The 218,051-nt window shown below is 64.9% G+C and carries 237 protein-coding genes and 1 tRNA gene (1 of these 238 only partly in view); 123 read left to right on the plus strand and 115 right to left on the minus strand.

All coding sequences use genetic code 11. From position 1 onward, the window contains the following. The 8 genes from hutU to ald all read right to left on the minus strand — a co-directional run. Positions 1-736 carry the start of a urocanate hydratase gene (gene hutU, locus RIdsm_RS23335; RefSeq protein WP_057813004.1) on the minus strand. Its footprint begins 935 nt before the window's first position, so the window shows 736 of its 1,671 coding nt (coding positions 1-736); its start codon is at positions 734-736; its stop codon lies beyond the left edge, outside the window. Further along, positions 733-1,527 carry an N-formylglutamate deformylase gene (gene hutG, locus RIdsm_RS23340; protein WP_057813002.1) on the minus strand — a complete coding sequence of 265 codons (795 nt, stop codon included), beginning with the start codon at positions 1,525-1,527 and terminating at the stop codon, positions 733-735. The genes hutU and hutG overlap by 4 nt, the downstream gene beginning before the upstream one ends. Beyond that, positions 1,527-3,062 (minus strand): histidine ammonia-lyase, encoded by a 1,536-nt coding sequence (hutH, locus tag RIdsm_RS23345; protein WP_057813000.1) that lies wholly within the window; start codon positions 3,060-3,062, stop codon positions 1,527-1,529. The genes hutG and hutH overlap by 1 nt, the downstream gene beginning before the upstream one ends. Next, positions 3,059-4,249, minus strand: coding sequence for an imidazolonepropionase (gene hutI / locus RIdsm_RS23350; RefSeq protein ID WP_057812998.1), 1,191 nt, complete (start codon positions 4,247-4,249; stop codon positions 3,059-3,061). Before hutI ends, hutH begins: the two co-directional genes overlap by 4 nt. Before the next feature lie 147 nt (positions 4,250-4,396). Then, positions 4,397-6,490, minus strand: a complete 2,094-nt coding sequence (locus RIdsm_RS23355; RefSeq protein ID WP_057812996.1) for a dipeptide ABC transporter ATP-binding protein — start codon at positions 6,488-6,490, stop codon at positions 4,397-4,399. A gap of 28 nt (positions 6,491-6,518) precedes the next feature. After that, positions 6,519-7,712, minus strand: coding sequence for an ABC transporter permease (locus RIdsm_RS23360; protein ID WP_057812994.1), 1,194 nt, complete (start codon positions 7,710-7,712; stop codon positions 6,519-6,521). A gap of 15 nt (positions 7,713-7,727) precedes the next feature. Beyond that, positions 7,728-8,774, minus strand: coding sequence for an ABC transporter permease (locus tag RIdsm_RS23365; RefSeq protein ID WP_057812992.1), 1,047 nt, complete (start codon positions 8,772-8,774; stop codon positions 7,728-7,730). A gap of 296 nt (positions 8,775-9,070) precedes the next feature. Beyond that, positions 9,071-10,189: an alanine dehydrogenase gene (gene ald / locus RIdsm_RS23370; protein WP_057812990.1), complete on the minus strand. Its 1,119-nt coding sequence runs from the start codon at positions 10,187-10,189 to the stop codon at positions 9,071-9,073. Between the two features lie 138 nt (positions 10,190-10,327). Here ald and RIdsm_RS23375 point away from each other — a divergent pair, with 138 nt between their 5' ends. Both RIdsm_RS23375 and RIdsm_RS23380 read left to right on the plus strand, forming a co-directional pair. Beyond that, entirely contained in the window at positions 10,328-10,786 is a 459-nt protein-coding gene (locus RIdsm_RS23375) for an Lrp/AsnC family transcriptional regulator (RefSeq protein ID WP_057812988.1), read from the plus strand. Positions 10,787-10,828: 42 nt separating this feature from the next. After that, a complete protein-coding gene (locus tag RIdsm_RS23380) occupies positions 10,829-12,418 on the plus strand; it encodes a GMC family oxidoreductase (protein ID WP_057813307.1) in 1,590 nt (529 codons plus the stop codon). Positions 12,419-12,483: 65 nt separating this feature from the next. Here RIdsm_RS23380 and pnp read toward each other — a convergent pair whose 3' ends face one another. Then, positions 12,484-14,619 (minus strand): polyribonucleotide nucleotidyltransferase, encoded by a 2,136-nt coding sequence (gene pnp, locus RIdsm_RS23385; protein WP_057812986.1) that lies wholly within the window; start codon positions 14,617-14,619, stop codon positions 12,484-12,486. Positions 14,620-15,015: 396 nt separating this feature from the next. Here pnp and RIdsm_RS23390 point away from each other — a divergent pair, with 396 nt between their 5' ends. Then, positions 15,016-15,279 carry a hypothetical protein gene (locus RIdsm_RS23390; RefSeq protein ID WP_217625278.1) on the plus strand — a complete coding sequence of 88 codons (264 nt, stop codon included), beginning with the start codon at positions 15,016-15,018 and terminating at the stop codon, positions 15,277-15,279. 52 nt (positions 15,280-15,331) lie between these two features. Here RIdsm_RS23390 and RIdsm_RS23395 read toward each other — a convergent pair whose 3' ends face one another. Further along, complete coding sequence (locus RIdsm_RS23395; protein WP_057812983.1) at positions 15,332-15,547, minus strand: hypothetical protein; 216 nt, start codon at positions 15,545-15,547, stop codon at positions 15,332-15,334. Between the two features lie 315 nt (positions 15,548-15,862). Between RIdsm_RS23395 and RIdsm_RS23400 the strand changes: the two genes are divergently transcribed. Together RIdsm_RS23400 and RIdsm_RS30265 are read left to right on the plus strand one after the other, a co-directional pair. Next, positions 15,863-17,452 (plus strand): peptidoglycan-binding domain-containing protein, encoded by a 1,590-nt coding sequence (locus RIdsm_RS23400; protein ID WP_143100386.1) that lies wholly within the window; start codon positions 15,863-15,865, stop codon positions 17,450-17,452. 138 nt (positions 17,453-17,590) lie between these two features. Next, positions 17,591-17,809, plus strand: coding sequence for a hypothetical protein (locus tag RIdsm_RS30265; RefSeq protein WP_057812979.1), 219 nt, complete (start codon positions 17,591-17,593; stop codon positions 17,807-17,809). A gap of 134 nt (positions 17,810-17,943) precedes the next feature. Here RIdsm_RS30265 and RIdsm_RS23410 read toward each other — a convergent pair whose 3' ends face one another. The 3 genes from RIdsm_RS23410 to RIdsm_RS23420 form a co-directional block, all read right to left on the minus strand. Further along, positions 17,944-19,026 carry a Hint domain-containing protein gene (locus tag RIdsm_RS23410; protein ID WP_082647243.1) on the minus strand — a complete coding sequence of 361 codons (1,083 nt, stop codon included), beginning with the start codon at positions 19,024-19,026 and terminating at the stop codon, positions 17,944-17,946. A 495-nt stretch (positions 19,027-19,521) separates the two neighbouring features. Then, the gene (locus RIdsm_RS23415) at positions 19,522-20,412 is read right to left on the minus strand and encodes an endonuclease/exonuclease/phosphatase family protein (RefSeq protein ID WP_057812975.1); all 891 of its coding nucleotides are present in this window, start codon (positions 20,410-20,412) and stop codon (positions 19,522-19,524) included. A 124-nt stretch (positions 20,413-20,536) separates the two neighbouring features. After that, positions 20,537-20,854, minus strand: a complete 318-nt coding sequence (locus RIdsm_RS23420; protein WP_057812973.1) for an HPF/RaiA family ribosome-associated protein — start codon at positions 20,852-20,854, stop codon at positions 20,537-20,539. Between the two features lie 193 nt (positions 20,855-21,047). On the opposite strand from RIdsm_RS23420, the gene RIdsm_RS23425 reads away from it, so the two are divergent. Beyond that, the gene (locus tag RIdsm_RS23425) at positions 21,048-21,716 is read left to right on the plus strand and encodes a hypothetical protein (protein ID WP_057812971.1); all 669 of its coding nucleotides are present in this window, start codon (positions 21,048-21,050) and stop codon (positions 21,714-21,716) included. Between the two features lie 69 nt (positions 21,717-21,785). On the opposite strand, the gene rpsO is transcribed toward RIdsm_RS23425, so the two are convergent. The 4 genes from rpsO to RIdsm_RS23445 all read right to left on the minus strand — a co-directional run bounded on the left by rpsO (position 21,786) and on the right by RIdsm_RS23445 (position 25,656). Then, positions 21,786-22,055, minus strand: coding sequence for a 30S ribosomal protein S15 (gene rpsO / locus RIdsm_RS23430; RefSeq protein ID WP_057812969.1), 270 nt, complete (start codon positions 22,053-22,055; stop codon positions 21,786-21,788). A 141-nt stretch (positions 22,056-22,196) separates the two neighbouring features. Continuing rightward, a complete protein-coding gene (locus RIdsm_RS23435; RefSeq protein ID WP_057812967.1) occupies positions 22,197-23,372 on the minus strand; it encodes a calcium-binding protein in 1,176 nt (391 codons plus the stop codon). Between the two features lie 94 nt (positions 23,373-23,466). After that, positions 23,467-24,414, minus strand: a complete 948-nt coding sequence (locus RIdsm_RS23440; protein WP_057812965.1) for an NAD(P)-dependent oxidoreductase — start codon at positions 24,412-24,414, stop codon at positions 23,467-23,469. A gap of 216 nt (positions 24,415-24,630) precedes the next feature. Continuing rightward, a complete protein-coding gene (locus RIdsm_RS23445; RefSeq protein ID WP_057812964.1) occupies positions 24,631-25,656 on the minus strand; it encodes a LacI family DNA-binding transcriptional regulator in 1,026 nt (341 codons plus the stop codon). Between the two features lie 126 nt (positions 25,657-25,782). Here RIdsm_RS23445 and RIdsm_RS23450 point away from each other — a divergent pair. After that, a tRNA-Arg gene (locus tag RIdsm_RS23450) sits at positions 25,783-25,859 on the plus strand. A 29-nt stretch (positions 25,860-25,888) separates the two neighbouring features. Here RIdsm_RS23450 and RIdsm_RS23455 read toward each other — a convergent pair. From RIdsm_RS23455 to RIdsm_RS23480, 6 genes are all read right to left on the minus strand, one after another. Next, positions 25,889-26,878, minus strand: a complete 990-nt coding sequence (locus RIdsm_RS23455; protein WP_057812963.1) for a tyrosine-type recombinase/integrase — start codon at positions 26,876-26,878, stop codon at positions 25,889-25,891. Positions 26,879-26,958: 80 nt separating this feature from the next. After that, on the minus strand, positions 26,959-27,213 hold the full coding sequence (locus RIdsm_RS23460; RefSeq protein WP_074939994.1) for a helix-turn-helix transcriptional regulator: 255 nt from the start codon (positions 27,211-27,213) through the stop codon (positions 26,959-26,961). A 10-nt stretch (positions 27,214-27,223) separates the two neighbouring features. After that, complete coding sequence (locus RIdsm_RS23465) at positions 27,224-27,424, minus strand: hypothetical protein (protein WP_143100385.1); 201 nt, start codon at positions 27,422-27,424, stop codon at positions 27,224-27,226. Beyond that, positions 27,424-28,122 carry a MerR family transcriptional regulator gene (locus RIdsm_RS23470; protein WP_177228389.1) on the minus strand — a complete coding sequence of 233 codons (699 nt, stop codon included), beginning with the start codon at positions 28,120-28,122 and terminating at the stop codon, positions 27,424-27,426. Before RIdsm_RS23470 ends, RIdsm_RS23465 begins: the two co-directional genes overlap by 1 nt. A gap of 45 nt (positions 28,123-28,167) precedes the next feature. Beyond that, entirely contained in the window at positions 28,168-28,683 is a 516-nt protein-coding gene (locus RIdsm_RS23475) for a hypothetical protein (RefSeq protein WP_143100384.1), read from the minus strand. Positions 28,684-28,779: 96 nt separating this feature from the next. Continuing rightward, entirely contained in the window at positions 28,780-29,226 is a 447-nt protein-coding gene (locus tag RIdsm_RS23480; RefSeq protein ID WP_057812958.1) for a hypothetical protein, read from the minus strand. Between the two features lie 111 nt (positions 29,227-29,337). On the opposite strand from RIdsm_RS23480, the gene RIdsm_RS23485 reads away from it, so the two are divergent. Continuing rightward, a complete protein-coding gene (locus RIdsm_RS23485; protein WP_074939966.1) occupies positions 29,338-29,538 on the plus strand; it encodes a helix-turn-helix domain-containing protein in 201 nt (66 codons plus the stop codon). A gap of 294 nt (positions 29,539-29,832) precedes the next feature. Here the strand turns inward: RIdsm_RS23485 and RIdsm_RS30920 are convergent, their stop codons facing one another. The 21 genes from RIdsm_RS30920 to RIdsm_RS23600 all read right to left on the minus strand — a co-directional run bounded on the left by RIdsm_RS30920 (position 29,833) and on the right by RIdsm_RS23600 (position 46,173). Continuing rightward, complete coding sequence (locus RIdsm_RS30920) at positions 29,833-30,189, minus strand: phage tail assembly chaperone (protein WP_057812954.1); 357 nt, start codon at positions 30,187-30,189, stop codon at positions 29,833-29,835. Next, positions 30,186-30,740 carry a hypothetical protein gene (locus RIdsm_RS23500; RefSeq protein ID WP_057812952.1) on the minus strand — a complete coding sequence of 185 codons (555 nt, stop codon included), beginning with the start codon at positions 30,738-30,740 and terminating at the stop codon, positions 30,186-30,188. Before RIdsm_RS23500 ends, RIdsm_RS30920 begins: the two co-directional genes overlap by 4 nt. Positions 30,741-30,802: 62 nt before the next feature. Further along, positions 30,803-33,136 (minus strand): hypothetical protein, encoded by a 2,334-nt coding sequence (locus tag RIdsm_RS23505; protein WP_074939964.1) that lies wholly within the window; start codon positions 33,134-33,136, stop codon positions 30,803-30,805. Between the two features lie 12 nt (positions 33,137-33,148). Beyond that, complete coding sequence (locus tag RIdsm_RS23510) at positions 33,149-34,756, minus strand: terminase large subunit (RefSeq protein ID WP_057812950.1); 1,608 nt, start codon at positions 34,754-34,756, stop codon at positions 33,149-33,151. Further along, a complete protein-coding gene (locus RIdsm_RS23515) occupies positions 34,756-35,190 on the minus strand; it encodes a phage terminase small subunit P27 family (RefSeq protein WP_057812948.1) in 435 nt (144 codons plus the stop codon). The genes RIdsm_RS23510 and RIdsm_RS23515 overlap by 1 nt, the downstream gene beginning before the upstream one ends. Continuing rightward, positions 35,187-35,504: a phage head closure protein gene (locus tag RIdsm_RS23520; RefSeq protein WP_057812945.1), complete on the minus strand. Its 318-nt coding sequence runs from the start codon at positions 35,502-35,504 to the stop codon at positions 35,187-35,189. The genes RIdsm_RS23515 and RIdsm_RS23520 overlap by 4 nt, the downstream gene beginning before the upstream one ends. Continuing rightward, the gene (locus tag RIdsm_RS23525) at positions 35,501-35,917 is read right to left on the minus strand and encodes a DUF3168 domain-containing protein (protein ID WP_057812943.1); all 417 of its coding nucleotides are present in this window, start codon (positions 35,915-35,917) and stop codon (positions 35,501-35,503) included. The genes RIdsm_RS23520 and RIdsm_RS23525 overlap by 4 nt, the downstream gene beginning before the upstream one ends. After that, positions 35,914-36,324, minus strand: a complete 411-nt coding sequence (locus tag RIdsm_RS23530; protein ID WP_057812941.1) for an HK97-gp10 family putative phage morphogenesis protein — start codon at positions 36,322-36,324, stop codon at positions 35,914-35,916. Before RIdsm_RS23530 ends, RIdsm_RS23525 begins: the two co-directional genes overlap by 4 nt. Next, positions 36,324-36,641: a head-tail connector protein gene (locus RIdsm_RS23535; protein ID WP_057812939.1), complete on the minus strand. Its 318-nt coding sequence runs from the start codon at positions 36,639-36,641 to the stop codon at positions 36,324-36,326. The genes RIdsm_RS23530 and RIdsm_RS23535 overlap by 1 nt, the downstream gene beginning before the upstream one ends. 9 nt (positions 36,642-36,650) lie before the next feature. Then, positions 36,651-37,130: a hypothetical protein gene (locus RIdsm_RS23540; protein WP_057812937.1), complete on the minus strand. Its 480-nt coding sequence runs from the start codon at positions 37,128-37,130 to the stop codon at positions 36,651-36,653. Next, positions 37,127-37,486: an HNH endonuclease signature motif containing protein gene (locus tag RIdsm_RS23545; RefSeq protein WP_074939961.1), complete on the minus strand. Its 360-nt coding sequence runs from the start codon at positions 37,484-37,486 to the stop codon at positions 37,127-37,129. Before RIdsm_RS23545 ends, RIdsm_RS23540 begins: the two co-directional genes overlap by 4 nt. Positions 37,487-37,796: 310 nt before the next feature. Further along, on the minus strand, positions 37,797-38,180 hold the full coding sequence (locus RIdsm_RS23550) for a hypothetical protein (RefSeq protein ID WP_057812935.1): 384 nt from the start codon (positions 38,178-38,180) through the stop codon (positions 37,797-37,799). Positions 38,181-38,192: 12 nt separating this feature from the next. Further along, positions 38,193-39,359, minus strand: a complete 1,167-nt coding sequence (locus RIdsm_RS23555; protein WP_057812933.1) for a phage major capsid protein — start codon at positions 39,357-39,359, stop codon at positions 38,193-38,195. Position 39,360: 1 nt separating this feature from the next. Next, positions 39,361-39,867, minus strand: a complete 507-nt coding sequence (locus tag RIdsm_RS23560) for an HK97 family phage prohead protease (RefSeq protein WP_057812931.1) — start codon at positions 39,865-39,867, stop codon at positions 39,361-39,363. After that, positions 39,867-40,259, minus strand: coding sequence for a hypothetical protein (locus tag RIdsm_RS23565; protein ID WP_057812929.1), 393 nt, complete (start codon positions 40,257-40,259; stop codon positions 39,867-39,869). Before RIdsm_RS23565 ends, RIdsm_RS23560 begins: the two co-directional genes overlap by 1 nt. Continuing rightward, the gene (locus tag RIdsm_RS23570) at positions 40,249-41,463 is read right to left on the minus strand and encodes a phage portal protein (protein ID WP_057812927.1); all 1,215 of its coding nucleotides are present in this window, start codon (positions 41,461-41,463) and stop codon (positions 40,249-40,251) included. The genes RIdsm_RS23565 and RIdsm_RS23570 overlap by 11 nt, the downstream gene beginning before the upstream one ends. 197 nt (positions 41,464-41,660) lie before the next feature. Next, a complete protein-coding gene (locus tag RIdsm_RS23575) occupies positions 41,661-41,966 on the minus strand; it encodes a helix-turn-helix transcriptional regulator (RefSeq protein ID WP_236553167.1) in 306 nt (101 codons plus the stop codon). Beyond that, positions 41,963-42,646 (minus strand): helix-turn-helix domain-containing protein, encoded by a 684-nt coding sequence (locus RIdsm_RS23580; RefSeq protein ID WP_074939959.1) that lies wholly within the window; start codon positions 42,644-42,646, stop codon positions 41,963-41,965. Before RIdsm_RS23580 ends, RIdsm_RS23575 begins: the two co-directional genes overlap by 4 nt. A 720-nt stretch (positions 42,647-43,366) precedes the next feature. Then, entirely contained in the window at positions 43,367-44,977 is a 1,611-nt protein-coding gene (locus tag RIdsm_RS23590) for a BCCT family transporter (protein ID WP_057812923.1), read from the minus strand. A 205-nt stretch (positions 44,978-45,182) separates the two neighbouring features. Further along, complete coding sequence (locus RIdsm_RS23595) at positions 45,183-45,830, minus strand: winged helix-turn-helix domain-containing protein (RefSeq protein WP_057812921.1); 648 nt, start codon at positions 45,828-45,830, stop codon at positions 45,183-45,185. Between the two features lie 100 nt (positions 45,831-45,930). Further along, the gene (locus RIdsm_RS23600) at positions 45,931-46,173 is read right to left on the minus strand and encodes a hypothetical protein (RefSeq protein ID WP_057812919.1); all 243 of its coding nucleotides are present in this window, start codon (positions 46,171-46,173) and stop codon (positions 45,931-45,933) included. 198 nt (positions 46,174-46,371) lie between these two features. Between RIdsm_RS23600 and RIdsm_RS23605 the strand changes: the two genes are divergently transcribed. Further along, positions 46,372-46,707 carry a hypothetical protein gene (locus RIdsm_RS23605; protein WP_057812917.1) on the plus strand — a complete coding sequence of 112 codons (336 nt, stop codon included), beginning with the start codon at positions 46,372-46,374 and terminating at the stop codon, positions 46,705-46,707. Between the two features lie 133 nt (positions 46,708-46,840). Here RIdsm_RS23605 and RIdsm_RS23610 read toward each other — a convergent pair whose 3' ends face one another. Beyond that, positions 46,841-49,018, minus strand: a complete 2,178-nt coding sequence (locus tag RIdsm_RS23610; protein ID WP_057812915.1) for a transglycosylase domain-containing protein — start codon at positions 49,016-49,018, stop codon at positions 46,841-46,843. Between the two features lie 246 nt (positions 49,019-49,264). On the opposite strand from RIdsm_RS23610, the gene RIdsm_RS23615 reads away from it, so the two are divergent. Together RIdsm_RS23615 and RIdsm_RS23620 are read left to right on the plus strand one after the other, a co-directional pair. Next, positions 49,265-49,603 carry a P-II family nitrogen regulator gene (locus RIdsm_RS23615; protein ID WP_057812913.1) on the plus strand — a complete coding sequence of 113 codons (339 nt, stop codon included), beginning with the start codon at positions 49,265-49,267 and terminating at the stop codon, positions 49,601-49,603. A gap of 31 nt (positions 49,604-49,634) precedes the next feature. After that, positions 49,635-50,966, plus strand: coding sequence for an ammonium transporter (locus tag RIdsm_RS23620; RefSeq protein WP_057812911.1), 1,332 nt, complete (start codon positions 49,635-49,637; stop codon positions 50,964-50,966). Positions 50,967-51,095: 129 nt separating this feature from the next. Here the strand turns inward: RIdsm_RS23620 and RIdsm_RS23625 are convergent, their stop codons facing one another. Both RIdsm_RS23625 and RIdsm_RS23630 read right to left on the minus strand, forming a co-directional pair. Next, positions 51,096-51,917, minus strand: a complete 822-nt coding sequence (locus RIdsm_RS23625; RefSeq protein ID WP_201455549.1) for an antibiotic biosynthesis monooxygenase — start codon at positions 51,915-51,917, stop codon at positions 51,096-51,098. 80 nt (positions 51,918-51,997) lie between these two features. Next, positions 51,998-52,726 carry a Crp/Fnr family transcriptional regulator gene (locus RIdsm_RS23630; protein ID WP_201455548.1) on the minus strand — a complete coding sequence of 243 codons (729 nt, stop codon included), beginning with the start codon at positions 52,724-52,726 and terminating at the stop codon, positions 51,998-52,000. 162 nt (positions 52,727-52,888) lie between these two features. On the opposite strand from RIdsm_RS23630, the gene RIdsm_RS23635 reads away from it, so the two are divergent. The 3 genes from RIdsm_RS23635 (at position 52,889) to RIdsm_RS23645 (ending at position 54,852) form a co-directional block, all read left to right on the plus strand. After that, entirely contained in the window at positions 52,889-53,758 is an 870-nt protein-coding gene (locus RIdsm_RS23635) for a 1-(5-phosphoribosyl)-5-[(5-phosphoribosylamino)methylideneamino]imidazole-4-carboxamide isomerase (protein WP_057812910.1), read from the plus strand. A gap of 101 nt (positions 53,759-53,859) precedes the next feature. Beyond that, on the plus strand, positions 53,860-54,132 hold the full coding sequence (locus RIdsm_RS23640) for a hypothetical protein (protein WP_057812908.1): 273 nt from the start codon (positions 53,860-53,862) through the stop codon (positions 54,130-54,132). Between the two features lie 168 nt (positions 54,133-54,300). Beyond that, positions 54,301-54,852: a hypothetical protein gene (locus RIdsm_RS23645; protein WP_057812906.1), complete on the plus strand. Its 552-nt coding sequence runs from the start codon at positions 54,301-54,303 to the stop codon at positions 54,850-54,852. Positions 54,853-55,278: 426 nt separating this feature from the next. On the opposite strand, the gene RIdsm_RS23650 is transcribed toward RIdsm_RS23645, so the two are convergent. Further along, positions 55,279-55,656, minus strand: a complete 378-nt coding sequence (locus tag RIdsm_RS23650) for a rhodanese-like domain-containing protein (protein WP_057812905.1) — start codon at positions 55,654-55,656, stop codon at positions 55,279-55,281. An 18-nt stretch (positions 55,657-55,674) separates the two neighbouring features. Then, positions 55,675-56,571: an MBL fold metallo-hydrolase gene (locus RIdsm_RS23655; protein ID WP_057812902.1), complete on the minus strand. Its 897-nt coding sequence runs from the start codon at positions 56,569-56,571 to the stop codon at positions 55,675-55,677. Positions 56,572-56,716: 145 nt separating this feature from the next. Between RIdsm_RS23655 and mutL the strand changes: the two genes are divergently transcribed. Continuing rightward, positions 56,717-58,579 (plus strand): DNA mismatch repair endonuclease MutL, encoded by a 1,863-nt coding sequence (gene mutL, locus RIdsm_RS23660; RefSeq protein WP_057812900.1) that lies wholly within the window; start codon positions 56,717-56,719, stop codon positions 58,577-58,579. Beyond that, positions 58,576-59,748, plus strand: a complete 1,173-nt coding sequence (locus RIdsm_RS23665; protein WP_057812898.1) for a DNA recombination protein RmuC — start codon at positions 58,576-58,578, stop codon at positions 59,746-59,748. The genes mutL and RIdsm_RS23665 overlap by 4 nt, the downstream gene beginning before the upstream one ends. A 543-nt stretch (positions 59,749-60,291) precedes the next feature. Here the strand turns inward: RIdsm_RS23665 and RIdsm_RS23670 are convergent. The 6 genes from RIdsm_RS23670 to RIdsm_RS23695 all read right to left on the minus strand — a co-directional run bounded on the left by RIdsm_RS23670 (position 60,292) and on the right by RIdsm_RS23695 (position 66,468). Then, positions 60,292-60,783 (minus strand): lytic transglycosylase domain-containing protein, encoded by a 492-nt coding sequence (locus tag RIdsm_RS23670; RefSeq protein WP_177228388.1) that lies wholly within the window; start codon positions 60,781-60,783, stop codon positions 60,292-60,294. 107 nt (positions 60,784-60,890) lie between these two features. After that, complete coding sequence (locus RIdsm_RS23675; RefSeq protein ID WP_057812897.1) at positions 60,891-61,268, minus strand: hypothetical protein; 378 nt, start codon at positions 61,266-61,268, stop codon at positions 60,891-60,893. 11 nt (positions 61,269-61,279) lie between these two features. Beyond that, a complete protein-coding gene (locus RIdsm_RS23680; RefSeq protein ID WP_057812895.1) occupies positions 61,280-62,053 on the minus strand; it encodes a DUF6478 family protein in 774 nt (257 codons plus the stop codon). Positions 62,054-62,110: 57 nt separating this feature from the next. Continuing rightward, positions 62,111-62,830 carry a hypothetical protein gene (locus RIdsm_RS23685; protein ID WP_143100383.1) on the minus strand — a complete coding sequence of 240 codons (720 nt, stop codon included), beginning with the start codon at positions 62,828-62,830 and terminating at the stop codon, positions 62,111-62,113. Next, positions 62,811-64,568, minus strand: coding sequence for a dihydroxy-acid dehydratase (ilvD, locus tag RIdsm_RS23690; protein WP_057812891.1), 1,758 nt, complete (start codon positions 64,566-64,568; stop codon positions 62,811-62,813). The genes RIdsm_RS23685 and ilvD overlap by 20 nt, the downstream gene beginning before the upstream one ends. A 229-nt stretch (positions 64,569-64,797) precedes the next feature. Continuing rightward, positions 64,798-66,468: a tetratricopeptide repeat protein gene (locus RIdsm_RS23695; protein ID WP_057812889.1), complete on the minus strand. Its 1,671-nt coding sequence runs from the start codon at positions 66,466-66,468 to the stop codon at positions 64,798-64,800. A gap of 110 nt (positions 66,469-66,578) precedes the next feature. Between RIdsm_RS23695 and RIdsm_RS23700 the strand changes: the two genes are divergently transcribed. The 3 genes from RIdsm_RS23700 (at position 66,579) to RIdsm_RS23710 (ending at position 69,806) form a co-directional block, all read left to right on the plus strand. Further along, positions 66,579-67,454 (plus strand): CPBP family intramembrane glutamic endopeptidase, encoded by an 876-nt coding sequence (locus RIdsm_RS23700; protein WP_057812886.1) that lies wholly within the window; start codon positions 66,579-66,581, stop codon positions 67,452-67,454. Between the two features lie 88 nt (positions 67,455-67,542). Continuing rightward, positions 67,543-68,535: an acetyl-CoA carboxylase, carboxyltransferase subunit beta gene (gene accD / locus RIdsm_RS23705; protein WP_057813299.1), complete on the plus strand. Its 993-nt coding sequence runs from the start codon at positions 67,543-67,545 to the stop codon at positions 68,533-68,535. After that, entirely contained in the window at positions 68,532-69,806 is a 1,275-nt protein-coding gene (locus RIdsm_RS23710) for a bifunctional folylpolyglutamate synthase/dihydrofolate synthase (RefSeq protein ID WP_057812884.1), read from the plus strand. Before accD ends, RIdsm_RS23710 begins: the two co-directional genes overlap by 4 nt. A gap of 133 nt (positions 69,807-69,939) precedes the next feature. Here RIdsm_RS23710 and RIdsm_RS23715 read toward each other — a convergent pair whose 3' ends face one another. Further along, positions 69,940-70,794 carry an SDR family oxidoreductase gene (locus RIdsm_RS23715; protein WP_057812882.1) on the minus strand — a complete coding sequence of 285 codons (855 nt, stop codon included), beginning with the start codon at positions 70,792-70,794 and terminating at the stop codon, positions 69,940-69,942. 9 nt (positions 70,795-70,803) lie between these two features. Continuing rightward, the gene (locus RIdsm_RS23720; protein WP_057812880.1) at positions 70,804-71,250 is read right to left on the minus strand and encodes a VOC family protein; all 447 of its coding nucleotides are present in this window, start codon (positions 71,248-71,250) and stop codon (positions 70,804-70,806) included. Between the two features lie 101 nt (positions 71,251-71,351). Here RIdsm_RS23720 and RIdsm_RS23725 point away from each other — a divergent pair, with 101 nt between their 5' ends. From RIdsm_RS23725 to RIdsm_RS23735, 3 genes are all read left to right on the plus strand, one after another. Further along, positions 71,352-72,836, plus strand: coding sequence for an AMP nucleosidase (locus RIdsm_RS23725; RefSeq protein WP_057812878.1), 1,485 nt, complete (start codon positions 71,352-71,354; stop codon positions 72,834-72,836). 130 nt (positions 72,837-72,966) lie between these two features. Beyond that, positions 72,967-73,254 carry an HU family DNA-binding protein gene (locus tag RIdsm_RS23730; protein ID WP_057812877.1) on the plus strand — a complete coding sequence of 96 codons (288 nt, stop codon included), beginning with the start codon at positions 72,967-72,969 and terminating at the stop codon, positions 73,252-73,254. Positions 73,255-73,336: 82 nt separating this feature from the next. After that, positions 73,337-74,230, plus strand: a complete 894-nt coding sequence (locus RIdsm_RS23735; RefSeq protein ID WP_057812876.1) for a DMT family transporter — start codon at positions 73,337-73,339, stop codon at positions 74,228-74,230. Between the two features lie 22 nt (positions 74,231-74,252). On the opposite strand, the gene RIdsm_RS23740 is transcribed toward RIdsm_RS23735, so the two are convergent. Together RIdsm_RS23740 and RIdsm_RS23745 are read right to left on the minus strand one after the other, a co-directional pair. After that, positions 74,253-74,591, minus strand: coding sequence for a DUF1330 domain-containing protein (locus RIdsm_RS23740; protein WP_057812874.1), 339 nt, complete (start codon positions 74,589-74,591; stop codon positions 74,253-74,255). A 3-nt stretch (positions 74,592-74,594) separates the two neighbouring features. Then, the gene (locus tag RIdsm_RS23745) at positions 74,595-75,002 is read right to left on the minus strand and encodes a hypothetical protein (protein WP_074939954.1); all 408 of its coding nucleotides are present in this window, start codon (positions 75,000-75,002) and stop codon (positions 74,595-74,597) included. A gap of 116 nt (positions 75,003-75,118) precedes the next feature. Between RIdsm_RS23745 and RIdsm_RS23750 the strand changes: the two genes are divergently transcribed. Continuing rightward, on the plus strand, positions 75,119-75,919 hold the full coding sequence (locus RIdsm_RS23750) for a helix-turn-helix domain-containing protein (RefSeq protein ID WP_057812871.1): 801 nt from the start codon (positions 75,119-75,121) through the stop codon (positions 75,917-75,919). A 6-nt stretch (positions 75,920-75,925) separates the two neighbouring features. On the opposite strand, the gene RIdsm_RS23755 is transcribed toward RIdsm_RS23750, so the two are convergent. Then, positions 75,926-76,867, minus strand: coding sequence for an AEC family transporter (locus RIdsm_RS23755; RefSeq protein WP_057812869.1), 942 nt, complete (start codon positions 76,865-76,867; stop codon positions 75,926-75,928). Then, complete coding sequence (gene aroC / locus RIdsm_RS23760; RefSeq protein WP_057812868.1) at positions 76,864-77,967, minus strand: chorismate synthase; 1,104 nt, start codon at positions 77,965-77,967, stop codon at positions 76,864-76,866. The genes RIdsm_RS23755 and aroC overlap by 4 nt, the downstream gene beginning before the upstream one ends. 106 nt (positions 77,968-78,073) lie before the next feature. On the opposite strand from aroC, the gene RIdsm_RS23765 reads away from it, so the two are divergent. The 3 genes from RIdsm_RS23765 (at position 78,074) to RIdsm_RS23775 (ending at position 82,720) form a co-directional block, all read left to right on the plus strand. Then, positions 78,074-79,294 (plus strand): cytochrome P450, encoded by a 1,221-nt coding sequence (locus RIdsm_RS23765; RefSeq protein WP_074939951.1) that lies wholly within the window; start codon positions 78,074-78,076, stop codon positions 79,292-79,294. Continuing rightward, positions 79,284-80,834, plus strand: coding sequence for a trimethylamine methyltransferase family protein (locus RIdsm_RS23770; protein ID WP_057812864.1), 1,551 nt, complete (start codon positions 79,284-79,286; stop codon positions 80,832-80,834). Before RIdsm_RS23765 ends, RIdsm_RS23770 begins: the two co-directional genes overlap by 11 nt. Positions 80,835-81,073: 239 nt before the next feature. Continuing rightward, entirely contained in the window at positions 81,074-82,720 is a 1,647-nt protein-coding gene (locus tag RIdsm_RS23775; protein ID WP_057812862.1) for an ABC transporter substrate-binding protein, read from the plus strand. Between the two features lie 435 nt (positions 82,721-83,155). Here the strand turns inward: RIdsm_RS23775 and RIdsm_RS23780 are convergent, their stop codons facing one another. From RIdsm_RS23780 to RIdsm_RS23810, 7 genes are all read right to left on the minus strand, one after another. Next, positions 83,156-84,127 (minus strand): sensor domain-containing diguanylate cyclase, encoded by a 972-nt coding sequence (locus tag RIdsm_RS23780; protein ID WP_143100382.1) that lies wholly within the window; start codon positions 84,125-84,127, stop codon positions 83,156-83,158. Continuing rightward, the gene (locus tag RIdsm_RS23785; RefSeq protein ID WP_160325797.1) at positions 84,111-84,647 is read right to left on the minus strand and encodes a methanogen output domain 1-containing protein; all 537 of its coding nucleotides are present in this window, start codon (positions 84,645-84,647) and stop codon (positions 84,111-84,113) included. Before RIdsm_RS23785 ends, RIdsm_RS23780 begins: the two co-directional genes overlap by 17 nt. Before the next feature lie 174 nt (positions 84,648-84,821). After that, positions 84,822-85,382, minus strand: a complete 561-nt coding sequence (locus RIdsm_RS23790) for a F0F1 ATP synthase subunit B (protein WP_057812857.1) — start codon at positions 85,380-85,382, stop codon at positions 84,822-84,824. 5 nt (positions 85,383-85,387) lie between these two features. Then, the gene (locus RIdsm_RS23795) at positions 85,388-85,933 is read right to left on the minus strand and encodes a F0F1 ATP synthase subunit B' (protein WP_057812855.1); all 546 of its coding nucleotides are present in this window, start codon (positions 85,931-85,933) and stop codon (positions 85,388-85,390) included. 88 nt (positions 85,934-86,021) lie between these two features. Continuing rightward, complete coding sequence (locus RIdsm_RS23800) at positions 86,022-86,258, minus strand: F0F1 ATP synthase subunit C (protein WP_057812854.1); 237 nt, start codon at positions 86,256-86,258, stop codon at positions 86,022-86,024. Between the two features lie 48 nt (positions 86,259-86,306). Next, complete coding sequence (locus RIdsm_RS23805; protein ID WP_057812852.1) at positions 86,307-87,104, minus strand: F0F1 ATP synthase subunit A; 798 nt, start codon at positions 87,102-87,104, stop codon at positions 86,307-86,309. Further along, positions 87,094-87,459 carry an AtpZ/AtpI family protein gene (locus RIdsm_RS23810; RefSeq protein ID WP_057812851.1) on the minus strand — a complete coding sequence of 122 codons (366 nt, stop codon included), beginning with the start codon at positions 87,457-87,459 and terminating at the stop codon, positions 87,094-87,096. The genes RIdsm_RS23805 and RIdsm_RS23810 overlap by 11 nt, the downstream gene beginning before the upstream one ends. Positions 87,460-87,732: 273 nt before the next feature. On the opposite strand from RIdsm_RS23810, the gene RIdsm_RS23815 reads away from it, so the two are divergent. Together RIdsm_RS23815 and RIdsm_RS23820 are read left to right on the plus strand one after the other, a co-directional pair. Further along, a complete protein-coding gene (locus RIdsm_RS23815) occupies positions 87,733-88,062 on the plus strand; it encodes an ArsR/SmtB family transcription factor (RefSeq protein WP_057812849.1) in 330 nt (109 codons plus the stop codon). Then, entirely contained in the window at positions 88,052-89,050 is a 999-nt protein-coding gene (locus RIdsm_RS23820; protein WP_057812847.1) for a glycosyltransferase 61 family protein, read from the plus strand. Before RIdsm_RS23815 ends, RIdsm_RS23820 begins: the two co-directional genes overlap by 11 nt. A gap of 121 nt (positions 89,051-89,171) precedes the next feature. On the opposite strand, the gene RIdsm_RS23825 is transcribed toward RIdsm_RS23820, so the two are convergent. From RIdsm_RS23825 to RIdsm_RS23835, 3 genes are read right to left on the minus strand one after another with little or no spacing between them, the layout of a single operon-like run. Beyond that, positions 89,172-90,059, minus strand: a complete 888-nt coding sequence (locus RIdsm_RS23825; protein WP_057812845.1) for a DMT family transporter — start codon at positions 90,057-90,059, stop codon at positions 89,172-89,174. Then, on the minus strand, positions 90,056-90,937 hold the full coding sequence (locus RIdsm_RS23830; RefSeq protein ID WP_057813297.1) for a LysR family transcriptional regulator: 882 nt from the start codon (positions 90,935-90,937) through the stop codon (positions 90,056-90,058). Before RIdsm_RS23830 ends, RIdsm_RS23825 begins: the two co-directional genes overlap by 4 nt. A gap of 9 nt (positions 90,938-90,946) precedes the next feature. After that, on the minus strand, positions 90,947-91,672 hold the full coding sequence (locus tag RIdsm_RS23835) for a class I SAM-dependent methyltransferase (protein ID WP_057812843.1): 726 nt from the start codon (positions 91,670-91,672) through the stop codon (positions 90,947-90,949). A gap of 119 nt (positions 91,673-91,791) precedes the next feature. Between RIdsm_RS23835 and RIdsm_RS23840 the strand changes: the two genes are divergently transcribed. Both RIdsm_RS23840 and RIdsm_RS23845 read left to right on the plus strand, forming a co-directional pair. Then, a complete protein-coding gene (locus RIdsm_RS23840) occupies positions 91,792-92,382 on the plus strand; it encodes an FMN-dependent NADH-azoreductase (protein WP_057812841.1) in 591 nt (196 codons plus the stop codon). Between the two features lie 113 nt (positions 92,383-92,495). Beyond that, positions 92,496-92,996: a hypothetical protein gene (locus RIdsm_RS23845; protein WP_057812839.1), complete on the plus strand. Its 501-nt coding sequence runs from the start codon at positions 92,496-92,498 to the stop codon at positions 92,994-92,996. A gap of 3 nt (positions 92,997-92,999) precedes the next feature. Here the strand turns inward: RIdsm_RS23845 and RIdsm_RS23850 are convergent, their stop codons facing one another. Next, positions 93,000-93,749 carry a putative nucleotide-diphospho-sugar transferase gene (locus RIdsm_RS23850; RefSeq protein WP_057812838.1) on the minus strand — a complete coding sequence of 250 codons (750 nt, stop codon included), beginning with the start codon at positions 93,747-93,749 and terminating at the stop codon, positions 93,000-93,002. Positions 93,750-93,978: 229 nt separating this feature from the next. On the opposite strand from RIdsm_RS23850, the gene ffh reads away from it, so the two are divergent. The 19 genes from ffh to RIdsm_RS23945 all read left to right on the plus strand — a co-directional run bounded on the left by ffh (position 93,979) and on the right by RIdsm_RS23945 (position 105,850). Beyond that, positions 93,979-95,490, plus strand: coding sequence for a signal recognition particle protein (gene ffh / locus RIdsm_RS23855; protein WP_057812836.1), 1,512 nt, complete (start codon positions 93,979-93,981; stop codon positions 95,488-95,490). Beyond that, positions 95,487-95,915, plus strand: a complete 429-nt coding sequence (locus tag RIdsm_RS23860) for a YeeE/YedE family protein (protein ID WP_074939947.1) — start codon at positions 95,487-95,489, stop codon at positions 95,913-95,915. Before ffh ends, RIdsm_RS23860 begins: the two co-directional genes overlap by 4 nt. Further along, entirely contained in the window at positions 95,916-96,350 is a 435-nt protein-coding gene (locus RIdsm_RS23865) for a DUF6691 family protein (protein WP_057812835.1), read from the plus strand. It abuts the gene before it with no gap. Beyond that, positions 96,347-96,874 carry a GNAT family N-acetyltransferase gene (locus RIdsm_RS23870; protein ID WP_057812833.1) on the plus strand — a complete coding sequence of 176 codons (528 nt, stop codon included), beginning with the start codon at positions 96,347-96,349 and terminating at the stop codon, positions 96,872-96,874. Before RIdsm_RS23865 ends, RIdsm_RS23870 begins: the two co-directional genes overlap by 4 nt. After that, positions 96,871-97,440: a GNAT family N-acetyltransferase gene (locus RIdsm_RS23875; RefSeq protein ID WP_057812831.1), complete on the plus strand. Its 570-nt coding sequence runs from the start codon at positions 96,871-96,873 to the stop codon at positions 97,438-97,440. Before RIdsm_RS23870 ends, RIdsm_RS23875 begins: the two co-directional genes overlap by 4 nt. Then, a complete protein-coding gene (locus tag RIdsm_RS23880) occupies positions 97,440-97,961 on the plus strand; it encodes a GNAT family N-acetyltransferase (RefSeq protein WP_057812829.1) in 522 nt (173 codons plus the stop codon). Before RIdsm_RS23875 ends, RIdsm_RS23880 begins: the two co-directional genes overlap by 1 nt. A 1-nt stretch (position 97,962) precedes the next feature. Then, on the plus strand, positions 97,963-98,568 hold the full coding sequence (locus RIdsm_RS23885) for a GNAT family N-acetyltransferase (RefSeq protein ID WP_057812827.1): 606 nt from the start codon (positions 97,963-97,965) through the stop codon (positions 98,566-98,568). Beyond that, positions 98,561-98,857: a chorismate mutase gene (locus RIdsm_RS23890; RefSeq protein ID WP_057812825.1), complete on the plus strand. Its 297-nt coding sequence runs from the start codon at positions 98,561-98,563 to the stop codon at positions 98,855-98,857. Before RIdsm_RS23885 ends, RIdsm_RS23890 begins: the two co-directional genes overlap by 8 nt. Positions 98,858-98,905: 48 nt before the next feature. Further along, entirely contained in the window at positions 98,906-99,322 is a 417-nt protein-coding gene (gene rpsP, locus RIdsm_RS23895) for a 30S ribosomal protein S16 (RefSeq protein WP_057812823.1), read from the plus strand. Between the two features lie 17 nt (positions 99,323-99,339). Further along, complete coding sequence (gene bluB / locus RIdsm_RS23900) at positions 99,340-99,969, plus strand: 5,6-dimethylbenzimidazole synthase (protein WP_057812821.1); 630 nt, start codon at positions 99,340-99,342, stop codon at positions 99,967-99,969. Next, entirely contained in the window at positions 99,969-100,490 is a 522-nt protein-coding gene (gene rimM, locus RIdsm_RS23905; RefSeq protein ID WP_057812819.1) for a ribosome maturation factor RimM, read from the plus strand. The genes bluB and rimM overlap by 1 nt, the downstream gene beginning before the upstream one ends. 95 nt (positions 100,491-100,585) lie before the next feature. Next, positions 100,586-100,744, plus strand: coding sequence for a DUF1328 family protein (locus tag RIdsm_RS23910; RefSeq protein WP_064504601.1), 159 nt, complete (start codon positions 100,586-100,588; stop codon positions 100,742-100,744). Positions 100,745-100,827: 83 nt separating this feature from the next. Beyond that, the gene (trmD, locus tag RIdsm_RS23915; RefSeq protein ID WP_057812818.1) at positions 100,828-101,631 is read left to right on the plus strand and encodes a tRNA (guanosine(37)-N1)-methyltransferase TrmD; all 804 of its coding nucleotides are present in this window, start codon (positions 100,828-100,830) and stop codon (positions 101,629-101,631) included. Positions 101,632-101,700: 69 nt separating this feature from the next. Then, positions 101,701-103,107 carry a multicopper oxidase family protein gene (locus RIdsm_RS23920; RefSeq protein WP_057812816.1) on the plus strand — a complete coding sequence of 469 codons (1,407 nt, stop codon included), beginning with the start codon at positions 101,701-101,703 and terminating at the stop codon, positions 103,105-103,107. Positions 103,108-103,183: 76 nt separating this feature from the next. Continuing rightward, positions 103,184-103,492 carry an EthD family reductase gene (locus tag RIdsm_RS23925; RefSeq protein ID WP_057813293.1) on the plus strand — a complete coding sequence of 103 codons (309 nt, stop codon included), beginning with the start codon at positions 103,184-103,186 and terminating at the stop codon, positions 103,490-103,492. A 308-nt stretch (positions 103,493-103,800) separates the two neighbouring features. Beyond that, positions 103,801-104,205 carry a 50S ribosomal protein L19 gene (gene rplS / locus RIdsm_RS23930; RefSeq protein ID WP_057812814.1) on the plus strand — a complete coding sequence of 135 codons (405 nt, stop codon included), beginning with the start codon at positions 103,801-103,803 and terminating at the stop codon, positions 104,203-104,205. Beyond that, on the plus strand, positions 104,202-104,423 hold the full coding sequence (gene rpmE / locus RIdsm_RS23935) for a 50S ribosomal protein L31 (protein WP_057812812.1): 222 nt from the start codon (positions 104,202-104,204) through the stop codon (positions 104,421-104,423). The genes rplS and rpmE overlap by 4 nt, the downstream gene beginning before the upstream one ends. A 192-nt stretch (positions 104,424-104,615) precedes the next feature. Further along, positions 104,616-105,425, plus strand: a complete 810-nt coding sequence (locus RIdsm_RS23940; RefSeq protein ID WP_057812810.1) for a division plane positioning ATPase MipZ — start codon at positions 104,616-104,618, stop codon at positions 105,423-105,425. Positions 105,426-105,508: 83 nt separating this feature from the next. Continuing rightward, positions 105,509-105,850 carry a lysozyme inhibitor LprI family protein gene (locus RIdsm_RS23945; RefSeq protein ID WP_057812808.1) on the plus strand — a complete coding sequence of 114 codons (342 nt, stop codon included), beginning with the start codon at positions 105,509-105,511 and terminating at the stop codon, positions 105,848-105,850. Here the strand turns inward: RIdsm_RS23945 and RIdsm_RS23950 are convergent. The 3 genes from RIdsm_RS23950 to RIdsm_RS23960 are packed head-to-tail and all read right to left on the minus strand — an operon-like array spanning position 105,843 to position 108,132. Continuing rightward, the gene (locus tag RIdsm_RS23950; RefSeq protein ID WP_338049625.1) at positions 105,843-106,763 is read right to left on the minus strand and encodes an ornithine cyclodeaminase family protein; all 921 of its coding nucleotides are present in this window, start codon (positions 106,761-106,763) and stop codon (positions 105,843-105,845) included. The genes RIdsm_RS23945 and RIdsm_RS23950 overlap by 8 nt on opposite strands. A 2-nt stretch (positions 106,764-106,765) precedes the next feature. Next, on the minus strand, positions 106,766-107,629 hold the full coding sequence (locus RIdsm_RS23955) for a DMT family transporter (RefSeq protein ID WP_057812807.1): 864 nt from the start codon (positions 107,627-107,629) through the stop codon (positions 106,766-106,768). A 56-nt stretch (positions 107,630-107,685) separates the two neighbouring features. Continuing rightward, a complete protein-coding gene (locus RIdsm_RS23960; protein WP_057812805.1) occupies positions 107,686-108,132 on the minus strand; it encodes a MarR family winged helix-turn-helix transcriptional regulator in 447 nt (148 codons plus the stop codon). A gap of 69 nt (positions 108,133-108,201) precedes the next feature. Between RIdsm_RS23960 and hmgA the strand changes: the two genes are divergently transcribed. Genes hmgA through RIdsm_RS23975 form a run of 3 tightly spaced genes read left to right on the plus strand, consistent with a single transcriptional unit; the run spans position 108,202 to position 111,423 of the window. Then, positions 108,202-109,557, plus strand: a complete 1,356-nt coding sequence (gene hmgA / locus RIdsm_RS23965) for a homogentisate 1,2-dioxygenase (RefSeq protein WP_057812803.1) — start codon at positions 108,202-108,204, stop codon at positions 109,555-109,557. A gap of 49 nt (positions 109,558-109,606) precedes the next feature. Further along, complete coding sequence (locus RIdsm_RS23970) at positions 109,607-110,470, plus strand: MBL fold metallo-hydrolase (protein ID WP_057812801.1); 864 nt, start codon at positions 109,607-109,609, stop codon at positions 110,468-110,470. After that, positions 110,467-111,423 carry a fumarylacetoacetate hydrolase family protein gene (locus tag RIdsm_RS23975; RefSeq protein WP_057812799.1) on the plus strand — a complete coding sequence of 319 codons (957 nt, stop codon included), beginning with the start codon at positions 110,467-110,469 and terminating at the stop codon, positions 111,421-111,423. The genes RIdsm_RS23970 and RIdsm_RS23975 overlap by 4 nt, the downstream gene beginning before the upstream one ends. Before the next feature lie 2 nt (positions 111,424-111,425). On the opposite strand, the gene RIdsm_RS23980 is transcribed toward RIdsm_RS23975, so the two are convergent. After that, entirely contained in the window at positions 111,426-111,980 is a 555-nt protein-coding gene (locus tag RIdsm_RS23980) for a DUF2585 family protein (protein WP_057812797.1), read from the minus strand. 55 nt (positions 111,981-112,035) lie between these two features. On the opposite strand from RIdsm_RS23980, the gene RIdsm_RS23985 reads away from it, so the two are divergent. From RIdsm_RS23985 to RIdsm_RS23995, 3 genes are all read left to right on the plus strand, one after another. Continuing rightward, entirely contained in the window at positions 112,036-112,986 is a 951-nt protein-coding gene (locus RIdsm_RS23985; RefSeq protein WP_057812795.1) for an MBL fold metallo-hydrolase, read from the plus strand. 397 nt (positions 112,987-113,383) lie between these two features. Further along, positions 113,384-113,776: a hypothetical protein gene (locus RIdsm_RS30590; protein ID WP_244955846.1), complete on the plus strand. Its 393-nt coding sequence runs from the start codon at positions 113,384-113,386 to the stop codon at positions 113,774-113,776. Further along, entirely contained in the window at positions 113,769-113,978 is a 210-nt protein-coding gene (locus RIdsm_RS23995; protein WP_057812793.1) for a hypothetical protein, read from the plus strand. Before RIdsm_RS30590 ends, RIdsm_RS23995 begins: the two co-directional genes overlap by 8 nt. Positions 113,979-113,998: 20 nt before the next feature. On the opposite strand, the gene RIdsm_RS24000 is transcribed toward RIdsm_RS23995, so the two are convergent. Further along, positions 113,999-114,577: a hypothetical protein gene (locus RIdsm_RS24000; RefSeq protein WP_057812791.1), complete on the minus strand. Its 579-nt coding sequence runs from the start codon at positions 114,575-114,577 to the stop codon at positions 113,999-114,001. A gap of 126 nt (positions 114,578-114,703) precedes the next feature. Between RIdsm_RS24000 and RIdsm_RS24005 the strand changes: the two genes are divergently transcribed. Both RIdsm_RS24005 and RIdsm_RS24010 read left to right on the plus strand, forming a co-directional pair. Further along, positions 114,704-116,296 carry an FAD-dependent oxidoreductase gene (locus tag RIdsm_RS24005; RefSeq protein ID WP_057812788.1) on the plus strand — a complete coding sequence of 531 codons (1,593 nt, stop codon included), beginning with the start codon at positions 114,704-114,706 and terminating at the stop codon, positions 116,294-116,296. After that, the gene (locus RIdsm_RS24010; RefSeq protein ID WP_057812786.1) at positions 116,293-116,484 is read left to right on the plus strand and encodes a DUF2783 domain-containing protein; all 192 of its coding nucleotides are present in this window, start codon (positions 116,293-116,295) and stop codon (positions 116,482-116,484) included. The genes RIdsm_RS24005 and RIdsm_RS24010 overlap by 4 nt, the downstream gene beginning before the upstream one ends. Positions 116,485-116,850: 366 nt before the next feature. On the opposite strand, the gene RIdsm_RS24015 is transcribed toward RIdsm_RS24010, so the two are convergent. The 3 genes from RIdsm_RS24015 to RIdsm_RS24025 are packed head-to-tail and all read right to left on the minus strand — an operon-like array spanning position 116,851 to position 118,026. Next, positions 116,851-117,171 carry a hypothetical protein gene (locus RIdsm_RS24015; protein ID WP_177228386.1) on the minus strand — a complete coding sequence of 107 codons (321 nt, stop codon included), beginning with the start codon at positions 117,169-117,171 and terminating at the stop codon, positions 116,851-116,853. Positions 117,172-117,205: 34 nt separating this feature from the next. Continuing rightward, entirely contained in the window at positions 117,206-117,616 is a 411-nt protein-coding gene (locus RIdsm_RS24020) for a VOC family protein (RefSeq protein ID WP_057812782.1), read from the minus strand. Beyond that, positions 117,613-118,026, minus strand: coding sequence for a VOC family protein (locus tag RIdsm_RS24025; RefSeq protein WP_057812780.1), 414 nt, complete (start codon positions 118,024-118,026; stop codon positions 117,613-117,615). Before RIdsm_RS24025 ends, RIdsm_RS24020 begins: the two co-directional genes overlap by 4 nt. A 93-nt stretch (positions 118,027-118,119) precedes the next feature. Between RIdsm_RS24025 and RIdsm_RS24030 the strand changes: the two genes are divergently transcribed. The 5 genes from RIdsm_RS24030 to RIdsm_RS24050 all read left to right on the plus strand — a co-directional run bounded on the left by RIdsm_RS24030 (position 118,120) and on the right by RIdsm_RS24050 (position 123,017). Next, entirely contained in the window at positions 118,120-118,890 is a 771-nt protein-coding gene (locus RIdsm_RS24030) for an HpcH/HpaI aldolase family protein (protein ID WP_057812778.1), read from the plus strand. Then, a complete protein-coding gene (locus RIdsm_RS24035) occupies positions 118,883-119,824 on the plus strand; it encodes a glucokinase (RefSeq protein ID WP_057812776.1) in 942 nt (313 codons plus the stop codon). The genes RIdsm_RS24030 and RIdsm_RS24035 overlap by 8 nt, the downstream gene beginning before the upstream one ends. 44 nt (positions 119,825-119,868) lie before the next feature. After that, on the plus strand, positions 119,869-120,075 hold the full coding sequence (locus tag RIdsm_RS24040; protein ID WP_057812774.1) for a hypothetical protein: 207 nt from the start codon (positions 119,869-119,871) through the stop codon (positions 120,073-120,075). Between the two features lie 134 nt (positions 120,076-120,209). After that, on the plus strand, positions 120,210-122,168 hold the full coding sequence (gene parE, locus RIdsm_RS24045) for a DNA topoisomerase IV subunit B (protein ID WP_057812772.1): 1,959 nt from the start codon (positions 120,210-120,212) through the stop codon (positions 122,166-122,168). Then, positions 122,169-123,017: a toll/interleukin-1 receptor domain-containing protein gene (locus tag RIdsm_RS24050; protein WP_057812770.1), complete on the plus strand. Its 849-nt coding sequence runs from the start codon at positions 122,169-122,171 to the stop codon at positions 123,015-123,017. Between the two features lie 231 nt (positions 123,018-123,248). Here the strand turns inward: RIdsm_RS24050 and RIdsm_RS30805 are convergent, their stop codons facing one another. Next, the gene (locus RIdsm_RS30805) at positions 123,249-125,867 is read right to left on the minus strand and encodes a Hint domain-containing protein (RefSeq protein ID WP_057812768.1); all 2,619 of its coding nucleotides are present in this window, start codon (positions 125,865-125,867) and stop codon (positions 123,249-123,251) included. Between the two features lie 236 nt (positions 125,868-126,103). Beyond that, entirely contained in the window at positions 126,104-127,033 is a 930-nt protein-coding gene (locus RIdsm_RS24065) for a hydrogen peroxide-inducible genes activator (RefSeq protein ID WP_057812766.1), read from the minus strand. 232 nt (positions 127,034-127,265) lie between these two features. Between RIdsm_RS24065 and katG the strand changes: the two genes are divergently transcribed. Then, a complete protein-coding gene (gene katG / locus RIdsm_RS24070) occupies positions 127,266-129,440 on the plus strand; it encodes a catalase/peroxidase HPI (protein ID WP_201455547.1) in 2,175 nt (724 codons plus the stop codon). Between the two features lie 94 nt (positions 129,441-129,534). On the opposite strand, the gene RIdsm_RS24075 is transcribed toward katG, so the two are convergent. Further along, on the minus strand, positions 129,535-130,203 hold the full coding sequence (locus RIdsm_RS24075; RefSeq protein ID WP_338049634.1) for a thiamine diphosphokinase: 669 nt from the start codon (positions 130,201-130,203) through the stop codon (positions 129,535-129,537). A 155-nt stretch (positions 130,204-130,358) separates the two neighbouring features. Between RIdsm_RS24075 and RIdsm_RS24080 the strand changes: the two genes are divergently transcribed. Further along, on the plus strand, positions 130,359-132,788 hold the full coding sequence (locus RIdsm_RS24080) for a hypothetical protein (RefSeq protein ID WP_420865418.1): 2,430 nt from the start codon (positions 130,359-130,361) through the stop codon (positions 132,786-132,788). Between the two features lie 172 nt (positions 132,789-132,960). On the opposite strand, the gene rlmN is transcribed toward RIdsm_RS24080, so the two are convergent. The 3 genes from rlmN to RIdsm_RS24095 all read right to left on the minus strand — a co-directional run bounded on the left by rlmN (position 132,961) and on the right by RIdsm_RS24095 (position 136,440). Continuing rightward, on the minus strand, positions 132,961-134,142 hold the full coding sequence (gene rlmN / locus RIdsm_RS24085; protein ID WP_057812757.1) for a dual-specificity RNA methyltransferase RlmN: 1,182 nt from the start codon (positions 134,140-134,142) through the stop codon (positions 132,961-132,963). A 109-nt stretch (positions 134,143-134,251) separates the two neighbouring features. Continuing rightward, positions 134,252-135,529 carry a DEAD/DEAH box helicase gene (locus RIdsm_RS24090; RefSeq protein ID WP_057812755.1) on the minus strand — a complete coding sequence of 426 codons (1,278 nt, stop codon included), beginning with the start codon at positions 135,527-135,529 and terminating at the stop codon, positions 134,252-134,254. A 251-nt stretch (positions 135,530-135,780) separates the two neighbouring features. Next, entirely contained in the window at positions 135,781-136,440 is a 660-nt protein-coding gene (locus RIdsm_RS24095) for a winged helix-turn-helix transcriptional regulator (RefSeq protein WP_057812754.1), read from the minus strand. A 99-nt stretch (positions 136,441-136,539) separates the two neighbouring features. Between RIdsm_RS24095 and RIdsm_RS24100 the strand changes: the two genes are divergently transcribed. From RIdsm_RS24100 to RIdsm_RS24110, 3 genes are read left to right on the plus strand one after another with little or no spacing between them, the layout of a single operon-like run. Next, positions 136,540-137,274, plus strand: a complete 735-nt coding sequence (locus RIdsm_RS24100; RefSeq protein WP_057812753.1) for a DUF1428 domain-containing protein — start codon at positions 136,540-136,542, stop codon at positions 137,272-137,274. After that, positions 137,271-137,942 carry a glutathione S-transferase family protein gene (locus tag RIdsm_RS24105; protein WP_057812751.1) on the plus strand — a complete coding sequence of 224 codons (672 nt, stop codon included), beginning with the start codon at positions 137,271-137,273 and terminating at the stop codon, positions 137,940-137,942. Before RIdsm_RS24100 ends, RIdsm_RS24105 begins: the two co-directional genes overlap by 4 nt. A 12-nt stretch (positions 137,943-137,954) precedes the next feature. Further along, positions 137,955-138,437 (plus strand): VOC family protein, encoded by a 483-nt coding sequence (locus RIdsm_RS24110; protein WP_057812749.1) that lies wholly within the window; start codon positions 137,955-137,957, stop codon positions 138,435-138,437. Positions 138,438-138,547: 110 nt separating this feature from the next. Here RIdsm_RS24110 and RIdsm_RS24115 read toward each other — a convergent pair whose 3' ends face one another. Then, complete coding sequence (locus RIdsm_RS24115) at positions 138,548-139,117, minus strand: DNA-3-methyladenine glycosylase I (protein WP_057812747.1); 570 nt, start codon at positions 139,115-139,117, stop codon at positions 138,548-138,550. A gap of 111 nt (positions 139,118-139,228) precedes the next feature. Between RIdsm_RS24115 and RIdsm_RS24120 the strand changes: the two genes are divergently transcribed. The 4 genes from RIdsm_RS24120 (at position 139,229) to phbB (ending at position 143,055) form a co-directional block, all read left to right on the plus strand. Beyond that, a complete protein-coding gene (locus tag RIdsm_RS24120) occupies positions 139,229-140,068 on the plus strand; it encodes an EAL domain-containing protein (protein ID WP_057812746.1) in 840 nt (279 codons plus the stop codon). A gap of 152 nt (positions 140,069-140,220) precedes the next feature. Then, positions 140,221-141,396 carry an acetyl-CoA C-acetyltransferase gene (locus tag RIdsm_RS24125; RefSeq protein ID WP_057812744.1) on the plus strand — a complete coding sequence of 392 codons (1,176 nt, stop codon included), beginning with the start codon at positions 140,221-140,223 and terminating at the stop codon, positions 141,394-141,396. Between the two features lie 36 nt (positions 141,397-141,432). After that, entirely contained in the window at positions 141,433-142,263 is an 831-nt protein-coding gene (locus tag RIdsm_RS24130) for a patatin-like phospholipase family protein (protein WP_057812741.1), read from the plus strand. A gap of 69 nt (positions 142,264-142,332) precedes the next feature. Then, positions 142,333-143,055, plus strand: a complete 723-nt coding sequence (gene phbB, locus RIdsm_RS24135; protein WP_057812739.1) for an acetoacetyl-CoA reductase — start codon at positions 142,333-142,335, stop codon at positions 143,053-143,055. A gap of 203 nt (positions 143,056-143,258) precedes the next feature. Here the strand turns inward: phbB and RIdsm_RS24140 are convergent, their stop codons facing one another. The 3 genes from RIdsm_RS24140 to RIdsm_RS24150 form a co-directional block, all read right to left on the minus strand. Next, positions 143,259-143,429, minus strand: coding sequence for a YdcH family protein (locus RIdsm_RS24140; protein ID WP_064504602.1), 171 nt, complete (start codon positions 143,427-143,429; stop codon positions 143,259-143,261). A gap of 120 nt (positions 143,430-143,549) precedes the next feature. Continuing rightward, positions 143,550-144,323: a tRNA1(Val) (adenine(37)-N6)-methyltransferase gene (locus tag RIdsm_RS24145; protein WP_057812737.1), complete on the minus strand. Its 774-nt coding sequence runs from the start codon at positions 144,321-144,323 to the stop codon at positions 143,550-143,552. Beyond that, positions 144,310-144,531: a putative signal transducing protein gene (locus RIdsm_RS24150; RefSeq protein ID WP_057812736.1), complete on the minus strand. Its 222-nt coding sequence runs from the start codon at positions 144,529-144,531 to the stop codon at positions 144,310-144,312. Before RIdsm_RS24150 ends, RIdsm_RS24145 begins: the two co-directional genes overlap by 14 nt. A gap of 56 nt (positions 144,532-144,587) precedes the next feature. On the opposite strand from RIdsm_RS24150, the gene RIdsm_RS24155 reads away from it, so the two are divergent. Further along, positions 144,588-145,589 carry a polyprenyl synthetase family protein gene (locus RIdsm_RS24155; RefSeq protein WP_057812734.1) on the plus strand — a complete coding sequence of 334 codons (1,002 nt, stop codon included), beginning with the start codon at positions 144,588-144,590 and terminating at the stop codon, positions 145,587-145,589. 4 nt (positions 145,590-145,593) lie between these two features. Here the strand turns inward: RIdsm_RS24155 and RIdsm_RS24160 are convergent, their stop codons facing one another. The 3 genes from RIdsm_RS24160 to RIdsm_RS24170 all read right to left on the minus strand — a co-directional run bounded on the left by RIdsm_RS24160 (position 145,594) and on the right by RIdsm_RS24170 (position 149,906). Continuing rightward, positions 145,594-146,439 carry a 4-(cytidine 5'-diphospho)-2-C-methyl-D-erythritol kinase gene (locus RIdsm_RS24160; RefSeq protein WP_057812732.1) on the minus strand — a complete coding sequence of 282 codons (846 nt, stop codon included), beginning with the start codon at positions 146,437-146,439 and terminating at the stop codon, positions 145,594-145,596. Further along, the gene (locus RIdsm_RS24165) at positions 146,426-148,144 is read right to left on the minus strand and encodes a tetratricopeptide repeat protein (RefSeq protein WP_057812730.1); all 1,719 of its coding nucleotides are present in this window, start codon (positions 148,142-148,144) and stop codon (positions 146,426-146,428) included. Before RIdsm_RS24165 ends, RIdsm_RS24160 begins: the two co-directional genes overlap by 14 nt. 115 nt (positions 148,145-148,259) lie before the next feature. Continuing rightward, complete coding sequence (locus RIdsm_RS24170) at positions 148,260-149,906, minus strand: electron transfer flavoprotein-ubiquinone oxidoreductase (RefSeq protein ID WP_057812728.1); 1,647 nt, start codon at positions 149,904-149,906, stop codon at positions 148,260-148,262. Between the two features lie 268 nt (positions 149,907-150,174). On the opposite strand from RIdsm_RS24170, the gene greA reads away from it, so the two are divergent. From greA to rnr, 16 genes are all read left to right on the plus strand, one after another. Next, on the plus strand, positions 150,175-150,645 hold the full coding sequence (gene greA, locus RIdsm_RS24175) for a transcription elongation factor GreA (protein ID WP_057812726.1): 471 nt from the start codon (positions 150,175-150,177) through the stop codon (positions 150,643-150,645). A gap of 12 nt (positions 150,646-150,657) precedes the next feature. After that, positions 150,658-151,677, plus strand: a complete 1,020-nt coding sequence (locus tag RIdsm_RS24180) for a hypothetical protein (protein ID WP_057812725.1) — start codon at positions 150,658-150,660, stop codon at positions 151,675-151,677. Positions 151,678-151,759: 82 nt separating this feature from the next. Beyond that, positions 151,760-152,215 (plus strand): universal stress protein, encoded by a 456-nt coding sequence (locus tag RIdsm_RS24185; RefSeq protein WP_057812723.1) that lies wholly within the window; start codon positions 151,760-151,762, stop codon positions 152,213-152,215. A 55-nt stretch (positions 152,216-152,270) separates the two neighbouring features. After that, positions 152,271-152,615: a DUF2794 domain-containing protein gene (locus RIdsm_RS24190; protein ID WP_057812721.1), complete on the plus strand. Its 345-nt coding sequence runs from the start codon at positions 152,271-152,273 to the stop codon at positions 152,613-152,615. Between the two features lie 100 nt (positions 152,616-152,715). Then, positions 152,716-153,279 (plus strand): NifU family protein, encoded by a 564-nt coding sequence (locus tag RIdsm_RS24195; RefSeq protein WP_057812719.1) that lies wholly within the window; start codon positions 152,716-152,718, stop codon positions 153,277-153,279. Continuing rightward, the gene (gene tsaB / locus RIdsm_RS24200) at positions 153,269-153,865 is read left to right on the plus strand and encodes a tRNA (adenosine(37)-N6)-threonylcarbamoyltransferase complex dimerization subunit type 1 TsaB (protein WP_057812717.1); all 597 of its coding nucleotides are present in this window, start codon (positions 153,269-153,271) and stop codon (positions 153,863-153,865) included. Before RIdsm_RS24195 ends, tsaB begins: the two co-directional genes overlap by 11 nt. Further along, a complete protein-coding gene (locus RIdsm_RS24205) occupies positions 153,855-154,268 on the plus strand; it encodes a GNAT family N-acetyltransferase (protein ID WP_057812715.1) in 414 nt (137 codons plus the stop codon). Before tsaB ends, RIdsm_RS24205 begins: the two co-directional genes overlap by 11 nt. Before the next feature lie 249 nt (positions 154,269-154,517). After that, a complete protein-coding gene (locus RIdsm_RS24210) occupies positions 154,518-155,507 on the plus strand; it encodes a BMP family lipoprotein (RefSeq protein WP_057812713.1) in 990 nt (329 codons plus the stop codon). A 6-nt stretch (positions 155,508-155,513) separates the two neighbouring features. Beyond that, entirely contained in the window at positions 155,514-157,148 is a 1,635-nt protein-coding gene (locus tag RIdsm_RS24215) for an ABC transporter ATP-binding protein (RefSeq protein ID WP_057812710.1), read from the plus strand. Then, complete coding sequence (locus RIdsm_RS24220; protein ID WP_057812709.1) at positions 157,141-158,238, plus strand: ABC transporter permease; 1,098 nt, start codon at positions 157,141-157,143, stop codon at positions 158,236-158,238. The genes RIdsm_RS24215 and RIdsm_RS24220 overlap by 8 nt, the downstream gene beginning before the upstream one ends. Continuing rightward, positions 158,235-158,870 carry a LysE family translocator gene (locus RIdsm_RS24225; RefSeq protein WP_082647238.1) on the plus strand — a complete coding sequence of 212 codons (636 nt, stop codon included), beginning with the start codon at positions 158,235-158,237 and terminating at the stop codon, positions 158,868-158,870. Before RIdsm_RS24220 ends, RIdsm_RS24225 begins: the two co-directional genes overlap by 4 nt. A 4-nt stretch (positions 158,871-158,874) precedes the next feature. Beyond that, positions 158,875-159,840, plus strand: a complete 966-nt coding sequence (locus tag RIdsm_RS24230; RefSeq protein ID WP_057812707.1) for an ABC transporter permease — start codon at positions 158,875-158,877, stop codon at positions 159,838-159,840. A gap of 107 nt (positions 159,841-159,947) precedes the next feature. Continuing rightward, the gene (locus RIdsm_RS24235) at positions 159,948-160,862 is read left to right on the plus strand and encodes a sulfite exporter TauE/SafE family protein (RefSeq protein WP_057812705.1); all 915 of its coding nucleotides are present in this window, start codon (positions 159,948-159,950) and stop codon (positions 160,860-160,862) included. A 138-nt stretch (positions 160,863-161,000) separates the two neighbouring features. Further along, positions 161,001-161,918, plus strand: coding sequence for a sulfite exporter TauE/SafE family protein (locus RIdsm_RS24240; protein WP_057812703.1), 918 nt, complete (start codon positions 161,001-161,003; stop codon positions 161,916-161,918). Positions 161,919-161,922: 4 nt separating this feature from the next. Beyond that, the gene (locus RIdsm_RS24245; protein ID WP_057812701.1) at positions 161,923-162,681 is read left to right on the plus strand and encodes a TIGR02186 family protein; all 759 of its coding nucleotides are present in this window, start codon (positions 161,923-161,925) and stop codon (positions 162,679-162,681) included. A gap of 83 nt (positions 162,682-162,764) precedes the next feature. After that, positions 162,765-165,032, plus strand: a complete 2,268-nt coding sequence (rnr, locus tag RIdsm_RS24250) for a ribonuclease R (RefSeq protein WP_057812699.1) — start codon at positions 162,765-162,767, stop codon at positions 165,030-165,032. Here the strand turns inward: rnr and RIdsm_RS24255 are convergent. The 3 genes from RIdsm_RS24255 to RIdsm_RS24265 all read right to left on the minus strand — a co-directional run bounded on the left by RIdsm_RS24255 (position 165,029) and on the right by RIdsm_RS24265 (position 167,198). After that, positions 165,029-165,982, minus strand: coding sequence for a calcium/sodium antiporter (locus RIdsm_RS24255; protein WP_057812697.1), 954 nt, complete (start codon positions 165,980-165,982; stop codon positions 165,029-165,031). The genes rnr and RIdsm_RS24255 overlap by 4 nt on opposite strands. A gap of 122 nt (positions 165,983-166,104) precedes the next feature. Continuing rightward, on the minus strand, positions 166,105-166,503 hold the full coding sequence (locus RIdsm_RS24260; protein WP_057812694.1) for a DUF1801 domain-containing protein: 399 nt from the start codon (positions 166,501-166,503) through the stop codon (positions 166,105-166,107). After that, complete coding sequence (locus tag RIdsm_RS24265; protein WP_057812692.1) at positions 166,500-167,198, minus strand: glutathione S-transferase family protein; 699 nt, start codon at positions 167,196-167,198, stop codon at positions 166,500-166,502. Before RIdsm_RS24265 ends, RIdsm_RS24260 begins: the two co-directional genes overlap by 4 nt. An 87-nt stretch (positions 167,199-167,285) precedes the next feature. On the opposite strand from RIdsm_RS24265, the gene RIdsm_RS24270 reads away from it, so the two are divergent. Together RIdsm_RS24270 and RIdsm_RS24275 are read left to right on the plus strand one after the other, a co-directional pair. Then, entirely contained in the window at positions 167,286-167,990 is a 705-nt protein-coding gene (locus tag RIdsm_RS24270; protein WP_057812690.1) for a helix-turn-helix transcriptional regulator, read from the plus strand. Positions 167,991-168,081: 91 nt separating this feature from the next. Beyond that, positions 168,082-169,428 carry a lytic murein transglycosylase gene (locus tag RIdsm_RS24275; RefSeq protein ID WP_057812688.1) on the plus strand — a complete coding sequence of 449 codons (1,347 nt, stop codon included), beginning with the start codon at positions 168,082-168,084 and terminating at the stop codon, positions 169,426-169,428. Positions 169,429-169,437: 9 nt separating this feature from the next. Here RIdsm_RS24275 and RIdsm_RS24280 read toward each other — a convergent pair whose 3' ends face one another. Together RIdsm_RS24280 and RIdsm_RS24285 are read right to left on the minus strand one after the other, a co-directional pair. Beyond that, complete coding sequence (locus RIdsm_RS24280) at positions 169,438-170,100, minus strand: ChrR family anti-sigma-E factor (protein WP_057812686.1); 663 nt, start codon at positions 170,098-170,100, stop codon at positions 169,438-169,440. A gap of 6 nt (positions 170,101-170,106) precedes the next feature. Then, positions 170,107-170,700 carry a sigma-70 family RNA polymerase sigma factor gene (locus RIdsm_RS24285; protein ID WP_420425055.1) on the minus strand — a complete coding sequence of 198 codons (594 nt, stop codon included), beginning with the start codon at positions 170,698-170,700 and terminating at the stop codon, positions 170,107-170,109. A gap of 185 nt (positions 170,701-170,885) precedes the next feature. Here RIdsm_RS24285 and RIdsm_RS24290 point away from each other — a divergent pair, with 185 nt between their 5' ends. The 8 genes from RIdsm_RS24290 to RIdsm_RS24325 all read left to right on the plus strand — a co-directional run bounded on the left by RIdsm_RS24290 (position 170,886) and on the right by RIdsm_RS24325 (position 177,204). Beyond that, on the plus strand, positions 170,886-172,187 hold the full coding sequence (locus tag RIdsm_RS24290) for an NAD(P)/FAD-dependent oxidoreductase (protein ID WP_057812681.1): 1,302 nt from the start codon (positions 170,886-170,888) through the stop codon (positions 172,185-172,187). Beyond that, positions 172,184-172,939, plus strand: a complete 756-nt coding sequence (locus RIdsm_RS24295; protein ID WP_057812679.1) for a DUF1365 domain-containing protein — start codon at positions 172,184-172,186, stop codon at positions 172,937-172,939. Before RIdsm_RS24290 ends, RIdsm_RS24295 begins: the two co-directional genes overlap by 4 nt. Next, positions 172,936-174,162 carry an MFS transporter gene (locus RIdsm_RS24300; protein WP_057812677.1) on the plus strand — a complete coding sequence of 409 codons (1,227 nt, stop codon included), beginning with the start codon at positions 172,936-172,938 and terminating at the stop codon, positions 174,160-174,162. Before RIdsm_RS24295 ends, RIdsm_RS24300 begins: the two co-directional genes overlap by 4 nt. Continuing rightward, positions 174,159-174,722, plus strand: coding sequence for a DUF3833 domain-containing protein (locus tag RIdsm_RS24305; RefSeq protein WP_057812675.1), 564 nt, complete (start codon positions 174,159-174,161; stop codon positions 174,720-174,722). Before RIdsm_RS24300 ends, RIdsm_RS24305 begins: the two co-directional genes overlap by 4 nt. Continuing rightward, positions 174,719-175,450, plus strand: coding sequence for an SDR family NAD(P)-dependent oxidoreductase (locus RIdsm_RS24310; protein ID WP_057812673.1), 732 nt, complete (start codon positions 174,719-174,721; stop codon positions 175,448-175,450). The genes RIdsm_RS24305 and RIdsm_RS24310 overlap by 4 nt, the downstream gene beginning before the upstream one ends. Before the next feature lie 66 nt (positions 175,451-175,516). Then, positions 175,517-175,843 carry a DUF3775 domain-containing protein gene (locus RIdsm_RS24315; protein ID WP_057812671.1) on the plus strand — a complete coding sequence of 109 codons (327 nt, stop codon included), beginning with the start codon at positions 175,517-175,519 and terminating at the stop codon, positions 175,841-175,843. Positions 175,844-175,918: 75 nt separating this feature from the next. Continuing rightward, complete coding sequence (locus tag RIdsm_RS24320) at positions 175,919-176,362, plus strand: GlcG/HbpS family heme-binding protein (RefSeq protein ID WP_057812669.1); 444 nt, start codon at positions 175,919-175,921, stop codon at positions 176,360-176,362. Continuing rightward, positions 176,359-177,204, plus strand: coding sequence for an MBL fold metallo-hydrolase (locus RIdsm_RS24325; protein ID WP_057812667.1), 846 nt, complete (start codon positions 176,359-176,361; stop codon positions 177,202-177,204). Before RIdsm_RS24320 ends, RIdsm_RS24325 begins: the two co-directional genes overlap by 4 nt. Before the next feature lie 6 nt (positions 177,205-177,210). On the opposite strand, the gene RIdsm_RS24330 is transcribed toward RIdsm_RS24325, so the two are convergent. From RIdsm_RS24330 to RIdsm_RS24340, 3 genes are read right to left on the minus strand one after another with little or no spacing between them, the layout of a single operon-like run. After that, a complete protein-coding gene (locus tag RIdsm_RS24330; protein WP_057812665.1) occupies positions 177,211-178,350 on the minus strand; it encodes a saccharopine dehydrogenase family protein in 1,140 nt (379 codons plus the stop codon). A 3-nt stretch (positions 178,351-178,353) separates the two neighbouring features. Then, on the minus strand, positions 178,354-179,409 hold the full coding sequence (locus RIdsm_RS24335) for a saccharopine dehydrogenase (protein WP_057812663.1): 1,056 nt from the start codon (positions 179,407-179,409) through the stop codon (positions 178,354-178,356). Between the two features lie 12 nt (positions 179,410-179,421). Further along, positions 179,422-180,072, minus strand: a complete 651-nt coding sequence (locus RIdsm_RS24340; protein WP_057812661.1) for a histidine phosphatase family protein — start codon at positions 180,070-180,072, stop codon at positions 179,422-179,424. Between the two features lie 333 nt (positions 180,073-180,405). Between RIdsm_RS24340 and fdhF the strand changes: the two genes are divergently transcribed. Beyond that, entirely contained in the window at positions 180,406-183,189 is a 2,784-nt protein-coding gene (fdhF, locus tag RIdsm_RS24345; protein WP_057812659.1) for a formate dehydrogenase subunit alpha, read from the plus strand. Positions 183,190-183,208: 19 nt separating this feature from the next. On the opposite strand, the gene RIdsm_RS24350 is transcribed toward fdhF, so the two are convergent. From RIdsm_RS24350 to RIdsm_RS24360, 3 genes are read right to left on the minus strand one after another with little or no spacing between them, the layout of a single operon-like run. Further along, positions 183,209-183,910, minus strand: coding sequence for a response regulator transcription factor (locus tag RIdsm_RS24350; protein ID WP_057812657.1), 702 nt, complete (start codon positions 183,908-183,910; stop codon positions 183,209-183,211). Further along, positions 183,907-185,811 carry a hybrid sensor histidine kinase/response regulator gene (locus RIdsm_RS24355; protein WP_057812655.1) on the minus strand — a complete coding sequence of 635 codons (1,905 nt, stop codon included), beginning with the start codon at positions 185,809-185,811 and terminating at the stop codon, positions 183,907-183,909. Before RIdsm_RS24355 ends, RIdsm_RS24350 begins: the two co-directional genes overlap by 4 nt. Next, the gene (locus tag RIdsm_RS24360) at positions 185,804-186,403 is read right to left on the minus strand and encodes a 2-hydroxychromene-2-carboxylate isomerase (RefSeq protein WP_057812652.1); all 600 of its coding nucleotides are present in this window, start codon (positions 186,401-186,403) and stop codon (positions 185,804-185,806) included. Before RIdsm_RS24360 ends, RIdsm_RS24355 begins: the two co-directional genes overlap by 8 nt. Before the next feature lie 214 nt (positions 186,404-186,617). On the opposite strand from RIdsm_RS24360, the gene RIdsm_RS24365 reads away from it, so the two are divergent. From RIdsm_RS24365 to RIdsm_RS24400, 8 genes are all read left to right on the plus strand, one after another. Continuing rightward, positions 186,618-188,594 (plus strand): AMP-binding protein, encoded by a 1,977-nt coding sequence (locus RIdsm_RS24365; RefSeq protein ID WP_057812650.1) that lies wholly within the window; start codon positions 186,618-186,620, stop codon positions 188,592-188,594. Positions 188,595-188,627: 33 nt separating this feature from the next. Further along, positions 188,628-189,446 carry an ABC transporter ATP-binding protein gene (locus tag RIdsm_RS24370; RefSeq protein ID WP_057812649.1) on the plus strand — a complete coding sequence of 273 codons (819 nt, stop codon included), beginning with the start codon at positions 188,628-188,630 and terminating at the stop codon, positions 189,444-189,446. A gap of 89 nt (positions 189,447-189,535) precedes the next feature. Beyond that, complete coding sequence (locus RIdsm_RS24375; RefSeq protein WP_057812647.1) at positions 189,536-190,525, plus strand: branched-chain amino acid ABC transporter permease; 990 nt, start codon at positions 189,536-189,538, stop codon at positions 190,523-190,525. Positions 190,526-190,532: 7 nt separating this feature from the next. Further along, positions 190,533-190,922, plus strand: coding sequence for a VOC family protein (locus tag RIdsm_RS24380; protein ID WP_057812645.1), 390 nt, complete (start codon positions 190,533-190,535; stop codon positions 190,920-190,922). After that, positions 190,919-191,161 (plus strand): hypothetical protein, encoded by a 243-nt coding sequence (locus tag RIdsm_RS24385; RefSeq protein WP_057812643.1) that lies wholly within the window; start codon positions 190,919-190,921, stop codon positions 191,159-191,161. Before RIdsm_RS24380 ends, RIdsm_RS24385 begins: the two co-directional genes overlap by 4 nt. A 1-nt stretch (position 191,162) precedes the next feature. Next, the gene (locus tag RIdsm_RS24390; protein ID WP_057812641.1) at positions 191,163-192,239 is read left to right on the plus strand and encodes a branched-chain amino acid ABC transporter permease; all 1,077 of its coding nucleotides are present in this window, start codon (positions 191,163-191,165) and stop codon (positions 192,237-192,239) included. Between the two features lie 77 nt (positions 192,240-192,316). Next, complete coding sequence (locus RIdsm_RS24395) at positions 192,317-193,600, plus strand: ABC transporter substrate-binding protein (RefSeq protein ID WP_057812639.1); 1,284 nt, start codon at positions 192,317-192,319, stop codon at positions 193,598-193,600. A gap of 110 nt (positions 193,601-193,710) precedes the next feature. Beyond that, a complete protein-coding gene (locus tag RIdsm_RS24400) occupies positions 193,711-194,535 on the plus strand; it encodes an ABC transporter ATP-binding protein (RefSeq protein WP_057812637.1) in 825 nt (274 codons plus the stop codon). A gap of 4 nt (positions 194,536-194,539) precedes the next feature. On the opposite strand, the gene RIdsm_RS24405 is transcribed toward RIdsm_RS24400, so the two are convergent. Then, entirely contained in the window at positions 194,540-195,394 is an 855-nt protein-coding gene (locus tag RIdsm_RS24405; protein WP_057812635.1) for a hypothetical protein, read from the minus strand. Positions 195,395-195,525: 131 nt separating this feature from the next. Here RIdsm_RS24405 and RIdsm_RS24410 point away from each other — a divergent pair, with 131 nt between their 5' ends. The 5 genes from RIdsm_RS24410 (at position 195,526) to recR (ending at position 200,652) form a co-directional block, all read left to right on the plus strand. Next, positions 195,526-196,746, plus strand: a complete 1,221-nt coding sequence (locus RIdsm_RS24410; protein WP_057812633.1) for a phenylacetate--CoA ligase family protein — start codon at positions 195,526-195,528, stop codon at positions 196,744-196,746. 24 nt (positions 196,747-196,770) lie between these two features. Further along, positions 196,771-198,405 carry a peptidoglycan-binding domain-containing protein gene (locus RIdsm_RS24415; protein WP_057812630.1) on the plus strand — a complete coding sequence of 545 codons (1,635 nt, stop codon included), beginning with the start codon at positions 196,771-196,773 and terminating at the stop codon, positions 198,403-198,405. A gap of 263 nt (positions 198,406-198,668) precedes the next feature. Continuing rightward, positions 198,669-199,013 (plus strand): YbaB/EbfC family nucleoid-associated protein, encoded by a 345-nt coding sequence (locus tag RIdsm_RS24420; RefSeq protein WP_057812628.1) that lies wholly within the window; start codon positions 198,669-198,671, stop codon positions 199,011-199,013. Positions 199,014-199,018: 5 nt separating this feature from the next. Beyond that, a complete protein-coding gene (locus RIdsm_RS24425; RefSeq protein WP_057812626.1) occupies positions 199,019-200,059 on the plus strand; it encodes a TraB/GumN family protein in 1,041 nt (346 codons plus the stop codon). Further along, a complete protein-coding gene (recR, locus tag RIdsm_RS24430) occupies positions 200,059-200,652 on the plus strand; it encodes a recombination mediator RecR (RefSeq protein WP_057812624.1) in 594 nt (197 codons plus the stop codon). Before RIdsm_RS24425 ends, recR begins: the two co-directional genes overlap by 1 nt. A 6-nt stretch (positions 200,653-200,658) precedes the next feature. Here the strand turns inward: recR and RIdsm_RS24435 are convergent, their stop codons facing one another. After that, entirely contained in the window at positions 200,659-201,537 is an 879-nt protein-coding gene (locus RIdsm_RS24435) for an AraC family transcriptional regulator (protein ID WP_074939992.1), read from the minus strand. Between the two features lie 171 nt (positions 201,538-201,708). Between RIdsm_RS24435 and RIdsm_RS24440 the strand changes: the two genes are divergently transcribed. Further along, a complete protein-coding gene (locus tag RIdsm_RS24440) occupies positions 201,709-202,467 on the plus strand; it encodes an SDR family NAD(P)-dependent oxidoreductase (RefSeq protein ID WP_057812621.1) in 759 nt (252 codons plus the stop codon). Between the two features lie 119 nt (positions 202,468-202,586). On the opposite strand, the gene RIdsm_RS24445 is transcribed toward RIdsm_RS24440, so the two are convergent. Together RIdsm_RS24445 and RIdsm_RS24450 are read right to left on the minus strand one after the other, a co-directional pair. Then, positions 202,587-203,168: a hypothetical protein gene (locus tag RIdsm_RS24445; RefSeq protein ID WP_160325796.1), complete on the minus strand. Its 582-nt coding sequence runs from the start codon at positions 203,166-203,168 to the stop codon at positions 202,587-202,589. After that, positions 203,140-203,913 carry a DUF1013 domain-containing protein gene (locus RIdsm_RS24450; protein WP_057812617.1) on the minus strand — a complete coding sequence of 258 codons (774 nt, stop codon included), beginning with the start codon at positions 203,911-203,913 and terminating at the stop codon, positions 203,140-203,142. The genes RIdsm_RS24445 and RIdsm_RS24450 overlap by 29 nt, the downstream gene beginning before the upstream one ends. A gap of 130 nt (positions 203,914-204,043) precedes the next feature. Here RIdsm_RS24450 and RIdsm_RS24455 point away from each other — a divergent pair, with 130 nt between their 5' ends. Beyond that, positions 204,044-204,673: a ribonuclease T2 family protein gene (locus RIdsm_RS24455; RefSeq protein ID WP_082647237.1), complete on the plus strand. Its 630-nt coding sequence runs from the start codon at positions 204,044-204,046 to the stop codon at positions 204,671-204,673. A 63-nt stretch (positions 204,674-204,736) separates the two neighbouring features. Here the strand turns inward: RIdsm_RS24455 and RIdsm_RS24460 are convergent, their stop codons facing one another. The 4 genes from RIdsm_RS24460 to RIdsm_RS24475 form a co-directional block, all read right to left on the minus strand. Further along, entirely contained in the window at positions 204,737-205,288 is a 552-nt protein-coding gene (locus RIdsm_RS24460; protein ID WP_057812613.1) for a hypothetical protein, read from the minus strand. Beyond that, positions 205,285-206,400, minus strand: a complete 1,116-nt coding sequence (locus RIdsm_RS24465; RefSeq protein WP_057812612.1) for an exo-alpha-sialidase — start codon at positions 206,398-206,400, stop codon at positions 205,285-205,287. The genes RIdsm_RS24460 and RIdsm_RS24465 overlap by 4 nt, the downstream gene beginning before the upstream one ends. A gap of 4 nt (positions 206,401-206,404) precedes the next feature. Next, positions 206,405-207,388: an NAD(P)H-quinone oxidoreductase gene (locus RIdsm_RS24470; protein ID WP_057812610.1), complete on the minus strand. Its 984-nt coding sequence runs from the start codon at positions 207,386-207,388 to the stop codon at positions 206,405-206,407. Positions 207,389-207,472: 84 nt separating this feature from the next. Further along, complete coding sequence (locus RIdsm_RS24475) at positions 207,473-208,165, minus strand: COQ9 family protein (protein ID WP_057812608.1); 693 nt, start codon at positions 208,163-208,165, stop codon at positions 207,473-207,475. A 111-nt stretch (positions 208,166-208,276) separates the two neighbouring features. On the opposite strand from RIdsm_RS24475, the gene rpsU reads away from it, so the two are divergent. The 3 genes from rpsU to RIdsm_RS24490 all read left to right on the plus strand — a co-directional run bounded on the left by rpsU (position 208,277) and on the right by RIdsm_RS24490 (position 210,027). Further along, a complete protein-coding gene (rpsU, locus tag RIdsm_RS24480) occupies positions 208,277-208,483 on the plus strand; it encodes a 30S ribosomal protein S21 (protein ID WP_057812606.1) in 207 nt (68 codons plus the stop codon). Positions 208,484-208,663: 180 nt separating this feature from the next. Continuing rightward, positions 208,664-209,284 (plus strand): dioxygenase family protein, encoded by a 621-nt coding sequence (locus tag RIdsm_RS24485; protein ID WP_057812602.1) that lies wholly within the window; start codon positions 208,664-208,666, stop codon positions 209,282-209,284. 77 nt (positions 209,285-209,361) lie between these two features. Beyond that, positions 209,362-210,027: a hypothetical protein gene (locus tag RIdsm_RS24490; protein ID WP_057812600.1), complete on the plus strand. Its 666-nt coding sequence runs from the start codon at positions 209,362-209,364 to the stop codon at positions 210,025-210,027. A 7-nt stretch (positions 210,028-210,034) separates the two neighbouring features. On the opposite strand, the gene RIdsm_RS24495 is transcribed toward RIdsm_RS24490, so the two are convergent. Then, entirely contained in the window at positions 210,035-211,069 is a 1,035-nt protein-coding gene (locus RIdsm_RS24495; RefSeq protein WP_057812598.1) for a succinylglutamate desuccinylase/aspartoacylase family protein, read from the minus strand. A 253-nt stretch (positions 211,070-211,322) separates the two neighbouring features. Then, the gene (locus tag RIdsm_RS24500) at positions 211,323-211,976 is read right to left on the minus strand and encodes a peroxiredoxin (protein ID WP_057812596.1); all 654 of its coding nucleotides are present in this window, start codon (positions 211,974-211,976) and stop codon (positions 211,323-211,325) included. A 167-nt stretch (positions 211,977-212,143) separates the two neighbouring features. On the opposite strand from RIdsm_RS24500, the gene RIdsm_RS24505 reads away from it, so the two are divergent. From RIdsm_RS24505 to RIdsm_RS24530, 6 genes are all read left to right on the plus strand, one after another. Further along, on the plus strand, positions 212,144-213,586 hold the full coding sequence (locus RIdsm_RS24505; protein WP_057812594.1) for an aldehyde dehydrogenase family protein: 1,443 nt from the start codon (positions 212,144-212,146) through the stop codon (positions 213,584-213,586). Positions 213,587-213,597: 11 nt separating this feature from the next. Further along, positions 213,598-214,353: a glycosyltransferase family 25 protein gene (locus RIdsm_RS24510; protein ID WP_057812592.1), complete on the plus strand. Its 756-nt coding sequence runs from the start codon at positions 213,598-213,600 to the stop codon at positions 214,351-214,353. Continuing rightward, positions 214,350-215,198, plus strand: coding sequence for an alpha-1,2-fucosyltransferase (locus RIdsm_RS24515; protein WP_057812590.1), 849 nt, complete (start codon positions 214,350-214,352; stop codon positions 215,196-215,198). The genes RIdsm_RS24510 and RIdsm_RS24515 overlap by 4 nt, the downstream gene beginning before the upstream one ends. A 104-nt stretch (positions 215,199-215,302) precedes the next feature. Further along, complete coding sequence (locus RIdsm_RS24520) at positions 215,303-216,343, plus strand: serine/threonine protein kinase (protein ID WP_057812588.1); 1,041 nt, start codon at positions 215,303-215,305, stop codon at positions 216,341-216,343. Between the two features lie 27 nt (positions 216,344-216,370). Then, positions 216,371-216,667 (plus strand): hypothetical protein, encoded by a 297-nt coding sequence (locus RIdsm_RS24525; RefSeq protein WP_057812586.1) that lies wholly within the window; start codon positions 216,371-216,373, stop codon positions 216,665-216,667. Between the two features lie 226 nt (positions 216,668-216,893). Beyond that, positions 216,894-217,307 (plus strand): c-type cytochrome, encoded by a 414-nt coding sequence (locus RIdsm_RS24530; protein WP_057812584.1) that lies wholly within the window; start codon positions 216,894-216,896, stop codon positions 217,305-217,307. Between the two features lie 34 nt (positions 217,308-217,341). On the opposite strand, the gene RIdsm_RS24535 is transcribed toward RIdsm_RS24530, so the two are convergent. Continuing rightward, positions 217,342-217,986, minus strand: a complete 645-nt coding sequence (locus tag RIdsm_RS24535) for an RluA family pseudouridine synthase (RefSeq protein ID WP_057812582.1) — start codon at positions 217,984-217,986, stop codon at positions 217,342-217,344. Positions 217,987-218,051 lie beyond the last annotated feature (65 nt).

Raw genomic sequence — 218,051 nt, forward strand, 5'->3', positions numbered from 1 at the left:
CGTCCGCCGCATTGCCGATGAGTGCGACAGACTTGGCGTCGCCCGCCTTGGTCCAGCGGTCGATCATCTCCAGCGCCTCATCCAGCGAATGGGTGATCTCGTCGACATAACGCGTCCGCTTGCGGAACTCGGCACGGGTCTCGTCGCACTCCACGGCAAGGCAACAGGCGCCGGCGAACACCGCCGCCAGCGGTTGCGCCCCGCCCATACCGCCAAGCCCGCCGGTCAGGATCCAGCGGCCCTTCAGGTTGCCGTCGTAATGCTGCCGGCCCGCCTCGGCGAAGGTCTCGTAGGTCCCCTGCACGATGCCCTGCGTGCCGATATAGATCCACGATCCGGCCGTCATCTGGCCGTACATCATCAGGCCTTTCTTATCGAGCTCGCTGAAGTGATCCCAGTTGGCCCAATGCGGCACGAGGTTCGAGTTGGCGATCAGCACGCGCGGCGCGTCCGCGTGGGTCTTGAACACGCCCACCGGCTTGCCCGACTGCACCAGCAGCGTCTCGTCTTCCTCCAGCCCCTTCAGCGTGGCAACGATGCGGTCGAAATCCTCCCACGTGCGGGCCGCGCGGCCGATACCGCCATAGACCACCAGCTCATGCGGGTTCTCGGCCACGTCGGGGTGCAGGTTGTTCATCAGCATCCGCATCGGCGCCTCGGTCACCCAGCTTTTCGCGCTGATCTCGGTGCCGGTGTCGGGATAGATGTCGCGGGTGTTGTGGCGGGGGTTGGTCATGCAAGCTCTCCTTCGCGGGCAAGCTGGTCAATACGGGTCAGTATGGTTTGAAGATGCGGGCGGATCGTTTCGGCCCGATCACGGCGATAGGTCCATGGCGGCATCTCTTCCATGTAGGTCGATTGGGCCAGTTCCATCTGGATGGCGTGACGCCCGGTATCCGGCCGTCCATGGTGCCGGGTCGTCCACCCGCCCTTGAAGCGGCCATTGGTGACCGAGCTGAAACCGTCAGCGGCGTCACAGACCTCTGCCACCGCGCTGGCGATCCTCTCGTCGCAGGTGGTGCCGTTGTTCGTTCCGATATTGAAATCCGGCAACAGCCCCTCGAACAGGAACGGGATACGCGAGCGTATGGAATGGCAGTCATACAGCACCGCCACCCCGTGCGCCGCCTGCACCCTCTGCAACTCCGCCTCCAGCGCCGCATGATACGGCGTGTGGAAGGCGTGCTTGCGCGCGGCGATGTCGGCCTCGGTCGGCGGCGTGTCCCAGATATCCAGCCCGTCGAAATCGGTCATCGGCACAAGGCCGGTGGTGTTCTGCCCCGGGTAAAGAGAGGCGCCCGACGGGTCGCGGTTGGCATCGATCACGTAGCGGTGGATCGTGGCCCGCACCACGGTCACGCCGGGCAGCAGCCCGTCATAGAGATCGTGGATATGCCAGTCGGTATCCGACAATCCGCGCCCGCGCTCGTTCAGGCAACGCCGGATATCCGCGGGCACATAGGTGCCGGTATGCGGCATGCCCAGAACGACGGGGCCATCACCCCGGATCACCTCGACCGGCTCCATCATGCGTCTCCCATATCCAGTGCCAACCCAGCTGCACCGACCAGCGCGCCGTCGCGGATCAACTGAGAGGCGGCTTCGAGGTCGGGCGCGAGATAGCGGTCTTCCTTCAGCGCCGGAACAGCCTTGCGCAGACTTGTCATGGCCCGTTGCAACGGCTCGCTCGTCTTGAGCGGACCGCGAAACTCGATGCCTTGCGCCGCACAGATCGCCTCGACCCCGAGGATCGTGGAAAGATTCGCGTTCATCCGCCCCAGTCGCCGCGCGGCATGGGCGGCCATGCTGACGTGATCCTCCTGGTTGGCCGAGGTCGGCGTCGAGTCGGTCGTGCAGGGGTTTGCGAGGTGCTTATTCTCGCTCATCAGCGCGGCGGTCGTGACCTCGGCGATCATCAGGCCCGAGTTCAGCCCCGGTTCCGGCGTAAGGAAGGGCGGCAGGTCGAAGCTCAGGTTCGGGTCGACCATCAGCGCCACCCGCCGTTGGGCTATGGCGCCCAGTTCGGCGATGGCCATGGCAATCTGGTCGGCGGCAAAGCCCACCGGCTCGGCGTGGAAGTTCCCGCCCGAGACGATCCGGCCCTCCTCGACCAGAACCAGCGGATTGTCGGTGACGGCGTTGGCCTCGATCTCCAGCACTTCGCCCGCACGCCTTAGCAGGTCGATCGCCGCGCCGCTCACCTGTGCCTGGCATCGGATGCAATACGGATCCTGCACGCGGCTGTCGCCCTCGCGGTGGCTTTCGCGGATCTCGCTGCCCTCCATCAGGGCGCTCTGCGCGCGGGCCGCCATGATCTGACCCTTGTGGCCGCGCAGGGTGTGGATGGCGTCGACCAGCGGCGCGGTGGAGCCCATGATCGCATCAGTCGACAGCGACGCCGTGACGATACAACCCTCGGCATTGCGCCACGCCTGCCAGAGACCCACCAGCGCAAGCGCGGTCGAAAACTGCGTACCGTTGATCAGCGCAAGCCCTTCCTTTGGGCCAAGCACGATCGGTGTGATGCCGGCCTTGGCAAGCGCCTCGCCGCCGGGCAGTCTTTGACCGTTGAACGTTGCCTCGCCCTCGCCGATCATCACGGCCGCCATATGCGCCAACGGCGCAAGGTCGCCCGAGGCGCCCACCGACCCCTGGTCAGGCACCACCGGCGTGACGCCCGTCGCAAGCATCCCTTCGATCAGCTCAACCGTCTGCCACTTCACGCCCGACGCGCCCCGGCCAAGCGACATCAACTTGAGCACCATCATCAGACGGGTCGTCGGCTCGTCCAGCGCCTCTCCCACACCGCAGCAATGGCTGAGGATCAGGTTGCGTTGCAGCGTTTCGGTCTGTTCGGACGGGATCTTGACGCTGGCCAGCTTGCCGAAGCCAGTGTTCACGCCGTAAACCGCCTCTTCCCCCTCGGCCGCGCGGCGCACGAGATCGGCGGCGGCCTCGACCCCGGGCTTTGCCGCACGGTCCAGCGTTGCCGCCTGCCCCCCGCGCCACAGCGCCTCGAGCGTCGAAAGCGTGACCGAGCCGGGAACCAGAACCTCGCTCATCCTTCACCTCCGAAGATACGCCGGTTCAACGGGTTGAACCCGATCCGATAGGCCAGCTCGGCCGGCTGGGCCACGTCCCACACCGCAAGGTCGGCCCGGTTGCCGGGGGCGATCACGCCTGTATCGTCTAGGCCAAGCGCCTGTGCCGCGTGGCTTGTGACCCCGGCGAGCGCCTCTTCCGGCGTCATGCGGAACAGGGTGCAGCCCATGTTCATCGTCAGCAGCAGCGATGCCAGAGGCGACGAGCCCGGATTGCAATCGGTCGCCAGCGCCATCGGCACGCCATGCTTGCGGAAGGCCTCGATGGGCGGCAGCTGGGTTTCATGCAGGGTATAGAACGCGCCCGGCAGGATCACCGCCACGCTGCCCGACCCGGCCAGCGCCTGTGCATCGCTCTCGTCGGCGTATTCCACGTGATCGGCCGACAGCGCGCCGTATTTGGCGGCCAGCTTGGTGCCGCCGATATTGCTCAGCTGCTCGGCATGCAGCTTGACGGGCAGGCCAAGTTCCTTGGCCTTCGCGAAGACCGGCTCGATCTCTTCCACGGAAAACGCGATCCCCTCGCAGAACCCGTCGACGGCATCGGCCAGCCCTTCCTCTGCCGCCTGCTCCAGCGCGGGCAGGCAGACCTCGGCGATATAATCGGCGTTGCGGCCCTTGTACTCGGCCGGCACCGCGTGAGCGCCGAGGAACGAGGTTTTCACCCGCACATCGCGCGACGCGGCCACCCGCCGGGCGACGCGCAGCATCTTCAGCTCGGTGTCGACATCCAGCCCGTAGCCCGACTTGATCTCGATCACCGACACGCCCTCGGCGATCAGCGCGTCGGCGCGGGTCAAGGCGTCAGCCAGCAGGTCGTCTTCCGACGTCTCGCGCGTGGCTGTCACGGTCGAGACGATCCCGCCCCCGGCGCGCGCAACTTCCTCGTAGCTCGCCCCGTTCAGGCGCATCTCGAACTCGCCGGCGCGGTCACCGCCGAAGACGATATGGGTGTGACAATCGATCAGCGCAGGCGTGATCAGGCGGCCTTCCATGTCCTCGCCCGTTTCGGCGAACTCGGCGGGCAGGTCACTCTCGGGTCCGACCCAACGGATCTTGCCATCGGCAAAGGAGACCGCACCGGCCTCGATCAGGCCATAGGCCCTGTCTCCGGTCATCGTGGCAATCGTCGCGTTCCGTAAAAGCATGCGCGGTCTTTCCCTGCTGAGTCCCGATATGCACCATTTATTATGTCTGCACATAATAATCGTCAAGGAAAGAATGCCTTCCGCCCGCCAAAAGCAAACCGCCCCACGATGGGGGCGGCCTCTGGCTCATTTCGTGAGCAATGCGCGCTATTCCGCGGCGATCTTGATGACGGGCTCCATCCGCGACAGGATATCGTCGGCCAAGTGGCACTTGACCTGGTGCCCCTCGGCCAGCACGCGGACCGGCGGTACCTCCTTCTCGCACAGCCCTCCCGGCACCTCCGACTTCCAGCGGCAGCGCGTCTGGAAGGGGCAGCCCGGCGGCGGGTTCATGGCCGAGGGCACGTCGCCCTCGAGCACGATATGCTTTTTCTCGACATGGGTGTCGGCAATCGGCACCGCCGACAGCAGCGCCTCGGTATAGGGGTGATAGGGGGGCGAGAAGACCTGTTCGGTGGTGCCAAGCTCGACCACGTGGCCGAGATACATGACCATCACCCTGTCCGACAGGTACCGCACGATCGACAGGTCGTGGGAGATGAACAGCAGCGTCGTCTTCTTCTCGCGCTGGATTTCCATCAGCAGGTCGGTGACCGCCGCCTGTACCGACACGTCGAGCGCCGAGACGGGTTCGTCCGCAACCACGATCCGGGCCCCGCCGGCAAAGGCGCGGGCGATACCGACCCTCTGCTTCTGCCCGCCCGACAATTGCCGCGGCATCCGCTCGGCGAACTCGCGCGGCAGCTTCACCAGGTCGAGCAGGCGCATCATCTCGGTATGCCGCTCCTCGTCGGAATTGCCATGCCCGAAGATTTCCAGCGCCCGCATGATCTGGCGGCCCACCGTCATCGAAGGGTTCAGCGTGTCGAACGGGTTCTGGAAGACCATCTGGATGTCGGCCACGGTCTGGGTGTCGCGGCTTTGAATGGGGATATGTTCGATGTTCTTGTTATCCAGCAGGATCTGACCGTCGGTCGCCGTCTCCAGCCCCATCAGCACCTTGGCGAAGGTCGACTTGCCACAGCCCGACTCGCCCACGATCGCCAGCGTCTCGCTCTCCCGCGCCTCGAAGGTCAGCGTTTCGTTGGCCTTGACCACCTTGGTCGCCCCGCTGGAGCCGAACAGCGCGTTGGCCGCCACCTCGTAGTATTTCTTGAGGTTCTCCATCTTCAGGACGACATCGCCCTTCTTCGTCGCCTCGGTCTGCACGGCGGCCTTGATCGGCGCGTGCCAGTCGATTTCCTTGTACCGCAGACAGCGGGTGAAATGCCGGTCGTCGCCGCCGATCTGCTCCATGGGAATGGCGATATCCTGGTTGCACCGCCCCTCTTCGAAATAATCGCAGCGCGGGCCGAAGTTGCAGCCCGGCGGGCGTTCGTGCGGCAGGGGGAAGTTGCCGGGAATGGCCACCAGCGGGCGCGCGTTCTTGTCGGCGCCGGGCAAAGGGATCGACCGGAACAGCGCCTGAGTGTAGGGGTGCTGCATCTTGTCGAACACGTCCTCGATGCTGCCGGTCTCGACCGCCTCGCCGGAATACATCACGCAGATCCGGTCGCATGTTTCCAGCACCAGCCCGAGGTTGTGGCTGATGAACAGCATCGACGTGCCGTACTTGCGGCCCAGCTCCTTGACCAGCTCGACCACGGCCGCCTCGACCGTCACGTCAAGCGCGGTGGTGGGCTCGTCGAGGATCAGCAGGCTGGGGTTGGCCATCAGCGCCATGGCGATGACGATCCGCTGCTGCTGGCCGCCGGAAAGCTGGTGCGGGAAGGATTTGAGAATGCGCTCGGGGTCGGGCAGTTTCACGTCCTGCACCACTTCCAGGGCGCGCTTATAGGCCTCCTTCTCCGACACCTTCTCGTGGATCATCGGAACTTCCATCAGCTGCTTGCCGATCTTCATCGCCGGGTTCAGGCTTGCCATCGGCTCCTGGTAGATCATCGCGATCTCGTTGCCGCGAATGTCGCGCAGCTCCTCGGCCGACAACTTGCCAAGGTCGCGGCCCTTGAACTTGATCGACCCACCAACGATCCGGCCATTCACGCCCAGGTCCTGCATCACGCCCAGCGCCACGGTCGACTTGCCGCAACCGCTCTCGCCGACAAGGCCCACCGCCTCCCCCGGCTGCACCTCGACTGAGAAATCCATCACCGCCGGGATTTCCCTCAGCCGCGTGAAGAACGAGATCGACAGGCTGTCGATTTCGAGGATCGGGCCGTCATAGTCTGGTTTCTGCGACATCTCGTTGTCCTTTTCCCCGAACGGGCGATTAATCCTTCAGGCTTTCTTCCCGCAGACCGTCGGCGAGGAAGTTCAGCCCCAGCACCAGCGTCAGCAGCGCGATGGCGGGCGGCACCGCGATGTGCAGGATGTTGGCCGACAGAAGGCGGCGCCCGTCGATGATCATCTTGCCCCAGTCGGCGCTTTCCGATTCCAGCCCGAGGCCGAAGAAACCCAGGGTCCCCAGAAGGATGGTGGTGTAGCCGATGCGCAGGCAGAAATCGACCAGAAGCGGCCCCCGCGCATTGGGCAGGATTTCCCACAGCATGATATACCACGGCCCCTCGCCCCGCGTCTGTGCGGCGGCGACATAGTCGCGCGTCTTGATATCCAGCACGAGGCCCCGAACGATCCGGAAGACGGTGGGCGAGTTGACGAAGACCACCGACACGAACACCACCAGGAGGTTGGGCGGGAAGCTGATGATGCCCAGCGGGTCCTTGTCCCAGGCGATGCCGAGATAGACCCAGAGCCCGATCACAAGCGTGATCGCCACGTAGACGTTCCGCTTCTTCGGCTGGGTGTGATAGCGCGAGTTCCACAGGATCACGAGGAACACCAGCGGGAAGACGAACAGCACCCCGGCCATGTAGACGGGTATGCCCGTCTGTACGATCTCGGGCGTCACCAGCAGGTAGAAGAGCAGGATCACCGGGAAGGCCAGGACGAGGTTCGACAGGAACGACAGCACCGTGTCGAACCGCCCGCCGTAATAGCCCGCAGGAAGGCCAAGCGTGATGCCGACCATGAAGGCGAAGATCGTGGCGAAGGGGGCGATCAGGATCACCTTGATCGACCCCGCGATCACCCGGCTGAACACGTCGCGCCCAAGGTTGTCGCCGCCCAGCAGGTAATGCGCCCCGGCATCGGGGTCGGGCGTGCCGATCAGCTTGGAATAGGGCGTGCCCGGCAGCGCCTTCTTCATCATCGCCGACTGGTCGAGCGGGTCATGCGTTGCGACCATGTCGAACACCCCGGCGAAGAAGGCCGTGTAGGTCCAGAACAGAACCAGCGCGAGGCCGATCATGCCCACCGTGCTGTCGAACAGCTTGCCATAGAGGCCAAGCTTGCGCTTGTAGGTCATCGACACCACGAAGGTGATCACCATGAGGATCAGGACGGGTGCGAACTGGATGATCATCTGGCCGAAGATCGCGCCCCAGCTGAGTGCGTCGTTATTCATCTCTGCGGCCCTTCCCTAGCTCACGCTGATCCGCGGATTCAGGTAGACATAGCCGATGTCCGATATCAGCTGCGTCACCAGAACCACGATGACCGATATGACCGAAACCCCCAGCAGAAGCTCGATATCGTTGTTCCCGGCCGCCAGCACCAGGGTCCAGCCGAAGCCCTTGTAGTTGAACAGCGTCTCGACGATCACCACCCCGTTCAGCAGCCACGGAAACTGCAGCATGATCACCGTGAACGGCGCGATCAGCGCGTTCCTGAGCGCGTGTTTCACGACGATGTTGGGAAAGCTGACGCCCTTGAGCCGCGCGGTGCGGATATATTGCGAGGTCATCACTTCGGCCATCGAGGCCCGCGTCATCCGGGCGATATACCCCATGCCATAGGCGGCGATGGTCAGCACCGGCAGGAAGAAATTCTCGAAGGTGACATTGTCCATCGCGCTGGTCGCGGTGCCCTTGAACCATTTCAGGCCCACGGCGGAACTGGCGAAGATGGCGATGAACAAGACCCCCGACACGTATTCCGGCGTCGCCGTCGTGGAAATCGAGAAGGTCGATAGCGACCGGTCGAGGCGTGAACCCTCCCGCATCCCGGCCAGCACGCCCAGTATCAGCGCCGATGGCACCATCAGCAGCATCACCCAGAACATCAGGATGCCGGTCAGGCCCAGCTTTTCAGCGATGATGCCGCCGACATCCTCCTTGATGACGGTGGAAAACCCCCAGTTGCCCTGAAGCACGCCACAGAAACGGGGCGCCTCTTCGATCGGCTGATCTCCTTCGGCGCAACGCGCGCGCACCTTCCCGTCGGTGCCTTCGATCACGTAGCCCGGCAGCACACCCAGCCATTGGCCATACTTGGTGACCATCGGCTGAAGGTATCCCCGGTTGTTGAGATAGGTCGCAACCTCCTCGTCCGACATGCGGAAGTTGCCCTGCGTCTTGGCGAGCTTTTCGAGGTTGGGGTAAAGGTTCGTGAGAAAAAAGACGATAAAGGTCAGGCACAGCGCGGTCAGGATCATGACGCCGACCCGGCGCAGAATGAACTTCCCCATTAAAGGCCCCCTGTTGGCTCTTGTTATTTGCTCAGGAAGATGTCCCGTCCTCCTTAATTGCTAAACAACAAAACCACATCGGTCCAGCCGTTCCGCAATATTCGAACGGTTCTGTCAGGGTTTGCGTAAGTTTGCTGCACATGGACCGGCATGCCGCATACGTATTGCGACACTGGGGTATAGCGGGCGGCAGAACCGCCCGCTGCGACAAAAAAACCGCCACCCGTGGATGCCCGAAAACAAGGCATCCGGGGCGATCATGAGGCGGTGGGCAAACCGGTCTGCCCGGCCCGCTCTCAGCCCTTCACCACCATCTGGGGCGAGATCACGTCGATGCCGAGCGCGCGGCCGACCGCGTAATAGGTCAACTGCCCGGCATGCACGTTGAGCCCGTTCAGCAGGTGCGGATCGTCGGCGCAGGCCTGTTGCCAGCCCTTGTCGGCCAGCGCCAGCATGAAGGGCATGGTGGCGTTGCCCAGCGCGATGGTCGAGGTCCGTGCCACGGCGCCCGGCATGTTGGCCACGCAGTAATGCATGATCCCGTCGACATCGTAGATCGGGTCGGCATGGGTGGTGGCCTTCGAGGTCTCGAAACAGCCGCCCTGGTCGATGGCCACGTCGACCAGCGCCGCGCCGGGTTTCATGGTCGGGAACTGGTCGCGGCGCACCAGCTTGGGCGCCTCGGCCCCGGGGATCAGCACGGCGCCGATCACCATGTCGGCGCGGGTAAGGTGCTCTTCCAGAAGGCCGGTCGAGGAATAGCCCGTCTTGAAGACGCCCGCGAAGGCATCATCCAGATAGCGCAGACGCGGCAGCGAGCGGTCGAGCACGGTGACATCCGCGCCCATGCCCGCCGCGATGCGTGCGGCATGGGTGCCGACGACGCCGCCGCCGATCACCAGCACGTTGGCCGGGCCCACGCCCGGCACGCCGCCCATCAGCACACCGCGCCCGCCATTCGCCTTCTGCAGCGTCCACGCGCCCACCTGCGGCGCCAGCCGCCCGGCCACCTCGGACATCGGCGCCAGCAGGGGCAGACCGCCCCGGTCATCGGTCACCGTTTCATAGGCAATGGCGGTGCAGCCGCTGGCCAGCAGGTCCTTGGTTTGTGCCGGGTCGGGGGCGAGGTGCAGATAGGTAAACAAAAGCTGACCCTCGCGCAGCATCTTGCGCTCGTTCGCCTGCGGCTCCTTAACCTTCACGATCAAGTCTGCGATGGCGAAGATCTCCTCGGCGGTGTCGAGGATATTCGCCCCGGCGGCCGTATAGGCGGCATCGTCAAAGCCGGCGCCCTTGCCGGCGCCGGCCTGGATGATAACCTCGTGACCGTGCGCCACCGCTTCCTGCGCGGCGTTGGGGGTCATGCCGACGCGGAATTCCTGCGGCTTGATCTCGGTCGGGCATCCGATTTTCATGGGTCGATCCTCCTCCTGAATCTTTGTGCCAGAATGTCGCAGATCGCGCGCAATTGGGTTGAAATCTTTGCCACTCCCTTGACCTTGCAGTGAAGGTTCTTCGAATAAACGGCAGGTTAATCGAAAGGCCTTGCGCTAATGTCCCTCGACGCAACAGACCGTCGCCTGCTTGCCGTGCTGCAGCGGCGCGGGCGCATCTCGAATGCCGACCTTGCCGAAGAGGTGAACCTCTCGGCCAGCGCCTGTCACCGGCGCGTCGGGCGGCTGGAGGCAGAGGGGTATATCCGCGGCTATGTCGCCCTGCTGGATGCGCGCAAGCTGGGCATGTCGGCCACGATCTTCGTCGAGATCACCCTTTCGACCCAAGCCGACGACGTGCTCGAGGCGTTCGAGAAGGCCGTGGGGCGCATCCCGGACGTTCTGGAATGCTACCACACGGCGGGCGCCGCGGATTACATCCTCAAGGTCGTCGCCGACAGCACCGAGGATTTCGCCCGCATCCACCGCCAGCACCTGGCCCGCCTGCCCGGCGTGGCGAAGATGCAGTCGAGCTTCACCCTGCGCACCGTGTCGAACACCACCGCCCTGCCCCTCTGACGCGGCTTGCCAAGGCGGCGCGCTTTGACCAATCTGCCGGTCATGGAATTCGATTACATCATCGTCGGCGCCGGCAGCGCCGGTTGCGTTCTGGCCAACCGGCTCAGCCGCGCAGGCCACACCGTTCTCCTGCTCGAAGCGGGCGGGCGCGACAATTACCACTGGGTGCATATCCCGGTGGGCTACCTCTATTGCATCGGCAACCCGCGCACCGACTGGTGCTTTCGCACCGCAGAGGAGCCGGGGCTGAACGGCCGCTCGCTGCTCTACCCGCGCGGCAAGGTGCTGGGCGGGTGCAGCGCGATCAACGGGATGATCTACATGCGCGGCCAGGCCGCCGACTATGACGCCTGGCGGCAGATGGGCAACCCGGGCTGGGGCTGGGATGACGTGCTGCCCTATTTCCTGAAGTCCGAGGATTACGTCGACGGGAAGTCGGAGTACCATGGCGAAGGCGGCGAATGGCGGGTCGAGAACATGCGCCTGCACTGGGACGTGCTCGACCATTGGCGCGACGCGGCGGTCGCGGCCGGCCTGCCCGCGACCGATGACTTCAACCGCGGCAACAACGAGGGCGTGGGGTATTTCAAGGTCAACCAGCGCAACGGCTGGCGGGTCACCACCGCCAAGGCCTTCCTGCGTGCAGGCACCGGCAAGGGGCTGAAGGTCGAGACCGGGGCGCATACGCAAAAGCTCATCGTCGAGGATGGGCGCGCGGTCGGCGTCGAGTATTTGCAGAACAATGAAAGACAGGTCGCGCGGGCAAGGGCCGAGGTGATCCTGTCGGCCGGGGCGATCGGCAGCCCGCAGATATTGCAGCTATCCGGGTTCGGCCCCGGCGACCTGCTGCAGGAACACGGGGTCGAGGTGGCGCGCGACATGCCCGCCATCGGCGGCAATCTGCAAGACCACCTGCAACTGCGCTGCGCCTGGCGGCTTCAGGGGGCCAAGACGCTCAACACCATGGTCGGCACGCTCTGGGGTAAGGCGAAGGTTGCGCTGGAATACGCGCTCAAGCGCACCGGGCCGATGGCCATGGCCCCCAGCCAGCTTGGCGCTTTCGCCAAGTCGCGGCCGGATCTGGCGACACCCGATCTGGAGTATCACGTGCAGCCCCTCTCGCTCGAGGCGTTCGGGGGCGACCTGCATGACTTCCCGGCGATCACCGCCAGCGTCTGCAACCTGCGGCCCGAGTCGCGCGGCACCGTCGCCATCGCCTCGCCAGACCCGCACGCGGCGCCGGTCATCGCGCCCGGCTACCTCTCGACCGAGGGCGACCGGCAGGTCGCGGCGGCCTCGATCCGGCTGACAAGGCGCATCATGGAACAAGCACCGATGGCCCGCTATTCCCCCGAGGAATTCCGGCCGGGGCCAGAGCTGACGTCTGACGAGGAGCTGGCGAAGGCGGCGGGCGATATCGGCACGACGATCTTTCACCCCGTCGGCACGGTCCACATGGGCGCGGGCGAAGATGCCCCGCTCGACCCCGAGCTGCGCCTGCGCGGGGTTCAGGGGCTGCGCGTGGTCGATGCCTCGATCATGCCGACGATCACCAGCGGCAACACCAATTCACCCACGGTCATGATCGCCGAGAAGGCCGCCGACATGATCCTCGGCACCGCAAAAGACTGATCCCCCAAAAGAAAGAGGCCCCGGTGTTTCCACCGGGGCCCTGTTCCTTGGAATGGCAATGAGGATCAGTCCTCTGCCTTTTCCTCTTTCTTGACTTCTTCGCCGGTCTCCTGGTCGACGACCTTCATCGACAGGCGCACCTTGCCGCGGTCGTCGAAGCCCAGCAGCTTGACCCAGACTTCCTGGCCTTCCTTCAGCACATCCGACGGATGGTTCAGGCGGCGGTTCTCGATCTGGCTGACATGCACCAGCCCGTCGCGCTTGCCGAAGAAGTTCACGAAGGCGCCGAAGTCGACGATCTTGACGACCGTGCCCTTGTAGACATGCCCTTCTTCCGGCTCGGCCACGATCGAGTGGATCATGTCATAGGCTTTCTGGATGGCTTCACCGTTCGGCGAGGCGATCTTGATGACACCCTCGTCGTTGATGTCGACCTTGGCGCCAGACACCTCGACGATCTCGCGGATGACCTTGCCGCCCGAGCCGATCACTTCACGGATCTTGTCGGTGGGGATGTTCATCGTCTCGATACGCGGGGCGTGGATCGAGAAATCGCCGGCTTCCGACAGGGCCTTGCCCATTTCGCCGAGGATGTGCAGACGGCCTTCCTTGGCCTGGGCCAGGGCGTTTTTCATGATCTCGGGCGTGATGCCCGCGACCTTGATGTCCATCTGCAGCGAGGTGATGCCCTTTTCGGTGCCCGCGACCTTGAAGTCCATGTCGCCGAGGTGATCCTCGTCGCCAAGGATGTCGGTCAGGATCCCGTAGGAGCCGTCTTCTTCCAGCACGAGGCCCATGGCCACACCGGCCACGGCCGCCTTGAGCGGAACGCCCGCATCCATCATTGACAGCGAGCCGCCGCAGACGGACGCCATCGAGGAAGAGCCGTTCGATTCCGTGATCTCGGAGACCACGCGGATCGTGTAGGGGAAGTCGGTCGCCGCCGGCAGCACCGCCTGAAGCGCGCGCCATGCCAGTTTGCCGTGGCCGATTTCACGACGGCCCGGAGGGCCGACGCGCCCGGCTTCACCGACCGAGTAGGGCGGGAAGTTGTAGTGCAGCAGGAAGTTCGAGCGGAAGTTCCCGTGCAGGGCGTCGATGATCTGTTCGTCATCGCCGGTACCCAGCGTGGTGACCACGAGACCCTGCGTTTCACCGCGGGTGAACAGTGCCGAACCGTGGGTACGGGGCAGGATGCCGGTTTCGGAAACGATCGGGCGCACCTCGTTGAGGGCGCGGCCGTCGATCCGCTTGCCGGATTTCACCACGTCGCCGCGCAGAACGCCGGCTTCGAGCTTCTTCATCGCCGAGCCGAGGTTGGCGTCTTCAAGCTGCTCTTCGGTCAGCTTTTCCTTGATCGCCTCGCGCGCGGCCGCCACGGCGGCGGTGCGCTCCTGCTTGTCGGTGATCGCGAAGGCCGAGCGCATCTGGTCTTCACCGGCTGCTTTCACGGCCTCGTAAAGCTCCGTGTAATCAGGCGGTTGGAAGTCGAACGGCTCTTTCGCCGATTCTTCGGCGAGGTCGATGATCAGGTCGATCACCGGCTGGATCTGCTCATGCGCGAAGGTCACGGCGCCCAGCATTTCCTCTTCGGTCAGCTCGTAGGCTTCCGATTCGACCATCATCACCGCGTCCTTGGTGCCGGCAACGACGAGGTCGAGGCGCTGGTCGGGCTTGTTGCGCAGGTCGTGCATGTCCTCGACATCGGGATTGAGGATGTATTCGCCATCTTCAAAGCCCACGCGGCAGCCGGCGATCGGGCCCATGAAGGGCGCGCCCGAGATCGTCAGCGCGGCCGACGCGGCGATCATCGCCACCATGTCGGGGTCGTTGACGAGGTCGTGCGACAGCACGGTGCACATGACCAGAACTTCGTTCTTGAAGCCCGGGACAAACAGCGGCCGGATCGGCCGGTCGATGAGGCGGGCGGTGAGCGTTTCTTTTTCGGTCGGCCGCGCCTCGCGCTTGAAGAAACCGCCGGGCACCTTGCCCGCGGCATAGTATTTCTCTTGGTAGTGAACGGTCAGGGGGAAGAAATCCTGCCCTTCTTTCGGTTGCTTGGCGAAGGTCACGTTGGCCATGACCGAGGTTTCACCAAGGGTGGCGATGACCGAGCCATCCGCCTGACGGGCAACCTTGCCCGTTTCCAGTGTGAGCGTTTCCTCGCCCCACTGCATCGTCTTCTTCACTTCGTTGAACATCTGTCGTTTTCCTGGTTGGAGGCGCTCTTGGGCGTATCCCAAGTCCTCCGTTTCAATGGCGGCCCCATTGCCGCCGACCCCATCTCTTCTTCATGCGCCCGGGGCCAAGGGCATCACGTCTCAGATGGCGGCGCTATAGAGGAGTTTAAGGAGGAATGAAAGCTTTGATCACGGAGGGGTGATGCGAATCGGGGTTAATGCCAGCAAACACTGGGGTTTGGCACGTCGGTATAACGTCGGTATTTTGTCGGTATCGCGTCGGTGCGACGGTCGGCGCGACCCGGGTTAACGGGGCGGACGTTGCGCGAAAGGACGGTTAATGGCCTGACGAAGATCGCGGCTTCATGTCAGGATGCCGGGGAGGGACGAGCGACGCAGTACACGAGCTTCATGGACATGCCGGTGCGCGAGGTCACGCCGCAGGGCTTCATCGTACACAAAGTTGCGTCCTTCGATTTCAGCAGAAGCAAACCGGTGCTCTTCGCGATCCTGGTCGATGCCGCCGGTGACCGGTCGCTGCAGGCGGATATCGAAGACGGGTTCATCATCGAACCGGAGCGCTACGGCGATCTGCTCGCCTGGACCTATGGCGAACAGCTGGATGATGACGTCTGGCGGGCGGTGATCGACCGGCACCTGAGGCACGAAACGCGGGATTAGACCGGCTCCGCTTCCCAGTTATCCGTTCCTGAATTGACCAGGCGGGTGGCGCTCAGACCGTCTTGAGACACGAGCTGCTGCGCTGTGGCAGCCGCCGCAACAGCGTGCCGTTCCAGCTGACGGGCACGGTATAGAGGCGGATGCGGGTGAGCTGCCCGTTCTCATCGGGCCAGGCCGCTCCAATAGTCTGGCAGGCGTTGCGGGTTATGCCGTCTTCGCCGGCATAGCTGCGGGCCTTGCAAACAACGTTGTGAGTGAGTCGGGGCATGGTGTCCTCCTTCCGGTTGGTCAGGACGGCGCGCCCGGCGCACCGTTTGCCTCCCGGAAAGCACGGCGGTCGCGGCGCTTTCGGCCGAAGGTCCGGCCTGCGCAGCAAAGTCCGCAGTGCATGCACTGGACAGTCCGAGCCGGGCCGCTGTGCCAGGCAAGCAGTCACACAGGTGCGAAAGTGTAGGGCGGGCTCAGAACGGTTCGCGAAGGGCAGTTCCGGGGCTGAACTATGACATTCAAGGGTTGACTTGGGATGTCTCAATGAGAAACGTTTTGATGATTGCGATCGAGCTTCGAGCTTAAGGATTCCTTTATGAAAATGCCGTTTCTATTACTCGCCAAGATCTTGATAATAACTTTAGTCTTTGCCCCTTCAGCGAGAGCCGATGATAAATTTCCATTTAATTATGAGTTCCCGACGGTCTGCAGCGGCGGCAAGGAAAATGTCGGCACCATTAGAATAGATCAAACACCAAGAAGCCTGCGCTCATTGCGACGCCTATTTTGGCAAGAGGCCTCTGCTTCAGGATGTGAAATCCCTGAAAGCTTTGAAGACTTCCTTCGGGATATGGACCGGATGTTCGGTGGGGATATGGAAAAGCTAACAGAAACCCTACGCAATTCACCACCGATGGAAGACCCTTCGCCTCCAAAGCTGGCCGTCCCGACGAAATGCTCGACCGATACGTACCGAGATTTTGAATTGGATGATCGCTGGACAAGGCTTCCTGACGGGCTCGCAATGATGATCTCCGCTCTTAAAAAGCTGGCAGAAACCACTGGCTGCCCCGTCGAGCCGCGAGCGATAGATCTTCTAAAGAGCTACTATGCGATGGCTCAACGAGAAGATATGAAGCTTTCAGGTATTGCGCTGCGGAATTTTAAGGACAATTGGAAAAGCTATTTAGATTATCGAAATTCGTTTCCGAAGGGGCGTGTCGCCAAGGCCAAGTATAAGGTTTTTGGTGACTGCGACGGAAAGTCTGGTCACAGCTTTGTTCTGGAACTTGTTCAACCCTTCGAGAGCCGTAATGATCCAGGAGTTACTTTGGTAAAAACCGTCCAGGAAAGCGGCATGGAAAATTGCACGATATCGCGGCGATCCCAGGATTTCTTTCAAAGCCTCAGTCTTAACGCTGACAGAACAATGAGAAATATAGACGTAGACCCGGAATCTCCATTCCGTAATTTCGACTTAGCTTATTGCGGCGCCTTATCTGCAGACGATTGCGATAGAGGATTTGCAGCACCCAGCGCAACGAAGTCGAAACCAGAATCCATGGATTCCAACAAACCTTTGAATGAAGCCTGGGCACCGCCTCCAGAAGACCGTTTTTCCACTGCTGAGATCCAAGAATTTCTGCTTGCGCTTAGGTATCCTATCGGCAGCCCAGATGGCGTAGCTGGCCCCAAGACACGCGAAGCATTGGCGGGCGTGAAGAGGGAATACGAGGCAGCATTCGGTCGTCAGATTTCGGGCCGGGACGCAGCCATTGAGATTTATATGCGATGCATTGAAAGGGAAGGACCAAAAAAGGAATCGGAAGATTTCTGCAGCCGCCTTGTCAGCGCGCGCCCCGGGACGGCAAAGGTCTCGGATTTTTCTGAAATAGAGAGCTTTCAGGCGATATTCGATTTTGTCGACTGCGGCAGTGGCCGGCTCACTGAAGCTGTTCTGGAGAAACGGTTGGCGGCCAGTTTTCGATTCGAACGTCTAATCTACATGGACTTGTCTTTCTTGAACGGGGCGTTAAAGCGAACCCCAGCGTATCTCACTGAGACCTATCCGAGTGCTTGCTCCGATATGAAGTTTGCTGACCGCCTCATGGAAGCCGTCGTGACTTCAAGTGTTCATGCTCGCATCTTCGCTGACTATTATGCGGTTATCCTTAAAAAGGGCTGACTTGCGCACTCGGCAAAGTCCGAATTAGCGCAACTGGGCAGCGACTGTAGTAGAAGCAAGTTTGCAAACTTCTGGTCACGCCCGCCGCACGGTCTTGGTGCTCACGCGGAAAAGGGCGGCGATTTCGGGCAGGGGCCGGTGTTCCTCGTCACGCATGCGGCGCACCTCGATCTTCTGATCCTCGGTCAGGGCAGGGGGCCTGCCTCCGGTGCGGCCGCGTTTCTTTGCCGCTGCCAGCCCCTCGCGGGTGCGCTCGGCATAGTTGCGCTCCGCACCGGCGGCCGTCAGCGCGCCTGTCTACGCATCGAGGTTCTGGTCGTCAGTCGAGACACGGTCATAGCCAAGGATCATGCCTGAAACGTGACTAATACCTCCCGAAACCGCACAGCTTTTGTCCGGTTTTTGTCCCACGCAAGCCATTCGTTCGCCGTGGGTGGCGAGGAAGGGACAGAAACGACGGTTTTGGCCGTCCTTGTGGTGGCCTTTGCCGATCAGAAGGCGTCAGCCGAGAGCTGAAGGTCGCCGGAGCGGACCAGCAGATCGGCCTCGTACCGGCGGAGGGAGGGGAAGCGGGTCTGGCGTTGGACCGCGCCGCAGCCGGCCAGCTCGGGGAAGATCTCGAGCAGTTCGTTGCGCGAAGCACGCGCCATGCCGGTGAGGGCCACGTCGCCAGGGTGCAGGCTTTCGGTGAGCACCCCGTTCGACCAGACCACCTCGTGATCGTCGAAAAGCATGTGCCAGTATTCGACCGAGGTCGCCCCGGTCTCCTGCACGACGGTGGTGCCGTTGACGATGAACTTGGCGGCCAGCAGGACGGAGGGCGTTTCAAACCAGAGTTGCGCCCAGGAGCTTCGGTGCATCACCCGGTGATTGGGCGAGACCGTCAGATCGCAAAGCGGCTTGCCCGACCCGAAGGCGTCGCGGGCGATGCGGATCGGGGCGAGGTGGCGGTTGGCCTTTCCAAGGACAATGCGCCGGCGGGCGATCCAGCGGATCTTCTGCGGCTTGCCGCCATGCACGCAGACGCGCTTGCCGACCTTCAGCCTCTCGACCGGAACATCGCCCGACGGCGTGCGGATCAGCGTGCCGCGCGCGAAACAGACGGCCGAGGCGTCGGGGTTGGCCTCTTCCAGCGTGTAGGTGTTCATCTCGCCGTCGCCGCCGGGCAGAACGTCTTCCCCCTGCATGTAACTGGCCGTCGAGGTGTCGTCGAACCCGGACAGGTCGACCACGTATTTCGAGCCGCCATACATGCCGAAAATGACGTAATCGTCGCCCGCGCCCGTGTTGTTGTAGGCGTCGGGCGTGGCATAGGTGGCCGGGATCACCGGGGTCGGGCCGGGCACGAGGTTGCCATTGCCGTCATCGACCGCCTCGTAGACCTCGAAATACTGGCCGTTGGTCACCGTGTCCCCGTCGCCCTGTGTCCGGACGAGGAAATAGCGACTGTCGGCATCGCCGAGCGTCTCTACGTTATTCAAATGGAGATTGGACTTGCCGCCGGGAAAGCTTGCGCTCCACGACCCGTAGGTCGCGATCTGGTCGCCCGACAGCAGGTACATTTCGCCTGCCATCTTACTCTTACTGCCTCACGTTGCGCTGTTTCGCGCAGATCAAACGTTAACTGTTTGTTATTGGTCGCAACGTAAGGCGATGGCGTCCGTCTTCCAAGTGTCTGGACTGCATTAATTTTTAGCAATCTAAGAAGATCCGGCGGTTTCCAAGCATTTTACTATATTTTCTTGGCTCTGCCTGCGGCGGAGCGGGCGCTCCGCGCCAATGCGACAGTCTGCCCGAGGCCATTTCTTTTCGGCGCTGTTGCAGCAAAGCCGCATTTTGGCCAGCCACGCTTACCCTGACCGCACGTAAAGATAAGCTGATCCGGTCACCTTGCATGGGGGGCGAGCAGGACGAGCGGGGGTATGTCACCGCCCTGACCCTGCAAAAGACCGGCGGCGGGAGGTCGAGCTGGTGCTCGACTGGACCGGGTTTCGCGGGCTGATCATCAACGAGGTGCCAGCGCCGATGCCGCATGCGGCCGAGATGCAGGTTTCGGAGAACAGCCTGCTCTAGAGACCCGTAAAGTCGGCATGGACCAGCGCGTGATCGCTGGCGTGGGAGAGGGCATCGCTGCCGTCCATGCCGGAGCGGAGGATCTGGGGGTGCAGATCGGGGTACTCCCTTGCCAGCCGGGGCGAGACGAGAAGCCGGTCGGGGCGCGAGAGGAGATCGCGGCCGGGCACCTTGTATGTCCAGTTGGTGCCCTGCGGCAGGCGGTCGAGCAGGTCGGTGGCGAACCCGTCGGTAAGGGGGGCCAGGGCCGAGGTGAGGGGCGCCTCGTTCAGGGCCGGTTCGTTGAAATCGCCCAGGATGATCCAGCGGGCGGTGGCCGGGTCGGGGAAGCGGGCTTCGATGAGTTTACGCACGCCCCGCGCCTCGGCCTTGCGGACGATATGGGCCTTGGCGGCGTCGGGGTACGGCGCCTTGAAATGGCAGATGAAGAGCGTGACCGTGGCGAATTCCAGCTCGAGACAGTCGCGGCGGAAAAGCCGGTTGTCGCGCAGGGCAGGCGGCAGGTCGTCGAGGCCGAGGTCGTGGCCGGTCAGCGCGGCATGGCTGCAGGCGGCGGTGGGTTTCACGCGAGAAAGCGCCGCGACGTTGAGGCCGCGCCCGTCATTGCCGGGGAAGCAGTAGCGGTGAGGATAGGCGGGCGCGCCGGCGGGCTTCAGGAAATGATCGTGGAAATGATCGAGCGTGGCGGGGTCGAACACCTCCTGCAGGGCGACGACGTCGGCCCGGGCGGCGGCGATCACCTGCGCGGTCTTTTCCCGGTCGGCGATGTCGAGGGCGACGGGGCGGGCCGTGCCGGGCTTGTCCTGATCGACGGCGCCGTCGAGCACGGGCTGGCCGCCCCGGCTGCGGAGGCGGAGGTTTTGCAGGTTGAAGGTTGCGATGCGCATGGCCAAGGGCCCCTGCCCCGGAAGAAAGTCGACACGATGCGCTGCACGGGCGGAGGCCGCCTGCACCGGCGCTGACCCGGGGTATACCCGGAAACCGGCGCGGGTGCAGGCGGGCAGTCCGGGCTTACCGGTGCGGATCGAGCTTTTCGAACTCGCTCGACAGCCGCTGGCGCAGCTTCTTCGACGCGCCCTTCAGCGCCGCAGGAATATCGGGGCCGTCGTGGTGGGCGGCCATCGGGCCCATGCCGCGCGGGCGGGCCTCGATGGTGCAGCGGATGTGGTCGGGCCCATGCTTGTCGGCGTTCTGGTCCTTCAGGTGAACCTCGACCCGGGTCAGCCGGTCATCGAGATGGCCAAGATCGGAGGTCACCGCCTCCTCTGCGATTTCAACAAGGCGTTCGTCGCCGTGGATGAAATTGTCGGTGTTCACCTGGATTTGCATGGTTTGATCCTCGCTTATGTGTCCTTCTGATTTATGATCCCGCTGTGGGGGCGACAAGACTACGGCCCCCCGCTACGGCGGCCAAGCGCCCATCGGTGCGGCCGACCCCAAAAGCAGGCCGCGCCCGCTTACACGCTTCCCAGACCTGGAAATGCATATACACTGCAACCGGCGAAGAGAGGGGGGCAAAAGGATGGCATTCAGTGTTTCAACGCAAGGCCATTTCGAAGACGGTTTCGAGATCTACGAATACACTGTCCATACAGAGGGCGCCGGCGAAGAGCACGACATCTTCTTCACCAACACCGATCACGAGACCGACGCCTTTGCCATCGTCGAGGCCGTTACCGGCGAGGTCACCGTTCTGGCCGACGGGTTCGAACCGGATGACCGGCTGACGACCAAGAGAACCTACGGGTTCAGCTACGACGCGGACTCGAATTTCAGGTCGATCGGCTTACGGCTTCAGTTCAGCACCGACGCCACCGTAAGCGTTCTGGTGGCGCGCATCCGGAGAGGATTTCGCAGTGCCGTGGGGAAGGCGAAATGCAAGCTCTGCAAGTCTGCCGTCATGGCGCTCATCCGGGCCGCCCTGGCGTTTGCCGGGATCCCCTTGCCGCTTTCCGGATTCGACCTCTCCAGCGCCCAGGCCAGTTTCGAGGCCGCGGTCGATGCCCTGAAGCAAGGCCAGATGAACAGGGCCCTGGCCTCTTTGGCAGCGCTGCTTCCCTCGTCTGTCTGGGACGCGATCAAACAGGCGATGCATGTCATCAACTGGATCTGGGACAGCGTCGACAAGCGGATCGAATGGGTTTGCATCCGCATCGGGATGTGCCCGGCGCCGTCGCTCAACACACCCTGATCACGGCAAAACGCCCGCCTCTTTCGAGACGGGCGTCGGCAATGTCGGATCTTTGAAAGACCGGTGCGCTTAGCGGCGGATGCCGAGGCGCTTGATGAGGTCGAGGTAACGGCCCTCGTCCTTGCCCTTGAGGTAGTCGAGCAGCTTGCGGCGCTGGGCGACCAGTTTGAGCAGGCCGCGACGGCCGTGGTTGTCTTTCTTGTGGATCTTGAAGTGCTCGGTCAGCGTCGCGATACGCGACGTCAGGATGGCCACTTGCACCTCGGGCGAACCGGTGTCGCCTTCCTTGGTGGCGAAATCCTTGAGAATCTGGTGTTTTTCTTCAACCGTGATCGACATCGGGGTCTCCTTTCGAAGTCTGGGGTTGAGGGCACGAGCCGGGATGTCGTCCAGCAAGGTCCTTTGGAGATGCCGGCGCACCGGCAGATGCGCGCGTATAGCGAGAGTCGGGGCGAAAGAAAAGCCCCGATTTCCAATGCCTCAGAGCGCCCCGCGCGGCACGAGCGCGACATCGGCCATGCCGAACCCGCCCGGGCTGTGAACCAGCGCCACCTCGGTGCCGTCAAGCGTGACGTGGTAGAGGCCGGTATCCTCGGCGTCGGGCTGAACGTCCACCTCGGGCGTGTCGGCACCCGGGACGTACTCGATCAGCAGGCTGTCTTCGCCGGGGGTGAAATCCATGATCTCTGCCGGGCCGTCGGCCGTGTCGCCGCCAAGCCAGACGGTGTCGGCCCCCTCGCCCCCGGTAACCACGTCGCCAGCGCCGGCGGTGATGGCGTCGTCACCGTCGCCGCCGTTGAGGTAATCGGTCTCGCCGTCGTCCTCGCCGTCGGGGCCGAGGCCGGTGATGGCGTCATCGCCCCAGCCGCCGAACAGCGTGTCTTCGCCCGCGCCGCCCTCGAGCGTGTCGTTGCCATGATAGCCATGCAGCGCGTCGTCGCCCTCGCCGCCGTCGAGAGAGTCGTTGCCCATGCCGCCGGTCAGGCTGTCGGCGCCGGCCCCGCCATCGAGCGTGTCGGCGCCGTCGTGACCGTAGAGGTCGTCATCGCCGCTGCCACCCAGAAGCACGTCGTCGCCCGCATCGCCATGCAGCGTGTCGGCGCCGGCGTCGCCATACAGGCTGTCCTGCCCCTCGCCGCCTTCGACCTGGTCGTCGCCGGCACCGCCGGTGACAAGGTCGTCGCCAGCATAGCCCATGAGGAAATCACTGCCGCCCGAGCCGGTGACGGTGTCGCCCGCGTCACCACCGGTGGTGATGGTCCAGTCATCGCCGGGGCTGTGTGCGGGCTCGTCCTCCGCAGGCTCATCCTCTGCCGTCTCGCCCGTGCCGTCGAAGGCATCGGCCCTCTCCTGCGCATCGGCATCCGGGCCGTGCAGCCCCAGCAATGCCATGAAGCCGGCCATGTCGAAGCCCCCCGCGGCGGGGAGATCGGCGGCGCCCGGGTCCGCCTCGGGCGCGTCCTGCGCCTCGACCGCCTGTGGCGTGCCGCCATTCAGGAAGGTCTCGATATCCATCATGGCGCCCTGGTCCGGCGCCTCTTCGGCTTCGGGCGCATCGCCCGTGTCGGCCGCTATTTCGTCAACACCACTCTCCAGCCCGATGAATGCAGCAGCACCCACGGCCAGCATGCCCAGCATGCCCGCAAACAGAAACATCACACATAATCCCAAACACCCCCGCCGGTTTATGGCCGGGCGGAGGGGATCGGGTCAAAGGAATCCGGGGCAAATGGTTAACGCCCGGCGCGGTTCAGCGGCCGCGCGGGACGACCTCGTAACCCGGCTCCTCGGGTTCGTCATCGGTCATTTCCGGCGGGAAACCGGGGGCGGTGATATCGAGCCCGGTGGCTTCTTCCAGCCGCTTGATGATGTTGGGCGACAGCTCGCGCGGGCCGAAACGGGAAATGCCGTCTTCGAAGATCTTGATCATCAGCGGGTTCATCTCCAGCGGCACGCCCGCACGGTCGGCGACCGCCTGGAACAGGCCGATATCCTTCCGCACGAGATCCATCGTGAAGGAGATGTCACGGCTGCCATTCAGGATCACCTGGCTTTCGGTTTCATGCACGAAGGAGGTGCCCGAGCTGATGGCGATGGCCTCGTAGGCGGTGGCAAGATCCATGCCGGCGGCCTTGGCGGTGACCAGCGCCTCGCAGCAGGTCAGCAGGTTGGCGGTGGCGAGGTAGTTGGTGATGACCTTGAGCACCGAGGCGCTGCCGATCTCGCCGGTGTGCAGGATGCGGCGGCCCATGTTCTTGAGAAGCGGCAGGATGCGGTCGAAGGTTGCGCGGTCGCAGCCCGCGAAGATCGAGATGTTGCCGGTATCGGCGCGGTGACAGCCACCCGAAACGGGGCAATCGACCGCCGCGCCGCCCCGGGCGATGACCATCTGCCCGAGGCGCTTGACCTCGTCGGCGTCGGTGGTCGACATCTCCATCCAGATCTTGCCGGTGGTGACCTCGGGCAGCATCTCCTCCATCACCGCGGCCGAGGCGGCGGGCGAGGGCAGGCAGGTGATGACGGCCTCGCAATCGCGCATCATCTCGGCGGGGCTGCCGCCGGGTTTGGCGCCGCGGCTGACGAAGCTGTCGACCATGGCGGCGTTGAGGTCATGAACGGCAAGGTCGATGCCATTGCGCAGCAGCGAGCCGCTGAGCTTGCCGCCGACATTGCCGAGACCGATAAAGCCTACTTTCATTGAAGAATCTCCCTGTTTTGCCGCCCATTTCGACAGGGGAAATCGGTTTGTAAATCGGAATGTTCCGGTGACCCGTTTTCTTCGAAGAAAACGGCCCGGAAAATTGCAATTTTCCGGCGCGGCGGCGCACGGGCGGCGGCGGGGCGGGAATTTTCTGCGCAGAAAATTCCCCGGAAAATGCGGATTTTCCGGGCCCGGAATTCGCGCGAATTCCGTCTACCGGCGCCGGAGCGTGTCGCCGTAGCTGATCTTGGGTTCCAGCACCACGCGCTCGGGCTTGCCCGCGGCGCCTTCCTCGACCCGGCGGGCGATGATCTCGGCCGCGGTGTGGCCGATCTCGTGGCGGCAGGCATCCATCGAGGCCAGTTCGCGCGGCAGGCCCTTCAGCAGGTTCAGCCCGTTGAACCCCGCCAGCCCGAAATCCTGCGGAATCTTCACACCCTGTTCGAGCAGGTAGAGCAGCCCGCCCGCGCCGATCAGGTCGTTGGAATAGTAGATGAAATCGAGATCGGGCGAGCGCTCGAGCACCTCCTTGGTCATCTCGCGCCCCTTCACCAGCGCCGAGCCGCCGGAATAGAACTCGCGGTCCTCGATCTCGACACCGGCCTTGGCCAGCGCCTCGGTGAAGCCCTCGAACCGTTTGCGGGCACGGTGGTCCTGCGCCATCTTGGTGCCCAGAAAGGCGATATGCTCATAGCCGTCCTTCAGGATCGCCTGCGCCATCTGCCGCCCCGCGCGACGGTGCGAGATGCCGACCACCGAATCGACCGGCGTGCCGTCGACATCCATGATCTCGACCACGGGGATGCCGGAGGCGCGCAGCATGGCGCGGCTGGCATCCGAATGCTCGAGGCCGGCGATGATCACGCCCGAGGGCCGCCACGAGAGCATCTCGTAAAGCACCTTCTCCTCTTTCTCGGGCGAATAGCCGGTGACGCCCACGACGGGCTGCAGCCCGGTTTCCTCGAGCGCCTCGCTGATGCCGGTCATCACCTCGGGGAAGACCATGTTCGACATCGACGGGATGATCACGGCGACCAGGTTCACCCTTTGCGAGGCCAGCGCCCCGGCGATCTTGTTGGGCACGTAGCCCAGCTCCTTGGCGGCCTCGAGCACCCTTTGGCGGGTCGCATCGGAGACATCGCCGCGGTTGCGCAGCACGCGGCTGACGGTCATTTCCGAGACGCCCGACGCTTCGGACACGTCACGCAGGGTCAGGGGGCGGTTGTCATTGGCGCTCACGGGCTCGGTTCCTCAATTCGGTCTTTTCAGAATGTTACCGCGAACGGCAATCCTCAAGCAAGCACCACGAAAAGGGCGATTGGGGCGATGACAAGCGCGCCACATGGCGCTAAAGAGGGCCCGCGCGGCCCCGTGGCTCAACAGGATAGAGCAGCCCCCTCCTAAGGGGCAGGTTGCAGGTTCGAATCCTGCCGGGGTCGCCAGCACTAAATTAAGCTGCTGATTTTCCATCCTATTTTGCCTCCTTTTGGAACTTGATCTGAAAAGTTGGAACTTTTTGTTCCTCGTCTGTCCGAGATAGTGCTCGTTTCTTGCTGAAATCGCGGATGTATCGTTCAACCTCTTTCAGGCTTTCATGGCCTGTCCATGCACCGATCTGAGGGGCTGCTGCGCCAGCCTCTGCGAGAGCCTTGGCCCGTGCCTTTCTCAGCCCGTGTGCTGTACGTCCCGCGACGCCTGCGGCGCGGGCTTTCGTTGCGAACCACTGCGATACAGATTTGCTGGACCGTGAAGCACCCTGCCGAGTGTGGAGGAAGGTCATGTGGCGGTCATTGCGCGCGTCAATCGCTTCCTTGAGTGACGCCAGATCACCGACATACACTTCGGCGAATTCCGGCAGTGCGCGGTTGAACGGGATCCACACCTCGCCGCCTGTCTTCTGCTGGCGAAACGTGAGCCACCCGTCCCGGTCAATGTTGCCCGGCCCGAGCCGCACCGCGTCAGACACACGCGCGCCAGTCCAGAAGATCAACTCAAAGGCCAGACGCTCGATCGAGCCTAGCGGCCAGCACGCCCGGAAGCTGTCGATTTCCTCTGCGGACCATGGTGTGTGCCCATGGCTCTTCGCAGTCTTCGCGCGCTTGATTCCGTCGCTTGGGTCTTTTTCGAGCCCGTCATGCTCGACCATCCATGCGCAGAAGCCCCGCCACATCTTCAGCCGGTTGTTCCTGGCATGGCCATTGAAGCGGCTAAGGTCCTTTTCGATGTGTGGCGCTCGCAGGTCAGCACGGTTCGCGTGGCCGTAGCGTTCCGCGGCATCATCAATCATACGCCGCCGTGCATCCCTTGTGCCCGTCGCCAGGGCGGCGAATGCGTCAGATGCCTTATACAGGTCCAAGCCCGCCGCAAGGCTGCCCTCACGCACAGGACGGCGTGGCTGGACGCCTGCCGCCTCTGCATAAGCTGCGAGAAACTGCGGGTGATCCATGGGCAGATCAGGCATGGCAATGCCCTTCCGGCCCTTTGGGCGGTAGTAGTATCTCGGATTGCCACTCGCGAAGGTGCCAGAGGGGTTAAGGTGCCTTAGCTTGAGAGGCCGAACGCCGCGTCGCATGATGTGCCGCTTCCCTCGCTTTGTTTCGGCGCTATATCAAACAGTGCCACGTCGAGCTCTTGCCGCAACCACAGGTTCACGCCCCCCAGGGCTCGCGGCGCGGGCAGAACGCCTTCCTTGACCATCTTGTCAAAATGCCCCGGCGACACGCCACAATGCGCGGCCGCATCCTGCCTTTTCAGGCCAGTCGGCTCGGTCGCGAATTGGTAGCGTCGGCTATTCATCAGCCTTCTCTCATCGCCTATGGGAAAATGGTCGATCTTCCCGGCCACTAAGCCCATCCCTTTTGCCATTGGTCTCATCGATCCAGTTCAGGATCTCGGCACGCGCCTGCCTGTCCGCCAGTTCGACCTGGGCATTCATACGGTCGATTTCCGAGTTCCCTTGATCCACGTGGCGATCACATTTCACCGTGGTGACAGTGGCGACCTTCATCACTCCGCCCCTTCGGCTAAGCGGAACGCGGGGCGTGGCAACCGGTCGATCACAATCTGGGCCAGCGCACCGAGGCAAAAGAGCATGACCGGGCCTTGAACAAACTCATCAAAGACTGTGTTCCCGAAGAAGGTCTCTTCGGATATGTCCTCGTCATAGTAGAATTGGATTTCACCATTCGCCCAAACAATCAGCCAAGTCGGATGCTTCAAGCCTGTGATCCCAGCCAGCTGCTCAGCCGCCTTGATCATGGTTTTTTGGATGTGCACCTCTTCGACCATCTCGATCCGACGCTCATCTCCAATTTCAGCCTTGAGATGGGACAGTTCGTCTTCGGAGACCTTGCCAATCTCAACTTTCGCTTTTTCCCGCACCGGCCCCGAGAACGCTTTCGTACTCCAAATCGTGCTTTGAAAAATGGCGCGGGCCGCATGTCCCGCGAACTCCTTGGCAGCTTCCGGGGTGGTGCCACGTGAAACCAGCATCCCCATGACAAACATCACCAGCATGTCCGCCAGGTTGTAACGTGCATGACCCTCTCGCCGAGGTAGGTGACCCGCTCGCCGCCAGTTGCGAACCGTCGCCTGCTTGACTGACGTTATCTCCTCGGCCTCACTCGGGGTGTATGTTTCCAATTCCAGTTTCATCTGCCACACCTTGTTTTGTGTAGCGTTACGCAAATTGACAATTCGTGTCAAGCAACACATTATGTCAATTGATCTGTCTGACGATCAAAATCGGCATCACTCTGCCCCACCGAGCAAACGAGAGATTTCTTCGTTCGTCCGGTTCACTACGAAGCCGAACGGAAGAGTCGTGGCCGGAAAACTCGGCAACATGCTCGAGAGGTGCGCCAATGCATCGTCGGCGTTTAAAAGTTCGCCGTAGAGGTCAAAGGACTGTACGGAATTCAGGTTGCTTTTGAGCATCGGAAAAGGTGTTTTGATGATCGCCACCAGGTCGTCGCCTAGCCGCTTCATTGGGGCTCCGCCTTCATGCTCCTCAATCCAACCTAGAGCGAAGGCAGCATAGACCGGTGTCCAATTCCGATCAGCTCCGATACGATCCAGCTCCGCAACAATCGAACATGCGATAGCCTCCCCACGCGTATACAGACGCTGTTTTCCGGGTCCGGGAGATTGGTGCTTGTAAAGCGGCAGCGCCGCCTTTGCGTTCCAGTTGTTCACAGTCGAGGCGGGAAGACCGCTTATTGCACAAATACGGCCTCGGCTCAGGGTTGGCTCGTGCAGTCCATACATAGTGGAATTCCTCTTATGGCTTTCGCTGTAAGCTTTAACCGAAAGCCTTCTCGAGATCAACACCTGAATACTGTCATTCCCCATTGCTCGAACTGATCAGGTGATCGGATAACCTTCGAGCCCGGTGCACGCTTTCCAGATCGCGACTATGGTGCGACAATCGCCAGACTGGGCGTGTTCGGCCAGCTCGTCGGCGTCAATGAAGCCAGGATCTACATAGGCCCATGCGAGAGCTGCCAGCCCCGCTATGCCCTCCAGCGACGTGGGTCTGAGGGCCAACATCTGCTTCTCAATCCTAAACTCGCGGGCTTGAGCGGCAATTGACCTTGGATCGTCAAAATCCCCGTTACCGGGAAGCTCTGCAAGCTCGCGCCACTCTTTGCGAGTATCCAACCACTCGCGATAGAGCGACGCCACCGGATCAGGTGAACATGCCGTTCCAGAGGCAGGCAAAGCCAGCGCTGCGCCGGAGACGGGCAGCGCGGTCAAGATGGTACGGCGGGACATAGCGGGGCTGTTCGCGCTAGCGCGTTCATTGGTCATTGTCAGGGTCTCCTGATTAGAGTATTGATAACAACGTTATGTTTATCATACACTGCAACACGCGTCAAGAAAAATAACGAGGTTATAAAAGTGAACGCTATACAGTGCAAAATGGCCAGAGCCGCCCTCGGTATTGGCGTTCGCGATCTCGCCGCACTTGCAAATGTTGCTCAGGCCACGGTGTCTCGCCTAGAGCGCGGAGAAGAATTGAAACCTGCCACGGTAGTTGCTATCCGATCTGCCCTCGAAGCCGCCGGGGTGCAGTTCATCGAGGAAAACGGCGGCGGCGCTGGAGTGAGATTGAGGAAATGAGCATGAGATACTCGGGCAACGGTCAGCTGATCTTTAAGGCCGAAACAATTCCTGTGAAATACGAGGTCCGCGAGATTGTGACAGGAGGCCTTCGCGACCACAGAGGATACGTTGAAGGCGACCCATCGGCATTTGTACGCCTCGCGTGGGGAGAGCCCTCGGCAAAGTTGGAATTTGAAGACGGGAGAATCTTAAACGTGATGTTCCCCCGTCTGACGATGGGCGATTCACGCATCCAAATCGTTGGAAGCGGCGCAATTCAGAGCCCGTAAACGGTTACGCGCCTGCCAGCTCTCAACCCACCGCCAAATCGAACAGCACCGGCGTGATTGCGTGTGCCGATTGCGGCGGCAGGACCTTCGCGCCCTCCGGCACCCGCCCCCTGTCATAGGTGTGCTGCATCCATATCCTGTCCATCTCGAGCAGGATCGCCACGTGGCGTGGCTCCAGCGGCAGGCGCATTAGTCGCATCCAGCATTCGATTTCGGTTGGCTGTATTGGGTTCGGCCCCGCCGGCCCGAGGATCCGGGTGCGCGACAGGCTGGTGAAGACGTTCCAGAGTACCGAACTCCCCTCAGGCAAGCGCAGAGGTTCCCCGTCAAGGTGCGCTTCCAGAGCGCGTGTTAGCTGCCCACGCAGGCGTTCGGTCATGTCGCGAACCCGAGGATCTCGGTGGTGGTTCCAGGCGCGCTGGCCGGAATGTCCGTTGCGACCAGGGCCTCTTGTGCCTCGGTGATGGCCGTAGTGGTCGTGCGCTGAACCCAATACGTGCCGGAGATGGTCAGCAGGGCCGATGCTGGCACCGTTTTGCCGTCGATTCCATAGATGCTGTTTGCATAATCCGCGACGAAGTACGGGGCGCGACACGAATTCTTAGGGATATAACTAGCGAACCAAGGTGCGGCGGGCAGCAACATCATCTTCGCCTGAAGACTGACATATTGCCCTCCCAAAGCACGCACCTGAAACGGAGGGTCTCCCTTCATAATCTTGTACCACCCTGGTTCCTGAGTGAGAGGGTCGCGAAATATGAACGGCTTGACGCCCAAACCAAGCTCCGTCTTGAACCACGCTTTGAAGGTGCCGTATTCCGACAGGGTAAGAGATCTGAACGAAACGTCATAGATCTCCGGTGCTCCAGTCGTTAAGGGGCGTTCGATCGGCGCGCCGACCTGAGGGGTGAACGAAGCCCGGTTATCCATGAATCCGCCAGAGTAGCTGACCAGGGGTTTTTGGGGTAGAGACGTTGGCCAAAAAGCTACATTCATCGCGATTTTACCTTTCTTGATGCGCCGTACCGGCTGCCTAAAGAGCCATCCATTTTGCCGCCTCTTATTGCGGAATTGACTTCGGCAATAAGAACGTCGCGCCCATCTGGGCCGCGCTCTCGACGCTGCTCGACCGACGTGTCATCGCCCCGATTGTTGACCACTCGGAACTCAATATTCGGGCCATCTCCAGTGGCCCGAGCCCCATTCGGAATAACCCGCTCACCTTTTTCGAGAATGGCCGGAACCTCATTCGGCCGTAAGCCCGCAGTCCCGCCGTTGTGGTATCGAGGCGCGCCGGCGAACACCGAAGGCGAAACTGCACGGCCGCGCCGGTAGCCATCCCGTCCGGCAATGCCCCCGTCATGAAGGACGGCCGCCATTACTCCACCACCGCCGCCTCTTGCGCCACCGAATAGGCCACCGCCAATCGATCCGAACAGGCCACCGAAGAGGCCACTGAGAGCCGCTTCCAGTGCTAGGTCCGCGAGCCTTGCGATCAGTCGACTGATGGCTTCCTCGGCGCTTGCGGCGCCGGTGATGAAGTCCGCGAAGGCATCTTGGGCTGCGCTACGGAACTCCTCCTGCAAGTTCTCGGCCTCTTGCATGCTGTCCCTGATGGTATCAACGCTGTTCGCGGCATCGACATATTCCGCGGCGAGGGCTTCGATCTGGGCAACCAACTCCGGCGTGATCTCGATGCCGGCCATCTGGGCTTCGTGGAGCAGCTCCGCCTTCTTCGCGGCGTAGTCCATCGCATCGCCCACGTTCCGTCCGCTCTCGGCCACGGACGCCAGGGCTAGGGCCTCCTGCTCCAGTGCCGCTATATCCGCACGTGTCTCCTGGATTTCTTTCCTGAAACCGTCGAGGGTCTGCGAGCCGCCGCCGGTGGTCGCACCGGGAACGCCGAAGCTGGCATCCACGCTAGGCAGCCGCGGGCGCAGCGAGGTCTTCGGCGCGTAGGGATTCGGCGGTCTGTTGTTCGGCCGGCCGTTCCGAGGCCCGTAGTCGACGGCGGTTTCCGTGTCGCCCTCGGGAAGGTTTTCGCGAAGTGCCGCGGCGTTCTGCGCTGCCGTCCTCAGGGCCTCGGCAATCCCACCGATGGCTCCGATCACGTTGCCGAAACGCTGGGCGTCTACGTCGCTCAGGCCCTGCACGAGTTCTTCGGCTTCCTCCACCAGTTCGGCCACCGCGCCCTCGAAGTCGCCGGCGCTCGTGGCCCCGTTCTGGAAGGCGCGCATTTCCGCTTCGATCTCCTGCAAGATCGCGGCCAACTCGTGCGCCTCGTCGAGATCTGCCACATCCATGAGGCGTATCCCATCCGGCCCGGTGGCCCTGTTGATGGCCCGGTACAGCTCTTCGTAGGTGTCCACGAGATCTTCGACGCCGGCCTTCTGATCTTCGGTCACGGCGGCCGCGTCCTTCAGGGCCCGGTAGTTGGCTTCGCCCATCATCGCGATGGCGCGCTCGGCCGATCCGAATATGTCGTCGACGTCGAAGCTGAAGGCTTCCTCAAGCGCGCCCGCGAGGTTCACCACGATGGTCTTCGAGATTGTTGCCACCCGCGCCTGAACTTCGGCGAACTTGCGATCCAGCTCGGCGGCGCGTTCCACCGCCTCTTCATCAATCACGATGCCCAGCTCGTTGGCTCGCGCCGTGAGCTGCCGGATACCCCGTTCGCCCTGGTCGATCAGCTCCACGAAACGCTCGCCCGCCGTACCGCCGAACACCTCGTCGGCCACGCGAATTTGCGCGGCACTGTCGAGATCCTCCATCCGCCCGATGATATCGGCGAAGAGTTCCTCCGGCTCCTCCAAGCGGCGCTTGAGATCGCTGGCGCCGTAGCCTAGGCGCCGGAACGCCTCGGCCGCCGGACCCTGGCCGGTCACTATGAATTCATCGGCGCGTAGTTGCAGCTCCTTCAGACCGTCGATCAGGGCATCCACCTCGATCCGGTTCTGCTCGCCGACGAACTTCAGTTCCTGGAACGCCGTGACGCTCACTCCAGATCGCTCGGCTTGTCGGCCGAGTTCGGCCAAGCTGCGAACCGCATCGGTCGAAGCTTTCGTGATTGCGGCCATGCCGGCAGCGATCGCCGTCGCCGCAAACGCTTTGCCGAACGAGCCGATGCGCGTCGATGTGGAGGCCAGCGCCTGGTTGATCCGTTTCGTGGAGGTGAGCATGTCGCGCTCCATCGCGCTGGTCGTGACCTTCGATCCGCGGCGCAAGGCGTTATAGGAGTTCGTGCCCCGCTTCTCGGCCTTGATCATGTTCTTCTCGAAATCCCGGATGCGGGCTTCGAGGGCAACAATCAGGCGTTCTTCATCCATTCATCGGCCTCCTCAAGCCATCCACATATCGTCCGAAAACCACGACGCCGAGGTTACAAAACCCTCTTCATCAGCCGCACATCGCGCCACGGCCATCGCCGCCGCCACGGCACCATCGATCTTGTTGCCGCTCTTGCCCTTGTGAAACGATCGGTTCCCGGCCGCGTCGATGTGGAGTTGAATGTTGCCGAAGTTCCAGCGCAGGACGGGGTGCCCGCCGTGGCGGAAGTTGCCGCTCAGGATCGCCCGCTCAAGCTCCTTGACGGCCGGCGCCATGGTCACCCATCCCTGCCGGAACTCGACCACTGGGAGCCCGTCCTCGTTGAGGCTCGACATCATGTGACGCCCATAGGTGGGGTCGAAGGCGATTTCCTTGACGTTAAACCGGGCGCAGAGCTCGCGGATATGGTCCTCCACGGCCTTCAAGTCGACAGTATTGCCGGGCGTCGGGATGATGTACCCATCTTCTGCCCATGACAGGTAGTCGACGCCGTGCAACTCTCCACGGCCGCGCAGGTTGTCCTCAGGGCAGAAGAAGAACGGGATTACCTGGTACCCGTTTTCGCCATCGCGCCAGCAAGCCACAACCACCGTCAGGTCTTCATTCTTCGACAGGTCCACGCCGAGGTAGCATGGCTCCTGGACGATCTCCAACTCCTCCGGATCGACCTCTGATGCGCCTTGGTCGTAGACATGCATCTCCACGAACGGTGACGTCGTCTGATCGAGCCATCTATTGAGATTGAATTGCAGGAAACTGTCGCGCTCAAACGGCGAATGTTCGGCCTTGCGCGCTTTGTCGCGGAAGGCGGAGAGGTCCGGGTAACCGTGCTGCAGACCCGGGTTGACCACATGCCAGAGCGCTTCGTCGCGCCAGTCGTCTTCCGGTTCAGCCATGAAAATGACGGGCAGTGTGGCCGGATCCTCGATCTCGCCCTTCTGCACCTTGATCGCGTACTCCACCTGTTGCCAGGCAAGATTCTCCTGGCCCCGACCGGAGGTGGAGGCAATGATCATCAGGGTTCCGGGCACCTTCACCAGGGCACTGTCGAGTGCCTCCCATTGGCGCAAGCCCGCGCGACCTTCCCATGCGTGCAGTTCGTCAGCGATCACAACATTGGGCGTCTTGCCATGCTGCACCTTCCCGTCCGATGCCACGGCAACATACTTCGTCTGTCGCTTGCGGCAAAATATCTTGGATTGATATTCCCGCAGACTCAGGTGTTTCGCGAGCCGCTTGTCGAAGTGGATAAGCATCGCGGCTTCGTTATAGAGTTCCATGGCCTGTTCATGCGCCGACGCGGCCGAGACCATCAGTCCGCCAGGTTCGCTTTCCGGCCCGATCAGGTGCAACAGCGTTATGGCGGCCGCCAACGAGGTCTTGCGATTGCCTCGAGGCAATAGGAGGACCACCCGCCGCACCAGGCGCGATCCATCTTCGCTTCTCGGTCCATAAATTCGGCGGATCGTGTTCTCCTGCCAGGGATCGAGCTGGAACGGATGCCCGGCTGCCGGGTTCTTCGGATGTTTCAGCTTCCGAAGCCAGTCGACGGCCAGTTGGCCCCGGCCGAGAGGATCCGGGATCTCCTCCGGGGCATCGATCCACGAGGGCACTAGCATCAGGAGGCCCCCTGCCAGCCGAATAGATCGTCGTCATCGTCATCGTCCGCGATCGTCGGACGCGATCGCGAGACAGGTGTGGCGCCGAGCTCGGAGGCGACAAGGCGCGCCTGCGTCATAGCCTCATTGCGGATCGACACGGCCGGGTTTTTCCGGACCGAGACCAGGAATGAGTTTCCGTCCTTGTCGACCTTGTAGACTTTCTGCACGGCGCCGGTGCGCTGGATCTCGCGATCCATGTCGCGCACCGTGCCGATCGACATGCAATACGTCTCGATCATGCCCACGTCCGCCTCGGTGAGGATCTTGCGCTCGGCCAAGAGTGGCACGATCCGACCCCATTCGGCCTTGGCATCTTCGCTCAGGTAATCTGGGGGCGGCCGATCGCGCAGCGGCTCTCGTTCGACCCTAAGGTGCGGTTTCGTACCTCTCATGGCGTCACCTCCAGACAACGAAACTCCAAGCCCTTCCGGCGGCCGATGCGCGTGATCTCCTCGATATCGTACGCCGCTCCATCGAAACTCACGCGGTCCTCATCGGTCACCCCGTCGAGGTGGCGCGTGCGGAACACGACAGTCGTCTCGCTGGTCTCCCCCGCATTGCGGAGGAATTCCTCGGTCGAGCGCTCCACCAGCTCGGCACGCAAGGTCGCAACCTTCGCCCAGGTCGAGGATGGCGTGCCGGCATCGTTCACCGTCACGCTGGCGCGCTGGATCTCGATCACGTGCACCAGCTTGCCGGATCTCATGGCGCCGCCTCTTCAACCAGGCAGTCGATGGTCATCACGCCGTGCGAGCTTTCCCCGTCCGGATCCGACAGCGCGCGCATGTTCGAAACGCGCCAATCGATGCAATGATAACCGGCACCGAGGTCAAGACGGCCTGAGCGAATCGCGGCGCGGATCGCCGCCATGATCTCTTTCACCCCCTCCCGCGAGGGCTCTGTCTTCCAGACGTGCAAGCTGTGATAGACCCGACTACGGGTGCGCGCGATGCTTTGGCCCTCGTCGACCACTTGCGCATCGCCGATGACAATGCCAGGCCGTGGCGCCGGCCGGGCGTTCCGGTCGAGGATAGAGCTTGCAGGCACGAGGTCCGTGACCGCTGGCGTGGCCACGAGACGCGCCCGGATGGCTTTCTGTACCGCGAGGTCAACGCTCATTTCGCCTCCCTGATGGCCTTGGCGAGCGCGCGCTTGATGCGCCGTTCCGCCCGCGGCTTTGCCAGGCGAAAGCCCGGCCAGAAGAACGGCTGCGCCGGGTGATACTTGGTGCCGTACTCCTGCAGGTGCGGGTAGCGCACATCGGCGTTGCCAGCCGTGATGGCCACTTGATTCTCCGGCACAACGTGCGATCCGCCCGGTTGCGAGTAAGGCGGCGTGGCATGTCCAGCGAGGGTCACCGCGATGGAACCGATCAGATCGCCTTCATCCTCTGGCGCCAGGCTCTCCATCGCCTCGGCAATCTCGTAACCACCCTGAGCGAGTGCAGGCTCGGCACCGGCCTTGCCGGCCTGGATCATGGCCCGAATGCGCCTCTGGAACTTGGACAGGCCACCGTCATCCGCCATCAGAAGGTAAACTCCCGATACGCGGTCACCAGCTCTTGCACGCCATATGGAACCTCGGCGACGATCGTGCCGGTCAGGGCCGTCTCCCGTTGTTCGTACCACCATGCCGCAAGCTGCAGCACAGCCTCGATCAGGCCCGGCGGGATCGGTTCCTGGTCTTCACCGCCGAAGCATTCCTCGATCTGGAACCCCAGCATGCGCTCGATGTGGTTGTGAGCCGCGTCGAGCTTCTGCTGCAGAAGGCCATCATCCTCCGCACCGATATCATCGGTGAAGGAAAGTTGGGCCTTCAGGTCATCGAGCTCCGCGATCGCCATCGCCCCACCTTACGCCTCGGCTGCGTCAACGCGCACGACGTTGGAATTCACCCAGAGTGACAGGTTAAGCTTCATCACTGAATTCGCTGTGTCGTAAGCCTCGCTTGCACTGGCCACCTTCGCGATGAAGTATCTTTCGGATGGAGTGCCTCCCTCGGGCGCATCGTTGAACTCCACCTTGAAGGCGTAGTCGTGGATCTCCTTTTCCGCGGCGATGGCGGCGGTCTGACCCGCATCCGAGTAGTCGAGACCGCAAACGAGTTCCATTGGCGGCGAGGCGCGCGAACCCTTGAGCCGCTTCGTCCGGGCCTCGCCGATCGCGGAGAAGGTGATTTCCTCGGCGGCGTCGCCCAGTGAGCCAAGGGCTTCAAGCTCCTTGATCTGTACCCAGGTCTCCGAACTGAAGTCGGATTCCACAAAGTCATCAGATTGCTGGGCCATAACGCCACCGATAAACACCTTGGCCCCGGCGGTTGCATAGATGGTCATTTCAAGTTCCTCGCGGTGTTGCGGCGCTCTTCTCGTTGCTTTGCGCCTGAATGACAGTGGGTGCATAGGGGTTGCCAATTGGCTTGATCCCAGAACAGCGTCTGGTCACCCCTGTGCGGTGTGATGTGATCCACCACGGTGGCCTCCGCCCCGCAGCGGGCGCAGCGCGGCTTGCGCCTGAGAAACGCCTTGCGGGCTTTCTCCCAGGCGCCCGTGTAGCCGCGCTGGCTGGAATTCGGCCTGGTCTTGTCGAACCGGGCTTTTCGTTCCGCGTCCACCTTGCGCTGGCATGGGCACCGCGCCCCGTTCGCGACGCGACGTCCGCAGCCACACAGCCGCGCGGGCTTTGTCGGCATATCTCAGATCCCACCATAAAACGTTCCCCCAGAGATCGCGGTCGGTCGCCGGCCGAAATCAAAGTGGGAGATCGCGAGGAGAATCGCTTGGCTGCGAGCCACGTCTGTGGCCGGCCTGAAGGTAGCTGCGTATACATCCAAGGTTCATTCTCCGGATTTGGTTTCCAGGGGCGGCGCAATGCCGCCCCCAGCCGGTCTTGCTGCCCTTGACCATTAGCCGAATGGAACGCGGGACGAGGCAGGAGGGCAGCTTGCCGTTTTTGGGCTGACCGGATCACCCTCGTAGAGGAGACGCCCCGCGAATTCACTGTCAGGTCACCGGCGCATCGGCGGGGTGGCCCTTCACGATTGTCACCCCGACGGCAATCGAGGTGCCGCTGTTCTTGGTGAGGACCGTGCGGATGTACCGCCGATAACCGATGTACCCGACCTTGACCGTAGCGTTGGCTTCGAGGCTGGCAGGGAAGCTCCCGGACAGGTGTGCCGCGGCAACGTCCGTCCAGCCGGTCGACCCATCCTCGCTCTCCTGCAACTTCGCGGTGAAGTCTCCGGAAGAGACGATGGCCCCGGTGTTGATGACCACTGTCGCCGCGTTGAACCCGATCAGGTCGATCGGGTCAGCGGTGTTGGTGGCGGAGAGGACGGCAGCCGCAACCGCCTGAACCACTCCGATATTTGATGCTTGATCGCGCATTGCTCAGTCTCCTCAGCTCGTGGCCATCTTGAGTTTGCGGAACCGCGCGGCCTGCAGGACGCGACCACCGACACGGCGGGTGGCGTGAATGCGGGTGACGCCTTTGCGGGCCTGCGTGTAGGGATCGGACAGGATCGATATGGCGAGGCGATCCACGATCCGATAGGCGCTGAAATCGCCGTAGAGGATCGGGAATGCATTGGCTTCGAGATCTGGCATGTCCACCGCCTCGACCACCGGACGGCCAAGGATCGTTTCCGGCTGGCCGGCCTGGTAGGACGGTTGCCAAAGGAACCGGCCATCGCCATCCTTCAGGGTGCGCACGATGCCCAGCGTGGTGCCGTTCATCATCCAGGTACCGTTATTCCGGTAAGCGGCCGGCAGGTCGTACATCAGCTTTATCAGCTGATCCGCGGAGAGGTTCGTAGCATGGCCGTTGAGCCATTCCCCAATGCCGGTATGGGTCATCAAACCCTCGGGCTGGCCAGCGCCGGTGCCGTTGACGAAGGCAACGCCCTCCTTCTGGCCGAAGTCCTCGGCCAAGGCCATGCGCACTTCCGCCTCGGCGGTGCCGCCACTGTCGGAGAGAAGCTCGTTGCTGATGTCCACGAACGTGGTCAGCTTGTGCGGCGCCACTTCGAGCTGGCCGAAGGTGACCGTCGATTCTTCGGCTTCCTCAGTCTCACCTTCCCATTGGGCATTCGTGACCCCGGTGCGCTTCGGATACTTCACCGAAGGTCCGGTGATGCCGCGAACGCTGGCAACAGACCGGATCGGCGAGAACTCCACGAGGTCGCGCACGAACTCCGTCGACATCTCGGCCGGGGCCAGGTAGCCCGCCTGCGGATCGTTCGAAACGGTCAGCGCCTTGACCTCTTCATCCGGCGTCTCACGGCCCCGGCGCAAGTAGACCGCGAACGCCTTGCGCTCGATTTCCGCCTGCTCGTCGGGATCATCGTCACCGCCCTTGGCGCGGTTCGACTTCGCCTCGATCTTGTCGAGGCGCTCCTCGATCCTGGTCGTGTCGGTCTTCTTCTCGATCTCCTCGAGCCGCTTGTTCACGGTCTCTGTCAGATCGCCGATGGCCTTCGTGACGATATCGTTCGGATCGTCCTCGCCGCCATCCTTGAGGGTGAGCACCGTGCTGCCCAGCAGCTCGGCCTTTTTCAGATGTCGCATGTCAGTTTCCTTTTGCGAGCTGCGCCGCGGCGCGTTGAAGGGATCCCGCCAGCGTCAGCGCGCGGACGGCGGTTTTTGCAGAGGTCACTCGTGCGCCGGGGTGCATCGGAATCGTGACCAGCGAAGCTTCCATGAGTTCCAGCTCGTTGATCGTCCGGCCGCCGCGGGCGCGGGGCGTGGCCTTCTTCGTCCGGAAGCCGATCGAAATACCTCGTACGGCGCCGGCACGGACCAAGGCACGCACTTCGCGGGCACGCGCTACGTCATCGATGAGCAAGCGGCCCTTCAGGCGCAGCCCCTCGGCGTCGTCTTCAGCGGTGTCCCACGTGCCCACCGGGTCATTCTGGTCATGGCCGAAGAGCATCGGCAGGGGCAGCGAGGTGCCGGAGAATGCACCCTTCTGGATCATGTCGCCGATCCGGTCGGCCTCGGCATACTTCCATGCCAGCCCCTCGATCGTACCGTCATCCGTCGCGTCGAGCTTGGTTTCCAGGTACACACGTTCCATCAGTTGCCGTCCTTCCAGAAATGCACTCGGGAAGAGGCGAAGGCGTCGACTTCGGCCTGAAGCCAGTTCGAAGCCCTGAGGACGCGCACCGCGTTGGCGTGCGTCAGGGGCAGCGGTTCATCACCCTCCGAGATTTCCCAGTCGAGAATGCAGCGGGCGAGACTGTCGAGACGGGCGCGTTCCCGCGCCTCGGCAGACACCCGGCCATCGGCATCGGCCACATCCGACAGGTCGTCGGCGAGGCGGAGGCGGGCACGGTTCTGCGTTTCACTGTCAGGCCCGGCCAGCTTGAAGCGAATACCCGTAGACCGTCCGGTCACTGGGTCGAGAAGATCGAGCCAGGCGCCGCGCTCCTGGTCGGCCGAGAAGGCGCGGATATCGTCAAGCTGCATCAGGTGTCTCCTCGTCCTCAGCGTCTTCGTCGTCGCTCCTGGGAGCGTCTGCGGTGATGTTCGGGTTCATGAACAGGTCGCCGCCCTCGCGCGGCGGCAAGCCCAGCCATTGCCGACCCTCGTTCGGGTTGATCACCTGCGACGAAATCAGCGAGTTGATCACGGTCGAGCGTGTGTCGAGATCGGCCCGGGTGAGGTCATCGCGATCAAACCGGATGACGTACTGGCCGCGTTGTTCGTCGGTAAAGAGCGCCCGGCGCAGCGCGCCCTCGGTGGCCCTCAGCCACGGTTCCAAGGTGTAGCTCAGGAACTCGCGCCCCTGCTGTTCCCCGTTGCTCCACGTCGCGCGCTCAAGGTCGAACAACATCGGCGGAGGCACGCGAAAGCACCGGGCGATTTCGAGGATCTGGAACTTCCGGTTTTCAAGGAACTGCGCGTCTGTCGAGCTGAAGGTGAAGGGCTCGAATTCGGCGCCGTCGTACAGGATGGCCGTCTGCCCTTGAGCATCGTCGCCCTCGTGTGTCGCACGCCATGCCGCGCGGGCTGCCTTCACCGCGGCTTCCCCCATTCCCTTCGGGAACTTCAGAGCACCGGATGGCCGTGCACCACGCCCGAACAGCTTTGCCGCGTGCCGATCGAGAGCAATGGCCGTGCCGATTGCCTCGCGGGCCAGTGACAGCGGCGCACGTCCGAACGGGCTCCGGAGGTGAATCAGGTTCGCGGCGGGCACCGGCCGGGTCTCGATCTTGTAGCTGGGCTCGCCGGTGGTCTGATTGAACTGGACGTCAATGACACCGCGACGGTAGCGAATGATCTCGGCAATGCGACCGTCGCCCAGGCGATTGACGTAGGCCGTGCCGCCCCGGTCGTCGGAGAGCGCGTCAATCACGAGATCCCGAAGGAGCTCAAAGCCGGAGGTCCAGTCATTGGCGCTATCGCGAAGGAAGGCCAGGGCCGGGTGGTTCGGTTCTGAGACCTCGGTGCCATCCTCCTCGATGCGCTTCACGGAGACGTCGAGCGTGGCCACGGCCTCCGAAATGACGCGGATTGCAGAGCCAACCGCCGGCACCCGCAGCGCCGCATCCGGCGTGACAGCCACGTTCCCCGTCGAGGTCGGAGTGATGCCGAAGATCGCAAAGAGGTCATCGCCTGGTTCGGCGAGCCCCTTGGTTTCGGTCTTAGGTTTGCTGGTGAACGGCCACATGGGCTTACAATCCACCAATTGACCGGCGCTTGTCGCCCTGCCAAATCCTACCAAATCCTGTCAAATCCGTTCATCCCCGATCGAAAAAACCCTATTTCGGGCAAATCTCGCGCGCTGTTCCCCGCGCCGGTCCCCAAGAACCACCAAAAGTCTGAGACCACCCCCGGTCATGCGTTCAGCGCTCCCAACGTGGGCCATCAGCTCTTGCCCTTCAGCCAAGCGCAAAGCTCCGAGCGTTGCGCGAAATAGGTTCCAACACCGCGCGGCTTGTAGATCGGGACCTCGGGAGCCACCGCCCAACGGCGCACGGTGGACTCCGAAACGCCGAGCGTGCGAGCGATGGATGCCAAGCCCCAGATCTTCTCAGAGCCGCCTGTCAACGCGTCGAAGCGCCGTGGGTCGAGGGCCTGCGCTTTCCCCAGGCCAGGCGGGGTTGCAGTGTCGCGCCTGATCTTCACGATCTTGCCGCTCGTTTCAGCTCTGTGCGCATTGTTGCGGTTCATTGCTCGTGCCTCTCTGCTCTTTCTCGGTGATGGGTGAAGTGCACGGACAGAGACCGAAGTTGGTCACCCGTCACTAGCTTCATTGCAATCATGGCATCGGCCGTCGCGATTGAGATGGCAGAGCTGGGAACACAGCCACCACCAGTCACCTTCGGAGCCCAGAACTCAGCAGCGTTCACGACAGATTCGCCGAAAGTTTTGATCGCGGTTTCGCGCGCGCACGCCCGCGAAGGTTCTTTTATAGGTTCCCTTACAGGGTTCGTGTCGCAATCTGAGACACGGCTTTGGCGATTTTTGAGACACGGCTTTGGCGATTTCTGAGACACGGGCCGTGTCGCAGTTTGAGACACGGGCCGTGTCACATTTTGAGACACGGCTCGATCAGCATCGAAGGCCTCAAGATCTGTATCGAAGGCCAAAAGATAGAAGGTTCGATCCTGTCGTTTCGTCTTCGGATCGGCTCTCTGAACGCGCCTGATGAGATTTGCCTCCTCAAGCTTATCCAGGTAGCGATTGACGGTCGCCCGGCTGATTTCGCAATCCTCAGCCAATCCTTGCTGAGAAGGGTCGCAGCGGCGCGTATCCTTGTTGTGGCGGTCCGCGAGCTGCCAAAGCAGCAATTTCACTCCGGGTTTGAGCCCGCGTTGTTCGATGGCCCACTTGGTTGCACCGAAACTCATCGAACCACCTCCGGCGACATACTCCTTTGCCCCCTGTTCGGATCCTTCCCTGCGCTGAATGGCACAACATCGCCGCGCGTCGTTCCGGGTACAAGAAACGTGTAACGAACCGTACGATGGCGCGCGGTGGCCATTGCCCTCGATAGCCAGCCCCCGTTGATAAGCTCAGCCATGGCTCGTCTGATGGTCGCATCAGAAACACCGAGGTTATTTGCCAAAGTCGGCCGTGACGGGCTGCACTGGCTGATGCTCTCGTTAGCGCAATCCAGTGCAATTTCAGCACCGACCAACCGTGCCCTCATGGATAGGCTCGGCGCACGGCGCACTGCTCGCGCCCACTCCTGGCGCCATGTACTGGGTTCGCGCACACCTACACCTCGCGATAGTGCGCGATGCGTGCGATCCGGCGATCCACCCAAGCTTCGAAGCTGCCGAAATGCCGAGCATGGTTTTGCGCCCTTGCAACACTCGTGTGTTTCGAGATAAAATTTGGAGGTGAAATATCCAAAAGATCAGCCCCGTTCGACGTTGCCGCGTCGGCGGGGTTTTCTTTTGTCAAAAGATCTTCACGACAGTTGGAACCATGGGCCGTAAGCCATTGATTTCCTATGTCGGGGTCAGTTGGATGTTTGGGTGATAGTGCGTTGATCTGGCGAGATTCCCGGCGTCCTGCCGGGGTCGCCAGTTTCCCTCTTGCCGCCGGCGACCCGTGGCCCGCCCTCAGAACTCCGATAGGCCCGGCCGTTTGCCGATGTTGATGTGGTCGATATCCTCGTTGCGGAAGCCGAGGATGATCGACGGGATCATCATGAACACCAGGCAGAAGATCGGCAGCCCGACCACCGTGATGACCTGTTGCAGGGCCGTCAGGCCGGCATCGCCCGCCAGCACGATCAGCATGGCCGCGACAAGCCCTTCGGACACGCCCCAGAAGACCCGCTGGTGAACCGGGCCGGGGGTCGAGGAGCCGGTGCACAGCATGTCGACCACCAGCGAGGCCGAGTCCGACGAGGTGGCGAAGAAGATCGCCACCACGACCACGGCGATGCCCTGCACGATGGTGGCGAAGGGGAACGCCTCGAAGAAGGCGAACATCGCCAGCGGCACCGACTCGGCCACCGCATCGCTGAGGGCCCCGGCCTGGTCGCCGAGCGCCTCGCGCGCCGCGGCGCCGATGCCGTCGATCTCCATCGCCTGCCAGCCGAAGATGGCGAACCAGATCAGGGTGAAGAGCGACGGCGCCATCAGCACGCCGAACACGAACTCGCGGATCGTGCGCCCGCGCGAGATCCGCGCCACGAAAAGGCCGATGAAGGGCGACCAGGTCACCGTCCAGGCCCAGTAGAACACCGTCCAGCTGCCCTGCCAGCCCCACTCGTCGGTGTCGGGGTTGATATCGGCCAGCATGTCGTTCCAGAACGCCAGGCGCGGCAAGTTGCCGAAGTAGAGCCCGAAGGTTTCGACGATACCGCGCAGCAGGAACAGGGTGGAGCCGCAGATCAGCACGAAGATCATCAGGCCGACCGCCATGCCGATATTGATGTTCGACAAAAGCTTCACGCCCTTGTCGAGCCCGGCCACGATCGAGACCACGGCAACGGCCGTCAGCACCGTCAGGATGACGACCTTGAGGGTCACCGTATCCTCGAGCCCGAAGAGCGAGGTGAGACCGGCGGCGATCTGCGACGACCCGAGGCCGAGCGACACCGCCACGCCGAAAAGCGTGCCCAGCACGGCCGCGATGTCGATCGCCTTGCCCCAGGGGCCGTAGATGCGCTCTTTCAGCAGCGGGTAGAAGACGGAGCTGACGCGCACCGGCAGGTCGTAGCGGTTGATGAAATAGGCAAAGGCGAGGCCCGGCAGCGCGAAGATCGCCCATGTGTGCAGCGCGAGGTGATAGGTCGCGATCGAGATCGCGTCCTTCGCGGCTTCCGTCGAATGGGGCTCGACCCCCGGAAGCGGCGGGGTGGAGAAATGGCTCATCGGTTCGGCCACCCCCCAGAACATCAGGACGGTGCCGATGCCCCCGGCAAACAGCATCGTGAACCATGACAGGTTGGTATAGTCGGGGCGCGAGTCGCGCGGGCCAAGGCGGATATGACCGTGGCGGCTCATGGCGGCCCAGATCAGGAAGCCGAGCCAGACATTCACGCCGAGAATGAAGAACCAGCCGATATGCGACACGATCCACGCCCGGCCTGCCGCGAAGGCGTCGCCGATGGGTTCGGGCGCTATGACGAGGGCTATGACGAAGACGACTGTGCAGATCGCGGAAATGAAAAAAATGGCGGGATCGGTTCGAAGGCCCATCCGGTCTGCCCAGTGCTTCATGAGTCTATCCCCCGTTATAAATTTTGCGCCGGTTGTACGGCTTCGAACAATTTAACGCATAGGGTGCGGCACCGGTTCCGAGGGAATTTTGACGGGATAGTATCGGGGCGCTGTGGAGAGCGGCCGGTCGTTGCCGCATGCTGCCCCCGTCACGGTGGTCGTGACCGAACCAATAAAGGGGCCACGACAGCCCCCCCTGCCCGCCTCAGATCACCCGGATCACGTCCTTGTCGATCGCCAGCATATAGCCGCGGCGGGCGATGTTCTTGACCAGCAGCTCGGAAATCATCTGGTTGCCCAGCGTGTCGCGCAGCCGCTTGATGCGGGTGGCGCCGGCGGCTTCCTCGCAATCCTCCTTGGAGCGGCCGGAGATGACCGACTCGATCTCGGCGCCGGTGAGCACGTCGTCGTCCATCCTTGCCTCGGCCAGCACGGCGAGAGTTTCCATCGCCGCCTCGGTCAGCTTGAAGCCCATGTTGTTGAGGTAGACGGTGTTCTCGTCGCGGCTGATCAGGAGCGAGCTGACCTGGATGCCCGAGCGCTCGATCTGGGCCATGCGGCGGTTGAGCGCCACCAGCATGACGAGGAAGACCAGCGCCGCAATCAAAAGCGCGGTGGCAAAGACCAGCAGCACGAAGATCACGATGCGATAGCTGGTCAGCGTTTCGGAAAAGGCCGTGCCCGACAGGGCGAGGATTTCCAGAAGCTTGATCTCGGCCTCGGCCGTCAGCGCATCGTTCTCGACGAAGATGCGCTCGACCCGGGCGTTGAAGGCGTTGCCGTCGGGCAGGGTGAGAAACAGGAAAACGGCCGTCAGCGACAGGATCAGCACGATGGCGATCACGCCGCCCATGACAACCCGGCTGCCCGAGCGGCGGGCGTCTGCGGCCAATCCTGTGTCGTCTGTCACCACCGGTGTGCTCCCCTCGTCACCTCACCGTATCTCCTTAGCCTCACTGCTGACGCACCGACAGAATCTTCAGAAGCGTCAGCCCCCTTCCGGCAAGGATCGGCCGAAGCTGCGCCTGGGCGGTCGCCGCATTGCAGGGGCCGGGCACGACGGCCACCTCGAAGAACAGCTCGAGCGGGTTGTCGCGCTTGGCCTTGTATTCGACAGTGCAGGCAGCCTGGGCCGATGCGGCGGCAGACAGCGCGAGACCCGCGGCAAGCAGGCATATGGAAAGCATCCGTTTCATGGCGCCAACATGCGCCGAACCTTGCGGCTATTCAATAACCGCCTGCATGAAATGGGCTTTTCACGGTCTGTTATCCGATAACACCGTGGCGATATTGCCTGACAGAGGCGGAAGGGCCCACTCTTTGGATATGCTCGGCGTCGCAGGTATGCGCGGCTGCCGGATGTACTGGTAAAACCTGCCTGAAAGGACCGCCCAATGCCCTTTAGAAATTTCATCACCTCGATCATGGCCGCCGCCGTGGCGCTGACCATGCTGTCGTCGGCTCCGGCCCGTGCAGATAACGACACCGCCAAGATCATCGCCGGCGCCGCCGCGCTGGCCATCATCGGCATGGCGATTGCCGACGCCAATGACAACGACAACTACTACGTGTCGCGTCACGGCTATAACCCCTATCGCGCCCAGCGCCAGCGCCAGCATAACCGCTGGGTCCGCCAGCAGCGCATCCAGCGCCACCAGTATCGCCAGCACCGGCGGCACCATGGCCACGCCCATCACGGGCACCGCCACAACAACCACCGCAACTGGTGATCGGTAACGAGTAATCACGTTGTCCCGTGAGCAGTGGGAAGGGGAGGGCTTCGGTCCTCCTCTTCTTTTTTCGGGGGCCGGCACGGGCGAGGGGTGAGCCCCCTGCCCCGCCATGAACCTCGGGCGGCCGCCCCTACCTGTTGCCGCCGCCCAGCAGGTCCCGCAGGATCCGCTCCACCGCGCTTTCGCCCCGGCCCTGTGTCGGCTGTTGCTGCTGCGGCTGTTCGGGCCGCGGATCGATGTCGCGGTCACTGGCCACGTCCTGACCGCGCAGCATCGGCAGCGGCCGCGCCTCCAGCCCCTCGTGCACCCGGATCATCGTCTCGCGCCAGATCTCGGCCGGCAGCCCGCCGCCCGTGACCCCCTGCAGGGGCGAGTTGTCGTCATACCCCATCCAGACACCCGCCACGTAATCCGCCGAAAAGCCAAGGAACCACGCATCGCGCGCCGCCTGGGTCGTGCCGGTCTTCCCGGCAACCTCGCGGTCGGGCAGCTTCGCCCGCCCGCCGGTGCCGCTCATCACGACCTGGTTCATCATGAAGATCAGCTCTTTCGCCGCTTCCTCGCGGATCACCCGTTCGCCGATCCCGCCGCCTGTGCCCATCAGCGGGGTATCCTCGCCCAGCAGGGTCAGCTCGACCAAGCCATAAGGCGTCACCGACGAGCCGCCATTGAGGATGCCGGCATAGGCCCCCGTCATCTCGAGCAGCGTGCTCTCCGACGCACCCAGCGCCAGCGCCGGCCCGTCGGCGAGACTGCTTTCGATGCCGAAATCCGAGGCGACCTTGCGCACCTTCTCGCGCCCGACCGCCTCCGACACCTTCACCGCCGGCACGTTCAGCGACCGCCGCAGCGCGTCGGTCAGCGTCACCCGGCCGTAATGCTTGCGGGTATAGTTCTCGGGGCACCACCGGCCCGAGCCGGGAATGCTCAGGCAATAGGGTTCATCGACCACGGTCGAGTTGTGGCTGTAGCCCAGCTCCAGCGCGGTCGCGTAAACGAACGGCTTGAAGGCCGAGCCCGTCTGCCGGTTCGCCATGGTCGCCCGGTTGAAGGCGCCCGTCACCTTGGTCTTGCGCCCGCCCACCATGGCGCGCACCGCGCCATCGGCCGACATCACCACGATCGCGGCCTGCGCCTTCGATCCGTCCTTCACCTTCTCCTCGAACACCGTCTTCAGCGCCTCTTCGGCGGCCCGCTGAATGCGCTGATCCAGCGTCGTGCGGATCAGCACGTCCTCGGTCGTGTCGCGGGTAAAGAAGTCGGGGCCCGATTCCATCACCCAGTCGGCGAAATAACCGCCGGTCTGCGCCTCTGCCGCCTCCGACAGGGTTGCCGGGTTGGCCTGCGCCTCCTCCATCTCGGCCTCGCTCAGGTAGCCCTGCTCGCGCATCAGCCGCAGCACCGTGGCCGCCCGATCCTGCGACCGCTCGAGGTTCGAGGTCGGCGCCAGCCGCGTCGGCGCGGTCAGCAGCCCGGCCATCATCGCGGCCTCCTGCGCGGTCACTTCCGCGGCGTGCTTGCCGAAATAACGCTGCGCGGCGGCCTCGGCCCCGAAGGCGCCGCTGCCCATATAGGCCCGGTTCAGGTAGATCGAGAGGATCTCGTTCTTGGTGTACTTGGCTTCCATCGACAGCGAATAGATCGCCTCTTTCGCCTTCCGCCACAGCGTCGTGCGCCGGCAATCCTGCACGTAATCCTGCTCGCTCTCCCAGACATCCGGGTCGAACTGCACGCCCAGGCACAAAAGCTTGGCGGTCTGCTGCGTGATGGTCGAACCGCCATGCCCCGACAGCGGCCCGCGCCCCTCGCTCAGGTTGATGCGGATGGCACTGGCCACACCGCGCGGGCTGATCCCGAAATGCCGGTAGAACCGCCGGTCCTCGGTCGCGACCACTGCATTCTTCAGGTGCGGGCTGACCGTCTCGGCGGTCACCACGCCGCCGAACTGGTCGCCGCGCCAGGCAAAGACCTCGCCATCGCGGTCGCGCAGCGTGACAGACCCGCGCGCACGCCCGTCGAGCACCTCGCGCACGTCCGGCAATGTCGAATAGGTATACAGCACCGCCATGCCGATGATCAGCACGACAACCGCGGTGATCCGCCACGTGGCGGCCCATACCAGGCGGAAAAACCACCCGAAGAGCCCGCCGAACAACCGCACCACCCAGTTCGACGACCGCTTGCGCCGCCGCTTGGGCGCGGCCTTGCGCTTGGTTGCCGTGGTCGTCTTCGCTTTCGGTTTCGCCGTTGTTTTCTTTCGCCGATCGTCCGCGACTAGCCGCGGCTTCTTCCGACCATTGTTACTCATGCTCGCCCCATTCGGATCTTGCCCGATGCACGGATACTAAACCGCCTTACCGACAAAGTTGACCCCTGCTATGGCTTTTTGAATTGCCTATTTTTTGTGCATCCAAAAATGCCCGCTTAATTTTTAATCTAATTGCCCGTTTCCAACGCGCCTGACCATGCGACTCATCTTCCGCACACCCGGACAGACGGTTTTTCTGCGGGTGCAAAACTAACCCTTGCACTGAGAATCCGAAAGGGGTGTCCTGTGAAACTCATTGTAGCAACCATCAAGCCCTTCAAGCTTGAGGATGTTCGCGAAGCGCTGACCGAGATCGGCGTCCGCGGCATGATGGTGACCGAGATTAAGGGCTTCGGCGCTCAATCCGGCCACACCGAAATCTACCGCGGCGCTGAATACGCCGTGAATTTTGTCCCGAAAATCAAGCTCGAGGTCGCCGTCTCCGCATCGATGGCCGACCAGGTGATCGAGACCATCGCCAAGACTGCCCGCACCGGCAAGATCGGCGACGGCAAGATTTTCGTTCTCGACATCGGACAAGCCATGCGCGTGCGCACCGGCGAAACCAACGAAGACGCGCTGTAAATACCGCGTGCAGGGAAAGGAGCTTTATCAAATGAAACGTCTTACCAAATTCGGGCTTGGGGCCGCGGTACTGACCGCGCTGCCGTCACTGGCCCTGGCCCAGGACGCCGCGGCGCCGGGCTTCGACGAAATCGGCCCGTACATCATGACCACGCTGCTGTTCTGCATGGCGGGGTTCCTGGTGTTCTTCATGGCCTGCGGCTTTGCCATGCTCGAGGGCGGGCTTGTCCGCTCGAAGAACGTCACCATGCAGATGACCAAGAACATCGCCCTCTATTCCCTCGCGGCGATCATGTACTGGCTCATCGGCTTCAACCTGATGTACCCCGGCGACGGCTGGATCATGGCCGGCTGGGTCGGTCCGTTCTTCTCGCCGACCGTGCTTGACCCGGTGGGCGTCGCCGCGGCCGACGCGGCCCTCGACTATGCCTCGATCGGCTCGGACTTCTTCTTCCAGCTGGTCTTCGTCGCCGCCACCGCCTCGATCGTGTCGGGCGCGCTGGCCGAGCGTATCAAGCTGTGGCCCTTCCTTGTCTTCACGATCCTGCTGACCGGCGTCATGTACCCGATCTCGGGCTCCTGGCAGTGGGGTGGCGGCTGGCTCTCCGAGATGGGCTTCTCCGACTTCGCGGGTTCGACCGTGGTGCACTCCGTGGGTGGCTGGGCCGCTCTGGCCGGTGCCATCGTCCTCGGCCCCCGTATCGGCAAGTACAGCAAGGACGGCAAGGTCATCCCGATCCCGGGCTCGAACCTCGCACTGGCCACGCTGGGCACGTTCATCCTGTGGCTGGGCTGGTTCGGCTTCAACGGCGGCTCGCAGCTTGCCATGGGCACGGTGGGCGATGTCTCCGACGTGTCGCGCATCTTCGCCAACACCAACATGGCAGCCGCGGCCGGTGCCGTCACCGCGCTCATCATGACCCAGGCCATGTACAAGAAGCCTGACCTCACGATGGTGCTCAACGGTGCCCTCGCCGGCCTCGTGTCGATCACCGCCGAACCCCTCGCACCGAGCCTCTTCGGCGCGCTCTGGATCGGGGCCATCGGTGGCGTGATCGTCGTGCTCACCGTGCCGATGCTCGACAAGATGAAGATCGACGACGTCGTCGGCGCCATCCCGGTCCACCTCTTCGCAGGTATCTGGGGCACCATCGCCGTGGTCTTCTACAACAGCGACGCCAACATCGTGACGCAGATCACCGGCATCATCGCCTACGGCGTGTTCACCTTCGTGGGCAGCCTCGTGCTCTGGTTCATCATCAAGGCCATCCTCGGCCTGCGGGTCAGCGAAGAAGACGAAATCGCCGGCCTCGACATGAGCGAACTGGGCATGGAAGCCTACCCCGAGTTCTCCAACGCTTGATAAAGCGTCTTTCCTGGAGCAACTTCCCCCGGGCTTCGGCCCGGGGTTTTTTTATGCCTTGTCCAGATGCCTCCGCCGGGAACGGCCGGACCGCCACGGCCGGCAGGCGTGATCAACGCCCCTTGCCTCTCAGGGATGCGGGGTCCAGCGGATCGCGGGCGCGCCCTGCGGGTGGGAAATGCCGCCCGGATAGCTCAGCAGCTCGATCAGCGTGCCCCAGGGCGCCCGGCCATAGATGCCGGCATTCCCCTCCTGGTCCTCGTTGTTGGCCAGCGGATGCGGGCCTTTCAGCAGCTCTCCCCCGGCAGCGCTGAACGCGGCACAGGCCGCCTCCATGTCATCGACGTAAAGGCCCAGATGCGTCAGCCCCTCGTCCTGCAGGCGCGCCGGCCCGGCCTGCTCGCCGCCCTCCATCCGGAACAGCTCCAGGCACGGCCCGTTGCCGAGCCGAAGAAGCCGCATGTGAACGATGCGCGTTCCGGCGGTCAGGCCAAGCTCCGCCTCGGGGCCGTCGCCTTCCATGTCGGGGCCATCCTCGGGCAGCACGTCGTACAGCGTCACCGCCCCGAACGCGTCTTGAAAGAAACGGGTGGCGGCGTCGATGTCCGGCACCGTCATCCCGGCATGGTCGATCCCGCGGATGCCCGGCGCCGCCGGCGTGTCGGCGGCGATGGCGCCAAGCTCGGTGACCTCCGACGCGCCACCGGCCGCGACCTCCCCGAGCGCCTCGTTGAATTGCCGCGTATGTGGCTCATCGAGATGCGCCTCGAAGGCCGCGTCGTCGCGATACTCTTCCAGCATCACCACGGCGCCGCCGCTTTCGGCGAAGGCCTCGAACCGGATATTCCCCGGCTCGGCCCGGACATGCCGGGCCAGCTCGTCGACCAGCGTCTTCAGCCGCGCCTCCTGCCCGGGCCCGGGGGTGGCGCGCGCCATCATCGTGCGTGTCATGGGTGCCTCCGTCTCGCGGCGCCGCGATGCGGCCTTCACCGGGCCAACCATGCGCCCCCTTGCGAAGTTCCCGGCCGCCCTCAGATCAGCGGCAACCGGCGGGGCGGGATCACCTCGATCGGCGCGATCTTCTGCATCCCCTCGCTGTCGATGATCCTGAGCCGCCCGGCCCGCCACGCCACCAGCCCGTCGGCGATCAGCGCCTTCAGCGTCCGGTTCGTATGCACCAGCGACAGGCCCAGCGCGTCGGCGATGTGCTGCTGCGTGATCGGCACGTCCACGCTGCCATCCCGGCTGACCAGCCCCAGCCGCTCGGCCTTGCCGAAGATGATCAGCAGCGCCTGCACGATCCGCTCCCTCGCCGTGCAGCGCCCGATGCTCAGAAGGTTCGCATCCATCAGCCGCTCGCCCCGCGCCGCGTGCCACACCACCGTATGCGCCAGCCCGGGCTGGGTGTGAAACAGATTGGCCAGATCGGAGCGCTGGAACACGCACAGCGTCATGCTTGTCAGCGCCTCGACCGAATGATCCATCACGTCGAACATCGCCGCCTGCAGCCCCAGCAGATCCCCCGGCATCACGAAGTTCATGATCTGCCGCCGCCCGTCCTCGAGCGTCTTCTCCCGCAGGCCCCAGCCCGACAGAACGGTGAAGACATGCGGGCTGTTCACCCCCTCGTCCAATATCCGCGTCCGCGGGTCCACCGTCATCTCGCCTGACTTCAGCTGCGTGATGAACTCCAGCTCCTTGCCGCGCGTCTCCTCGAAGACGTCGAGCTTGCGAAGGGGGCAGTCAGAGCATTTAACCATGGATTTCATGCAGTTATGATCGCCCCAAACCGGCCGTTTCGGCAACAGAAATGTTTCATCCCGATACATCATAGGTGAAAGAGCGGATTTCCGGCGCGCGCTATAGTGCGATTCTGCTTTGAAATGTCAGCGCCGCCCGAGGCGCCGGGAGGAGAACCCCTGATGATCATCTACCCAGAGATCGCGATAAAGAACGGCCGATGCGTCACCCTTCGCAAAGGCCAGATGACATTGCCCGAAGAACACGACACCAGCCCGCTCGACCTCGCCCGGCACTACGCGGCTCACGGGGCCGAATGGCTCCACGTCGCCGATCTCGACGCCACCGGGCGCCACAGCCACGACAACACCGCGCTCGTCGAACAGATCATCCGCGAGGTCGACATCCCCGTGCAGGTCTCCGGCGGCATCCACAAGCCGCATCACATCGACTGGTGGATCGACCGCGGCGCCGAAACCGTGGTGATCGGCTCGGCCGCCTATCTCGGGCCCGGCGTTGTACGAAGCTCGGCCGAACGCCACCCGTTCCGCGTGCTCGTCTCGGTCGACATCCGCGATGGCGAGGTCATGGTCGACGGCTGGACCCGCCCCACCGGCACGCCGCCGCTCGACTTCCTGCAGAGCTTCGACAACCTCTGCCTCGCCGGCGTCATCGTCAACGACACCGACTACGACGCCGACCTGCCCGACGGCTCCGTCGCGCTCGTCGCCGACCTCGCCCGCCAGCTCAAGACGCCCGTGATCGCCAGCGGCCTCGCCAAGACGCTCGATCACGTCTCGACCCTCAAGTATCTCGGCAACATCGCCGGCGCGATCGTCGGGCGCGGCCTGCATCACGGCACCTTCACCCTCGAAGAGGCCCAGCGCATCGTCGTCGAACGCGACACCCGCGCGATGATGCTCCGCCGCCTGTCCGAGGGCGCGCCCGTCAAGAAATCCAGGATAACGATCCACCAGGGACCGCCTTCCGAAAAGGGCACCTCTCGTCCCCGGGGTGCCCGGTTTGCCAAGGTCGCGGAATCGCATAGCTGACCTGGCAGGCACCGGCACGGCGCGGCCTCTCCTGTCCCAAGCCCTAGGGGCCGTGCCGTGCCGGTAAACCAATGAAAACCCGCCGAAGGAGGAATGGCGACGTGGCAGACACCAAGAGGCCAGCGGACTGGAACCTGATCTACCGCGAGGTCCTCGCCGGCTGGCACAAGGACACGCTGCGGCCGAAGATGGTCTTCATCCAGAACGACGGCACCCTCGTCGACGGCGCCACCAGCCGCAAACCCGAGCGCGGCAACTCCCCCAGCCACGCCGCGGCGGCCATCTTTCACCTCTCCCACATCCGCGCCTTCCCCATCGCCCAGAGCGACGACGCCTACGACTATTGCGACAGGCTGGCCGACCAGCACCGGTAGGGCGCCACCCACCCGGCCAACGGTCGATGCGCGGCGGGCTCCCCCGTCAAGTCCGCGCGGGGGCTTGGCAGTCAGGATGAGAGTCAGGCCCGCGGGTCCCGTCTGCTTGCCTGTTTACCAAATCCGGCTAAGCTCCGCGTTCTTTCAGCCGTGACCGGGCCAGTCTGAATGGATCACAAAGAATACAACACCTTGTTCGAAGAGGAATTCGCCGACCCCCTGAAGGCGCTGGGGTTTGCCCGCGTCCGCAAGACCAGGTCGCTCAGATACCAGAACGGCACCCGCGACCTGTGGATCAGGCGGGTCAGCAGCAAATGGCCCCATCCGGGCGTGGCGAAGACAGCCATCTGCTTTCGCCACAGCTTTCTGCGTCCGGTGACCTGCGACGATCCCGACAGCGACGACCTTTACATGCTCGACTTCCCCCGGGCGCTGAGGTTCGAGGATTTCGAGGGCTGGCTCAAACCGAGCCCGAGCTATCGCCCCGACATCACGCGGCGCGAGCCGAGCGAATTCCGCTATGGCGACAAGGGCCCCGATGCCGTCAGGAAACACCTTCGCAGGATGAGGCGCCTCGTCGAGAAACGCATACTGCCCTGGGCGAACGGCCTCACCGAAGAAGGCGAGTTGGCCCAAATCATCGCATTCGGCCAGCAACTCTGGTGCGAAAAGCGGTGGATGGAGGATTACCGTCACCGTCTGACCGAGGCACGGGAATAGGGCGCGGGGCGCCTGTGGAAGTGGGTAGATGAGATGAAGCCCGTCTATTCCTGACGCTGAGAAGACGCGCATTGACGGGCCGTGGTGCGCCGTGCCGCCGGTACGGCCCACCGCGCAGTGTATAAAGGTCGGCAGCGCGGGACGAAGCGGTCATTGAGTCCCGACGGTGAGAAGACGCGTATCGACGGGCCGTGGTGCGGCGAACCAACGTAGGTGATGGGCAGTTTATCTCTGCCAAGCACATCCACCGCTCGCGCGTGGCACTTCATTTGCCAAATCGCCGTGCCGTGGGGCGGCCCGTCGATGCGCGGCGGGCTACGCCCTCGATTCCGCGCAGGTGCTCCGTGGATGCGTCAGGATTGGGCTCTAAGCCGCCCTTCGCGGCAACGTCCACGACCGTCAGCCCTGCCCCCAAGCCCCCCAACTTCACCCATTCACCACCTTCGGCGCCCCCGTCGCCATATCCGTGCCCACGTACCGCTTCTTCGCCTCTTTCCACGCGCCAAAGCCGCCCTCCATATGGGCGATCCGGGTCATCCCCGCCTCGATGCATTTTCGCGCCACCTTCTCCGAGCGCACGCCAGAGCCACAGTGGAACACGATCCGCTTGTCCGACTGCCCCGGCAGCTTGCGCGCCTCGAAGAACGGCATCGGCATCAGCAGCGCGCCGACGATATGCTCGAAGGAATATTCCTGCACCGTGCGCACGTCGATCAGCACGATCTCGTCGCGGTCAAAGGCCTGGGCCACTTCCTCGACCGTCCATGTCTCAAGCACGGCGTCGCCCACGTTTTCCGTTTTCATGATCTTTCTCCCAATCTCTCAGAACTTGTTCGCAGGAATCTTGAAGTAGCTGTTCCCGTCCGCCTCGGCCTCCGGAAGCTGCCCGCCGCGCAGGTTCACCTGCAGGGCGTAGAGCATCCGGTCCGGCAGCCCGAGCGTCGCATCCCGCGCATCGCGCAGCTTCACGTAGTCCTCGCGCGATGCACCCCCGCCCACATGCGGGTTCTTCTCCCGATGCTCGGCCACCGTGGCCTCCCACGCCGGGTCTTCGCGGTCCTTCACCGGCGGGTAGTCATGCCCGATGAAGAGCCGCGTCTCATCCGGCAGCTCCAGGATCCGCTGCAGACTGTCATACAGAACGCTCGACGACCCGCCCGGGAAATCCGCCCGCGAGGTGCCCACATCCACATGCATGAACGTGTCATGCACGAAGGCCGCATCCCCCACCACATAGGTGATCGAGCCCAGCGTATGCCCGGGCGACAACATCACCCGCACATCCAGATCGCCGATCCTGAACGTATCGCCATCCGCGAAGAGCCGGCTGAAATCGCTCTCCGGGTCGAACGCGCCCGGCATGTTGTATAAGTCCGCCCAAAGGTGTGCGATCTCCTTCACCTTCTCGCCAATCGCATTCGGCGCGCCGGTCTTTTCCACCAGCCAGCTTGAAGCCATCATGTGGTCGGCATGGGGGTGGGTATCGAGCACCCATTCCACCTCCAGCCCTTCGCGCTTCACGAAATCGAGGATCTCCTGCGCGCTCTCGGTGCCGGTCTTCGCGCTCGCCGGGTCGAAATCCAGCACCACGTCGATCAGCGCCGCCTTCTTCGTGCCGGGGTCGGCCACGACATATTGAATGCTGCCGGTGTCGGGTTCGTAAAAGCCGGTCACCTCCGGCGATCGGGCTCCGGTCGAAGGGCTCTTTCGGGTAAACATGCGGCCTCCTTTTCTCAGATCATATCTAGTTAATTGAATGTGTTTCCATTCCAACCCCCACCGGCCGAAATAGTTTGCTGACCATGGGCAAACCGCCCCGTTCCCGTCTGGCAGAATCGTCCCGACCCATGCTAGGTATAGAGGAATGAACACCATCAGCCCCAATATAAGCCAGGATCGGCCCGTAATTCGCCAGTTGGACGAAGCCGCCGTCAACCGCATCGCCGCCGGCGAAGTTGTCGAGCGTCCGGCCTCCGCGGTCAAGGAACTGGTGGAAAACGCCCTCGACGCCGGCGCCCGTCACATCGACGTGGCCTTCGCCGATGGCGGCAAGACGATGATCCGCGTCGCCGACGACGGCTGCGGCATGTCCCCCGACGACCTGCCCCTCGCGCTGGCCCGCCACGCCACCTCCAAGATCGACGGCACCGACCTGCTGAACATCCACTCCTTCGGCTTCCGGGGCGAGGCGCTCCCCTCCCTCGGCGCCGTCGGCCGCCTCACCATCACCTCCCGCCAACAGGGCGGCGACGGCGCCGAAATCGCCGTCACCGGCGGCAAGCTGGGCCCCGTCAAACCGGCGGCCCTCAACGCCGGCACCATCGTCACCCTGCGCGACCTCTTCCACGCCACCCCCGCCCGCCTCAAGTTCATGCGCTCCGACCGGGCCGAGGCGCAGGCCATCACCGACACCGTCAAGCGCCTCGCCATGGCCGAGCCGTTCACGGGCTTCACCCTCCGCGACACCTCCGGCGGCGGCGAGGGCCGCGTCACCTTCCGCGCCGATGCCGAAACCGGCGACCTGTTCGACGCCCTCCACGGCCGCCTCACCCGCATCATCGGCCGCGAGTTCACCGACAACGCCTTGCCGATCGACGCCAGCCGCGAGGGCCTGCACATGACCGGCTTCGCGGCGCTGCCCACCTACTCCCGCGGCTCGGCCGTCACCCAGTACCTCTTCGTCAACGGCCGCCCGGTGCGCGACAAGATGCTCTACGGCGCCCTCCGCGCAGCCTACCACGATTTCCTCAGCCGCGATCGCCACCCGGCCGCCGCCCTCTTCATCGAATGCGAACCGGTGCTGGTCGACGTCAACGTCCACCCGGCGAAATCCGAGGTCCGCTTCCGCGACCCCGGCCTCGCCCGCGGGCTGATCGTCTCGGGCCTCCGACATGCACTGGCCGAAGCCGGCCACCGCGCCTCCTCCACCGTCGCCGGCGCCACACTCGGCGCCATGCGCCCCGAGCAGCCCGCCCCCCGCGTCTACCAGATGGACCGCCCCTCGCCCGCCGCGCGTCAGGCCGCCTACCAGGCCCAGGCCCCCGGCTTCGCGGAACTGCAAGACAGCTACAGCGCCCGCGTCGAACCCACCCGCGAGGCCGTCACGCCAGAGACGGACGAGCAGCCGCAAGAACCACGCCCGCAATCCCTCCCCCTCGGCGCCGCCCGCGCGCAGGTCCACGAAAACTACATCGTCGCGCAAACCGATGACGGCATGATCCTCGTCGACCAACACGCCGCCCACGAACGCCTCGTCTACGAGAAACTCAAACGCCAGATGGCCGAAAACGGCGTCCGCGCCCAGGCCCTCCTGATTCCCGAGATCGTCGACCTGAGCGAGGCCGACGCCACCCGCCTCCTCGACGAGGCCGAGGAACTGGCCAAACTCGGCCTCACCATCGAACCCTTCGGCCCGGGCTCCATCGCCGTGCGCGAAACCCCGGCCATCCTCGGCCCCTGCAACGCCGGCGCCATGCTCCGCGATATCCTCGACGAGCTCTCCGACCAGGGCGACAGCCTCACGCTGCGCGCCCGCATCGAGGCCATCCTCTCGCGCATCGCCTGCCACGGCTCCATCCGTTCGGGCCGCCGCATGTCCGCCGACGAAATGAACGCGCTGCTCCGAGAAATGGAAGCAACCCCCCATTCCGGCCAGTGCAACCACGGCCGGCCCACCTATGTCGAACTCAAACTCGCCGATATCGAACGGCTCTTCGGGCGCACATGATCCAGATCGGCGACACCATTCTCGACCTCAACGACCCGCTCACCCTCGCCCTCCTCGGCGGCGGTGCGCTGCTCCTCCTCATCGTCATCCTGCTCTTCGCCGCCATCCGCGCGGCTTCCCGCTCGGCAAGGCTCACCGAACCCCTGATCCGCCAGATGGGCGACCTCGGCCAGCGCGTGCAGGGCCTCTCCGACGGTCAGCACCAGCTTTCCGGCGGGCTCACCCACGTGGCCGAGGCGCAGTCGAAGGCCCAGACCAACATGCTCCACCTGATGGAAAAACGCCTGGCGCAGGTGCAGGAGCAGATGAACGAAAACCTCCACGGCTCCGCCCGCCGCACCGCACAGTCGCTGGGCGACCTGCAACAACGCCTCACGGCCATCGACAAGGCGCAGGAGAATATCACCAAGCTCTCCGGCGACGTGCTCACCCTGCAGGACATCCTGTCGAACAAGCAGACCCGCGGCGCCTTTGGCGAGATCCAGCTCCACGACATCGTCTCCAAGGCGCTGCCGTCCGACAGCTATTCCCTGCAATCCACCCTCTCGAACGGCAAACGGGCCGACTGCCTCATCCACCTGCCCAACCCGCCGGGCCCGATCTGCATCGACAGCAAGTTTCCCTTGGAGGCCTACGAGGCCCTCCGCAACGCCACCGACGACCGGCAGGTCCAGGACGCCGCCCGCTTCCTCAAAACCTCCGTCCGCAAGCACATCCGCGATATCGGCGAGAAATACATCCTCGACGGCGAAACCGCTGACGGCGCGCTGATGTTCCTGCCCTCGGAAGCGGTCTATGCCGAGTTGCACGCCAACTTCCCCGAGCTCGTCCGCGAGGGGTTCGAGGCCCGCGTCTGGATCGTCTCGCCCACCACCTGCATGGCCACGCTCAACACCATGCGCGCCATCCTCAAGGATGCCCGCATGCGCGAACAGGCCGGCGCCATCCGCCGCGAACTGGGCCTGCTCTTCGCCGATGTCGACCGGCTGGGAAACCGCGTCGAAAACCTCGACCGCCACTTCCACCAGGCGGCCAAGGACATCTCGGAAATCAAGATCTCCGCCGACAAGGCCGGCCGCCGCGCCAAGCGTCTCGACAATTTCGACTTCGAGGAACTGGCCCCCGAAACCGAGCCCACAATCGTCAAGCTGACCAAGCCCGACGGGTAACCTTACCCCGCGATCCTTACCATTTCCCTACCCCTGGCGCCCGCTCCGGTCACGAACCGGCCTTCGGGCCCCGCCACCGCAAAAAACACCGACAAAATACCGACGTTATACCGACGCGATACCGACATCGGGTTTCTACGGCAATTTCAGTTGGTTAACGCTGCAATCGTGGGTCTCAGGTCACCCTCCGCCTCCCCGCCAATTTCCCCACCCGTAACCGTATCCGTAGGGTGGGTGCCAACCCACCACCCCGCCTGAGAATCGACCACGACCGCAGCGTTCTTCAATCCCCCGGTGCGAAGCCGCGCATCGACGGGCCGTGGCGCGGCGAACCAACGCTCGTGATGGGCAATTTATGCCTGCCAAACCCCTCCGACGATCGAGCGTGGCACTCCGATAGCCAAATCGCCGTGCCGTGGGTACGGCCCGTCGATGCGCGGCGGGCTTTGCCCTTGTTCCGCGCAGCACACCCTCAAACCCACCACTCCCAAAACAAAAAGCCCCGGGAAACCCCGGGGCCTTTCCTTCAATCTGTCCCGAACCCTACCCGCGGCAGTGCTTCGCTATCTCGCGGTTCAGAAGCCCCGTCTCGACCAGCTGGCACCGGTTCTTGGCCTCGTAGTAATAGCCCTTGGCGTACCACATCACGGCCTCGTCCATGTTCCCGTCGGACACCAGCCACGCGCCGCGCAGGTACTTCACCGCCCATTTCAGGTTGGTCTCGGCATCCAGCAGGTCAGAGTTCTGCCCCTTGAACCCGATGCCCCGCGCCGTCGCCGGCAGGATCTGCATCATCCCGTAATAGGGGCCGTTCCGCGCCTGGGGCCGATAGTCGCTCTCGCGCTGCACCACCTTGTGCACCAGCGGCCGCGGCACCTCGTAGGCATCGGCATACTTGTTGATCAACACCCGCAATTCCGGCGTCTCGCCCGGGTAAAGCGTGAGGGCCCGCGTCGAAACTTCGGGCTCCCGCGATGCGCCACAAGCCGCAACCGCGGCCACGCCAAGGCATAGCAGAATATTTCTGAAAATCATTCGGTGTCCTGTCCCAAAACCCCGTGGTGGGGGCAGAAAGGGCCAAAACACCCGAATCAGCAACCCGAAAGCCGAATCGCCGCCCGTTCCGGCAAGAATCTGCCCGCCTACATCGTCTCCAGGCAGTGCCGCCGGAAGGCCCGTTTGAGCATGTCCAGCTCCTCCCGAAGAAGGGTCACCTCGGCCCGGATATCGTAGCTCAGCGCATCCCCCGACATCAGGGCGAAGTCGCCGATCCGCTCGCCCGTCGCGGTGTCGCTGATCAGGAAGGTCTGCACCCCGTCGGCAATCACCTCCGCCGGGATCGGCACCCTGAGAACCCACAGGTTTTCATCCGGTTTTTCAATGACCTCGACCCCCTCCAGCGGGGATTGCAGATGCGTCACCTCGACCTCCGGCCGGGCCTTGCCACCGCCCTCTCGGGTCAGCACGCCCTCCCACACGCCCTCGAACAGCCGCGTCTTGGTGAGTGTCAGATCCGTCATGCCATGCTCCCTCAGAATTCGGCCCGCGGCCGCCGGCTCAGCGTCAGGTCACGCACCGTCACTTGGCTCATCTGCGGGTTCTCGAAAATCAGGTCGATCCAGGCCCGCTCGACCCTTTTTTCATTGATGTTGGAATAGGCGAGGTCGAACTCCGCCATCACCGTATCTTCCCTCAGCGGAAGCTCCCGAACCAGCTGTTCGGTGTTGGGCCCGTGCTTGATATTGAGCCGCACGAATATCTCCAGCGGCTTCTCCAGCTCGGCGATCGTATCGACCCGGATCAGGTGCGACCGGTTCAGCCCCCGCACCGCCCCGTCGGGCAGATCGAGCGCCAGCGACAGGAAAGAACCGTCGAAATTGAACACGTCCATCCGAAGGCCGAACGGCGCGAGATCGGCCTCCCGCAGGTTGCGCACCTGCCGAAGCGTCAGCTCGGAATGCTTGCAGTCATGAAACAGCACGATCTCGTCGCCCAGCCGCGTGTTGCTCTGCGCCGAGGACAGGCCCGGCACCGCCAGCGGGTTGCGCCACAGGGTCGGGCGCCACGCCCAGTCGGTGCCATGCGGTTTCGGAAAGACGGCCGAGCCGATCACCGGCAGCGCCAGCCGGTGGTCGGCCACCGCGATCAGCTCGTTCAGCTCGTGCCTGAGCTTGCGGGCCGCCGCCCGTTCCTTCCGCAAGTCCTTGAAAGAAAAAGACGAAGCCTGCCGCGCCGACATACGCCACCGCCGCAGCACACGCCGCTGCGTGAGCCAGTCGAGCACCGAATTTCTCAACACTGCCATTCCGGGTCCACTCTGTCTGGTCTGCCCTGTCCTGCCGCGGTTAACCCGTTCACATCATTATCCGGAATCCGTTGACATTCCACTCGAATCCGAACCTTCCGGCTTGGGATTCGGCACCGCTCCGGCCGCCGGCGGCGCCACCGGCCGGGCCGGGCTGGCCCGCCGTATCGTGCGCGCCAGGTCGGTCAGAAGCGCCCGGCCGTCCTTGCCGGCCATCGGGCTGCCCTTGCGGGCATAAAGCGCCAGCGCGATCAGGTGACCGTTCAGCGCCATCCCCCCGCGCCAGTGCCGCGCATCGCCGCCCTCAAGAATTCCGTCACCGCCGCTGGCAAAATGCACCAGCGTGACATCCCGGGTCTCATGGGTGGCGATCACTTCGGCCGGCGCCATCAGCGCGGCAATCTCCGCCGCGCTCGGCCGGGCCGCATCCGGCGTGTCGGGCAGAACCGAAATGGTCATCAGCAGCGGCTCCACCCCGTGGCCCCGCAGCCCGCTCAGCGACTCGCAACTGGCCAGCAGCACGAACCCGCCATCCCGTCCGCGGCGCAGCGTGCGCTTGTCGATGCAATAGCCGTTAGGCCCGCGCACGATGACGTCGCCATCGTACATCTCGACCTTGCGCGCCGCGTCGCTCGTGACCGCCTCGCTGCCCGAGGCGAGAAAGCTCAGCGCCCCGCTGTCGGCCCCGAGACAGCCCGCCAGCGGCAGCACCGCCGCCAGTGCCACGGCCCGAAGAAACCCCCGGGCCGTGCGCCTGTCAGATATCCATGTAGACATGCCGTTCGGCCTTGCCCCCGGGATGGGTGACCGCGCCCTTGTAGGTCTCGCCCACAAGCTTGGCGTATTTCCACAGCGCGCCCGAGGCATAGATCGTCTCGCGCGGGCCGCCCCACGCCTCTTTCCGCTTGGCAAGCTCCTCGTCCGACAGGTCGACCGACAGCTCGCCCTCGATAGCGTTGATGGTGATCATGTCGCCATTCTGCAAAAGCGCGATCGGCCCGCCATGCGCGGCCTCCGGGCCCACGTGGCCCACGCAGAAGCCCCGCGTCGCGCCCGAGAAGCGGCCATCGGTGATCAGCGCGACCTTCTTGCCCATGCCCTGGCCCGACAGGGCGGCGGTGGTGGCCAGCATCTCGCGCATGCCGGGGCCGCCGGCGGGGCCCTCGTTGCGGATGACGATCACCTCGCCTTCCTCGTAACCGCGGTTCTGCACGGCGGCAAAAGCGTCTTCCTCGCATTCAAAGACCCGCGCCGGGCCGGTGAACACCTGGTTCTCGGCGGCGATCCCCGCCACCTTCACGATGGCGCCCGCGGGGGCAAGGTTGCCCTTCAGGCCGACGACGCCGCCGGTCTTGGTGATCGGTTTGTCGATCGGGTAGATCACCCGGCCGTCCGCCTCGCGGTCGATCCGGTCAAGCTCCTCGCCGATGCTGCGCCCGCTCGCGGTCACGCAATCCTCGTGGATGAGGCCGGCCTTGCGCAGCTCCTTCATCACCACCGGGATACCGCCCGCGTCGAACAGGTCCTTCGCCACGAATTGCCCGCCCGGCTTGAGGTCGACGAAATACGGCGTGTCCCGGAAAATCTCGCAGACATCATCGAGGTAGAAATCGATCCCCGCCTCGTGCGCAATCGCCGGCAGGTGCAGGCCCGCATTGGTCGACCCGCCGGTGCAGGCCACGACCCGCGCGGCGTTCTCGAGGCTTTTCTGGGTGACCACGTCCCGCGCGCGGATGTTCTTGTCGAGCAGGTGCATCACCGCGTGCCCCGACGCCTCGCCATACTGGTCGCGGCTTTCATAAGGCGCCGGCATGCCCGAGCTGTTCATCAGCGCCAGCCCGATCGCCTCGGACACGCAGGCCATGGTGTTGGCGGTGAACTGCCCGCCACAGGCGCCCGCGCTCGGGCAGGCCACGCGCTCGAGCATTTCCAGCGCCTTGTCGGACAACTCCTTGTTCTGGTGCCGGCCGACGGCCTCGAACATGTCCTGCACCGTCAGGTCGCGGGAACGGAAATCTTCCGGAATTTCATCCACCTGCGGCGCCTTGCCCGGCAGGATCGACCCGCCATAGATGAACACGCTCGGCACGTTCAGCCGGACCATTGCCATCATCATCCCCGGCAGCGACTTGTCGCAGCCAGCCAGCCCCACAAGCGCGTCGTAGCAATGCCCGCGCATGGTCAGCTCGACCGTGTCGGCAATTGCCTCACGGCTCGCCAGAGACGAGCGCATGCCCTCGTGGCCCATGGCGATCCCGTCGGTGACGGTGATGGTGGTGAATTCCCGCGGCGTGCCGTGGGCTTCCTTCACCCCGCCCTTCACCGCCTGCGCCTGGCGGCTCAGCGCGATGTTGCAGGGCGCGGCCTCGTTCCAGCAGGTGGCGACGCCGACCAGAGGCTGGTGAATCTCTTCCTCGGTCATGCCCATGGCATAATAGTAGGACCGGTGTGGCGCGCGGGCGGGGCCCTCGGTCACGTATCGGCTGGGCAGCTTGGTCTTGTCGAATTTCGTCATCTGGGGGCCTCCTCGAACGTCGTCTCAACGGTCTAGGATAGAGCCGCGCGCGGGGCAAGCGGCTTGTCCCCCTCGAACCCTGCGCTCAATTGCCCTGACAGATGCCTCCGGCGGGGATATTTTCACCAAGAAGAAGCCGGTGGTGCACCCCCCTGCTTCTTCTGGCTGGAAATATCCCGGGGGAGACGGTGAAATCCCGTAGGATTTCACCGTTGGGGGCAGCGCCCCCTTATTCCGCCGCTCTCAAGGCCGCCTGAGCACAGAAGCACGATGCCGCCACCGCCTTGTCGGCGCGGGCCTGGGCGAGGTCGAGCCGCTGGCGCACCTGGGCGATCTCCACCGTCTCGGCCCGGGCCTTCAGGCAGTCATGCAGCCCCTTCAGCGCCCAGACATTGTCCGGGTGTACCGTCGCCCGCGACAGCTGTCCGCCGAGGCCGAGATCCTCGCGGAACACCCCCTCGGCCTCGTCGATCCGCCCCTGCTCCAGCAGCAGCGCGCCCATCGCATGGCGGGTGGGCTGCATCCAGCCCCATGGCTCGTCATAGGGCAGGTTGTCGTCAAGCTCGACCGACCGGCGCAAAGCCCCGAAGGCCTCGTCGTGCCGTCCCTCGCGGTAGAGGATCTCGCCGCGCAGCATTTCCGCCCCGATCGCCAGCAGGTCGACCACCTTGTTGTTGTGCACCCGCCGGCTCTCCGGCACCCGCGCCATCGCGGCGTGGTAGAGCGTCTCCTCGGCCAGGGCCTGTTCCACCTCGCCCAGTGCCGCATGCCCCACGCCGCGCGCATAGTGCACATGGGCCGCAAGGGTGCAGTACAGCTCCGTGTCCTCGGGCAGGTCCAGTTCCGTCGCCTCGCGCCAGCGTCCGAACCGCACCAGCACATGTGGCTCGAACCCCAGGTAGGCCTCGAAGTAATCCGCCATCGGCGGGCTCTCCATCCGCAGCATCTCTTCCGGCACCGTCTCGGCCGCGCCGCGCACCGCCCGCAGCGCCGGCTCGATCTGGCCAAGGAACATCGCCCCGTAGATGACGAAATGGTAATTGTGCAGCCGGTAGCCCGAGTAGATGTTGAAAGCGCCCCGCTCGCGCCAGAACCGCACGTCGGCCACGACGGCCGCCTCGTTCCAGTCGACCACGTTCTGGTAATGCCCGCACAGCACGTCGATATGGGTCGGCATATGGATCAGGTGCCCCGCATCCGGCACCAGCCGGCGCAGCGCATCGCCCGCCTTCAGCGCCTTCTCGGGGAAGGGCGACATCTCCATCAGGTGGACATAGAGGTGCAGCAGCCCCGGATGCCCCATGGCGCCCGGAAGCTCCGCCATCGCGGTTTCCAGCACGGCCTGCGCCTCGACGGTCAAGGCGCCGGGGGCGGGCGTGCCGCTGGGCAGGTCCCACATCTTCCAGGGCGTCACGTTGAGCAGCGACTCGGCGAAGACGGTACATATCTCGAGATTGCCGGAATGCGCGCCATAGGCCATGCGCATGGCATCGGCGAAATCGGTGTTCCAGCCCTTCATCACCTCGAGGTCCGCGGGCTCGTCCTGCGGGTACCGTGCCGGCAAAGCGCGGATCAGCGCGGCCTCCCAGGCCGTCACACCGGCGACCCGCTCGAGCGCCGCATGGGCGCAGGCACGCCCCACCGTCAACGCCGCCTCGCGCCCGGCCTTGTCGAACAGATCCCAAGGCATGTTGTAATTCGGGCCCGCGGCATAGCCCTTGCCCCAATGCGCCATGGCACATCCCGGATCGGCGGCAATCGCCCTGTCGAAACAGGCGACCGCCTCTTCGTGATTATAGCCGTAGGTCCACAACAGCCCCCGATCGAACCAGAGCTGCGCCTCGGCCGATGCCGTGCTTACCGGGAAGCTGTGCGCTCCCAGATCGAAATATCCGTCCATCCCAACTCTCCCTGTCTAAGGCCGAACATACCATGAATCGGGGCACAGGATGACTCCTATCGTACCAATCCGCATTGCCCCTGCCCCGCCCTGCACATAGCTTGGCCGTCATGCGCTATGATGCCCACGAAACGCTGACCGCCCCGGCACGGCCCTCGGCGCAGCCCCTGCGGCTGGCGGGCGGGGTGGTTCTGGTGATCCTCCTCTACCTTCCGCTGGCCTACGCATATGCCAGTTTCGCCCCTGGAGCGCTTGGCTATGACGGGTCCACGTCACTGCTCGAGGGGCGGGCGCCGCTTGCGGTTCTCATCCTTCTGTTCGGGTTCACCTTCCTGATCCTTTCGCTGGGTATGACACTGCGGCTGGTGCATCAAAGGGGGCTCGGCAGCCTGATCGGCCCGTCAGGGCCGGCGCTGGCACAGTTCCTCCGCTGCCTGCGCTACCTGTTACCGCTCTACCTGGTGCTGACCCTGATGCCGATGCCGGCGGACTATCAGCTCAGCCCGAACCTCTCGCCGGGCCGCTGGATCCTGTGGCTGCCGCTCGCCCTGCCCTGCGTGCTGATCCAGACCAGCGCCGAAGAGTTGGTCTTCCGCGGGTACCTGCAAAGCCAGCTCGCGGCCCGGTTCCGCAGCCCGGTCATCTGGATCGGCCTGCCCTCGGCCCTCTTCGCGCTGTTCCATGTCAACCCGCAGATGCCGGCCGGCGAAACCTGGGCGGTGATGATCTGGGCGGGTTTCTTCGGTGTCGCCGCCGCCGACCTGACCGCCCGTACCGGCACGCTGGGCCCGGCGCTGGCGCTGCATTTCATCAACAACGTCTTCGCCATCCTCGTGACCGCCCCGGCCGGACAGCTTGACGGGCTGGCGCTCTATACCTTTCCCCTGCCCTTGGGCGAGGCGGGCTTCGCGTGGTACGTGCTGCCGATCGAACTGATCTTCACCCTCTGCGCCTGGCTCACCGCCCGCATCGCGCTCCGGTGCTGAGGCGCGCACGCCCCGAAGGCCGATTGCATTCCGCGCCCCCGGCGCTTATTTCAGGCGCCATATGGCCAAGCCGCAAAAGGGCGACCGGATGAACTGGATCACCAACTACGTCAGACCGCGGATCAACTCGATCTTCTCGCGCCGGGAAATCCCCGAGAACCTGTGGTCGAAATGCGATGACTGCGGCACCATGCTGTTTCACCGCGAGCTGAGCCAGAACCTCAATGTCTGCACCAATTGCGGGCATCACATGCCGATCACCCCGCGCGACCGCTTTGCCGCGCTCTTTGACGGCGGCACCTATGCCGAGGTCGACGTGCCCCTGCCCACGCCCGACCCGCTGCAGTTCCGCGACCAGAAGAAATACCCCGAGCGCATGCGCGCCGCCCAGAAAGCCACGGGCGAGAAAGAGGCGATGCTGGTCGCCCGCGGCGAGATCGGGCGCACGCCCATCGTCGCGGCGGCGCAGGATTTCTCGTTCATGGGCGGCTCGATGGGCATGTATGTGGGCAACGCCATCATCGCCGCGGCCCAGGAAGCGGTGAAGCTCAAGCGCCCGCTGATCCTGTTTTCCGCCGCCGGCGGGGCCCGGATGCAAGAAGGCATCCTGAGCCTCATGCAGATGCCCCGCACCACCGTCGCCGTGCAGATGCTGCGCGAGGCAGGCCTGCCCTATATCGTCGTGCTGACCCATCCGACCACGGGCGGCGTCACCGCCTCCTACGCGATGCTGGGCGACGTGCATATCGCCGAGCCCAACGCGCTCATCTGCTTCGCCGGTCCGCGGGTCATCGAACAGACCATCCGAGAGAAACTGCCCGAGGGCTTCCAGCGGGCCGAGTACCTGCTCGACCACGGGATGCTCGACCGCGTGACCAAGCGCACCGACATGCGCGACGAGCTGATCACCATCACCCGCATGTTGCTCGGCCTGCCGCCCGCGGTGAAGGGCGACCTGCCCGCCCCCACGCCCGAGCCCGAGGCCATCGAGGCGACACCGCCCGCGCCGCCGCCGGTCGAGCCGCCGGAAAACCCCAAGCCGGCGGCCAAGGCCGACAAGAAGAAATCCGGCAAGGAATGAGCGGCGCCACCTCGGATGTCATCCTGCAACGGATGATGTCGCTTCACCCCAAGATCATCGACCTCACGCTCGACCGTGTCTGGCGCCTGCTCGACCAATTGGGCAACCCGCAGGATGCACTGCCGCCGGTCATCCATATCGCCGGCACCAACGGCAAGGGCTCGACGCTGGCGATGATCCGCGCGGGGCTCGAAGGGGCCGGCAAGCGCGTGCACGCCTACACCTCGCCCCATCTCGCCCGGTTTCACGAGCGCATCTACCTCGCCGGGTCGCTGATCTCCGAGTCCGACCTGACGGCGGTGCTCGACGAATGCTACGCCGCCAATGGCGACGAGCCGATCACCTATTTCGAGATCACCACCTGCGCCGCCCTTCTGGCCATGTCGCGCACCCCGGCCGATTACACTTTGCTCGAAGTCGGGCTTGGCGGCCGGCTCGACGCGACCAACGTGATCGCCCAGCCCGCACTGACGGTCATCACGCCGGTGTCGGTCGACCATGAATCCTTCCTCGGCGACACGCTCCCCAAGATCGCCGCCGAGAAGGCCGGCATCATCAAGCGCCGCGTGCCTTGTGTCGTCGGCCCGCAGGCCGAGCCGGCGATGGAGGTGATCGAGGCCACGGCCCAGCGCCTCGGCGCCCCACTTCTGGCGCATAGCCAGCACTGGCACGTCACCACCGAACGCGGGCGGCTGATCTTCCAGGACGAGACAGGCCTGCGCGACCTGCCGCTCCCGAACCTGCCCGGCGCCCACCAGATCGAGAATGCCGGCGCGGCGCTCATGGCCCTGCGCCACCTGAACGCAGGCGATGCCGCGCTCGAGGCGGCGGTCACCCAGGCCCGCTGGCCCGCCCGGATGCAACGGCTCACCCACGGCCCGCTGATCGACGCCGCTCCGCAAGCCGAGCTTTGGCTCGACGGCGGCCACAACCCCGCGGCGGGCGAGGCGCTGGGGCGCTACCTCGCCAGCCTGCCCGACCGGCCGATGCACCTTGTCTGCGGGATGATGAACACCAAGGACGTCAAGGGTTACATGCGTCCGCTCGCGGCCCATGCCGCCAGCCTTACGGCACTGTCGATCCCCGACGAGCCCAACACGCTCTCGGCCGAGGATACCGCCGCCGCCGCCCGCGCGGTGGGGATGGAGGCAGGTGTGGCCGACAGCGCACTGGACGCCATCCGCGCCATCGTCGCCGAAGACCCCCATGCCCGCATCCTGATCTGCGGGTCGCTCTACCTTGCCGGGTCGATCCTGCGCGAAAACGGCTGAGGCCCGCGCCCGGAATTTTAAAAATTCCGGGTAAGAAAATACGCATTTTCTTACCCGTTTTCCGCGCGGAAAACGCCCCCTGGCACCGAAATCTTCAAAAGATTTCGGCCCGCGTTCTTTTAAAGAACGCGCCTCACCCCGCCTCGGCCAACAGCGCCTTCAACCCCGTCCGGTAATCCGGATACTTCAGCTCTACGCCCAGCTCCTCACGTATCCGCCGATTATCCACCTTCTTCGACTCGGCATAGAAGGATCGCGCCATCGGGCTCATCTCGGCCTCTTCGAACGGCACCTCCGGCGGCACCGGCAGGCCCAGCAACTCGGCCGCATAGGCGATGACGTCCTGCGGCGGGGCCGGGTCGTTGTCGCAGACATTATAGGCCGCGCCCGGGTTGGGGCGATTGATCGACGCCTCAAGCACCTGTGCGATATCCTCCACATGCGTCCGGCTGAACACCTGGCCTTCCTTTATGATCCGCCGTGCCGTGCCCTTGCGCACCTTCTCGAACGGCCCGCGACCGGGCCCGTAGATGCCCGCAAGCCGGAAGATGTGCAGCGGCAGCCCGTCGATGTCACGCCATTGCGTCTCGGCCATGACCCGCAGCTTGCCGCGTTTCGTTGCGGGCGTCAGGGGGGCGCTTTCATCCACCCACTCACCCTCGTGATCGCCATAGACGCCGGTGGTCGAGAGATACCCGGCCCACTCCAACCGCGGCGCGATCTCCCGTATCCGCGGCTCAAGCTTGGCCAGAACCGGGTCGCCCTCCTCGTCCGGACCGGCGGACACGAGGATATGCGTCGCCGTGGCGAACGCCTCCGACAGGTCGCCATCCGGCCACATCACCGGGATCACACCCTCATCCCGTAGCGCATCGGCCTTCTCGGCCTTGCGCGTCGTGCCGTAAATCACCCAGCCCTGCGGCAACAGCCGCTTTGCCAGCGCCTGTGCCGAATAGCCGTGTCCGAAGGAAAGTAACGTCTTGCCCATCCGCCCGACCTAGCCGCCCGCCGCCTGCTCTTCAACAGTCAGAACCCGCGAGGCCACCCACGCATAACCGTTTTCGCACAGGATGAAGGTCTCGCGCAGGCCATGCGGCTTGTCGGTCGGCGCCTGCAACACATGCGCGCCCATCGCCTCGGCCTGCTCTGCTGCCTTGTCCGGGTCGCTGTCATAGAGCCGTATCTCGATCCCCGCCCCGCGCGGAGGCGCCTCGGGAAGAAGCCCCAAAAGCGGATTGGCCGAATAAGTATGATCGCCATGCAGCTGAAACACCTGGGACCCGTAGCACATGATCGCGAAATCCCGGCTCACCCGATGGCTTGCCATCCCGAACACCTCTTCGAGAAACCGAACCTCCGCCGCCACGTCGCGTACGAGGATGTTCAGCCCCAGCCCGTTCAGCGACGCACCGAACTCCGCTGGGCTGACCGTTTCGAAATCCATTGTCCCCCTCCGAAGCCGCCGAGACTGTCGGCGCAGGTTGATCCCCCCGCCCCCGCGTGTCAACGTGAGCCGCAAAACTTGAATGTGACAGGAACAATTTGATGGCGCCAACCGATCTGTCCGGCGGGGTGCATTCCCCCGACCTTCCCGCCGCAGAGCAATTCCGCGACACAGGCAAGGCCGTCGACCGGCTGATCGAGCTTTACGACACCGCCTCGGCCTTCCTGTGCGATGCCTTCTCCGATGCGGTCGTCAACGGCGCGCCCAGCCACCGTATCCGCGCCTATTACCCTGAAATCCGCATCACCACGACCAGCTTTGCCCAGATCGACAGCCGCCTCAGCTTTGGCCACGTGGCCGAGCCGGGCACCAACGCCACCACCGTCACCCGGCCCCGGATGTTCCGCCACTACCTGATGCAGCAGCTCAAGCTGGTGATGGACAACCACGACGTTCCCGTCACCATCGGCGTTTCCGACACGCCGATGCCGGTGCATTTCGCCGTGGCCAACGACGCCGGTCTCACCGTGCCCCAGGAAGGCGCGATGGATTTCACCCTGCGCGACTATTTTGACGTGCCGGACCTGTCGACCACCAATGACGACATCGTCAACGGCACGTTCCAGCCTAGGCCCGACGGCGCCGGCGCGCTGGCGCCCTTCACGGCACAGCGGGTCGACTATTCCCTCGCCCGGCTGTCTCATTACACCGCCACGGCGCCCGAGCATTTCCAGAACCACGTGCTGTTCACAAACTACCAGTTCTACGTCTCGGAGTTCGAAGCCTACGCCCGCAAGATGCTGGCCGACCCCGACAGCGGCTACGAAAGCTTCGTGGGCCCCGGCAATGCCACCATCACCGACCCCGACGCACCGCTCGACCTGCCGCTGAAACTGCCGCAAATGCCGACCTATCACCTGACGCGCCCCGGCGCGGCGGGCATCACGCTGGTCAACATCGGCGTCGGCCCCTCGAACGCCAAGACGGCGACCGACCACATCGCCGTGCTGCGCCCGCATGCCTGGGTGATGGTGGGCCATTGCGCGGGCCTCCGGAACACGCAGAGCCTTGGTGATTTCGTTCTCGCCCATGCCTACCTGCGCGAGGATGGCGTGCTCGACGCCGATCTGCCGGCCTGGGTGCCGATCCCGGCCCTGGCCGAGATCCAGATCGCGCTGGAAGAGGCGGTCGCGGTGGAAACCCAGCTCAAGGGCTACGACCTCAAGCGCATCATGCGCACCGGTACCGTGGCCAGTTTCGACAACCGCAACTGGGAACTGCGCGACCAGTCCGGGCCGGTGCAGCGCCTGTCGCAATCCCGCGCCATCGCGCTCGACATGGAAAGCGCCACCATCGCCGCCAACGGTTTCCGCTTCCGGGTGCCCTATGGCACGCTCCTTTGTGTCAGCGACAAGCCGCTGCACGGCGAATTGAAGCTTCCCGGCATGGCCAGCGACTTCTACAAGACCCAGGTCGCGCGGCACCTGATGATCGGAATCCGCGCCATGGAAACCTTGCGCGACATGCCGCTGGAACGTATCCACAGCCGGAAATTGCGCAGTTTCGACGAGACAGCCTTCCTCTGAGGCGGAAAAATCACCCCAAAATCGGCGAAAAACCCTTCTTTTCTTACACTATTCGTTGTGTTCGCCCTCAAGATACAGTTAAATCGCCGCAGGAGGCCCATAGGAACGGGCAGATGAAGGAGACCAGAAAATGGCAAAACCGATGACGAAAACGCAGTTGGTCGCAGCGCTCGCAGACGAGATGGGCGCCGACAAGAAATCCGCAAGCGCGGCCTTGGATGCGGTTGTCAACGTGATCACCCGCGAAGTGTCTGGCGGTGGCGCGGTCACCCTGCCCGGCGTCGGCAAGATCTATTGCCGCGAACGCCCGGCCCGGATGGTGCGCAACCCCGCCACCGGCGAACAGATCCAGAAGCCCGCGGACAAGGTCGTGAAGATGACCATCGCCAAGGCCCTCAAGGACAGTGTGAACGACTGATCTTGTAATCGGCACGAGTTTCGGAAAGGGTCGCCCCCGCAAGGGGGCGGCCCTTTTCACGTGTCGGGAGGCGAGGGACATCATGGATATCAGGGCAATCGTCATGGGGCTGGCCTTTGCCTTCATGTGGTCCAGCGCCTTCACCTCGGCCAAGTTCATCGTCGTCGCCGCCCCGCCCGTTTCTGCGCTGGCGCTGCGTTTCCTGATCTCGGGGCTTCTGGGCGTGCTGATCGCCCGGTTGCTGGGGCAAAGCTGGCGGCTCACCCCGGCCCAATGGCGCGCGACGATCATCTTCGGCATCTGCCAGAACGCGCTCTATCTCGGGCTCAACTTCGTCGCCATGCAGACGGTCGAGGCCTCGCTCGCCGCGATCATCGCCTCGACCATGCCGCTTCTGGTGGGGCTGGCCAGCTGGGCCATCTTCGGAGAGAAGATCGGGCCGCTCGGGGTTTTCGGCCTTGTCGCCGGGGTGATCGGCGTGGCGATCATCATGGGCACCCGCATCCAGGGCGGGGCCGACATGTACGGCGTCACGCTTTGCGTGCTGGGCGTCATCGCGCTCACCTTCGCCACGCTTGCCGTGCGCGGGGCGACATCCGGGGGCAACTTCCTGATGGTGGTGGGCCTGCAGATGCTGGTGGGCAGCGCCGCCCTCGGCATCTTCGGGGCGGCCACGGAAACGTTCGAGGTCACATGGTCGTGGCAGCTGGTCGTCGCCTTCCTCTACACGACGCTGGTGCCCGGCCTTGCCGCCACGCTCGTGTGGTTCCTGCTGGTCAACCGGATCGGCGCGATCAAGGCCGCCACCTTCCACTTCCTCAACCCGTTCCTCGGGGTGGCCATCGCCGCGGTGATCCTCAGTGAAACGCTCGGCGCGTGGGACGTGATCGGCGTTCTTGTCGTAACCGGCGGCATCCTCGCGGTACAGCTCTCGCGGCAGCACCGCAAACCGGCCAGCGCGACGCCCGCAAAGTGACGCCGCGCCGGGCCTGCCGGGCTCAGACCAGAACATCGGTCGCCGCATGCCCCGCCCCGACACCCGGGATCACGATCGCCGGACCCTTCGAATGCGCGGTTCTGAGCGGCAGGATCGCCCGGTAGGCGGGCGAGGTGTACCAGCCGCGCGCCGCCGCTCCATCGGGGAACTCGATCACGATCAGGTCTCCCTGCCATGCCCCCTCAAGCTCGGTCACCTCGCCGCCATGGATGATGAACCGCCCGCCAAAGGGCGCAAGGGTCGCGTCGATCCGCTCGAGATAGGTCACGATCTCGGGGCCCACCTCGACCTCTTGCAGGATCGCGACGGCATATGCCTTCGAGGTTTCATGCTCTGCCATGACTCAGGCCGCCTCCCGTTGCCGCGAACAGGCCGCGCGCAGGGCCAGTTGCTCCAGCCGTGCCAGAACCGCCACAAACGCCGCCTGCCCCAAGACGAAGATCACGCCCAGCACATTCGGCGCGACCAGCCCGAGGAGCAAGGCAACGCTCGCCACAACCCACAGCACATTGCCGAGGATCACCAGCATCACCGCCGGCTGGTTGCCGGGCAGCCACAGCGCCACGATGCCCATGAACAGGGCCACGGGGAACAGGATCATCCCGGCCCAGAACAGCAAGGGCGCCGGCAGGGCCATCACCCCGGCCAGCGTTTCGGCCAGCGCCACCAGCAGCGCGCCCAAGCCAAGACAGGCCGCCGCATCGAAGAGCAAAATGGAGCGAAGGGGAAAAGATGCGTGAGGCGTAGCCATGGGAAACCTCCTTGTCTGGCGTTTAGGTCACGTCACCCAATCTGGCGGGCCCTGGTCGCCCGGTCGATTACGTCACGGGTAATTGGCCCCAGCGCCGGTTCCGGTAAGATCGGCCCATGACAGCGACCCAAGATATCACCTTCGGCCCCATGCTCCGCCTCTGGCGCAATCGCCGCTCGCTCAGCCAATTGGCCCTCTCGGCCGACAGCGAGATTTCCCAGCGCCACCTGAGCTTCATCGAATCCGGCCGCAGCCGCCCCAGCCGCGAGATGGTGCTGCGACTGGCCGAGACGCTGGCCATCCCCCTGCGCGAGCGCAACGCCCTGCTGGTGGCCGCAGGCTTCGCCCCGGCCTATAGAGAGCGCGACCCGGACGACCCCGAAAGCGTGGCGGCGCAGCGAGCGGTGCAAATCATCCTCAAGCATCACGAACCCTTCCCGGCGCTTGCCATCGACCGGCACTGGACCATGCTGCACGCCAATGCCGGCGTCACCGCCCTGCTCGAGGGGATCGACCCCACGCTGCTCGAACCGCCGGTCAACGCCCTGCGCCTGACGCTGCACCCCGGCGGCCTTGCCCCGCGCATCGAGAACTTCCGCGAATGGCGCGCGCATATCTTCCACCGGCTGCGTGAGATCATCGACCAGACAGCCGACCCGGGCCTTGTCGCCCTGCTGGAGGAGTTGAAGACCTACCCCGTGCCCCCCGGCGCCGCGCCTTACCGGCCCGGCGGCCCCGGTCATCCGTCCGGCATCGCCATCCCGTTCCGGCTGTGCACGGAGCACGGCGTTCTGTCCTTCCTCAGCACCACCACCGTGTTCGGTACGGCGCTCGACATCGCGCTGTCGGAACTGGCCATCGAGACCTTCCTGCCCGCCGACGACCATACCGCCGCCCTTCTCATGCCGGGCGGCTGACCCTCGCTAGAGCAGCCACAACACCAGCGAAAGCGTCACGAAGGACGAGATCACCGCGGTCAGCAGAGCGATCGAGGCGATACCATCATGCCCATAGGGCTGGGCCAGGATGATATAGATGCTGAACATCGGAATCGCTGCCGACAGGATCGCCGCCTGACGAAACTCGTCGGGCAGCACCACCACCCCCGCCACCGAATAAATCGCCACCGCCACTGCCGCCATCAGCGGGTGCAGCATCAGCTTGCCCGCCGCGATCCCGCCGGCCAGCGCGCGATCGCCCCGCATCGGAAGGCCGTAAAGCGTGCCGCCGATCACCACCAGCGCCAGCGCACCGGCCGACCCGGCAAGAAGCGACAGGAACCGCTCCACCGGCTCGGGGTAAGGCAGGCCGGTCACCGACACCACCAGCCCCAGCATAAGCCCGATCACGAAAGGCCGGCTGAAGAAGTCTTTCGCGATCCCGCCCAGAACGCCCGTAATCGTCCGCCCTGGCCGGGGCCGGGACAGGTCCAACAGGATCAGCCCCAGCGGGATCAGGATGACGTTCTCGACAAGGAAATTCAGAACCAGCACCTGCCCTGCGATATCCGGCAGCGTCAGCAACAGCGCCGGATACCCGACGAAAGCCGAGTTCGGCACCACCATTCCCATGACCGCCACCGCCCGCCGGGCCGGCCCGGTGCCCGACAGCGTCACGGCAACATACCCGATCAGCATCGTCGCCACACCGGCACTCAGGTACACCAGAAGATATCCGGGGTGCAGCACCTCGCCCAGGTCCCGCCCCGCCACGGCGTTGAACAGCAGCGGCGGCAGCGCGATGTTCAGAACATACCGCCCCAGCACCTTCATGTCGTCGCTACTGAACAACCCGAAAGCAACCGAGCCATAGCCCAGCGCAATCGCCGCAAAGAGCGGGAATGTAATCGAGAGAACCTCTATCACGGGCCGATCTGGCCGCGTACTCCTCCGGTCTGAGCCCTGTCGAGCAGCAGGTGGTCGAGGATCACGCAAGCCACCATTGCCTCGCCCACCGGCACGGCGCGGATACCGACGCAGGGGTCATGCCGCCCCTTTGTCACCACCTCCGTGGGTGAACCGTCCAGCCGGATCGACCGGCGTGGCGTCAGGATCGACGAGGTGGGCTTCACTGCGAAGCGCACCACGATATCCTGACCGGTGGAAATCCCCCCTAGTATGCCGCCGGAATGGTTCGATGAATATTCCGGCCCGTCCTCTCCCATGAAAATCTCGTCGGCATTGGCCGTGCCTGTCAGCCGGGCCGCCGCCATGCCCTCGCCGATCTCAACGCCCTTCACGGCGTTGATCGACATGCAGGCCGCCGCCAGATCGGTGTCGAGCTTGCCGTAGATCGGCGCCCCCAGCCCGGCCGGCACGCCCCGCGCGCAAACCTCGATCTCGGCTCCCACCGAGTTCTGGCCCTTGCGGATCTCCTGCAGGTATTTCTCCCAATCCGGCAGCGCCTCCGCGTCGGGCATCCAGAAATCGTTCTGCGCGATGGTCTCCCAGTCGAACCGCGCGCGGTCGATCTCCATCTCGCCCATACGGGTCATGTAGCCAGTGATCTCTAGCCCCGGCACCAGTTCATTCAAAGCCGCCCGCGCCAGCCCGCCGGCCGCAACCCGCGCCGCCGTTTCCCGCGCCGATGACCGCCCACCGCCGCGGTAATCCCTGATCCCGTATTTCTGGTGGTAGGTGATATCCGCATGGCCGGGCCGGAAGGTCTGAGCAATCTCGCCGTAATCCTTCGAGCGTTGGTCGGTGTTCTCGATCATCAACTGCACCGGCGTGCCCGTGGTCTTGCCCTCGAACACCCCCGACAGGATCTTCACCGCATCCGGTTCTTTCCGCTGGGTGGTGTGCTTGCTCTGACCCGGGCGCCGCTTGTCGAGCCACTGCTGCAGGAATGCCTCGTCTACCGGCACACCCGGCGGACAGCCATCGACCGTGGCGCCAAGCGCGGGCCCGTGGCTTTCACCCCATGTGGTGACCCGAAAGACATGTCCGAACGTGTTGAGGCTCATCGCGCCCTCCTTGCTCTGCCTGAATTAGCCGCGTGCCGCCCGGGCCTCAAGCCCATTCCCCATGCGCCCACTTGGCGCGCCCCGCTTTTCCGGTAATCTGCCCTCCATGATGCATCTCGACTTCAACGCCATGACCTCGCCCACCTTCCGGCAGAACCCCTACCCGGTGCTGGCGGCGTTGCAGGCCAACCCGGGCGTCGTGCATCTATCCCCCGGCCTCGTCGAAAGCTGGCACATCCTGCGCTACGACGACGTGCGACACGTGCTTCTGACGCCAGAGGTCTTTTCCTCCAACCGCGCGCTTCAGGCGCAGGGCGACTTCGCCGACGCCAATCTCGGCTTTCTCTTCAACAACATGATCTCGGCCACCGGCGACCGGCACCGCCGCCTTCGGATGATCGGCAACCGCGTCTTCATGCCGAAATTCATCGAAAGCTTCCGGCCCGCCGTCGAAACCGTCGTGGAAGAACGCATGGAAATGGCCCTTTCCGGCGAAGAGTTCGACCTCGTCGAGGATTTCGCCGCGCGCATCACCGTCGCCATGATCACCGCAATCCTCGGCCTGCCCCTGGCCGACATGGAACAGATCCGCCGCTGGACAGCCGTGCTGGGCGACAATTCCGGTGCCTCGACGTGGCTGTCCGAAATCGACCCCTCGATGGCGCGACGCGGCCGCGAAACCGGCGAGGAACTGACCGCCTATTTCAAGGATCACCTGGAACATCGTCGCAAGCACCCGCGAGAGGGTGACCTGATCTCGGCCTTCTCCTCGGTCGAGGTCGATGGGCAGAAGCTCTCCGAAGGCGAGGTTTTGTCGATGGCCATGCTCCTTCTTCTGGCCGGCAACGAAACCACCACCAACCTCATCACCAATTTTGTTCGCCTGCTCGATGCCTTTCCCGATCAGGCCGCCCGCCTGCGCGCCTATCCCGACATGACCCAAGGCGCGGTCGAGGAAACCATCCGCATGCGCAACTCCATCCGCAACATCGACCGTTTTGCGCTCGAGGAGACCACGCTCTCCGGCGTCACCATCCCCAAGGGCGGGCTGGTGGTGGTCTGGCTCACCGCCGCCAATCGTGACCCCGGACAGTTCGACGCGCCCGACGACTTCCGCCCCGACCGCACGCCAAACCGCCACCTGGGCTTCGGTCAGGGCCTGCATCTTTGCCTTGGCGCTCCGCTCGCCCGGATGGAAACCCAGATCGCCGCCCGTGCGATTCTGGAACGCACCCGCGCCATCGACCTCACCCAACCAGCCGAGCTTGGCATCAACGCCAATTTCGACAACGTCATCCGCCAGATGGTGCGCTTCCATGCCAAATGACCCGACAAGCGCGAAACCGCGCCACAAATCACGCCGCCGGGGCCGCACCTCCGTACCCGAGAGCCCCCAGCGCTCGCTCCGTTACCGCCACCTGAAAAACCCCTTCACGCCCCAGCCGATCTTCTCCGACGACGAGGTTGCCAACATCCACGCCACCGCCCTGCGCGTGCTCGAGGAACTCGGCGTCAAGATCCTGCTCGACGAGGCCCGCGATATCTTCGCCGCCGCCGGCGCCACGGTTCAGGATGACATGGTGTTTATCGGCCGCGACATCGTCGAGGCCGCGCTCGAAACCGCCCCGCGCAGCTTTACCCAGAATGCCTCCAACCCCGACCATGCTGTCACGTTCGAGCCCGGCGCGCTGGTTTTCAAACCCGGCGCCGGCTGCCCCAACGCCTCCGACCGCGTCCGCGGCCGCCGCCCCGGCACGCTCGAGGCGTTCCGCGAAACCGTCAAGCTGTGCCAGAGTTTCGACGTCATCCATGGCTTCTCGCCCTGCGTGGAGCCACAGGACGTGCCGGTGCACCTGCGCCATTACGCCACCATGACCGCCCAGCTCGAACTCGGCGACAAGACGCTCTTCGTCTATTCCCGGGGGCGCGGACAGGTCGAACAGGGGTTCGACATGATCCGCCTCGCCCTGGACCTCTCCGACGAGGAGTTCGACAGCCAGGTCTGGGCTGCCACCAACATCAACACCAACTCGCCGCGCATGCTCGACCGGCCGATGGCGCAGGGCATCATCGACTTCGCCCGCGCCAACCAGATGCTCATCATCACCCCCTTCTGCCTTGCCGGCGCCATGGCCCCCGTCACCGTCGCCGGCGCCCTGACCCTGCAACATGCCGAGGCGCTGATGGGCATCACGCTCGCGCAACTCGCCCGTCCCGGCGCGCCCGTCACCTATGGCGGCTTCAGCTCCAATGTCGACATGCGCTCGGGTTCTCCGGCCTTCGGCACGCCGGAGCATGTCAAGATGCAGCTGGGCTCGGGGCAGCTCGCCCGTCTCCTCGGGTTGCCCTGGCGCTCGGCGGCCGGCTCGGCTTCGGTCACCACCGACATGCAGGGCGCGGGCGAAAACGACATGGGCCTCTGGGGCTGCCTGATGTCGCAGGCCACGATCTGCGTGCACAGCGCCGGCTGGCTCGAGGGCGGCCTCAGCTTCGGCTACGAGAAGTTCATCAACGACCTGGAGGTCGTGCAATCCCTCGCCGAGCTTTGCCAACCCACCGACGGCTCTTCCGACGAGATCGGCTTTGACGCGCTGGCAGAGGTTCAGCCGGGCGGCCACTTCTTCGCCGCCGCCCACACGATGGAACGCTACCGCGATGCGTTCTACCCGCCGCTGGTCGCCAATCTCGACAATTTCGGCACCTGGGAGGCGGCCGGCGCAGCCGATTCGGCCACCCGCGCCACCGCCATCTGGCAAGGCGTGCTCGACACCTTCGAACCGCCTGCAAAAGGGGCAGAACGGGCCGCACGGCTGGCCGATTACATCGACCGTGGCACCGCCGCCGGAGGGGCGCCGCCGCTCGATTGAACAGGGATGTCCAATAAAAGCGACCAGAACACACCCTGATGTCGCAAACGCGTCATATTAAGTCGAAAAAATTACAGGCCCCCGCGGGCCGCGCCCGCATTCTCGGCAAAGCCCGGCCAGCGGTCGCGGCAATCGGGATGCCAAGAAATCACTGGATCACTGCCAACTCTAGGGTAAGCTTGACCCGGGATACGCAACTGAAAACACCTCATGAAAATGAAACACACAGGGAGAACCAAATGACTGAGGACACACAGACGGAAGCAGTACGCCCCGTCGTGCGCCAACTCGCAGACGACGTGAAGGCCGGCAAACTGGATCGGCGCGAGTTTCTCGCGATGGCCACCACCTTCGGCGCCACGTCGGCCGCGGCCTACGGGCTGATCGGCATGGCCGCACCGACCGCGGCCCACGCCCAGGAAGAGCCCAAGAAGGGCGGCGTCCTGCGCGTTGCCAGCCGCGTTCTGGAAATCCAGGATCCGCGCAAATTCGCCTGGACCGAGCCGGGCAACCTCGTCCGCCAGTTCTGCGAACCGCTGGTGCGCTGGGATGTCGACTTCACCTTCAAGCCGATGCTCCTGGAAAGCTGGGAAGTGTCGGATGACGCCACCATGTACACCCTCAACGTCCGCCAGGGCGTGACGTGGAACAACGGCGACACCTTCGACGCCGACGACGTGATCCACAACATCACCCGCTGGTGCGACAAGACGGTCGAGGGCAACTCGATGGCGTCGCGCATGTCGCCGCTGATCGACTCCGAAACCAACAAGGTTGCCGAAGGCGCCATCGAGCGCGTCGACGACTACACCATCAAGCTGCACCTGCCGCGCCCCGACATCTCGCTCATCGCGGGCATGTCCGACTACCCGGCGCTCGTGGTGCACCGCAGCCATGGCGACGACAGCGACCTGTCGAAATCGCCGATCGGCACCGGCCCGTTCGAATTCGTGTCGATGGAAATCGGCACCGGCGCCGAGGTGAAGCGCCGCGAGAACGGTGAATGGTGGGGCGGCGAGGCCTATCTCGACGGCATCAAGTTCATCGACTTCGGCACCGACGGCGCGGCCATCGTGGCGGCCTTCGACGGCGGCGAGATCGACATCAACGACGAAACCACCGCCGACTTCATCGACACGCTCGACGGTCTCGGTCTCGTGAAGCAGTCGAAAGCGACCGCCAACACCATCGTCGCCCGGATGCGGGCGGACACCGAGCCCTACACCAGCAAGGAGCTTCGCAACGCCATTCAGATGGCGGTCGACAACAACATCGCGCTGCAGCTCGGCATCAACGGTGACGGCATCCCGGCCGAGAACCACCATGTTGCGCCCTTCCACCCGGAATATGCCGAGATCGAGAAGAAATCGGCCGATCCGGCCGCGGCCATCGAGATGGCCAAGGCCGCCGGGCATGGCGAGACCGAGCTCGAGCTGATCTCGATCGACGGCGACTGGCGCACGGTGACCACCGACGCCATCGGCGCGATGCTGCGCGAGGCCGGCTTCAACATCAAGCGCACGGTGATCCCCGGGTCGTCCTTCTGGAACGACTGGACGAAATACCCGTTCTCGACCACCAACTGGGGCCCGCGCCCGCTGGGGGTTCAGGTTCTGGCGCTGGCGTACAAATCCGGCGAAGCCTGGAACGAGTCGGCGCACTCCAACCCCGAGTTCGACTCGACGCTGGAAGAGGCGCTGGGCGTCTTCGACGCCGACGAGCGCCGCGAGCTGTCCGCCAAGCTGCAGACCATGCTGCAGGATGACGGCGCGATCGTGCAGCCGTACTGGCGCAACCAGACCAAGCACCACACCGACGCGGTGAAGAACAACTTCGTCCACCAGTTCCGCGAAATGCATTTCGAGGAAACCTGGCTCGACGCCTGATCCGGCCCGTCCGGGTCCGAAGTGAAACAGCCCGGCGGCGCCCCGTGCGCCGCCGGGTTTTTCGTGACCTGCCCGTGCGGTGATCATTGGCACAATAATTCAAATTGATTCGCGAAAAACGAATCACATCCTGTTGACCGATTCGCAGCGATTCGCCTATACCTTGTAAGACAGCAATGCTCGGCAGGCCCAACCCTGCACGACGCACCGAAACGGGGAGCAGGCCGTGCAACTTTCGGCGACGGGACGCACAGCAGACACGCCATGTCATGGCCGGCTGCAAGCTATCCCCGCGACTGCTTTCCCAATCCGACATTCACGCCGCGCGGTCCGCGCCGCCCGGTCGACTTTCGTGCCCGAGATCTGACTGTCAGGTCAAGGCACACCCCTACGAAGTGGCAGGAATGATTGAGGGGCCGGTTCAACGGCCTCCTTTCATTTGACGGGCTGACGCGTCGGTGCGGGACGGTTATCCGCCTTGTTTGCATACATCCGCCTGTCGGCCACGCGCTTCAAGGCTGCGTACCCGGTGGCGTCATCCGGGCAGCACGCGGCGCCGGCCGCGGCCGTCATGCGAATTTCGGTAAGCTCCCCCGAACGACCGATCAACGCGTAGGGCACCGAGACGCGCGCCTGCAACCCTGCCAGCACCTCCGGAACGGCGGCGGCCTCGGTTCCCGGCATCCATAGTGCGAACTCGTCACCGCCGATGCGCGCCGTGGCGACCCAGCTGTGCGGCGGGAAGCTCAGCGCGTGGGCCACGTGTTTGAGCACCTTGTCCCCTGCCTCGTGCCCGTGCGCGTCGTTGACATGCTTGAATTCGTTCAGGTCGAGGAAGATCAGCGCCCCGGGCCGCCCGGGCCGGTCAGCCAGGGCTCGGCGCACCTTCTCCTCGAAGGCCCGCACGTTCAGCAGCCCGGTCAGCGGATCTGTCTCGCTCAGCCGCTTCAGCTGTGCCGCTTCCTGACGCAGGGCGCGCTGGCGCCGGTGGCTGTGATCCATCTGCTGCCGGATCCGGCGGGAGTGGGACTTGAGGTTGAGGAACTTGCCGATCAGCGCGCTGGCATTGTCCGCAACCAGCAGGATCAGCCCGTTGTTGCGCCCGTCATCCCCGCGCAACATCGCGCCATTGAAGATCGTGGGCGGACCATTGGGGAAGGTCAGGCGGACATAGGACGACGCGCTCGAGCGCGCCATCCGCGCCAACCGGGTCAGAAGCTGCTCTTCCTGCGACACGACGATGTCCAGCAGCGAGGCCCCCTCCGCGTCGCCGGTCAGGGCAATTGCCTCGGCATTGGCACAATGAATACGGCCGGAAAGATCGATCACGATTGCCGGGTTCTTCAGGGCGGATACGACCGTTCGTATCCCGGCAAGCATCGACGTATGCTCATCTGAAAAACTCAAACCCGTCTCCCGCGTGGTCGTCGATCAGGCTCACCCGAACACGGCATCCCGGGTGGCCAGTGGCAATCGCCTTGTCGATATTGACCCTGGCATAGCCACGCGCGTCCGAAACGATCCGCCCGAACACGTTGGTGGTCATCATGCAGAGCGAAGGGCGGCCCTTCACCCGGTCGGAGAAGGGGCACGACGTGTTGACCATGATGATCTCGGTCTCACTCACCGACTCGACGTCGAAATCGCCGCCGATGCGGCGTTTTAGGTCGGACAGGATCCCGGCCAACGCATCCGGCTCCACCGGTAGCCCGCCCAGCGCGTCGCCATAACGCCGACTGATCGACGCCCCAAGTTCCTCGCCGACCTGACCGACGAACGAAGACGCCTCGACCAGACCGATCGTATCTTCCAGCTCACCGGCCAGCGTGGTGGCAACGTCGGCAAAAAACTCAGGTCGATTTAGATCGATATTAACAGACATGAAATCGTCTGGTCGTTTCACTGAACCCATCGCAAGCACCTTCACAATCGTAGATGGCGGTGCGTGGTGGCCGCGCCGCCCGTCGTTCCGGCAGCATCAGCACAAAACATTAATATGAGATTAACTATTTGCTAACAGACTCTGAATGCGCCCGAAAAACAACGGGCCGCCCATGGCGGCCCGTCTGCAAATTCCACGATGGGCAAGGCCCGATGCCGCTCAGTGCAGCTTGGCCTCGACATCGGCGATCGAGTCGTCGATCAGCTTGTTGGCCTGGGTCGCGGTGATCTCTTTCGCGACGACCTCCTTGGCCACGGCCACCGCCACCGTCACGGCGCGGTCGCGCACTTCCTTGACGGCGCTCGCCTCGGCCGACGCAATCTGCTCTTCGGCAGCCTTGATCCGGCGTTCGATCGAAACCTTGAGGTCTTCCTTGGCCTTTTCGGCGGCCTCGGCGGCCTCCTGCTTGGCGTGGGCGACGATCCGGTCCGCCTGCCCCTGAACCTCTTTCTGCTTCCGCTCGTAGCTGGCCAGCAGCGTCTGCGCCTCCTCGCGGATGGCGCGCGCCTCGTCCAGCTCAGATTTGATGCCTTCGGCCCGCTTGTCCAGCTGCTTGCCCAGCAGGCCCGGCACCTTCAGATAAACCAGAAGCGCAAGGAACAGCAGGAACGAGATCAGCACCACGAAATTGGTGTTGGTGAGCGAGAAGAACGGGCCTGTCGCCGCCAGAGCGGGACTTCCGGCGGTCAGGGCGGCAAAAGTTGCGATGAGCTTCTTCATGGCGCTTACCCCTTGACCCGCGACTGCACGGCGTCGGCAATGGTCTTGTCGTCTGCCTTGATCCCAAGGACAGCAACCAGTTCCTGTGCCGTGGCTTCCGCCACGTCCTTGACGCTCTCCATCGCCGAAGCGCGGATTTCGCTGATTTTCTTTTCGCCCTCGGCCGCCTTGGCGGCAATCTCGGCGTCGGCCTTGGCGGTGGCGTCGTCCAGCTCGGCCTTGATGTCGGCCTTGGTGGCGGCGATGATGTTCTGGGCTTCCGCCCGCGCATCGGCCAGCGCCTTGTTATACGCTTCCTCGGCCTCGGTGGCTTTCGCCTTGAGATCCTCGGCCGCGGCCAGATCGTTGGTAATCGTCCCCTGACGCTCGGCCAGAACCGCGGCGATGCGCGGCAATGCGAGGCGCGACAGGATGAAGAAGATCACGATCAGCGTGACGACCAGCCAGAAGACCTGGTTGCCCATCCAGTCGGGGCACAACTGCGGCAGGCCGATCGCGCCACCACTACTGTCGACGCAGGCACTTACAGTTTCATGCGTTTCGCTTGCCATGACGTCCTCCTTGGGAACTATTCCGAATAAGTCGGATGGCCGCGCCAATGCGCCGCCACCCGACCGTAAGGATCAGATTCCGTAAGGCTTAGACGGCAAACATCAGCAGAAGCGCGACGAGGAACGAGAAGATCCCCAGCGCTTCCGAGAACGCGATACCGATGAACATGGTCGCGGTCTGACCACCAGCGGCCGACGGGTTGCGCAGGGCGCCCGCGAGGAAGTTACCAACCACGTGGCCGATACCGATTGCGGCCCCGCCCATACCGACGCTAGCCAGACCAGCACCGATGTAAGCACCCATTTGTGCGATGTCGCCTTCCATTTCATGTCTCCTTACGTTGGAATTGGCAAAATAGGGGTGAAGTGATCCTTAGTGGTGCGGATGCAGCGCATCGCGCAGATACACACAGGTCAGGATCGTGAACACGTAGGCCTGGATGAAGGCCACAAGAACCTCGAGCGCGTAGATCGCAGTGATCGCCAGGATCGACAGCGGCGTCACGATGAGGCCAAGACCGATCGAGCCCAGGATCAGCGGCGCGAAGGCCGCGAAAACCTTGATCACGGCGTGGCCGGCCATCATGTTGCCGGCAAGACGGATGGAGTGGCTGACCGGACGCACGAAGTAGGAAATCACCTCGATCAGCGCCAGGATCGGCCGCAGCGGCAGCGGCGCGGAGCTGATCCAGAACAGTTCGAGGAAACCGGCACCGTGCTTGATGAAGCCGATCGCGGTGACCGTCAGGAAGACCGCCATCGCCAGGATGGCCGTCACGGCGATATGCGAGGTGGTGGTGAAGGCCGTCGGGATCAGCCCGAGGAAGTTCGACACCACGATGAACATGAACAGCGTCATGATATAGGGGAAATAGGGCAGCGCATCCTTGCCGGCCACGTCCTCGACCATCTTGCGGATGAAGCCATAGGCCAGCTCGGCAATCGACTGCGTGCGGCCCGGAACCGTCGCCCGGCCCGACGTCGCCAGAACCAGCAGCGCGATGATCGCGAGGATCGTCAGGCCCATCCACAGCGTCACGTTTGTGACGGTGAACATGCCGACCGGCCCGTCGCCGAACAGCGGCTTGACGATGAACTGATCCATCGGGTGGAAGACCAGCCCGCCTGCTTCTTCTGCGTGTTCGGCACCGTTCGCTGCTTCAGTCGCCATCTTTCACCCTCTTCTCGTCCGCCCCGTCGGGCGTCTCGTCATCCGCGGCCTTGTCGGCCTCCGTCAGCTGGATCTCCTTGGCGCTGCGCAGCATCGTCTTGATGCCCGCCACGAACCCCAGCATCGTAAACACCACGAGGAACGCCGGAGTGGTCTCCAGAAGGCTGTCCAGCCCGTACCCCATGCCGAAACCGATCCCCAGACCGGTCACGAGTTCAATCACCATGCGCCACGCCAGCTGTGCCTGGCTGTAGCTTTCGTTCTGGTGGGACGTCTCAGGCTTGTCCTTCGACTTGAACCGGTCGATCCTTGCCTCAAGCTGCGCCATGCGCTCGCGTTGATCGGGATCGGTCACGGTCTGCCCCTCTGGAACGGTTGCGCCTTTGCTATGCGCGGGCGGGCACCGAGTCAAGCGCGCGCGGCAGCGCAGAAACAGCCACCTAAACCACTGACTTTGAACGGTCTTTCAGAACGTCCGACCCGCCGCGCTTGCGCGACGCCGCCCCTGCGGCGCTCAAAACCCCGGATTCCGCATATTCAACCATTCGGTTGAGGTTGCCCGAGCCCGCAGCCGGCCCCTCCATCAAGCCCGTTGACGCCGCCCGCCCAAGCGGGCTTAACAGGCGGCATGTCACACCCGCTCGATGCCGCCTTCTCGGCCCTTGCCGACCCCACGCGCCGCGCCATCCTCACCATGCTGCTCGAGGATGACATGGCCGTCACCGACGTGGCCGAGCCGTTCGACATGTCGCTGGCCGCGATCTCCAAGCATCTCGGCATCCTCAGCCGCGCGGGTCTCATCACGCAGGAACAGCGCGGTCGGGTGAAGTGGTGCAAGCTCGAACCGGATGCCCTGCGCGACGTCTCGATCTGGATGCAGAGCTTCGGACAGTTCGAGGCGGTCAACCTCGACGCCTTCGAACGCTTCCTCGCCGCGGAGCTCTCCGATGACCGATAACAACGTCCCCCTCTCGCCCGACCGTCTGCCCCCCGCTATCGTCGAGCGGCTGCAGATGCCCCTCGTCATGCCGATGGAGGCCGGCCCCGACAGCGCCTGTGGCGTCTTCCGCGCCGATGGCAGTTTCCGGCAGATGTCGCGCACGCTCCTCTCCGGCGCCCGCCTCTCGGGCATCCCGCAGCTGGGCGACACCCCCTTCGCCGAGATCATCCCCGGCCGCTGGCTCTTCGCCGGCATCGGGCGCCACCATTTCGGACATTTCGTCGTCGAGACCCTGATCCGCCTCTGGGCCCTCGGCCCCTACCGGGACGAGCTAGACGGCATCGTCATCGTCCCCAAGGAAGGCATGGATTTCTCCGTCGCCCTCGACCGCCGCTACGGCTCGTTCCTCTCGATGATGTCTGAAGGGTTGCCGGTCCACCTCGCCGAATACCCCACGCGCTATGAAACGCTACTCCTGCCCTCGCCCGGCTTCGGCCCGCTGGGCTGGGTCGCCGGCACCGGGATCTACCGCCGCGAAATCCGCGCCCGCATCGCCCGGCATATCAAGCCCGAGGGGCCGGAAAGGCTCTACATCTCCCGCTCCGCCCTCAAGCAGGAGGAAAAACAGGTCCACGACGAACAGAAGATCGAAGACCTGATGCGCCGCGCCGGCTACGACATCTTCCACCCCCAGGACCACACGATCGAGGAACAGCTCGCCCGCTACATGGCGGCGCGCACCATCGTCGGCGGCGACGGCTCGGCCTTCCACCTGGCGCCCTTCTCGATGCAGCCGGGCAGCCGCGTCGGCCTCATCCAGCGCCGCCACCGCCCCAAGGTGTTCGACGCCTTCACCGCCCAGATCGAGGCCTTCGCCCAGTCCGAGGTCAGCCTGATACGGCCCGTCCTGCCCAAGACCGACGACACGCCCCACCCCAGCGAAGCCGCCACCCCGATCGACTTCGCCGTGGTCGAGGAGGAGCTCGACAGCGCCGGCTTCCTCTAGGCGCCTCCACCGCAATCCGAGGCCTCTCACCAACGCATTTTCTTGGTAAAAATACCCCCGCCGGAGGCACCGGAAAATCCCATTTTCCGGGCAATTTTCCGCCACGGAAAATTCTCCCGCCTCAGCCTGGATGCTCGTCCTTCAGCAAGAGCACCAGCGCCACCACCGTCATGCCGACGCCCAGCAGCACCATCCCCGGCGGCACCCCCTTGCCCAGCGCCGCCTGCCAGCAGGCCACCCATGTGGGCGTGAGATAGGTATAGGCCATCACCTTGGCGCTCGGCAGGCGCAGGCTGGCGAATTGCAGCAGCACCGTGGTCAGGGCGGTCGCCAGCAGCGCCGTGTACCCGATCGTGATCCAGACGATCGGCGGCAGCGTGGCCCAGTCCGTCGTTCTCAGGTCCGGCCACGCGGCCACCGTCAGCAGAAGCGCCGCCCCCACCAGCGCCCCGAAGGAAAACACCACCGGCTTTTCCCCGCGGTTCAGCAGCCGCACCATCGGCGTATAGACCGCATGCGCCACGCAGCCCCAGAAATAGACCATCTCGCCGCGCCCCACGTCGAAGGCAGTGAAATCCTGCCAGCTCGCGTCGAAGATCACCCAGAGCGCGCCCACCGCCCCCACGGTCAGCGCCAGCGCCATGCGCCCCGTCGTCACCTGCCGAAGAAGCAGGTACCCGAACACCCCCGACAGGATCGGCGTCAGTGTGAACACCGCCGCCGCCGACACCGGCTCGGCCGTCTTCAGCCCCTCGAACATCAGCACGAAGTACAGCCCCATCGACCCGCCCAGCAGCAGGTAGCGCCACGGGGCCGCGAAAGCCTTGCACGGAATGCCCGCCACCACATGCGCCGCGATGCCAAGGATCACCGCCGCTGCCAAGAACCGCACCGCGTTGAGAACCGTCGGCGCGATATGGTTCGCCGCCATCGAGCCCAGTGCGAAAGAGCCGGCGATAAGCATCGAGAAGCAGAGCATCGCAAGATGCCCCTTCATCGCTTCCGTCATAGATCCTCCCAGGCCCGGGCCCGGTCTTTCAGGAAGGCAAGGAACGACTGCACCTTCGTCGTCCGGTGCAGGTCCATGTGCGTCACCAGCCACAAGGGCGCCGACCATTCCTCGCGCGGCTCGGTCACCTCGATCAGCCCGCCGATCTCGGCCGCCTGCAGCCTCGACATGAACCCGATCCCGGCGCCTTCCCGGATCGCCCGCCGCATCGCGTGCACGTCGCCGGTGCGGAAGGTGATGCACGATTCCGGCACCGTCTCGCGCAACCACTTGGCGAAGGGCGCCCGCGACTTGGGGTCGTCGGCGCTGACGAAGGAATGCTTGTGGTAGTCGCTCACATCAGACGGAAGCCCGCGCTTTTCGGCATAATCCTCGCTGGCGAACAGGGTGATCCGCTGCTTGTGGAAGGGCTGCACCACGTTGTCCGGCTGATCGGGCGGGCTGCCGGCGCGCACCGCCACATGGGCCTCGCCATATTCCAGCCGAAAAAGCCGCTCGCCGGTCAGGAACCGCACCACGATCTCCGGATGCTCCTTCTGGAAATCCGCCAGCACCGGCACCAGCAGGTGGCTCAGCCCGCCCAGCGTCGTGACCACCAATTCGCCCGACACGTCGTTGCCGCGCCCCTTTATGCGGCCGGCCAGCTGGCTGAACTGGTCATCCGTCGCCTGCGCCACGCGCAACAGATCCTCGCCCGCTTCCGTGGGGGTGTAGCCCCGCGCATGCCGCTGGAACAGCTTCACGCCCAGCCGTTCCTCCAGGGCATCGATATGCCGGATCACGGTGGCATGGTGCACGCCAAGCACTTCGGCCGCGCCGCTTACCGTCCCGATCCGGGCGACGTTATACGCCGTCCGGATTTCATCCCAGTTGTCCATCGGCATCACTCATCCTCCGGGTCTCGCCGCGCGCGCGGCAGGTTTGCGCCATTCCATCATCAGCAGGTAGGGCGCGCGGTTATAGCGCTCGGCCTCTGCCCCGCCCTCTGCCTTCGGCTCGTCGAAATGCACCAGCTCCAGCCCGAGCCCCAGCAGCGTTTGCATGTACCACGCCAGCGGCCTGTGCCAGTTGAGGATCGACATGCCCTTCCACGCGCCGCGAAAGGCATGTTCCTCGAAATACCGGTCGACCACCATGCTGGCCGCGCCCTCGTCGTCGCGAGACCAGCCATCGGCCTTGGTCTGCGCCGCGGTCAGCCAGCCCTGCAGGTTCGCGATCAGCAGGCGCCCGCCGGGGCACAGCACCCGCACCATCTCGGAAAGCCCGGCCCACGCGTCCGGAATGTCGATCAACGTCAGATAGCTCACCACGAGATCGAAAGCCCCATCGTCGAACGGCATGTCCTCGGCCCGGCCTTCGACAAATTCCGCAGCGCCGCGCTCCCGCGCAACGTCCAGCAGCGCCCGCGTCGGGTCGAGACCCGTCACCTCGGGCACCTGCGCCGCCATCATCCGACAGAACCGCCCCTCGCCGCAGCCTACGTCAAGCGCCCGTGTCGCACCACGGGTCCGGGCCAGCATGGGCGCGTCGAGTACATGCGTGCGGCTGAAATCACCGTCCCGGCCCATCAGGGCCAGCCAGGCCCCGGCAGACCGATTCCAGCCCTCATCCATGTCGTCCCTGCCATTCATGTGCGAATATCAACATAGCCTGTCTCGTACCTATCGTTGCGTTCGCAATGGCACAAGCCAATCTTGTCGCCAATCACAACACACGCCAAGGACACCACCCCATGACCAACACCATCCTGCACATCGATTCCTCCGCCCGCCACACCGATTCCGTCAGCCGCGATCTCTCGGCGCGCATCGTCGCCGATCACCCCGGCGCCCGTGTCATCACCCGCGACCTCGCCGAGACGCCCCTGCCGCACGTCACCGAAGACTGGGTCGCGGCCAACTTCACCCCTGCCGACACCCGCACCCCGGCGCAACAGGCCGTGCTCGCCCAATCCGACGCGCTGGTGGCCGAGCTGAAAGAAGCCGACACCGTCGTCATCGGCCTGCCGATCTACAACTTCAGCGTCCCCGCCGCCCTCAAGGCCTGGATCGACCTCGTCGGTCGCGTCGGCCTGACCTTCAAATACACCGAACAAGGCCCCGTCGGCCTGCTCACCGGCAAACGGGTCATCGTCGCGCTGGCCTCCGGCGGAACCGAGGTCGGCTCGGAAATCGATCATGCCACGCCCTACCTGCGCTTCATCCTCGGGTTCATGGGCATCACCGACGTCACCGTGGTCGCCGCCGACCGGCTGGGCATCGACCCCGAGGCCAGCATGTCCAAGGCGCTCGAGCAGGTTGCCGCGCTGCGCGAAGCGGCCTGATCCGCCACTTATTTTGGCAATCCGCCGCCCGTCACGACGCGGGCGGCGGGTTTTCCCGGCATATCTTCCGGTTTTCGCGTATCCTCGGTCACAGGGGCTTGTCGGGGAAACCGATGAAGATACGCAGAAACACGCCAGAACTGCTCGTCGCCGAACGGGTGCCGGTCCTGCTCGCCCTGGGGCTCTTCGCCTTCATCATGGCCTTCGTCACCCCGGGCGTCGTTCTCTTTTTCGCAGGCGAATGGATGGGGCTCGCGTTCGGCACGCTGGGCGGCGGCCTGGGATTCGCGGCAATGTGCGTTTTCGTCGAACGGCTTCAGGTCACCCTCGATGCGGCCCGCCGGACCATCACGATCCGCCGCCGCACCATGCTCAGCCACCGCGAAATCATCCTGCCCCTCGTAGAACTCGTCCGCGCCACCACGGAATGCACCGGCAGCTCTGGCAAATCCCGCCAGCGCCTCTTCCGCCCGGCGCTGGTGCTCGACGACGGCACCGGCGAGGGCGAGATCCTGCACCCGATCACCGATGTCTTCTCTTCGGGCACCGGCGCCGCACGCCTGGTCGCCGCCATCAACGACTGGCTCGGCACCGCCCGGCATCAGCCAGCGTGACCCTCAGCCCGGCCGCCACGGCGTGTCGTCGCCCGCGCGCGTCCACTCCTCGGCCAGCGCCTGCCGCTCCAGCACCCGAAGCGTATCAAGGTCGCGCACCCGCCCGCCCTGATCCCGCAAATGCTGCAACAAACGATGCGAATGCACGATCGTCGGCACCGCATCCATCGGCTCCCACGCATCAAGCTCGGTCACCCGCCGCAGGTTGAACTCCGGCGGCAGCACGTAAAACCGCAAGCCGCTCTCCCATAGCAGGTCTTTCAGGACCACCTGGTCGCGCTCCAGCCCCGCCGCCGCATAGGCCCGCTTCCATTCCCCGAAGAACGTCGCCATCTCCGCATCGTTCCGATACAGCATCACGCCCGAATTGAACTGCGGAAAGGCATAGGGCGTCTCATGCGCATGCCCCGCCCGGATCAGCTCCGACCGGCGCCGCACGTCATGCGCCAGCGACAGCGGAAACCGCTCGGCCAGCTCGAACAGGTCGCCCAGCGCCGAGATCACCAGCACGTCGCAATCGAGAAACAGCACCCGCTCGAACCGCGCCAGCGGCAGGCAGTCGATCTTCACGCGCGGATGCGTCGAGGGCACGGCATGCACCCGGTCAAACATCTCCAGCCCCGGCGCGCCCGGATCATCGGTGAACAGATCCACAGGCAACCCCGGATTGGTCAGGCGCAAACTCTCGGCGGCCTGCACCGCCAGTTCGATATAGCCGGGCCCCGTGGCCACGAAAACAACGCCATCCCGCATCGTCCGTCCCTTTCCCCCAAGGCCAGACCTAGCACGGATCGCTTGACTCCCAACGGCTTTCGGCTTAACCGACCCCAAATTTCCGGAAGTCCCTATCGCTTCCGGTCCCATGGGCCATGCCCGGGATCGCCCCCCACCAGCGAGTTTCGCCCGTGGGGGCGTTTATGATTTGAACCGCCTCTCTTATGTTCAGGGGGCATGACAGAAACCGGCGAAGGAGGCCGCAGGCATGTTTGAAAATCTATCAGAACGCCTATCCGGCGTCCTCGACCGCCTGACGAAACAGGGCGCGCTTTCCGAAGACGACGTCAAGACGGCCCTGCGCGAAGTCCGCGTCGCGCTGCTCGAGGCCGACGTCTCGCTCCCCGTCGCGCGCGACTTCATCAAGAAGGTCCAGGATCAGGCCACCGGCCAGGCCGTGACGAAATCCGTCACCCCCGGTCAGCAGGTCGTCAAGATCGTCCACGACGCGCTGGTCGACACGCTGACCGGCGAAGGCGACCCCGGCGCGCTCAAGATCGACAACGCCCCCGCCCCGATCCTGATGGTCGGCCTGCAGGGCTCCGGTAAAACCACCACCACCGCCAAGCTCGCCAAGCGCCTCAAGGAACGCGACGGCAAGCGCGTGCTCATGGCCTCGCTCGACGTCAACCGCCCGGCCGCCATGGAACAGCTCCAGATCCTCGGCCAGCAGGTCGGCGTCGACACCCTGCCCATCGTCAAGGGCGAAGACCCGGTCACCATCGCCAAGCGCGCCAAGACGCAGGCCTCCCTCGGCGGCTACGACGTCTACATGCTCGACACCGCCGGCCGCCTCCATATCGACGCGGAACTCATCCAGCAGGCGGCAGACGTCCGCGACGTCGCCAACCCGCGCGAAACCCTGCTCGTGGTCGACGGCCTGACCGGTCAGGATGCCGTCAACGTCGCCACCGAATTCGACGACAAGATCGGTGTCTCCGGCGTCGTCCTCACCCGGATGGATGGCGACGGCCGCGGCGGCGCCGCGCTGTCGATGCGCGCCATCACCGGCAAGCCCATCCGCTTCGTCGGCACGGGCGAGAAGATGGACGCCATCGAAACCTTCGAGCCCGAGCGCATCGCCGGCCGCATCCTCGGCATGGGCGACATCGTCAGCCTCGTCGAAAAGGCCCAGCAGACCATCGAGGCCGAACAGGCCGAGCGCATGATGAAGCGCTTCCAGAAGGGTCAGTTCAACATGAACGACCTGAAGATGCAGCTCGAGCAGATGCAGAAGATGGGCGGCATGGAAGGCATGATGGGCATGATGCCCGGCATGGGCAAGATGGCGAAACAGATGGAAGGCGCCGGCATCGACGACAAGATGCTCGCCCACCAGATCGCCCTCATCCAGTCCATGACCAAGAAGGAACGCGCCAATCCCAAGATCCTCCAGGCCTCCCGCAAGAAGCGCATCGCGGCGGGCGCCGGCATGGAAGTCTCCGAGCTCAACAAGCTGCTCAAGATGCAGCGGCAGATGGGCGACATGATGAAGAAGATGGGCAAGATGGGCAAAGGCGGCATGCTGAAACAGGCCATGAAAGGCATGTTCGGCAAGGGCGGCCCCTCGCCCGAAGACATGCAGGGCATGGACCCCAAGGCCATCGAACAGGCGGCCAAGCAGATGGGCTCGGGCCGCGGCATGCCCGGCGGCTTCCCCGGCATGGGCGGCGGCCAGTCCCTGCCCCCGGGCCTCAGCGGATTCGGTAAGAAGAAATGATCCAGCCCGACTGGATATCCGGCCTGATCGGTGGCCTGATGATCGGCAGCGCGGCGGCGCTGTTCCTGCTGGTCAACGGCCGGATCATGGGCGCCAGCGGCCTGATCGGCGGCGTGGTCGATGGCTCCGGCTGGTCGAACCTGATCGAAAGGCTGGCCTTCCTCGCCGGTCTCGTCGGCGTGCCCGCCCTGATCGCCCTGGCCACCACCCGGCCCGACACCCACCTCACCGGCAACCTTCTCATCGTCGCCATCGCCGGCCTCGCCGTCGGCATCGGCACGCGCATGGCCAATGGCTGCACCTCGGGACACGGCGTCTGCGGCATCTCGCGCCTCTCGCCGCGCGGCATCGTCGCCACGCTGGTCTATCTCGGCGTCGGCGCCGCCACCATGCTGATCGCCCGCCACCTGCTGGGGGTGATCTGAATGCGCGCGCTCTTCGCCTTCCTCGCCGGCGGCCTCTTCGGGGCCGGTCTGCTGGTCTCGGGCATGACCGACACCACCAAGGTGCAGGGCTGGCTCGACATCTTCGGCGCGTGGGATCCCACGCTCGCCTTCGTCCTGGGCGGGGCCATCCTCCCGATGGCCATCGCCTGGCGCGTCGCCGCCCATCGCCAGTCGGCCACCCTCGGCACGCCCATCCCGCCTAAACCCGGCGTGAAGCTCGACACGCGCCTCATTACCGGCTCGGCCCTCTTCGGCGTCGGCTGGGCCCTCGCCGGCCTCTGCCCCGGCCCGGCCATGGCGTCGCTCTCCTACGGCGGCACGCAGGGCATCATCTTTCTGCTCTCCATGATCGCCGGCATGATCGTCTGGCGCGCCATCGACATCGCCCTTTCCAACCGGGGGAAAGCGGCATGACCCAGACCGTGCTGATCCCCCGCCTCGAAACCGCCCGCCTGATCCTCCGCGCCCCGCGTGTCGAGGAATTCGAGGCCTATTGCACCCTCGTCGCCAGCGACCGCGCCGCGCACATGTTCCAGCTCGACCGCCCCGCCGCGTGGAAGGAATTCGCCGCCGAGCTGGGCCACTGGCCGCTCTTCGGCTACGGGCCCTGGCATGTCGAGCGCCGCACCGACGGCGCCCTTGTCGGCGCGGTCAGCATCCTCAACCACGACACCTACCCGGAAACCGAGATCGGCTGGCACCTCTACGACGGGCACGAGGGCCACGGCTACGCCTTCGAGGCCGCCACCGCCGCCCGCGACTGGGCCTTCACCGAACGCGGCCTGCCCACGCTGGTCAGCTATATCGACCCGGCCAACACCCGCTCCATCGCGCTGGCCGAACGCCTTGGCGCAACCCTCGACCGCGACGCGCCCGGCGAAGACGCAACCGACCTCGTCTACCGCCATGCCCGCCCGGCGGAAAGAGCCGCGCAATGACCCTGACGCTGCAAATTCCCCGGCTGGAGACCCCCCGCCTGATCCTGCGCGCGCCGGAACCGGCCGATTTCGAGCCGCTCTGCGCCTTCCTCACCGACCCGGTCCGCGCCTGGGGCTTCGGGGTGGAAAAAGACCGCCCGACCGCCTGGCGCTGGTTCGCCGCCAATATCGGCCACTGGGCCCTGCGCGGCTACGGCTATTTCACCATCGAGCTGAAAGAGACCGGCACCCCCTGCGGCATCTCCGGCATATGGGAACCCGAAGGCTGGCCAGAACCGGAAGTCGGCTGGGTCGTCTATGACGGCTACGAAGGCAAGGGCATCGCCTTCGAGGCCGCCACCCGCGCCCGCGACTGGGCCTACACCGACCTCGGCCTCACCACGCTCACCTCGAACATCGTGCCCGGCAACGCCCGCTCGGTCGCGCTGGCCGAACGCATGGGCGCCCATTACGAGCGCACCTACCACAACCCCAACATGGGCGAGGACATGCTCTATCGTCACCCGGGCCCCGCGGAGCTCGGGATCGAAACCGACAATGACGGCAGCCCGGAGGCCTACGCCTGATGTCCCTGCCCGCCTCCGTCCCCGTGATCGAAACCGAAGACCTGATCCTCCGCGGCTATTGCGAGAGGGATTTCGACGCCTTCGCCGACTTTGCCGCCTCCGACCGGTCGCGCTTCGTCGGCGGGCCGCAGCAACGCTATGAAAGCTGGCGTTCCTTCATGGCCGGCATCGGCCACTGGACATTGCGGGGCTACGGCATGTGGATGCTCGAACACCGCAGCACGGGCCAGGCCGCCGGCCGCGTCGGCGTGATCTACAATGACGGCTGGCACGAGCCGGAACTGGGCTGGCACATCTACGACGGCTACGAGGGCAAGGGCTATGCCTACCAGGCCTGCCGCGCCGCCCGCCGCCATGCCGCCGAACATCTCGGCATGAATTCCATCATGTCCTACATCAACCCGTCCAACACCCGCTCGCTGCGCCTGGCCGAACGTCTCGGCTGCTGGCACGAGCGCGATGTCGAACTGCTGGGCCAGCCCTGCCAGCTCTGGCGCCATCCGACAGAGGAGGGCTGCTGACATGGCGACCGCGCACATCCCCGCCCTCGAAACCCGCCGGCTTGTCCTGCGCGGCCCCGAGCCGCAGGACTATCCGAACTTCAAGGCCACTTTCGCCTCGTACCGCTCGCGCTTCATGGGCGGCCCGCTCAACCCGTATGAGACCTGGATGCTCTACGCCGCCGAAATCGGCCACTGGAACATTCGCGGCTACGGCATGTGGATGATCCACGACAAGAAGAACGACCGCACCCTCGGCATGGCCGGCGGCTGGTTCCCCGCCGCCTGGCCCGAACGCGAGCTTGCCTGGATCATCTGGCCCGAAGAGGCCGGCCACGGCTACGCGCTCGAAGCCACGCACCGGGTTCGGAAATACCTCTATGCCGAGCTCGGCTGGGACAACGCGGTCAGCTACATCGACCCCAAGAACCTCGACTCCATCCGCCTCGCCGAACGTCTGGGTGCGGTCAAGGACCCGTCCGCCGCCACCATCGACGGCAACGACGCGGTCTACCGCCACCCCAGCCCCGAGCGGCTGAAATCCGGCCAGATCCTCGACGGGATCGAACTGGAAATCGAGCATTACTGCGACCCGCTCTTCAAACCGAAGGGGATGCCCATTGACTGACGCGACCACACGCGCCGCCACGCTGCTGAAGGAACACCGCGAGAGCATCGACAGGCTCGACGCGATCCTCGTCTACACGCTCGGCGAGCGCTTCAAACACACCCAGGCCGTGGGCAAGCTCAAGGCCGAACATGACCTTCCCCCGTCCGATCCGGCCCGCGAAGAGGCCCAGATCGCACGGCTCGAAGACCTGGCGACCCAGGCCGATCTCGACCCGGATTTCGCCAAGAAGTTCCTGAACTTCATCATCGCCGAGGTGATCCGGCATCACCAGCAACACCAATCGTAGGGTGGGCACGCCCCACCAAACCAACGCCATTCAAAAGGAGAAATCGCAATGGCCATGAAAATCCGCCTGTCCCGTGGTGGCAGCAAGAAACGCCCCTTCTACAGCATCGTGGCTGCCGACAGCCGCATGCCGCGTGACGGCCGCTTCATCGAGAAGCTGGGCACCTACAACCCGCTTCTGCCGAAAGACAGCGAAGACCGCGTCAAGATGAACGTCGAGCGCATCCAGCACTGGATGGATCACGGCGCCCAGCCGTCCGATCGCGTTGCGCGCTTCCTCGAGAACGCCGGCGTGCTCGACAAGAAAGAGCGCTCGAACCCGAAGAAGGGCACCCCGGGCCAGAAAGCCCAGGACCGCGCCGAGGAGAAGGCCGAGAAAGCCAAGGCCGCCGCCGAAGCCGCCAATGCCCCGGCCGAGGAAGCCCCGGCAGAAGAGACCGCTTCCGAAGAGGCGACCGAAGAGTAAGACGGGCACACGCTGGAATGTCGCGGTTCACATCAGACTTCCAGTCCGGCCTGATCGACCTGATGCGGTGGCGGCGCGACGTGCGCCGCTTCCGCACCGATCCGGTGGACGAGGCGCTGCTGCGGCAGTGCCTCGACACCTTTCTTTACGCCCCCTCCGTGGGGCTGTCCGAGCCATGGCGCATCGTCCGGCTCGACAGCGACACCGCACGCGCGGCGGCCCTCGCCAATTTCCGCGAAACCAACGCAAAGGCGCTCGACGGTTATTCCGGTGAGAAGGCGAAGCTCTACAGCACCCTCAAGCTCACCGGCATGCAGGAGGCGCCCGTACAGCTCGCCATCTTCTGCGACACCGCGACCGGAAAGGGCGCCGGTCTCGGCGTGCTTTCCATGCCCGAGATGCGGCAGTATTCCGTGGTCGCCGCCATCACCCAGTTCTGGCTCTATGCAAGGGCACAGGGCCTCGGCGTCGGCTGGGTCTCGATCCTCGACCCCGCCCGCCTCCGCCGCGACCTCGAGGTGCCGGAAGGCTGGAAACTGGTGGCCTATCTCTGTGTCGGCTGGCCCGAGGCCGTCTCCGACACCCCTGAACTCGAACATGCCGGGTGGGAAGACCGCCGCGGCTCGCTCCCTCTGGAGGTGCGCTGATGGAAGACCGTGTCTGCCTCGGGGCCATCGCCGGCGCCTTCGGCGTCAAGGGCGAGGTCCGGCTGAAAAGCTTCACCGCCGAACCGGATGACGTTGCCGCCTATGGCGCGCTCGAAACCGAAGACGGCAAGAAAAGCTTCGAGATCACCCTGACGGGCCAGACCAAGAACGGCCTCACCGCCCGCCTCTCGGGCGTGGCCACCAAGGAACAGGCCGACGACCTGCGCGGCACACGCCTCTATGTCGACCGCACCCGCCTGCCCGAGCCCGAGGAGGACGAGTTCTACCATGCCGACCTGATCGGCCTCGACGCCTACGACACCGGCGGCACGCATCTCGGCACCGTCAAGGCGGTTCACAACCACGGTGCCACCGACCTGCTCGAGCTGCGCCTGCCGAATTCCTCCGCCACGGTCCTGCTGCCATTCACTCTTGAAGCCGTGCCCACGGTCGATCTTGCCTCCGGCCGCATCGTCGCCGACCCGCCCGAGGGGCTTTTCCCCGACGATGCCAAAAGCTGATCGCGTACAAGACACGCGGAACCAGACGCAGCACCTGACGTTGTCCCTCAGACGCCGCCCAATCCCCGCGCGGTCAACTGAAAGGAACGTCCCCAATGCTCGAATGGATTCTCATCCTCCTCGCCATCGCCGCCATCGCCGCCATGCTGGGCTTCGGCCGCCTGTCCGGCATCGCCCTGTCGGGCGCCAAGATCCTCATCATCGTCGCGCTGGTGCTCTTCCTGCTCTTCGCGATCGGCGTCATAGCCCTCTGACGAGGGCCCAAGGCCTTCGGGCCGGGGCCGGTCACGACGAATGCGCTTGACCGCCCCGGCCCGTCCCCCCCAAAAGACAGGCCATGTCTGACCAGCCCCGCTCCCATGGCCGCAAATCCATCACCGCCTCGCTTCAACCGCGCAGCCTGATGGATCACAACCCCCGCCTCGCCGGGGTGTGGACCGCCCATATCATCACGCTGTTCCCCGAAGCCTTCCCCGGCGTGCTGGGCGAAAGCCTGACGGGCCGCGCGTTGAAAGACCGGCTCTGGGCGCTGGAAACCACCCCCCTGCGCGAATTCGGCGAAGGCCGCCACCGCAATGTCGACGACACGCCCGCCGGCGGCGGTGCCGGCATGGTCATGCGCGCCGACGTCATGTCCCGCGCCATTGAGGCCGCCACCGCCGGCGCGCCCCCCGCACGCCCCCTCCTCTACCTCAGCCCCCGCGGCCGCCGCTTCGATCAGGCCATGGCCCAGCACCTCTCCGAAGGCCCCGGCATGACCATGATCTGCGGCCGCTTCGAAGGGCTCGACGAGCGCGTGATAGACCACTACGGCATCACCGAGGTCTCCCTCGGCGACTTCGTCCTCACCGGCGGAGAAATCGCGGCACAGGCCATGATCGACGCCAGCGTCCGCCTCCTGCCCGGCGTGCTCGGGAATGCCGCCTCGACCGAAGAGGAAAGCTTCACCTCCGGCCTTCTGGAACACCCGCAATACACTCGCCCCGCCGAATGGAACGGCCGCGCCATCCCCGAGGTGCTCCTCTCCGGCAACCACGCGAAAATAGCCGAGTGGCGGCAGGCACAGGCCGAGGCCCTCACCCGCGCCCGCCGCCCCGACCTCTGGCAGGCCTACACCGCCAAGCGCGACAAAGGGGCCTAGCACGTCCCTCTCGCCAAGCGGTCCGGCTGCGCCTATCTTGAACGATGCAATCGGCAAGGGAGGGATGGCATGTATCGCAGAACACTACTCAAGGGCGCCCTCGCCGCGGGCTTTCTCCCCGCGCTGCCCCGCCTCGCCACCGCCAACCCCCTCACCCTCACCGCCGCCCCGGGCGAGGCGCCCCTCGTCGTCCCCGACGGCCCGGCCACCAAGGCATGGCTCTACAACGCCACCGCCCCCGGCCCTGTCCTCCGCGCGCGGCAAGGCGACACCCTCAACATCACGGTCCAGAACGACCTGCCCGAACCCACCACCGTCCACTGGCACGGCCTCCGCGTGCCGGTCGCCCAAGACGGCATGCCCTTCCTCAGCCAAGACCCCATCGCCCCCGGCGCCAGCTTCGACTACGAACTTCCCCTCCATGACGCCGGCACCTTCTGGTACCACCCCCACGTCAACAGCTCCGAACAGGTCGGCCGCGGCCTGCACGGCCTGCTGATCGTCGAGGACCCCCCCGAAATCGCCGCCCGCCTCCAGGCCGACCGCGAGATCGCCTGGGCCATCGACGACTGGCGCCTCGACCAGCAGGCCCAGATCGCCCCCTTCGGCAACCGCCACGATCAAAGCCACGGCGGCCGCACCGGCAACGTGCTCACCGTCAACGGCACCTACCTGACACGCACCCCTGTCCGCTCCGGCGAACGTATCCGCCTGCGCATCTGCAACGTGTCGAACGCCCAGAACTTCCACCTCAACTTCGCCCCCTTCGACCCGTGGCTCATCGCCCTCGACGGCCACCCGGTCACGCCACAGAAACTTGGCGACACCGGCGTCTGGCTCGGCGCCGGCCAGCGCGCCGACCTGATCCTCGATATCGACGTGCCCCCCGGCACCCCCGCCCGCGTGATCGACGACGCCTACGGCCCCGACCGCGCCTTCGAGGTGATGACGTGGCAGGTCTCCGAAGACCCGCCCCTCCGCGACACGCCTCTCGGCCCGCCCGAGGCCCTGCCCCCCAACCCGGTCGCCGACCCCGACCTCGCCAATGCCGAAACCCACAAACTCACCTTCGATGGCGGCGCCATGGGCGGCATGGCCGAGGCGATGATGGAGGGCCGCATGCTCTCCATTAAGGAACTGGTCGAAGCCGGCCGCTTCTGGTCGATCAACGGCTCCGTCCCCACCCGCCTCCACGAAACCGAGCCGCTCCTCAAGCTCGCCAAAGGAAAAACCCACCGCATCACGCTGGAGAACCGCACCCGCTGGCCCCACCCCATCCACCTCCACGGTCACAGCTTCCGCTTCACCGATCCCCGCGCCGGCAACATCGCCACCTTCCGCGACACCGCCCTCCTGATGCCGGGTGAGACCACCGAGATCGCCCTCGTCGCCGACAACCCCGGCAAGTGGATGCTCCATTGCCACATCCTCGAACACCAGGCCTCCGGCATGATGGGCGTCGTCGAGGTCGCCTGACGGGCCCCGTCCCACCTGTGCCGCGCAAGGGGAATCGGCTATCCTGCCCCGGTTCATGCACGAGGAGACGCACGCCATGGCCCTGTCCCTTCAGGTCATCTACCCCAACACCCCCGGCACAAGCTTCGACATGGAGTATTACCTCGACACCCACATGTCGCTGGTCGACAAGCATATGGGCCCCCACCTCGCGTCCTCGCTGGTCACCCGTGGCGTCCCCGGCGGCCCCGACACGCCGCCGCCCTTTCACGCCATCGCCACGTTCACCTTCGCCGACAAGGCGGCGATGGAGGCCGCCATGTCCAGCTCCCAGCCGCTCCTTGCGGACATCCCCAATTTCACCGACACGGCGCCGCAGATGCTGATCGGCGAAGTGGTCGCCTGACAGGGCCGCCCCGGCGCCCCAAGGCCCTTTTTTCCTTGAATTTGCGCACCGAACCTGATTTACCGCGCCCATTCCGAGCCAGCGTCGGCGTGCGTGATTCCCGTTTTTCTTCTGATGGGACCGTCCCCGCGCCATTTTCGCTATTTCGGACAAGCCCTTGAGGGCACCGAACAAGACAAGACGACCTGATCTCTGGCGGGCGCCCCCGGCATGACCGGCACGGCGGACCCGGACGAAGACCAAGAGCTCTGAGGACGCGAGACACCTTTGCGGATCAAACCGCAAGCACAATTCAGGAGTTTGAAGCGATGGATATTATCGCTCAGATCGAGGCGGAACAGATCGCCGAACTCGGGAAAGACATTCCCGACTTCAAGGCAGGCGACACCGTCCGCGTCGGTTTCAAGGTTACGGAAGGCACCCGCACCCGGGTGCAGAACTTCGAAGGCGTCTGCATCAGCCGCAAGAACGGCGACGGCATTGCCGGAAGCTTCACCATCCGCAAGATTTCCTTCGGTGAAGGCGTGGAACGGATCTTCCCGCTCTACTCGACCAACATCGACAACATCGCCGTGATCCGTCGCGGCCGCGTTCGCCGCGCCAAGCTGTACTACCTGCGCGCACGCCGGGGCAAATCGGCCCGGATCGCCGAGGATTCGAACTACAAGCCCAAGGACGACGGCAAGAAACCCGTGCAAGGATCGGCGACATGAAAAAAGACATCCACCCCGATTACCACTTCATCGAAGTCAAGATGACCGACGGCACCGTCGTGACCATGCGCTCGACCTACGGCGCCGAGGGTGACAGCCTCTCGCTCGACATCGACCCCTCGGCCCACCCGGCCTGGACGGGCGGTGGCCACCGCCTGACCGACGCAGGCGGCCGCGTGTCGAAGTTCAAAAACAAATACGCAGGTCTCGGCTTCTGATCGACGCCCTGCATTCTGCACCACGAAACGCCGCTCCCCCGGGGCGGCGTTTTCGATTCCGGCCCCACCTGATGCAACCGCGCCAGTACCTTGCGACAACTGCGCGAAGCTCTCTTTCAAATCGCTGGCGCCAACGGTAGGGTGCGCAAAAATTCGCGCATAAAATCAGCGCAGAACGAGGGTTACGGAAACATGGCGCATATCATCGTCGTGGGGAACGAAAAGGGCGGTGCGGGCAAGTCGACCGTCTCGATGCACGTGGCCACGGCGCTGGCCCGGCTGGGCCACAATGTCAGCACGCTCGATCTCGACCTGCGTCAGAAGACGCTTGGCACCTACATCGGCAACCGCGACCGCTTTCTCGAAAAATCCGGGCTCGACCTGCCGTCGCCCGCCTATCGCGAGCTGCCCGAGGTCGACCAGTCCTCGCTCCAGCCGGGCGAGAACATCTATGACCGCCGCCTCTCCGCCGCGGTGGCCGAGCTTGAACCCGACAGCGACTTCATCCTGATCGACTGCCCCGGCTCGCACACCCGCCTCAGCCAGGTCGCCCACTCGCTGGCCGACACCCTGATCACGCCCCTGAACGACAGCTTCATCGATTTCGACCTGCTCGCCCATGTCGATGCCGACGGCATGAAGATCCTCGGCCCCTCGGTCTATTCCGAAATGGTCTGGAACGCCCGTCAGCTGCGCGCCCAGGCCGGGCTCCGGCCGATCGACTGGGTCGTGGTCCGCAACCGCCTCGGCGCGCAACAGATGGTCAACAAGGAAAAGATGGGCGCGGCGCTCGACAACCTCGCCAAGCGCATCGGCTTCCGCACCGCCCCGGGCTTCAACGAGCGCGTCATCTTCCGCGAGCTTTTCCCCCGCGGCCTCACCCTGCTCGACCTCAAGGATATCGGGGTAAAACAGCTCAACATCTCCAACGTCGCCGCACGGCAGGAACTCCGCGACCTGATCAAGGCGCTGAACCTCCCCGGCGTCGAGGTCGATTTCTAGGCGCGACGCCCCGAAATCTTCAAAAGATTTCGGTCCGTTTTCTTTTCAAGAAAACGCCCCCGCGCCCCGCATCGAAAGCCACCATGACACGTTTCACACTTTTCCTCGCCCTCACCTTCGGCCTCGCCACAGCCGCCCCTGCCGACACGATCGAGACCGAAGTCCAGCGGGTCGACGAAATCGTCGCCATGTATCTCGACGCCGCGATGAAATTTGCCCACGAGATCGATACCATCACCGGCGAAACCACCGCCGTCCCCGCGCTCGAAGCCTCGCAAACCGCCTGGCTCGCCTATCGCGACGCCCAGTGCGCCTTCCTTGCCACCACCTTCGCGGGCGACCCCGGCACCGACATGGCCGTCGGCGCCTGCAAGATGAACCTCGGCGAAGATCGCGCCCGCGAACTCGCGAAATTCATCAGGTAGCGCCGCACACCTCCAGGATATGGGCACAGGCCATCAAATCCAGATGCCCGCCCCCGCCATTCTTGAACAGCGTGATCTCCTCATCGCTCTCGCGCCGGAAAATTCCCTTCGGCAGGTCATAGAAGTCGGCCAGCACATCCGCCTCCGAAATCACTCCGCGCGACAGCGGAATGGTGAGCTCGCCGATATTCTCCATCGTGTCGCCGCGGATATCGACGAACACCCGCGCCCGCCGCATCGCCTCATCGTCGGCCTCCCGCATATCCGGCAGGAACGCCCCGATCAGGTCGATGTGCTGCCCTGGCCGCAGCCACTCCCCCTTGATCAACGGCTCTTTCGCCAGTGTCGCACAGCTCACGATATCCGCCCAACGCACCGCCGCCTCCAGGTCGGTCACGACCTCCACACCGGGATACTCGGCCGCCAGCCGCTCCGCCCCCTCGACCGACCGGTTCCAGACGGCAAACTCACACCCCGGAAACCCCGCGCCATAAGCCTCCACCATCGACCGCGCCACCACACCGGCGCCCACGATCAACACGCGCCGGCTCTCCGGCCTTGCCAGCCTCAGCGCCCCCAGCAGACTGTCGGCCGCCGTCTTCCACTTGGTCACCAGGTGGAAATCGAGCACCGCCTTCAGCGCCCCGGTCCGATCGTCGTAGAAATAGACGCCGCCGTTGATGTTCGGCGCGCCATGCTCCGGCGCCCCCGGAAACACATGCGCCGACTTCACCGCCAGCCCCAGCCCGTCGATCCACGCCGAAAGCGTGATCGCGGTATCCTCGCCCCGTGTCAGGTAACTCACTTCGGCCTCGGCCCTTGGCAGGTGATGCCCCGCCTCCAGCGCCTTAGCCATGGCCAGCCACTCAAGCTGACGCTCACCCTCCTCGTAAGAGATGAACGCCGGCCCCACCGTCAGACCACCCGCCGCCGCCTCAGCGCGACCGCGTTCGACACCAGCAGCGCCCCGATCACCACCGCGCCACCGATCATCGCCCAGCGCCCCGGGTCCTCGCCCACGATCGCCCAGACCAGCAAGGGCGCCAGCACCGATTCCAGCAGGATCAGCAGCGACACCTCCGGCGAGCTGATATACCGCGGCCCCAGTGTCAGGAAACAGGTCGCCACGGCAATGAACGCCCCGTGCCCCAGGAACAGGTGCCATTGCTCCGCCACCGGCGGCCCCGGCTCGATGAACGGCCACAACACCAGCGCCGCCCCGATATAGGCCAGCGGAATCGCCGGGATCATCGAGATATCCTTCAGCCCCCGCACGGCGGTCAGCGCGCCGGAATAAGCAATGCACACCGACAGCGCGAACAGGTCGCCCGACCAATGCGCCACCGCGTTCTCGCCCGAGCCATAGGCGATGATCGCCAGCCCCGCCATCACCGCCAGCATGGTCATCACCACCCGCCGGCTGATCGGCTCGCCCAGGAAGACCCGCGCGAAGATCGCCGAGAAGATCGGCATCGACGCAAAGATGAACACCACGTTCGCCACGCTCGTATGCGTCACCGCCAACACGAAGCCCGGCGCCGTGTACCCAATCAGCACCATGTAGAGGATCCCCGGCCAGCCCGAGCGCAGCACCTGCCCGAAGCCCCGCGTGCCCTGCACCGCCAGCAGCCCCAACAGGATGATCCCGCCCGCCGTCATCCCGCGCCAGAACGCGGTGACCATCGGCTCGGCATCGATGAGCCGCACGTAAAGCGAATCCGGCACCACGAACAAGACGCCCAGCGTGGTGATCAGCAGACCTTTGAGATGTTCATTCATGGGGCCTAGCTGAACGGGTTTTTGACCGGAAAGTAAAGACCCGCGCCCGCCCGTGGCTAGCGCCTGCTGGCAAGCCGTTTCAGCATATCCCGCAAGAGCGCCGTCTCTTCCTCGGAAAACCGCGCCGTCAGCCGCTCGTCATACTGCCGCGCCACCTCGTGAAGGTCGCGATACGCGGCCCGCCCCGCCGTGGTCAGCTCGAGGTACTCATACCGCCGGTCGCCCGCATCCCGCTCCCGCGTGATGAACCGCCGTGCCGCCAGCTTCTGCACCGCCCGGCTCACCTTGGTCTTGTGAATCGCGGCCCGTTCGCCGATCTCCTTGGCGGTCAGCCGGCCATAAATGCCAAGATGGAACAGCACCCGCCATTCCGTCCGCAACATGCCATAACGGCCCTTGTAGATCGTCTGGAATTCCTGCCCCGACGCCTCCGCCGCCTGGTTCAGCAGGTAGGGCAGAAAGTCGGACAGGTCGAATGTATCGTCGGTCGTATCGCGCATCATGGGCTTCCATGTAGCCTTGTTAGTTACAAATTCAACTGTTAGCTCCATGGGCCAAGGAGGACCGCTGTCATGAACCGCCAGACCAAGACGCATGGCCTGACCCAGGCCGCCACGCCCGTGGGCACGCATGAAGGCTACATGCCCGGCTTCGCCAACGATTTCGAGACCGAGGCCCTGCCCGGAGCCCTGCCCCAGGGCATGAACTCTCCGCAGAAATGCAATTACGGCCTCTACGGCGAACAGCTCTCCGGCACCGCCTTCACCGCCAACCCGCCAGAGCGCACATGGACCTACCGGATCAGGCCCTCGGTCAAGCATTCGGCGCGCTACAAGAAGGTCGCCCTGCCGCACTGGAAATCGTCCCCCAACGTCGACCCCGACGTCATCTCGCTGGGCCAGTACCGCTGGGATCCCGTCCCCCATTCCGAGCAAAACCTCACCTGGCTGACCGGCATGCACACCATGACCACGGCGGGCGACGTGAACACCCAGGTCGGCATGGCCAGCCACATCTACCTCGTCACCGCCTCGATGGAAGACGCCTATTTCTTCTCCGCCGACAGCGAGCTGCTCGTCGTGCCGCAGGAAGGCCGCCTCCGCTTCTGCACCGAGCTCGGCATCATAGACCTGGAGCCCAAGGAAATCGCCATCCTCCCCCGTGGCCTCGTCTACCGGGTCGAGGTGCTGGAAGGGCCCTGCCGCGGCTTCGTCTGCGAAAATTACGGCCAGAAATTCGAGCTTCCGGGCCGCGGGCCCATCGGCGCCAACTGCCTCGCCAACCCGCGCGACTTCAAGGCGCCGGTCGCGGCGTTCGAAGACCGGGAAACCCCCTCCACCCTCACCATCAAATGGTGCGGCCAGTTCCACGAAACCGAGATCCCGCAAAGCCCGCTCGACGTGGTCGCCTGGCACGGCAACTACGCCCCATACAAGTACGACCTGCGCAATTACTGCCCGGTCGGCGCGATCCTCTTCGACCACCCCGACCCGTCGATCTTCACCGTGCTGACGGCCCCCTCGGGCGTGCCCGGCACCGCGAATATCGACTTCGTCCTCTTCCGCGAACGCTGGATGGTGGCCGAGGATACCTTCCGCCCGCCCTGGTATCACAAGAACATCATGTCCGAGCTGATGGGCAACATCTACGGCCAGTATGACGCCAAGCCGCAGGGCTTCGTCCCCGGCGGCATGTCGCTGCATAACATGATGCTGCCCCACGGCCCCGACCGCGACGCGTTCGAGAAGGCCTCGAACGCCAATCTCGGCCCCGACAAGCTCGACAATACCATGTCCTTCATGTTCGAAACCCGCTTCCCGCAGCACCTCACCGCCTTCGCCGCCAACGAGGCCCCGCTGCAGGACGACTATATCGATTGCTGGGACAGCCTCGAGAAAAAATTCGACGGCACGCCGGGCCGCAAATGACGCGCAGTTGAGTATTTCCGGAACAATGAAAGCCCCGGACAGCGCCCCCATGGACAGCGTGACGATTCTTGGCAGCAAGGGCGGCCCGGCGATCCGGCCGGGCTCGGCCATGCCGACATCCATACTGGTGCGTATGGATGGGAAAACCGTGCTGGTCGACGCAGGCCTCGGGGCCGCTGCGGGCGTCTGCCGTGCCGGCGTCGCGCTGACGGAAATCGACGCGGTGCTCATCACCCACCTCCATTCCGACCACTACCTCGAACTGGGGCCGCTCCTCCACACAGCCTGGACCGCCGGGCTCAAGCGCGAGGTGCCGATCTACGCCCCCTCGGGCCTGCCCACCTACTGGCAGGGCTTCCGCGCCTCGATGGCCTACGACATCGATACCCGCACCGAAGACGAAGGCTGCCCCGATTTCGACAGCCTCTTCCCCATCCACCTGCTCGATGACCACCTCGACCTGACCTTGGGCCGCCTGCACATCACCGCCCTCCCCAACCACCACCCGCCCGTCACCGAAAGCTACGCCCTCCGCTTCGACGCCCCCTCCGGCAGCGCCGTCCTCTCCGGCGACACCGCCCCCATCCCCGCCATGGTCGACTTCGCCAAGGGCGCCGACCTCCTCGTTCACGAGGCCATGCTTACCGACCACATCACCGCCCTCGTCAACCGCATGGGCTATGCCAACGACCGCCTCCTGAAACACATCCTGCGCAGCCACACTGCCGCCCATGACGCGGCCCACCTGGCCGAGCGCGCGGGCGTGTCACAGCTCGCCCTCAACCACCTCATCCCCTCGGGCGACCCGGACGTCACCGAAGACACATGGCGCGCCGAGGCCGCCCCCCACTTCTCCGGCACGCTCCACATCGCCCATGACGGCATGACGATCCCCCTGAAAGCCACGCAATGAAATACGCGACCCTCGACAACGGCACCCCCGACGGCCAGCTCGCCATCCTTTCCGATGACGGCCAGACCTGCCGCCTGCCGCAAGGCGCCACGCTGCAATCCCTCCTCGACGGGGCCGAGCCGTCCCCGAAAGGGGCGGAGAGGCCCTTCGACGAAACAACCTGCCTCTCCCCCCTCCCCCGCGCCTATCAGTTCCTCGACGGGTCGGCCTACGTGAACCATGTCGACCTCGTCCGCCGCGCCCGCGGCGCCGAAATGCCCGACCGCTTCTGGCACGACCCGCTCATGTACCAGGGCGGCTCCGACAGCTTCCTCGCCCCCACAGCCCCCATTCCCGGCGACCCCGCCTGGGGCATCGACTTCGAGGCCGAAGTCGCCGTCATCACCGGCCCCGTCCCCATGGGCGCCACCCGCGATCAGGCCCGCGCCGCCATCCGCCTTGTCCTGCTCTGCAATGACATCTCGCTCCGCGCGCTCATCCCCGACGAGCTCTCCAAGGGCTTCGGTTTCGTCCAGTCGAAACCCGCCTGCGCCTTCTCTCCGCTCGCCATTTCCCCCGAAGACCTGCCGGGCTGGGACGGCGACAAGCTGCACGGCACCATGCATGTCGAACTGAACGGAAACCCCTTCGGCCGCGCCGATGCCGGCGAAGACATGACCTTCGACTTCCCCACCCTCATCGCCCATGCCGCGAAAACCCGCCACCTCGCCGCCGGCACCATCATAGGCTCCGGCACCGTCTCCAACCGAGACCCCGATGGCGGCCCCGGCAAACCCGTTAGCGACGGCGGCCGCGGCTATTCCTGCATCGCCGAACAGCGCATGGTGGAAACCCTGCTGGAAGGCGAGGCGAAAACCCCCTTCCTGCAACCCGGCGACCGCGTCAGGATCTGGATGGAGGACGACGAAGGCCGCTCCCTCTTCGGCACCATCGACCAAACGGTCGCCTCATGACCTCAGCCGCCCTGCCATTCCTTCACCGCCTCCAGCGGCCACAGAAGCATCAGGATGTTGAGCGCCAGCCCGTCGCGGATCACGAGCGCGGTCAGCACCTCGAACCCGATCACCACGGCGACACTCACCCACACCGGCACGAAACGCGCCAGCGCAAACCCCACCCACATCGCCACGACATCCGAGACCGAGTTCAACACGCTGTCGCCCACGTAATCCGCCGACACCGTCGTATCGCGGTATCGCTGGATCATCGCATCGGTGTTCTCCACGATCTCCCAGCCGCATTCCACCACCGTCGCGATCACCAGCCGCCAGCCAATCGCCATCCTTGGCACCGCCAGCCACAACGCGGCATAGAACAGCAACCCGTGCAGCAAATGGCTCGGCGCGTACCAGTCCAGAAATTGCTGGTTCGCCTCCTCCGTGCCGATCGTGCCCCACACGTCGACATAGCCACAGGGGCACACCCCCGCCCGGCCCATCGCCAACAGGGCAACCCCCGTCGCAACGGTGATCAGGAACGTCAGAACATAGGGCAACCGGCTCTGCATCATGGGAAAAACCCAAGCACAGCCCCCCGCCCCTGTCCATCTCAGAAAGGAGCCCCCCATGTCCAAGGCCTTCGCCTCCCAAGGTGATCTCACCGAGAAAACCATCAGCTTCACCGAGGTCGGCCGCGGCCTCTGGGCCTTTACCGCCGAGGGCGACCCCAACTCCGGCGTCATCATCGGCGACGACAGCGTCATGATCGTCGAGGCCCAGGCGACCCCCCGCCTCGCCAATAAAGTCATCGAAAAGGTCCGCGAAGTCACCGACAAGCCGATCACCCACCTCGTGATGACCCACTATCACGCCGTCCGCGTCCTCGGCGCCTCGGCCTATGACGCACCCCAGGTCATCATGTCCGACGTGACGCGCTCCATGGTCGCCGAACGCGGGCAGGAGGATTGGGACAGCGAATTCCAGCGCTTCCCCCGCCTCTTCGAAGGCCACGAATCCATCCCCGGCCTCACCTGGCCCACCACCACCTTCTCCGACACCATGACCGTCTATCTCGGCAACCGCCGCGTCGACCTCATGCACCTGGGCCGCGCTCATACCGCGGGCGACATCGTCATCCACGTGCCCGATGAAAACGTCATGTTCACCGGCGACATCGTCGAATACCACTCCGCCTGCTACTGCGGCGACGGGCATTTCGCCGACTGGGGCGACACGCTCGACGAGATCAAGTGGTTCGACGTCGACGCCATCGCGCCGGGCCGGGGCGACGCGCTGATGGGCCGCGAAATGGTCAACGCCGCCATCGAGAACACCCGCGATTTCGTAGAAAGCACCTACCGCCCCGCCGCCCGCGTCGCCGCCCGCGGCGGCACGCTGAAAGAAGCCTGGGATGCGGTGCGCGAGGCCTGCGATCCGAAATTCTCCGACTACGCCATCTACGAGCACTGCCTGCCCTTCAACGTCGCCCGCGCCTATGACGAGGCCCGCGGCATCGACACCCCCCGCATCTGGACGGCCGAGCGCGATATCGCGATGTGGGAACAGTTGCAGGGTTAATTCGGTGCCAAACGTTGTGGAACAGGACGGTATCCGGATCTTAGCAAACCAACTGCCTGTCAAAGAGATGCTTCGCCTCGTAGCGCTTACTGCGAGGTGGGTCCATGTTGACGTATTCCAAGCGCTACCTGTTTGGTACCCAGAGTTTCACAGAGGCAGCCTAGGCTTCAAGCACGATTGGACCGAGCCACAGATGAATCGGAGCCAAAGCACAGGCGCAACAAGCCAATGGGTGGAATCCAACACCAATGCGAATACAGCTCTAACCTGTGCCCTAGGTACGTCTTCAAAGAAACGTCGCAATTGGTCATGTTGTCATATCTGGGGTACGCCCAAAGCAGCAGGTGAATCAAACGCGGTAATTCGAGATCCAAAATTTTTTTCATGCACGGCAAACATGGTTCTGCTGCCGACGCCACTAAAGGCATTCACCGACGAAATACCAAGCATAAAGAACGCTCTTCGAATTTGTGCATTTCATTACTACCGATGGTTTTGTGACCATCCTGCTTTAGGCAACTGGGAGTATCTCAACGATAATCGCCGTGAGTTGCCCGACGGCTATCCCAACAAATGGCCCAGTTGGGAACATCCAAATCTCATCCCGCCGGGTGTGGTCGATCCCTCCACCCGTGTCTGGAAGGCGATAGAACGTCGCAAGCGCAGAATTGGCCGCGACTTGAGAGAAGCGGGCGAACACTACCCAAGAGACTCTGTCAGAAACGTCTTGTCGTATTGGGAGATTGAAATCGAGGAGCCGACGGGTAACAAGGAAAATACAGTTGAGTAAAACCTTCGGCCCCACACGAGGCGAGCACATCTTCCGCCTCTCCGCCGGCATCGCCGGCCTGGCCCTGCTGGGGGTGACGCTCGCCGTCATGGGCGTCCCGCAGGGCCCCGCACTGGTCGAGCTTTTCGGCTTCGGCGGCCTCTTCTTCGCAGGCTCCGCCGCCTGGAGCGGCTGGAAACTCGCCAAGAGGGATCACCCATGACCCCTCTTGCGCCACATGCTCTACAGGATCAGCCGGGAATGCGGCTTGCACACTTCCTGTTTCAGCTCGATCGCCCGCGGCAGGTTTGCGGGGATCGGCATATGCCAGGACGGGTGGCGGATAACCTCGGCCGAACGGCGGTCTTCGCGGGCAGCCGGCTCGGTTGCCTCCTCCGGAACGTCGGCCTCCACCTCGGCCTCTTCCTCTTCGACCGGTCCGAACAGATAGGTCACGGCCAGCGTCAGGAACGCCCCGAACGTAGTCAGCGTCAGAAGTATCAGCCCGGCCAGCGGGCTGACCAGGAACGAGACCGAAAACGCGATCATCAGGATGCCGCCGATCACACCGGCCCCACGGTGGAACGCGTCGGCCCGCCGCAGCGCGGCACCAAGCCCGAGCATCAGCAGACCGCCACCGAACATCGCCGTCATCGCAAGGTTGACCGGCTCGAAATCGATCGGCCATACGCTCTGTCCGACCACGGGCACCACGGCAACCACCAATCCGGTCAGCACACCAAGCGCGGCAAGCGCAACGAGGCCAAGATTGGCCACCGGCGCGGACCGCACGTTTTCACTCATATACTCGGCAGACGCCATGACACTCCCCTGGTCTTTACATTCTGGCGGCTCAACCCCCGGCCGCCCGGCCTTGTTCCGAGAAATCTCACCCGCAATCCACGCCCGTGGCCCCTCGGCCACAGGCACGCAACGTAAAGCCTGCCCATGACCCGCCTCTTCGAAACCCCGCTCTACCCCTACACCCGGCACGCCGATCAGGACGCGGCAACGCCCGTCCGCCATCCCGTTATCATCGTCGGTGCCGGGCCCGTCGGCCTCGCCGCCGCGCTCGATCTCGGGCAGCAGGGCGTGCCGGTCGTGGTGCTCGACGAGAACGACAAGGTCTCCCACGGCTCGCGCGCCATCTGCTTCTCCAAGCGCACCCTCGAGATCGCCGACCGCCTCGGCTGCGGCGACCCGCTGACCGAGCGCGGCGTGCGCTGGAACCTCGGCAAGGTCTTCTTCGGCGACCGCAAGGTCTACGAGTTCAACCTCCTGCCCGAAGAGGGCCACCGCCGCCCCGCCTTCATCAACCTCCAGCAATACCACCTGGAAAACGACATGGTGACCCGCCTCCGCCAGATGCAGGAAGACGGCGCCCCGATCGACCTGCGCGGCGGCAGCAAGGTCACCGCCATCGACGCGCACGCCGATCACGTCGCCCTCACCGTCGACACGCCCGAAGGCCCCTACGAGATCGAAGCCGAATACCTCGTCGCCTGCGACGGCGCCGGCTCCCCCCTCCGCGACAAGCTCGGTCTCGGCTTCACCGGCCGCGTCTTCGAGGACAACTTCCTCATCGCCGATGTCACCATGCAGGCCGACTTCCCGACCGAGCGATGGTTCTGGTTCGACCCGCCCTTCAACAAGGGCCAGTCGGCGCTCCTCCACAAGCAGCCCGACGGCGTCTGGCGCATCGACCTGCAGCTCGGCTGGGACATCGACCGCGACAAAGAAAAAGACCCCGAGCGCGTGAAGGCTCGCGTCCGCCAGATGCTCGGGCCGGATGTGGAGTTCGAGCTCGAATGGGTCTCGATCTACACTTTCCAGTGCCGCCGCATGGAACGCTTCCGCCACGGCCGCGTCCTCTTCGCCGGCGACGCCGCGCACCAGGTCTCGCCCTTCGGCGCCCGCGGCGCCAATTCCGGCCTGCAGGACACTGACAATCTGTGCTGGAAACTCCGCCTCGTGCTGGCGGGCGAGGCACCCGACAGCCTCCTCGACAGCTACGACACAGAACGCGTCGAGGCCGCGGATGAGAACATCCTCAACTCCTCCCGCTCCACCGATTTCATCACGCCCAAATCCAGCACCAGCCGCCTCTTCCGCGACGCCGTGCTCGACCTCTCCGAACACCACGCCTTCGCCCGCCCGCTGGTGAATTCCGGGCGCCTCTCGGTGCCCTGCATCCACGCGGGCTCTCCCCTCAGCACGCCCGACGCCCTGCCCACCGGCCCGGCCCGCACCCGCCCCGGCGCGCCCTGCCCCGACGCGCCACTCGGCAACGGCTACCTGCTCGACCATCTCGGCAGCACCTTCACTCTGCTCGCCCTCGGCCGCGACGCCCCCGAGATCCCCGGCACCACCCCCCTGAGCCTGCCGGACATCACCGAAGACCTGAAAACCCGCTATCTCGGCGACGCCCAAAGCGCCCTCTACCTCATCCGCCCCGACCAGCACGTCGCCGCCCGTTGGGCCGACGCCACGCCCGACGACATCCAATCCGCCCTCACCCGCGCCAAGGGAGGCCACGCATGACCCTCACCCTCACCCCCAACATCGACGCCCCCGACGACCTCTACGCCGACCTCCTCGCCGCCCACGAGGGGCTCACCGACGATCAAAGCGCCGCCCTCAACGCCCGCCTCATCCTGATCCTCGCCAACCACATCGGCGACCGCGACACCTTCCGCGCCGCCCTAAAGGCCGCCGCCCCGCCAGCCTGACCCGCGACTTTCATTTTTCCAAAAATACTCGCTCCCCCGGCCGCCTCCCACGCCCTGGTGGCGGCCACCCCCGCATTTTCATTGTTCCAGAAATACTCAAATCCTCCCGCCTCAACCCACCGCCCGCTCCCGAGCCGCCCGAACCTCTCCACCGCGACATCGAATTCTTCAAAAGAATTCGACCCGATATCTTTTCAAGATATCGCCCCCACCCGCGTCCCCTTCCAAGAACACCGACGCAATACCGACAAGATACCGACGTCATACCGACCTCCGCTTCCCCGGCAAAACCAACCTCGCGATCGCCCCTAGGATGGGTGCCAACCCACCTCTTTACCCCCTTGCCCGGGCCGGAAGGCTCGATCACTACCAGTAACGAAGATCACCGGCGCGCCACCCAACGGCTTCCATGAAAGAGTCGAAGTAACCGTAGCGGCCATCCCTGACCTTCACGAAAATGAAGTGCGCCCGTTCGAGGAACCTGCGCTCCTCGCCCGGCTCGTAAACCTCCACCGCGGCCGGCCGGTCGAAAAACCTCGTCACCTCGGCAAACCGGCCCTCTTCAAGAACCGCCTCGATTTCCCCGATCGCCGCCGGCAATCTCCCCAGATCCTTGAGGCTCTGGGCCTCCCCGTAAACGATCTCTTCAATCGAGTCGCCATGAATCTCGAGGTCCTCGTGAAACATGTGCGCCAGTTGTTCGATATACTCCATCTTGTGCCTACCCATCCTTCTGATGCACCTCGATCACGTTCCCTTCCGGGTCGTAGAAATAGATCTGGTGCCACCCCGCCACCGCCGAGTCGCCCCAGTCTGCAAAAGGCACCCCCTCCGCCTTCAGATGCGCCTTGAACGCAACCAAATCGTCCGTCCGATACGCCACGTGCCCCTTCATCACCGGGTTCACCAACTGCCCTGTCCGGAACCCCGCCTGCACGTCCTTCCGCGCGATATGCAGATGCATGTGCCCGTCCGATACGAACGCCACATCCCCCGCATACACCCCCTCGTCATTCCGCAGCGCCGGCACATCCTCGTCCGTGGCCTCCAGCCCCAGGACCTCGCGATAGAACGCGTCCATCTCCTCGACCCTCTCGGTCGACAGGTTGATATGATGCAGCCGCGCCTTCATTCGCCTTCCTCCACCTGGTGGACCTCGATCACGTTCCCATCCGGGTCGTAGAAAAAGATCTGGTGCCACCCCGCCACCGCCCGGTCGCCCCAGTCCGAGTACCGCACGCCCTTCTCGTCCAGATGCCGCATGAACGCCTGCAAATCATCCGTCCGAAACGCGATATGCCCCCGCTCCACCGGGTTCACGATCTGCCCCGTGGCAAACCCCGCCCCCAGATCCCGCTGCGCCAGGTGCGTCTGCACCACGCCATCGGTCACGAAGGCCACGTCGCCCGCATAGCCCTTCTGCTTCTCGAGCACCGGCACGCCCGTGTCTTCCCGCCGCTGCCCCATGACCCGGCGGTAAAAGTCGTCCATCTCGCCCACCTTCTGCGTGACCAGATTGATATGATGCAGCCTGAGTGCCATCTGCCGCGCCTCCCCGCGCCGGTTCCTGTGGACCCCCAGTCAACAACAGGCGTAGGGTGGCGGCAAGATAATTGCAGGAAAGGCCCGCGCCCCATGTCAGCCCCCGAAAACACCTTCAAGACCGCCCTCAAACGGGGCGACAAGCTCTACGGCTGCTGGGCCGGCTTCGCCGATCCCTACCCGACCGAGGTGCTCGCCACCGCCGGGTTCGACTGGCTGACACTCGACGCCGAGCATGCCCCCAACGACCTGCGCACCCTCATGGCCCAGCTTCAGGTGCTCGAAGGCAAACCCTGCCAGCCCGTCGTCCGCCTGCCTATGGGCGAGCCGTGGCTCATCAAGCAGGTGCTCGACGCCGGCGCCCAGACCCTTCTCATCCCCATGGTCGACAGCGCCGATGAAGCCCGCGCCCTCGTCCGCGCCATGCGCTATCCGCCGCACGGCATCCGCGGTTCCGGCGCCGCGCTGGCCCGCGCCTCGCAGTTCTCGGCGGTGCCCGACTACATCACCACCGCCAACGACCAGATGTGCCTGCTGGTGCAGATCGAAAGCCGCGCCGCGGTCGCCGCGCTTGACGACATCCTCGCGGTCGAGGGCGTCGACGGCATCTTCATCGGCCCCTCCGACCTCGCCAACGACATGGGATATCTCGGCGACAGCAACGCGCCGGAAGTCCGCGACACCATCAAGGATGTCCTCGCCCGCGCCGCCGCCTCCGACACCGCCGCCTGCATCCTCGCGCTCGATCACGAAACCGCCCTCACCTACCGCGACTGGGGTGCACAAATCATGGCCGTGGGCATCGACGTGCTGATGCTGGCCCAGACGGCCCGCGCCGTCGCGCAGAAATGGCGCGATGGCTGAGAGGCACCTGCTGGCCGACCTCGGCGGCACCAACACCCGCCTCGCGCTGGCGGATGGCACCGGGTGTCTCCCCGCCACCATCCGCCGCTACCTGAACGACGCCTTCGACAGCTTCGAAAGCGTCGTCTCCGCCTATCTCTCCGAAACGGCCCCCGGACCGGTCGCTGCCCTCTGCGCCGGCGTCGCCGGGCCGGTGCTGGGGGAGACGGCCCAGCTCACCAACCACGCTTGGCACATCGACGCCGCCAACCTTCGCCGGATCACCAATACCCCCCATATCCACCTGATCAACGACCTCCAGGCCCAGGGCTACGCCCTCGACGACCTGCCCCCCGGCGCGGTCCAAAACATCTTCCCCGGCCAACCCGCGCCCCCAGACGCCCCGCGCCTCGTCCTCAACCTCGGCACCGGCTCCAACGTCGCCGTCGTCCACCGCCGCCCCGAAGGCCTCTTCGTCCCGGCCGCCGAATCCGGCCACTCCGCCCTGCCCCACGCCACCGGCCTCATCGGCGCGATCTTCGACCACCTCGGCGACCTCCAGTCGCACCGCCCGATGGAAACCGCGATCTCCGGCCCGGGCCTGTCCAACATCCACGCCCACCTCACCGGCGCCCGCCTCTCCTCCACCGACATCGTGAATGCGGCACACCACGACCCCGATGCCCGCAACACCCTCGCCCTCTACTGCGAAATCCTCGGCCTCATCGCCGGCAACTTCGCCCTCCACCACCTGCCCGCCGGCGGCCTCTACCTCACCGGCGGCCTCGCCCAATCCATCGCCCCTTTCCTCCCCGGCTCGGCCTTCCTCGACCGCTTCACCGCCCGCGGCCCCTACACCGCCATCGTCACCGACATCCCCGTCTCCGTCATCACCGACGACAGCTTCCCCTTGCTGGGCTGCGCCCGGTATTTGCGGCAGGTAACGGATCGTTAAGCCCATCCACCCCATACTCGACCACGCAAACCAAAGGGGGCCCTATGCCTCAGACTCCACCCCGCAAGACCTGCGCGCTTGAAGATCTCCGTGACCTCGACACCGTTCTCGACCATTCCGGCGGCGAGCCCGTCGAAATCCTCACCGAGTCGGGCCGCATCGGCCATTTCGTCCCGCAGGAATGGGTAGAGAAACACGGGATCACCAACGGAACCGCACTGATCGAAACGCTCAGGCAGCACATGCCCTGATTACCGCCACCACCACGTCCCAATGGCTCCGCACAAAGTATGGTGAATCCGGCCCCGCCTGACCACAACCTCTTCCCCCGTCCCGCCGGCTCTGTCATAATATCTTCAACCAACAAACCAAAGAGCAGCAGCGCATGGCCGACGATCTTCTCACCCCAGCGGAGTCCTCCGACTACAACGCCGCCTCCATCGAGGTGCTCGAGGGGCTCGAGCCCGTCCGCAAGCGCCCCGGCATGTATATCGGCGGCACCGACGACCGGGCGCTGCACCACCTCGTGGCCGAAATCCTCGACAACTCGATGGACGAGGCCGTCGCCGGCCACGCCTCCCGCATCGAGGTCACGCTGCACGAAGACCATTCCGTCACCATCACCGACAACGGCCGCGGCATGCCGGTCGACGAGCACCCGAAGTTCCCCGGCAAATCCGCGCTCGAGGTGATCCTCTGCACGCTCCACGCCGGCGGCAAGTTTTCCGGCAAGGCCTACCAGACCTCCGGCGGCCTGCACGGCGTCGGCGCTTCCGTGGTCAACGCCCTGTCCGACATCATGATCGTCCAGGTCGCCCGCAACAAGGTGCTCTACGAACAGCGTTTCTCCCGCGGCAAACCCCAGGGCAAGCTCGAACAGGTCGGCCAGGCCCCCAACCGCCGCGGCACCACCGTCACCTTCCACGCCGACGAGGAGATCTTCGGCTCCCACCGGTTCAAGCCGCACCGCCTTTTCCACTCCATCCGCTCCAAGGCCTACCTCTTCTCGGGCGTGGAAATCCGCTGGAAATCCGCCATCCCCGATGGCGACACCCCGATGGAGGCCACCTTCCACTTCCCCGGCGGCCTGTCGGACTTCCTCCGCGAAACCCTCGGCTCCGCCTCCACCTACGCCGAACGCCCCTTCGCCGGCACCGTCGACTTCCAGGAACGCTTCGGCACCCCCGGCAAGGTCGAATGGGCCATCAACTGGACCCCCTCGCGCGACGGCTTCCTGCAATCCTACTGCAACACCGTCCCCACGCCCGAGGGCGGCACCCATGTCGCCGGCTTCTGGGCCGCGATCCTCAAGGGCATCAAGGGCTATGGCGAGCTGGTCAACAACAAGAAGGCCGCCAACATCACCCGCGAAGACCTGATGACGGGCGGCTGCGCCCTCGTCTCCTGCTTCATCCGCGAGCCCGAGTTCGTCGGCCAGACGAAAGACCGCCTTGCCACCACCGAGGCCCAGCGCCTTGTCGAAAACGCCGTCCGCGACCATTTCGACAACTGGCTGGCCTCCGACACGAAATCCGCCGGCGCCATTCTCGATTTCCTCGTCCTGCGGGCCGAGGAACGCCTCCGCCGCAAGCAGGAGAAGGAGACCCAGCGCAAATCGGCCACCAAGAAACTCCGCCTGCCCGGCAAGTTGGTCGACTGCACCTCCAACACCCGCGAAGGCACCGAGCTTTTCATCGTCGAGGGCGACTCGGCCGGCGGCTCCGCCAAGATGGCCCGCTTCCGCCAGACGCAGGCCCTCCTGCCCCTGCGCGGCAAGATCCTCAACGTCCTCGGCGCGGCCAGCTCGAAACTCGGCTCCAACGCCGAGATCAACGACCTCACGCAAGCGCTCGGCGTCGGCCTCGGCTCCCGCTTCCGCATCGACGACCTGCGCTACGACAAGATCATCATCATGACCGACGCCGATGTCGACGGCGCCCACATCGCCTCGCTGCTGATGACCTTCTTCTTCACCCAGATGCGGCCCCTCATCGACAACGGCCACCTCTACCTCGCTTGCCCGCCGCTTTACCGCCTGACCCAGGGCGCCAAACGCGTCTACTGCATCGACGAGGCCGAGCGCGAAGCCTGGCTCGAAAAGGGCCTCGGCGGCAAGGGCAAGATCGACGTCTCCCGCTTCAAGGGCCTCGGCGAAATGGACGCCAAGGATCTCAAGGAAACGACGATGGACCCGGCCACCCGCAAACTCATCCGCGTCACCATCGACGAGGACGAACCCGGCGAAACCGGGGATTTGGTCGAGCGGCTGATGGGCAAGAAGCCGGAACTGCGGTTCCAGTACATCCAGGAGAACGCGCGGTTCGTGGAAGAGTTGGATGTTTGAGTGACAGTCTTTATTAGCTACAGCCACAGAGACAGGGATTTCGTCAGCTCACTCGCTAAAATGCTAGTGCACGCTAGACACAACATTTGGATTGATCAGTGGGAACTGAATGCCGGCGACTCCATAATTGGCAAAGTACAAGAAGCAGTTGGTGAAGCCGACGCTCTTCTTGTTGTACTTTCGCAAGCGTCCGTTGCATCTGAGTGGTGCCAGAAAGAACTTCGAACCGCGCTGGTAAGAGAGCTCGATGAGAAAAGAGTTCTCGTTATACCCTGTTTGATCGAAGACTGCGATATTCCCGTTTTCTTGAAAGAAAAGCTTTACGTTGATTTTCGAGATAACAAGGGCGAAGCATTTGAGCTTCTGGACAGAAGTTTGAGCAAGGTTTCAAACCCGGCTCAATCTCGCATAGAAACAAAAGATTTCCATACAGATTGGTCAGTTGATTGGGGAGACTTTGACGGCGAACCAGTATTTGAATGGCTATACGTAGATCATGGTCCAAGCATTCCCTACTCCGTCGTTACTCGCATCCGCTTGATAGTTGAAGACCTTGACCTCTTAGAATTTCGAGAGATGGCAAAGTCCGGTACGCACATCCGTTTCGGCTGCGATTGTTTAAAAAAGTTCTTAGAGGAGGATAAAGACGGAGAGCTCAGAATTAAGATTGAAGATGAAAACGAGATTTACGAAACTCTACCTTTTGTTTGCCCAGATGGCAGAAACGCGACGATTTTTTGGGGCGTGCGCAGACTTGGCGAAGATAACGGAATGAGCACTTTGTTTTCCGTTGATAACCTAATTCGTATGTCGATTCAGCATAGTGAACGTGTACTCCGGGAACCCTAGAGTTATGAGCACCAACCAAGCTTTTTGAATGCCTCCCGCGCGGAATCAAGCCACGCCAAAGGCGTGGCGCCGCGCGATCGCCAGACCGCCCCCCGGGCTGGCGATTGGCCGACGTAGGCACCCCGCTCGAATGTCGTCCTGACACGGCCCCATAAACTGCCCATCACACCCGTCGGGTCGCCACCCCGCGGTCTGGCCATCACGCGGCGCCCCTCGTCACAAAGGAGGGGGTTACACCACCCCCACCCGGTCCCGCTGCCGGCTGCCATAATCCTGCAGCAACCGCGCCTCGTACTGTTTCAGGCAATGCCGCGCCGTGTCCCCTGCATGCTGCGGGGCCGTCCGCAGTTCCGGGAACAGGTCGAACAGCTCTTCCCGCGCCTCCTCGCAGATCGCGCTCAGGCCGACATCGCCGGCATGGAAGCTTTCCGTCGCGATGCCTTCCGCATAGATCACCTCGTGATGGTCGAACATCAGGTGGATATAGGTGACCTCCGCCATCTCCTTCACCCGCACGTCGACGTCGTCGACCAGGTGCTTGGCCGAGACCAGAACCTCGTCCTGCCCGAACAGAAGCTGCGACTGGTAGCCCGTGAACAGGATCCGGTGCTGCGGCGACACCAGCAGCCCGGTGCGCGAGCCGTCCATCACGCTGGGCGCCACCCAGACCGGGGCGAACCGGCCCCGCCCGGGCACCGTCCGCTTGCCGATCCACCGGATCGGCTGCAGCCCGCTGTCGCGCGTCACCACCCGGTCGCCCGGCTGCAGGCTCTCGATCGGGCGCTCGCCCACCTCGGTCAGGATCATCGTGCCCGGCGTGAAACAGATGATGTTCTCGATCTCCGAGAACTCCACATAGGTGCCGTCCTTCATCTTGAAGTGGCCCGACAGCCCGCCGTTCTCGTCCTCCTTGTTGGTGAAGGTGATGTCGTCACGGCTCACGTCCGAGGTCAGGACCAGCGTATCGCCGCCCTTCTCCTCGCCCTCGCCGCCGACGATCGAGATGGAATCGTTGCCCGTGCCGGTGGTGTCGTCGTCGACCAGCGTGAAGCGGTCGTCGCCGTCCCCGCCAACGACCGTGTCGCCCTGGTCGACCGTGATCGTGTCGTTCCCGGCGCCACCGTCGACAAAGTCCGACCCGGCGCCGCCATCAAGAATGTCACCGCTCGTGTCGTTGTCCGTCACGGCGCCGTTGCCCGTGACCGTGCCGCTGACATTGTCCACCAGCAGGTCGCGGCCGCCATCGTTGACCACCTCGATGGTGATCGGCTCGCCGTTCAGGCTGGCATCGGAGAAACCCTCGCTGCTGACCGAGACGGTCTTCAGCCCGTCGATATCCCCCGTCGAGCCGCTGGTCGTCCCGATCAGGGTCGAGCCGGCATAGATGTTGACCGTGTAATCCACCGACCCGGAATAGGTGGCATCGCCCAGGTCGACCTCGAACTCGTAGGTCTCGCCGGCGGTGTATTCCTGCGACAGCGTCTGGCTCAGCGTGTCGCCCCCGGCACCGAGGAACGCGACGTTCTGCCCCTCGATCTCGCTCTCGTCGGCCTGGCTCGACGTGGGGTTGAAATCCCCCACCTCAGACCCGCTCGTGTCCCAGCCGGGCGTGCCATTCGACCACTTGCCATCGGCATGCGCGGTCTGCTCGAAACTGCTATTGGCGATCTTGATCTCCGACGTGCCACCGCCCAGCGTGTCGTCGCCCCCAAGAATCGTGTCGTCGCCCGCCCCGCCATTGATCACGTCCGACCCGAGGTTGCCGACGAGATAGTCGTTCCCGTCCCCGCCCTCGATCGTGTCGTCGCCGTCGGTCCGGCCCTGCGCGGTGAAATGCACATCGCTGACCCAGATCACCTGGCTGGTCGTGCCCAGCTGATCATAATCGACCTCGACATGGCTCACCGGCCCCTCGATCTCGACCAGCATCGAGCCGCTCGCGTCGCCCGAGGTATGCGACCCATCGCCATCGACAAAGGGCGTCGTGCCCGTTTCCGTCGCCCCCTGGTAGGTGACGGTCACGTCTAGCTCGTTGCCGTTCTCGTCATAGGCGCGAATGGTGATCCCGTCTTCCCAGCCGCTGCCACCGGCCTGATCGACATCGTTGATCCGGAAGCTGACATCGGTCACCTCGTCCTCGAAGCCCGACCCCTGGACCGCCGAGAAATCCATCTTCAGCGTCCCGGTGTCGCCCACGCTGTCGCCGCCCCGGATTTCCGCCGCGGAGTTGGCGTCGAACGGCTCGCCCGACCCGACATACTGCCCGGTCGTCGCCTCGATGTGGAAGCTGTTGCTATTGCCCTCGTCGACATAGCTGACCGCCACCTCGATCCCGCCGGTATCCTGCGTGAAACCGCCGCTGAGATCCGCCTGGTCGTTGCCCGCGGCGCTCCAGTCGAGGAACAGCTCGGTGTCCTCGGCGGTCACCCCGCCGCTGATCCGGTCATCGCCGTCGCCGCCGATCAGGCTGTCGCCGCCGCCACCGCCGTCGATCGTGTCACTCCCGGCACCGCCATCGATCGTGTCGTCGCCATCGTCGCCATCCATGACATCGCCACGGCCGGTGCCCTCCAGCGTATCACCGCCGTCACTGCCATAGGACATGGTGAAATAATCAAGCTGCGTCCCGTAGCCCAGGTTCGCATCGGTCCCACCGACCCCGGATTCGCCCACCGTGTAGGTGTTCGAGCCGTCGCTGATCGTGATAACGCCCGTATCGGCGTCGGTCTCGACCGTGTATTCCTCGGGCAACGCCGAGAAATCCAGCCCGTGCCCGCCTGATCCCTCGCTGACCCCCGACCAGAAGGCGTTGCTGTTCCAATTGTCCGTCGTGACCACGTAAACGGTCATGGCTACCCCTCAAACACTTCTGCGCCACCCCGGTGCCGGCATCCCGGCATCGGGTCAGCGGGCCTCGGCCCGCCTGGAAAAAACGCAACGGATCGCGTCCGCGCGCACTAAATTTCAAAAGTCCGGGGAGCTCTCGGCCTGCCCCTGCCTCGTCCGGTCAGCCATCTGCGGGCCACCCGGTCTTCTTCTGATGCTGAGACAATTAGTTTCGAATTTGGGGAAGATTGTGGATCAATCTAGGAGAAACTATGGTCCAGATCGGCCTGTGCCTTTTTCTGGTCTTCTCCGGCCCGGCGCACCACCTCGGCCACCTGCCGCAATTGCGGCGCCAGCGGGCTGGTCTTCCGCCAGATCATTCCCACCGTCCGCGACGGCTCCGGCTGACCGAACCGGGCCACCGAAACATCGGCCGACCGCGTCTCCACCGGCACCGCCATTTCCGGTATCAGCGTCACCCCGATGCCCGAGCCCACCATCTGCACCAGAGTCGACAGTGACGAGCCGTCCAGTCCGTCACCGGGTACGGCGGGGCGAATATTGCAGAACGCAAGCGCCTGGTCGCGAAAGCAATGCCCTTCCTCCAGCAGCAGCAGGCGCATCCGTGCCAGGTCCTCCGCCCTCGGCACCGGCTGGCCCGCCTCGTCACCGGGGCGCACCAGCATGAAGCTTTCGTCGAACAGCGCCACCTCCTCCAGCCCCGGCTCGGAAATCGGCAGCGCCACGATGGCCGTATCCAGCCGCCCGTCCAGCAACTCCCTGATAAGACGGTCCGTCAGTGTCTCGCGCACATGCAGGTCGATCCCCCGATGCGTCTCCGACAGCGCCCGGATCACTCTTGGCAGCAAATAAGGCGCAATCGTCGGAATCACCCCGATCCTAAGCCGCCCGATCAGGTTGTCGCCCGTCGCCCGCGCCAGGTCCTCCAGCTCGTCCACCGACCGCAGGATGTCCTGCACCCTTGTCGCGAACCGCTCGCCCAAGGCCGTCAGCCTGACTTGCCTGGCCCCCCGCTCGAAGAGCTGCGCCCCGATATCTTCCTCCAGATCGCGAATCTGCACCGACAGCGCCGGCTGCGACACTGCGCAGGCTTCCGCCGCGCGCCCGAAATGGCCATGCTCGGCCAGCGCCTCGAAATATTTCAACTGTCTCAGGGTGATGTTCGCCATAATAAAAAATTATCGCTACAATCCGAAAATTCAACTTAAATCAATCAATCTTATTTGTTAGAACGATTCCAGAATCTGGAGGGGAGGAAATTAACAGGCCCCGGCAAAACCCTGCCGGCTGTCAACGCCACGACATGATCCCCCTGTTATATCCCGAACCCGACAGACCAAATCATTCCCGGGCCGGGCCTTGCCCCGGTTCCGGACGACAAAGCCACCAATGGAGAGAGCTATGGATGGAAATGACATGAAAAATGCCGGGAAATGCCCGGTCATGCACGGTGGGATGACCCACTCCGGTGAAACCGTCACGGATTGGTGGCCCAGCTCCCTGAACTTCGACATCCTGCACCAGCACGATGCCAAGTCGAACCCGATGGGCCCCGACTTCGACTACCGCGAAGAGCTCAAGAAGCTCGACGTCGAAGCCCTCCGCAAGGACGTGGCCGACCTGATGACCGACAGCCAGGAATGGTGGCCGGCCGACTGGGGCCACTATGGCGGCCTGATGATCCGCATGGCTTGGCACTCGGCGGGCTCCTACCGCCTGGCCGATGGCCGTGGCGGCGGCGGCGCCGGCAACCTGCGCTTTGCCCCGCTGAACTCCTGGCCCGACAACGGCAACCTCGACAAGGCCCGCCGCCTGCTGTGGCCCATCAAGAAGAAATACGGCAACAAGGTCTCCTGGGCCGACCTGATCATTCTCGCCGGCACCATGGCCTATGAAACCATGGGTCTGAAGACCTTCGGCTTCGCCTTCGGCCGCGAAGACATCTGGGCCCCCGAGAAAGACACCTACTGGGGCGCCGAGCGTGAATGGCTGGCCCCGTCCGACGAGCGCTACGAAGATGTCGGCAAGCCCGACACCATGCAGAACCCGCTCGCGGCCGTGCAGATGGGCCTGATCTACGTGAACCCCGAAGGCGTCAACGGCAACCCCGACCCGCTCAAGACCGGGGAGCAGATCCGCGAAACCTTCGCCCGCATGGCAATGAACGACGAGGAAACCGCGGCCCTGACCGTGGGCGGCCACACCGTCGGCAAATGCCACGGCGCAGGCGATGCCGCGACCCTCGGCGCCGAGCCGGAAGGCGCGGATGTCGAATCGCAGGGCTTCGGCTGGCTCAACCCCAACCTCGGCGGCTCGGCCAACAAGGCCATCACCTCGGGCATCGAGGGGGCCTGGACGACCGAACCCACCAAGTTCGACGACGGCTACCTGAAGATGCTCTTCAACCATGAATGGCAGCTTGCGAAATCGCCCGCCGGCGCCAACCAGTGGGAACCGGTCGAGATCGCCGAAGAGGACAAGCCGGTCGACGCGACCGACCCCTCGATCCGGCACAACCCGATCATGACCGATGCCGACATGGCCATGAAGATGGACCCGACCTATCGCGCCATCTGCGAGAAGTTCATGGCCGATCCGGAATACCTGCGCGACACCTTCGCCCGGGCATGGTTCAAGCTGACCCACCGCGACATGGGCCCCAAGGCCCGCTACGTGGGCCCCGACGTGCCGGCAGAAGACCTGATCTGGCAGGATCCGATCCCCGCCGGCCCGACCAACTACGACATCGGCGCCGTCAAGCGCGAGATCGCCAACAGCGGTCTGCCCCTCGCCGAGCTGGTCGCCACCGCCTGGGACAGTGCCCGCACCTACCGCGGCTCCGATATGCGGGGCGGTGCCAACGGCGCGCGCATCCGTCTGGCGCCCCAGAAAGACTGGGTCGGCAACGAGCCCGAGCGCCTGTCGCGCGTCCTCAGCGTGCTGGAACCGATCGCGTCCAAATACGGCGCATCGCTCGCCGACACGATCGTGCTGGCCGGTAACGTGGGTGTCGAACAGGCGGCCAAGGCGGCAGGTCACGACATCTCGGTGCCCTTCGCACCGGGCCGGGGCGACGCCACCGACGAGATGACCGACCACGACAGCTTCGACGTGCTCGAACCCCTCGCCGACGGCTACCGCAACTGGCTCAAGGCCGACTATGTCGTCAGCCCCGAGGAAATGCTGCTCGACCGCTCGCAGCTCATGGGCATCACCGCGCCCGAAATGACCGTCCTCATCGGCGGCATGCGGGTCATGGGCACCAACCACGGCGGCACCAAGCACGGCGTCCTCACCCACCGCGAAGGCGCACTGACCACGGATTTCTTCGTCAACCTGACCGACATGGGCAACAAGTGGGTCCCGGTCGAGGGCAAACCCTACGAAATCCGCAACCGCAAGACAGACGAAGTGCTCTGGACGGCAAGCCGCGTCGATCTCGTCTTCGGCTCCAACTCGATCCTGCGCTCCTACGCAGAGGTCTACGCCCAGGACGACAACGACGAGAAGTTCGTGAAGGACTTCGTCGCCGCATGGGTCAAGGTGATGAACGCCGACCGGTTCGATATCGCCTGATCCCGCGTCGGATCATCGGAAACAGGAAGGCGCGGCCGGGGCAACCCGACCGCGCTTTTTCATCCCGGGCAGGCAAGCCGCGCGGCCCGCGCCCCTACTCGCCCGGCCAAAGCCCCGTCGTCGTCAACAACGCCCGCACCACCGCTTCCAGCGTATGCTCCGGCAGGATCACAAGCATCTTGGGCGCCGTGACCGACATGTGCACCGTGCCCGTGGCGGCGTTCGACGTACCCACCCGCCCGTCTGGCGAAAAGTTCAGCCCGTTGATCGGCCATTCCAGCCCGTCCGACACCCCCTCGACCGCCCCCATCGGAAACAACGACACCCGCGTGCCCGCCTCAAGGTCGAGCGACAGCGATGGCGGCGCAAGAAACACCAGTTCCTCGGCCCCCAGCAGGATACAGCGCCGCCCCGGCATCCGGACAAGCGTGTTGTAGGCCGCCAGCGCATGGTCCAGCCGGTCGCCCGAAAACCCGATCCCGATCACCAGCGGCGCACGGATGCTGCGCAGGCACTTGTCGAAATCGGTGCTCTCCTGCTCCTCGATCCGGTGCAGCCTGTCGCCGGGAATCGAATCCAGCGCCTCCGGCGAAATCGAATCGAAATCGCCGATCACGGCATCGGGTGTCACCCCGTGATCCAGCGCCGCATCGGCACCACCATCGGCCGCGACCACCCCGGGCGCCAGCGCGACTGCCCGATTTATGCGCGCCTTGGTGACGGCCGCGCCGCCAATCAGCGTTACTGGTTCATTAACATGCACAATCAAAGCAAGACTCCGCGGATTGTACCCCGAATAAGAAATAGAACACATTCTAACCACTAAATGATACGGTAATACTCCAAGAATCGAACCGCTTTGGTCTCGGGGGAGATGGTAAACACTGTGGCTGCAGGCAGTCCAATGCGAGCGTTATTATGGTAAGTACAAGTAAAATTCTGACAGTTTCATACGGCACCTTTTCATGCACGCTTGAAGGGTTCGACGACTCCTTTGACACCATGAAGGCCATTGCCGAGTACTTCCGCGATCTTGCGGCGGACGATCGATATTTCGGGGCCGAACCGCCCACACCTGATGCCGAGATGCTGGCCCGGATCGCCGAGCGCGAGATCGCCCGCCGCGTCGAGGCGCACGAAAACGAGGGCCGGATCGTGCTGCGCGCCTCCGAAGCCGCCAACGCAGCCGCCCAGGCCGAGCCCCAGCCCGCGCCGAAGCCGGAACCCAAACAGATCGCCGCCGCCGCCGCACTGGCCAGCGTCGAGGAAGAGACCGAGGCGCTCAAGACCGCCATCCACGAACATACCGAGGACGAGGCCGAGGCCGCCGAAGCAGCCGAACCGGCCCCCCTCGCCGAATCCCCCGCCTTCGAACAACAGCCGCTGGTGGCCACCGCCCCGGCCGCCGAAGACCCGGTGATCGCCGAGGAAGAGATCGTCGTCGAGGAAGAAACGGTGATCGCCGAAGAGGCCACCATCGAGGAAGACGAGGACGATGCCGCCTTCCACGAGGCCTTCGAAGGCCTGACCGCCGAAGACGATTCCGGGGAGTATGACGACGAAGACACCGACGCCTTCGCCGAAGTCACCTATGACGAAGAAGACGAAGACCTGACCGCCGGCTATGACGAGGATTATGCCGAGGACGACGTCGAGGAAGTGCTCGTCACCCCGGCCCCCGAACCCGCAGCCGACAGCGTCGCCGCCCGCCTGCGCCGCATCCGCTCGGTCGTCGCGCATTCGTCGGACGGCTACGCCACCGACGACTATTCCGAAGACGAGCACGCCCAGGATTTCCTGCAGCGCACCGCCGCAGAGCTCGACGCCACCCTCGCCGAGGATGACGCCGCCACGGCCACCGTCGAGGACGAGATCGAGGAAAACGACCCCTTCGCCGACCTGACGGCACGCCTCGCCCAGGACGATGCCGACGACGCCGAGGAAGAGGCCACCGCCGACGAGCCGGCCGAAGCCCCGCACGCGATCCACACCGAAACCGACGAAGACGATTTCGACGACGAGCTGGCCGACGACACGCTGGCCCAGCTTCTGGCCGACGCCATGCCGTCGGGTGCCGAGCCCCAGCCGCAAGCTGAACCGGAAACCGTGGCCGAGGAACAACTCGAATCCGCCGAGGCCGAACCGCTCGTGCTCACCGGCAAGGATCAGGTCACCGGCGAAGCCGAGCGTCCGCTCCGCGCCCGTGTCCTGAAGATGAAGCGCAGCGAGTTCGAAGCCGCGATCGCCTCGGGCCAGATCGAAGAGGATTTCGACACCGAGGACGAGGCAGAGGCAGAAACACAGCCGCAGGCTCATGACGCCGCCGCTGCCGCCGACGACAGCGACACCTATCTGAGCCCCGAGGACGAAGCCGAGCTTCAGCGCGAGCTGGCCGAGGTCGAGGCCGAAATGGAACAGGGCGCGCCCATCGCGGCCCCTGTCGAAGAGCCGGCCGAAGAGCCCGTCGCCACCCTCGAAGACGAGCAGGACGACGAGCCAGTCGCAGAAGACGCCGCGGAAGAGCCCGAAATGGCCTACGAGGACGAGATCGAAGCGCCGGCCGCCGCCGCGCACCAGCCCGATCCCGAACCCGAGGCCGAGCCGGACGACGCAGCGCTCGACGACACCGACGAGATGCACCCGTCGCCCCGCGCCGCCCGCCTTCAGGTGGCCGACACCGAGTCGGACGCCTCGCGCCTCTTCGACACGGCCGACACGCATTTCGACGCGCCCGACTCGAACAAGCGCCGCAACGCCATCCAGCACCTGCGCGCCGCCGTCGCCGCCACCAAGGCGGAAAAGAACGCCGGCAGCACGCTGGAACAGGAAACCGACGAAGAGGCCTACCGCTCGGATCTCGCCAGCGTGGTCCGCCCGCGCCGCCACCGCGCCTCGGCCCCGGCCGACGACGCCCCGCGCTCGCGCCGCCCCGGTGCCGACCAGCGCCAGGCGCCGCTCAAGCTGGTCGCCGAACAGCGCGTCGACACCTCCCGCGAGCCGGTCCGCCCGCGCCGCGTCTCGGCCCAGCTGTCCGGCACCGCCGGCTCCACCCCGGTGGAAGAAGGCGGGTTCGGCGAGTTCGCCGAACAGATCGGCGCAACCACCCTGCCCGAGCTTCTGGAAGCCGCGGCCGCCTACATGGCCGACGTGGAAGGGCGCCAGCAATTCTCGCGCCCGATGCTGATGGGCAAGCTGAAAGAAGTCGAGCACGAGTCCTTCTCGCGCGAAGACGGCCTGCGCTCCTTCGGCCACCTGCTGCGGCAGGGCAAGCTGCAGAAAGTCAAGGGTGGCCGCTTCTCGGTCACCGAACAGACCGAATTCCGCGGCCAGGCCCGCCACGCGGGGTAAGCCCGAACCTGGCAGAGCACAAAAAACCCGGCGAAACCGCCGGGTTTTTTCTTTTGCAATAATGGGATGCCCTATCTGTCGGCCCCGTTTTCTGCAAAGAAAACGGGTAAGAAAATACGCATTTTCTTACCCGGAATTTTCGAAAAATTCCGCCCCCGCCGCGACGAAAGCGTCAGCCCATCCCCGCCTCGGCCTCGATCGCCTTGCGCGATTTCCTCTGCCGCTCGGTCGCCGACTTCAGCTGCCCGCAGGCCGCCATGATATCCTCGCCCCGCGGCGTCCGGATCGGGCTCGCGTACCCCGCCTTGTAGACGATATCGGCGAACCGCTCGATCCGCTCCCAGTCGCTCCGTTGGTGCGGGGCGCCGGGCCACTCGTTGAACGGGATCAGGTTGATCTTCGCCGGGATGCCCTTGATCAGCTGCACCAGCCGCCGCGCATCCTCGTCGCTGTCGTTCACATCCTTCAGCATCACGTACTCAAAGGTGATCCGCTCGGAGTTCGACGCCTTCGGATAGGCCTTCAGCGCCTCCAGCAGGGTGGCGATGTTCCACTTCTTGTTGATCGGCACCAGCTTGTCGCGCACCTCGTCGGTGGTGGCGTGGAAGCTCACCGCCAGCATGCAGCCGATCTCCTCGGCCGTCTTGGCGATTTCCGGCACGACGCCACTGGTCGACAACGTGATCCGCCGACGGGAAAGGGAGATCCCCTCGCCATCCATGGCGATCTTCATCGCGTCGCGGACGTTGTCGAAATTGTAAAGCGGCTCGCCCATCCCCATCAGCACGATATTCGACAGAAGGCGCGGCTTCTCGCCCGCCCCCTCGCCGGGCTTGGGCCACTCGCCCAGGTCGTCGCGCGCCATCATCACCTGGCCCACGATCTCTCCGGCGGTCAGGTTCCGCACCAGCTTCTGCGTGCCGGTGTGGCAGAACGAACAGGTCAGCGTACAGCCCACCTGGCTCGAAATGCACAGCGTCCCCCGGTCGGTCTCGGGAATATACACCACCTCGACCTCATGCCCCCCGGCGATGCGGGCCAGGTACTTGCGCGTGCCATCGGCGCTGACCTGCTTGCTCACCATCTCGGGAATCTCGATGACGAATTTCTCGGCCAACTGCGCGCGATACGCCTTCGACAGGTTCGTCATCGCCTCGAAATCGCGCACGCCCCACCAGTAGACCCACTGCCAGATCTGGTTGACCCGCATCTTGGCCTGCTTCTCGGGCGTGCCGTTGGCAATCAGCGCCTCGCGCAGGCCGTCACGGGTCAGCCCGACGATATTCACCGGCCCCTCGGGAAGCTTCCGGGGGATGGTCATCACGTCCTGGGTGATCGGGGCACTGTCGGTCATGGCTCTGGCGTCCTGTTGTCAGATGCGTGTCCATATAGGATTTGCACGCCGATTCCAAAAGATTTCCGGGTTTCGAGGGCCGCGCCACACGTGGCGCAGCCCTTGTTTATCAGGCCGCCTTGCGCCGCCGGCGGCGCCGGTTGCGCTTGGGCGCGGCGCCCGCGCCGTTGGCGTTGGCGGCGTTTCCGCCCCCCTGCCCGCGACGGCGGGCATTGCCGCTCCCCTTGCCGCGCGGTCCGCGCCCGCCGGGAACGGGCGTCGGGCATTCGCCGCTGGCCACCGGCACCTCGATCTTCATCAGGCGCTGGATCTGGTGCAGCAGGTCGGCATCCTCGGGCGCGCACAGCGCGATTGCCTCGCCATCCCGGCCGGCCCGCGCCGTCCGCCCGATGCGGTGCACGTAATTGTCGGGCACCTCGGGCAGGTCATAGTTGATGACATAGCCCACATCGGGAATATCGATCCCCCGCGCCGCGACATCCGTCGCCACCAGCACGGTGATATCGCCCTCGCGGAACGCCTTGATGGCGCGGTCCCGCTGGCCCTGGCTCTTGTTGCCGTGGATCGAGGCGGCGTTGTACCCGTCACGCACCAGCCCCTTCATCAGCTTCTCGGCGCCGTGCTTGGTGCGCGCGAACACCAGCGTCAGCGCATCGTCGCTCGCCGTCAGGATCTCGCGCAGCTTGCCCGGCTTCTCGGTCTTCTCGAGGAAATGCACCGACTGGGTGATCTTGTCGGCGGCCTTGCCCGGAGGCGCCACCTGCACCTTGACCGGATTGGTCAGATAGGCGCGCGACAGCTCCTCCATCTGCTTCGGCATGGTGGCCGAGAACAGCATCGTGTGGCGCGGCGTGCCCAGCTTCGGCGCGATCTTCCTGAGCGCGTGGATGAAGCCCATGTCGAGCATCTGGTCGGCCTCGTCCAGCACCAGCGACTTCGCCTGGCTCAGGTCGACCGAACCGCGATCCATCAGGTCGATCAGCCGGCCCGGCGTGGCGACCAGAATATCCGTCCCCCGGCCCAGCGCCGCGATCTGCTTGTTGATCGACTGCCCGCCAACCACGGTAAAGACCCGCAGCTTGGTGCCCTCGGTCAAAGGCCGCAGGTTGTCGGCGATCTGGTTCACCAGCTCGCGCGTCGGCGCCAGAACCAGCGCCTTCACCGTCTTCGGCAACGGCTTGCCGGGGTTCGACAGCAGATGTTCCACCAGCGGCACGCCAAAGGCCAGCGTCTTGCCGGTGCCGGTCTGCGCCAGCCCCATGATGTCATGCCCTTCCAGCGCCGGCGGAATTGCCTTGGTCTGGATCGGGGTCGGTTTGTCGATACCGGCACGCGACAGCGCGGCGGTGATGTTCGGCGACAGGCCGAATTCGGAAAAATCTTGCAAAGGGTATCCTTCTTGGGCCGCGTCCCTGCGGCCTTTGCGTCAGGCCGCAACGCGGCCATAGAGGGTTTGCGCAGGCCTCGGAATGGTCGGGCGTCTCCCGTGCCATCCGGCCGTTGCGTCAAGAACCCTGCGTGATGGGGACCTAGAGGTTTGGGTGTCGCTGATGGCCCAGGTAAAAGGGCACGGCAAGCTCACGCGGCTGCGCAGCGAACAGTGCCCACATGGGGGCAAAGACCTCGAATGTCAAGCTGTTACGTCGCGGGCGCCTCGCGCCGCAGCCCGAACATGCCGACGAATTGCTGCGCTGCGGCGGCATCGCCCGCCACGCTGACCCGCCCGGCCTCCACCAGTTCGGCCAGCGGCAACCGCCCGTACACCGCCGACGCCATGCCGTTGCCATTCCCCGACAGCACGAAGGGCGCCTCCGGCGTCACCACCGGCGTCGTCACCACCTCACCACCCACAACCCGCATCTCGAAAGCCTCGCTGCCGAAATCGAACCCGGCCACCGCGTCCTCGGCCTTCTCCGGCAAAAGGTTCACCCCCATGGAAATCATCAATGCCGACGGGCTGATAAACCGGATCGGGTCATGCCCCGGCACCATCAGCGCCCAGCGGCACAGCGCCTCCAGCACCGGCAACAAGCCCCGGCCAGCATCCGTCAGGCTGTAGATCCCCAGCCGCTCGTCATGCACCACCACCCCGGCCTCGACCAACTGCGAAAGCCGCCCGGTCAGCACGCTCGGCGTGATCCCCGGCACCCCCGCCCGGATCATCTGGAACCGCTTCGGCGCGAACATCAGCTCGCGCACCACCAGCAGCGCCCAGCGATCCCCGATCAGGTTCAGCGCATGGGCGGCCAGACAGCCTTCGTCATAGCGAAGGCGGGGGGATTTTGCCTGCTCAGTCATGTTTTAATAGTACCCGTTGTTTTTTACTACTGCAAGTGCAACGCTAGGTCATCGGGCCCCGATTCGCCCGGCCCGCAGCAGGACGAAAGGATCCGCGACATGACCTATTTCTCCGGCACCGTTTGCGCCGTGCCCACAGCGAACAAGCAGAAGTACCGCGACCATGCCGCCAAGGCCTGGACGATTTTCCGGAAATACGGCGCCACCCGCATGATCGAGACCTGGGGCGCCGACGTCCCCCGGGGCAAACTCACCGACTTCTACGGCGCGGTGCAGGCGAAAGAGGACGAGACCATCGTGTTCTCCTGGATCGAATGGCCCGACAAACCGACCTCCGATGCCGCCTGGGAAAAGATGATGTCCGACCCCGAGATGGAGAAGATGTTCGACATGCCCTTCGACGGCACCCGCATGATCTATGGCGGCTTCACCCCGGTCTACGAACGGGGCGCCCATTCCGGTGCCGACTACTACCAGGGCTTCCTCCTCGCCGTCCCGGAAAAGAACCGCCAGGTCTATGCCGAGATGGCCGACGAAGGCTGGCAGATGTTCGAAAAGCTCGGCGCCCTCGGCATGATCGAGAACTGGGGCGATTACGTCCCCCACGGCAAGCTCACCGACTTCTACCGCGCCACCAAGGCCGAAGACGGCGAAATGCCCCTCTTCAGCTGGGTCGCCTGGCCCGACCGCGCCACCTGTGACGCCGCCGCCAAGCAGATGGAGGCCGACATGGCCGATTTCGACATGTCCCGGATGCCCTTCGACGGCATGCGCATGATGTGGGCCGGCTTCGAACCCCTCTTCGATTCCGCAGACATGGCGAGGGCAGCATGACACTCACACTCTACACCCTCGACTGGGTCCCCGATTTCCCCCGCGGCGCGGTACGCGACATTCGCGTCCGCTGGGCGCTGGAGGAGCTGGGCCGCCCCTACACCGTCGACACTGTGCCGGGAGGGGTCAAAACCGAGGCACACGTCGCCATGCAGCCCTTCGGCCAGGTGCCCATGATCCGCGACGGCGAGCAGACGCTCTTCGAATCCGGTGCGATCCTCATGCACCTCGGCGAAGGCACCGCGCTCTTCCCGGCCAACAAGCGCTCCGAGATCACACAGTGGATGTTCGCCGCCCTCAACACGCTCGAACCGGTCGCGATGCACTGGCTGCTGATGATCCTCGCCCAGCGCATCCCCGATTTCTTCGGCCCGCCGCCGGCGGAAGAGGTCATCGCCCACGCCCGCGCCTTCCTCATGATGCGGCTCGACCAGATGGAAACCCGGATCGCCGGGCAGGACTGGCTCACCGACGCGTTCAGCATCGCCGATATCGTCATGGCCGACACCCTGCGCATGGTCGCCTCCGAAGACGAGCTCGGCGGCCACCCTGCCCTCACGGCCTATCTCGACCGCGCCATCGCCCGCCCCGCCTTCGAGCGCGCCATGCGCGATCACATGGCCCACTGGGACGCCGCCGATGCCGCCCGCGAAACAGAAACAGCCTAGGGAGATCACGCAATGACCACCCCCAAGAACACGGTCTGCCTCTGGTATGCGACAGAGGCCGAAGAGGCCGCGACTTTCTACGCCGCAACCTTCCCCGACAGCGAAGTCACCGGCGTCAACCGCGCACCCTCCGACTACCCTGGCGGCAAGAAGGGCAATGTCATCACCGTCACCTTCACGGTGATGGGCATCCCCTGCCTCGGGCTCAACGGCGGCGACATGTTCACCCATTCCGAGGCCTTTTCCTTCCAGGTCGCCACAGAGGATCAGGAAGAAACCGACCGCTACTGGAATGCCATCGTCGGCAATGGCGGGCAGGAATCGCAATGCGGCTGGTGCCGCGACAAGTGGGGGATCTCGTGGCAGATCACCCCGCGCATTCTCTCCGACGCGCTCGCGGCTGGCGGAGACGAAGGCAGGCGCGCCTTCGAGGCGATGATGCCGATGAAGAAGATCGACGTCGCCGCCATCGAGGCCGCCCGCCGCGGCAACTGATCTCCCCGACCCACCGCGAGGCCGGCCGAAAGGCCGGACGAGCACCGCCCGCCGCACCGACGCAATACCGACAAAATACCGACGTTATACCGACGTTGGAATCCCGGCCCTCAGCCCAGCTTCCGGACCGGCTCGTGACAGGGGCAGGTGACGATATGATCGTTCACCATCCCCACCGCCTCCATGAAGGCATAAACGATCGTCGGGCCGCAGAACTTGAAGCCTCTTTTCTTCAAATCCTTCGAAATTGCACGGGAAATTTCCGTCTCCGTCGGCACCTCCGAAAGGCTTTCGAAGCGGTTCTGGATGGGCCGGCCGCCGACATGGCCCCACAGGTACCTGTCGAACCCCTGCTCCGCCTCGATCTCCTTCCAGACACGGGCGTTGCCGATGGTCGCCTCGATCTTTCCCCGGTGCCGGATGATCCCCGGATCGGCCAGGCAGCGCTGCACCTCGGCCTCGCCCCACCCGGCAATGACATTGGGGTCAAACCCCTGAAAAGCCGCACGAAAATTGTCGCGCTTCTTCAGGATGGTGATCCAGCTCAGCCCCGCCTGGAACCCGTCGAGAATGAGCTTTTCCCACAGCGCGCGGCTGTCCCATTCGGGCACGCCCCACTCGGTGTCATGGTAGGCCTCGTAGATCGGGTCATCGCCCACCCAGCCGCATCTGTCGCCCATCTCGGCCCTTTCCCGACCCGGCCTGCGACAGGGTCGATCAAATTCGCACTTTAAGCCTTCCTTAGCGGCTGCGCCGCACCCTGTGAAGCGGGTGACATCAGGAGTATGCAAATGGGGTACGACGCGAAAACCTGGGCCGACATTCCGGCCGGGCACGACAATCCGCTGAACTTCGCGGTAACCAGCCGGGATCGCCAGCTTATCGAAATGGTAACCGATGCGGTGAAGAATGATCGCGTGATGCTGGCCTACCAGGCCATCGTGCCCGCCGGCGCACCGGCGCGGCCCGCTCTTTACGAAGGCTTAATCCGGGTGATGGACACCACCGGCCGGATCATTCCCGCGTGCGACTTCATTGCCGAGATCGAAGCCACCGAAACCGGCCGCATCATCGACTGCATCGCGCTGGAACAGGGCCTGAAGGCGATGCACGACTATCCCGACCTGCGGCTCGCCATCAACATGTCGGCCCGCTCGATCGGCTATCCCCGCTGGAACGAGATCCTGCGCCGTGGCCTGCGGGGCGACCCGACGGCAGGCGAACGGCTGATCCTCGAGATCACCGAAAGCTCCGCCATGCTCGTGCCCGAGTTGGTGGTCAGCTTCATGACCGACCTGCAATCCGAAGGCGTCAGCTTCGCGCTCGACGATTTCGGGTCCGGCTATACCTCGTTCCGCTATCTCAAGAGCTTCTATTTCGACATCCTCAAGATCGACGGCCAGTTCATCCGCGGCGTCGCCCACGACCCCGACAACCAGGTTCTGACCAATGCCATGCTGTCGATCGCCGAACAGTTCGACATGATCTGCATCGCCGAAAGCGTCGAAACCGCAGAAGACGCGCACTATCTCCAGCGCATCGGCATGGATTGTCTGCAGGGCTATTTCTTCGGCGCCCCCACCGTCCGCCCCCCTTGGGACACGACCGCCTGGGAAAGCGCCAGCGCCTGAAATCCGGCGCCCTCCCTCACCTGTGACAATCGAACCGTTGCCGGTTCTCGGACCATGGGGTATCACGCCAGCAAAGACGGGGGATTCCGGGCAGGCACCCATGGCGGGCGCCGGTGCGCCTCCGGTCACGCAGTCACCTGGTGGAGGAAGACATGACCAACGTAGTTATCGCATCCGCGGCACGCACCGCCGTCGGCTCGTTCAGCGGCGCTTTTGCCAACACCCCGGCCCATGATCTCGGCGCTGCCGTCCTCGAAGCCATCGTCGAGCGCGCAGGCATCGACAAGGGTGAAGTGTCCGAAACCATCCTCGGCCAGGTGTTGACCGCCGCCCAGGGCCAGAACCCGGCCCGCCAGGCGCATGTCAACGCCGGCCTGCCGATCGAAAGCGCCGCCTGGGGCATCAACCAGGTCTGCGGCTCGGGCCTGCGCGCCGTGGCGCTGGGCGCCCAGCACATCCAGCTTGGCGATGCCAGCATCGTCGCCGCCGGCGGCCAGGAAAACATGACCCTCTCGCCCCACGCCGCCCACCTGCGCGCCGGTCACAAGATGGGCGACATGAAATACATCGACACGATGATCCGCGACGGCCTGTGGGATGCCTTCAACGGCTACCACATGGGCCAGACCGCCGAGAACGTCGCCAACCAGTGGCAGATCACCCGCGAGATGCAGGACGAATTCGCCGTCGCCTCGCAGAACAAGGCCGAAGCCGCCCAGAACGCCGGCAAGTTCCAGGACGAGATCACGCCCTTCACCGTCAAGACCCGCAAGGGCGAAACCGTGGTCGACAAGGATGAATACATCCGCCACGGCGCCACCATCGACGCCATGCAGAAGCTTCGCCCCGCCTTCGCACAGGATGGCTCGGTGACCGCGGCCAACGCCTCTGGCATCAACGACGGCGCCGCCGCCGTGCTGCTGATGAGCGCCGATGACGCCGAGAAACGCGGCATCGAGCCGCTCGCGCGCATCGCCTCCTACGCCACCGCCGGGCTCGACCCGTCGATCATGGGCGTCGGCCCGATCAGCGCCAGCCGCAAGGCACTGGAGAAGGCTGGCTGGAGCGTCGACGACCTCGACCTCGTCGAAGCCAACGAAGCCTTCGCCGCCCAGGCCTGTGCCGTGAACAAGGACATGGGCTGGGACCCCTCGATCGTGAACGTGAACGGCGGCGCCATCGCCATCGGCCACCCGATCGGCGCGTCAGGCTGCCGTGTGCTCAACACCCTGCTGTTCGAGATGAAGCGCCGCGACGCCAAGAAAGGCCTGGCCACGCTGTGCATCGGCGGCGGCATGGGCGTCGCCATGTGCGTCGAACGCCCGTAAATCAAAAATGGCGGGGCTTCGGCCCCGCCTTTTTTTATGCGCCAGATTCTGCCCGATAACCCCAAGCAGATCGTCTTTTCCGGCGGAGGGCTGAGGTGTTTCTGGCAGGGCGGGTTCATGCAGGAACTCGAAAAGACCCGGCATTACAAACCGGAGCGGATCACCGGTGTCTCCGGCGGGGCGCTCGCCGGCGCGGCCTGGCTTGGCGGCATCGAGGACCGTTTGCTTCAGGTCATGTGCGCCCGGTTCGAGGAGCAGGACAGCAACCTGAACCTGTTCGAGGACGACGACAGCGGCGTGACCCCGCACCAGACCCTCTACTGCGCGATTGTTTCAGAAGTGCTGGACGACGCGTTGCAGGCCAGAATCGCCGATGGCCCGCAATTCCAGATCCTCATCGCTCACCCGCCCGACCCGCTGCCGCCCGCCCTGTCCGGGGCGGCGATGACCGTGGCCTACGAGGCCGAGTTGCACATCAAGAACGCCCCGCATTTCGATTGGGCCGAGAAGATGGGGCTCGACTATTCGCTGGTCGATGCCAACAAGGCCGCCCGCGAAAAAGTGCTCGACGATCTCGTCTGTGCCGCCGCCGTCATCCCGCCGGTCTTCAAGCCGCCGCATTGGGATGGCCGCCCGGTCGTCGATGGCGGCATGGCGGATCAGGCCCCGATGCCCGAGCCCGACGAGGGCGAGACGCTGATCCTGCTGACGCGCGCCTACAAGCGCCTGCCCGAGGCCGACACCCGCTATTACATCCATCCGAGCGAAGAAACGCCGGCCGACAAGATCGACTTTACCGACCCTGCCAAGCTGCAGGAAACATGGGCCTTGGGAGAGGCCGATGCGAAGAGGATTTTACGAGGGTAACAATGTTGCGTAACCGGCCCCGGATCGGTAACACCATTACTAAGCCACGTAATGTATTGGAGGAATCACATGGCAAGAACTGCACTCGTGACCGGCGGCAGCCGGGGTATCGGTGAAGCGATCTCGAAGGCGCTGAAGGCCGAAGGCTACAACGTCGCAGCCACCTACGCAGGCAATGACGAGAAAGCCGCCGCCTTTACCGACGCCACCGGCATCAAGACCTACAAGTGGAACGTGGCCGACTACGAAGCCAGCAAGGCCGGCATCGCCAAGGTCGAGGAGGAGCTTGGCCCGATCGACATCGTTGTCGCCAATGCCGGCATCACCCGCGATGCGCCCTTTCACAAGATGAGCCCGGAACAGTGGCAGGAGGTGGTCGACACCAACCTGACCGGCGTGTTCAACACGGTTCACCCGGTCTGGCCCGGCATGCGCGAGCGCAAGTTCGGCCGCGTCATCGTGATCAGCTCGGTCAACGGCCAGAAGGGTCAGTTCGCCCAGGTCAACTATGCCGCAACCAAGGCCGGCGACATCGGCATCGTCCGCAGCCTTGCCCAGGAAGGCGCCCGCGCCGGGATCACGGCCAACGCCGTCTGCCCGGGCTACATCGCCACCGAGATGGTGATGGCCGTGCCGGAAAAGGTGCGGGAATCGATCATCGCCCAGATCCCGGCGGGCCGCCTTGGCGAGCCGGAAGAAATTGCCCGCTGCGTCGTGTTCCTGGCGTCCGACGACGCCCAGTTCATCAACGGCTCGACGATTTCGGCCAACGGGGCGCAGTTCTTCGGCTGAACCCATCGCCGACGACACAACGACAGGGCCGGTCGATCCGACCGGCCCTTTTCCGTGACGTGGTGGTGTTTCGTGAGGTTTTGTGGCGCACAAAACGCCTGCGGGTCGCGACGGTACGCAACTGGCATCTGGTCGATCAAGCCCGTGAATTCACGCCATGACGGCTGTCATCACCTCGGTTATTCACGGCATGGAGCGCGTGTTCAGGCGCTGATTGACAGGCGTGCGATCTCTTCCTTGAGGCGCAGTTTCTGTTTCTTGAGTTCGGAGATTTCGAAGTCCGACGTGCCCGGTGAGCGCTGTGCTTCTTCGACTTTCTCGGAGAGGTTTTGATGTTTCTTCTTCAGTTCCTCGACATGTGAACCCAAGCTCATTGGCGTCTCCTCTCGTTTTTGACGTACATTTTGCACCCATACAGTGCATCACAGATTCATAAATCTGTCACGCTGCACGCGCAGCATGAGCGAAACTATGCGATTCAAATGCTAATTAAATCATCCGGGAAACGGCAGCGCCTCGCCAAGACGCAGAATGCAGGCGGTCGCCGTCGTATAGTTTTCCCGGTCGCCTGGGTGCGCCTCCCCCTCGTGCATGACCCAGCCATCGTGCAGGCGAAATGCCGCGCGCCCGCCCTTCCGGGCCCTGACAAGCACAAGCCGCGCATCGCGGCCCTTGCGGGGGATCAGCGGCAGAACCTCGATACTGCCAAGGTGGCGGGATGCCTCCGACAGAAGCTCGGGCAGCCGGTCGGCGCGGTGGATCAGGCTGACATATCCCCCCGGGACACATCGCCGCGCAGCCTGTTTGACCCACGTGGTTAGCGGCGTATTCTCGCCCATCGCGGTCTCGCGGCCGGGCTCGGATGCCCTGGTGCTGGCGGTGCGGTCGAAATAGGGCGGGTTCGCGATGACGTGGTCAAAGCGCCGCTCGCGCAGGGTTTGGGGCAGGTCAGAAAGATCGCCCTCGATCACCTCGAAATCCAGTGCGTTCTCGGCGCCGTTGCGGCGGGCGAGATCGGCATAGGCGGGCTGCAGCTCCAGCCCTGCAAGCCTGAGATCCGGCACACGCCGGCCAAGGCACAAGGCCGCCACACCGACACCACAGCCAAGATCGAGCACGCTATCCCCGGGCCTGGCCGGAACCCCGGCCGCCAGCATCACCGGGTCGATACCTGCCCGATAGCCGCGCCGGGGCTGGCGAATGCGCAGCTGACCGCCGAGGAACTCGTCGGTCGTGATATCCTCCGAAACGGAGTCAGTCGCCGGCATCCACCTCGATCCCGTTATCGGTCAGTGTTCGCGCAGCGTCGTAATAATCGGCATCGGCCACCATTATGCGGCGCGGGAATATGCCGATCGAACCTTCGAGAACGCTCATATTTACGTCCATTTCAAAGCAGTTTATACCCTCGCCCTGAAGCAGCGCCTTGGCGAATGCGATCGAGGCCGGGTCGTTGGTGCGCAAAAGCTGTTTCATGGGCAACAGATAAGGCGATGGGGCACGGTTTGTCGAGCCGTGTGACGGGGAGTTGAATGGGATTGGATCAAGCCTCCACCAAGCCACATGAAGAGCTTGCACGGCATTTGTCCGGGCGGCTTGAAGCGGTGAACACGCTCATCCGCGAGCGCATGGCGTCACGCCACGCGCCGCGCATTCCGGAAGTCACGGCGCACCTTGTCGAAGCGGGCGGCAAACGGCTTCGGCCGATGCTGACGCTGGCAACGGCCGACCTGTGCGGCTATGACGGCGATTTCGACGTCAACCTCGCCGCCACGGTGGAGTTCATTCACACCGCCACCCTGCTGCACGACGACGTCGTCGACGAAAGCGAGCAGCGGCGCGGGCGGCCCACGGCGAACCTGCTCTGGGACAACAAGTCAAGCGTTCTGGTGGGCGACTACCTCTTTGCGCGGGCGTTCCAGTTGATGGTCGAGACCGGCTCGCTTCGGGTGCTCGACATCCTGTCAAACGCGGCGGCCACCATTGCCGAGGGCGAGGTGCTGCAGCTCAGCGCCGCGCGTGACCTCAAGACCGACGAGGATATCTACCTGCAGATCGTGCGCGGCAAGACGGCGGCGCTGTTCTCGGCCGCGACGGAAGTGGGCGGCGTGATTTCCGGCTCCGACGAAGAGCGGATCACCGCGCTTTACGACTATGGCGACGCACTTGGCATCGCCTTCCAGATCGCCGACGACCTGCTCGACTACCAGGGCGATGCGAAGGCGACCGGCAAGAACGTGGGCGACGATTTCCGCGAACGCAAGTTGACCCTGCCGGTGATCAAGGCCGTGGCCGACGCCACCGTCGAAGAGCGCGCCTTCTGGAAACGGACCATCGAGAAGGGCGACCAGCGCGAGGGCGACCTCGAGGAAGCGATGGCGATCCTCAACCGGCACGAGGCGCTGGAACGGACGCGCGACGACGCGATGGCATGGGCCAACCGCGCGAAAGAGGCGATGGGCAAGCTGCCCGAGCACGACGTGCGCCGTATGTTGATTGAGCTTGCCGACTACGTCGTCGCCCGCCTGACCTGAACGATCAGGCGGAGCGGTACGGCCCGTTCAGGCGCGTGGCCTGAACCCACCACGAGGGAAAGCTCTCCTGCAACCGGCCGGCGGCCGAGCCGGCGGTTTCGGCGTCCTTGTAGATGCCGAAACAGGTACCCCCCGAGCCCGACATGCGGGCCAGCTGGCAACCGGGTGTCTTTTCGAGCGTCTCGAAGACCTGCCGGATCACCGGCTCGGCCTCGATCGCCGGCTCCTGAAGATCGTTCCGCATCCCGCGCAGCCACGCGATCAGCTCGGCCGACGTGTCGAACGCCGGAATCTCGTCGGGCATCGGGCGGTTGACCTTGTGCTTCAGGCGCTTGAACACCTCGGCGGTCAGCACCGGCAGGCGCGGGTTGACCAGCACCGCGTGAAGCGGCGGCAGGTTGGGCACGGGGGTGACGGTATCGCCGATCCCGGTGACGCGGGCCGCCTCGGATTGCAGGCAGAGCGGCACATCAGCGCCAAGCTCGATCCCGTCGCCCGGCACCGGCTTGCCGGAAAAGCCCGACAGAACCCGCAGCGTCGCCGCCGCATCGCCAGAGCCGCCGCCAAGACCGGCGGCATTGGGCAGGTGCTTTTCAAGACGGATATCGGCATTGATCCGCATCATCCGGGCCGCGCGCAGCACCAGGTTGCTCTCGTCCCCCGGCACCCCCTCGGCCATCGGCCCTTCGACCGTCAGCTTGTAGTCGCCGGGCATGGTGATGGTCATCCGGTCGCCGATATCGGCGAACATCGCCAGCGAATCGAGCGTGTGATACCCGTCGTCGCGTTGGCCCGTCACGTGCAGGGTCAGGTTGACCTTTGCCGGAACGAACGCCTCAACCGTCGTCATCGACGACCTCCAGCGGCGGCGAACCTTCTTCCTCGAGCACGATGTCGAGACCGACTTCGAGTTTGCGGCGAATGCGGTCGGGGTCGATATCGGGCGAGGGCTTGTCCTCGTCTACAAACGAGAGGGCCCGCTTCCACTGGAATTCCGCCTCGTTCTTGCGACCCACCGCCCAGAGCACGTCGCCCAGGTGGTCGTTGACCACCGGGTCGACCGGCATCAGTTCGGCCGCGCGTTCCATGTGGCCGACCGCCTCGTCGTAGCGGCCGAGGCGGTAGAGCACCCAGCCAAGGCTGTCGACGATGTACCCGCTGTTGGGCTGCTTGGCGACGGCGCGTTCGATCATGTCGAGCGCCTCGTCCAGCTTGATCTGCTTCTCGACCAGCGAATAGCCGAGATAGTTCAGAACCTGCGGCTGTTCCGGGTTCAGCTCGAGTGCCCGGCGGAAATCGAACTCGGCCTTCTCCCATTGGCCCAGGCGCTCGTGGCAGATCGCCCGCGCGTAGTGCACGAACCATTGCTCCTCGGCGTCCGAGGAATATTGCTCAAGCGCCCTGTCATAGGCCGCTGTCGCCTGGTCGAATTTTTCAAGCTGGCGGTAAAGATCACCGGCGGCGACGTGTACCATCGCCAGTTCGGGATGCGACTGCGACAGCTGTTCCAGCACCTCGGACGCGGCATCCGTCCGGTCGGACCGGCGCAGCGCCTCGGCCCTGCCCATTTCGGCCGCGGTGAATGAGGGGTGATCGCGCGGAACCGATTTGTAGGTATCGGTCGCCAGCTGGTAGCGACCAAGCGCCTCGAAGAGCTCTGCCGTCATCATCACCGCATCGACATGGCCCGGGCTCAGATATTCGGCAATCCGGGAGTAGAGCAGGACGTAATCCTCGCTCGTGTCGGAAACCAGCGCCCGCCCGAGCGAATAGAAGACCTCGGCGACGCCGTCGGCCGCGCCGGAAATCAGCGTGAAAGGCACCCGGTCGCCCGCCGCAAGCTTCTCGCGCAGCGCGCCGATCTCAGGGTCGAGGTCCGAGCCGAAGGCATCGTCGATAAGCGCCACGGCCTCGTCGTTGCGCTCAAGCTGACTGAGAATTTCCGCCCAGGCGATCGTACCGCGGCGGGTGCGCTGCATCGGGCCATCGGACTTGCCGGCAAAGATCTGTTCGGCGGCCTCGAAATCACCGACCGAGGCAAGCGCCAGCGCCTTGTGATAGATGGCAAAGCCGCGCAGGCCACGCTCTTCGGCGACGGCATCGAACTGCTTGAGCGCCTCGCGCATGTCGCCCTTGCCCAGATGCGTCCACGCCGCGATCAAACCATCGGCAAGCGCGCCGATCCCGTGGTCACGCTCGAACCGGGCAAGAAGATCGTCATAGGCGCCGCGCTTCACCTCGTCGGCAACAAGCGTCATGAAGGCGACCTGGCTGAGAAGCTCGTCGCCCTCGATCTTCTTGGCGATGGGGATCGCGCGATCGAACTGGCCCAGCGACACATGCGCCACGACAGCACTTTCCAAGATCGCGGGGTTCGTCTGATCCTCGGCCAGCGCCTTGGTGAAATACTCGGCCGCGGCGACATAGTCGTTGTCGAGGCTGGCCTGGCGGGCCGCAAGATAGGCGCCGACCGCCTCGTCAGCCGAGGCGGCCTGGGCGCCTCCCTGCAAAAGGGCGGCTGCGAGGACGAGAACCGAAAGGTTTTTGCGAGTCACGGGGATTGCCTGCCTTTTATGAATCCTGACCCCGGTAAGGGTAGACTGACGGCCCGGTCAAGGCAATCCGGGGCGGGCGGTTTGCCGCGCCCCGGCTGATCACGTTTTTGCCTGCTTACATATTGGGGTAATTGGGCCCGTCGCCCCCCTGCGGGGTAACCCAGTTGATGTTCTGCGCCGGATCCTTGATGTCACACGTCTTGCAGTGAACGCAGTTCTGGAAGTTGATGACGAATTCCGGCCCGTTGTCCTTTTCGACCACCTCGTAAACGCCGGCCGGGCAATAGCGCTGCGCCGGCTCGTCGAATTTCGGCAAGTTGTGTTCGATCGGCACGCTGGGATCCTTCAGCGTCAGGTGACAGGGCTGGTTTTCCTCGTGGTTGGTCATCGAGTAGCTGACATTGGTCAGCCGGTCGAAACTCAGCTTGCCGTCGGGCTTGGGGTAGTCGATCTTCTTGTGCTTCGAGGCCGCTTCCGTGGCGGCCGCGTCGGTCTTGCCGTGGCCCAGCGTGCCGAAGAACGAGAAGCCCATCGTGTTGGTCCACATGTCCAGCCCGCCAAGGCTGAGGCTCGCCAGAAGACCGTATTTCGACCACATCGGCTTGACGTTGCGGACCTTCTTGAGGTCCTTGCCGATATCGCCTTCGCGGACTTCTTTTTCGTAGTCGTTCAGTTCGTCGCTGGAACGCCCGGCCTCGATAGCGGCATGGGCCGCCTCGGCCGCCGCCATACCCGAGAGCATCGCGTTGTGGTTGCCCTTGATGCGCGGCACGTTGACCATGCCCACCGAGCAGCCCAGAAGCGCCACGCCCGGCGCGACCATCTTCGGCATCGACTGGTAGCCGCCCTCGGTGATCGCCCGGCCGCCATAGGCCACGCGCTTGCCGCCCTCGAGCAGTTCCTTGACCATCGGGTGATGCTTGAACCGCTGGAATTCCATGTAGGGGTAAAGGTGCGGGTTCTTGTAGTTCAGGTGCACCACGAAGCCCACATAGACCTGGTTGTTGTCGAGGTGGTAGATGAACGACCCGCCGCCCGCGTTCGATCCCAACGGCCAGCCCATCGTGTGGGTCACGCTGCCGGGCTTGTGCTTGGCCGGGTCGATCTCCCAGATCTCCTTCATGCCGAGGCCGAATTTCTGCGGCTCCTTGCCTTTCGACAGGTCGTACTTGGCGATCACCTCTTTCGACAGGCTCCCGCGCACACCTTCCGACAGGAAGACATACTTGCCGTGCAGCTCCATTCCCGGCTCATAAGACGGGCCCGGTGTGCCGTCGGGGTTCTTGCCGAACTCGCCGGCGACCACGCCCTTCACTTCGCCATTCTCGCCATAGATCACTTCCGAACAGGCCATGCCCGGGAAAACCTCGACGCCAAGCTCTTCGGCCTGTTCCGCCATCCAGCGGCAGACATTGCCCATCGAGACGACATAGTTGCCGTGGTTGTTCATCAGCGGCGGCATCGGGAAGTTGGGAATGCGGATCTTGCCGCCCTCGCCCAGCATGAAGAAGTTGTCGTCCTTCACCGGCACGTTCAGCGGCGCACCCTTTTCCTTCCAGTCCGGGATCAGCTTGTTCAGGCCGCACGGGTCGAGCACGGCGCCCGAGAGGATATGCGCGCCCACCTCGGACCCTTTTTCGAGAACCACGACCTCGCGCGAGGGGTCTAGCTGTTTCAGCCGGATCGCCGCGGACAGGCCAGCCGGCCCCGCCCCCACGATCACGACATCGTATTCCATGGCTTCGCGTTCAGTCTCGGACATGTATCGTTCCTTCCAAAGGCGCGGCGAAGGGCCGCCGGAATGAGTTCCGCACGTGGTTATCGCCTTGGAAACGCCCGCGTCAATTGGAACACGACGTTACGGGCGGTCAAAAACGGCAATATGCCGCATTTCCGCCCACGGAATGCATCGTTGTCCTGCATCCGCTATTGCAAAAACCTCTGGCATCGGGGCAATCTGTCGCGACATCTGAAACGGAAAAAGGCCGGGGTCGACATGCGCGGCCCCGTTAGAATGAAGGGCATTCCGAATGGAAAAAATCCCGATGACCCGCAAGGGGTACGAGGCCATCGAGGCCGAGCTCAAGCAGCTCAAGTCGGTTGAGCGCCCTGCCATCATCAGGGCGATCTCCGAGGCACGCGAACACGGCGACCTGTCGGAGAATGCCGAGTATCATTCGGCCAAGGAGAAGCAATCGTTCATCGAGGGCCGGATCAAGGAGCTGGAAGGCGCGATCAGCCTGTCCGACGTGATCGACCCGACCAAGCTTTCCGGGCCGATCAAGTTCGGGGCGACGGTGACACTGGTCGACGAAGACACCGACGAGGAAAAGACCTATCAGATCGTTGGCGAATACGAGGCCAGCATCGAAAAAGGTCTGCTGAACATCAAATCGCCCATTGCACGGGCGCTGATCGGCAAAGAAGAGGGCGATAGCGTCGAGGTGCGCACGCCCGGTGGCGACAAGGCCTACGAAGTGCTAAAGATCGCCTACGTATAACAGGTCCTCAACATGGCCGACCGACAGCAGACCCCGCCGACCCCGCTGGGGATCTACGAGAAATCACGCCGGGAACGGGTCACGTCGATCGAAGTGGTCGCCGTGGTGCTGTCGGTGTTGTGGCTGATCATGGCGGCGGTGTTCTTCCTCTTCATGGACCCCGAGGCGGTCATCGGCGGCGCCGGGGGCGCGGCGTGGTTCATCCTGGTGATGCTGGCGGTGTTCATGCCGGTGGCGATGATCTGGGTGGCCGCCACCGCGGCACGCTCGTCGAAGGTGATGCGCGAGGAAAGCCAACGGCTTCAGGTCGCGATCGACGCGATCCGCCACGCCTACATCGCCCAGAACCAGAGCCGGAACGCCATTAACGAGCCGTCGGTCACCAAGAAGCTCGAGGAAATCGCCGCCGCCCAGCGCAAGACGGAATCGGCGCTGGCGACGTTTTCCTCGACGCGCCACGCGCTGGCCGCCCCGCCGCCCCAGCCTCAGCCGCAGGAGGCGCCCCAGACCGATGACCAGGTGGCGCTGCCCCTCGGCACCCCCGCCGAGGACATGCACCCGCCGCTGGCCAGTTCCGATTTCATCCGCGCGCTCAACTTCCCCGAAACGGCGGAAGACAAGGAAGGCTTCGCCGCCCTGCGCCGCGCCCTGAAAGACCGCCCCACCGCGCAACTGGTTCAGGCCGCGCAGGACGTGCTGACCCTCATGTCCCATGACGGGATCTACATGGACGACCTGCGCCCCGACCTGGCTCGCCCGGAAATCTGGCGCCGGTTCGCCGCCGGCGAACGGGGCCGCTCGATTGCCATGCTGGGCGGGATTCGCGACCGCTCGTCGCTGGCGCTGACAGCCGCGCGAATGAAGAGCGACCCGATCTTCCGCGACGCGGTGCACCATTTCCTTCGGCTATTCGACCGGATGATCTCGGGCTTCGCCGAGACCGCGACCGACAGCGAGTTGACCGAACTGTCCAACACCCGCACGTCACGTGCCTTCATGTTGCTGGGGCGGGTGACCGGCACGTTCGACTGAAAACGCGCAATCGCGCCAAGCATCATTATATTGCCAGCAGAAGGTGTACCGGGCATCATGCCCCCGGGCGAGGAGTAAGACCATGCGCAAGTTTCTTGTGGTTCTGGACGACAGCAAGGAGTGCCTGAACGCCATGCGCTTTGCGGCCATGCGCGCGGCCCATACGGGTGCCGGTGTCGAGGTTCTGGCGGTGATTCCACCTGAGGAATTCAACCACTGGATCGGCGTGGGCGACATCATGCGGGAAGAGGCGCGCGAACGGATCCACGCCCATTTCGAGGTGTTCGCCAAGTGGATGCGCGACAAGCAGGGGGTCGACCCCGAGCTGGTGATCCGCGAGGGCGAGCCGGTGACCGAGATCATGGCACAAGTGCAGGACGACCCCGAAATCGGCGTCCTGGTGCTTGGCGCCGGCACCGACAAGAAGGGCCCCGGGCCGCTTGTGACCCAGCTTTCCAAGAATTCCGGCACGCTGACGATTCCCCTCACGATCGTGCCCGGCGATTTGTCGAAAGAACGGCTCGAGGCGATCACCTGAGGCCGACCCGCGTATTTTTCTTGATTTGTGCGCCACTTGGCGCAACTCTGGCGGCATGACATTCCAATCCTCCACCCCGTTTCCCGCACAGGGCATCCCTGCGCAGGTGGCGTTCCAGAGATCGGAACTGGGCATCATCCTGTCCCTCTACGGCCGCATGGTCGCCGCCGGCGAATGGCGCGACTACGGCATTTCCTGTTTGCGGGACGTGGCGGTGTTCTCGGTGTTCCGGCGCACGGCGGAAAACCCGCTCTACCGGATCGAAAAGCGCCCGCGCCTGCGCGGACGACAGGGCCAGTACGCCGTGATCGGCATGGACGGGCAGGTTCTGAAACGCGGAAGCGACCTGAAAACGGTCCTGCGCGTGCTCGAGCGCAAGCTGATCCGACCGGTGGAATAGGCCGCCGCGACGCCGCCCGTCACAATTTAGAATCGTTCCAAACCTTGACAGGCGAAGCCATGGGGCGCATATCCGGAGCACCTATGGAAAGGCGCGACCCATGTTCATTCAGACCGAATCCACACCGAATCCCGCGACGCTGAAATTCCTGCCCGGCCAGACCGTGCTGGATGCCGGCACCGCTGACTTCCCCACGTCCGAAACGGCAGGCAAGTCGCCGCTGGCCGAGCGCCTGTTCAAGGTGCAGGGCGTGACCGGCGTGTTCTTCGGCAACGATTTCGTCACCGTCACCAAGGCCGACGAAACCGAGTGGGACCACATGAAACCCGCCATCCTCGGCGCGATCATGGAGCACTTCCAGTCGGGCAAACCGGTGATGATGGGCGAGGCAACGGCCTCTTCCGGCCACGCCGACCATGACGGCGAAGATGCCGATATCGTCGGCCAGATCAAGGAACTGCTCGACACCCGCGTGCGCCCGGCTGTGGCGCAGGACGGTGGCGACATCACCTTCCACGGCTTCGAGCGCGGCGTTGTCTACCTGCACATGCAGGGCGCCTGTGCCGGCTGCCCCTCGTCGACCATTACGCTGAAGATGGGCATCGAGAACCTGCTGCGCCACTACATCCCCGAGGTCACCGAGGTGCGCCCCGTTGGGATCTGACACCCTCGTTCTTGGGTTCGATACATCGGCCGCGCATTGCGCGGCCGCTTTGCTGTCTGGCGACCGTGTTCTCTGCCTCAGGGCCGAGGAGATGGGCCGCGGACAGGCCGAGCGCCTGATGCCCCTGCTGGAAGAGGTGCTGGCCGAGGGCGGCGCGCGCTGGGGCGATCTGAACCGGATCGGCACGGGCGTGGGCCCGGGAAACTTCACTGGCATCCGCATCTCCGTATCCGCCGCGCGCGGGCTGGCGCTTGCGCTCGATATCCCTGCGGTGGGCGTGTCGACCTTCGACGCGATCGGGCTTGAGGCGACGGGGGCATACCTGCCTGCCGTCGCGGCGCCCAGAGAGCAGGTTTACATCCGGCCCGACGGGGAGGAGCCCAAGCTTGTGCCGATCGCGGAGGCGGAAAAGCTTGGGTTGCCGCTGGCCCTGCCGCCGGCTCCCGAAGAGCTGGCGCTGGCCATCGCCCGCGTCGCGGCAAGGGCCGATGTGCCTGCTCCCGCCCCCGCCCCGCTTTACATTCGCCCCGCTGACGCCGCGCCGCCGCGAGAGGCGCCGCCGGTGATCCTCGACGATGACACCTGAGGAGATGGCGACCTGCCATGCCCGCGCCTTTGCCGGGCAGGGCCGGGCCTGGTCGGAGCAGGAATTTGCCGACCTGCTGGAAAGCCCGCACGTGTTTGCCATAGGTGACGGGTGCGCCTTCGCGCTCGGCCGTGCCGTCGCGGACGAAGCCGAACTGCTGACCATCGCCACCGATCCGGCGCATCGGCGCAAGGGGCTCGGGCGAGAGACCTTGTCAGCGTTCGAGGCCGGTGCCGTGGCGCGCGGGGTGACGCGGGCGTTTCTCGAGGTTTCGGACGGAAATACGGGCGCAATCGCACTGTACCGGGCCGCCGGTTACGCGGAGACGGGCCGGCGCAAGGGCTATTACCAGACGCCGGATGGTCGGGAGGATGCGCTCTTGATGGAGAAGGCGCTCGGCTGAGCCTCGGCGGTGGCGGGTGTTGCCATGTCGGACGCCTCCGGCGGGAGTATTTCGGGAAAGATGAAAGACGGGGCGCGCCTGCCATCTGCCGCGCCGGAAGCCGCCCGGTTTTTGACGCAGGGGCAGGACTCATCTTCTATTGACCCGAGGCGGCAAACGCGGGCTTACTTGCCCCCATTGCATCAAGCCCGCGCACAGGAAGAGGCCAAACACGCCCGGCACGCGCGGTCACGTTCAGGGAGAGATACGATGACGATGATGAAGCACTTTCTTGGCGCCGCGGCAACGCTGGCGCTCGGCGCAGGCGCTGCCCTGGCAGACCCCGCGCTGATCTACGACCTTGGCGGCAAGTTCGACAAATCCTTCAACGAAAGCGCCCATAACGGGGCCCAGCGCTGGGCCGAGGAAACCGGCGGCAGCTACAACGAAGTCGAGCTGCAATCGGAAGCCCAGCGCGAACAGGCTCTGCGCCGCTTTGCCGAGGCCGGCAACAACCCGATCGTCATGGTGGGCTTTGCCTTCGGGGAATCGCTGGGCGAGGTCGCTGCCGAGTATCCCGACACCAAGTTCGCGATCATCGACATGGTGGTGGAAGAGCCCAACGTGCGCTCGGTCGTCTTCAACGAACACCAGGGCAGCTATCTCGTGGGCATGATGGCCGCGCAGGCCAGCGAAAGCGGCACCGTCGGCTTCATCGGCGGGATGGATATTCCGCTGATCCGCAAGTTTGCCTGTGGCTACGTTCAGGGCGTGAAGGCGGTGAACCCGGATGCCACCGTGATCCAGAACATGACCGGCACCACGCCCGCCGCATGGAACGACCCGGTGAAAGGCTCGGAACTGACCAAGGCCCAGATCAGCCAGGGCGCCGATGTGGTCTATCACGCCGCTGGCGGCACCGGCACGGGCATCCTGCAGACGGCCGCAGACGAGGGCATCCTCGGCATCGGCGTGGACAGCAACCAGAACTACCTGCATCCCGGCTCGATCCTGACCTCGATGGTCAAGCGGGTCGACAATGCCGTCTATGACGCCATGTCGGCAGGAACCGACATGGAGACGGGGATCCAGGTGATGGGCATCTCGAACGAAGGTGTCGGCTACGCGATGGATGAGCATAACGAGAGCCTTGTCACCGACGAAATGAAGGCCGCCGTCGACGAGGCCGCCGAGAAGATCGCCAGCGGCGAACTCGAGGTGCATGACTACATGTCCGACAATTCCTGCCCGGTCGAATAACCGCGGATGACGGGCGAACACGATACGGGGCGGCAGGCATCTGCCGCCCCGGCCATTGAACTGAGGGGCATCTCCAAGGCCTTCGGCCCGGTTCAGGCGAACAAGGACATTTCGATCACCGTGGCGCCCGGCACGATCCACGGGATCATCGGCGAGAACGGGGCGGGCAAGTCGACCCTGATGTCGATCCTCTACGGGTTCTACAAGGCCGACAGCGGCAAGATCTTCATCAAGGGCCGCGAAACACGCATCCCCGACAGCCAGGCCGCCATTTCCGCGGGCATCGGCATGGTCTTCCAGCATTTCAAGCTGGTGGAGAACTTCACCGTTCTGGAAAACGTGATCCTCGGGGCCGAGGATGGGCGTCTTCTCAAGCCCAGCCTCGCCAAGGCGCGCAAGTCGCTTGAAGAGCTGGCCGAGGAATACGAGCTTCACGTCAAGCCCGACGCGAAGATCGAGGATATCGGCGTCGGCATGCAGCAGCGGGTCGAGATCCTCAAGGCGCTCTACCGGCAGGCCGATATCCTGATCCTCGACGAGCCGACGGGCGTGCTGACCCCGGCCGAGGCCGACCAGCTGTTCCGTATCCTCGCGCGGCTGAAGGAAGAGGGGAAGACGATCATCCTCATCACCCACAAGCTGCGCGAGATCATGGAGATCACCGACACGGTCAGCGTCATGCGGCGCGGCGAGATGGTCGAGACGGTGAAAACCGACGAGACCAGCCCCGAACAACTGGCCGAACTGATGGTGGGGCGGAAGGTGCTATTGCGGGTCGCGAAGTCGCCGGCGCAACCCGGTAACGCGGTGCTGAATGTCAAAGGCCTGAAAGTGACCGACAGCCAGGGCGTCGAACGGTTGCGTGGCATCGACCTGACCGTGCGGGCCGGCGAAATCGTTGGTCTCGCCGGCGTTGCGGGCAACGGGCAGTCGGAACTGCTGGAGGTGCTTGGCGGTATCCGCGAGGCCCGCGGCGAGGTGCGGGTGAATGGTCAGCCGCTGACCCTGAGCGGCAGCGGCGCCAATGGCCGCGACCGGCGCGCCGCCGGCATCGGCCACGTGCCCGAGGATCGCCAGCGCGAAGGCCTGATCATGGATTACGCCGCGTGGGAGAACATGATCTTCGGCTATCACCGCGACCCGTCCACCGGGCGTGGCGTGCTGATGAACAACGCCGCCATCATGGCCGAGGCGCGCGACAAGATGGGCCGCTTCGACGTGCGCCCGCCGGATGAGAAACTGTCGGCCAAGAATTTCAGCGGCGGCAATCAGCAGAAGATCGTTCTGGCCCGCGAGATCGAGCGGAACCCCGATATCCTGCTGATCGGCCAACCGACACGCGGCGTCGATATCGGCGCGATCGAATTCATTCACAGCCAGATCATCCGCCTGCGCGACGAAGGCAAGGCGATCCTGCTGGTCAGCGTCGAGCTTGACGAGATCATGTCGCTCTCCGACCGGATTGCCGTGATGTTCGACGGCAAGATCATGGGCGAACGGCGCCCGGACGAGACCGACGAGACCGAGCTTGGCCTGCTGATGGCCGGCATCGAGGGCAAGCCCGAGGATGCCTTCAAGGCGGTCGAGGAGGCGCAGTTCGCCCAGGCCGCCGAGACCGAAGAGGAGAAGCATCATGGATAGGATGCCGGCCTGGGTCGATGCGGTGCTGGTGCCGCTTATTTCGCTTGTCCTCGCAGCGCTGATTTCGGCCCTGGTGATCCTCTTCATCGGCGAAGACCCGATCGCGGCGGTCAAGCTGATGGTGACCGGCGCGCTGGGCTCGACCTATGGCTGGGGCTACACGCTCTATTACGCCACCAATTTCCTGTTCACCGGGCTGGCCTTTGCCGTGGCAAGCCATGCGGGGCTGTTCAACATCGGCTCGGAAGGGCAGGCGATGATCGGCGGGCTGGGCGTGGCACTGGTGTGCCTCGCGATCCCCTGGCCGCACTGGGCGCTGGCCCTGCCGGCGGCCATCGTCGGCGCGGCGGCGTTCGGGGCGCTCTGGGCGCTCATCCCGGCGTGGCTGCAGGCCAAGCGCGGCAGCCATATCGTGATCACCACCATCATGTTCAACTTCATCGCCGCAGCCGTGCTGAATTACATGCTGGTCAATATCCTGCGCCCCGCCGGCTCGATGGACCCGGCAACCGCGAAATTCCCCGAAGGCGCGCATCTGCCCACATTGCACGATCTTCTGGCGCCGCTGGGCATCGCGTTCTCCAAGGCGGCGCCTGCGAATATCAGCCTGCTGGTGGCGGTGGCGGCCTGCGTTCTGGTGTGGCTCCTCGTCTGGCGCACGCGGCTGGGCTTCGAGATCCGCGCGCTGGGGCATTCCGAAAGCGCCTCGCGCTATGCCGGCATTCCGCCCGTGAAAATCGTCGTGATCGCCATGCTGATCTCCGGCGCGCTGTCGGGCTGCATGGCGATCAACAACGTCATGGGCGAGGCCGAGCGGCTTATCCTGAACGCAACCGAGGGGGCGGGCTTCATCGGCATCGCCGTGGCGCTGATGGGGCGCAATCACCCGCTGGGCGTGTTCCTGGCCGCGATCCTGTTCGGCTTCCTCTACCAGGGCGGGGCCGAGCTGGCGCTGTGGACGTCCATTCCGCGTGAGCTGATCGTGGTGATCCAGGCACTGGTGATCCTGTTCACCGGCGCGCTCGACAACATGGTGCGCATGCCGCTCGAACGCATCTTCATGGCAACCCGCAAGCGGAGGCGCACGTGACCGAGCTTTCACCCTACCTGCCCGGTTTCATCGCCGCCTATGCGATCCTGCTGGTGGGCGCGTCCTCACCCGGCCCGGCCGTGGCGATGCTCTTGGGCATCTCGACGACGCAGGGGCGCGGGCCGGCCCTGATCACCTGTTTTGGCATCGCCACCGGCAGCATGACGATCAACCTGCTGACCATGGTCGGCGTCGGGCTGCTCTTGTCCCAGGCGGCCTGGGCGATGAACCTGCTGCGGCTGGTGGGCTCGGCCTACCTGCTCTGGCTGGCATGGGGCGCCTTCCGCAAGGCGCTGAACCCGCCAAAGGTAAGCGTCAAGCAGATGGCGCCCCAGTCGGCAAAGGCACTGTTCATCAAGGGCTACCTGTTGCAGGTCACGAACCCCAAGGCCATCGCCTTCTGGCTGGCAATCGCGGCGGTAGGCGCAGTGAACGGGGCGCCCGCGCCGGTGATCGCAGCCTTCGTAACAGGCGCCTTCGTCATTTCCTTCGCGATGCACGCGGCCTGGGCCGTCGTGCTGTCCTCGCGCCCGGTGCGCGCCGCCTATGCCGGCGGGCGCCGATGGATCGAGGCCGGCCTCGGCGGCTTCTTCACCTTCGCCGCCTTCAAGCTGGCGACGGCAGAAAGGTAGTCCGATGGATTTCATGACCGCCCTGCAAGTGCTCGACAGCACGGTCCGGCTGGCCACGCCGCTTCTGCTGGCCTGCCTTGCCGGGCTGTTCAGCGAGCGAGCGGGCATTTTCGATATCGGGCTGGAGGGCAAGATGCTGATCGCGGCGTTTTTCTCGGCGGCGGTGGCCTATGTCAGCGGATCGGTCTGGCTGGGGCTTCTGGCGGGGATCGGGTCTTCGATGCTGCTGGCGGGGCTGCACGGGCTGGCGTCGATCACCTTTCGGGGCAATCAGCTGATCTCGGGCGTGGCGATCAACTTCCTGGCCGCCGGCATGACCGTGCTGATCGCGCAGGACTGGTTCGCGCAGGGCGGCCGGACCCCCTCGCTGATCGGCGCGGCCCGGTTCGAGCCGATCACCCTGCCGCTGGCCGAAACGCTGGGCGGCGTGCCGGTGCTGGGGCCGATCTATGCCGAACTGATCTCGGGGCACACGATCCTTGTTTACCTCGCGCTCCTCTGCGTGCCGGCAACGTGGTGGGTTCTGTTCCGCACGCGCTTCGGCCTGCGCCTTCGGGCCGTGGGCGAGAACCCGGCGGCGGTTGATACGGCGGGCATTTCGGTTGTGGGGATGCGCTATGCCGCCGTTCTCATCTGCGGCGTACTGTGCGGCATCGCCGGTGCCTACCTGGCGACGGCGCTGCAGGCCGGGTTCGTCAAGGACATGACGGCGGGCCGGGGCTATATCGCCCTCGCCGCACTGATCTTCGCCAAGTGGCGGCCGTGGTATGCGCTGTCGGCGACGCTGCTCTTCGGATTCCTTCAGGCGGTCGCGCTGCGGTACCAGAATATCGAACTGGGCGGGCTGGTCATCCCGGTGCAGCTGATGGATGCGCTGCCCTATATCCTGACGGTCATCATCCTGGCCGGGTTCGTCGGAAAGGCGATTCCACCGCGGGCGGGCGGCCAGCCCTACGTCAAGGAACGCTAGGCCACCCCTTCCGCTCCATCCCGAAAGCACGAGGCGTGATGCCGCGCCCGAGCCTTTCCGGGCGCCCGCGCCTTGCGGGATGGCCGATGATGGGGCTAATTGGACATATGCACATCTACCTTCCCATAGCCGGCGTTGCGGTCAACATCTTCCTGCTACTGGGCCTCGGCGGGCTGATCGGGGTGCTGTCGGGCATGTTCGGCGTCGGTGGCGGCTTTCTTCTGACTCCGCTTCTGTTCTTCATCGGCATTCCGCCGACCGTGGCCGTCGCCACCGGCGCAGCGCAGATCGTCGCCGCCTCGTTCTCGGGCGTGCTGGCGCATCTCAGGCGCAAGACGGTCGACCTCCAGATGGGAACGATCCTGCTCGTCGGCGGGCTTTTCGGCGCGGCGCTGGGTGTGCTGCTCTTCAACTATCTCAAGGCGGTGGGCCAGGTCGACCTGCTGGTCCGGCTCTGCTACGTCGTGTTCCTCGGCATCATCGGCGTCCTGATGTTCTTCGAAAGCCTGCGGGCCCTGCGTCGCTCGAAGTCGGGGGCCAGGGCGGTTCGAAAGAAGCACACATGGGTGCAGAAGCTGCCGTTCAAGATGCGTTTCCGCACCTCGGGGCTTTACATCAGCGCCATCCCGCCGCTGCTGGTCGGCGTCAGCGTCGGCGTGCTGGCCGCGGTTATGGGCGTGGGCGGCGGGTTCATCATGGTCCCGGCGATGATCTACATCCTCGGGATGCCCACCAAGGTCGTCGTCGGCACCTCGCTCTTCCAGATCATCTTCGTCACCGCCTTCACCACCATGCTCCACGCCACCACGAACCAGACGGTCGACGTGGTGCTGGCGGTCATGCTGCTTCTGGGCGGGGTGATCGGGGCACAGGTCGGCACGATGATCGGCACCCGGATGAAGGCCGAACAGCTTCGGGTGCTGCTGGCACTGCTGGTGGTGGGCGTCTGTTTCAAACTGGCGCTCGACCTGCTGCTGGTCCCGACCGACCTTTACAACCTCACCCCCGTCAAAAACATGTAGGCCAAGACCCCGGCCCGCCGGTTTCCGCTTGCAATATCACGCGCCTGTAAATCCAATTCACAACATGTGATCTGGCCAGATCCGCTTGTGGCAGCGTGCCGCCTTGCATTGAACACGGACATGGGGATAAGGGGCTTCATGCTGATATACCTTCCGATCGCCGAGGTATCCGTCAACGCCTTCCTTCTCCTGGGGCTGGGCGGGCTGGTCGGTGTCCTGTCGGGCATGTTCGGAGTGGGCGGCGGCTTCCTGATGACCCCGCTTCTTTTCTTCATCGGCATCCCCCCCGCCGTCGCCGTGGCAACCGAGGCGAACCAGATCGTCGCCTCCTCCTTCTCCGGCGTGCTGGCGCATCTGCGGCGCAAGACGGTCGACCTGCGGATGGGCACGGTGCTGCTGATCGGTGGCCTGATCGGCGCGGCGCTTGGCGTCGTGATCTTCAACTACCTGCGGTCGCTCGGCCAGGTCGACCTGCTGGTCCGGCTCTGCTACGTCGTCTTCCTTGGCGTGATCGGGGCGATGATGTTCGTCGAAAGCCTGCGCGCGATCCGCAAGTCGCGGCGCAGCGGCGGCGCACCGACACGCCGGAAACACACCTGGGTGCAGGGCCTTCCACTGAAGATGCGCTTCCGCACGTCGGGCCTCTACATCAGTGTCATCCCGCCCGTGATCGTCGGTGTGCTCGTCGGCATTCTTGCAGCCATCATGGGCGTGGGCGGCGGGTTCATCATGGTCCCGGCTATGATCTATATCCTCGGCATGCCCACCAAGGTCGTCGTCGGCACCTCGCTCTTCCAGATCATCTTCGTCACCGCCTTCACCACCATGCTGCACGCGACGACCAACTTCACCGTCGACGTCGCCCTGGCGGTGCTGCTTCTGGTGGGCGGCGTGATCGGGGCCCAGATCGGCACCAGCATCGGCACCAGGATGAAGGCCGAACAGCTGCGCATCCTGCTGGCGCTGATGGTTCTGGCCGTCTGCTTCAAGCTGGCGCTTGACCTGCTGCTTCAGCCGACCGAACTTTACTCCATCGGTTCGGCAGGGGGGCACTGAGACAATGGTGCGACTGCTCTTCATTCTTTTGCTCATCGCCCTGCCCGCCCGGGCAGAGGAGGTCGTGCTTGGCCTCAGCCAGGATGAAGTGGCGATCACCGCCAATTTCGACGGCTCGCAGATCCTTGTCTTCGGGGCCGTGAAACGCGAGGAACCCATTCCGGATGGCCCCCCGCTTCAGGTGGTCGTCGCGGTCTCGGGGCCGTCGAAACCCGTGCTGGTGCGCCGCAAGGAACGCCGGTTTGGCATCTGGGTGAACACCGACAGCGTCCTGGTGGACAGCGCCCCAAGCTTCTATGCCGTCGCCGCAAGCGGCCCGTTCGACGAGGTGCTCACCGATGTCGAGGATCTTCGGCACCGCGTGTCGATCGAACGGGCGATCCGCTCGGTCGGGGCGGCGATGCATATCCGCGGCGCCCAGAACTTTGCCGACGCCGTCGTGCGCATCCGCGAACGCTCTGGCCTATACAAGATCGTCGAGGATTCCGTCGCCGTCGACCAGCAGACACTGTTCCGCACCGCCATCGACATGCCGGCGAACCTGACCGAGGGCGAGTATTCCACCCGCATCTTCCTGACCCGCGAAGGCCGTGTCGTATCGGTCTATGAAACCACCATCGACGTGCGCAAGGTCGGGCTGGAACGCTGGCTCTACAACCTGTCGCGGAACCAGCCGCTGATCTACGGCCTGATGTCGCTGGCCATTGCCATCGCCGCCGGCTGGGGCGCCTCGGCCGCCTTCCGGATGTTGCGACAGGGCTAAATTCCGGCCCGGGCTGGAACACTCCCCCATGCCTCGCGTTTTTCCCGGATGACGCCTTACCCCAACCATGCTACCTGACGAACATGAGCCAGATGCCCTCGAAGGACGAAATCCTCAAGTGGATTTCCGATAACCCGACCCTCACCTCGAAACGCGATATCGCCAAGGCCTTCGGGATCAAGGGCGCCGCGCGGATCGACCTGAAACGCGTGCTCAGGGAACTCGAGGATGAAGGCCACCTCGAGAAGCGCAAGAAGACGTATCGCGACCCCGACAAGCTGCCGCCGGTAAGCGTTCTGCAGGTATCGGGCCAGACCAGCGATGGCGAGCTTCTGGCCAAGCCGCTCGAATGGCATGGCGAGGGGGTCGAACCGGTCGTCATGCTGATCCCGCGCGCCTCCGATCCGGCGCTTGGCGAAGGGGATCGCATCCTTGCCCGCCTGCAGGAGGTGAAGGGCGAGGATCACCATTACGACGCCCGCCTGATCCGCCGCATCGGAACCAACCCGCGCAAGATCCTCGGCGTGTTCCGCAAGGGCGCCGAGGGCGGGCGGATCGTGCCCATCGACAAGGGCGACGGCAAGGAATGGACAGTGGCGGCCGATGCGGCTGGCGGCGCCAAGGATGGCGAACTGGTCGAGGCCGAACAGGCCGGCCCCAAGGGCCGCATGGGCCTGCCCAAGGCCCGCATCGTCGAACGGCTGGGCGACCCCTCGGCGCCCAAGGCCGTGTCGCTCATCGCCATCCACCAGCACGGCATCCCCGACGATTTCCCCGACGAGGTGATCACCGAGGCCGACAGCATGAAGCCCGCCGGCCTGTCGGGCCGCGAAGACCTGCGCGACATGCCGCTTGTCACCATCGACCCCTCGGATGCGCGCGACCATGACGATGCCGTCTGGGCCCATGCCGACGACGACCCCAAGAACGAGGGCGGGCATGTTCTGTGGGTGGCGATTGCCGACGTCGCCCATTACGTGACCTCCGGCTCGGCACTGGATGCCGAGGCGCGCAAGCGTGGCAATTCCAGCTACTTCCCTGATCGCGTCGTTCCCATGCTGCCTGACCGTCTGTCAGGCGACCTGTGCAGCTTGCACGAGGGCGTGCCGCGCGCCTGTATCGCCGTCCGCATGCAGATCGACGCGCATGGCCAGAAGGTCGGCCACCGCTTCGTGCGCGGGCTGATGCGCTCCGCCGCCTCGCTGAGCTACGAGGAGGTGCAGCAGGCCATGGACGGGGAGCCGAACGACAAGTGCGGCCCGCTGATGGACGAGGTGATCAAGCCCCTCTACGCCGCCCATGCCGCCCTGCAAACCGCCCGCAACACCCGCCAGCCGCTCGACCTCGACCTGCCCGAGCGCAAGGTGGTGCTCAGCGACGAGGGCAAGGTGCTGTCGGTCAATTTCGCCGACCGGCTGGATGCCCACAAGCTGATCGAGGAATTCATGGTGCTGGCCAACGTGGCCGCCGCCGAAACCCTGATCGCCAAGAAATCCCCGCTCCTCTTCCGCGTCCACGAGGAACCACCGCCCGAGAAGCTCGACACCCTGCGCGAGGTGGCCGAGGCCGCCGGGCTGGTGCTGGCAAAAGGGCAGGTGCTGCGCACGTCGCACCTGAACCAGCTGCTGCACGCCGCCGAGGGCACCGATCATTCCGACGTCATCAACATGTCGACCCTGCGGGCGATGACGCAGGCCTATTACAACCCGTCGAATTTCGGGCACTTCGGGTTGTCGCTTCAGGCCTATGCGCATTTCACCTCGCCGATCCGGCGCTATGCCGACCTCGTCGTGCACCGGGCACTCATCTCGGCCCATGGCTGGGGCGATGACGGGCTGAGCCGCGCCGACGAGGAACAGCTGCAAAGTACCGCCGAGCATATCAGCGAGACCGAGCGCCGCTCGATGACCGCCGAGCGGGACACGAACGACCGCTACCTCGCCGCCTACCTCTCGGAACGCGTGGGCGAGGAATTCACCGGCCGGGTCAGCGGCGTGGCCCGGTTCGGCGCCTTCGTCCGACTGGACGAAACCGGCGCTGACGGCCTGATCCCGGTGCGCGCGCTTGGGCGGGAATTCTTCCACTTCGACCGCGACGCCGGCACGCTGATGGGCGCCGATACGGGGCTCACCATCGGCCTTGGCCAGCGCGTCACCGTGCGCCTGTCCGAGGCCGCACCGGTGACGGGCGGCATCGCGCTCGACCTGATCAGCATCGACGGCAAGGCCGTTCAGCAGGGCCAGTCCGCCAAGCGTGGCAAATCGCGGGGCAAGCCGGTCAAACGCAAGCCCGCACGCGCGGCGAAGAAGGACGCCAAGGTCAAACGCAAGGTCAAGCGCAGCCGCCGCTAGACGGTCGCGATCAGCCAGCCGATATAGGCCACGTAGGCCGTGACCAGCGCGGCGCCTTCGCGCCGGCCAACGCGCCATCCGGTGCGCGCGAAGATCAGGAACACCACCGTCGCGGCCAGCATCACCCAGATGTCGAACCCGGCGATGCTGGCCGGCACGGCAAGCTGCGACACCACGGCGGTGATCCCCAGGATACCGAGAATATTGAAGATATTGCTGCCGACCACGTTGCCGAAGGCCACGTCGCCCTGCCCCTTGCGCGCCGCGATGACCGAGGTGACGAGTTCCGGCATCGAGGTGCCGATGGCGACGATGGTCAGGCCGATCACCTCTTCCGGCATGCCGAACCGCCCGGCCAGCGAAATCGCACCATCCACAAGGAACCGCGCCCCCAGCAGCGTGGCCGCCAGACCGCCCAGAAGGATCAGCGCCGCGCGCCATGTTGCGCCCCGGGGCAGCGGCAACACCTCGGCCTCGTGCTCGTACATCTCCGCGGCGGCGGTGTGGCGCCGGCGTTCGATGAAGACGGTCGCCAGAAGGTAGCCCGCCAACGCAACGACAAAGGCCCCGCCGACCATTCGCCCGACACCCCCGGCCAGTATAGCGCCGGCACAGGCCAGCGTCGCAAGCGCCAGAACCGTGCCGTCACGCCGCAGCACCTCGGGCGCCACGCTGATCGGCGCGATCAGCGCGCCGATGCCGAGAATGAGAAGGATGTTGCCGCTGTTGCTGCCGACGATATTGCCGATGGCGATACCGGGCGAACCGGCAAACGCCGCCTGCAGGCTGGTCACAAGCTCCGGCGCAGATGTCCCGAACCCCACGATGGTCAGCCCGATCAGCAGGGGCGAGACACCAAAGGCCCGCGCCAGCGCCACCGCGCCGCGCACCAGCATGTCGCCACCCACCAGCAGGCCGGCCAGTCCGGCCAGAACAAGGACGATGTCCATTCCCGCGCTCCCTTGCGTCTTTGCGCCCGGGGTCTTGGGCGTTCCCGTGATCGCAGATGCGCCCGCCGAAGGCGGCTTTCAAGGGAGAGGGCCCCCGATATTTTGACGACCGTTGCCAGCAATCAGAGATGATAGGTCAACGCATGCCGCACCAGGTGCGAGAGCCGCTCCGGCTCGACCTGGCCGGGCGTGTCGAACAGCACCGCGCGATTGCCGTCAAGCCGGTCCCAGGCCGGAAAGGCCTGCGCGTAGTCGGAAATGATGCTGGTCTGGCAATGGGCAAAAAGCGCGAACTGCGCACCCTTATGCAGGCCGACCCGCAAGGTCGATCCGGTCCGCGGGCGCCGGGGAAGGTACGCGGGCTGGCCCCACTTGAGCGTCTCGTCAAGCGGGCCGACCTCTGGCAACCGGCCCGCCACCTCGAGGATCAGCCCGCGCAACGCCAAAACACCCTCGCGTGCCTGCGGCGGATAGCCGTCGATGACCGCCCGCACCGGACCCGGGATGCCATCCAGGGTCATGACGGGTAGAGCGTGGCAGAGGCGCGGTCGAGATAGGCCCCGATCCGCTCGTCGTCACGCACCAGCGCCCGCAATTCGGTGGCGCAAGGCAAGGTGCGGATCATGTCGAGTACCGGCACGATGGCCGCGTCGGCGGCACTGGGCGCCGGGCCGAACAGGTAGTCGGTATTGCCAAGCGTCTCGCGAATGGCTTCCAGGTCACGCGCCATGCGATCCAGCCGGTCGGCCTCGGAAAACTGGCCGGTGCCCTGCATGTCGAGCATCCGGCGGATGCGTTTGCGCGCAGTCCCGGCGATGGTGCCGCGCAGCGGCACGGGCAACGCGCCGAAAAACTGGTCGCGCGTCACCTTCCAGCACTCATCGCGCACCCAGCGGTCATGCACGAGCCCATAGCGCAGCCCCTCCTCGACCATGCGCACCAACGCATGGCTATGCGCCTTCTCTCCCTCCGAAAGCGCATCGTCGAACCCCGCGCCGCGGCCTTCCAGCCAGACCTGGATCCGGCCACTGTCGGGGATCAGTGCCTCGGCCGTCTTCAGCACCGGCAGGCGGCCATAGGGCATCTTCGACGGGTCGGTCGTGAAACTCGGCTCCCAGTCCTGCCCCGACATGCCGAGCAGGCACATCGCCTTCAGGCAAAACGGGCTGAAGCTGGCGTGCCGGTCGTCACCGGGGAAGGAAAGCAGGGTCAGCATGGGCGTACTCTGGATACGACAGGGTTGTCTGGACGGTAGCAAGACTTCGTGACACTATTTGTCAGGAGCACCGGCGATAGTGACCCAATGAGCCGAACCGACAGATTGTTCCAGTTGATGCAAGCGCTGCGAAGCGTCCCGCCCCCCGCAACGGCGGCGCAGCTTGCCGCCATGCTGGCCGTCACCCCGCGCACGATCTATCGCGACATCGACACCCTGCGCGGGCTGGGTGCCGTCATCGATGGCGCCTCGGGCTTCGGCTACACGCTGATCGAGGACGCCGCCCTCCCCCCGCTCAGCTTCGATACCGACGAGCTCGAGGCACTGGTGCTGGGCCTGCGCGAGGTCGACCAGGTGGGCGACCCGGTGCTGGCCGCCGCCGCACGTTCGGCGCTGGCCAAGCTGGGCGCGCGCCTGCCCGCCAGCCAGGCACATCGGCTGAAACACGCCGTGCTGACCGCGCAGCGCTTCACCCCCCTGCCCGAGCCCGGCATCGATGTCAGCTTGCTAAGGCAGGCTACGTGGGACGAACGGACCATCCGCTTCGACTATACCGACGCGGAAGGACGCGAGACAAAGCGCGAGGTCGACCCGCTTTCGGTCATCTACATGCAGGCCTCGCACTGCCTGCTGGCATGGTGTCACCTGAGGAACGATTTCCGCGCCTTCCGGCTCGACCGGATGCGCGAGCTGGCGCTGACCGGCGCCTCGTTCCGCCCAAGACGCGTGCCGATGCTCCGCGCTTATCTCGCCGAGATCAGCCGACCCGATCAGGACCGGGCGGCAAGTTAGGGCAGTCAACCGCACCGCCCGACACTGCGCACTTTCGGAAATCACCGCTTGGCGTTATCATATGGCAAAACACCCGGAACAGGGGTCAGGCATGAGCAGCGGATTGATATCGACGTGTATGGCAGCGGTGACGCTAGCCGGGACGGCCCTCGCGTCACCGGTGGACACCTCCTTGCGGCCCAAGGCGAGGCCGGACGGCAGCGCAGGGGTCGTAGCGGTGGAGGACACTCAGGCCACGGTCTATGCCGGACTGGCGCGAAGCCTCCGCCCGATGGCCCGCCCCGGCAACCTCCGAACGGAAGATGTGGCGCAGGTCACCACCGCCAATCCCGCCTTCGACCGCTGGGTGCGGGGGTTCCGCGGCCGGGCGCTGGCACAGGGCATCAGCGCGCGCACCTTCGATGCCGCCTTCCGCAATGCCGGCTTCACGCCCGACGTGATCGCCAAGGACCGCAACCAGACCGAGTTCAAGAGCGAGATCTGGGACTATCTCGACAACGCCGCCGCCCCGCCGAAGGTCGACGAGGGCCGTCAGGCGCTCCGCCAGCACAATCGCACGCTTCGGCAGATCGAACAGCGCTACGGCGTCGAGAAAGAGGTCGTCGCGGCGGTCTGGGGCCTGGAAAGCCGCTATGGCACCCGGATGGGCACGTATCCCATGATCGACGCGCTGGCGACGCTGGCCTTTGACGGGCGGCGCGGCAGCTTCTTCGAGAAACAGCTCGTCACGGCGCTCAAGATCGTACAGTCGGGCGACGTGACCCTGCGCGATTTCAAGGGCTCATGGGCCGGGGCCATGGGGCACACGCAGTTCATTCCCACGTCCTACATGGCCTACGCCGTCGATTTCGACGGCAACGGCAAGCGAGATGTCTGGTCGCGCGATCCGGGCGATGCGCTGGCCTCGACGGCCGCCTACCTGCGCCGCTTCGGGTGGATCAGCGGTCAGCCCTGGGGCGTCGAGGTGCGCGTTCCCGGCAGCCTTGGCAGCACCGGCGGCCAGCGGATGCCCTCGCAATGGGCGCAGCTTGGCGTCGTCGGCATGGATGGCCGGCCGGTCCGCGACCATGGCAGCGCGTCGCTCCTGATGCCGGCGGGGCGCAACGGCGCCGCGTTCCTCGTCTTCAAGAACTTCTCGGTCATCAAGCGGTACAACAACTCGGATGCCTACGCTCTCGGCGTCGGCCATCTCTCCGATCGCCTGAAAGGCGGGCCGCCGATCCAGGGCTCCTGGCCCCGCGGGTACCAGGCCCTGTCGTTCAACGAGAAGAAAGAGCTTCAGCGGCAGCTCAAGAACCGCGGGCTGGGCATTGAGAAGATCGACGGGCTGATCGGCCCGAACACGCGCTCTGCCATCGTCGCCTTCCAGCGGTCTGCCGGGATGAAGGCCGACGGCAACCCGTCCCAGGAGGTGCTCCGGCGTCTGAAGGGCAGCTAGGCCGCCCCCTCAGATCCGCAGGAACGGTTGCGCGATACGCGGCAGCCAGCTGTTGAACCTCAGCGGCGCATCGGTCGCGGCAAGGCAGATGCAATCCTCGCCGATATCGGCAATCGGCGTGTGATCGAGGTCTTCGTTCGCGACCTCGATGTCACCTGGGCCGAAATGGTCGACCTCGTCCTCGAAGGCCCCTCGCAGCACCAGCGTAAGTTCAGTGCCGTTGTGGCCGTGATCGGGCACCGCGGCGCCGGCGGGAATGTAAAGCAGCCGGGCTGTCGCACCGCCCTGCGTCGGCAGGATCGCCTGTTTCACCCCCATTCCGACCGGGCGCCAGCGCACCGCGTCAAGGTCGCCGCCCACATAGGCGCGCACCGGAGCGGGCAGCAAACCGTCGCCACGCGGCGCCGACGCCACAGGCGCGGCCGGCCGCGTCTCGGCAAGGTCGATCAGGCCGAGCGTCGTGTCGAGACTGTCCTCGGCCATCTCGGCCTCGTCACAATGCTCCATCAGCGCACCGCCAACGGTGTCGAACGCGCCCAGCCGCGCCCGGCATTCGTCGCACATCGAAATATGCGCGGCCACGGCCAGGCTGAAGGCCTCGGGCAAGGTGCCTGCCGAATAAGCCATCAGCAGCGGGTCAGTCAGGTGATGTTTGATCTTGTCCTGTGTCATTGTCTTCTACTTCATTGCATGGCGCAGACGATCCAGCGCCAGGCGTATCCTCGATTTGATCGTGCCGAGCGGCAGCCCGGTCTGGTCGGCAATTTCTCGATGGCTCAGGTCGCCGAAATACGCCTTCTCGATCAGTTCCCTTTGTTTCGCCGGCAGGGCGGCAACCGCCTCTTCCAGCTTCTCGCTTTCCTGTTGCAGGGCCAGGGTATCTTCCTGGTCCGGCTCCTGTTCCGGCCCCCACGGAAGGTCTTCCGGTTCGGGCCGCTTCATCTTTCTCAGCGCATCGATCTTCCGGTTGCGCGCAATCGTGAAGATCCAGGTCGCCGCACTCGCACGGGACGGGTCGAACAGATGAGCCTTCTGCCAGACGGCAGCCATCACTTCCTGCGAGCATTCCTCGGCCAGCGCCGCATCGGCGCCGGAGCGCATCAGGAACGCCTTCACCCGCGGGGCGAAATGGCGGAACAGGGCCGCAAACGCGGCCTTGTCGCGCGACTCCCGGATACGCAGGATGCACTCGGACCATTCGAGACCTGGATGTTCTGTTTCGTCCTTCACTTTCACCGGTTCCGTCACCGTGATCTGGTTTCTCCGGGGCATAGCACGCCCCACCACTGCGGGCGAGACTACCGGTTCTTCCAACGGTGCGGTTTCACTGTACATGACAAGTCTACGGACCTCCCGGCGGAATGGATCACCGGAACATTCATTTTTTCGTTTTCATCCGATCCGTGCGCCCCTGCGTAAGACCCTTTGGAACAACAAAACCAGGTATTGGGGAACACATGCCATTCGAGAGTGCCGCGCTGACGCGCAGACGGGTTGCCGTGATCGGAGCGGGTATTTCGGGCATGGGCGCTGCCCATGCACTGTCACAGACACAACACGTGACCCTGTTCGAGGCAGAACCGCGCCTTGGCGGCCACGCTCGCACGATCATGGCCGGCAAGCACGGCGACCAACCCGTCGACACCGGCTTCATCGTGTTCAACTACGCCAACTATCCGAACCTAACCCGCCTCTTCGACGAGCTTGACGTGCCCGTCACCAAAAGCGACATGAGCTTCGGCGCCTCGGTGCGTGGCGGGGCCGTCGAATACGGCCTGGCCGGCGCGGCGGCGTTCTTCGCCCAGAAGCGGAACGCGCTGAACCCGTGGTTCCTCTCGCTGCTGCGCGATATCTTCCGGTTCAACGCCCGCGCACTCGACACGGTGGGCGAATATCCCGACCTCTCGATCAACGAGTTCCTGAGCCAAGTCGGCACCGGCCGCTGGTTCCGCGACTACTACCTGCTGCCGCTCACCGGCGCGATCTGGTCGACCCCCACGCGAAAGGTGGGCGAGTTTCCGGCCCAGGCGATGGTGCGCTTCCTGAAGAACCACGGGCTGTTGTCCTATGACGGCCAGCACCAGTGGTACACGGTCGAGGGCGGCTCGGTTCAGTATGTCGACAGGGTCTGCGCCGCCCTGCAACGACGCGGCGCAGACCTGCGCGTCGGCTGTCCGGTAAAGGGCGTGCGGCGCGACGCGACAGGAGTTTTCGTGAAACCCCATGGCAGCGAATGGGAGCATTTCGACGATATCATCTTCGCCACCCATTCCGACGACAGCCTCGCCCTGCTGACCGACCCCAGCCCCGAGGAGACCGCGGCCCTCGGAGCCGTGAAGTATCAAGCCAACGATGTCGTGCTGCACGCCGATGCCAGCGTCATGCCCCGCCGCCGCCCGGTCTGGTCGTCGTGGAACTATTCCGAAAGCCCGGCCCGCCGCGACGGACAGATCGACATCACCTATTGGATGAACCGGCTGCAGCCGATCCCGCAGGACGACCCGCATTTCGTGACGCTGAATTCGACCCGGCCGATCCGCGATGACCTGATCTATGACCAGGTGACCCTGCGCCACCCGGTCTACGACCTCGCCGCCTTCCAGGCGCAGGCCAGACTGCGCGCCATGAACGGCGCGCGCAACACGTGGTTCTGCGGCGCATGGATGCGCGACGGGTTCCACGAGGACGGCCTGGCGACAGGGCTCGAGGTGGCCGACGCCATCGTCGCCAGGAACGCCGTTCCCATGGCAGCGGAATGAGCAGGGTCGACCATATCGCCGGCCACACGTGGCACGGGCGCAAGGGCGCGGTCGAAAACGCCTTCCGATACGGCATAGACTACGTCCTGCTCGACGCCGAAACCGATCCGCAATCCCCCCGGCTTTTCGGCCGCAACCGCGCCGGCCTCGCCTCTGTCTGGGACAGTGACCATGGCGGCCCGCCGAAGCACGGGCGCGGCGCGGCATGGGTGCGCGAGGTGCTCGACGCGCACGGGCTCGACAGCCCCGCGCGCATCGAATTGCTCGCCCAGCCCCGCATCCTCGGCCACGTGTTCAACCCGGTCGCCTTCTGGATCTGCCGCGACGCAGACGGCAACGTGCCCGTGGTGATCGCCGAGGTGACCAACACCTATGGCGACCGCCATTCCTATCTCTGCCACCGCGACGACCTGGCCCCGATCACCGCGCAGGACAGGCTCTCCGCCCGCAAGATCCTCCATGTCTCGCCGTTCCAGCGGGTCGAAGGCAGCTACGAATTCCGCTTCGACCTGCGCGCCGATCATATCGGCATCTGGATCGACTTCACCGGCGGCAATGGCGGGGTGACGGCAACGCTGGTCGGCAAACGTCGGCCGCTCAGCAACCGGGGCCTCGTTCGCGCCTGCCTGCGCCGACCCTTCGGCTCTCGCCGGGTGCTGGCGCTGATCCACTGGCAGGCGCTGAAACTCTGGTGGAAGGGGGCGCAGTTCCGGCCGCGCCCCGAACCGCCGACGCAAGAGGTCAGCCGATGACCGGCGCGCCGCGCCTGCCCGCCTTCGGGCTCTTTGCGGCGATGCTCGCGGCGGCGGGACTGCCGCTCTACATCCACGCGCCGAAATTCTATGTCGACGAATACGGCGTATCGCTCGCCGCACTTGGCACGGTGCTGTTCGCCCTGCGCCTGCTCGACGTGGTGCAAGACCCCCTTCTGGGCCGGCTGGCCGCAAGGCTTCAGGAAACGCGCGCCGTCTCCGTCGCCGTGGCGGTCCTCACCATGGCGGCCGCCATGGTGGGCCTCTTCGCCGTCGAGCCGCTTTTCGCACCGCTGATCTGGTTCGCCCTCATGCTGACGCTGGTCTTTTCCAGCTTCAGCTACCTCACCATCTGCTTCTACGCCGAAGGCGTGTCCTCGGCCGGCCAACTGACGGGCCAGGGCCACCTGCAACTCGCCCGCTGGCGGGAAACCGGGGCCCTGCTGGGCATCTGCGCGGCCTCGGTCGCGCCGGTGCTGATCGGCGGCTATGGCGGGTTCGCCCTCGCCTTCGCCGTGCTGGCCGGGGTGGCCATCCGGGCCATGCACCGCGAATGGCGCGGCGCACGGGTCGACAGCGGCGGCACGGGCTTTCTCACCGTCCTCCGCGACCCGGTGGCGCGCAAGCTGCTTCTCGTCGCCCTGTTCAACGCCGCCCCCGTGGCGGTCAGCTCGACCCTCTTCCTTTTCTTCGTCGAAAGCCGCCTTCAGGCGCCGGGCTGGGAAGGGCCGTTCCTGCTACTCTTCTTCCTTTCCGCCGCCCTCGCAGCCCCCTTCTGGGGCAAGTTCGCGGAAAGGGCCGGCGAGCGCCGCGTTCTGCTGATCGGCATGGTGCTCTCCATCCTCTCCTTCGGAAGCGCGGTCTGGCTGGGCGCGGGCGACACGTGGGCTTTCGGGCTGATCTGCCTTGCCTCGGGCGCGGCGCTCGGGGCCGACATGACACTTCTGCCCGCGCTCTTCGCCCGCCGCATGGCCGACATCTCGCCCGGCGCAAGCGAGGCGTTCGGCCTCTGGTCCTTCGTATCCAAATTCACGTTGGCCTTCGCGGCGGTGACGCTTCTACCACTGCTCGAGGCCGGCGGCTTCGAGGCAGGCGGCGCAAACGGGGCCGAGGCCCTGTGGCTGCTCAGCCTGCTCTACGGCGCACTGCCATGTGTGCTCAAACTGCTGGCAATCGGGTTGCTGGCCTCAATCGACTTCGGAGAAAGGAGTGTGAGGGGATGACTTCTTTAACGTGGTTTCTTCTTGGCGTCGTGCTGACGCTGGCGGGCGTGTTGGTCTGGAGCCGTATCAGCGGCTTCCCGGCACAGCGCCCCGCCGATTACGCCGGGCAAACCCCGGCCTTCGACCTGCGCACCCATCTCAGCGGGCCGATCAAGTGCGAGGGGATCATCTATGGCCCGCTCGGCCGGGTGGCCTCTCGCTTCGTCGGCGATTTCGACGCCCATTGGGATGGCAACCGGGGCGTGATGAAAGAGCATTTCCTCTACGACACCGGCACCACGCAAAACCGGGAATGGCGGCTCGAGATCGGCAATGACAACCGCATCAGGGCCGAGGCCGACGACGTGGTCGGCACCGGCCAGGGCCGGCAGGAAGGGCCGTCGGTGAACCTCACCTACACCATCCGCCTTCCGAAAGAGGCGGGCGGCCATGTGCTGAACGTGACCGACTGGATGTACCTTGCGCCCAACGGCGTGATCGTGAACCGCAGCCAGTTCCGCAAGTTCGGCATCAAGGTTGCCGAGCTGGTGGCAACCATGCGGAGGGTGGATACGGTTTGACCTTTTCCGGAAAGACATACTGGCTGGTCGGCGCCAGCGAAGGGCTGGGCGAGGCGCTGGCGAAGAAACTCAGCGCCGAAGGGGCCGAGCTGATCCTCTCGGCCCGCAATCGCGAGCGGCTGGAAGAGGTGGCAGGCGCCCTGCCCGGCCGCGCCCGCGCGGTCACCGTGGATGTAAGCGACGAGGCCAGCGTCAGGGCGGCGGCCGAGGAGGTCGGAGAAATCGACGGCATGGTCTACCTCGCCGGCGTCTACTGGCCCATGCCCGCCACCGACTGGAACGTCGAGCACGGCATCAAGATGGCCGATATCAACTTCACCGGCGCCTTCCGCGTTCTGGGCCATGTCGTGCCGGCCATGGTCGAACGCGGCCACGGCCATATCGTGCTCACCGGCTCGCTTTCGGGCTTCCGCGGCCTGCCCGGCGCGGTGGGTTATGCCCCATCGAAAGCCGGCGTGATGGCGCTGGCGCAATCCATGCGCGCCGACCTGTGGCGCACCGGCGTGCGGGTGCAGCTGGCCAACCCGGGCTTCATCAAGACCCGCCTGACCGACAAGAACGATTTCCGCATGCCCTTCCTGATGACCCCCGAACAGGCCGCCGACGAAATGATCACCCTGATGCGCGACGAGTCCGCCTTCGACCGGCATTTTCCCGCCGCCTTCAGCTGGGTGTTTCGGCAGTCCCGCTTCCTGCCGAACTGGGCCTACTACCGGCTATTTGCGTGAGATCAAAGACTTCCGCTAAGCTGACAGGCGATTAAGGTCGCCATACGCGAGAACGGGAGTTGAACCATGCTTGAAATCAGCAGCTACAAGATCGCCCAGGTGATCCTGATGGCCCGCGAACTGGGCCGCGCCGAGGGCGAGATCCGCGCCTTCATCGACCGCCTGACCGAAGAGGAACAGGCCAGCCTTGTCGCCGTCATGTGGATCGGCCGCGGCAGCTTCAGCGCCGACGAACTGGAAGAAGCCAAGGCCACCGCGATGAACGAGGCCACGACGCCGACCGCCGATTACCTGCTCGGCTCGCCGCATCTGTCGGACCACCTCGAAAACGGACTGGACGAGCTGGGCATCTCGGTCGTCGACGACGAAGACGATCTCGTGCGCGGGGGCTGACAGGGCAGAAACGCCTCTGCCTCGTGGGTGCGGCATGCTAGGCTTCCCGGGACAGCCCCCAGCGAAGCCGTGCCCATGCCCGACCTATCCCTGCCCGCCGCCCTGCGAATCATCGAAACCGCGCTGTCCGGCACGCGCTCCGGCCCGGACCGGCGCATTGCGGTCTGCGTGGTCGATGCCGGTGGGCACCCGCTCGCCATGCTGCGAGAGCCCGACGCCGCGCCGCTCTTGGCCCATATCGCCGAGGCCAAGGCGCGCACCTGCATCCTGTACGGCAAGCCCACAAAGACTGTCATGGAATGGGCCGACGAGACGCCCAATTGGTTTCATGGGGTGCGCGAGGTCGCGCTGGCCCGCTCCGGCCTGCCCCTGACCGCCAGCAAAGGCGGCGTGATCGTGCGGGATGCCGGGGGCAAGGTGATCGGCGCCGTCGGCGTCGCGGGCGAAGCCGGCGAATATGACGAGGCCTTTGCCATGGCCGGGATCGACTCGGCCGGCTTCGTGGCAGATGCCGGATGAGCGGCGTGGACGAGCTCGAACAGCCGATTGAAAGCGTGGCACTGGCCGAGGGCCTGACATGGGAAGACGACTGGTTCGCCGTCGGCGCCGTCGATCCCGACACGCTGGCGATCGGAGAGCCGGCCTACCACCAGAAGAACTGGAGCTACCTGATCTCCGATGGCGGCGAGAGCCTGCTGTTCGACACGGGCTCCGGTCGCCGGCCCGTCGCGCCCGTCGTGCAGCGTCATGCCGGTGTCTCGACCCGTGCCTTCCCCTCGCACATGCATTTCGACCATCTCGGCGGCGTCAACGCCTTCGGCCCGGTCATCGTGGCCGACCTGCCCATGCTGCGGGCGATGGCACCCGACGACAGTCTGACACCAACGGAAGAGGCCTACCTCGGCCAGTACGAAGACCTCTCGCCGCCGACCTTCCCCGTCGGCCACTGGGCCGGGATCGGCGAGGTGGTGCAGGTCGGCCTGCGTCACCTGCACGTGCTGCACACGCCCGGCCATTCGCCCGACTCCGTGTCGCTCTGGGAACCGGGCCGAAACCGCCTCTATGCCGCCGATTTCCTCTATCGCGGCCACCTCTATGCGCAGACGCCCGGCGCCTCGCTGCCCGCCTATCGCGCCACGCTCGAAACGCTGCTCGACATGCTGCCGGAAGACATCGACATCCTCGGCGCGCATGGCCAGACCGAGGGCGGCACCGATGACATGCCCCGGCTCGGCCACGCCGATCTCTCCGCGCTGCACGACACCCTCTGCGACCTGCTGACAGGCCCGCCGCACGAAGGTCAGCGCGAGGTCAACCCGCGCATGACCCTGCTCTATTCCAAGGCCAGCTTCACCGCCTGACCCCGGTCACACGTGATTGACCACCTGCAGATGCTGCGCCAGCCGGTCGACCTCGCCCAGAAACCGCAGCACCAGCCGCGGGTCATGCGGAGCGGGCGACACCCCGGCCGGGATCTCGTGGTTCAGAACCGCCTCGACCGCCAGCGACACCGGGATCGACACCAGCCGCGCCATCGCCGTGCCCCGCTCGTCGCCCCAGGCATCCATCACGAAGGTCTTGTGCCAGACGGTCACCCCCTCGCGCTCGGCCTTGAGTGAAACGCAAAGCACCACCCGGTCGGGCTCGCCCTCTTCATAGGCATGCTCGTTCCAGAACTGCTCCGACATCTCGCGCAGGCGGTCGTCGCCCGCCTTGCCTTCCAGCGTCTCGACCTCGGCGAAGATATCCTTCCACGCCTCGGCCCAGCCGTTCAGCCGCAGCGTCCCGCGCACGAATTCCTTCACCCGCCAGGACGGCTCGAACTGGTAATCCTCGATGAACGGCACGCTGTCGCGGTTCGGGTAAACCTCGAAGGTCTCCGGCGTGGGCAGCGGCGCGTCATAGCTCGAAATCGCGTCCCACGGCCGCGCCACCTGAAGCTCCGAGAAATTCCGGATCGAGCGCGAGGGCGAGCGCAGCGCCTTCAGCACGCCCAGCGGCGACCAGCTGAACTTGTAGCGGAACGAGTTGGGGTTCTTCGGAATGCCCCCGCAATAGGAAATGAACGACAGGTCGTTCTCGGTCGCGTATTCATCGGCCCCGCGATAGTCGGTCACCAGGTGATGCGCCATCAGGTGGTCGATACCGGGGTCCAGCCCCACCTCGTTCACACAGCACACCCCGCGCACCAGCGCCTTGGCGTGCAGCTCCCGCATCTCGGGCGCGATGTAGGAGGATGACACGAAATGCGCCCCGTGATTGATGCACATCTCGGCAATCGGCACGTGCCAGTCACCCGGCAGCATCGACACGACCAGATCGCCTTCCTCGGTTTCCGATGACAGCTGATCGAAATCGAAGGCGGCGATATTGTCGGTCAGGTCGCCCACGGCCTCCCGCGCCTTGTCGGTCGTCCGGTTCCAGACCTTGACGGGGTGCCCGTTCTCGATCAGCCGCCGCAGGCCGGGGATGGCGGAAAGACCGGTGCCGCACCAATGTATCGTCATGTTTCAGACCTCCTTCAGATGGGTCCGGAACGTGGCCTCGGCCCGGCCCCAGACATTTTCGTGCAACTTGTCCAATGCCTTGAGCGAGGGCAAGAGCTGTTCGGCAAAGTCTCCCGACGATTCCAGCGGCAGAAGCGACGGCAGGTTGTCGATCGCCATCACGTCAAGCGGCGGGTCGTCATGCACCCGCACCACCGGCTCGGCCCAGCTCGTCGCCTCACTGTAAACCGGCACCGGGTTGTAATCGCTGTCGGGGTCGCAGGCGATATCGCCCACCACCGAAAGCCTGCGCTCCGCCGTCAGCGCCGATTGCGGCACGAAGACGGGCGTACCGGGCCGGGCGAGGATGCAGTTGAAAAACAGGTCATGATCGAGGATCTCGGGAAACGGCCCGCCCGAGGCGGTCTCTTCCATGTCCCAGCGGGTGGGCGTGAGACCCATCGCCTCGCACAGGTCCGCGGCACCGGTGCCGACCCGGCCCAGCGCCCCGATCACGATGGCGCTCGGGCGGCTCTCGCCCGTGCCGTCAAGATCGGCAGCGAGGTCGGAGAGAAGTGCCCCCTTGTCGCGCCACGTGCTCACCTCCGGGCAAACCCCGCCCTGTTTCTGCGCCGCCCACGCCTTGAGCGACACCGCCGCCCCGGCATAACCCGCCCAATAGCCGAAGGCCGCCACGCGCCGGCCGTCCTCATCAACCAGGTATTCGAGATCGTAAAGCGTCCCGCCCCCGGCCTTGAACCGCTCCAGTAGACGCTTGCCGGCAAACTGCCCCTTGAAGGCATGACCGAACATGATGTGCCGGTGCGGCAGCGGCGTGCCGTCATCCGGCAACTCCTTGAGCCCGAAGATGATCGCATCCCCCGGCGCGTCGGGCCAGCTGTTCTCGGGCGCCACCTCGCAGCCGGCCTCGACATAGCCGTCGATCGGCAGGATCCGCGTCGCGCTCTCCTCGATCGTCACCCGCATACCGCCCGCGATCAGCTCCGCCGCGCCGGCGGGCGTGATCCCCACGCGTTCCTCGTTCTCCCGCTGCTCGGCGCGGACCCATAGATGCGTCATTCGTTCCATTCCTCAGACAAAGGTGCGGGCATGGGCCCGGTCGGGCGCGTCCAGATGCGGGGTGGCGTTGAACGTGCCCACCATCAGCATGTCATGCACGTAATGCAGCCGGTGCATCGAGCTGTTCATGATCTGCAGCATGATCTTGGCCATGCCGCTGTTCTCCAGGCCAAGCGCATGGCGCATCGCCATCCCGATCACCCCGCCGGAGGTGACGATCAGGATACGCCCGTTCCCGTCGCACAGCTCGTCGACGACCGCCGTGACCCGTTCCGAAAACTGCGGATAGGTCTCGGGCACGCTCTCGAGCCGGCCTTCCGTCCAGTGGGTAATCACCTGCGGCAGGTGCGTTGCGAACTCGGTCGGATCCCGCGGCGACGGGACACCGTGCTGCGCCTCCATCGCGGTGGCCATTGCGAAATAGCTCAACTCGTCAAGCCGCGCATCCTGCTTGGTGATCTCGTAGCCCATCTCGAGCGCGGTTTCCGACTGCCGAGAGAGCGTGCCGGTGATCACCGCATCGAAATGCGGGTTGGTATCGCGCAGATGCGCCCCCAGCCACCGGGCCTGCTCCCGCCCCAGGTCGGACAGCTTGTCGTAACTCTCGTCATCGGTGGCATGGCTGTTCGCCTGCCCATGCCGCACCAGGATTATTTCGGCCACCCGGCTCTCCCCAAATATATCGCCGCGCACCCTAGCGTCCCGTTTCGGGAGGGTGAAGCGCCGTCGGCGAAAAAACCCGGCGCCAGCGCGGGTTGCGATGCCGGGACGCCTCCGGCGGGAGTATTTCGGGAAAGATGAAAGCCCGGCCCTGAATTTCACCTTTCCGACAACACTCATGCTGCACCCTCGCCACACGGCGCATCATCCGCCCGGCGTGTCCCATCGGAAACAAGATGCGACTCGCGTGGCGCAAATCCGTTGCGAGGTGTCGGGATTGTCGGACTCGAATTTCCGCGCCCATGCTCTAACATGCGCGGCAAAGGAGGCGCGCCCATGTCCGACACGATCAAGATCACGCTGGATGGCAAGGAAATCGAAACCCAGGCTGGCCAGACGATCTGGGAAGTGGCCCACGGCCGCGGCCTGGTGATTCCCCACCTGTGCCACAAACCGGCACCGGGCTATCGCCCCGACGGCAACTGCCGGGCCTGCATGGTCGAGGTCGAGGGCGAACGCACGCTCGTTGCCTCCTGCATCCGCGAAGCCAAGGACGGCATGACCGTCACCACCAACTCGGCCCGGGCCGAGAATGCCCGCAAGCTGGTGGTCGAAATGCTGCTGGCCGACCAGCCCGAGCAGGACGAAGCGCACGACAAGTCGAGCCACCTGTGGGACATGGCAAAGCTTCAGGGTGTCACGGAAAGCCGCTTCCCGAAGCTCGAGAAAGACCGCGTGCCGCTGCTCGATGACAGCCACGTGGCGATGCGCGTCAACCTCGACGCCTGCATCCAGTGCAACTTGTGCGTCCGCGCCTGCCGCGAGGTTCAGGTCAACGACGTGATCGGCATGGCGGGCCGCGGGCACGACGCCTACCCCGTCTTCGACTTCGACGACCCGATGGGCGAATCGACCTGCGTGGCCTGCGGCGAATGCGTGCAGGCCTGCCCCACCGGCGCGCTGATGGAAGCCACCGTGCTGGACGAGGCACAGGTGGGCGACAGCGCCGATTACGACGAAGAGGTTCAAAGCGTCTGCCCGTTCTGCGGGGTCGGCTGCCAGGTCAGCCTGAAGGTCAAGGACGGCAAGGTGAAATACGTCGACGGCATCAACGGCCCGGCGAACGAAGGCCGGCTCTGCGTGAAGGGCCGCTTCGGCTTCGACTACATCCACCACCCCCACCGCCTGACCAAACCCCTCATCAGGCGCGAGGACGCCCCCGAAAAGGGCCTGAACGTCGACCCGTCGAACTGGCAGGAATTCTTCCGCGAGGCCGACTGGGAAGAGGCGATGAGCTTCGCCGCCGGCGGCCTGCAGAAGCTGAAAGACGAGCATGGCGGCAAGTCGGTCGCAGGCTTCGGCAGCGCCAAATGCACCAACGAAGAGGCCTATCTCTTCCAGAAACTCATCCGCCAGGGCTTCGGCCATAACAACGTCGACCACTGCACCCGCCTGTGCCACGCCTCCTCGGTGGCCGCGCTGATGGAAAACGTGGGCTCCGGCGCCGTAACCGCGACGTTCAACGAGATCGAGAATGCCGACGTGGCCATCGTCATCGGCGCCAACCCGATCGAGAACCACCCCGTCGCCGCCACCTATTTCAAACAGTTCACCAAGCGCGGCGGCAAGCTGATCGTGATGGACCCGCGCGGCGTCGGCCTGCGCCGCTTCGCCACCCACATGCTGCAGTTCAAGCCGGGCGCCGACGTGTCGATGCTCAACGCGATCATGCACGTGATCGTCGAGGAAGGGCTGTACGACCAGCAGTATATCGAAGCCTTCACCGAGAACTGGGAGGCCGAGAAGGAACACCTCGCCCAGTTCCCACCCGAGAAGATGGAGGCGATCTGCGGCATCCCGGCCGACACGCTGCGCGCCGTGGCCCGCGACTTTGCCACAGCCAAGCGCGGCATGATCTTCTGGGGCATGGGCATCTCGCAGCACATCCACGGCACCGACAACTCGCGCTGCCTGATCAGCCTCGCGCTGATGTGCGGCCATGTCGGCCGGTCCGGCGCCGGGCTTCACCCGCTGCGCGGCCAGAACAACGTGCAGGGCGCCTCCGATGCGGGCCTCATCCCGATGTTCCTGCCCGACTACCAGACCGTGACAGACGATGGCGTGCGCAAGGCCTTCACCGAGGTCTGGCAATCCGGCGACTTCTCGAACGAAAAGGGCCTGACCGTCACCGAGATCATGGATGACGTCCATGCCGGCAACACCCGCGGCATGTATATCCTCGGCGAGAACCCGGCCATGTCGGACCCCGATGTCGAACACGCCCGCGATGCGCTGGCCAAGCTCGATCACCTTGTCGTGCAGGATATCTTCCTGACCGAAACGGCCAACTATGCCGACGTGATCCTGCCCGCCTCGGCCTTCTACGAAAAGTCGGGCACCGTCACCAACACCAATCGGCAGGTCCAGATGGGCCGCCCCGCCGTGTCGCCCCCGGGCGAGGCGCGCGAGGACTGGGCCATCACCACCGAGCTGGCGCAACGCCTCGGCCTCGACTGGCGCTATGACAGCCCGGCGGATGTGTTCGCCGAGATGAAGCTGAACATGAAGTCCTTCGACAACATCACCTGGGACCGTCTGGCAAACGAGAACGCGGTGACCTACCCGTCGCTCTCGCCCGAGGATCCGGGCCAGCCCATCGTCTTCGGCGACGGCTTCCCCCGCCCCGAGGGCCGCGCCCGCTTCACGCCTGCCAGCGTCATCCCGCCGGACGACGTGCCCGACGCGGATTACCCGATGGTCCTGACCACCGGCCGGCAGCTGGAACACTGGCACACAGGGTCGATGACCCGCCGCGCCTCGGTTCTGGATGCGGTCGAGCCCGAGGCCAACTGCTCGCTGCACCCCTCGACCCTGCGCAAGCTGGGCGTCGAACCGGGCGGCATGATCCGGCTGACCACCAAGCGCGGCAGCATCGAGGTCATGGCCCGCGCCGACCGGGCCGTCGCCCCCGACATGGTGTTCCTGCCCTTCGCCTATGTCGAGGCAGCGGCGAACATCCTGACCAACCCGGCGCTCGACCCCTACGGCAAGATCCCCGAGTTCAAGTACTCGGCGGTCAAGGTCGAAGCAGCCGACCCGGGACAGGTCGCGGCGGAGTAGAGCTGTGGCTGGCTGAGCCTCACCCCCAGTTCACATCCCCGAGAAAGATATACCCCGCGCCATAGATCGTCTTGATCAGGCGCGGGTTCTTCGGGTCTTCCCGCAACTTCGTCCGCAGGCGCGAGATGCGCACATCCATCGCCCGGTCGAAACTGTCGCCGGCCGCTCCGCCCAGCGCCTCCTGCATCGCCTGCCGGGAAATGAGCCGCTTGGGCCGTTCCAGGAACAGCCGCAGCACCTCGCCCTCGGCATGGGAAAAGGGCGTTTCCACCCCGGTCTCGTCCTCCAGCGCGTAGCGGGCGAAATGCGCCGTCCAGCCGTTGAACCGGGCGGTATCGCCGGTCTGGGGCGCCGGGGCATCGCGCCGCAGGCGGGCCCGGATGCGCGCCACCACCTCGGCCGGGTCGAACGGCTTGATGATGTAATCGTCGGCGCCCAGCTCGAGCCCGGTCACCCTGTCCTGCACCTGCGCCCGCCCCGAGATGATGATCACGGTCGCCCCCTGCTCCAGCGCCAGCCGGTGCACCAGCGTCAGCCCGTCCCGGTCTGGCAACGACAGGTCGACAAGGCAGACATCCGGTTTCGTCTGCCGGATCGCCGCCTCGAACTCGGTCGCGCGGGAAAAGGCCATCGTGCGGAACCCCGCCTCCTCCAGCGCGTCCGACAGCATCGACCGGATCGCCGGCTCGTCGTCTAGAATGGTGACCAGCGGCGCTTTCATGCGGCCCCTCCTGTCGCCAGAAGCGCCTCGAGCTCGGCCGGCGCGAAGGGCTTGCGCAACACCGGCGCGCGCTTGCGGGCGGCCCGGTGCAGCGGGTCGTCAGGCGGCAGCGAGGTCATCAGGTAGGCCGGGCAATGCCCCTCGGGCAGCGCATCCAGCAGGTCGAGCCCCGTCTTGTCGCCCTCCAGCGTGATATCCGACAGCAACGCCGATATCTCGGGCAGTTCCCGGACCAGCGACAGCGCCTCCCCGGCGCTCGACGCCTCGATCACAAGGTGGCCGCCCTCGCGCAGCATCTCGCGGATCGTGTCGCGCAGGTCGGGGCTGTCCTCGACCAGCAGAACCAGCCCCGGCGCCGCCCCGCCCTCGGCCACGCGCAAAGGCAGCCGGATGGTGACGCGGCCGCCCCGGTCGGTATTCGACAGGTGCACCCGGCCGCCCGCCAGCTTGGTCATGTCATAGACCATTGAAAGGCCAAGCCCCGACCCCTCGCCACCCTTCGTGGTGAAGAACGGGTCAAGCGCGTGTTTCAGCGCCTGTTCTGAAAAGCCGGGGCCGGTATCCTCGACCGAGAACTCCAGCCACGTCTCGCGCACGCTGCGGGCGGTCAACGTGATATGGCCAGACCCGCCACAGGCATCGCGCGCGTTGATCACGAGGTTCAGAAGCGAATCCTGCAACATCCCGGTATCGAGACTGTAGGCCACCGCATCCGTCAGGGTGTTGATCGAGAACTGCACGTCATCCGGCAGCGTCGACAGCGCCAGCGTCTCGAGATCCGACAGGAAGGCCGAAAGGTTGGTGGGCCGCGCGGTATGCTCCCGCGGGCCGGTCATGTCGGCGATCCGGTTCAGCAACCCCCCGCCCCGGCGCGCCGCCGACAGGGTCGCCGCGATCAGGCCGCTCGCCTCTTCCGGCAGATCCATCCGCTGCAGCTTCGACTGCATGCCAAGGATGATGGTCAGCAGGTTCGAGAAATCATGCGCCATCCCGCTGGTCAGCTGCGCCGCCATCTCGCGGCGCCGCGTCTGTTGCAGCGCGGCCCGGGTCTGCGCCTCCTCGGTGACGTCCATCGACAGGATATAGACCCCGCCCTGCGTCTCGTCTGGCGTGAACGCCGTGCGGATCCGGCGCGAACTGGGCTCGTGGGTGAACTCGAACACCGACGCCTCGCCCGCGAAGGCCGCATCCAGCTTTTCACGGATCATCTCGAACGCCGCCCGATCGAGCGCCTCGTCGATCGGCAGGCCGATTATGTCCGATTTCGACCCCGGCAACACCGCGCTCAACCGCCGGTTGGAATAGGTATAGCGCCGGTCGCCGCCGACATGGGCGATATGGGCCGGCATCATCTCGGTCGTCAGCCGCGTGCGCGCCTCCGATTCGGTCAGCTGCCGCTGCGCCGCTTCCAGCGCGGTGATGGTGGCCTGCAGCCGGCGGTTGGTCGCCGCCAGCTCCTCGGAATACCCCAGAAGCTGCCCCGACAACTCCTCCGACCGGGCGCGCAACAGCGCCTCCTGCTGCTTGACACGGGTGATGTCGGTGTAGACGGCAACCCATCCCCCCTGCGGCAGGGGCGACCCCTCGACCGAGATCATCCGCCCGTTCGACCGGGTCCGTTCCATGTAATGCGGCTTGAAGGCCAGCGCGGTTTCCACCCGGGCCTGCACCGCCGCCTCGACATCGTCGACCGGGCCGTATTCGCCCCGCGTCACGAGATGGTGGATCGTGTCCTCGAACGCCGCCCCGGGCGTGCACAGCGCTTCGGGCAGGTTGAACATGTCGCGAAACCGCTGATTGCAGGTGACGAGGCGAAGGTCGCGGTCATAGATCGTCAGGGCCTGCTGAATCAGGTTCAGGCCCGCCATGGTCATCATGTCTGTCTGCGGCGCATCAGCCATCGCGCACCGCCCACTCAAGCGCCTCTTCCAGCCGATCGTCGCCCCAGAACAGCTCCTCGCCCACCACGAAATTCGGCGCACCGAAGATCCCGCGCCGGCCTGCCTCCTCGGTCGAAAGCCTCAGCGCGTGCTTGTTTTCATCCGATTGTGCCGCCTCGATAATCCCCTCGGGCAGCTTCGCCAGCTCGACACAGGCGGCAATCACCTCAGGGTCGGAAATATCCTGCCCCTCGGAAAACTCCATCAGATAGACGTTCTGACAGAACGCCACCTTCTGCGCCCCCTCCGGCGCCGCCTGCGCCACCCGCGCGGCAAGCAGGCTGTTCTGCGGAAACGGGTCCGGCTTTTCGACACTCAACCCGAACCGCTCGGCCCGGCGCGCCATGTCGCGCCACATGTAATTGCCCTTCGCCTGGTAGATGTTGAACGGCGAGGTCTTCCAGCCCTGGCTGTTGAAGATCGGCCCAAGCAGGAATGGCCGCCAGACCACGTCGACCCCGGCCGCCTGCGCCATCGACGGCAACCGCATCGCGCTGAGATAGGAATAGGTCGAGGCGAATTCGAACCAGAATTCAAGCTTGGGGCGGGCCATGCGTTCCTCTCTCCCTGTCCGTTCCGCGGGGACGATGCAGATGTCCGGCGGCAACGAAGCCGTGTCAAGCCTTGGCGCGCGGCTTGTTACAATTCGTAAGATTTGGGAAATCTTCAGGAAAAAGTTGACGGCGACGGTCCGGAGCACGCTTTATTGGGGAATGAATCGCCCAAAAGGCGATCTGTTCGCATTGCGGACAAAGGGAGGAGAAAACTTGGGTAAGTCGTCAGAGGCGACGGATGGGCTTCGGTCCATCCCGGCGCTATTGCAGCGAAACGCAATCCAATACGCCAATCGCCCCGCCTATCGGGAAAAAGAGTTCGGCATCTGGCAAAGCTGGACATGGGCCGAAACCGAGAAGGAAATCGAGGCGCTGGCGCTCGGCCTTCTGAACCTTGGCGTGAACGAGGGCGACTTCATCGCGATCGCCGGGCGCAACCGGCCGCATTTCTACTGGTCGATGGTCGCCGCGCAATCGGTCGGCGCCATCCCCGTGCCCGTCTACCAGGACGCCGCCGCCGACGAGATGGCCTATGTGCTGGAACATTGCGGCGCCCGCTTCGCCATCGTCGAGGATCAGGAACAGGTCGACAAGATCATCGACCTGCAGGACGATCTCCACCAGTTCGAGCACATGATCTACATCGATCCGCGGGGCCTGCGGAAATACGATCACCACAAGCTGCACCAGTACAGCCACGTTCAGGATCAGGGCCGCGCTTCGAAAGAAGAATACATCGACGACCTCAAGGCCCGCCGCGACAAGCTGGACTACTCCAGCATCTGCGTGATGCTCTATACCTCCGGCACCACCGGCAAGCCCAAGGGCGTCGTGCTGTCGAACCGCAACATCATCGAGGCGTCGAAATCCTCGGCCGAGTTCGACCACCTGCGCAAGGAAGACGAGGTTCTGGCCTACCTGCCGATGGCATGGGTGGGCGATTTCATCTTCTCGATCGGTCAGGCCTACTGGTGCGCCTTCTGCGTCAACTGCCCGGAAAGCGCCGACACGATGCAGACCGACCTGCGCGAAATCGGGCCAACCTACTACTTCGCTCCGCCCCGGGTGTTCGAGACCCAGCTCACGAACGTGATGATCCGGATGGAGGATGCGAGCAAGCTCAAGCAGGGCCTGTTCCGCTACTTCATGGCCCATGCCCGCCGGGTCGGCCCCGCCATCCTCGACGGCAAGAGCGTCAACGGATGGGACCGGTTCAAGTACTGGCTCGGCAACCTCTTCATCTATGGCCCCCTGAAAGACACGATGGGCTTCGGCCGGGTGCGCGTGGGCTATACCGCGGGCGAGGCGATCGGGCCCGAGATCTTCGATTTCTACCGCTCGCTCGGCATCAACCTCAAACAACTCTACGGCCAGACCGAGGCATCGGTCTTCATCACCGTTCAGCCCGATGGCGAGGTCCGGTCCGATACGGTGGGCGTGCCCGCGCCGGGCGTCGAGATCCGCATCGCCGAAAACGGCGAGGTATTCTATCGCAGCCCGGGCGTGTTCGAGGAATACTACAAGAACCCCGACAGCACCGCCTCGACCAAGGATGCCGAGGGCTGGGTCGCCACCGGCGATGCCGGCTTCTTCGAGGAAGGCACCGGCCACCTGCGCATCATCGACCGCGCCAAGGACGTGGGCAAGATGGCCGATGGCAGCATGTTCGCGCCCAAGTATGTTGAAAACAAACTGAAATTCTTCCCCAACATCCTCGAGGCCGTGGTCTTCGGGAATGAGCGGTCGGAATGCACGGCCTTCATCAACATCGACCTGACGGCGGTGGGCAACTGGGCCGAGCGCAACAATATCGGCTATGCCTCCTATCAGGAACTGGCCGGCCATCCCCGCGTGCTCGACACCATCCGCGAGCATGTCGAGGAAGTGAACCGCAGCCTTGCCGAAGACCCGATGCTGGCCCATTGCCAGGTGCATCGCTTCCTTGTCCTGCACAAGGAACTCGATGCCGACGACGGCGAAATGACCCGCACGCGCAAGGTGCGCCGTGGCGTGATCGGCGAGAAATTCGAAGACCTGCTGGGCGCGCTCTACGACGGCTCGGACGAAATCAGCACCCGGACGGAAGTGACCTACGAAGACGGCCGCAAGGGCTATATCAGCGCCACGCTCAAGATCATCGACGCCAAGGTTGTGCCGGTCGACGCGCCTGAAAAGGTGGCGGCGGAATGATCGCGGCGCAGGTAAAATCACGAGGAAAAACAGATGCTTGACGCGACCGAAGGATTTGTCACCGAAGACGGCCGCAAGATCGGCGGGGTGGTGATGGAGATGAAGAACATCACGCTGCGCTTCGGCGGCGTGGTGGCGATCAAGGATATCAGCTTCGACATCCGCGAGGGCGAGATCCGCGCGATCATCGGGCCGAACGGCGCGGGCAAATCCTCGATGCTGAACGTGATCAGCGGCTTCTACAACCCGCAGGAGGGCGAGGTCTTCTACAAGGGGCAGAAACGCCCGCAGATGAAGCCTTACCAGGTGGCCCGGCAAGGCATTGCCCGGACCTTCCAGAACATCGCGCTCTTCGAGGGGATGACGGTGCTCGATAACGTCATGACGGGCCGCATCCGCCAGATGAACGCCGGGCTACTGAGCCAGGCGATCTGGAAGGGCAAGGCCGAGAAGGAAGAGACCGAGAACCGGGAAGTCGTTGAAAAGATTATCGACTTTCTCGAAATCCAGTCGATCCGGAAAACCCCGGTCGGCCGCCTTCCCTATGGCCTGAAGAAACGGGTCGAGCTGGCCCGCGCGCTGGCCGCCGAGCCGTCAATCCTTCTGCTCGACGAGCCGATGGCCGGCATGAATGTCGAGGAGAAAGAGGACATGAGCCGCTTTGTCCTTGATGTGAATGACGAATTCGGCACCACCACCGTGCTGATCGAGCATGACATGGGCGTCGTGATGGACCTGTCGGACAGGGTTGTCGTGATGGATTACGGCAAGAAGATCGGCGACGGCACACCCGACGAGGTGCGCAACAACCAGGACGTCATCGACGCCTACCTGGGGGTGGCCCATGACTGATTTTTCAACGTCGGTATCACGTCGGTATTTTGTCGGTATCGCGTCGGTGTCAGGGAACACGGCCGGCCGGATGATGGGGGAGAAAGCCAATGCCTGAACAGTTCATCTGGGGAATTGAAGTCTTCCTGAACGGCCTGATGGCCGGGGTGCTCTACGCGCTCGTCGCGCTCGGCTTCGTGCTGATCTTCAAGGCCAGCGGCATCTTCAACTACGCGCAGGGCGTGCTGGCCCTCTTCGCGGCGCTGACGCTGGTCGGAATCATGGAAGGCCAGGTGCCCTTCGCCCACCTGATCAACGCCATCTTCGGCACGGACGTGCACCATTTCGGCTGGCACGTGCCGGCCTTGGCGGCGATATTGCTGACGATGGTGGTGATGGTCGCGCTGGCCTGGGTGGTCAACAAGCTGATCTTCAACCACCTCGTGAACCAGGAACCCATCATCCTGTTCATGGCGACGATCGGCCTTGCCTATTTCCTCGAAGGCTTCGGCGACATCATGTGGGGCGCCAACATCAAGACGCTCGACGTGGGCCTGCCGCAGGGCATCAACCTGATGATCGACGAGTTCACCTACAACATCTTCGACTACGGCTTCTTCATCGACAATCTCGACCTCGTGGCGACAGGCGTTGCCGCCCTTCTGGTGATCGCGCTGGTGATCTTCGCGCAATACACCAAGCAGGGCCGCGCCATGCGCGCCGTGGCCGACGACCACCAGGCCGCGCTGTCGGTGGGCATCTCGCTCAACTTCATCTGGGTCATGGTCTGGTCGCTGGCGGGCTTCGTCGCGCTGGTCGCGGGCATCATGTGGGGCACCAAGTCGGGCGTGCAGTTCTCGCTGTCGCTCATCGCGCTCAAGGCGCTGCCGGTGTTGATGCTGGGCGGCTTCACCTCGATCCCCGGCGCCATCGTCGGCGGGCTGGTGATCGGCGTGGGCGAGAAGCTGTTCGAGTTCGCCATCGGCGCCCCCTACCTCGGCGGCGCGACGGAAATCTGGTTCGCCTACGTGCTGGCGCTTCTGTTCCTCGTCTTCCGGCCGCAGGGCCTGTTCGGCGAGAAGATCATCGAGAGGGTGTAAGCGCCAGATGACCCACAAATCGCGCATCAGCGTGGTCTGCATCGACTGCCAGACCGACGACCTGTCCCAGGCCACGGCCTTCTGGTCGGCGATGCTGGGCAAAAAGGCCGAGCCCGACGAAGAGGGCAAGTATGTGGCGTTCGACGGACATACGGGCCACCCCAAGGTGCTGCTTCAGGCCGTCGATCACGAACCGCGCGTTCATCTCGATATCGAGACGGATGACAAGGAGGCCGAGTGCGAACGGCTGAAGGGGCTGGGCGCAAAGGAAGTGGCCCGGCTCAAGACATGGATCGTGATGGAGGCCCCAACCGGCCACCGCTTCTGCCTGGTCGGCCCGCAGGGCGACGACTGGCCCGGCGACGCGGCCACCTTCGAGGGAGGAATGCCGGCATGAAACAGGTGATCGCCATTGCCAATGTCGTGGCCTGGGCCGGGTTCTGGGCCTTCGGTTACCTGGCGCTGACCGCAGAGGCCGACGGCCAGATGGTCATCGCCGCCCTGCTGGCGGCCGCCGGCGGCGGGGTGGGCATGCTGGCCTACCTGTGGCTGGTGCGCCATTCGGAAATAACGGGCTATGCCAAGGCCCCAAACCGCGCAGAGAAGCGCGACGAGAATATCGGGGAGATGCTCTGAGATGTTTTACCGTGAAGCAGGCGACTTCAAGACGTCCTACCAGGAGGACAGCCAGACCTTCCCGATCAGGTTCGACCGGTACCGCTATTACGTGGTCCTGCTGGTGGCCTTTGCCGTGGTGCCGTTCTTCATCGACGATTACTGGGTGAACGCGGTTTTCCTGCCGTTCCTGATCTACTCGATCGCGGCGATCGGGCTGAACATCCTCGTCGGCTATTGCGGGCAGGTCAGCCTTGGTACCGGGGGCTTCATGGCGGTGGGCGCCTATGCCTGCTACAAGTTCATGACCTCCTTCGAAGAGATCAATATCTTCTTCCACATCATCCTGTCGGGCGGGGTGACGGCGGCGGTCTGCGTGCTGTTCGGCCTTCCCAGCCTCAGGATCAAGGGGTTCTACCTTGCCGTGGCCACGCTGGCGGCGCAGTTCTTCCTCGTCTGGCTCTTCAACCGGGTGCCGTGGTTCTACAACTACTCGGCCTCGGGCCAGATCAGCGCGCCCGAGCGCACGCTGTTCGGCATCCCGATCACCGGGGCCGAAACCGCGCCCTGGGCCACCTACCTGTTCTGTCTCGTCTTCACGCTGCTGAGCGCGATCATCGCCCGCAACCTGACCCGCGGCACCGCCGGGCGGAAGTGGATGGCGATCCGCGACATGGACATCGCCGCCGAGATCATCGGGGTGAACCCGCTCAAGGCCAAGCTCTCGGCCTTTGCCATCTCGGGCTTCTTCGTGGGCATCTCGGGCGCGCTGTTCTTCTCGGTCTATCTCGGCGCGGTCGAGGTGGGCGAGGCGTTCGGCATCAACAAGTCGTTCCTTGTGCTGTTCATGGTCATCATCGGCGGTCTGGGCTCGATCTTCGGCAGCTTTGCCGGGGCCGCGTTCCTCGTGCTGCTGCCGGTTCTTCTCAAGAACGTGCTGGTGGGCACGCTGGGTTGGCCCACCGACCTTGCCGCGCATTTCGAATTCATCATCGTGGGCGCGCTGATCATCATTTTCCTGATCGCCGAGCCGCACGGGCTGGCACAGCTGTGGCGCGTCGCGAAGGAGAAGCTGAGGCTTTGGCCCTTCCCGCACTAGGGAGGGCCCAAGAGGTGCGGTGGGTTTTCCGCCCACCCTTAAAGACCATCGGAGAAACCAAGGGAGGATACGAACCGATGAAACATAAACTTCTGGCAGCGCTGACCGCTGCCGCACTGACGGCAGGGCCGGCGATGGCCGAGCTCAAGATCGTCGATACCAGCTACCGGACGGGGCCCTATGCCGCGAACGGCATCCCGTTCTCGGACGGCTACCAGGATTACTTCACCCTGCTCAACGAGCGTGACGGCGGTATCGGCGGCGAGATGATCAACCTCGTCGAATGCGAGACCGGCTACAACACCGAGAAGGGTGTGGAATGCTACGAGGCCAACAAGGGCGGCGGGGCGCTGGTGTTCCAGCCGCTGTCGACCGGCATCACCTATCAGCTGATCCCAAAGGCCACGGCCGACGGCATCCCGCTTCACACGATGGGCTATGGCCGGACCTCGGCCAAAAACGGCGAAGTGTTCCGCTGGGTGTTCAACTATCCCGCCAACTACTGGGACGGGGCAAGCCACGCGATCACCCATATCCTGAACCAGAACGACGGTGACATCAGCGGCAAGTCGATCGCGCTGGTCTATCACAACTCGGCCTATGGCAAGGAACCGATCCGCACGCTGGAAGAGCTGGCCAAGAAGCATGGCTACGACCTGACCCTGCTGCCGGTCGATCACCCGGGCCAGGAGCAGAAGTCGCAATGGCTTCAGATCCGCCGTGAAAAGCCCGACTACGTGATCATGTGGGGCTGGGGCGTGATGAACCAGGTCGCGATCCAGGAAGCCGTGAACATCCGCTATCCGATGGAGAACTTCATCGGCATCTGGTGGTCGGGTTCGGAAAACGACGTGAAACCGGCGGGTGACCGCGCCGATGGCTACAAGGCGCTGACCTTCCACAACCTGGGCAGCGATTACCCGGTCTACGACGACATCCAGCAATATGTCGTGGATGCCGGCAATGCCGCGGGTGCGGGCGACAACATCGGCACGGTGCTCTATAACCGTGGCATGTACGCCGCAATGCTGGCCGCCGAGGCGATCAAGACCGCGCAGGAGATGCACGGCACCTCCGCCATCACCGCCGAGCAGATGCGCGACGGGATGGAGAACCTCGAGATGACCGAAGAGAAGATGGCCGCGCTTGGCCTTCCGAACTTCGGGCCGGAGTTCAAGGTCACCTGCTCGAACCACGGCGGCAACGGCTATGGCGCCGTGTCGCAATGGGATGCGGAAGCCGGCGAGTTCACCCTGATCACCGATTACTACCAGTCGGATCAGGACGTGCTTCAGGCTCTGATCGAGGAAGACTCGACCGCCTTCGCCGAAGAGGCGGGCATCGAAGCGGGCTGCGAGTAAGCTCACCCTCCCCGGCCGCGGCAGACGCGGCGGCCGGGGGTATTCGTTAGGACATTTACCCGAACCGCAAAGACAGGGGCATTACAGCCCCGACCGTGAGGAGACGCACCATGCCCAAGGATGGCCAGACCGAAGAGAACCTTCTCGAGGTCAACAATATCGAGGTGATCTACAACCACGTGATCCTCGTGCTGAAAGGGGTCAGCCTGTCGGTGCCCAAGGGCGGCATCACCGCGCTTCTGGGCGGCAACGGCGCGGGCAAGACCACGACGCTGAAGGCCATTTCCAACCTGCTCAAATCCGAGCGGGGCGAGGTGACCAAGGGCAATATCCGCTACCGCGGCGAGCGCGTGCAGGATCTGGTGCCGTCGGATCTGGTGAAAAAGGGCGTCATCCAGGTGATGGAGGGCCGCCACTGCTTCGAGCACCTGACCGTGGAAGAGAACCTGCTGACCGGCGCCTATACCCGCGGCTCGTCACGCGGCGAGATCGAGAAGGATCTCGACCTCGTCTACACCTATTTCCCCCGCCTGAAGGAACGCCGCCGCAGCCAGGCCGGCTATACCTCGGGCGGCGAACAGCAGATGGTCGCGATCGGCCGCGCTTTGATGAGCCGGCCCGAGACCATCCTGCTCGACGAGCCCAGCATGGGCCTTGCGCCGCAGCTGGTCGAACAGATCTTCGGCATCGTCAAATCGCTCAACGAGGACCAGGGCTATACCTTCCTGCTGGCCGAGCAGAACACCAACGTCGCCCTGCGGTTCGCGCATTACGGCTACATCCTCGAGAACGGCCGCGTCGTGATGGACGGGCCGGCCAAGGAGCTGCGCGAGAACCCCGACGTGAAGGAATTCTACCTCGGCATGTCCGAGGAGGGCCGCAAAAGCTTTCGCGACGTGCGCAGCTATCGCCGCCGCAAGCGGTGGCTCAGCTGAAAGGTCACTGGTCTTGCAACAGCTCCGCGCGCATTTCCTCGATCAGCCCGAGCGCCTCGTCGCGGGTGTTCCGGATGTTGGGCCGAAAGCCCTGCGTCTCGGCCCGCAGGCGGATGTCTTCGGCCGTCTCCGACCCCGCGGCAAACCGCACCGAGCCAAGCGAGCCCGCCTCGTTGAGGCGCTTGCCCCGGTAGGCATAGCGCACCCACGCCCCCGGCAGGATCTCGCATTCGTTGAGGTTCACCAGGAAGAACCAGCGCCGGTCGCTTTCCTTGATACGCTCTTCGAGGAAGTCGTAGAAATCGTCGACGTCCCGGCTGTGATGGAAGGTGAAATGCGAGAAATCGACCTCCATGATCACCTTGTCGCGGTCGAAGCTGACCCGGCGGACGAAATCGGCGGTGGCGTAATTGCTGTCATGGGTGACACGGGCCACGCGCCGCTTGCTGGGCAGGCCGCGCAGCCGCAGAACGGCATCGTCCCGGTTGTCGAAGAGGTTGGGGTCGAACGCCTCGGTATTGGCCGCGCGAAGGATCTGGGCGCGGGTCTCGTCGGAGGCATCGAACCGGACCGAGCCCATGGAATGGGCATAGTTCAGCGCCCGGCCCCGGCGGGAATAGGCTGTCCAGGCCTCCGGGTCGATGCGCGTGCCGTTGAGATTGACGAGGAAGAACCACTGGTCTTCCCCGGTGTCGGCGATGCGCTCTTCCAGCCTGTCGTAGAAGGCGTTGACGATCTGGGATGTGTCGAACCGGAAGTCGGAGAAATCGACCTCCATGATCTGGTCGGCGTCGTGGAAGGTGATCCTCTTGTCGAGCTCAACCCTGTCCACGGCCGAACGCGAAGCGGCCTGGGTCATCTGGATTTTCCTTGTGAGCAGTCAGACAAAATGCAACTGTATACAAACGTATGCAGATCATGCCGCAACCCGTTTAACCGTTCAATTGGTCAAGCTGTCGCGCCCCGCGGGGCAAGTCAAAGGATGCCGATATGACCCGCTACTTCGACGACCTCGAAACCCGCACCCCCGAAGACCGCGCCGCCGACCTGGCCCGCGCCCTGCCCGAGCAGATCGCACGCGCCCAGGCCCTGCCCGGCTATGGCGACACGTTGCGCCCGGTCGACCCCAACGCCATCACCAGTGTCGAGGCCTTGTCGGTGCTGCCGGTGCTGCGCAAGAGCGACCTTGGCAAGGCCCAGTCGGGCACGCCCCCCTTCGGCGGGCTGACCACCCTGTCGCCCGACGGCTTCGCGCATATCTTCCAGTCGCCCGGCCCGATCTACGAACCGGGCGGCATCAGCCATGACTGGTGGCGCGTGGGCCGGTTCCTGCATGCCTGCGGCGTGGGCAAGGGCGATATCGTGCAGAACTGTTTCGGCTATCACCTGACCCCCGCCGGCATGATCTTCGAGAACGGCGCCCGCGCCGTGGGCGCCGCCGTGCTGCCCGCCGGCACCGGCCAGACCGAGCTTCAGGCCCGCGCCGCGCATGATATCGGCGTCACCGCCTATGCCGGCACGCCCGACTATCTCAAGGTGATTCTGGACAAGGCCGACGAGATGGGCCTCAAGCTCGGCATCACCAAGGCGGCGGTGGGCGGCGGTGCGCTCTTCCCCTCTCTCCGGCAGGAATACGCCGAGCGGGGCATCACCTGTCTGCAATGTTATGCCACCGCCGACCTGGGCAATATCGCCTATGAAAGCGAGGCCGCCGACGGCATGATCGTCGACGAGGGCGTGATCGTGGAAATCGTGACGCCCGGCACCGGCACGCCCGTGAAACCCGGCGAGGTGGGCGAGGTGGTGGTCACCTCGCTCAACCCCGACTATCCGCTCATCCGCTTCGCCACCGGCGATCTGTCGGCGATCATGGAGGGCGTAAGCCCCTGCGGCCGCACGAATATTCGCATCAAGGGCTGGATGGGCCGGGCCGATCAGACGACCAAGATCAAGGGCATGTTCGTGCGCCCCGAGCAGGTGGCGGCGCTGGTCTCGCGCCATGACGAGATCTCGCGCGCCCGCGTCATCGCCACCCGCGAAGGCGAGATGGACGTCATGACCGTACAGATCGAAGCCGATGGCGGAGAGCCCGAAACCTATGCCGGCGCGGTGACCGATACGCTCAAGCTGAAGGGCCGGATCGAGATCGTCGCCAAGGGCAGCCTTCCAAACGACGGCAAAGTCATAGAGGATCAACGCAGCTACGAGTGAGCCACGACAGGGAGGTGTCGTCGCATGTTTCGACTGTGTTCCGGGCTGGTGACAGCCCTCTGCCTCATCGCGCCCGCGGCGCTGGCCGAAGACCTTGCGCTGGTGATCGGTGACCGGGGCCAGGCCATCGCCTACCAGGAGGAGGACGGCGCCGATGCCGGCGCGTTCCGCGATGCGCTGACCCAGGCCGGCTTCCGCGTGGTCGAGCCCCCCGACCGCGATATCCGCAGCATGCGGCTGGCCGCCGTGAACGTGGAAACCGCCCTCACCGAGGGCCGGGTCGACCGGCTGGTGATCGTGGCAACGGGGCCGTTTGCCACCGATGGCAGCGACAGCTGGGTGCTGTCCAACAATGCGCAAGGCGTGAAACGGGTGATGGTGGGGGCGATGGGCATATCGCTCAACGCGCTGACCGCGATCGCCACGCAGCAGGATATTCCCGTCGTGATGATGGTCTCGCCCGGGCGGATGCCCAAGGGGCTGGCCGCCGGGCTGCAACCGGGGCCGCGGGCCTACCGGATGAGCGAGGACGTGACCTATATCACCGGCCCGTCGCCCGCGCTGGCCGACATGCTGGCAGGGTCGGTGCTGCTCGAGGGCGTGTCCTTCGCCGAGCTGGCCCAGAACGCGCCCGATGGCGTGAAGGTCGAGGGCGACCTGTCGCGCACCGCCGGGCTGATGGGCTCCGCCGCGATGCCGCCGTCGGACGAGGCGGTGGAAACCGGCTTCTGGCAGGCGGTGCAGACCTTCGACACGATATCGGCCTACCGGATGTATCTGGGCGAATACCCCGAGGGCACCCATGCCGGCGAGGCCCGCGAGCGGATCGCCTATCTCCAGGACGAGCCCGAGCGCGAGGCGAAGTCGACCGAGGAGGGGCTTGGCCTCTCCCGCAACGACCGCCGCGAGATCCAGCGCAACCTCGCCCTGATCGGCTTTGACCCGAAAGGCATCGACGGCATCTTCGGCCCCGGCAGCCGCGCCGCCATCAGCGACTGGCAGCAGGAGAACGGCTTCGGCGTGACCGGCTACCTGACCGGCAACCAGCTTCTCCGGCTGCGTGACCAGGCCCAGGCCGAGGCGAAGCGGCAGGAAGAGGAAGCCCGCCGCCGCCAGGAAGAGGAAGAGCGCAAGGACCGCGCCTATTGGCAGGAAACCGGCGAAGCGGGCGGCGAAGACGGCCTGCGCGCCTATCTCGACCGCTATCCCGACGGGCTTTATGCCGACGAGGCGCAGGAGGCGCTCGACCAGATCGAGGCCGCCAAGCGCGAAGATGCCGAGCGCGAGGAGCGTGAGGCCTGGGATGCCGCCCGCAGCTCGGATACCGCCGAAAGCTACAGCGCGTTTCTCAACACCTATCCCGACAGCACCTTTGCCGGCGCGGCCCGCGCCCGGCTGAACGAGCTGACCGACCAGCGCGAGAACGCCGCCGAGATCGAGGCAGCCCGGGCGCAGGAGCGCCAGTTCACCTCGACCCTGATCGCCCGCGTGCTGATCGAGCGGCGGCTGGCAAGCCTTGGCACCAACCCGGGCGCGGCGGATGGCGACTTCACCCGCCAGACGCGCCGGGCGATCCGCCAGTTCCAGCGCTCGCGCAACCTGCCGGTGACCGGCTTCATCTCGCAGGCGACGATGGTACAGCTGATGGCCGGGCGCTAGTCCGCCCCACCTCGGCGGCCGGCCGGCAGGTCATGCCGGCCGGCCGCTGGCACGGTACGGCCCCCACCGCCGCCGGCACCGACAAAATACTGACGTGATACCGACGTGATACCGACCCGCATTTTCCCTGCGTTTCAGTCGCTTGACCCCGATTCACCCGATTCCGCCCCGTCGCGCCCGCCGCACCGCCCTTGTCCCCGCCCGCCTGCCCTCGTATCTATGGGACAACACGGAAACGAAACCCGAACTTCGGAGAGCGACCAATGTTCAAGGGACTGGGCCAGATGGGCGACATGGCCAAGATGATGAAGGCCGCGCAGGAAATGCAGCAGAAGATGGCCAGCCTGCAGGAAGAGATGCACAACATGACCGTCGAAGGCGAAAGCGGCGCCGGTCTCGTGAAAGCCACCTGCACCGTCAAGGGCGAGCTCAAGGGCCTCGACATCGACCCCTCGATCTTCAACCCGGACGACAAGGAAGCGGTCGAAGACCTCATCCTTGCCGCCATCAAGAACGCCCAGACCCGCGCCAACGAGAAGGCGAAAGAGGAGATGGGCAAGATCACCGAGGGCATGGGCCTGCCCAAGGACATGGACCTGCCGTTCTGATCGCCATGCGCTGGCTCGCCGTCGGCCTCTGCTGCCTGCTCGCCGCCCCGGCGAGCGCCCAGAGCTGGGCCACGCGCGAGCTGTGCCTCGAGCAGGCGCCGAAGGTTCACCCCGAGGCCTTTGCGCCCCGGACATACGAAGAAATTCAACAGCTTGCGGCCGACATTCCCAACGGAACCGGCCGCTTCTGGCGGGTCGAAAGTGCCGATGGCGCCGTCTCTCACCTGTGGGGGACGATGCATTCCAACGCCCCCCATATCCTCGACCTGCCCGAGGCCGTCACCACCGAAATCGCCGCCGCCCGGACGGTGGCTATAGAGAGTGACTACACCGGCCAGACCCGGCGCGACGTCTTTCGCCAGAACGCCGCCGCCCGGTACATTCTCGACAACCTGACGATCGACACGGTCGATTTCGGCATCCCGCTCGACATGGAGAACTGGATCAGAACCCGCCTCGCGGGCCTCGGCTGGGGCTATGACGCCTACGCCACGCTCAGGCCCGCGGCCATCGCCGAAATCCTCCTGTTCCACCCCTGCAACGATTTCCACGACGGCAGCTTTCCCATCCAGGATTATCACATCCAGTTGCAGGGCGCCCTCGCTGGGGCAGACCTGATTGGGCTCGAAGACCGCAACGCCTTCTACGACCGGCTCAACGACCCCGCGAACCTCGACCTGGCCGCCGCCATCATTGCCACCTACGGCGCCTATCTCGACCCCGAACAGTCACAGGAAGCCTACGCCACCTTCGACGCGCTCTACCTCTCCGGCCGGATCGCCGAGGTGATGGCCTGGGAACGGGCCTTTTTCGACCACCGCTACCCCGACGGGGAAGGTGCCGACTGGCTCGCCCGCACCAATGCCTACCTGCTGGCCGAGCGCAACGAGACCTTCCTCGCCACCGCCCTACCGGAACTGGAAAAAGGCGGGCTTTTCATGGCCATAGGCGCCTTCCACCTGCCCCGCGACACCGGCATGATCGCCCTGCTGCGCCGCGAGGGCTACACCGTCACCCGCATCCCCGTGCCCGGCGAAGCCCCCTGATGAACTCCACCCGCGATATCGACGCCCTGATCGAGATGATGGCCAAGCTCCCCGGTCTCGGCCCCCGCTCGGCCCGCCGCGCGGTGCTGCACCTCATCCGCAAGCGCGAGCTGCTGCTGATGCCGCTCGCCGACCAGATGCAGCGCGTCGCCGCCACCGCCCGCGAATGCGAAAATTGCGGCAATGTCGGCACCACCGAGCTCTGCGATATCTGCACCGCCGAGAAACGCGCAAACGGCCAGATCTGCGTGGTCGAAGACGTGGCCGACCTCTGGGCGATGGAACGCTCGCAGGTCTTCAAGGGCCGCTACCACGTCCTCGGCGGCACCCTCTCGGCGCTCGACCAGATCGGCCCCGAGCAGCTCCGCATTCCCAAGCTGATCGACCGCATCGACACCGAGCAGATCACCGAGGTCATCCTCGCCGTCGGCGCCACCGTCGACGGCCAGACCACCGCCCATTACATCGCCGACCAGCTCGAAGGCCGCGTTCGCCTCACCTCGCTGGCGCAGGGCGTGCCCATCGGCGGCGAGCTCGACTACCTCGACGACGGCACCATCACCGCCGCCCTCAACGCCCGCAAGGACATCTAGAAGCCCTCACGCCCGCAGGTCATGCCGCGGCGAGGCCCCGAATTTCCGCGCATATTCCCGGCTGAACTGCGTCGGGCTTTCATAGCCCACCTCGAACGCCACCGCCGACACGCTCTGCCCGCCCGCCTGCAACCGCTCCCGCGCCTGCAACAGCCGCAATTCCTTCTGGTATTGCAGCGGCGTCGTCGCCGTCACCGTCCTGAAATGCTCGTGAAAGCTCGACCGGCTCATCCCCGCCAGCCTTGCCAGCTCTTCCGTCGCCAGCGGGTCCGCCACATGCGCCCTGAGATGCGCGATCACCTGCCCGATCCGCCCGGCATGTCCGTCCGTCTGCAACAGCGCCCTGAGGGTCGCCCCCTGCGGCGAGCTCAGCAGCCGGTAATGGATCTCCTTCTGCACCAACGGCCCCAGCACCGCGGCCTCCCCGGGCCGCTCCACCAGCTCCAGCAAACGCCCGAACGCCTCCCGCAAGGGCGCGTCGGCCTCGTGCAGCGACAGTGCCCGACTCACGGCGCCGGCGCCACCCCCGGCCCCGCCGATCTCTTCCTCGAGCCCCCGCAAAACCGACAGGTCCAGCGGCAGGATCAGCGCCAGGTAGGGCCGCGCCGCCGTCGCCTCCACGATCTTCGACACGATCGGAATGTCATGGCTCACCACGAGCAACCGCCCCGCCGACGCCCTGACCGACCCACCCTTCGTGCCGGTGTCCTTCGCCCCCTGCACCACGAAACACACGAGCGGCTCGTACACCATCGCCTCCAGCGCCGACGGCTCCGGCCGCCGCGCGATCTTCAAGCCGGCCACCCCGGTTTTCAGCGTTCCGTCCTGCACGCCCTCGGCAGCACAGATCCGCTCCGCCGCCGCCACCAGCCTGTCATCCGCCATCATCGCCTCCACGCACACGTCCGGAGTTTTATGCCATGCCCGCGCCCCTCTGCCACGCCTTTCCCCGTCACTCCCGGAGGATCGGGCAACTCTTCCGGACAATCCGGCAGGCACCGCCGCCCGTCCTCCGCCATATCCGGTCACAGGCAACCAACCGAAAGGGACTTTCCCATGACCGACAAGATCACCTTCATCACCGGCGGCAGCCGCGGCCTCGGCCGCAGCATGGCGCTCAAGCTCGCCGCACAAGGCATCGGCGTCGTCTTCACCTATGCCGGCAACAAACAGGCCGCCGAAACCACCCTGGCCGACATCGCGGCGCAAGGCGGCACCGCCGCCGCCCTCCAGCTCGATCAGACCGACCCGGCCCAGATCGCGTCGCTCCCCGACCGCCTGCGCACAACCCTGCGCGACACCTTCGGCCGCGACACGATCGACCATATCGTCAACAACGCCGGCACCGGCCACTGGGCGCTCTTCTCCGACACCACCGAGGACCAGCTCGACGACCTCTACGCCGTTCACGTCAAGGGGCCGTTCCTGCTGACCCAGGCCCTCCTGCCGATGATCGAGGATGGCGGCAAGATCGTCATGATCTCCTCCGGTCTCGCCCGCTTCGCCCTGCCCGGCTACTCGGCCTACGCGGCGATGAAAGGCGCGGTCGAGGTGCTCACCCGCTACCTCGCCAAGGAACTGGGCGCGCGCCACATCTCGGTCAACACCGTCGCACCGGGCGCCATCGAAACCGATTTCGGCGGCGGCACCGTCCGCGACAATCCCGAGGTCAACCGGATGGTCGCCGATCACACCGCCCTCGGCCGCGCCGGCCTGCCCGACGACATCGGCGGCGCCGTGGCGGCCCTGCTCTCGGGCGAGACCCGCTGGATCACCGCCCAGCGCATCGAGATCTCGGGCGGCCAGAGCATCTGAGGTCAGCCCACGATCACCCCGTAGGGTGGGTGAAACCCACCTCCACCGCCTCCAACAAAAGCGCCCGCCCCCCGGGGCGGCGCCACCCTCACCCACGGGCTTGCTCCGGGCAAACCGGGTCACTCCCGGTCCCGCAGCAATGCCTCCAACCGGCCGCGGACGATGCCCTCGAACTCGGATTGCAGGTCCTCGGAGAACCCGGCGCGCCTCAACAACACGGCGCCATCCTGCAAAAGGCCTTCGTACAAAACAGCCTCGCGAATGGCGTCGGCCCCTTCGACATACCGGCGATGATCGAGCTGAGGACAGCAGTTCATCACCTTTTTCTTTGAATAACAGCGCGTTCTCGCCGGATAGCGGCTCGCACGCTCTTCGCTCATCAGGATCGGGACGTAGTAAAACGTCCAACCCGACCCGGCGAGACCGCTTTCGGCAATACGCCGGCGCATATGAGTCCTCACCGAGTCCAGCAGCGCGGTGAACTGCCTGTTGCCTTTCGTCACATCTGATTCCGCAGAGACCCAGAAATCCATTACCTTTCCTGCACGCATCAAACGAGGCACGCAATGGACCGGGTCCAGACCTGCCGGCCATTTGCCTGAGATCCCCAAAAAAAGCGCCCGCCGATCCCCCGTCGGGCGCTCCCCAATTCTCACCGTTCCGAAGAAACCCTCAGCGGCGCGGATCGTCGCTGTCGTCATCCTCGTCGTCATCGTCATCCGAGCTGTCCGGCAGGTTGAAGAAGCTGTCCGCGTCGTACTTGTCGCCCGAATCGCTCTCTTCTTCCTCGTCGCCCGACAGGCTGAACGTCTCCAGCCCCTCGATGGCGGTGGGCATCTTCGGCTCCGGATCCATCTCCAGGCTCTGCTCGGTGCTCAGCAGGCGGCGGCGGGCCTCGTCATCCATCGGCTCGCCTTCCTTGGCCCGCTTGGCGGCGGCCTTCTGCACGGCGGCGTCAAGCTCCGTCTGTTTGCACAGGCCCAGCGCGACCGGGTCGATCGGCTGCATGTTGGAAATGTTCCAGTGCGTCCGCTCGCGGATCGTCTGGATCGTCGGCTTGGTGGTGCCCACCAGCTTGGCGATCTGCGCATCGGCCAGCTCGGGGTGGAACTTCACCAGCCACAGGATGGCATTCGGCCGGTCCTGCCGTTTCGACAGCGGCGTATAGCGCGGCCCGCGGCGTTTTTCCTCGCCCACGGCGGCCGGGTTGAATTTCAGCTTCAGCTTGTGCAGCGGGCTGGCCTCGGCCTTGTCGATCTCGTCCTGCGTTAGCTGGTTGTTGGCAATCGGGTCGAAACCCTTCACGCCCGCGGCCACGTCGCCATCGGCGATGCCCTGGATCTCGAGCTCGTGCATCCCGACGAAATCGGCGATCTGCTTGAAGCTGATCGTCGTGTTGTCCACCAGCCAGACGGCGGTGGCCTTGGCCATAAGCGGTCCTGACATTTCCTTACGTCTCCTTCACGCATATCTTCCCCGTCGCCTGAAATGGCTGTCCCGCTGGGGGACGAGTTTCCGTTGTCGGGGAACTGACGGGCTATATAGTCCCCACGCGAATAAAATGAAAGTCCGAATAATGCGTGTCTTCTTTGTGCTTCTCCTCTGGGCCTCCGCCGCGCTCGCCGATGGCGAAAAGGCGGGAAAGTTCGACTATTACGTCCTCGCGCTCAGCTGGTCGCCCACGTGGTGCGCCCTCGAAGGCGACGCGCGCAATTCTCCCCAATGCGACGAAACGGCCGATTACGGCTGGGTTCTCCACGGCCTCTGGCCCCAGTACCACCGCGGCTGGCCGGCCAATTGCCCCACCGCCGAACGCCCGCCCACGCGTACCATGACCGAAGCGATGACCGACATCATGGGCTCCTCGGGCCTCGCCTGGTACCAGTGGAAGAAACACGGTTCCTGCTCCGGTCTCTCGGCGCCCGACTACTACGCCCTCTCCCGCGAGGCCTACGCCCGCGTCAAACGGCCCGACGTCTTCCGCAAGCTGAAAGACCCGGTCAAGCTACCCGCCTCCGTCGTCGAGCAAGCCTTCCTGAAAGCAAACCCCGGGCTCGCGCCGGACATGCTCACCATCACCTGCCGCTCGGGCCGCATCCAAGAGGCCCGCCTCTGCCTCTCGAAATCCCTCGATCCCGTCCCCTGCGGCCGCGACGTGGTGAAGGACTGCCAGATGAAAAACGCCCTCTTCGCGCCCATCAAATAAGGCGAACCCCAACTTTCATTGTTCCAAAAATACTCAAATCCCGCACAAGCCACGGGCGGAGCGTCAGACCATCCGCCCCACCAGCACCACCAGCGCCACCGGCCACATCACCACGTGCAGCACGTAGTCGAACCAGTTGCTGCTGCCCCAGCCCATCACCCACGCCGCCTGCCCCAGCACGGCCACCAGCGGCAGGAACCAGTTGCCGGTCATGAACCCGTAAGCACACACCACCAGCACCATCACCGCCACGGGCACCGGCGCGAAACCGAAACGATAGAGATCCACCGGCACCACCCCGAACGCCGCCGCCAGGAACACCGCGTAGAGCACCAGGAAACCCACCAGCTCCCACGCCGCGAACGGCGCCATCGGCACGCCCAAAGACACCGCCACGTGCCGCACCGCCAGCGCCGGCAGCATCACCCCGAACGGCGCCAATAGCGCCACCGCGCCGCCCACCGCCAGGCTCTCCCGGAACATTGCCACGACCACGACACCCACAACCGCACCGAGACCGGCCGAAAGGCCGGGCGAGGCCACCCAGCCCAGCAGGGCGAAGACAACCCACGCCACCAGCACCGCCAAAGCCGCCGAGGCGCCCAACCCGCTCATTGCGCCGCCACCCAGGCCTGGTTGAACACATGCGCCACGACGCCCCGCTTCGTTCCCTTCGAGTACGCCAGCACGATCTCGCCCGTGGTCAACCGCCGCAGCATCGGATAGCGCAGCGCCCCCTCGCCCTCGAACGCCCGCAGCACCCGCCAGCTTGCGCCTTCGTCCTCGCTCAGCACCAGCCGAAGCACCTCCGGCCGGTCCCCGTCATCGTTCACCGCCAGCAATATCCGCCCGTCGCCCAGCCCCAGCGCCGCCACGGGCGAGCTCGGGTTCTCCACCTCCATCGGCTCGACATGCGACCAGCTCTGCCCGCCATCCTCCGTCCGGCTGACCAGCAGCTTCCGGCTCGGGTCGAAATCCCGCAGGAATGCCACCGCCCGGCTCTCGCTCAACGGCACCACCATCGGCTGGATTGGCTTGCCGAACCCGTTCATCCGCCGCGTGTCCCTGACCCGGCCCTGCCGGTCCAGCCGCGCCAGAACCCCGAACGTGCTGCCCATCTCGAAATAGGCGGGCAGGCCAAAGCTCCCGTCCTGGTATGCCACCATCGGCGATTTCACCAGGTTCGACCGCCCGAAGACCGGCGACAGGTTCAGCTTCCGCCCGCGTACGGCCCGCCCGCCCGGCGCCCGCACATCCACGACCGAGGCCATCGCCCAGCCGCCCACCGAGGCCACGGTCGCATACAAGCCATCCCGCACCGCCTCGTTCTCGATCGTGTTGCCCAGGGTCACCACGATCTGCCCTGGCTCCATCACTTTCGCCAGCCCGCCACGTGTCACCAGCAACCCGGTCGTGCCGCGCATCCACCCCTCGGTGTCCCGCTCGAAGCCGGTATAGTGGATATCCACATCCGCCTGCGCCTCTTCCGAGCCCTCGAACCACATGATCGTGAACCCTTCCTCGCGCACGAGGATGCCGGGCGAATGCGCCTGTCCGATATCGGCGGTATAGTCGAAGACCGTGTCGAAAACCGGCTCGCCCTCGGGCGCCACCACCTCCGGCACGACGAATTTCCAGCTCAGCGCGGCGTCGGCCCGGATCGCCCAAAAGCTCAGGCCAAGGCTGACCAGCCCCAGCCCGAGTATGACCAGCTGCGCCGCGCCCAACTCCCTACCCGACCTTGAGGACGATCTTGCCGATATGCCCGCTCGATTCCAGCCGCGCATGGGCCTTCGACGCGTCGGCCAGCGGGAATTCCGAATCCATCACCGGTGCCACTTTCCCGGCCTCCAGCAGCGGCCAGACATGCGCGCGCAGCCCCTCGGCGATCTTCGCCTTCGCCTCGTCGCTCTGCGGGCGCAGGGTGCTGCCGGTGATCGTCAGCCGCCGCACCATCACTTGCGCGAGGTTCATCTCCACCTTCGGCCCCTGCATGACCGCGATCTGCACCAGCCGGCCGTCATCGGCCAGGCATTTCAGGTTCCGCGGCAGGTAATCGCCCGCCACCATGTCGAGGATCAGGTTCGCCCCGCCCTCGGGCTTCAGCACCTCGACGAAATCCTCCTCCTTGTAATTGATCGCCCGCTCGGCCCCGAGGTCGAGGCAGGTCTGGCACTTCTCGTCCGACCCGGCCGTCGCGAACACCCTTGCCCCGAATTCCCGCGCCAACTGGATCGCCGTCGTCCCGATCCCGGAAGAGCCGCCATGCACCAGGAAACGCTCGCCGGCCTTGAGCCCGCCGCGCATGAACACGTTCGTCCAGACGGTAAAGAACGTCTCCGGCAGACAGGCAGCTTCCTTCATCCCCATGCCTTCCGGCACCGGCAGGCAGTGCGCAGCGGGCGTGGCCACGTATTCGGCATAGCCGCCCCCGGGCAGCAACGCACACACCTTGTCGCCAACTTTCAGATCGCCGACACCGGCCCCGACCGTCACCACCTCGCCCGAGGCTTCCAGCCCGGGCAGGTCGCTCGCCGTCGGCGGCGGCGGGTACGCGCCCGCCCGCTGCGAGGCATCCGGCCGGTTCACCCCGGCCCAGGCCACCTTGATGACCACTTCGCCATTGCGCGGCTCCGGCACCGGCCGCGTCGTCAACTTCAGAACCTCCGGCCCGCCGGCCTCGGTGATCTCAACGGCGTTCATCGTCTCGGTCATGCGCGTCTCCCTCGTCTACGGGCATTTTCTTTGGCCCTTGTTTCACACCTGCCCCGCGCAAAGGCAACAGGGGCTCCCGCGCCGTCAGCCCGGCCCCGACCAGCGCCCGGGCATCCCGGTCTGCCCCGGCCCGTTCGGCGGCTTGATCTTGTTGAGGAAGGACAGCGGCCCCTTGATCAGCCCGCTCACGAAGCGGTTGTCGGCGGCCTGCGCCTTCACCTTCTCGAACTGCATCACGTCGCCGATCCTGCGGTCGAGGAACTCCCACGTCCGCTCCTGCCCCTCGCTGTCATCGCCCAGCCAGTACAGCACCGTCGAGCCATAGACCCCCGACAGCGTCGCCCGCTTCGTGTACCAGTTGACGTCGTCCGAACTGTCGCCCAGCGCCGTCCATATCCGGTCGCAGGTCCGCCACAGCGCCTGCGCGCCGTCCATCGCATGATGTGGCAGCGAGAAAAGCGTCATGCCCCGCCGCACCAATTCCTTGTCCTCGGCCGCCTCCAGCCGCAGCTTCACCGCCGTCGCCACCTTGTCGCGAAACCGCATCTCGCTCATGTCGGTTTCCTCGATCCGGCGGATCATCTCCATGTCGCCCTGCTCGTGATAGGCCAGCGCCAGGTCGATCGCGCCGCGCGGGCACACCGCCTTGGCAAGCCCCGGCTCCACCTCGGCCTCCTGCACGGCGGCGCGGAATGTCGTCTCGCTCCAGCCATCGAACGGCACATGGGACTTCGCGGCCTCCAGCAGCCTCGTTTTCACGTCGTCGCTGTCACTCATCGGGCCTCTCCGTTTTCGCTTGCGCCACCCTAGACAAACTAAACCGCCTTTGCTATACGGCCACCTCCTGCATTCTCATGCAACTCCAACTTAGAAAGGTGGTGACACCACATGCAGGTTAGTGTTCGCGACAACAACGTCGATCAGGCGCTCCGCGCCCTGAAGAAAAAGCTGCAGCGCGAAGGCGTGTTCCGTGAAATGAAGCTTCGGCAACATTTCGAGAAACCGTCCGAGAAGCGCGCACGCGAGAAGGCCGAGGCCATCCGCCGTGCTCGCAAGCTGGCGCGCAAGAAAGCCCAGCGCGAAGGTCTGCTCTAAGACCCGCATCGCAGCTCTTTGCGACACATCGAAGACGACCCCCGTGGCACCCGCCCGGGGGTTTGTCGTTTCAGGGGGGCCTTCCCGGGGCAACAACCGGCCGGTTCCCGCGACTCACGAAATCGTTAAGGGCCCTCCGCCGGCCGAACCCCTACCTTTCGCCCCAGGAAAGGTAAGCCGATGTCAAACCCAACCCCCCGCCGCCGCTTCCTCCGCACCGCCCTCGGGCTTGCGGGCGTCACGCTCCTTTCCCGGCCGGCGCAGGCCGCGATTCTCACACCACAACAAACCGAGGGGCCCTTCTACCCCACCGGCCCAATGCGCCACGCCGACATCGACAACGACCTCGTCCGCATCGCCGGAGCGGTGCGGCAGGCGGGGGGTACCATCATCCGCCTCACCGGCCGCGTGCTCGACCGGTCCGGCAACCCCATCCCCGAGGCGCGCGTCGAAATCTGGCAATGCGACGCCTGGGGCAACTACATGCACACCCGCGACCGCGGCAGCGACATGCACGACCCCGCCTTCCAGGGCTTCGGCCACGACATCACCGATGCGCAGGGCCGCTACAGCTTCCGCACCATCAAGCCCGTCCCCTACCCGGGCCGCACGCCGCATATCCACGTCAAGGCCTTCGCACAGGGCCGCGAGGTCACCACCCAGTTCTACCTCGCCAATGAACCCGCCAACCAGCGCGACGGCATCTTCCGCCGCCTCTCGCAGGCCGAGCAGGAGGCCGTTTCCATGCGCTTCACCGACACCGGCGGCGATCCGCAAACCACCGTCGACATCACCCTCTGAGCGCCGATAACGCTTGATGCCCCCGGCCCGCTCCCCTATCCGGGGGCGAATATCCCACCTGCCGGACACCAGAGCCCATGCAAAAAGACCTCCTGATCGACCGCATCCTGCTGGCCGCCATCGCCATCATCTGCGTGATCTCCTTCGCCATCCACCTGTGGGATCCGGTCTACTTCGCCGCCGTCTACGCCTTCGAGGACAGGCTGGTCGAATACGGCACCGCGCTCTTCCTGCTGGTGGGCAGCGTCGTGCTGATCTCCAACACCCTGTCGCTCAAGGCCAAGGGCATGACCCTCGCCGCCATCCTCACGGCCATATACGCCCTCCTTTTCTTCCTCGGCGCGGGCGAGGAAATCTCCTGGGGCCAGCGCATCTTCGGCTGGGAATCGAGCGAGTTCTTCCAGGAAAACAACAAGCAGATGGAAACCAACTTCCACAACCTCGTGGTCGGCGGCAACCACCTGACGAAAACCGTCTTCGGCAGCGGCCTCACGGCGGTGATCCTGCTCTACCTGATCGTCCTGCCGCTCCTTTACCCGCGCGTCGGGTTCATCCGCCGGCTGGCCGACAAACTCGCCGTGCCGGTCCCCGGCCTGCGCCACACGCTCTTCGCCGTGGCCGCCAGCCTCGTGATCGTCGCGATGGGCGACCAGAACCGCAAATGGGAAGTCTACGAGCTGATCTTCAGCCTGCTGATGGTCTCGATCTTCCTGATGCCCCAAAACCGCGACAAGACGCGCTGAGCCAGCCTCAGATAATCTCGTCCTCGTCGTAAAGCGGCGCCGCCTCCATATGGGCGTTCACGCCCTCGGCGGCATGATCCGCCCGCGGCGTATCGGCCACGTGGAACAGCGCATCGCCCTCGTACACGGTCGGCATGTTCGACCGCCCGATCACGATCCCCCGCCCGTCACAGATCACCTCGCGCTCGGCTTCGCCGAACGGGTCGGAAATCGCGCCCATCACGTCCCCGCGCGACACCGCCGCGCCGATCGGCACGAAACAGCGGAAGACACCGCCCACCGGCGCCCGGTACCAATGCGACTCCCGCGCCAGCACCGGTGCATGCCGCACCTTGGGCACGCCCTTGCCGCCGATCATCTTCAGATGCTGCATCACCCGCAGGATCCCGCTCACCCCGGCCCGTGCGGCCAGCTCGTCGAACCGCAATCCCTCGCCGCCCTCGTAAAGCAGCACGTCGACTCCGGCCGCCTCCGCCGCCATCCTGAGCGACCCCTCGCGCAGCTTCGACGGCAGCATCACCGGCGCGCCAAAGGCCCGGCCCAGCTCGGCCAGCGTGTCATTGCCCGGCGTCAGCCGGATCTGCGGCAGGTTCAGCCGGTGGATCGCGGCGGAGTGCAGGTCGATCCCCACATCGGCCCGGCGCACCACCTCTTCCATGAAGATATGCGCCAGCCGCGAGGCCATCGAGCCTTCGCTTACCCCCGGAAAGCACCGGTTCAGATCGCGCCGGTCCGGCAGGTAGCGTGAATGGTTGTGAAACCCGTAGGTGTTGACGATCGGGATCGCCATCAGCGTGCCGGCCATCGACTTCAGCGCCTTGGCCTTCAGAAGCCGCCGCACCACCTCGACCCCGATCACCTCGTCGCCATGCACGGCGGCCGAGACGAACATCACCGGCCCGGGCTTCTTGCCATGAATGACATGCACCGAAAGCGTGACCGGCGTGTGATCCGACAGGGTGCTCACCGGCACCTCGACCGTCCGGCGGGTGCCCGCCTCGATCACGTGCCCGTTTATCTTGAATGCCTCTCGGCCGCTCATACCCGTCGCCGTCCTGATACCTCACCGGATGCCATAGGCAAAAACGCCCGGACTGTCCATTGCCGCGCAAACCGCCCGGCCAAGCCTCCCTCGATCCTGCACCACCACGGGTTTCGAACCGGTGAAGACTCCAGCGGTCCAGCCGCAAGACCAAACCCATGCTTCTTCTGGCCAAAAATATCCCGGGGGAGGCGTTGAAGCCCCTCGGGGCTTCAACGTCGGGGGCAGAGCCCCCTTCAAACCGGCCGAACGATCACCCCGGCAGCTTGGTCTTCCGCAGGTACGGCAACACCGCCTCGAACGATCCGAACTTGGCCTTCGCGTCCTCGTCGCTCACCGAAGGCGGGATGATCACGTCCTCGCCCACCTGCCAGTCGGCCGGCGTCGCCACGCCCTTCGTCGTGCTGGCCTGCAGCGCGTCGAGCGCCCGCAGCACCTCGCCGAAATTGCGGCCCACGGTCATCGGGTAGGTCATCATCAGCTTCAGCTGCTTGTCCGGCCCGATGATGAAGACGCTGCGCACCGTGGCACTGTCTGCGGGCGTCCGGCCATCGGGCAGATAGGCCTCGGCGGGCAGCATGTCGAAGGCCTTCGACACCTCCAGCCCGGTATCTGCGATGATCGGGAAGCCGGCCTTGGCGCCGCCGACCTTCTCGATGTCACCCTTCCATTTCTTGTGGTCCTCGACGCCGTCCACCGACACGCCGATCACCTTGCAGCCGCGCTTTTCCCACTCGTCGGAAAGCTTGGCGACGGCACCGAACTCGGTGGTGCAGACCGGGGTGAAATCCTTCGGGTGCGAGAACAGGATCGCCCAGCTGTCGCCGATCCAGTCATGCAGCGAAAGCTCGCCCTGGTCGGTTTCAACTTTCAGGTCGGGGATGGTGTCGTTGATGCGCAGTCCCATGATGGTCTCCTTTCGAGGATCTGGATTCCCCTGCAAGATACGTCTTGCCGGCCGAATTTGAAGCCCTCTCCCTTGCAGCCACCATGCGCCAGTGACAATGTAACGCGAATCCGGCCGGGGCGTGTTGCACCGGCCGTCCGCCATTCTGCAGGAACGGAGCCGTAGACATGATCGAGAAACGCCAGTTTTACATCGACGGGGCCTGGGTCGACCCGAAAGACGGGACAGACCACAACGTGATCGACCCCTCCACCGAAGACCCCTGCGCCGTCATCAGCCTCGGCGGCCAGGCCGACACCGACGCCGCCGTCGCCGCCGCCCGCGCCGCCTTCCCGTCGTGGATGGCCACGCCCCCCGAAAAGCGCATCGAGTATGTCGAGAAGCTCTACCAGGCCTACAAGGCCCGGACCGAGGACATGGCCCAGGCCATCAGCCTCGAAATGGGCGCGCCCATCGACCTTTCCCGCCAGCAGCAGGTCGGCGCCGGCATCGGCCACATCAAGGCGTTCCTCGAAACCGCGAAGAACTTCACCTTCGACGAACCGCTGGGCGACCACGCCCCCAATGACCGCATCATCCACGAGCCCATCGGCGTCGTCGGCATGATCACGCCCTGGAACTGGCCGATGAACCAGGTCACGCTCAAGGTCATCGCGGGCCTCATCGCCGGCTGCACCATGGTGCTGAAACCCTCCGAGGAATCCCCCCTCTCCTCGATGATCTTCGCCGAGATGATCGACGAGGCCGGCCTGCCCAAGGGCGTCTTCAACCTCGTCAACGGCGACGGCGCAGGCGTCGGCTCGCAACTCTCCGCGCATCCGGATGTCGACATGATCTCCTTCACCGGCTCCTCGCGCGCCGGCAAGCTGATCTCCAAGGCCGCCGCCGACACCCTCAAGCGCGTCAGCCTCGAGCTGGGCGGCAAGGGCGCCAACCTGATCTTCGCGGACGCTGACGAGAAAGCTGTCAAACGCGGCGTGCTGCACTGCATGAACAACTCCGGCCAGTCGTGCAACGCGCCCACCCGGATGCTTGTCCAGCGCGAGGTCTACGATCAGGCCGTCGAAACCGCCGCCGAGGTGGCCAACAAGATCACCGTTGGCTCCTCGCACGAGGAAGGCCGCCATATCGGCCCCGTGGTCAACGAGGTCCAGTTCAACAAGATCCAGGATCTCATCCAGAAGGGCATCGACGAAGGCGCCCGCCTCGTCGCCGGCGGCACCGGCCGCCCCGACGGCCTCAACCGCGGCTTCTTCGTCCGTCCGACGGTCTTCGCCGACGTGAACAACGACATGACCATCGCGCGCGAGGAAATCTTCGGGCCGGTCCTGTCGATCATGCCCTTCGACAGCGAAGAAGACGGCATCCGCATCGCCAACGACACCCCCTATGGCCTGACCAACTACGTCCAGACCCAGGACGGCGCCCGCGCCAACCGCGTGGCCCGCGCCCTGCGCTCGGGCATGGTCGAGATGAACGGCGAATCCCGCGGCATGGGTGCCCCCTTCGGCGGCATGAAACAGTCGGGCAACGGGCGTGAAGGCGGCAAATGGGGCATCGAGGACTTCCTCGAGGTCAAGGCCGTCTCCGGGTGGACCCCGGGCGCCTGAGAGGCGGGCCAATGCAGGCGCATGCCTTTGTCCTGCACCTGACCCGCGCGCGGAAACGGCGGGACAATGCGCATGCGCTCAAGGAAAATTGCGGCCTGCCCGGTGAACTCTGGGCAGCCGTCGACGGCACCGCGCTCGACGCGGCCGACCTTTCCGCCGAAACCGGCGCGCGCCTCTTCCAGCCCGCCTACCCCTTCCCCCTCAAACCGGGCGAAATCGGCTGTTTCCTCAGCCACCGCCAGATCTGGGCCGAGATCCTCCGCCGCGACCTCTCCCATGCCCTCATTCTCGAGGATGACGTGACCCTCGACCCCGATACCTTCCCGCGCGCCCTCGCGCTCGCCACCGCCAATATCGGCACCTGCGGCTACATTCAGCTGCAGGACAGGCCCCCGCAAGGCAGCCCCCGCCTGATCGACCAGTCCGGCCCCTGCCGCCTGACCCTCGCGGATATCCCCCAACTCCGCACCTCGGCCCAGCTTGTCAGCCGCGCCGCCGCCCGCCGCCTGCTCGACGCCTCCGAGACCATCGACCGCCCCATCGACGCCTTCCTGCAATGCCACTGGCACACCGGCCTGCGCCCCGCCGCCATCCACCCGGCGGGCATCCGCACCATCGCCGACCAGCTCGACGGCTCCACCATCCAGGGCGGCCGCAAATCCCTGACCGAAAAACTTTGGCGCGAAATCGCCCGCTTCCGTTACCGCCGCGGCCTCGCCCGCCACGCACGCGCAAGCACAGCACCGATGCCCGAGGGCCTGCAATGATCGTCACCCGCCTCTTCGGCGGCGCCGGGAACCAGATGTTCCAATACGCCGCCGGCCGCGCCCTCGCCGACCATCTCGGCACCGACCTCGCGCTCGACCGCCGCTACATGGTGCTGTGGGACGACACCCGCGGCGACTGCTTCCCCCATTACGAAAACACCCGCTTCACCGAAGCCGGCAGCCTGCCCCCCACCAAGATGGAGAGCCTGCCGCGCTACGCCCTCTGGCGCTGGTTTGGCCGCAATCCCCGCTTCCACCGCGAGGGCGATCTCGGCTTCAACGAGGGTTTCTTCGACCTCCCCGACAACACCTACCTGCACGGCTACTGGCAATCGCCCCGCTATTTCGGCGCCTCCGCCGACCGGCTCCGCCACGACCTCACGCTCACCACGCCGCTCGACGCCGCCAATGCCGACATGGCCGACAGCATCGCCGCCGCCCCCGTCGCCGTCTCCGTTCATGTCCGCCGCGGCGACTACCTCGCCGGCGGCTTCGCGGCCTGCCCGCCGGAATATTACACCGCCGCCGTCGAGCACCTGACGCAAAAGCTGGGCCAGCCCCTCACCTGTTTCGTCTTCTCGAACGACCCCGCCTGGGCGCGCGAAAATCTCTCGCTCGGGCAGCAGACCGTCGTCGTCGACATCAATGACGAGACGAAGGGCCATTTCGACATGCACCTGCAATCGCTCTGCGATCACAACATCATCGCCAATTCGACCTTCTCGTGGTGGGGCGCGTGGCTCAACGACAACCCGTCCAAGATCGTCATCGCACCGAAGAACTGGTTCGCCCCCGGCAAACCCTGCAACGCCGATCTCTGCCCCCCCGACTGGGTCCGCCTCTGAGCACCCCCTGCCCTTTTCTGCACAGCACCCACATAAGGCGAGACAGCCCGCAAGGGCTGGCGAGCACGCTTTCCCACGCCACCAAAAATCTCTAAACCCCAAGCATGAGCCCCGCCCCCGACATATCGCAGGCCCGCTTCCGGCCCGAGACCGTGCACAAGCGCGATGTCTTCTCGGAAACCGTCTCGGGCACCCTCGACGGGGTCGAGGATTTCCCCGTCGTCCTGCGCAAGCTTGATGGCGTACCGCTCTGGGCCAAGCCGCTCGCCTGGGCCCTCGCCCGCCGTGAAATTCGCGGGCTCAGGGCAGTACAGGGCATCGAAGGCTGCCCCGTCCTCGTCCGTGTCGACCGCACCGGGCTCCTGCGCAGCTGGACCAAGGGCACCCCCCTCCACCTCGCCAAGCCAACCGACGCCGCATGGTACAAGGACGCCAAGCGCCTCCTCCGTGAAATGCGTCGCGCCGGGGTCACCCATAACGACATCGCCAAGCCCCAGAACTGGCTGATGACGCCCGAGGGCCGCGCCGCCGTCATCGACTTCCAGCTCGCGTCCGTCCACCGCCACCGCGGCCGCCTCTTCCGCACCATGGCCCGCGAAGACCTCCGCCACCTGCTGAAACAGAAGCGCGCCTACGCGCCCGACCTGCTGACGCCCTCCGAGAAAGCCATGCTGGCCCGCAAGGCGCTCCCCTCCCGCATCTGGATGGCCACCGGCAAGAAGCTCTACAACTTCATCACCCGCCGCCTGATGAACTGGTCCGACGGCGAAGGCACCGAGGACCGCATCGAGCGCGACGGCCCCGCCCTCCGCGCGGCCCTCCTCTCGAACGACAGGGTGCATGACGTGGCCCTCTGCACCTTCGCGCTGCCGGCCAAGGGCGTCGGCCTCTACGCCTTCGTCGAAACCGACCTGCCGGAACCCGACCTCCGCGCCCTCGCCCCCGAGCCGAAGCCCGACCACATCCAGCCCGTCGCCGCCCTGCCGCGCCATCCCGACGGCACCCCGCGCATGGATGCGCTCAGCCTCGTCGCCACCAACCGGCTCGACGAACTCGAAGAGATGCAAAAAGCCGACCCCGCCCTCGCGGCGACCCTGAAACCGATCGTGACCGCCCGCCTGAACCTGACGGATCGCTCACGCTGACGCACCCCACACCGAGAGACCACCCCGATGGATCAGCCATTTCATGGAACGTTCGAGCCGAGCCTCCTGCCCAAGGGCGGGCTGACCAAGCCCACGCTCTGTGTGGAACTGGCCTATCCGGACCGGCTTGAGAAAGCCTGGTTGACCCAACTCGTGATCCAGGACGAAGGCTCACTGCCAGTCCATCCGGGTGACAAGGTGGAGGTCGTCGCGACGATTGCCTCCGACGCCTTCAGGCGCGAAGTTGCCCAGCGCAGGGGAACCCTCACCGTCAAACACGGACCCCACGTCGTCGGCAGCCTGGTCATCACCCCGGTAGGGTAAGGCCCCGATCCCGCTCTCGCTGACGCACCGACGTAATACCGACAAAATACCGACGTTATACCGACGTCGATTTTCCCTTTAACCCTTGGCTTTGCAGAGGTCCGGCCAAGATGACCGATGAAACCTCTGATCGCCACCATTTAACGCAGATTAACGCGGACGCCCGGCAACAGGGTACCCTTTCACCCCGGGTCATCCCCGATGACCGACAGAGAGGGAACTCACCATGAAAAAGACAGTCTTAGCCACCGCATTCCTAGCCGGACTGACCGCCACGCAGGCCCTCGCCGAAGATCCGCTGGGCCGCGCGGAATACATGACCGCCTGCGCCGGTTGCCACGGCGAATCCGGCAAGGGCGACGGCCCGCTGGCCGGGTTGCTCAATATCCAAACCCCCAGCCTCACCACCATCACCGGCACCAAGGGCGACGGAGAATTTCCAATGGAATGGGTGATTTGGATGATCGACGGCCGCAACATCATCCGCGCCCACGGCGCCGAAATGCCGGTCTGGGGCGACCGCTACCTCGCCAGCGCCGAAGTCTCCGAAGCCGAAAGCGAAACGCCGGAATCCGAGGAACTGGTGGTCCGCGGCCGCATCCTGTCGCTGGCCTACTACCTTGAATCCATTCAGGAATAAGCACCGTCAGCTTGCTTGAAAATGGCAGGGCGCCCTAGAACGGCGCCTTCGCCCGAAACGTCATTCCCGCACCCCCGTCCGGATGCCTCAGCCGCAACTCTTCCGAATGCAGCATCAGCCGGGGAAATTCCCGCGCCGCCCCCTCCGCATAGAACGGGTCGCCCAGGATCGGATGGCCCAAAGCCAGCATATGCACCCGCAGCTGATGGCTCCGCCCCGTCTTCGGCATAAGCCTCACCCGCGTTTCGTCTTCCCCGTACCGCTGCACCCGCCAATCTGTCACCGCGGGCTTGCCCGTCTCGTGGCAGACCATCTGTTTCGGCCGGTTCGGCCAGTCCACGATCAGCGGCAGGTCGACCGTGCCCTTCCGCGGCTCCAACCGCCCCCAAACCCTTGCCACGTATGTCTTTTTCGTCTGTCGCTTCTCGAACTGAAGACCCAGGTGCCGCTGCGCGTGGGGGCTCAATGCGAAGATCATGACGCCCGATGTATCCCGGTCCAGCCGGTGCACCAGAAGCGCCATCGGATAGGCCTCCTGCACCCGTGACAGCAGGCAATCCGCCAGGTGCTCGCCCTTCCCCGGCACCGACAAAAGCCCCGACGGCTTGTCGACCACGACGATCTCGTGATCCTCGTGCAGCACCTTGATCGGGTCGGTGGGCGGGGCGTATTCATCCATGCCGCCCGCTTACACCACCCGCCGCCCCGAGGCCACACCGCGCCGGAAAACCGCTGGACCCCGCC

The organism is Roseovarius indicus, assembly GCF_008728195.1.
Lineage (GTDB): Bacteria > Pseudomonadota > Alphaproteobacteria > Rhodobacterales > Rhodobacteraceae > Roseovarius > Roseovarius indicus.

What these genes read in the sequence shown, in the direction of transcription:
- RIdsm_RS23955 (WP_057812807.1), bottom strand. Translation starts at nt 107,629, where the DNA reads ATGAATGAACATCTCAAAGGTCTGCTGATCACCACGCTGGGCGTCTTG.
- RIdsm_RS24025 (WP_057812780.1), bottom strand. Translation starts at nt 118,026, where the DNA reads ATGGCACTCAGGCTGCATCATATCAATCTGGTCACGCAGAAGGTGGGC.
- RIdsm_RS24285 (WP_420425055.1), bottom strand. Translation starts at nt 170,700, where the DNA reads ATGCCCCGGAGAAACCAGATCACGGTGACGGAACCGGTGAAAGTGAAG.
- RIdsm_RS23815 (WP_057812849.1), top strand. Translation starts at nt 87,733, where the DNA reads ATGTCACACCCGCTCGATGCCGCCTTCTCGGCCCTTGCCGACCCCACG.
- RIdsm_RS23365 (WP_057812992.1), bottom strand. Translation starts at nt 8,774, where the DNA reads ATGGGGAAGTTCATTCTGCGCCGGGTCGGCGTCATGATCCTGACCGCG.
- ilvD (WP_057812891.1), bottom strand. Translation starts at nt 64,568, where the DNA reads ATGACGAAATTCGACAAGACCAAGCTGCCCAGCCGATACGTGACCGAG.
- RIdsm_RS24455 (WP_082647237.1), top strand. Translation starts at nt 204,044, where the DNA reads ATGCGTGTCTTCTTTGTGCTTCTCCTCTGGGCCTCCGCCGCGCTCGCC.
- RIdsm_RS23375 (WP_057812988.1), top strand. Translation starts at nt 10,328, where the DNA reads ATGTCCCTCGACGCAACAGACCGTCGCCTGCTTGCCGTGCTGCAGCGG.
- RIdsm_RS24160 (WP_057812732.1), bottom strand. Translation starts at nt 146,439, where the DNA reads ATGACGACGGTTGAGGCGTTCGTTCCGGCAAAGGTCAACCTGACCCTG.
- RIdsm_RS23795 (WP_057812855.1), bottom strand. Translation starts at nt 85,933, where the DNA reads ATGGCAAGCGAAACGCATGAAACTGTAAGTGCCTGCGTCGACAGTAGT.
- accD (WP_057813299.1), top strand. Translation starts at nt 67,543, where the DNA reads ATGAACTGGATCACCAACTACGTCAGACCGCGGATCAACTCGATCTTC.
- RIdsm_RS24335 (WP_057812663.1), bottom strand. Translation starts at nt 179,409, where the DNA reads ATGACGCATCTATGGGTCCGCGCCGAGCAGCGGGAGAACGAGGAACGC.
- RIdsm_RS24005 (WP_057812788.1), top strand. Translation starts at nt 114,704, where the DNA reads ATGACCCGCCTCTTCGAAACCCCGCTCTACCCCTACACCCGGCACGCC.
- phbB (WP_057812739.1), top strand. Translation starts at nt 142,333, where the DNA reads ATGGCAAGAACTGCACTCGTGACCGGCGGCAGCCGGGGTATCGGTGAA.
- RIdsm_RS23570 (WP_057812927.1), bottom strand. Translation starts at nt 41,463, where the DNA reads ATGTGGCCGTTCACCAGCAAACCTAAGACCGAAACCAAGGGGCTCGCC.
- RIdsm_RS23825 (WP_057812845.1), bottom strand. Translation starts at nt 90,059, where the DNA reads ATGACGGAAGCGATGAAGGGGCATCTTGCGATGCTCTGCTTCTCGATG.
- RIdsm_RS23765 (WP_074939951.1), top strand. Translation starts at nt 78,074, where the DNA reads ATGATGCATCTCGACTTCAACGCCATGACCTCGCCCACCTTCCGGCAG.
- katG (WP_201455547.1), top strand. Translation starts at nt 127,266, where the DNA reads ATGGATGGAAATGACATGAAAAATGCCGGGAAATGCCCGGTCATGCAC.
- RIdsm_RS23550 (WP_057812935.1), bottom strand. Translation starts at nt 38,180, where the DNA reads ATGCGCGATCAAGCATCAAATATCGGAGTGGTTCAGGCGGTTGCGGCT.
- RIdsm_RS23670 (WP_177228388.1), bottom strand. Translation starts at nt 60,783, where the DNA reads ATGATTTTCAGAAATATTCTGCTATGCCTTGGCGTGGCCGCGGTTGCG.
- RIdsm_RS24255 (WP_057812697.1), bottom strand. Translation starts at nt 165,982, where the DNA reads ATGGACATCGTCCTTGTTCTGGCCGGACTGGCCGGCCTGCTGGTGGGT.
- fdhF (WP_057812659.1), top strand. Translation starts at nt 180,406, where the DNA reads ATGTCCGACACGATCAAGATCACGCTGGATGGCAAGGAAATCGAAACC.
- RIdsm_RS24475 (WP_057812608.1), bottom strand. Translation starts at nt 208,165, where the DNA reads ATGAGTGACAGCGACGACGTGAAAACGAGGCTGCTGGAGGCCGCGAAG.
- RIdsm_RS23395 (WP_057812983.1), bottom strand. Translation starts at nt 15,547, where the DNA reads ATGCCCCGACTCACTCACAACGTTGTTTGCAAGGCCCGCAGCTATGCC.
- rpsO (WP_057812969.1), bottom strand. Translation starts at nt 22,055, where the DNA reads ATGTCGATCACGGTTGAAGAAAAACACCAGATTCTCAAGGATTTCGCC.
- RIdsm_RS24330 (WP_057812665.1), bottom strand. Translation starts at nt 178,350, where the DNA reads ATGACGATACATTGGTGCGGCACCGGTCTTTCCGCCATCCCCGGCCTG.
- RIdsm_RS23885 (WP_057812827.1), top strand. Translation starts at nt 97,963, where the DNA reads ATGGCGACCGCGCACATCCCCGCCCTCGAAACCCGCCGGCTTGTCCTG.
- RIdsm_RS23830 (WP_057813297.1), bottom strand. Translation starts at nt 90,937, where the DNA reads ATGGACAACTGGGATGAAATCCGGACGGCGTATAACGTCGCCCGGATC.
- RIdsm_RS24400 (WP_057812637.1), top strand. Translation starts at nt 193,711, where the DNA reads ATGCCCAAGGATGGCCAGACCGAAGAGAACCTTCTCGAGGTCAACAAT.
- RIdsm_RS23625 (WP_201455549.1), bottom strand. Translation starts at nt 51,917, where the DNA reads ATGACACGCACGATGATGGCGCGCGCCACCCCCGGGCCCGGGCAGGAG.
- RIdsm_RS23655 (WP_057812902.1), bottom strand. Translation starts at nt 56,571, where the DNA reads ATGTTTACCCGAAAGAGCCCTTCGACCGGAGCCCGATCGCCGGAGGTG.
- RIdsm_RS24520 (WP_057812588.1), top strand. Translation starts at nt 215,303, where the DNA reads ATGAGCCCCGCCCCCGACATATCGCAGGCCCGCTTCCGGCCCGAGACC.
- RIdsm_RS23475 (WP_143100384.1), bottom strand. Translation starts at nt 28,683, where the DNA reads ATGTATGGACTGCACGAGCCAACCCTGAGCCGAGGCCGTATTTGTGCA.
- RIdsm_RS23880 (WP_057812829.1), top strand. Translation starts at nt 97,440, where the DNA reads ATGTCCCTGCCCGCCTCCGTCCCCGTGATCGAAACCGAAGACCTGATC.
- RIdsm_RS24190 (WP_057812721.1), top strand. Translation starts at nt 152,271, where the DNA reads ATGACATTCCAATCCTCCACCCCGTTTCCCGCACAGGGCATCCCTGCG.
- RIdsm_RS24415 (WP_057812630.1), top strand. Translation starts at nt 196,771, where the DNA reads ATGTTTCGACTGTGTTCCGGGCTGGTGACAGCCCTCTGCCTCATCGCG.
- RIdsm_RS23610 (WP_057812915.1), bottom strand. Translation starts at nt 49,018, where the DNA reads ATGAGTAACAATGGTCGGAAGAAGCCGCGGCTAGTCGCGGACGATCGG.
- RIdsm_RS23960 (WP_057812805.1), bottom strand. Translation starts at nt 108,132, where the DNA reads ATGATGCGCGATACGACCGACGATACATTCGACCTGTCCGACTTTCTG.
- RIdsm_RS23985 (WP_057812795.1), top strand. Translation starts at nt 112,036, where the DNA reads ATGTCCAAGGCCTTCGCCTCCCAAGGTGATCTCACCGAGAAAACCATC.
- RIdsm_RS23525 (WP_057812943.1), bottom strand. Translation starts at nt 35,917, where the DNA reads ATGAGCGTTGACCTCGCGGTACAGAAAGCCATCCGGGCGCGTCTCGTG.
- bluB (WP_057812821.1), top strand. Translation starts at nt 99,340, where the DNA reads ATGTCGCGGTTCACATCAGACTTCCAGTCCGGCCTGATCGACCTGATG.
- RIdsm_RS23605 (WP_057812917.1), top strand. Translation starts at nt 46,372, where the DNA reads ATGCCCTTTAGAAATTTCATCACCTCGATCATGGCCGCCGCCGTGGCG.
- RIdsm_RS23750 (WP_057812871.1), top strand. Translation starts at nt 75,119, where the DNA reads ATGACAGCGACCCAAGATATCACCTTCGGCCCCATGCTCCGCCTCTGG.
- RIdsm_RS23560 (WP_057812931.1), bottom strand. Translation starts at nt 39,867, where the DNA reads ATGGAACGTGTGTACCTGGAAACCAAGCTCGACGCGACGGATGACGGT.
- RIdsm_RS23695 (WP_057812889.1), bottom strand. Translation starts at nt 66,468, where the DNA reads ATGGACGGATATTTCGATCTGGGAGCGCACAGCTTCCCGGTAAGCACG.
- RIdsm_RS24485 (WP_057812602.1), top strand. Translation starts at nt 208,664, where the DNA reads ATGTCAAACCCAACCCCCCGCCGCCGCTTCCTCCGCACCGCCCTCGGG.
- RIdsm_RS23680 (WP_057812895.1), bottom strand. Translation starts at nt 62,053, where the DNA reads ATGGCAGTGTTGAGAAATTCGGTGCTCGACTGGCTCACGCAGCGGCGT.
- RIdsm_RS23835 (WP_057812843.1), bottom strand. Translation starts at nt 91,672, where the DNA reads ATGGATGAGGGCTGGAATCGGTCTGCCGGGGCCTGGCTGGCCCTGATG.
- RIdsm_RS24350 (WP_057812657.1), bottom strand. Translation starts at nt 183,910, where the DNA reads ATGAAAGCGCCGCTGGTCACCATTCTAGACGACGAGCCGGCGATCCGG.
- RIdsm_RS24300 (WP_057812677.1), top strand. Translation starts at nt 172,936, where the DNA reads ATGACCGGCGCGCCGCGCCTGCCCGCCTTCGGGCTCTTTGCGGCGATG.
- RIdsm_RS23645 (WP_057812906.1), top strand. Translation starts at nt 54,301, where the DNA reads ATGGATCACAAAGAATACAACACCTTGTTCGAAGAGGAATTCGCCGAC.
- RIdsm_RS24515 (WP_057812590.1), top strand. Translation starts at nt 214,350, where the DNA reads ATGATCGTCACCCGCCTCTTCGGCGGCGCCGGGAACCAGATGTTCCAA.
- RIdsm_RS23425 (WP_057812971.1), top strand. Translation starts at nt 21,048, where the DNA reads ATGGCATTCAGTGTTTCAACGCAAGGCCATTTCGAAGACGGTTTCGAG.
- RIdsm_RS24410 (WP_057812633.1), top strand. Translation starts at nt 195,526, where the DNA reads ATGACCCGCTACTTCGACGACCTCGAAACCCGCACCCCCGAAGACCGC.
- RIdsm_RS23710 (WP_057812884.1), top strand. Translation starts at nt 68,532, where the DNA reads ATGAGCGGCGCCACCTCGGATGTCATCCTGCAACGGATGATGTCGCTT.
- RIdsm_RS23540 (WP_057812937.1), bottom strand. Translation starts at nt 37,130, where the DNA reads ATGACCATCTATGCAACCGCCGGGGCCAAGGTGTTTATCGGTGGCGTT.
- hutH (WP_057813000.1), bottom strand. Translation starts at nt 3,062, where the DNA reads ATGAGCGAGGTTCTGGTTCCCGGCTCGGTCACGCTTTCGACGCTCGAG.
- RIdsm_RS23415 (WP_057812975.1), bottom strand. Translation starts at nt 20,412, where the DNA reads ATGCGCATCGCAACCTTCAACCTGCAAAACCTCCGCCTCCGCAGCCGG.
- RIdsm_RS23480 (WP_057812958.1), bottom strand. Translation starts at nt 29,226, where the DNA reads ATGACCAATGAACGCGCTAGCGCGAACAGCCCCGCTATGTCCCGCCGT.
- RIdsm_RS23945 (WP_057812808.1), top strand. Translation starts at nt 105,509, where the DNA reads ATGACACGTTTCACACTTTTCCTCGCCCTCACCTTCGGCCTCGCCACA.
- ffh (WP_057812836.1), top strand. Translation starts at nt 93,979, where the DNA reads ATGTTTGAAAATCTATCAGAACGCCTATCCGGCGTCCTCGACCGCCTG.
- RIdsm_RS24295 (WP_057812679.1), top strand. Translation starts at nt 172,184, where the DNA reads ATGAGCAGGGTCGACCATATCGCCGGCCACACGTGGCACGGGCGCAAG.
- greA (WP_057812726.1), top strand. Translation starts at nt 150,175, where the DNA reads ATGGAAAAAATCCCGATGACCCGCAAGGGGTACGAGGCCATCGAGGCC.
- RIdsm_RS24445 (WP_160325796.1), bottom strand. Translation starts at nt 203,168, where the DNA reads ATGACGACAGCGACGATCCGCGCCGCTGAGGGTTTCTTCGGAACGGTG.
- RIdsm_RS24435 (WP_074939992.1), bottom strand. Translation starts at nt 201,537, where the DNA reads ATGGCGGATGACAGGCTGGTGGCGGCGGCGGAGCGGATCTGTGCTGCC.
- RIdsm_RS24490 (WP_057812600.1), top strand. Translation starts at nt 209,362, where the DNA reads ATGCAAAAAGACCTCCTGATCGACCGCATCCTGCTGGCCGCCATCGCC.
- RIdsm_RS24010 (WP_057812786.1), top strand. Translation starts at nt 116,293, where the DNA reads ATGACCCTCACCCTCACCCCCAACATCGACGCCCCCGACGACCTCTAC.
- RIdsm_RS23620 (WP_057812911.1), top strand. Translation starts at nt 49,635, where the DNA reads ATGAAACGTCTTACCAAATTCGGGCTTGGGGCCGCGGTACTGACCGCG.
- RIdsm_RS24405 (WP_057812635.1), bottom strand. Translation starts at nt 195,394, where the DNA reads ATGACCCAGGCCGCTTCGCGTTCGGCCGTGGACAGGGTTGAGCTCGAC.
- RIdsm_RS24280 (WP_057812686.1), bottom strand. Translation starts at nt 170,100, where the DNA reads ATGACACAGGACAAGATCAAACATCACCTGACTGACCCGCTGCTGATG.
- RIdsm_RS24140 (WP_064504602.1), bottom strand. Translation starts at nt 143,429, where the DNA reads ATGAGCTTGGGTTCACATGTCGAGGAACTGAAGAAGAAACATCAAAAC.
- RIdsm_RS24100 (WP_057812753.1), top strand. Translation starts at nt 136,540, where the DNA reads ATGACCTATTTCTCCGGCACCGTTTGCGCCGTGCCCACAGCGAACAAG.
- RIdsm_RS23735 (WP_057812876.1), top strand. Translation starts at nt 73,337, where the DNA reads ATGGATATCAGGGCAATCGTCATGGGGCTGGCCTTTGCCTTCATGTGG.
- RIdsm_RS24230 (WP_057812707.1), top strand. Translation starts at nt 158,875, where the DNA reads ATGGATTTCATGACCGCCCTGCAAGTGCTCGACAGCACGGTCCGGCTG.
- RIdsm_RS24450 (WP_057812617.1), bottom strand. Translation starts at nt 203,913, where the DNA reads ATGTCAGGACCGCTTATGGCCAAGGCCACCGCCGTCTGGCTGGTGGAC.
- RIdsm_RS24385 (WP_057812643.1), top strand. Translation starts at nt 190,919, where the DNA reads ATGAAACAGGTGATCGCCATTGCCAATGTCGTGGCCTGGGCCGGGTTC.
- RIdsm_RS23800 (WP_057812854.1), bottom strand. Translation starts at nt 86,258, where the DNA reads ATGGAAGGCGACATCGCACAAATGGGTGCTTACATCGGTGCTGGTCTG.
- RIdsm_RS23865 (WP_057812835.1), top strand. Translation starts at nt 95,916, where the DNA reads ATGCGCGCGCTCTTCGCCTTCCTCGCCGGCGGCCTCTTCGGGGCCGGT.
- RIdsm_RS24030 (WP_057812778.1), top strand. Translation starts at nt 118,120, where the DNA reads ATGTCAGCCCCCGAAAACACCTTCAAGACCGCCCTCAAACGGGGCGAC.
- RIdsm_RS24390 (WP_057812641.1), top strand. Translation starts at nt 191,163, where the DNA reads ATGTTTTACCGTGAAGCAGGCGACTTCAAGACGTCCTACCAGGAGGAC.
- RIdsm_RS24315 (WP_057812671.1), top strand. Translation starts at nt 175,517, where the DNA reads ATGCTTGAAATCAGCAGCTACAAGATCGCCCAGGTGATCCTGATGGCC.
- aroC (WP_057812868.1), bottom strand. Translation starts at nt 77,967, where the DNA reads ATGAGCCTCAACACGTTCGGACATGTCTTTCGGGTCACCACATGGGGT.
- RIdsm_RS23860 (WP_074939947.1), top strand. Translation starts at nt 95,487, where the DNA reads ATGATCCAGCCCGACTGGATATCCGGCCTGATCGGTGGCCTGATGATC.
- RIdsm_RS24525 (WP_057812586.1), top strand. Translation starts at nt 216,371, where the DNA reads ATGGATCAGCCATTTCATGGAACGTTCGAGCCGAGCCTCCTGCCCAAG.
- RIdsm_RS23355 (WP_057812996.1), bottom strand. Translation starts at nt 6,490, where the DNA reads ATGTCGCAGAAACCAGACTATGACGGCCCGATCCTCGAAATCGACAGC.
- RIdsm_RS24000 (WP_057812791.1), bottom strand. Translation starts at nt 114,577, where the DNA reads ATGGCGTCTGCCGAGTATATGAGTGAAAACGTGCGGTCCGCGCCGGTG.
- RIdsm_RS23600 (WP_057812919.1), bottom strand. Translation starts at nt 46,173, where the DNA reads ATGAAACGGATGCTTTCCATATGCCTGCTTGCCGCGGGTCTCGCGCTG.
- RIdsm_RS24420 (WP_057812628.1), top strand. Translation starts at nt 198,669, where the DNA reads ATGTTCAAGGGACTGGGCCAGATGGGCGACATGGCCAAGATGATGAAG.
- RIdsm_RS24195 (WP_057812719.1), top strand. Translation starts at nt 152,716, where the DNA reads ATGTTCATTCAGACCGAATCCACACCGAATCCCGCGACGCTGAAATTC.
- RIdsm_RS24080 (WP_420865418.1), top strand. Translation starts at nt 130,359, where the DNA reads ATGGTAAGTACAAGTAAAATTCTGACAGTTTCATACGGCACCTTTTCA.
- hutI (WP_057812998.1), bottom strand. Translation starts at nt 4,249, where the DNA reads ATGCTTTTACGGAACGCGACGATTGCCACGATGACCGGAGACAGGGCC.
- recR (WP_057812624.1), top strand. Translation starts at nt 200,059, where the DNA reads ATGAACTCCACCCGCGATATCGACGCCCTGATCGAGATGATGGCCAAG.
- RIdsm_RS23805 (WP_057812852.1), bottom strand. Translation starts at nt 87,104, where the DNA reads ATGGCGACTGAAGCAGCGAACGGTGCCGAACACGCAGAAGAAGCAGGC.
- RIdsm_RS24145 (WP_057812737.1), bottom strand. Translation starts at nt 144,323, where the DNA reads ATGCCGGCGACTGACTCCGTTTCGGAGGATATCACGACCGACGAGTTC.
- RIdsm_RS23775 (WP_057812862.1), top strand. Translation starts at nt 81,074, where the DNA reads ATGACTGAGGACACACAGACGGAAGCAGTACGCCCCGTCGTGCGCCAA.
- RIdsm_RS23940 (WP_057812810.1), top strand. Translation starts at nt 104,616, where the DNA reads ATGGCGCATATCATCGTCGTGGGGAACGAAAAGGGCGGTGCGGGCAAG.
- RIdsm_RS24260 (WP_057812694.1), bottom strand. Translation starts at nt 166,503, where the DNA reads ATGACCCTGGATGGCATCCCGGGTCCGGTGCGGGCGGTCATCGACGGC.
- RIdsm_RS23580 (WP_074939959.1), bottom strand. Translation starts at nt 42,646, where the DNA reads ATGAGTTTCGGTGCAACCAAGTGGGCCATCGAACAACGCGGGCTCAAA.
- RIdsm_RS24360 (WP_057812652.1), bottom strand. Translation starts at nt 186,403, where the DNA reads ATGGCCCGCCCCAAGCTTGAATTCTGGTTCGAATTCGCCTCGACCTAT.
- RIdsm_RS24240 (WP_057812703.1), top strand. Translation starts at nt 161,001, where the DNA reads ATGCTGATATACCTTCCGATCGCCGAGGTATCCGTCAACGCCTTCCTT.
- RIdsm_RS30805 (WP_057812768.1), bottom strand. Translation starts at nt 125,867, where the DNA reads ATGACCGTTTACGTGGTCACGACGGACAATTGGAACAGCAACGCCTTC.
- hmgA (WP_057812803.1), top strand. Translation starts at nt 108,202, where the DNA reads ATGAACCGCCAGACCAAGACGCATGGCCTGACCCAGGCCGCCACGCCC.
- RIdsm_RS30920 (WP_057812954.1), bottom strand. Translation starts at nt 30,189, where the DNA reads ATGACCGAACGCCTGCGTGGGCAGCTAACACGCGCTCTGGAAGCGCAC.
- RIdsm_RS24220 (WP_057812709.1), top strand. Translation starts at nt 157,141, where the DNA reads ATGGATAGGATGCCGGCCTGGGTCGATGCGGTGCTGGTGCCGCTTATT.
- RIdsm_RS24245 (WP_057812701.1), top strand. Translation starts at nt 161,923, where the DNA reads ATGGTGCGACTGCTCTTCATTCTTTTGCTCATCGCCCTGCCCGCCCGG.
- RIdsm_RS23920 (WP_057812816.1), top strand. Translation starts at nt 101,701, where the DNA reads ATGTATCGCAGAACACTACTCAAGGGCGCCCTCGCCGCGGGCTTTCTC.
- RIdsm_RS23510 (WP_057812950.1), bottom strand. Translation starts at nt 34,756, where the DNA reads ATGCTAGTGCCCTCGTGGATCGATGCCCCGGAGGAGATCCCGGATCCT.
- RIdsm_RS24105 (WP_057812751.1), top strand. Translation starts at nt 137,271, where the DNA reads ATGACACTCACACTCTACACCCTCGACTGGGTCCCCGATTTCCCCCGC.
- RIdsm_RS23455 (WP_057812963.1), bottom strand. Translation starts at nt 26,878, where the DNA reads ATGCCTGATCTGCCCATGGATCACCCGCAGTTTCTCGCAGCTTATGCA.
- RIdsm_RS24095 (WP_057812754.1), bottom strand. Translation starts at nt 136,440, where the DNA reads ATGACTGAGCAGGCAAAATCCCCCCGCCTTCGCTATGACGAAGGCTGT.
- RIdsm_RS24325 (WP_057812667.1), top strand. Translation starts at nt 176,359, where the DNA reads ATGAGCGGCGTGGACGAGCTCGAACAGCCGATTGAAAGCGTGGCACTG.
- RIdsm_RS24355 (WP_057812655.1), bottom strand. Translation starts at nt 185,811, where the DNA reads ATGGCTGATGCGCCGCAGACAGACATGATGACCATGGCGGGCCTGAAC.
- RIdsm_RS24425 (WP_057812626.1), top strand. Translation starts at nt 199,019, where the DNA reads ATGCGCTGGCTCGCCGTCGGCCTCTGCTGCCTGCTCGCCGCCCCGGCG.
- RIdsm_RS24470 (WP_057812610.1), bottom strand. Translation starts at nt 207,388, where the DNA reads ATGACCGAGACGATGAACGCCGTTGAGATCACCGAGGCCGGCGGGCCG.
- RIdsm_RS23745 (WP_074939954.1), bottom strand. Translation starts at nt 75,002, where the DNA reads ATGGCTACGCCTCACGCATCTTTTCCCCTTCGCTCCATTTTGCTCTTC.
- RIdsm_RS23790 (WP_057812857.1), bottom strand. Translation starts at nt 85,382, where the DNA reads ATGAAGAAGCTCATCGCAACTTTTGCCGCCCTGACCGCCGGAAGTCCC.
- RIdsm_RS24215 (WP_057812710.1), top strand. Translation starts at nt 155,514, where the DNA reads ATGACGGGCGAACACGATACGGGGCGGCAGGCATCTGCCGCCCCGGCC.
- RIdsm_RS24035 (WP_057812776.1), top strand. Translation starts at nt 118,883, where the DNA reads ATGGCTGAGAGGCACCTGCTGGCCGACCTCGGCGGCACCAACACCCGC.
- RIdsm_RS24020 (WP_057812782.1), bottom strand. Translation starts at nt 117,616, where the DNA reads ATGAAGGCGCGGCTGCATCATATCAACCTGTCGACCGAGAGGGTCGAG.
- RIdsm_RS23500 (WP_057812952.1), bottom strand. Translation starts at nt 30,740, where the DNA reads ATGGATAACCGGGCTTCGTTCACCCCTCAGGTCGGCGCGCCGATCGAA.
- RIdsm_RS23685 (WP_143100383.1), bottom strand. Translation starts at nt 62,830, where the DNA reads ATGTCTACATGGATATCTGACAGGCGCACGGCCCGGGGGTTTCTTCGG.
- RIdsm_RS24380 (WP_057812645.1), top strand. Translation starts at nt 190,533, where the DNA reads ATGACCCACAAATCGCGCATCAGCGTGGTCTGCATCGACTGCCAGACC.
- RIdsm_RS23630 (WP_201455548.1), bottom strand. Translation starts at nt 52,726, where the DNA reads ATGGTTAAATGCTCTGACTGCCCCCTTCGCAAGCTCGACGTCTTCGAG.
- RIdsm_RS23635 (WP_057812910.1), top strand. Translation starts at nt 52,889, where the DNA reads ATGATCATCTACCCAGAGATCGCGATAAAGAACGGCCGATGCGTCACC.
- RIdsm_RS24505 (WP_057812594.1), top strand. Translation starts at nt 212,144, where the DNA reads ATGATCGAGAAACGCCAGTTTTACATCGACGGGGCCTGGGTCGACCCG.
- RIdsm_RS23460 (WP_074939994.1), bottom strand. Translation starts at nt 27,213, where the DNA reads ATGAATAGCCGACGCTACCAATTCGCGACCGAGCCGACTGGCCTGAAA.
- RIdsm_RS23725 (WP_057812878.1), top strand. Translation starts at nt 71,352, where the DNA reads ATGGCGCCAACCGATCTGTCCGGCGGGGTGCATTCCCCCGACCTTCCC.
- RIdsm_RS24040 (WP_057812774.1), top strand. Translation starts at nt 119,869, where the DNA reads ATGCCTCAGACTCCACCCCGCAAGACCTGCGCGCTTGAAGATCTCCGT.
- RIdsm_RS24150 (WP_057812736.1), bottom strand. Translation starts at nt 144,531, where the DNA reads ATGAAACAGCTTTTGCGCACCAACGACCCGGCCTCGATCGCATTCGCC.
- RIdsm_RS24115 (WP_057812747.1), bottom strand. Translation starts at nt 139,117, where the DNA reads ATGGGCGACAGATGCGGCTGGGTGGGCGATGACCCGATCTACGAGGCC.
- RIdsm_RS24270 (WP_057812690.1), top strand. Translation starts at nt 167,286, where the DNA reads ATGAGCCGAACCGACAGATTGTTCCAGTTGATGCAAGCGCTGCGAAGC.
- RIdsm_RS23410 (WP_082647243.1), bottom strand. Translation starts at nt 19,026, where the DNA reads ATGGCAGGCGAAATGTACCTGCTGTCGGGCGACCAGATCGCGACCTAC.
- RIdsm_RS23925 (WP_057813293.1), top strand. Translation starts at nt 103,184, where the DNA reads ATGGCCCTGTCCCTTCAGGTCATCTACCCCAACACCCCCGGCACAAGC.
- RIdsm_RS24180 (WP_057812725.1), top strand. Translation starts at nt 150,658, where the DNA reads ATGGCCGACCGACAGCAGACCCCGCCGACCCCGCTGGGGATCTACGAG.
- RIdsm_RS23910 (WP_064504601.1), top strand. Translation starts at nt 100,586, where the DNA reads ATGCTCGAATGGATTCTCATCCTCCTCGCCATCGCCGCCATCGCCGCC.
- RIdsm_RS23730 (WP_057812877.1), top strand. Translation starts at nt 72,967, where the DNA reads ATGGCAAAACCGATGACGAAAACGCAGTTGGTCGCAGCGCTCGCAGAC.
- RIdsm_RS23875 (WP_057812831.1), top strand. Translation starts at nt 96,871, where the DNA reads ATGACCCTGACGCTGCAAATTCCCCGGCTGGAGACCCCCCGCCTGATC.
- RIdsm_RS24210 (WP_057812713.1), top strand. Translation starts at nt 154,518, where the DNA reads ATGACGATGATGAAGCACTTTCTTGGCGCCGCGGCAACGCTGGCGCTC.
- RIdsm_RS23820 (WP_057812847.1), top strand. Translation starts at nt 88,052, where the DNA reads ATGACCGATAACAACGTCCCCCTCTCGCCCGACCGTCTGCCCCCCGCT.
- RIdsm_RS24370 (WP_057812649.1), top strand. Translation starts at nt 188,628, where the DNA reads ATGCTTGACGCGACCGAAGGATTTGTCACCGAAGACGGCCGCAAGATC.
- trmD (WP_057812818.1), top strand. Translation starts at nt 100,828, where the DNA reads ATGTCTGACCAGCCCCGCTCCCATGGCCGCAAATCCATCACCGCCTCG.
- RIdsm_RS23590 (WP_057812923.1), bottom strand. Translation starts at nt 44,977, where the DNA reads ATGAAGCACTGGGCAGACCGGATGGGCCTTCGAACCGATCCCGCCATT.
- RIdsm_RS23390 (WP_217625278.1), top strand. Translation starts at nt 15,016, where the DNA reads ATGCCGGTGCGCGAGGTCACGCCGCAGGGCTTCATCGTACACAAAGTT.
- RIdsm_RS23720 (WP_057812880.1), bottom strand. Translation starts at nt 71,250, where the DNA reads ATGGATTTCGAAACGGTCAGCCCAGCGGAGTTCGGTGCGTCGCTGAAC.
- RIdsm_RS23665 (WP_057812898.1), top strand. Translation starts at nt 58,576, where the DNA reads ATGATCCAGATCGGCGACACCATTCTCGACCTCAACGACCCGCTCACC.
- RIdsm_RS24110 (WP_057812749.1), top strand. Translation starts at nt 137,955, where the DNA reads ATGACCACCCCCAAGAACACGGTCTGCCTCTGGTATGCGACAGAGGCC.
- RIdsm_RS23440 (WP_057812965.1), bottom strand. Translation starts at nt 24,414, where the DNA reads ATGAAAGTAGGCTTTATCGGTCTCGGCAATGTCGGCGGCAAGCTCAGC.
- RIdsm_RS23435 (WP_057812967.1), bottom strand. Translation starts at nt 23,372, where the DNA reads ATGTTTCTGTTTGCGGGCATGCTGGGCATGCTGGCCGTGGGTGCTGCT.
- RIdsm_RS23545 (WP_074939961.1), bottom strand. Translation starts at nt 37,486, where the DNA reads ATGCCGACAAAGCCCGCGCGGCTGTGTGGCTGCGGACGTCGCGTCGCG.
- RIdsm_RS24375 (WP_057812647.1), top strand. Translation starts at nt 189,536, where the DNA reads ATGCCTGAACAGTTCATCTGGGGAATTGAAGTCTTCCTGAACGGCCTG.
- RIdsm_RS24185 (WP_057812723.1), top strand. Translation starts at nt 151,760, where the DNA reads ATGCGCAAGTTTCTTGTGGTTCTGGACGACAGCAAGGAGTGCCTGAAC.
- RIdsm_RS23485 (WP_074939966.1), top strand. Translation starts at nt 29,338, where the DNA reads ATGGCCAGAGCCGCCCTCGGTATTGGCGTTCGCGATCTCGCCGCACTT.
- parE (WP_057812772.1), top strand. Translation starts at nt 120,210, where the DNA reads ATGGCCGACGATCTTCTCACCCCAGCGGAGTCCTCCGACTACAACGCC.
- RIdsm_RS24535 (WP_057812582.1), bottom strand. Translation starts at nt 217,986, where the DNA reads ATGGATGAATACGCCCCGCCCACCGACCCGATCAAGGTGCTGCACGAG.
- rpmE (WP_057812812.1), top strand. Translation starts at nt 104,202, where the DNA reads ATGAAAAAAGACATCCACCCCGATTACCACTTCATCGAAGTCAAGATG.
- RIdsm_RS24155 (WP_057812734.1), top strand. Translation starts at nt 144,588, where the DNA reads ATGGGATTGGATCAAGCCTCCACCAAGCCACATGAAGAGCTTGCACGG.
- RIdsm_RS23980 (WP_057812797.1), bottom strand. Translation starts at nt 111,980, where the DNA reads ATGATGCAGAGCCGGTTGCCCTATGTTCTGACGTTCCTGATCACCGTT.
- RIdsm_RS24015 (WP_177228386.1), bottom strand. Translation starts at nt 117,171, where the DNA reads ATGTTTCACGAGGACCTCGAGATTCATGGCGACTCGATTGAAGAGATC.
- RIdsm_RS23520 (WP_057812945.1), bottom strand. Translation starts at nt 35,504, where the DNA reads ATGAGATCCGGCAAGCTGGTGCACGTGATCGAGATCCAGCGCGCCAGC.
- RIdsm_RS23360 (WP_057812994.1), bottom strand. Translation starts at nt 7,712, where the DNA reads ATGAATAACGACGCACTCAGCTGGGGCGCGATCTTCGGCCAGATGATC.
- RIdsm_RS23740 (WP_057812874.1), bottom strand. Translation starts at nt 74,591, where the DNA reads ATGGCAGAGCATGAAACCTCGAAGGCATATGCCGTCGCGATCCTGCAA.
- RIdsm_RS24125 (WP_057812744.1), top strand. Translation starts at nt 140,221, where the DNA reads ATGACCAACGTAGTTATCGCATCCGCGGCACGCACCGCCGTCGGCTCG.
- RIdsm_RS23650 (WP_057812905.1), bottom strand. Translation starts at nt 55,656, where the DNA reads ATGAAAACGGAAAACGTGGGCGACGCCGTGCTTGAGACATGGACGGTC.
- RIdsm_RS24065 (WP_057812766.1), bottom strand. Translation starts at nt 127,033, where the DNA reads ATGGCGAACATCACCCTGAGACAGTTGAAATATTTCGAGGCGCTGGCC.
- RIdsm_RS23400 (WP_143100386.1), top strand. Translation starts at nt 15,863, where the DNA reads ATGAAAATGCCGTTTCTATTACTCGCCAAGATCTTGATAATAACTTTA.
- RIdsm_RS23845 (WP_057812839.1), top strand. Translation starts at nt 92,496, where the DNA reads ATGAAGATACGCAGAAACACGCCAGAACTGCTCGTCGCCGAACGGGTG.
- RIdsm_RS24170 (WP_057812728.1), bottom strand. Translation starts at nt 149,906, where the DNA reads ATGTCCGAGACTGAACGCGAAGCCATGGAATACGATGTCGTGATCGTG.
- RIdsm_RS23565 (WP_057812929.1), bottom strand. Translation starts at nt 40,259, where the DNA reads ATGCAGCTTGACGATATCCGCGCCTTCTCGGCCGACCAGGAGCGCGGC.
- RIdsm_RS23870 (WP_057812833.1), top strand. Translation starts at nt 96,347, where the DNA reads ATGACCCAGACCGTGCTGATCCCCCGCCTCGAAACCGCCCGCCTGATC.
- RIdsm_RS24290 (WP_057812681.1), top strand. Translation starts at nt 170,886, where the DNA reads ATGCCATTCGAGAGTGCCGCGCTGACGCGCAGACGGGTTGCCGTGATC.
- RIdsm_RS24500 (WP_057812596.1), bottom strand. Translation starts at nt 211,976, where the DNA reads ATGGGACTGCGCATCAACGACACCATCCCCGACCTGAAAGTTGAAACC.
- RIdsm_RS23700 (WP_057812886.1), top strand. Translation starts at nt 66,579, where the DNA reads ATGCGCTATGATGCCCACGAAACGCTGACCGCCCCGGCACGGCCCTCG.
- RIdsm_RS24275 (WP_057812688.1), top strand. Translation starts at nt 168,082, where the DNA reads ATGAGCAGCGGATTGATATCGACGTGTATGGCAGCGGTGACGCTAGCC.
- RIdsm_RS23840 (WP_057812841.1), top strand. Translation starts at nt 91,792, where the DNA reads ATGACCAACACCATCCTGCACATCGATTCCTCCGCCCGCCACACCGAT.
- RIdsm_RS24395 (WP_057812639.1), top strand. Translation starts at nt 192,317, where the DNA reads ATGAAACATAAACTTCTGGCAGCGCTGACCGCTGCCGCACTGACGGCA.
- RIdsm_RS24320 (WP_057812669.1), top strand. Translation starts at nt 175,919, where the DNA reads ATGCCCGACCTATCCCTGCCCGCCGCCCTGCGAATCATCGAAACCGCG.
- RIdsm_RS24530 (WP_057812584.1), top strand. Translation starts at nt 216,894, where the DNA reads ATGAAAAAGACAGTCTTAGCCACCGCATTCCTAGCCGGACTGACCGCC.
- RIdsm_RS24265 (WP_057812692.1), bottom strand. Translation starts at nt 167,198, where the DNA reads ATGCTGACCCTGCTTTCCTTCCCCGGTGACGACCGGCACGCCAGCTTC.
- RIdsm_RS24305 (WP_057812675.1), top strand. Translation starts at nt 174,159, where the DNA reads ATGACTTCTTTAACGTGGTTTCTTCTTGGCGTCGTGCTGACGCTGGCG.
- RIdsm_RS24130 (WP_057812741.1), top strand. Translation starts at nt 141,433, where the DNA reads ATGCGCCAGATTCTGCCCGATAACCCCAAGCAGATCGTCTTTTCCGGC.
- rpsU (WP_057812606.1), top strand. Translation starts at nt 208,277, where the DNA reads ATGCAGGTTAGTGTTCGCGACAACAACGTCGATCAGGCGCTCCGCGCC.
- RIdsm_RS23515 (WP_057812948.1), bottom strand. Translation starts at nt 35,190, where the DNA reads ATGAGAGGTACGAAACCGCACCTTAGGGTCGAACGAGAGCCGCTGCGC.
- RIdsm_RS23850 (WP_057812838.1), bottom strand. Translation starts at nt 93,749, where the DNA reads ATGCGGGATGGCGTTGTTTTCGTGGCCACGGGGCCCGGCTATATCGAA.
- RIdsm_RS23715 (WP_057812882.1), bottom strand. Translation starts at nt 70,794, where the DNA reads ATGGGCAAGACGTTACTTTCCTTCGGACACGGCTATTCGGCACAGGCG.
- RIdsm_RS23675 (WP_057812897.1), bottom strand. Translation starts at nt 61,268, where the DNA reads ATGACGGATCTGACACTCACCAAGACGCGGCTGTTCGAGGGCGTGTGG.
- RIdsm_RS24460 (WP_057812613.1), bottom strand. Translation starts at nt 205,288, where the DNA reads ATGAGCGGGTTGGGCGCCTCGGCGGCTTTGGCGGTGCTGGTGGCGTGG.
- RIdsm_RS23970 (WP_057812801.1), top strand. Translation starts at nt 109,607, where the DNA reads ATGGACAGCGTGACGATTCTTGGCAGCAAGGGCGGCCCGGCGATCCGG.
- RIdsm_RS23465 (WP_143100385.1), bottom strand. Translation starts at nt 27,424, where the DNA reads ATGAAGGTCGCCACTGTCACCACGGTGAAATGTGATCGCCACGTGGAT.
- RIdsm_RS30590 (WP_244955846.1), top strand. Translation starts at nt 113,384, where the DNA reads ATGGTTCTGCTGCCGACGCCACTAAAGGCATTCACCGACGAAATACCA.
- RIdsm_RS24235 (WP_057812705.1), top strand. Translation starts at nt 159,948, where the DNA reads ATGCACATCTACCTTCCCATAGCCGGCGTTGCGGTCAACATCTTCCTG.
- RIdsm_RS24205 (WP_057812715.1), top strand. Translation starts at nt 153,855, where the DNA reads ATGACACCTGAGGAGATGGCGACCTGCCATGCCCGCGCCTTTGCCGGG.
- RIdsm_RS23770 (WP_057812864.1), top strand. Translation starts at nt 79,284, where the DNA reads ATGCCAAATGACCCGACAAGCGCGAAACCGCGCCACAAATCACGCCGC.
- ald (WP_057812990.1), bottom strand. Translation starts at nt 10,189, where the DNA reads ATGAAAATCGGATGCCCGACCGAGATCAAGCCGCAGGAATTCCGCGTC.
- rpsP (WP_057812823.1), top strand. Translation starts at nt 98,906, where the DNA reads ATGGCCATGAAAATCCGCCTGTCCCGTGGTGGCAGCAAGAAACGCCCC.
- RIdsm_RS23575 (WP_236553167.1), bottom strand. Translation starts at nt 41,966, where the DNA reads ATGAACCGCAACAATGCGCACAGAGCTGAAACGAGCGGCAAGATCGTG.
- rnr (WP_057812699.1), top strand. Translation starts at nt 162,765, where the DNA reads ATGAGCCAGATGCCCTCGAAGGACGAAATCCTCAAGTGGATTTCCGAT.
- RIdsm_RS23975 (WP_057812799.1), top strand. Translation starts at nt 110,467, where the DNA reads ATGAAATACGCGACCCTCGACAACGGCACCCCCGACGGCCAGCTCGCC.
- RIdsm_RS24510 (WP_057812592.1), top strand. Translation starts at nt 213,598, where the DNA reads ATGCAGGCGCATGCCTTTGTCCTGCACCTGACCCGCGCGCGGAAACGG.
- RIdsm_RS23505 (WP_074939964.1), bottom strand. Translation starts at nt 33,136, where the DNA reads ATGGATGAAGAACGCCTGATTGTTGCCCTCGAAGCCCGCATCCGGGAT.
- mutL (WP_057812900.1), top strand. Translation starts at nt 56,717, where the DNA reads ATGAACACCATCAGCCCCAATATAAGCCAGGATCGGCCCGTAATTCGC.
- RIdsm_RS23535 (WP_057812939.1), bottom strand. Translation starts at nt 36,641, where the DNA reads ATGGCGATCGCGGAGCTCGATGACCTGAAGGCCCAACTTTCCTTCACC.
- RIdsm_RS23555 (WP_057812933.1), bottom strand. Translation starts at nt 39,359, where the DNA reads ATGCGACATCTGAAAAAGGCCGAGCTGCTGGGCAGCACGGTGCTCACC.
- RIdsm_RS23380 (WP_057813307.1), top strand. Translation starts at nt 10,829, where the DNA reads ATGGAATTCGATTACATCATCGTCGGCGCCGGCAGCGCCGGTTGCGTT.
- pnp (WP_057812986.1), bottom strand. Translation starts at nt 14,619, where the DNA reads ATGTTCAACGAAGTGAAGAAGACGATGCAGTGGGGCGAGGAAACGCTC.
- RIdsm_RS24120 (WP_057812746.1), top strand. Translation starts at nt 139,229, where the DNA reads ATGGGGTACGACGCGAAAACCTGGGCCGACATTCCGGCCGGGCACGAC.
- RIdsm_RS24495 (WP_057812598.1), bottom strand. Translation starts at nt 211,069, where the DNA reads ATGAGCGGCCGAGAGGCATTCAAGATAAACGGGCACGTGATCGAGGCG.
- RIdsm_RS23530 (WP_057812941.1), bottom strand. Translation starts at nt 36,324, where the DNA reads ATGGCGGATGACGGTGGCCTGTCCAAGTTCCAGAGGCGCATTCGGGCC.
- hutG (WP_057813002.1), bottom strand. Translation starts at nt 1,527, where the DNA reads ATGGAGCCGGTCGAGGTGATCCGGGGTGATGGCCCCGTCGTTCTGGGC.
- rplS (WP_057812814.1), top strand. Translation starts at nt 103,801, where the DNA reads ATGGATATTATCGCTCAGATCGAGGCGGAACAGATCGCCGAACTCGGG.
- rimM (WP_057812819.1), top strand. Translation starts at nt 99,969, where the DNA reads ATGGAAGACCGTGTCTGCCTCGGGGCCATCGCCGGCGCCTTCGGCGTC.
- RIdsm_RS24440 (WP_057812621.1), top strand. Translation starts at nt 201,709, where the DNA reads ATGACCGACAAGATCACCTTCATCACCGGCGGCAGCCGCGGCCTCGGC.
- RIdsm_RS23595 (WP_057812921.1), bottom strand. Translation starts at nt 45,830, where the DNA reads ATGGGCGGCGTGATCGCCATCGTGCTGATCCTGTCGCTGACGGCCGTT.
- RIdsm_RS23420 (WP_057812973.1), bottom strand. Translation starts at nt 20,854, where the DNA reads ATGCAAATCCAGGTGAACACCGACAATTTCATCCACGGCGACGAACGC.
- rlmN (WP_057812757.1), bottom strand. Translation starts at nt 134,142, where the DNA reads ATGACCGACAGTGCCCCGATCACCCAGGACGTGATGACCATCCCCCGG.